The following is a 230,686-nucleotide window of genomic DNA, read 5'->3' on the forward strand; positions in this document are numbered from 1 at the left end:
GGTGGAATTTCTATCGCACGATATCATTAAATAAAATGTATCTACCGAAACCTCATTATCCCTTCCATTGGTTTAATTATTAATTCCTATTTTTAGCTAAATTACCTCGATAAAGCTAACATACGAATCGAGACCGTTAGGCAGCATAATTTTTTTGTGTTGGGAACTTCTATTTTTTACTTATCTTTGACGTTAGTAACGCAAAACAAAATTATTTGTGATAAAATCATTTGCAGACAAAGAAGCTGACAAAATTTGGAATGGAACCCAATCAAGAAAGCTTCCTGCTAATATTCAAAATGTAGCAAGAAGAAAACTGAGAATGATGAATAATGCTCAAAATATAAGTGACTTAAGAATTCCTCCAGCGAATCATTTAGAAAAGTTGAGCGGGAATTTAGAAGGTTTTCATAGCATAAGAATTAATAAGCAATGGAGAATAATATTTAAATGGGAAAATGACAATGCTTTCGAAGTTCAAATTGTTGATTACCATTAATTTCAAAAAGATAAAAAAATGAAAAAGTTAGAAAATATACATCCTGGAGAAATCTTGAAAGAAGAATTTTTAGATCCAATGGAAATTACTGCATATCGACTTTCTAAAGAAACTTTTATTCCGCAGACACGAATAAGTGAAATCATAAAAAAGAAAAGAAGAATAACTGCTGACACCGCTCTTCGACTTTCAAAATATTTTGGAACCACAGCAAAATTTTGGCTGGGATTACAAGATGATTATGATTTAGAAGAAGAAAAATCTTTAAAGGAGAAAGAATTCAATAACATAAAACCGTTAGAAAATAACGCAGCTTAACATCGGTTCATCGCAAATAACAGGTATCCTGGAAAAAGTATAATTTAGAAAACCAATAAAGTAAAACGGTAAGCCAACAAAACCGCGGCCTTATTCCCGCTACTTATCCAAAACCGTAACCGTTGAGCGTAAACCGTCAAAAAAATTATCACAAAATTTAAAAATGAAAATAGCCAAAATACTTACTTATTTTATAACACTTATTCTACTAAATAGCTGTTCTCTTAATAAAGCTATAAAGCATCTTAAAGAAGGAGAAACGGTACAGGAGAACTATAAAGTCACCTTCCCATTCGAAATTAAAAATGGATTTATAATTGTACCTGTAGAAATAGAAAATAAGAGTTATGACTTTCTTTTAGACACAGGTTCTCCAAACCTTGTATCAACAGAACTTGCTGAAAGTTTAATTTAAAGGCTATTGATTCTGCAAATGCAGGGGATGTTTATAATGAGAAAATAAAAAATAAGTATACAAAACTGGAGACAGTTAAAATTGGAAACGTAGATTTTTCTGGAACAACCGCTTTAATAAATGATTTCAACTCTGTATCAGTATGGTCTTCTTTAAATATTCACGGATTTATAGGCGCTAATTTAATGCAACACGCCATTTGGGATATTGATTTCAGAAAACAACAAATTACGATAACTGATAATGAATCAAAACTAGATATACCTGAAAATATAATTGAAAACAAGTTGTTTATCGGCGTGGCAGGAATACCCTCTATTGCTTGTAAACTGAATGAAAAGAAAGTCTGGAATTTCACCGTTGATTTAGGATATAACGGAGGTATAGTGGTACCATTTTCAGAATTTAAAAAGCAAACAGAAAATGGTGCAATTGTAGATTTTAAAAAATCAAATACAAAAGGTGTTACTGGAATTTACGGAGCAAAAAACACAACCAGGGAATCTTATATCGGAATTATTGAAGAAATAGAATTTGGAAATTCAACTTTAGAAAATGTAAAAGTTTATGCAGAGCAGTATTTAGAAAAGAGGTTTGGTTCAGATTTTTTAAAAAATTACCGTATTATTCTAAATTGGAATAGTAAAAAAATAAAGTTGATAAAAAATGAACAAACCAACGAATCCTTAGTAAACGGCCTACGCACAAAATCGGTTAAAGAAAATAGCTAGGTTTGACTTAAATTCTATATTTTAGAAATCTAAATTAAACCTGGTTACACCAGCAAGCTAGCTCTTCCCTACAGGCTACTTCCCTTAATTAAAACCATTGAGCAGATATGAAAATACTAACTATAATAACATTTTACTTAATTGTGGTTTCAAGTTCTGCACAAGCATTGGATGGAAAATGGATGATGACCAAAGAAGGTGATACTTATATTATTCCAGAAAATTTAATCTTAGAAATAAATTCCGATTCATTGAAATACTTTTCATTTGATCAATTTCAATCTTCAATTCCAATAAAAATTGAAAATAACAAGCTCATAGTAAATCAAACACAGACTGATATTGTTGAGTTTATAAATGAAGATAGAATTAAAATAAAAAGTCAGGAAAAGGATAAAAATTCATTGAACGAAACAGAATATGTAAGATTAAAAAAAACTAAGACAACATTATCACCAGAAGAAATTCAAAACTTATCTTTTAAGTTTAATTGGAATGATGAGAAGTTCAAAGTTATATTTAATAAGGAATTAGGAAGTCCGCAGGTCATGAGGATTATGGAAAAAGATGAATTGTCGAAAATTCGTCTTGAGAAAATTGATTCAACTTATTTCATTTCAATTTTACAATCTGGGAAAAGAAAAACAATTTTTCCAATAAAAGAGGTTTCTAATGATAAAATGATACTTTATGGAATGCCTAGAAAACCTTACGAAATAGTAGGTAAGAAAATCGAATAACATCTGCATCACAACAAGGGCTCATCGCCAATAGCCGGCAGCATTAGAAAGAAAATGATTAACCTGACCAATAGACTAATACGGTAACTACTAATCCGCGCCCACTACCCCACCAACTGGCGATAAATGGGATCGTTGCGAGCAATTTGCACAATGAAAATCTTAAAATGAATAGATCACTTTTTTTAACTTTTATAATATCAATTTTCGTTATTCATTTAAGTATAGCGCAAAGGAAAACACCTTTAGAATATATTCCAAATGGATATAAATTGTTTGAAAAATATAAAGGTGACTTAAATAATGATAACAGGGAAGATATTGTATTAATTATAAAAGACACCAAACAAGAAAATATTATAAAAAACAGGTTTGGAGATATTGTTGATCGAAATAGAAGAGGAATTATCGTAATTCTAGGTAAGGAGGATAACTATGAAAAAGTAGTTTTAAATAAAGACTGTTTTTTATCCGAAAATGAAGATGGTGGAGTCTATATGCCTCCAGAACTATGCATAAATATTGAAGATGAAAAATTGAAAATTCATTACGGCCACGGTAGATACGGATATTGGGAATATATTTTTAAATATTTGGAATCCGATTTCAAATTAATAGGATATGAATCAAGTGAAAATCACGGTCCAAAAGTGCTTTATCAGTCTAAAATAGATTTCATTAAAAAGGAAAAAACACTATCGGAAAACATAACTAAAGATCCTGAAGCTGAGGAAGAAATCTTTGAAATAATCTCTTACGATATAAAAATAGATGATTTAATAAAATTATCTGATATTAAAAGTTTTGAAGATCTTGATATGACAAAATTTTAAGAAGGCAAACAGTTCATTACAGCGGCTCATTGCGAATAGCCGCACCATTAGTAAGTATAATTAACCTGACCAACAAATCAATACTAATCCGACAAATCCGCGTTCGCTACTCCACCAAATGGGATGCTTATTGTGTTCTAAAACAAAAAATTATTTTAAGATTTCGGCTTATTTAGTTTTATTTGCGGACTAACCTAAAACCTAATCCAATTGAAAAAATTATTTTTATTATTACTGTTATTTATTAGTGGAATTTCGTGTCAAAAAGACGATGGTAATTCTCCATCGCCTGAACCTACACCTGAACCTACTCCTGTTGAGGAGAAAATATATGAAGGAGAAGTTTCTTTGGAAACTCAAATAGACGTAGAGAATTTTGGGGCAGAAGAATATACAGTGATAACAGGAGAACTTTATATCGGAAGTGACAATACAGATATATCAGATCTAAGTTCATTGGAAACTTTAAGGAAAGTGGAAGGAAGTATCTATATTCTTAAAACAACTGCAGAGAACTTAAAAGGTCTACATAATCTCGATACAATTAATATGGATTTACATATTAATAATAATCACCAACTAAGTAACCTAGAAGGTTTAGAAAGTCTAAAATATATCGATGCTAATTTCAACTTATCTTATAATGATAACCTGGAAAACTTAAAAGGTTTGAGCGAAGTAAGTTCTGTTCACACATTTTATATCCAAGGTAACAAATCCTTGACTTCTCTTTCCGGGATGGAAGCTATAAAGAAAGCTATTTATTATGGTTCGGTTTATAATAATGAATCTTTATCAGATTTATGTGGTATGAAGAATGCCTACCAAAATAGAGAAGAAGAGGATATGGAATGGACAATAGACAAAAATTTATACAACCCTACTCCTGAGGAAATTATTTCAGGAGTTTGTAAAAATTAAAATAAGCTTACCTATTGAAGAAATTGAAAAATCGTGTGATCTTCTATATTAACAGCATCTACAGAAGATTAGAGTTTCTCTGATAAGAAAAATTATTTACAATAATAACGGTTTATCGCTAATAAACGGCCACCATTAATAAGTAAATAATTAACTTGACCAACAAATCTGGTAAGCCAATAAGTGCGGTTCCTTACTTTCCTATCCTACAGCCAGAGCATTAAAGAATTTCAATTAAAAACAAATACGGAAATTATTTATGCAAAAACGGCTAGGTTTAAACTACATTAGCCGGATATGAAAAAGGAATTTATATTAGACCGCTTAAAAATCAGGAAACATGAGTGACCCAACAAATATCTGTTTGTCTTGTGGTCTCTGTTGTGATGGTACTTTAATTGGTTTTGTACAGCTGGAAAGTGAAGAACTCTCACCAGTAAGGAAGATGATGGAAATTGAACAAACGGGTGAAAATGGAATGTTTTTTCTACCCTGTAATGAACTTGGCTGCAATGGTTGTAATATTTATTCTCAAAGACCAAAGGCCTGTAGAAATTTTGAGTGTGGAGTTTTGAAATCTGTCGAAAAAAAGGAGTTGACTTTTGATAAGGCCACTGAAGTGATTGATATAGTAAAACAAAAAAAGATAGCTATTGAAAAACAAGTAGCAATATTACAAATTGAGCTACAATCCAAATCATTCCACTTTAAAATGCTCGAATTGAAAAAGTTATTCCGGAAAGATAAGTCAGAATTATTCTTATCAGAAAGCCATCAGGAATTAAAATTAAAGCTCAGCGAACTTGAAAAATTGTTATCAAAGAGTTTTGGTGTTGCATTTTAACAAATACTACAGGAAAAAAGCTTTTAAAATAGATATAGTGCACAACACTTTGAAATGTGTAAATGTTTCAACCCCTGGTTATTCCTTTTAACTAGTAAAAATAGTTTTTTTGATCGATACTAAAACTAAATTCCTGACTAACCAACCATTCCACGCAAAAACTCACATAAGTCCATACTTTCGTAACCAATCACTGTCGCAAATTAAACTTAATGAAAAGTTATTATTCTTAATTTTATTGATAGAGTTTACTGTAAAAATTAACTTTGATTAGGGTGAAAATTTTTATTACTTCAATTTAAGCCCTCGCTGCGTAGTTGACCGACTTCATTTAGCTAACCATTATAAATCTCTTTTAAAACTACGCTATATAACAGGAGAATAACACAAACCTGATTTAAGAATTTAAAGAAAGAATTATGAAGAAATTAATCTTAAATGATGGACAAAAATTACCAACAGTAGGCTTTGGAACTTATAAATCTGAAGGCCAGGAAGGAATTGAAGCAGTCTCTACCGCTATTTCCAATGGCTATTCGCTAATAGATACTGCTGCAGTTTATGGAAATGAAGAGACTGTTGGAAAGGGGATAAAAGCCAGCGGAGCTTCAAGAGAAGACATTTTTGTAACTACTAAATTATGGCGTGAAAATTTAGGTTATGAATCAACCAAAAAAGAATTTGAAAAATCTCTAACCAGGCTTGACCTGGAATACATTGATCTCTATTTAATTCACTGGCCTGCCAATGCTAAAAATTATGATAATTGGCAAAAAACCAATGCTGATACCTGGAGAGCAATGGAAGAATTACAAGCTGAAGGCAAAATAAAATCTATAGGAGTTAGCAATTTTTTTCAGGAGCATCTGGAGGCTTTATTTGAAACTGCCAAAGTTATTCCTGCTGTTAATCAAATAGAATTTCATCCTGGATATTGGCAACAGGAATTAGTTTCATACTGTAAAAAACAAAATATAACCCTGGAGGCATGGTCTCCTTTAGCCAGAGGAAAAGTATTTGAAAATGAAGTTTTGGAAGAAATCGCAAAAGCTCATAATAAATCGGTATCACAAGTTTGTTTACGATGGATAATACAACACGAGGTAATAGCCATCCCAAAATCTACAAACCCAGAAAGAATTCAGGAAAATATAGAACTATTCGATTTTGAACTAACATCGGCCGAAATGGAAAAAATAGATCATCTTCCAAAAATGGGTTTCAGTGGAGAACTACCTAACATTTGGCCAGATAAAGTTTAAAAAGTGCTTTAACTACAAACGAAGTCTTTTGAAATACGAGGAAATTTATAGCGCTTAAACAAGTGTCAAAAATTTAATTATTTAACATCTCTTTACGTAGCCTGCTTATTTCTTCGTATTTTGAAGGCTATGATCTTAAAGAAGTGTGCTTTTTTTATTGTATTTCTAATAATTTTGTTAGGTTGCTCCAAAGGAGATAGAGATTCTGCTGACGCAGTATTTGGAAGCAAACGTGAAGCTAAACCTTATAAGGTTTCTAAAGATCTTGAAGCCATAAAAGAAGATGGCGTTTTACACGCGATAACCATCTACAATTCTACAAGCTATTTTTTATATAAAGGAGTCCCTATGGGCTTCGAGTATGAGTTGCTATCGCGCCTCGCCAAAAACTTAGGTTTAAAGCTGAAAATCACCATTGCCGAAGATATTGATGATCTATTTGATATGCTGAACAATGGTAAGGGTGACTTAATTGCATATGGTTTAACCATAACCGAACCCAGAAAAAAGCTGGTGAGTTTTACAGAAAATCATTACGTAACCCACCAGGCTTTAGTACAACGAATGCCCGATAACTGGCGCTCCCTACCCGGCTATAAGATAGATAAACAACTAATTTCAAACACGCTAGAATTAAGCAACGATACCGTTTGGGTTAGGGAAAATTCATCTTATGCTGAAAGAATTAAAAACTTAGAAAATGAGATTGGTGCCGACATTCCGGTAGCGCATATTAACGGAAATGTCACTACAGATGAAATAATTAAAATGGTAGTGGATGGCGAAATCGAGAGAACAGTTGCTGATTACAATATTGCATCTATCAACAAAACCTACTACCCTATTCTAAATATTGATACCCGTGTTTCGTTTTCTCAACGTATAGCATGGGCAGTAAGACAGAATTCTCCAGAATTACTCAAGGCGATAAATAAGTGGATAAACAAAGAGAAAAAATCAGACGATTATTATGTGATTTATAATAAATATTTTAAAAATACCAGGTCTAACAGGAGTAGGATTAAAAGCGATTTTTACAGTAAAAACAGCAATAAGATTAGTAAATACGACGATATTATTAAAGAAAATGCTTCTAAATTAGGATGGGACTGGCGCTTCCTTTCTTCCCAGGTTTACCAGGAATCCAGATTTGATCCTACAGCAGAATCCTGGGCAGGTGCAACCGGCTTAATACAACTAATGCCGGCAACGGCAAAAGAAGTTGGTGTGAATAACAATTACAATCCAGAACAAAATATAAGAGGAGGCGTAAAGTATTTAGACAGGATGCGCGATAATTTTGAAGCTGTTGAAGATTCTATTCAAAAAGTAAAATTTACACTAGCCGCTTTCAACTGTGGTGCAGGTCATGTATACGATGCTATGCGTCTAGCTGAAAAACATGGTAAAAATCCCAATATATGGGACGAAAATGTAGAAGAATATATACTGAAATTAAAAGACAGGAAATACTACCTGGATGATGTGGTTAGACACGGTTTTGTTCGAGGAAGAGAACCATACAACTATGTAAGGGATATATTTTTACGCTACGAGCATTATAAAAAATTTATTGAAGAATAAGCTCTACTTTAAAAGGTTACGCCACTGTTTTTAGCATTTTTAATTGATAATATAATTAATCAATTTTAAACGCAACCTTTTACAAAATAATGCATCTACTTATAAACCATAATGATGAAAAAAATAATACTAGTCCTTATTTCTATTATTTTTATTGCCTGTTCAAAAGATGATGATAATGCGGATATCCCAGTAACTGAAAAAAATGTAGTTATTTCACAGGATGAAACTTACGAGTATGAATTTGAGTTTCCTGGTGATGAATCCGGATATAGTATTACCAGGCAGGCTGAAAGTTTTGAATTAAGTAATCTTCAACAAGATCCTGCAACTGGAGGTTTTATCTATAATTATAAAACGCAAGCTGATTTTACCGGAACTGATTTTGTTGAAATTTCATTAACTACCTATACGATAGGCTTAGATAAAACTTCAGTTACGAGAATTATTAGAATTAATTTCGAAATTCAAAACAAAAGCACAGGCCAATAATCCTAAAATCAGATAAAAACGCAAGGGTTTTATAATTCTTATTTAATATATTTTCAAAAACCTATTTCCTTGTCCTCTCAATAAAAACCTTTTGTAATTTCCTGGTAATGCTGTCTTTTCTGGCAGTATAGACTTTTTTATTCTTGTGGGTAATAGAGCTTATAGGAATTATTTGCGTGGTGGTGCCGGTGACAAAAATTTCATCTACTTCTACCAGTTCATCAATATGCACGGCCTTCTCAACCACCTTTATGTTTAAGTCGGCACAAATATTAATCACTTCTGCACGAGTAACGCCAGAGAGAATCTCGGGACCTTCGGGATGAGTATGCAGCACACCGTATTTTACAAAAAACAGGCTGGAGTGTGAACCTTCGGTAAAATATCCTTTGCGCACCAGCAGGTTTTCAGCAAAACCGGCAGCAATAGCTTCTTCGTTGGCCATCACATTCGCCAGAAGCGCTGTCGATTTAATATCACAACGATGCCAGCGCTTATCTTCAGTAGCCATAACTTCCCAGGTCTTATTTTCAAAACCTTCCAAAGCCACGGGAAAAGCATACAGTAAAATGCTGGTTTCAATCTTTTCGGGAATAAAATGACTTCTGGCTGCAGCTCCCCTACTTACTTGGATATAAACCGCAGCATCTGTTTCATTTAGATTAAGGCGGTCTAAGGCTTCATACATCAAATTTTCTAACGAAAACGCATCAAAAGTTACCTGTATTTGGTCCAGGGAATATTGAAGGCGTTTAAGGTGTTCTTTCAATTTAAATGCTTTGCCTTTATAAAATGGTGTAACTTCATAAACACCATCACCAAACATAAACGCCCGGTCAAAAACTGAAACATAAGCTTCATCCGGTTTTAGCCATTTTCCGTTTAAATAAACTTCCGAAGGATACTTCTTTTCAAGTTTCATAACATCTTTAAACTAATATTAATACTCTTCATTTTTCCATCGATGAAAAAACGAAGCAAAAAAATCTAGGCTTACGAAACTTTATCTAAATTTTGCGCTCGACACCTAAATTTTAGGAACTCGCCTCTATAATTCAACTGGAAAGAAAAAGACGTTCGGCTCAAACAGCCTAAAATTTTACGGTGCTTTCGCTTCAAATTTTACGATAAATTTTCGATAGGCCATTAAATGTTTGGGACGTTTTGTTTTGTAAACCTTTATTTTAACTAAAATACTGGTGCAGCTGCTGCAACCATTGTATTTCGTAATAACGCACAATACTTATCACAATTACACCGGCGGCCACATAAATCCAGGAGTAGGTATCTCTTTTTAGCATAATCCCGCCTATTACCGCAAAGACCACAAAAGGAATAGCCATAATAAGATTTGGCAAGGGCCAGGCATCACTAAATAACACCGCAATGATCTTCATGGCACCATAAAAAATACTGTAAAATAAAATGATCTTACTTATTAGCGCTTTTAAATTTCGTTGCTTCATTTACTCGTAATTTTCTGGAGATCTCCTGCGATTAGTAGTCTGTTCGAAAGCTAATGCCCATTGGTATAGTTTATCTTCTTGAGATGTTTTTGTAAAGAATGTCAGGCCTTTTGGGGCACCCTCTTGGTCATAACCCATGGGAACAGTAATAGCAGGATAATGAGCTACCGCTGCAAAACCGGCGTGATAATTATTGATGGATAAAATTCCATCTAAATTGTGCTCCTTCATGGGAGCATCAAAATACTTTTTACCCTTTGCGCTTAGATCACTTTTTATGGAATCCAAAGTAGCATTATCTGCAGAATCTTCTATGATTCCGGTGAATAAAGACTGGCCGTAAGGCATTCTTGCAATGGAATCTTCATTATTGAATTTCACAATATCTTCTACGGAAGAAAAACCGGTTTCACCACCATATTTTTCAAAATATTCAGGCAGATCTTTTTTCATATCCAGGCTTAATAAGCGAAGAAAATTATCCATCTCCACTTCTGCAGCTTCAAATTCTACAATTTCAGCTCCTAAATCTTTTAAATCCTGCACTGCACGATTATAAAGAGAATCTTCCATTAATTCTTTAAAAGCGCCAAAGCGTTTTCCTTCCAGGTTTTGATTTTCAAGATTAAAATCAGCGTTTTTCACTTCTACTGAAGCAGCATCTTTTTTATCTTCACCAATCATCGCTGAATACAAGATCGCATTGTCTATCACAGATTTTGTGATTGGCCCGGGCGTATCGAGGTAACTTGAAATAGGAACAATCCCACCCCGACTTAAATTACCGATAGTAGGTTTTAAACCTACCACAGAGTTTTGACTTGAAGGTGAAAGAATAGACCCGGAAGTTTCTGATCCTACCGCTACAGGAGCCAAATTAGCAGCCACAGCAACCGCGCTACCCGAACTTGATCCACCGGTATCAAAAATCTTTCTACCGTAAGGATTTAAAGTCTGCCCACCAACTGCAGAATATCCGCTTGGGCAATCATTGCAAAAGAAATATGCCCATTCGCTTAGATTGGCTTTCCCAAGGATTAGCGCACCATTATCTTTTAATTGCTGAACGATAAAAGCATCTTCGGTTTGGTTGTTTTCCAAAGCCATAGCCCCGGCGGTAGTCGCCATATTTTCTGTATTGATATTATCTTTAAGCAAAACCGGAATTCCAAAAATAGGATGATTTTCTGCAGCATTTTTGAGTTCCTCATCCTTTTTCTCTGCCTCTTCAAGTAAATTAGGGTTTAAAGAAATCACCGAATTTAAAGAAAGCTCATTTTCACGGTCAAATTGCTGAATTCTATAGAGATAAAAAAGGGAAAGTTCTTTATAAGTAAGTTCTCCATTCTTAATAGCCGTTTGGATTTCGGGGATATTTATATCAAAAATAAGCGGTTTCAGCTCATTATATTTTTCTTCAGAAAATTGAGCTAAGTCGCTTTTAAAAGGTGCCCATAAAGAATCCTGGGAAATATTCCTGGAATCTAAAACTTTAAATTCCATTTCCTTTTCAGTCTCTAGCGAATCTGTTTCACGATTATTTTCGAGATCTTCTTTAGATTTTTGATCGTTTCCGCAGGAAATTAAAGCCGGAAGTAAAAGAAGGAGTAAAAGTTTTTTCATCTAATTATAATTTCAAACGGAATAAAGTAATTCGCTACTTATAGCAAATCAAATTATTTGTTCCCAGCATCAAACTGGTTTATTGTTTAAAGAAAGAATCTACAAATTCATATTTATTAAAAACCTGCAAGTCTTCAATGCCTTCGCCTACTCCAATATATTTCACAGGAATTTGAAATTGGTCGCTAATGCCAATTACCACACCGCCTTTTGCCGTTCCATCCAGTTTTGTAACAGCCAGTGAAGTCACTTCTGTAGCCGCTGTAAATTGTTTTGCCTGCTCAAAAGCATTCTGTCCTGTAGAACCATCTAAAACCAATAAAACTTCGTGAGGCGCATTAGGAATCACCTTTTGCATTACACGTTTTACCTTGGAGAGCTCGTTCATTAAATTCACCTTATTATGCAACCTGCCGGCGGTATCGATTAGCACAACATCGGCATCTTGTTTTACGGCACTTTGCACCGTATCAAAAGCAACGGAAGCCGGATCGCTTCCCATTTTTTGACGTACTATTGGCACATCGGTTCTATCGGCCCAAATTTGCAACTGGTCTATGGCAGCTGCTCTAAAGGTATCGGCAGCTCCTAAAACTACTTTTTTACCGGCACTTTTAAATTGATGTGCAAGTTTCCCAATGGTCGTGGTTTTTCCTACGCCATTTACACCAACTACCATAATTACGTATGGTTTTACATCTGGCAACTGGATATTTGCGGCTTCCCCGGTTTCGGTTTCTGAAAGCAACCCGGCAATCTCTTCGCGAAGTATTTTGTTAAGCTCCTCGGTGCCCAGGTATTTATCGCGAGCCACGCGTTCTTCAATTCTATTAATCACTTTAATAGTGGTAGCCACGCCAAGATCACTACTAATTAGTACATCTTCTAGATCATCTAAAACCTCTTCATCTACTTTAGATTTTCCGGCTACAGCCTTACTCATCTTAGACATAAAGCTGGTCTTGGATTTCTCCAGCCCTTTATCCAGGTTTTCCTTTTTGTCTTTTGAAAATATCTTTTTAAATAAACTCATTTTTTGGAAGGTTTAAAATCAACAAATTCCGGAAACAAGCTTCCGAAATTTTTCGTTGTAAATATACGTAAATTACTTCGAGGCCAGCCCACAAAGCATTAAGAAGACTAATTTACAATTTCGAGATAAATCCAGGAATATTTAAATCTCGATTATCGATTAAAAACAAAAAGCCGTCCAGAGATTATCCAGACGGCTTAGTAAATGTTTTCAAGGAAGTTTGCTCGAATTACTTTTTCTTCAAAAAGTCGTTCACGTCTTCCGGAGCCATAATTTGTTCAACAAAAGTATAGGCACCAGACTTTGGAGATTTAACCATTTTTATTGCTTTGGTCAATCTCTTAGACCCTGTTTGTATCGATGCTACTGATTTCTTAGCCATAACTTATTATTTTATCTCTTTATGAACCGTCATTTTCTTAAGGATTGGATTAAATTTCTTTAATTCCATCCTGTCCGGCGTATTCTTTTTATTCTTGGTAGTAATGTATCTTGAAGTTCCCGGTTGTCCGGTAGCTTTATGCTCTGTACACTCTAGTATAACCTGTACCCTGTTTCCTTTCTTTGCCATTGTAATGTGTTTTTATGCTTCAGGATTATTTTTTCAAAAATCCTTTTTCTCTAGCCTCTTTAATTACGGCAGAGATGCCTTTTTTATTAATATCTTTAAGTGCAGATGTAGATACCTTTAAAGTGACCCATTTATCTTCCTCAGGAATAAAAAAACGTTTCTTTACCAAATTGGCATTAAATCTACGTTTGGTTTTGTTCATAGCGTGAGAAACATTGTTCCCAACCATTGCTCTTTTACCAGTAAGTTCACAAACTCTTGACATTGCTCTATTCTTTTCTCGTTATTTCAAAACAGGCTGCAAATTAACGATTTTTTCACCTAACAAACAATATTAATTTAAAAAAATATTCCAGGTTGTTGAAATTTTCCCGGCCATCCAATCTTTTAGCCAAAAACTCGCTGTTTACGTCCTGTTAGAAGGATCTCAATATAAAGGTTGGTTTAAATTTTAGCTACTAAGCTTATACGGAAATATTTAAACTTCTGAATTTCAAATCTTCCAGAAGGCAAATTTAAACTTTTAAGCCAAAAATTAAGCTCTTATGGATGCGTTTTAATCTGCTCAAACAGTTCTTCCCTAATCAATTCAATACTCTTATTTACCGCTTTCCCAATCACTTTATCACGATGATTCCCAAAGGTGAATTTTTTAGCATAAACTTTATCCGGCGTTGCAATTCCTATAAATACAGTACCAATATCGGCATCGCTATCGCCCTTGGTCGGGCCGGCATTTCCAGTGGTAGAGATCGCATAATCGGTTTTAAAGATCTCCCGAACATTTTTAGCCATAGCCATAGCTACTTCTTCGCTCACTACAGAATGTTCTTCGATCAACTTCTTATCTATTTTCAGCACATCTACTTTAGAACTCGTGGCATAACTCACCACACTGCCTTTGTAATAATTGGAAGCCCCCGGTGGGGTAGCAAATAAACTACCCAGTCTTCCTCCTGTGCAACTTTCGGCTGTAGAAATAGTTGCTTTATTCTTTAAGAGTAATCTTGAAATTTGAATTTCTACCGGTTCATCATCTTCGTAACCTACGATGATGTCGCCAATAATACTATGAAGATCACTAATAAGACTTTCTACACTGTTTTTTAGATGTTCTTCATTATCGCCTTTAGCGGTTAAGCGCAAACGAACGCGCCCCAAATTTGGCAAATATGCCAACCTGATGTAAGGCGGCAAGCCATCTTCCCAGGCTTCAATTTTTTCAGCAATGGCGCTCTCTCCCATCCCGTAGGTTAATACGGTTTTATGCAGAATTACCGGACGCTTAAAATTTTGCTGAAGCCTTGGTATTACCTCATCTTCAATTAAAGCTTTCATCTCAAAAGGAACGCCAGGCAGAGACACATAAGCTTTGCCTTCACTTTCAAACCACATTCCGGGTGCGGTCCCAAATTTATTCATCAGGGCCAGGGCTTTTGAAGGCAACAAGGCTTGTTTTTTATTGAGATCTGAAATTGGAGTATCTATATATTTCTCAAAGAGAAATTCGATATGTTTGAGCACCTCCTCGTTATTCACGAGTTTATCCTCAAAAAATTCACACAAACAATCTTTGGTAATATCGTCTTTGGTAGGGCCCAATCCACCGGTAATGATTATGATATCGGCTCGAACTTTAGCCTCATTTAAAGCTTCCAGGATATGACTTCTCTCATCCTCTACGGTAGAAATTTGCTTTACCGAGATCCCGATTTTATTAAGTTCTTTCGCGATAAAAGCTGAATTGGTATCTACGATCTGCCCAATAAGGATTTCATCTCCAATGGTAATTATTTCTGCTTTCATTCCAGCTCAAAATCTCTTTTAAGGGCAATAGTCGCCACATTTACCTTTTTGGTTATTTTAGTAGCAGCTTCAGGTACATCGTCTTTTTTCTTTCCGGCCTTTGCCCAGGATTCTATCACTTTTACCTCATCCATAAGCTCCAATCCAAAAAGTTGCAAATTTGGTTTCATTTTATGGGCGTATTGGTAAGCCAGTGTTGGGTTATCGTTAGAAATAGCTTCATTCATCGCCTCTACATCTGGCGGAATTTCCTCTAAAAAAGTTTGCACCACCACCTTCATGAAATCATCGTCACCACCGGCCATTTCTTTAACTTCACTTAAATTGTAGTTGCTCATATCGCTATTTTGTTTGAATTGAAAATATTTGTTTGTCTTCTATAAAGCCTGTTAATCTATCTTCTGCGGAAACCTTGCCAACTCCGGCCGGGGTTCCTGTAAATATAATATCGCCTATTTTTAAGGTGAAAAATTGGGAAACATAAGCAATTAGTTCATCAATCTTCCAAAGCATCAGCTCTGTGTTGCTTTTTTGAACGGTTTCCCCGTTCTTCTTTAAACTAAAGTTAAGCATATTTATATCGGCTACCGAATCTTTAGCTAACCATTTTTCGCCTATAACCGCGGCGCCATCAAATGCTTTGGCCTTTTCCCAGGGCAAACCTTTTTCTTTTAATTTTTGCTGAAGATCTCTCGCGGTAAAATCTATTCCGAGGCCAATCTCATCATAATATTTATGTGCAAATTTCTCCTGAATATGTTTTCCTACTTTTTTGATCTTTACCAAAACTTCTACTTCATAATGTACTTCTTTAGAAAAATCTGGTATAAAAAAAGGTTGTTTCTTTAATAAAATGGAAGTATCAGGTTTTAGAAAAATAACCGGATCTTCAGGTTTTTCGTTCTGTAATTCAGAAATATGATCGGTGTAATTTCTACCTATACAAATTATCTTCATGCTTCAATAATTAATCGGTTAGGGTTATTTTAAAAGCCGGCGCCGGAACTCCTCCTTTAAAAACCGAATGAGAATTATCTAAATTATTCATTTTTTTCCATCCATTAGTATCCTTAAAAAAGGAATTGAAATTTTCATCCTCTTCTTCCAGCACACCTTTAAACACCGGCAAATATTTAACTACCTTAAAATCTTCGTAAATAAGCGTATCGGTTTGCCTATAAACACGGTAATCTTTTTCTTCAATATACTTGTTTTCTTCAATAAACAAATGCTCTACTGCTACAAAAAAGCCTTCTTTTGGTATAGGAATTCGATACCTAAGCATTGGAATTTTAGTTTTAAAACGGTTATCGCCGCGTTCTATAATTAAATTCGAGGTTAATAGATCTCTACCTGGTTTTCCGTTTTCGCCAACTTCTAATATTCTTAACCTGAACTTTGATTTCCTATTCGTTTTTATATCGGCAGAAAAAAACCGGACCTCTACCTCCTCCAAAAAGCAGCCTGCCTTAAAATTTTCGGGTCTTGCGTAGTAGCGAGCTATCATACTTGGAAACTGCCCACCGCTAAAATTCCCCAAACCTATGCTTTCCCTTCCGCGAAAATCATTGATCTTTTCAGAATTATTTTCGGTGATATTATATAACTGAACTTCAGAAAGTGAGTTTACTGCTGGCTCCAATTTCACAACCCTGCTATTAAGATCGGTGAGGTTTATATTCCTGGTTTTAAAACCTACGTAACTAAATTTTAAGCTAGCGGAAGTATCTGCACCTTTTATCACAAAAGAAAATCTTCCCTGCGCATCTGTAGAAGTGCCTTTATGTTGCTCTTCTAAAACAATATTCACATAGGCTAAGGCTTGTGAAGTAACGGCATCTACCACCTGACCTACCACACGATTTTCCTGGGCTATAGAAAAATTGTAGCACAGCAAAAACAGTATGATAAAGCTTTGCTTCATTGCTTGTTAGGACAATTTATTATTAAGCTTTCTTAGCTTTATAGCGGTAAGCACTTTTTTAGTGTACAGCGGGAAATCGGCATTCTGGATCCATCCATAATAACCTGGTTCGTCTTCCAGCACCTTTTCTACATTTTTACCTTTAAATTTTCCGAAAGCAAAAACTTCTTCCCCTTTCTTATCGAACGCAATAAATCCGGCGAAATCAGCAAAACGTTTCCTGGAAGAATAATCGGCCAGGTATTTCATATCATTTTGCAAATCTTCATAACGGTCTAGTTGAGATTTTAAAACTTCGTAAGTAGCCGTGGTATCGGCTTCGGCACTGTGGGCGTCTATTAGATCTTTTCCGCAGTAAAACTGGTAAGCGGCTGCTAAAGTTCTTTGTTCTTTTTTATGAAAAATGGTTTGCACATCTACTGCCACCACGTTTTTCATTTCAAAATCTACGCCGGCACGTAAAAGTTCTTCTACCAATAAAGGAATATCAAAACGATTAGAATTATAGCCTCCAAGATCGCATCCTTTTATCATATCATGAACCTGCGAAGAAAGTTCTTTAAAAGTAGGCTCATTAGCTACTTTTTCATCTGAAATCCCGTGAATAGCAACAACTTCTTTGGGAATTGGCATTTCAGGATTTACCAGCCAGGTTTTGCTTTCCTTGTTTCCGTTAGGAAAAACTTTAAGGATGGCAATTTCTACAATACGGTCTTTCGCTACATTTGTTCCTGTAGTTTCCAGGTCAAAAAAACAAATGGGTTTGGTTAAGTTTAATTCCATAAAAGGAGCTTGATTTTGGGGATAAAGATACTATAATTTATGAGCTTTGCTTTTCCAGAAACTTGCAATTTGAGCTCTTGTGAACAAAAATAAATTACATTTTTTACCTTTGAATTTATTAAAATAACCAGGATGCTTAAATATATTGCGTACGTAAGCAGGCAAAGTCACATAATCACTGATAGGGCTTTAAAAGAATTGCTTGAAGAAGCGCGAAATAACAACACTGCGAGTGCAATAACCGGAATGCTAATCTATTTTCATGGAACTTTTATTCAATATATTGAAGGAGAAGAAGAAAATGTTGATTGGCTGTATAGTAAAATAGCCAAAGACAAACGCCACCAAAACATAACCGAACTGGATTCTGGCTTCAATAAAGAAAGAGCTTTTTCTGACTGGTCTATGGCCTTTAAAAGGCTACACAAAAATGAAGCTTTTGAAATTCTTGGTTACAAAGATTTGGAAACTGCGCAACTCTTTGATAATTATCAAAGCCCGGATGAGCATCCTGCTTTAAACCTATTAAATAATTACGTAAAGAATCTTTGACTACAATACCAAAAAGCTTTAAAAAGAAAAAACCGGCTAAAATAAGCCGGTTTTTTTTGAATATTATTTGTATTTATATTTCTCGATCTTTGTCAAATCCTTCAAGATATTGCGCTACACGTTGTACAAATTGGCCACCAAGCGCTCCATTTACGACCCTGTGATCGTAACTGTGCGAAAGGAACATCTTGTAACGAATTCCAATAAAATCGCCATCTGGAGTTTCTATTACCGCGGGTACTTTTCTAATGGCTCCAAGGGCAAGAATTGCAACTTGCGGCTGGTTAATTATAGGAGTTCCCATAATACTTCCAAAAGTTCCCACGTTGGTTACGGTGTAAGTTCCACCCTGAATATCGTCTGGCTTTAATTTATTCTGGCGGGCACGATTAGCAAGATCATTTACCTTTTTAGCAAGACCAACAAGGTTAAGCTGATCGGCATTTCTAATTACCGGTACTATTAAATTTCCATCTGGAAGAGCTGCCGCCATCCCAAGGTTTATATTTTTCTTCTTAATGATCTTATCGCCATCTACCGAAATATTGATCAATGGGAAATCACGAATTGCTTTTGCCACGGCTTCCATAAAAATTGGAGTAAACGTAAGTTTTTCTCCTTCTTTTTTCTGAAAATCGTTTTTGTGTTTGTTTCTCCAATTCCAGATGTTAGTAACATCTACCTCAATAAAAGATTGAACGTGAGCTGAAGTTTGAGCGCTATCTACCATGTGGTGTGCGATCATTTTACCCATTCGGCTCATTTCTATAATCTCATCTTCTCCTGAAGGGACTACTTTTTCAGAGTCGGCTTTGGCGCCGGCCATTTTGCCGGTATCTGCAGAAGGTGCTTGTTTTGCCTTTGGCTTTTGCTTAGTTGAAGTTCCTTTCTCACGGTTTTCAACGTAAGCTAAAATATCGTCTTTAGTCACGCGGTTATCTTTACCGGTACCTTCTACTTCTTCTAACTCGTCAAGGTCTATTCCTTCTTCTTTTGCTATATTCTTTACCAGTGGAGAATAAAACCTAGAAGCATCAGAAAAATCTTTACTTCCTGCAGTTTCTTTTGCAGCCTCTACACTTTCGGCTACTTCCTCAGCATATTCCTCTTCTTCACCTTCATCGTCAAGATCAAGGTCTAGTTCATCATCATCGCTACCGGCAGGAATTTCACCTTCGGTTTCAATAATAGCTATGGTTTGGCCAACCTGCACTACATCATCGGCTTCAAAAAGTTTTTCTACCAATTTTCCTTCTACTTCGCTGGGGACTTCACTATCTACTTTATCTGTAGCGATTTCCAATACCGGCTCGTCGGCTTCAATGGTATCTCCAACTTCTTTTAGCCAGTTGGTAATCGTTGCTTCGGCGACACTTTCGCCCATTTTTGGTAGCTTAAGTTCAAACTTTGCCATATCTATAATTGAAAGCTTATTTTAAGGTTTATGTTTGCGAATTTAATGAAAATCCAAGTTTAAAAGTATTAAAAAATCAATAAATTAAATTCTCATTATATATTTTCTCTCGTAGAAATGAAATCCGCTTTTGGGTAAAATTACAATTTCATAAGCTGAAACTAAATTTTTCAGTAGAAATATTATTGATTGAGTGGAAGTTTTCGAGGATCCTGTCGTGTATCAAAAACATGTAGAATTCTAATAAGAGTTTCATTTGGAACACTATAAAAAATAGAACTATGCTTTGTTACCACACATTTATAAAATCTCTTTTCTTTTGAGAGTGCAGGAAACTGATAAGGATTTATCTTAATTAGCTCTACCGAGTGGTCTAAGGTATTAAAGAAATTTTCACTAACTGTCTTGCTCCAATTATTTTCAAGATAATCAAGAATATTGTCTAACTCCCTTATGGCTGAAGGAGCCCAAATAACTTCCCTTTTAGAAGCCATATTTATCTTTTACTTTTCTTGCAACTTCTTTATGAGGAACTCCTGCTGCTCTACCTAAACTTTTTTCAGCATTTTCAATTCTTTTTTTTTGCCAATCAGGCATTAAATCCCACTCCTCAAGGTGATAATCGGTTTGCGGTTCCTCAATATTCTCTTGTTGATGAAAATTTTCAATTAACTCCTGAACTTCAATTAATTGAGCTTCATTAAGTCCCTCTAATTTTTCAATAATCGCTTTTTTAAATGCTGAAATTTCCATCTGTTTATTTTTTTTAGCGCGAAGCTCACTTAAAGATATCAATTTTTGGCAGAATTTTCAAAAGGAACCCTGTTGGTAATACTTCTTCCCAGAGTCACCTCATCGGCATATTCCAGTTCATCTCCTACCGAAATTCCTCTTGCTATTGTTGAAGTTTTAATACCGGTACCTTGCAATTGCCTGTAAATATAAAAATTGGTGGTATCGCCTTCCAACGTGCTGCTTAGGGCAAAAATAATCTCCTCTACTTTGCCTGCCTGCACCTTTTCTATTAAAGGTTTTATACTGAGTTGTGAAGGACCAATACCATCCATAGGACTTATTTTACCACCAAGAACGTGATAATGCCCCCGGTATTGATCGGTATTTTCAATGGCCATTACATCGCGAATATCCTCTACCACGCAAACAATTTCTGAATTTCTGGAAGGATTAGCGCAAATTGCGCACAAATCTGTATCGCTAATATTGTAGCAGTTTTTACAAAGTTTTATTTCGGTTCTTAGTTTAGTAAGTGCATCAGCCAGTTGTTTGGTCTGCGATTCGGGTTGTTTTAGCATATGCAATACCAGCCTTAAAGCGGTACGCTTACCAATGCCGGGAAGTTGAGACATTTCATCTACGGCCTGTTCCAATAATTTTGAAGAAAAATCCATACTGCTAATTTATGATTTTTACTCGATAATTGAGATTTAAATGAGTTGCCTGCCGGGATTGAAATGATAATTTTCAAATCCACATCTTATGAGCTTGCCTAAAGGTTCTCGATGGTTCATTTTAAGGAAGGGGTAAAAGTTTCAGCTTAATTTGTAAATTCGCCACTTCACAAAATCATCGCTATGCAGCCCTACCAGATTTTAATTTTAATCGCCGCCTATTTCGGACTTTTATTTTTGGTTTCTTTTTTTTCCAGCAGAGCGGGTAGTAATGCCGAATTTTTTCGTGCTAACCGGGAGTCACCCTGGTATATTGTGGCTTTTGGGATGATTGGCGCTTCGCTTAGCGGGGTTACTTTTATTTCGTTGCCTGGTACGGTAGCTACAGATAGTTTTAGTTATTTTCAGGTAGTATTGGGTTACACTGTGGGTTATGCAGTGATAGGGCTTATTCTGTTGCCACTCTATTACAGGTTAAACCTTACTTCTATTTATTCTTACCTGGAATCCCGCTTCGGTAAATATTCCTATAAAACCGGAGCTTCATTTTTCTTGCTTTCCAGGATTGTAGGTTCTAGTTTTAGGTTATTTTTAGTCGCAAATGTGCTGCAGCTTATTCTTTTTGATGACCTGGGAGTTCCATATTATGTTACCGTTTCGGCAACTATATTCCTTATTTGGTTATACACTTTTAGAAGCGGAATTAAAACCGTGGTCTGGACAGATACCCTGCAAACATTTTTTATGTTGTTGTCGCTTGGAGTAACTTTAATCGTAGTTTCAGATGAATTGGGTATTACAGCGGGTGGTATGATCAATCATCTTTCAGAAAGCGGACTTACAAAAATCTTCTTTTTTGAAGATTGGAAAAGCAGTGATCACTTTATAAAACAATTTTTGAGCGGTGCTTTTATTGCAATAGTAATGACGGGGCTCGACCAGGATATGATGCAGAAAAACCTAACCTGCCGAAACCTCAAAGAAGCTCAAAAGAATATGTTCTCTTTTACCATTGTACTTACCGTGGTAAATATGATGTTTCTTATTCTGGGCGTGCTACTTACTCAATACGCCGATCTAAGCGGAATAGATGCCATTAAAGATGAACTTTTCCCTGCTATAGCAACCGGTGGTGAACTGGGAATTGGTGTAGCTATTCTTTTTATTCTGGGACTTATCGCTGCAGCGTATTCCAGTGCCGATGGTACTTTAACCGCCCTTACTACTTCTTTTAGTATTGATATCCTAAATATCGAAAAACGCTATGAAGAAGCAAAACAAATGAAAATTAGAAAGCAAATTCACATTACGATTTCAATCTTATTTATTGCAGTAATGCTGATTTTCAAATATGCGATAGCCGATAAAAGTGTGATCAATAAACTATTTGAATTTGCCGGTTATACCTACGGGCCTTTGCTGGGGCTCTATACGCTTGGTTTGTTTACCAACATTAAGGTGAAAGATAAGCTTGTACCAGTAGTAGCAATTTTAGCACCAATCTTATCTTATATAATTAGCATAAACAGCCTGGTGTGGTTTGGCTTTGAATTCGGCTTCTTTATTTTAATTCTAAATGGTTTCCTAACCCTGTTGGGATTAATATTGATTCGTTCCAAGCATAATTAAAGTACAGGCTACTTCAATTTCAATATTATTTTTTCTAAGTATTTCGTAAAATTCCTGGTTTTCGGTTCCAGGATTAAAGATTACCCGCTGTGGATTTAAAGAAACAATATAATCGTAGTATTCTTCCTGCCGCGGCGGGCCAAGATAAAGTGTTACGGTATCTATGTCCTGAAACGGAATTTTCTCGGTTTCAATTTTAACTCCTTCCACTTCTCCTTTACGCAATCCAATAGCCACTGTAGGTTGATTGTACCTAACCAATCTCTTAATGGCAATATTTGAATATCTCGCCGAATTTAATGAGGCTCCAAGAACTAATGTTTTCTTCTCCATATTACAAAGCTAAGGCTTAGGCCCAAGTGTAACAAATATACTTTAGCAGAGTCTTTGGTATAGATATGCTTGCTGGAATATAGATGTGATGGTTAGTAAACCGGCAACTTATCTTTATGCCGTCTGGGAGTTGTGGTTCAGCTAAACTAGTATCAACTTCTAAGTTGTTTTAATTAATAGCAGCTTGGATCCTGACAGGAGGACCATTTTTTAAAACTCTCAGATGGCTTTTTTAAAATTCTTTTGAAAATACTGTAACATTTCATTTTTCTGCTCGTCTTTATAGTAGGAGAAAGATCAAAAATTGCAAAAACTGATGTTTTTCTATTATGTTATACAAAGTATTTGGTATAACAAATTAACGGGGCCATTCATCGATCAGAACCGGTAAATTCTATTCATCACAACTATGAATTTATCAAGAAATACATTTAAGTAATATGTATTACAAGGAATTATTTTAAACACACTAATCATCAAAATCAATCAAAAAATGAAACAGTTATTTTTAATTTTAGCATTATGTATAAGCAGTTATACTGCAATGGCCAATGAACCCGTGGGCAAAATTTCGGGTTCTGTATTGGATGGCGACCTGGAAGAACCTATTCCCTACGCCACCATTAGTATTACCGATATGGAAGGCAACCTGGTTTCAGGAAACACTTCAGCAGCCGATGGTTCTTTCAGTATAGATAAAATCCCTAATGGCACTTATATGTTTAAAGTCCAATTTATGGGCTATAAACCTTTTTCTAAAGAAATTGAAATCACCAAAGACAACAAAACATACAACTTTGGTAATATCGAGTTAGAACCAGATGTAGCAATGTTGGAGGGTGTTACGGTAGTTGCAGAACGTACTACCATAGAACAAAGAATTGACCGCAAAGTAATAAATGTTGGAAAAGATCTTACTACTACGGGCGCCAGTGCTTCAGAAATAATGAATAATGTGCCTTCGGTGAATGTAGACCAGAACGGTAATATTGCACTTCGCGGAAATTCTAACGTACGTATTCTTATAGACGGTAAGCCAACCAATATGGATCCGGCGCAACTCCTAAAACAAATCCCATCAACTTCTATAAAAACTATTGAATTGATCACCAATCCTTCAGCTAAATATAATCCTGAAGGAATGAGCGGGATCATTAATATTGTATTACATAAAAATGCCAAGGATGGTTTTAACGGGAATATTGACACGGGCGTAACCATTGGTGAAAACACTCGCTATAACGCTTCGCTGGATATGAATTATAGAAAAGGAAAATTGAATTTCTACGGAAATTTCGGCACCCAGTTTGGAGATCGCAATAATCTTGGGCGAATCAATTTTACCGAAGATAATTACCGCCAGGCTTTCGATATCACCAATAGCAGAGAATCTTATTTATACAAGCTTGGGGTAGATTTTTACCTGAACGACAAAAATACGTTTTCGTTTTACACAAACCAGAACCATTATGATGGCGGACCTCTGGGGGCACTTAGGATAATTTATCCCACAAATCCCGAATTGAATTTAACGCAAAACCTTGATGCCAATTTCGACAATATTAATAGCACTTATAATTTTGCATACGACCGAAAATTTGAAAAAGAAGGGCATAAAATTCTATTGGAACTAGATTATAATACTTTTGATGAAGATGAGAATTCAGTCTTTAACTTTGAAGGAGATACTAATGGTTTCACCGATTACCGTGATCATGTAAAAGAGACAAGAGAAAATATTATTGCAAACGTAGATTACGAAAATCCTCTTTCAGAAAATAGCAAACTGGAAGTTGGAGCCGAAGCGAGACTTTTAGACACCGATAACGATTACACCACTACCAGTACTTTTCTTGACGCAGCTACTTATCAATATAAAAGAGATATTTATTCCTTTTACACTACTTACGGGCAAAATTTCGAAAAATGGTCTTATCAGCTTGGTGCCAGGTTGGAGAATTTTAGCGTAGATGCAATCTACAATGGCGAAAATGTTTTTAGTGATGATTACTTCAATATTTATCCCAGCGGATTCTTGAATTATACTCCAAGTGAAACAAATTCTTATCAATTAAGCTATAGCCGAAGAGTAGATCGTCCAGGTTTTGGGCAGGTTAGTCCTATTCGAGAGATTAGTACGCCAAGATTAACCGTATCGGGAAATCCTGAATTAGATCCGCAATTCACCAATTCCCTGGAGTTTAATTACACCCGAAAATTTAACAAAAAAGGAAGTTTAACTGCCGGAGTATTCTTTAGAAATATTAATGATGAAATAAGCCAGGTTTTTGTAGAAGATCCCACCGAAGAAGGTTCGCTTCTTTTACAATTTGACAATTTTGAAGATAATAATGCTTATGGCCTGGAACTTGGAGCCAATTATAAATTCACCGACTGGTGGAGCACCAATACAAATTTAGACTTATACAGCCAGAAATTAAAGGGCGTGGTTGGCACCGAGTATTTAGAAACCGATAATACTGCCTGGACCTTTAGAACCAACCATAGTTTTAAAGCCACCGATAAATTGACTTTTCAATTATTCGGATTCTATAGAAGCGAAGCCAAAAATCTGCAAATGGATATGGATCCAATGTATTTTATGAATTTAGGAGGCCGATATTCTTTCCTGGAAGGTAAAGCTACGCTTAGTCTTAATTTTAATGATGTTTTTGACACCCAGGAATTCAGCTTTACCAATGGAAGACCTTTACCTCAGGAAGGAAGGTTTAAAGGAGAAACCCAAAATGTATATGTAGGCTTTTCATATAGATTTGGTGGCGGAAAAAACAGAGCTCTAAAGAGAAAACAAAGAGACGATAACGAAGCCGATGGCGGCGGAATGTTCTAAAAAAGAATTTAGATAGTTTGTAGTTTAGTTTAATTAGCTAAAAAAACCCGGTAGATGATACCGGGTTTTTTATCTTTATAATATAGGTTGTTCTAAGCCTCTACAGCATACATTTTATCACGTTGCTCTTTGATCTTTTTATCACTCATATATTCATCAAAAGTAGCATAACGATCTATAGCTCCACCTGGTGTAAGTTCTATTACACGGTTGGCAACTGTTTGAGCAAATTCGTGATCGTGCGTAGTAAACATTACCGTTCCCTTAAAATTCTTTAGCGAATTATTAAAAGCAGTAATAGATTCAAGGTCAAGGTGGTTTGTAGGTTCATCTAACATTACAACGTTAGCCCTCATCATCATCATTCGGCTTAACATACAACGCACTTTTTCACCTCCCGAAAGAACTTTACAAGTTTTTAGTGCTTCTTCCCCACTAAATAACATTTTACCTAAAAATCCGCGTATATAAACTTCTTCTCTTTCCTCATCGGTTTTAGCCCATTGTCTAAGCCAGTCTACCAAAGTAAGATCGTTTTCAAAAAACTCTGAGTTATCTAACGGAAGATAAGATTGGGAAGTGGTTACTCCCCAGGAATATTTACCGGATACAGGTTCCTGGTTTCCGTTTATAATTTCATAAAAAGCGGTGGTAGCCCTGGAATCTCTAGAGTAAATTACAACTTTATCGCCTTTAGCAAGGTTGATATTTACATTTTTAAAAAGCGTTTCGCCTTCTATAGATGCTTCCAGTTTCTCTACATTTAAGATCTGGTCTCCGGCTTCCCGTTCGCGTTCAAAAATAATTGCAGGATACCTCCTACTGGAAGGCTTTATATCTTCAATATTAAGTTTATCGATCATTTTTTTACGGGAAGTAGCCTGTTTAGATTTAGCTACGTTCGCACTAAAACGCTGTATAAACTCCTGCAATTCTTTCTTCTTTTCTTCAGATTTTTTATTCTGCTGAGCACGCTGTCTTGCGGCAAGTTGAGAAGACTCATACCAGAAGGTATAATTACCACTAAAATGATTTATTTTTCCGAAGTCAATATCTGAAATATGGGTACAAACAGCATCCAGGAAGTGACGGTCGTGCGAAACAACGATTACCGTGTTATCGTAATTAGCAAGGAAATGCTCTAACCAGGAGATGGTTTCGTAATCCAAATCGTTGGTAGGCTCATCCATAATTAGTACATCTGGATTTCCGAAAAGCGCCTGGGCCAATAGCACCCTTACTTTTTGAGTACCATCAAGGTCCTTCATTAAAGTTGCGTGATATTGTTCTTTTATTCCCAAATTAGACAATAAAGAAGCGGCATCACTCTCGGCATTCCAGCCGTTCATTTCTTCAAATTCTACCTGTAAAACCCCTACTCTTTCCCCATCGGCATCGCTGAAATCTTCTTTCATATAGATCTCATCCATTTCCTTTTTGATCTTCGCAAGAGGCTGGTTACCCATAATTACTGTTTCTAATACCGGGGTATCGTCATACAAGTTGTGATTTTGCTCCAGTACAGACATTCGTTTACCCGGCTCCAGACTTACGTGACCAGAAGTAGGCTCAGATTTCCCGGAGAGGATGTTTAAAAATGTGGATTTTCCGGCGCCATTGGCTCCAATAATTCCGTAGCAGTTGCCCTGGGTGAAAGTGGTGTTCACTTCATCGAACAAGACCCGCTTGCCAAATTGAACCGAAAGATTTGATACTGAAAGCATAAAAATAGAATTTGTAAATTTTTGCAAAAATAACCAAACTTCAAGACTTATCTAAAGATTAACGTTTTTATTATTCTTTTAACTCCCGGTTAACATCCCGGATATAGGGCTCTGGCTATATTTGCTCCTACTGCAATATTTAACAGCATTCCAGGCCCTTAGTTCTTAAGATTTACATGAAATATTATCTACTTTTTTTTCTTATCGGAGTTATACTTTTTACCGGTTGCAAAGACTCTAAAAAAGACCAGAAAGGAACTTTTATTGGAGGTCAAATCATGAACCCCTACAATCCCTATTTTGTACTTTCTAAAGACAATAAAACCATTGATACACTTTTTTTAGATCAAAACAACCAGTTTGGGAAAAAGCTGGAAGATATAGAACCCGGAATTTATAGTTTTAAACATCCACCTGAAAACCAGATCATGTATTTGGAACCTGGAGATAGTGTTTTAGTATGGTTAAATACCATGCAATTTGACGAGTCGCTTAATTTTAGTGGTACGGGAGCGGCAAAGAGTAGTTTTTTACTCGATATGTTTCTTAATAATGAAAGGAACAATAATATGATGCTTTCCTATTATAAAATTAATCCTACCGAATTTGCCGAGATTACCGATTCCATAAAAAAATCACGAAAAAATAAATTAAAGGCTTTAAACGAGAAAGAGAAGTTTTCTGAATCGTTCCTGGAACTTGCCAATAATAGTATAGACTACGATTTCTACCACCTTAGAGAACGCTATACTTTTTTAGTAAAAAAATACTACAACGAACTGGCCCAGCAAATTCCGGACGATTTTAATAGTTACAGAAAAGACCTGAACTTTAACGATACCCAATTAAAAGAATATTATGGATATCTAAATTTCATTGAAGACCATCTAAGAACCCTCTCTATTGAACGCTGCCTGGATGAGCTTGATACTAATTCTAATTGTTTTGAACTTCACTCTGTAGAAAATATCCAATACCGAATTAATCTTGCCGATTCTTTGATTGAGCAAAATGAGATCAAGAATATTTTTATAAACCGGCTGGCAATTCAAGGTCTTGTTTTCTCCAATAATGCTGAAAAGATCGATAGTATTTTAGGCATTCTTGACCGTATTAATTATAAGGGAGAGAACCTTCCTCATCTAAAACAAATGGCTACTATTCAAAAGAGGCTGCTACCCGGAAATAATATCGGTAATCTACCTCTAGTCTCCTTTGAAGACGAAATAGTTCGCTTAGAAGATATTTCAAACAAAAAAATTGTTACGTATCACTGGTCTTTACAAGCACCCGAACATTATAAATGGCAGCATTCAATTATTGCCAATCTAAGAGAGAAATACCCAGAACTGGAGTTTGTAGGAATAAACATTGATGAAGGTTCTAAACAGGCCTGGAGGAATACTGTGCAAGCCTATAATATGAATAAAAACAGGGAATATAAATTAAACTCCCCAGATATTAATATCAATTTACTCAAAAACTACCTCAATAAACTTATTTTCCTGGATACAAATGGTACCATAATTAACGGGAAAGCCCAGCTCAACACACCTAATTTTGAAAGGCAGATCCTGGAGTTTTTGAATGAATAAAAAGGCTATTTAAAGGGTTCTTTAAATTTCTTGTCATCCTCAACTTTTTTCAGGATCTAAGATGTTAGAAGCTGAAATAAACTCAGGTTGACGCGAAATAATCAGTACTCTTCAAATAGCCTTTCCGGAAAATCTTAAACAGAAAATCTTATTGATTTCCCTTCTTATAATCGGCAAGGAATTTCTCCAAACCAATATCTGTAAGTGGATGTTTTAGAAGACCTTCAATAGATGAAAGTGGCCCGGTCATTACATCTGCACCTAATTTCGCACATTCTAATACGTGCATGGTGTGACGTACAGAAGCTGCAAGGATTTCGGTTTCAAAACCGTAGTTATCGTAAATCAGTCTAATTTCAGCAATAAGGTTAAGACCGTCGGTAGAAATATCATCTAAACGACCAATAAAAGGCGAAACGTAAGTAGCTCCCGCTTTAGCAGCCAACAAAGCCTGCCCTGCAGAAAACACTAGTGTACAGTTGGTTTTAATCCCATTATCACTAAAATATTTTATCGCTTTAATTCCTTCTTTAATCATAGGAACTTTTACAATAATTTGCTCGTGCAATTCTGCCAGCTCCTCACCTTCTCTAACAATCCCATCAAAATCGGTTGCGATCACCTCAGCGCTAACATCTCCATCTACAATATCACAAATCGCTTTATAATGCTTGTAAATATTATCTTTCCCGGTAATTCCTTCTTTCGCCATAAGAGACGGGTTGGTAGTAACACCATCTAAAACCCCAAGCTCCTGAGCCTCTCTTATTTGATCAAGATTAGCGGTATCAATAAAAAATTTCATAATCTATAGTTGTTTGTTATTATGTTGTGTTCGCAAATTTATAATTTATAATGCTTAAGCAGCATTTTTTCATAGACTTTATCAGGCAGAATTCGCTTTAAACCCACTGAAAATTTTTGAAGCGCCTCTCCTACTTTATAATGCCCACGAGGATCTTTTTCCTGAATAATTTTATGTACCGCTTTAGCCATAACAAATGGATCTTTCCCTGCATCTACATCTTCATTCATCAATTTCAGGGTATTTCCATAAGGTTCTTTGTAAGGAGAATCTTCCAACACCGGTGCGTGATAACGTCCGGCTGCAATATTGGTAGCAAAATCACCCGGAGCCACGTTAGTCATTTTTATATTAAAATCTTTTAATTCCATTCTAAAAGCCTCGGTAGTGAGTTCCAAAGCTCCTTTTGAAGCCGAATAAATTCCGCGGTAAGGCAAGCCCATATAACCGGCGATAGAAGTAATATTTATGATAAGTCCGCTGTTTTGTTTTCTCATTTCAGGCAAGACCGCTTTTATCACTTTTATAGGTCCAAAATAATTGGTTTCAAAAGCTTTTGCGATTTCTTCATCTGGAGTTTCCTCAATAGGCCCGGTGATACCTACTCCCGCGTTATTAATAAGCACATCAAGCTTACCTTCTTCAGCAATTATTTGTTTAATTGCAGCAGCAATAGTTTCTTTTTTGGTTACATCTAAAGCAACCATAGCAAAAGGTGGATGAGATATTTTTGCAGGATTTCGGCTGGTACCGTAAACTTTAAAATTATGTTTAGATAGATATTCGCCTATAGATTTTCCAATTCCGGAAGAAGCTCCGGTTATAAGCACTACTTTTTGAGGAGATGCATTTGTTTTCATAGGCTGCAAAGATGCGATAAAATTTAGAACCTTTTAGAAACAAAAAATGGCAAGCACCCCACATCACACCGCTACGACCGCCTACCCTTGCTGCGTTCCCGCCCTGGGGGATTCAGCAGGAGCTGGTTGTGTGGGACTTGCCGCTGCAAATATACAATCTTTCCTACTTTGCGCAAGTATTTTTTGAAGTGAATTAAGTATTTTAGCAAGGTATTTAATGCAAAGAATCAATGAATAAATTTAAGTTCCTGTGCCTGTTATTATTAGGCCTAATTATTTTTTCCTGCGGAAGTAATTCTGATAAAAAAACTTCTTATTTTAGGTTGAAAACTGACGAAAATAAGACTGAATTTCAGCTTGGCGAGACGATTCAAGGCTCGATCGAAAACCTAAAAGACCGCCAAATAGATTCTATTCGCTTATTTTTTCAACAGAAATATTTAAAAACCCTAACCGCTAAAACTTCATTTTCAGTTTCTTTAGAAAACACAAAATTAGGACGTCAAAAATTGGAAGCCATCGTTTTTTCTGAAGGTGAAACCGATACTATTAGTGACGAACTAAAAATTTACAACAATAAAGCGCCCAAAGCTTATACCTATATAGTAGTTAAAGAGTATCCCCACGATAGCGAGGCGTATACTCAAGGTTTAGAATTTTACAAAGACACTTTATATGAAAGCACCGGGCAATACGGAAATTCTTCCTTGAGAAAGCTTAATTTAGAAACCGGCGAAGTTTTAAATAAGATCAACCTGGATGATACTTATTTTGGGGAAGGACTTACCATTCTTAACAACAAACTTTACCTGCTTACCTGGCGCGAAAAAGAAGGTTTGATCTATAACCTGGACACTTTTGAGCAAACCGGTACTTTTGGTTATAACCAAAGTAAAGAAGGTTGGGGCCTATGTAATGATGGCGAAAAGCTTTATAAAAGTGATGGCACCGAAAAAATCTGGATCTTAGATGCAAAAACGCTTGCTGAAAAAGATTTTATACAAGTCGCTACAAACACTAAAATTTATTCGAAATTCAATGAGTTGGAATGGGTTGATGGGAAGATCTACGCCAACACTTACCAATTTCCCAGCGTTACTATTATCAATCCAGAAAATGGAGCGATAGAAGGAGTAATAGATTTTAGAGGGCTACGTGAACAACTATCAAACCTTCAAAGCCTTGATCCTCAAAATCATGTTTTAAACGGCATCGCCTACAATCCAAACACCCAAAAACTCTACGTGACCGGAAAAAACTGGGATACGATTTTTGAAGTTGAAATAATAGAAAAATAATGGCTACCACTCCAGAAATATTTGAACAGAGTTTTTTAGTTGAGAAAAAACATTTAGACGAGCAAAACCACGTAAATAACGTTCAGTATGTGCAATGGGTTCAGGACGTGGCCAGAGCTCACTGGGAGGCCCGTGCTACTAAAGAGCAGAATGATAAATTTTTCTGGATCGTGGTAAAACATGAAATTAGCTATAAACAACAGGCTTTTTTAGGAGATAAAATATTACTGCAAACCTATGTGGGTGAAACTTCTCACGTAAAATCTGTTCGGCACGTCATTATAAAAAATGCAGATAGCGGGAAAGTATTGGTTGAAGCAAAAACCACCTGGGCGCTTATGGACCAGGAAAAGAAGAAACCTGCAAAGATTTCAGAAGAATTAAAAAAGGTTTTTCAGCAATAGTATTTACCCCCAATACATTTGAAAATTATATAAATGAGGATTTCCGTAATTTTAAATGAATTTTTATATCTAACTTCAATAGTTCAAAATTCAACCTTTTAAATAATAAAATTATAGTATGAAATTAATATTTACCTCCCTTTTTTTGATGATTACGTTATCTTCTTTTAGTCAACTTAAGGTCGTTGATATGCCCGAAGAGGAAAATATTGGAAAAGTAAAAAACATGTTTGGAACCTTCTTTGAAAGTTATAAACAAGGTGAATTTTTTACAATTATGTATAAGGATATGAATTATGACCAGATAGTTGAGTATAAAAGTTTCCAAATGAATGAAGAATCGTTTAATGAGCTATATGAATTAATAGTAAAAAAATGGGAAAACCCTCCATCTGACTCTATTATGATTGAATTAAAAGAGAGTTTTATTTGGTTAGATTTTAAGAGAGCTCTAGGCATAACAAACTTAATTATTAGGCACGCACCATCAAAGAATGCTAATGTTTATGGCAGGTCGGCAGCTCTTACTGAAAAGAAAGTAAAAAAACTCTTTGGAAAGTAACCTCTACAGTTAAAATATAAATATCATGTACTGGGAATTAACATTTTCAATTTTAGCTTTTATAATTTCTTGCTTTTCATTATTCATTTCAATAATTCATTTTAGAAGAAAAAGAAAAGATGATTTATTTAAATTAAGATTTGAATTTTATAAAAAAATTTCGAATGCTTGGACTTCTACGTATAACAAAAATAATTCAGAATTTGATATCGTTGATCTGACTCCAGTAGCAGAGGAAGCGGAATTTCTTTTTGGAAAAGATATTCAAAAACATATTTTATCCTTAGAAAATAAAAGAGCAAAACACGATTTATTCCCAGACGATAACTTCAGTGAACCTTTTCGGAAATATCTAAAATTAAGATAATTGGAAGTTTAGGAAAATTTTCAAAAAATTTTCCAATTGCAACCTTATCATTATTCCATAATGACGATTTAAATACTTCGAGACCTGCTTCGAAATCTAAAACTTCTATTTAATGACCCGTGTATTTGCTGAAAGGCAGTTTACTTACCAAAAGTTTAAGAAACAAACATAATATTTTGTTTAATGTTTTTAATTAAACAATAAACATTTATATCTTTAGTTAAAACTTAAACTATGGAAACTTTTAAAATTATACTTCAGCTAATTGTTGGCCTGGGAATACTTAATGTTTGGCTATTACGATTCAATAAGAAAACTACTTACCGGGGCGGAGAAGCGGCAAATATGAAAGATGAATTCAAAGCCTATGGATTATCAGAGAACCTGGTTTATCTAGTGGGTTTTATAAAAGTCAGCTTAGCTTTAATGCTGCTGGCAGGCATTTGGCTGGAAATGCTGGTAGATCCTGCTGCAATTGGAATGGCCGCAATGATGCTGGGTGCTATTGCAATGCATTTAAAAATTAAGGACAGTTTAAAACAAACTTTACCAGCTATAATTCTGCTTGTGATTTGCCTGATAATTTTATGGCTATAAAAAAAGCCATTCCTAAGAATGGCTTTACAAGTATAAGTTTTATGCTTTTTACACTTTAAAAAGTGGCTTTCCTTTCATCATAGCTTTTACTTCTTTTTTAACCGCTTCCAGTTCACTTTCATTATCTATGTTAGTGATTACACGCTCAATAAAGTCTACAATTTTAGGCATATCAGCTTCTATAAGTCCGCGGGTTGTTACTGCGGCAGTCCCAATTCTAATCCCTGAAGTGACAAATGGCGATTTATCGTCAAAAGGCACCATATTTTTATTTACGGTAATCTCAGCTTTACTTAGAGCTTCCTCTGCTTCTTTTCCGCTTACATCTTTATTTCTAAGATCTATAAGCATGCAATGATTATCGGTTCCACCGGAAATTACTTCATAACCTTTATCCATAAAAGCTTCGGCAAGTTTCGCAGCATTCTTTTTCACCTGTACGGTGTAATGCAGAAACTCATCGGTTAAAGCTTCTCCAAAAGCAACCGCCTTTGCAGCGATAATATGCTCTAAAGGCCCGCCCTGGTTTCCAGGGAAAATTCCGCTGTTAAGCAAAGTAGACATTTTTTTAAGATTCCCGTTTTTCAATTTTTGTCCAAATGGATTTTCGAAATCTTTCCCCATCATTATAATTCCACCACGAGGCCCACGAAGGGTTTTATGCGTAGTTGAAGTTACGATGTGGCAATGCGGCATTGGATCGCTAATTAAGCCTTTGGCGATTAGTCCGGCAGGATGGGCGATATCGGCAAGTAAAATTGCCCCCACACTATCGGCGATCTCTCTAAATCTTTTATAATCTATTTCTCTTGAATATGCCGATGCTCCGGCGATAATCATTTTAGGCTTTTCTTTTTCTGCTATTTCAGCAACCTGGTCGTAATCTATAAGTCCGGTTTCCTTATCTACTCCATAAAAAACAGGATTATAAAGTTTTCCGGAGAAATTTACAGGAGAACCGTGCGTTAAATGCCCACCGTGAGAAAGATCAAATCCTAGGAATTTATCTCCCGGATTTAGGCAGGTATGAAATACAGCCGTATTTGCCTGTGAACCCGAATGTGGTTGCACATTAGCATATTCCGCATTAAATAATTCTTTTAAACGATCTATGGCCAGTTGTTCAACCTTATCTACCACTTCACAACCGCCATAATAGCGTTTGCCCGGGTAGCCTTCAGCATATTTATTGGTAAGAACAGAACCTGCAGCTTCTAAAACCTGCTCACTTACAAAGTTTTCGCTGGCAATTAGCTCAAGTCCATTTAGTTGGCGTTCTTTTTCTTCCGCAATTAAATTAAAAATTTCGGTGTCTCGTTGCATCTCAAAAGTTTACGTTAAATATTCCTCAAAAGTAAGAAATACATTCGGTTAATAACAGGAAAATAATATATTTGGAAACATTAGATTTCTTAATAAAAACAAAAAATTATATGCCTATTACAGCTAACGACCCAAATAGAAAAACCTGGTTGGAAACTTCGGAAAATACCGATTTCCCTATTCAGAATATTCCTTTTGGGGTATTCCTAACCCGGGACGATGTAATTACCATAGGCTCCCGTATTGGAGACTTTGCCATAGACCTAGGTGCTTTGCATCAATTGGGCTATTTTGAAGGAATTCCATTAACCGATGATATATTTTTACAGGATACGCTTAACGATTTTATTTCTGACGGAAAAAAGACCTGGCGCCTGGTTCGTAACCGAATCGCCGATATTTTTGACGCAAATAATGAGAAATTAAGAGATAACGAAGAGCATAGAAGCCGTGTGCTTTTTACGCTAGATGAGATTGAAATGCAAATGCCAGTTCAGGTTGGTGATTACACCGATTTTTACTCTAGTAAAGAGCACGCCACTAACGTAGGAACAATGTTTCGTGATCCAGACAACGCTTTATTACCAAACTGGTTACACATTCCTGTAGGCTATCACGGAAGAAGTTCTTCTATAATCCCAAGTGGAATTCCTGTTCACAGGCCACAGGGACAAACCAAACCAAAAGATTCTGATACTCCTGTTTTTGGACCTTCAAAAAGAGTAGATTTTGAAGTTGAAATGGCGTTTATCACTACCGATGCTAATCCATTGGGAGAACCAATACCAATAGAGGAAGCCGAAGAATACATCTTTGGAATGGTATTGTTTAACGACTGGAGTGCAAGAGATATCCAGGTATGGGAATATGTACCTTTAGGACCATTCCTTGCCAAGAATTTCGCATCTTCAATTTCCCCATGGATTGTTACTTTAGATGCTTTAGAGCCTTTTAGAACCGAAGGACCTAAACCTGAAGTAGAATTATTTCCTTATCTACAAAGTACCGGTAAGAAAAGCTTTGATATTAACCTTGAAGTTTCCCTGAAACCTGAGAATTCTGAAGAAACACCGCTGGCAAAAACTAATTTCAAGCATATGTATTGGAATATGAGCCAACAACTGGCGCACCATACCGTAAATGGTTGCCCGGTGAATTCTGGAGATATGATGGCTTCGGGAACTATTTCAGGGAAAACACCAGATAGTTATGGTTCTATGTTAGAATTATCCTGGAAAGGTGAAAAGCCAATTAAACTTAAAGATGGAAGCGAACGTAAATTCATTGAAGATCACGATACGGTAATTATGCGCGGCTATTGCGAAAGTAAAGGCCGTAGAATTGGTTTTGGAGAAGTAAGCAGCCAATTGTTGCCGGTTTTCGAACCAAAGAAAAAGTAAACAGTATATTGAAATATTAAAAAACCTCATAGAACTGAATCTATGAGGTTTTTAATTTTTAAGGAAGTAGTACCGATTTTTTCTAACGGTCTTACTTATTTTCCTTTTTAGTCTTTTCTTTCTGGGCCTGATCCATAAACTCTCTTTCTTCACGAGCACTGGCTTTTTCAGAATTTTCAGATTTACTTTTAGGATTTTTGGCTTTTGATTCCTTCTCTTTATCAGCTTCCTTTTGTTTCAGATCACGAAATTCCTTCTGCTCTCTCTCCTTAGCCTCCTGGTTTAAGGACTCCCAGTTCTTCTCCATCTTTTTAATATCTTCCTTCTTCGTCATCGTAATTTTTTTATTGGTTTGCTGCATAAAAGATACAAAGGCAAATCCATCAAACTTCATCTAAAAATAACTTTAACAGGATTTTATCGACCTAACCAAGTTCATTTAATTTTGCTGCATCAATATCCTGGTGTGAAGCATGATGAACAACTTCCCCATTATTTAAAACGATAAACTGCGGACTTTCATGACGTACATTTAACTCATCAGCAACTGCGTTAGAAACTTCACGATGCTTTCTTAAATCCAGAAAGTAAAGTTTTGTATTTTCATTTTCCTCGAACTGACTCTCGAAATTCCTCAATACCATTTTACTAATTCCACAACTTGTAGAATGCTTAAAAATACCAACAAGTTTATCCTTAGATTCTTCTTTGGCTATAGTTATTTGGTCTTTATCGGTTAAATCTGTCCAGGGAAAAGACGACTTTTCTTTCGTCCCATCTCCGTCTCCTTTAAATATTTTATCTAGTAATCCCATAGTTAATTTTCTTTCGTATAAAATTAATTCTTAATAAATTTAATCTACTCCTCAATTCAAAATTATTTTCAGAAACTTTAACCTAAGTGTCAATTTGGCGTTAAATTTAGAATAAAACCGGTCATTTTGTCTTAATATTTTAATGGTATATCAATTGCTTTATTTTTCTCAAAAACAATAACTATGAACTTCAACAATTTTACTATAAAATCCCAGGAGGCCATCCAACAGGCCCAGCAGCTTGCTCAAGAAATGGGGCATCAGCAAATTGAGAACGAACACATTTTTAAAGCAATAAGTATTGTAGACGAAAATGTAGCTCCGTTTTTATTGAAAAAACTGAATATTAATGTTAACCTTTTCAACGATATTTTGGATAAAACCTTACAAAGTTTTCCAAAGGTTAGCGGCGGCGATATTGTTCTTTCACGAGAGGCAGGGAAAGCTGTCAACGAAGCTTCCACTATCGCTAAAAAAATGAAAGATGAGTATGTTTCTATAGAACATCTTATTCTGGCCATTTTTAAATCTTCAAGTAAAGTGGCTCAGATCTTAAAAGACCAGGGAGCAACTGAGAAATCGCTAAAAGCAGCGATAGAAGAATTACGAAAAGGCGATCGCGTAACTTCACAAAGTGCAGAAGACACCTATAATTCTTTAGATAAATACGCCAATAATTTAAACCGAATGGCCGAAGAGGGAAAGTTAGACCCTGTAATTGGCCGGGATGAAGAAATCCGTAGAATTCTACAAATCCTTTCCCGAAGAACCAAAAACAACCCAATGCTGGTTGGAGAACCGGGAACAGGTAAAACCGCCATTGCCGAAGGTTTGGCGCATAGAATTATTGCCGGTGATGTGCCAGATAACCTTAAAGATAAAATAATTTACAACCTGGATATGGGTGCGCTTATTGCCGGTGCAAAATATAAAGGTGAGTTTGAAGAACGCTTGAAAGCAGTAATAAAAGAAGTAACCTCCAGCGATGGAAATATCGTACTGTTTATAGATGAAATCCATACACTTGTAGGTGCCGGTGGTGGCCAGGGTGCTATGGATGCAGCGAATATTTTAAAACCTGCTTTGGCTCGTGGTGAATTACGTGCTATTGGTGCCACTACTTTAGATGAATATCAAAAGTATTTTGAAAAAGATAAAGCGCTGGAAAGAAGATTTCAAAAAGTAACGGTAGATGAACCTGATACTGAAAGTGCAATTTCAATTTTACGAGGAATTAAAGAGAAATATGAAACCCACCATAAAGTTAGAATTAAAGATGAAGCAATTATCGCAGCGGTAGAATTATCGCAGCGTTATATTACCAACCGCTTTCTACCAGACAAGGCCATAGATTTAATGGATGAAGCGGCTTCTAAATTGCGTATGGAGATCAACTCTAAGCCCGAAGAACTGGATGTTCTAGACAGGCGTATCATGCAACTGGAAATTGAAATTGAAGCGATAAAGCGTGAAAAAGATGAAGCTAAATTAAAAGTGCTTCGGGCCGAATTGGCCAATTTAAAAGAAGACAGAAACGAGCTGCACGCGCGCTGGCAGAATGAAAAAGGTGTGGTAGATAATATTCAGAACTTAAAATCTGATATTGAAAATTTCAAAGCTGAAGCAGAGCGTGCCGAGCGTGAAGGTGATTATGGGAAAGTAGCTGAAATTCGCTATGGAAAAATAAAAGAAGCCCAGGAAAAACTGGAAGAATTGCAGAAAACCGTAGCCGAAAATCAGAATGAAAAATCCCTGATCCAGGAAGAAGTAACCAACGAAGATATCGCTGAAGTTGTAGCTAAATGGACTGGAATTCCCGTAACCAAAATGCTACAAACCGACCGCGAAAAATTATTGAAACTTGAAGATGAGTTACATAAACGCGTGGTTGGCCAAAACGAGGCGATTATCGCTGTAAGTGATGCAGTAAGAAGAAGTCGCGCCGGTTTACAAGATCAAAAAAGACCAATTGGTTCGTTCTTATTTCTGGGTACAACCGGAGTTGGAAAAACCGAGCTAGCTAAAGCCCTTGCAGAATATTTATTCGATGATGAGTCTGCAATGACGCGTATTGATATGAGCGAATACCAGGAAAGACATTCGGTGAGTCGTTTGGTAGGAGCGCCTCCAGGATATGTTGGTTACGATGAAGGTGGCCAGCTTACCGAAGCTGTTCGTAGAAAACCATACTCTGTAGTACTTTTGGATGAAATTGAAAAAGCCCACCCAGATACTTTCAATATCTTATTGCAAGTTTTGGATGAAGGAAGATTAACCGATAATAAAGGACGCCTGGCAGATTTTAAAAATACCATTATCATTATGACTTCAAATATGGGAAGCCATATAATCCAGGAGAAATATGATAATATGAAAGACCTGGATACCGCAATGGAATCTGCAAAAACAGAAGTACTGGGCTTGCTAAAACAAAATGTGAGACCTGAATTTATAAACAGGATAGACGATATCATTATGTTTAGTCCTTTAACACAAAAAGATATCAGGAAAATTGTTTCACTTCAGCTTAAAGGCGTGAAGAAGATGCTTGAAAAACAGCATATTGTTCTTGATGCTACCGATGAAGCTATTAGTTTCCTTGCCAGTCGCGGTTTTGATCCACAATTTGGTGCAAGACCGGTAAAAAGAGTAGTTCAGCGGGAAGTTTTAAACAAACTATCTAAAGAAATTCTCGCCGGAAATATTAAAACCGACAGTATTATTCTTATAGATGAGTTTAACGAGGAGCTGGTATTTAGAAATGAAACCAACCCTGTAGAGACAGAGTAAATTTTAAATTTTTGAGCAAAAAAAAGGCTGGGAAAATTTCCCAGCCTTTTCTCTTTTTCATAGGTGCAAATTACATCTTATCAATTTCTTTTTTTAATTCTTCTTTAGATCTACCGGTTTTTTCCTGTAGACGACCTAGCATTTCATCAAACTTTCCTTCAGAATAAGTGGTATCATCATCAGTTACATTACCATATTTTTGCTTAAACTGGCCTCTAACTTGTTTCCACTTTCCTTCTAACTGATCTTCATTCATAATAATTGGTTTTAGGTGTTAATTACAAATCTAAGATACAAGATGACTCCCGCTTAAACTCTCAAGAAACTCCCATAATTCTCTTAAGGATTTGTTATTTTTGGGAATTAAAATGCTTCCATGAAAAAGTTACTTTTACTACTTGTTACACTTACCACATTAATTAGTTGCGCCACCACCAAAAAGATTGACGAAAGTAATTTAAAGCTACGATATTTAGACGATGTGGTGATTCCGCAAAACCTTGAAATTGGCGGAACCAAAGTAGGAGGACTTTCTGGTATAGATTACCACGAGGGAAATTACTATTTGGTGTGCGACCAGCCTTCTAATCCAAGAATTTATAAGGGCGAAATTCCACTAATTAATCGTTCTATAGATACTGTTCTACTCACTGAAGTAATTAAGCTGAATAAAGAGGAAGATTTTTACAAGAAACACACTCCAGATCTAGAAGGTATTCGGTTTGATGCTGAAAGTGGAACAATGGTGGTTTCTGCTGAAGGTTCTATTCAAAATAGCAAAGATCCTTCGGTCTTTCAAATTTCTACCGAAGGCGAATTTATTTCAGCTTATAAAATCCCGAAATATTTTGAAGCTTCAGGAGAGCAAAAACCTAGGAATAATGGTGTTTTTGAAGGAATAGCTGAAAGTTTTGATAAATCTGGATATTGGGTAGCGATGGAACTTCCGTTAGAAAAAGATGGTCCCAAACCAAAAATATACCCCACCAACTCGCCTATTAGAATTACCAAATTTAACAAAGAATCACAGTCGGCTGAAAGTCAATTCACTTATAAATTAGATGGAATATCAAAATTACCCATTAATTGGTTTGCGGTGAATGGCGTGACTGAAATTCTTGAATATGCAGAAGACAGGCTCCTGGTTTTAGAACGTGCTTATTCGGCAGGATACGGCTCTAACGGGAATACGGTAAAAATCTTTGATGTAGATGCTTCAAAAGCGACCAATACTTTAGAGATGGAAAACCTCAGCAAAAACAATTATCAAAAGGCTGAAAAAAGACTGGTTTTCGATTTTAAGTCGGTCAAAAAATTTCTAACCAAAAAGACTATCGATAATATTGAGGGAATGACTTTTGGCCCTGATTTACCTAACGGGAAAAAATCTTTAATCCTGGTTTCAGACGATAATTTTAGTAGCTTTAGTGAGCAAATTACCCAATTTATTCTTTTAGAACTGGAAATCAATTAAGTTATGAAACGCTATTTTTTAATATTAAGCCTTATTCTTTTAACCTCCTGCAATTTTGGCGATGAAGAACCTTCGGAAATTATGGATGATGCTAAAAAACCTTCAGAAGAAATAACTACGTATTATTTTATTCGTCATGCTGAAAAAGATACCACAGATACCTCGAATAAAGACCCCGAATTAACAGAAGCCGGCATAAAAAGGGCGCAAAACTGGACCAAAACCTTTAAAGACATTGATTTTGATCTCATCTATAGTTCAGATTATAAACGCACCGTAAATACTGCGAAACCAATTGCTAAAGATCAAAATAAAGAAATAAAATTTTATGATACTGAAAAACTCAACGACAAGGATTTTCAGGAAAAAACAAAAAACAAAACGGTTCTGGTGGTTGGCCACAGCAACCTTAACCCGGAATGGGTAAATTATATTCTGGGTAAGAAAAAATACCAGGATTTAGATGAGAGTGTATATGGAAGTCTTTTTATTGTAACTATTCATCCTAATGGAGACCGCACTTCGCAGGTTTTATATTTTGACTAAATAAACAAGGATAAAACATAATTATAGTTTGATTCGCGCCCTTAAATGGAAAATCCTATCCCAATACTATAAATTAATCCCTTATAGATCATATCAAGAAACGCACTATCGGTATCATTAAAATATTAGTAAATCATTAGCTTTTCAAAGCTACATATCACTATCTAGCGGAGCAATACCGCTTTTAGGTGTTTTTTCATATATTGTAATAGTTGAAAAATAGACTTTTATGAGTGCGGACTTTAATTCTATTGCCAATTATTGGAAAGAAACCTACAGCAAGAATAGTGAGGAGACCAAAAAGTATGAGCATTCAGCTCAATTTAAAAAAATGGCCGATCTTATGGCTCCTGGAAAATCTTATTATTATATCGCAAACTTCCAGAGCTTAGAAATAGAAATGATTTCTGATTCTGTATGTAATTTTATAGAAAAGAATAGAATAACAGATACAGAAGTTGATTTTCAGGAAATTTTGGCTTTGGCACTCCCCGAAGAGATTGAAAAAATTAAACGTAAAGAGCAGGTAATAAAAGACTTCTTTGTAGATTATTTACCAATTAATAAAGTGCAGGATTATAAAGTGTTATATACTTATGTAATTAAAGATAGCAAGGGTAAACGTCGGGTTATGCTGCATCAAGCCACAACACTTTCACAGGACAAAGAAGGACGTTTTGTACACGTGTTTAGTATTCATACAGATATAAGCCATTTAACCAATCAGAGTGTTGAGGAAGTTTCATTTTTAAATATTCGTGGTGGTAAATCTTATCTAAATGTGCCTACTAAAAACGGTAGCTTTGACCCCGAAAATCATAGTGACGAAGGAAACATAAAAAATCAGCTTTCAAAACGGGAATTGGAAATCACTAAATTAATAGCCGAAGGTTTAAACGCGGAGGAAATTGGGGAGCAGCTTTTTATTTCATCGCATACGGTAAGAACACATAGAAAGAACATTCTTAAAAAAACCGATTCAAAAAATACTATTCAGCTGGTTGCACGAACTATTGCAGCCGGATTAATTCAACCTGATTTATAAAAAAAGCCCGGGAAAAATTTTCCCGGGCTTTCTTACTTCTGTTATCGAAATTCTTAAGCTTAAAAATTTCGGCGTACTAATTATCCATTCAAGATATTTATCGCCTTGGTGTTTACAAATTCTTTTAGTCCGAAACCACCGTGTTCACGGCCGTAACCTGAATTTTTAACGCCACCAAAAGGCATATTTGGTTGTGCAAGCCCGAATGAGTTAATGAATACCATACCTGTATCAAAATGCTTACTGGCCAGTTCTACCGCCTTATCCACATCTTCAGAGAAAATTCCTCCTCCAAGTCCGAAACGGCTATCATTGGCAATTCTCATCGCGTCTTCATCATCTTTGGCTTTAATTAAAGAAGCAACGGGACCAAAAAGCTCATCATCGTAAGCGGCCTGTCCTGGCTTTACATTTGCCAGCACTGTGGCTGGATAATAGTAACCATCTCCATCTGGAATATTACCTCCACATAAGACAGCCGCGCCTTTCTTAACGCTATCCTCTACCTGCTCATGAAGTTCTTCTCGCAGGTCTTTTCTCGCCATCGGTCCTAAATCACTGTCTTCGCTCGTTGGATCTCCAGCATTTAAGTTCTTCATTTGTTCAACAAAAGCTTCTTTAAATTGCTCGTATACTTTATCGACAACAATAAAACGCTTGGCCGCAACACAGGTTTCACCATTATTATAAACCCTTCCCTGTACACACCATTTCACAGCTTTTTCTACATCTGCGTCTTCAAGTACCATATAACCATCATTAGAACCAAGTTCCAATACAGTCTTTTTCAAATTTGCTCCGGCTTTTTCACCAATAATTTTTCCTGCCTTTGGGCTTCCGGTTAAGGTAACCCCACGCACCAAATCATGTTCAATTATAGCATCTGACTGATCGTGATCTATCACGATAACTTTAAAAAGGTTTTTTGGCAAACCTGCTTCATTAAATATTTTCTCGATTAACAAACCAGAACCGGTAACACTTTCAGCGTGTTTTAACAAGACACCGTTACCAGCCATAAGATTGGCAATAGCATAACGAATAACCTGGTAAGCAGGGAAATTCCAGGGTTGAATTCCATAAATTACTCCAAGAGGTGAATAAGTTATTATTCCGCGACCGCCATCTGGTAATTCACGTTCTTCATTTTTTAAATTTTCGGGACCGTTTGCTGCCGTCCATTCACAAATACCCGCACAAAGGTCAACTTCCTGTTCACCTTGCTTCAGAAGTTTACCCATTTCAGAAGTCATCAACTTCACTAGTTCGTCTTTGTGCTCGGTTATTTTTTCTCCAATGGCTTTTATTACTTCAGCTCTTTGTTTAGGAGATTTTTGACGCCATTTTAAAAATGCCTCGTGACAATCTTCCACCGCATCTTTAGCCTCCTGATCTGAAAAATAATTGTATGTTTTTAATTCTTTTCCCGTAGCGGGATTAATGGTTTTTAGTGTTTTCTCTTTCATAACTATTTTTTTGGAATTTTAAAGTTATGAAGTGTACTAAAGAACAAGCGCTAAGTTGCTGTTAAAGCTTTTAAAACAACGCGTTAATTATGAAGAATTAACACAATAAAGTAAGAATTTTCGACACTTTTTTAATCTAAAAGCTTAACCTCTATATTCTTATTTTCAATTTTAGAGAGTAACTCTAGTTGCCTTGCTTCGTATAGATCGTCTAATTCACTTAACGGAGTACTCAAGTCGTCGGTTTTATAATTTTCGTAATCTACAAAGCGAATTCCCTCTATAGTTCTGGGATTGTAGGCTTTTCTAAAACGCAATCCGCCTTCATTTACTTCAAAACTATAAGCGAGATAATCTACATGATAATTTTGGGTATTGACCCAATACATATAAACATCTTCGTGATCTTCGCCACCACCCTCGACATCAAAAGTGATTTTTATTTCATAATATTCTTTATTATTAATCGTGTCTTTACCGATCAATTTTTTATTCACGGCATCATCATTTAAGCCAAAAGGCAGCTGTACAAAATAGTGAACTGAATTCACCGAGTTAGCATAGACTGTTTCCATAGAATCTGAAAGTTTTACTACCGTATCTTTAGAAAATCGGGTGAAGCCGTTATTATCTACCACATCGCGATATTGAGTTCCGGTAGAGTCGGTCATAATACGCTCTAGTTTAAAATCTCCACCTCTACGCTCACTCTTGTAAATTCCTTTTCTGAAGTCAAAACTAATTTCAGCATTTTTATAACGTTCCCCACCGGCCTTTGCAATGGCTTTATCAATAATTTGCTGTGCAGTTTCCTGTTTGGTATTACAAGCATAAGTTAATGCAATAATAAGAAGCCCTAAAACGTACTTTTTCATCCTTAAAGTTATAAGTATCTAAAAGCTGCAAAGGTAGTTAAAATGCGAAAAAGAGACCTAACATAGTTGATATATACAAGTAGGCCGGAGATTTACTTAATTTTAATCCCATTTCACTATTTTGCGGCTTCAAACCAAATACACCTATGAAAACCAAATTTTTACTTTTAGCCTTTTTAAGCCTTGGATTATTTACCGCCTGTGAGGTAAAAGATGATTCACCTAATGATACGCAACAGATCAATGAAGAATTACTGGGCATCTGGTATTTTGACGCAATGATCGTGCAAGACGAAGAAATACCTTACGATGATCACGAAGAATGCGGCAAGGATTATATTGAATTTAACGACGATGGTACTTACCAGCAAGTTGATATTTGGGGTTGTGAAGAAGATATTGATGCCGAAGGAACATATACAGCTACCGAAAACACCATTTCCCTTACCTTAACTGACAGCGAAACAGTTGTTTTGGATATTGCAACCTTAAATGCTGATGTACTTCTTATTGAAGGTATGGAAGATTTTGATGAAGACGGTGAAGATGAAAGTATACAACAGCGTTTTACCAGAAATTAGAGAAGCTAACCTGGAAAATTTCTGTTTAAAGTGTTACGAATTTTGTAAATACAGGGCTAGTTACTATAATGCTTCCTATTTTTGTTGATTATGAAGAAGAATACCAACACCATAAATATAAAGAACCGCAAGGCAAGATTTGAGTACGAAATCCTTGATAAATATGTGGCTGGAATTAAACTGGCGGGTACAGAGATTAAAGCAATAAGGCAGGGAAAAGCTTCTATTGCTGAAAGCTTTTGCGAGTTTCAGAATAACGAACTTTTCGTGATCAACATGCATGTTGAAGAATATTCTCACGCCACTCACTTTAATCATAATCCAAAGAGTGAGCGCAAGCTATTATTGCAACGCCGTGAATTGAGAAAATTAGAAAAGGAAGTTAAGAACTCCGGACTTACCATTATTCCACTGCGTGTTTTTATTAACGACCGCGGACTTGCGAAAATGCAAATTGCCCTTGCAAAAGGTAAAAAGCTCTACGATAAACGGGAAACTATAAAAGACAGGGAAAGCAAACGCAAATTAGACAGGATTAAAAAAGAGTACAACTAAATCCTGGATGAAGCCGGCAAAACAAATTTTACCCCTAATTGTTTTCTCTCAGTTTTGCTGCACCTCACTTTGGTTCGCCGGAAATGCGGTTATGCCAGAGCTATATCTTAACTTTAATTTGAATGAAGAAGCGCTGGGGCATTTAACCTCAGCGGTTCAGTTCGGTTTTATTTTAGGCACGCTAATTTTCGCTTTTCTAAGCCTGGCCGATAGGTTCTCCCCCTCGAAACTCTTTTTTATTTCTGCGATTTTCGGCGCGATATTTAACCTGGGAATCATTCTCGAAAACAACAATTTAAACACCTTACTCCTACTGCGCTTTCTCACCGGATTTTCTTTAGCAGGAATTTATCCCGTTGGCATGAAACTCGCCGCCGATTATTACGATAAAGGTCTGGGAAAATCACTTGGATACCTGGTAGGCGCTCTTGTTTTAGGAACTGCTTTCCCCCACTTTCTAAAGACTTTTACCGGCACCGAAAACCTCCCCTGGCGTTGGGTGATTGTTGCGACCTCTCTGTTCGCATTTTTGGGCGGACTTCTAATTTTACTCTTTGTCCCTAATGGCCCTTATAGAAAAGCAAAGCGAAAATTCAAATTCAGTGCAGTTTTCAGGGTTTTCTCTAATAAAAAACTCCGCAACGCAGCTTTTGGATATTTTGGCCATATGTGGGAACTCTATACTTTTTGGGCTTTTGTACCTATTATTTTGGCCGCTTATAAATTCTCTATTCCCAATAGCGATTTTGATGTTTCATTCTGGTCATTTCTTATTATTGGTATCGGTGGAGTTTCCTGCGTACTGGGAGGTTATATTTCAGAAATTTTAGGAGTAAAAAAAACCGCGACTATAGCTTTGTTGTTATCAGGAATATGCTGCCTTGCCTTTCCTTTTATCTTTCTGCAAGCTTCAACAGTTGTTCTTATTACTTTTTTATGTTTTTGGGGAATTGTGGTTGTAGCAGATTCACCCTTATTCTCTACCCTGGTGGCCAGCAATGCTCCTCCGGAAATAAAAGGAACAGCACTCACCATTGTAAATTCAATAGGTTTTGCTATCACTATTGTAAGCCTTCAGTTAATCACTTATTTGCATCAAATAGAACCTGTATATAGTTTAAGCTTGCTTGCCATAGGACCGGCACTTGGATTATGGGTATTATTTACAAAGAAAAGAGCATAAATTCAGAACACATTTAAATCAACGAACCACAACTATTTTCCTTATTTTTCCACTTTTAAAATTCATTCATCATCATGTATCAAAAAATTATCATCATTTTTCTTATTTTTTCATCATTTAATTCAATCGCGCAAATTACCGGCAAAGTTACCGACACCGAAAATAAGATTCTTCCTTACGTAAATATTTATACCGAAAACGGAAAATTTGGAACCACTTCTAATGAAAATGGTGTTTACGAATTAAAAATAAACCGGCCGGGAGATTACGATCTGGTATTTCAGTTTTTGGGTTATCAAACTCAGAAGAAGACTGTTTCTATTGAAGAATTCCCATATCAACTGGATATAAGTCTAAAACCGGAAACCACCAGTTTAGACGAAGTAAATATTTCTTCTGGAGAAAATCCTGCAAATGCCATTATTAGAAAAGCCATTGATTTTAGAAAGCGAAATGCCGAAAAACTAGAGGCCTACACCGCCGATTATTATTCCCGCGGATTATGGCGAATTAAAAATGCTCCTGAAAAAATACTGGGGCAGGAAATTGGCGATCTTGGTGGTGGTCTGGATTCTACCCGAAGCGGAATCGTTTACTTAAGCGAAACTATTTCTGAAATTTCCTATAAACGTCCAGACGATTTTAAAGAAAAGATTATTGCCTCTAAGGTGAGCGGAGACGATAATGGTTTTAGTTTAAATTCGGCCCAGGAATCTTATTTCTCATTTTACGAAAATACTATCGAGATTAATAGCGAAATGGTTTCACCAATTGCAGAGTACGCTTTTAATTACTACAATTATAGGTTAGCCGGAACTTTTTATGATGAAAACGGAAACCTAATCAACAAGATAAAAGTGAGTCCGAAACGAGAAAAAGACCGTGTTTTTTCAGGACACATTTATATTGTGGAAGACCTGTGGCAAATTTTTGGAGTGGAGTTACAAACTACCGGACAGGCAATTCAGGTGCCACCAATTGAAACTTTAGACTTTAAACAAAACTATCGGTTTTCAGAAGAAAATGGTTTTTACATTCAAATTTCACAAACCGTAGATTTTAAATTCGGGATGTTTGGAATTTCAGGAGATGGCAGGTTTACCGCGGTTTATAGCAATTACGATTTTGAACCTGAATTCAACAAAAACAGTTTTGGTAGTGAGATCATGTCTTTTGCAGAGGCAGCCAATAAAAAAGATTCAACTTACTGGCAGAAGTTGCGCCCAGTGCCGCTAACCGATGAGGAGATTAACGATTATGTAAGAAAGGACAGTGTTCAAACCCTAAGAAATTCCAGGCCTTACAAAGATTCTATTGATGCGGTGCGCAATGAATTCAATTTAACCGCCCCAGTTTTTGGTTATTCCTGGCAGGATTCTTTTAAAGACAGGTATTTGAATATAAGTTCTCCGCTAATGGGTACGCATTTTAATACCGTGCAGGGCTGGAATACTTCTACCACAATTTCTTATAGACAAAATGATGCTGAAGACGAGAACTCCGGGAAATTCTGGCGTTTGTATTCCACGCTTAATTATGGTTTTAGCGATGAACGTTTTAGAATTAAAGGAGGTTTTCAGAAGCAATTTAATAATTCCAGCAGACCGGTTTTAAAAATTTCGGGCGGGATAGAAACCGCACAAATTAACGATCGTGAGCCTATTTCTGAAAGACTAAACGATATTACTACCATATTCTTTGAACGCAATTACCTAAAACTTTACGAACGTTCTTTTGCCGAAATTGCGTACCAGCAGGAAGTTTCTAATGGCCTCTATTTCTTCGGAGATTTAAGTTATGAGGATAGAAATCCGCTATTTAACAATACCGACCAGGTAATTATTGATAATGAAGGTGTAGAATACACTTCCAACAACCCAATAGACCCTCAACATTATGGCACCATTTTATTCAGAGAACACGATATTTTCAAACTGAATCTTACTACCAGAATTAGATTCGGACAAAAATATATGAGCTACCCGAGCGGAAAATTCAATATTAATAATGAAAAATATCCTACGCTATATTTAAGTTACCAGAAAGGTTTTGGTGCCAGTATAGAAGAATATAACTTCGATCAATTTAAAGCTTCGGTAACGCAAAGCTTTAAACTGGGCAATAAAGGAGAATTTGGTTATAACTTAAACGGGGGAACTTTTTTAAATGCCGATGAAATGGCATTTCTAGACTATCGCCACTTTATTGGCAACCAAACCAGGGTTTATAACGGTTTTAGCAATCTATCCAGATTTAACCTTCTACCCTATTATGCGATGAGCACCAATAAAACTTATGCTGAAGCTCACGCCGAACACGATTTTAAAGGCTGGATCTTAGGGAAAATCCCCTTCTTAAATCAGTTGAATTACAATTTGGTAATTGGCGCCCACGCGTTGTATACCGAAGACCAGAAACCATATTCTGAATATTCTGTAGGAATTGATAATCTTGGTTTTGGAAAATACAGGTTACTAAGGTTAGATTATGTAGTTTCCAATATGGATGGCCAGCGAGAAGGCGCATTTATCTTTGGATTGAAGTTTTTAGGGGTTTTGGAATAAAAGACCCCTAACCTCCCGAAATAAATTCGGGACAGGCACCGAAGGGTGAACACAAAATCAACTATAATCTCAGAAAACGGAATTTTAAGGCATTAAAAAACCTCACAGATTTGAACCTGTGAGGTTCTTTAAGTGAAAATATAATTTTTTTATTCTTCCTCTCCTGAATTATCCTTATTTGCAGGCTTTTCTTCTTCTGTTGCGGCAAAATCTGTAATTCCGTTTTTAATTAGCAGGTTATACCATTGAAAGATCTTTTTCATATCGCTGGCATAAACACGATCTACATCATAATCTGGCAAAACTTCCGCGAAATATTTCAACAATTCAGCTTTGTTAGATTTATGACTTATCGCTTCTCCTCCATTTTCTTTTTCTTTCATCTTCTCAAAGATTTCCGCAAGCGGAACTTCTTCGGTGTATGTATAGATAGCGATTTCGCTTAACAAACTTACATTATGGCGAATGTTCACGGCCATTTTTTTTCCGTCAGGAATTGATTTTACAATAAATCCGCCGCGGCTTTGAGCGGTTAATTCGTATAAACCGGGTTTTCCCGAAATCGCTAATATTTTATCTAATCCCATAGTATGTTTTTATTTCCTCAGTGAGAGTTTTATTCCCCGAGTCTTAGCCCGGAATTATATTATAGTTTTCCAATTTGTGCCTCGTAGACCTTTGCGAGGTTTTTTAATTTTTAGGCTGGCAAATATCAGCTGCCAGAACTAATTATCAAAGTGATTAACGCCCTTTTTTCATTTCGGGAAAACGCATTTTATAATCGATCTTTATTTTCCCTTTTGATATTCCGGAAAGTTTACCTTTAAGCAAACGCTTCTTTAAGCTGGAAAGTTTATCGGTAAATAAAATTCCTTCAATATGATCGTATTCATGCTGAATAACCCTGGCGGCTAAACCGGTAAAAGTCTCCCGATGTTCTTTAAAATTCTCATCCTGGTATTCAATCACAATTTTTGGCTTTCTAAAAACATCTTCCCTAATTTCAGGAATACTCAAACAGCCTTCGTTAAAAGCCCATTCTTCCCCTTCTTCTTCAACAATAGTTGGGTTGATAAAAACTCTTTTTAGTTTTTTAAGCTCTTCGCGTTCCTGTAATTCTAACTCCTCGTCCTCTGCAAACGGACTCGAGTCTACAAGAAACAACCGAATTGGGCGGCCAATTTGCGGCGCGGCTAAACCAACGCCAAAAGCATTATACATGGTTTCCCACATATTTTCTATCAATTCATCCAGTTTTGGATAATCTTCCGGGATTTCTTTACATTTTTTTCGTAAAACCGGATCCCCGTAGGCTACAATTGGTAAAATCATTCTTTTTGATTTTATATTTTATAATGAATATTTTATAATCTTATTTTCCGGAATTTTGGTTTCTTACCGCAGTGATCCTCGATGCAATAAAGATCGATGTTAACTCTTTAGCTTCAACGATCAATTCTTTTGAATCTTTCTCATTTATCAAATTTTCATCCTTCGCAAATTCTATCCAGAAAATGCACTCATCAGCTTCTTCAATTACTATTCCTAATTTTGAAATAAAAGCTTTCTTCGATTGCCCTAAACATGCGGCTCTGTAATTCGCTGCAACAGAAGTACTACATCTAATCAACTGACCCTCAATATGGCTTCCTAATTTATTTTTTGGAAGATTTATTGCTAGTTTTACGCATTTATGTGCAAAAACATTGGAACAATTAATTAAGTCAGTTTTCATTCAATTAAACAACCTAAATTATAAATTATTCAATAGGCATTATACATTTTAAGGCTATTCGTATAAATAGGATTGCAGAATAATTGTTGCACTAATTTCATCTATAAGCGCTTTATCTCTGCGTTTCTTCTTTTTAAGTCCGCTGTCTATCATAGACTGAAAAGCCATCTTTGAGGTGAATCTTTCATCTATCCTTTTAACGGGCATTTCAGGAAACTTTTTAATGAAAATTTTTAAAAATTGCAGGATATAGACTTCAACAGCGGAAGCCGTATCGTCTTTTTGCTTAGGTTCCCCTACCAGTACCAATTCAACGTTTTCTTCTTTAAAATATTTTTCAAGAAAATCCAGAAGTTCTGGTGTGTTAACGGTAGTTAACCCTGAGGCAATCATTTTGAGCTCATCGCTAACGGCAATACCTGTGCGTTTTGTCCCAAAATCAAGTGCCATAATTCGTGCCATCTTCAAAATTTGCGCAAAGGTAAGGTTTATATTGCTTTACCACCAAAAATTAGGCTTAAGCTATTATATTTGCTAAAAATCAAGAAAAATGGATCATTTAGAAGCTAAGATTAATGAAGCCTGGGAAAACCGGGATTTACTAAAAGATACAGAAACCATAAAAGCGATTCGCGAGGTTATTTCGCTTTTAGATGCCGGAAAATTAAGAACCGCAGAGCCTACCGAGAATGGCTGGAAAGTAAACGAATGGGTAAAAAAAGGCGTGGTACTTTATTTCCCAATCCAGCAAATGGAAACTTTAGAAGCGGGAATCTTTGAATATCACGACAAAATTCCGTTGAAAAAAGGTTATAAAGAAAAAGGAATTCGTGTAGTTCCAAATGCCGTGGCAAGACACGGAGCTTACATCTCCAGCGGAGTAATTATGATGCCAAGCTATGTAAATATTGGCGCCTATGTAGATGAAGGCACTATGGTAGATACCTGGGCAACAGTAGGAAGCTGTGCACAAATTGGTAAAAATGTACACCTTAGCGGCGGCGTAGGAATTGGTGGGGTTTTAGAACCTTTACAAGCTTCTCCGGTAATTATAGAAGACAACGCATTTCTTGGATCAAGAAGTATTGTGGTTGAAGGCGTTAAAGTTGAAAAAGAAGCTGTGTTAGGTGCTAATGTAGTGCTTACCGCTTCCACCAAAATTATAGATGTTACCGGCGACGAACCTAAAGAAATGAAAGGAATTGTGCCGGCAAGATCGGTAGTAATTCCAGGAAGTTACACCAAGAAATTCCCTGCCGGAGAATATAATGTTCCCTGCGCATTAATTATTGGAAAACGTAAAGAGTCTACCAACAAAAAGACTTCTTTAAACGATGCTTTACGCGAATATAATGTAGCGGTGTAATTTTAGCTATAAGAAAGCTAACAGTAGAATCGCAGATGAAAATACTTATAATTCAGCAAAAAATGGTTGGGGATGTGCTTACATCCTCAATCTTATTTGAAGCCCTTCGGAAGAAATATCCGGAAGCTGAATTACATTATTTAATCTATCCACATACTAAACCGGTTGTAGAAAATAATCCGTTTATATATAAGATTATTGAATACTCTCCGAGGATTGGTAAAGATCCCGTAAAATTCCTGAAATTTTTGAATTTTATTCGCAGGGAATCTTATTCTGAAATAATTGATATCTACTCAAAAATAAGTTCGGGCATTATAGCCAGCTACTCTGGCGCGTCGATAAGACTCGGTTTTCAAAAAAATTATACCCGGCCATTTTATACACAAACTTTTACCTACAAAGAGAACCCGGAAACCAACGCAGGTCTGGCTATAGAAAATAGAATGCAGGTTTTAAAAGGGCTTGATCAGGATTTTCCTAAAGAGCTAAAACCTAAAATTTACATTTCTTCGGAAGAAAAAAAATTCTTTAGACATAAACTTCAAAAACAGGGCGTGGATTTAGATCAACCCGTCGTTATGTGCGGCGTATTAGGGAGCTCCAGCATGAAATCCTATCCGGGAAATTATATGTCCTGTCTTTTGGACGAGTTGATAAATAAGGTGCCAGGAGCTCAAATACTTTTTAATTATTTGCCCTGGCAAACCGCTGAGGCGAAGAATATTTATAACCAGTGTAATCCTGAGACCCGATCTCGAATTTTCCTGGATATTTACGAAAATTCTCTAAAAGGCTTTATCCTGAATGCTGCTAATTGTGACCTTTATTTTGGTAATGAAGGTGGAGCTGCAAATATTATGAAAGCATTGGAAATACCTACGTTTTCCATTCACTCCCCCATTGTAAAGAAGAATTATTGGGCGATCTACGAAGATGAAGCAAAACATATTTCAGTTCACCTTGAAGACTTTCATCCAGATCTTTTTAAAAGTTGCCCACCTAAGTTTAGTAAACAAAAGAATGCCGAACTCTACCAGAAACTAAATCCCAAACTCATTAAATTGAAATTAAATGAGTTTTTAAAAAACCTTGAAATATGAATTATCGGTTTCTAATTTACATCAGCTACACCTACGCATTTCCAATTGGAGAACCTTTGGAAAAGGAAATTAAAAAGCGAGGTTACGAAGTAAAATGGTTTGCTGATGAACCAGAAACCCAGGAAAAATTCAGTAGCGATAAAGCTGTTTTAAAAGATATTCAGGAGGCCATTGCTTATAATCCTCATATTATTTTAAGCATTACCAATAGTATAGCCGATTTCCTGCCCGGTTTAAAAGTGCAGGTTTTTCACGGTATTGCACCAAGTAAACGGAATTTCAAAAAGGGCCATTTTAGAATTCGGGGATTTTTTGACCTTTATTCAACTCAAGGTCCATTTACTACTCAACCTTTTAAAAAGCTTCAGAAAGAACACCAACATTTTGAAGTGGTTGAAACCGGTTGGCCTAAACTAGATCCTTTATTTCCCCTGGAAGAAATTCCGCGGGAAAAACCTACGATCCTAATTTCATCTACTTTTAGTAAAAAACTGAGTTTAGCTTATAATGATGAAGTAATAGATGAAATAAAGCGTATTTCTGAAATAGGAAATTGGGAATTTAAAGTAGTATTACACCCAAAAATTCCGCCGGAACGCGTTCAGAAATTTAAAGATATTCAAAGTGAAAATCTTACCTATTACGATACAACCGATCTAATTCCACTTTTTCGAGAAAGCGATGTACTGTTTGCTGATTCAACATCAGTAGTAACAGAATTTTTACTTCAGGAAAAACCGGTGGTAACTTTTAGAAATACCCAACCCGGTCCGCATTTAATAAATATTACTGAAGTTGCTGATATTGAAAAAGCATTGGAAGATGCGCTGGATCCCGATGTAAGTTTACTTGAAGAAATTCAGGAATTCAATGCAAATATGCATCCTTATAAAGACGGGAAATCAAGTGAGCGCCTAATAGATGCTTCAATAAAATTTCTTCACGCCGATAAAAGTCACTTAAAACCTAAACCTTTAAATCTCATTAGAAAACTAAAGGTTCGAAATAACCTTGCCTTTTATCCGTTAAAAACTTACCGAAAACCTCCGACACTAGATAGAGAAAACTAATTTGTAAATTATACTATTTAATCTTAGAAGTAGTTTTTATCTATTAAATTTGTCACCTCAATTTGGGTGAGGAGTATGAAGATGGTTTAAATGAAAATCTATGATCATTCCTTATTTCATATAGATGATTTAAATTCTCAGATTAAAAGTATATTGAATGACAAAACCTTTAGAAAATATTCAAGTAGATGCCGTTATAACCTGGGTAGATGGAAACGATAAAAATTGGCAGAAAAAAATAAATACTTATTCTGATTCAAAAATAAATTTCTCTTCTGAAAATCATCTTAAACGATACAATTCAATTGGAGAAATTGATATTGCGATTAAATCTATAATCAAATTCGCGCCCTTCATTAAGAATATTTTTTTAGTAACCGATAATCAATCGCCTGAATCTTTTGATTCACTAAAATCATTAGCTCAAAAGAAAGGTATGAACTTAGAATTGGTAGATCATAAAACTATTTTTAGGGGATTTGAAGAATATTTACCCACCTTCAACTCTTGCTCTATTATTTCTATGTTGTTTAAAATCCCTAACCTGTCCGAGCATTTTATTATTTTTAATGACGATACTTTTGTAATGAAAGAAGTATCTGTTAATGATTTCTTTATTAATGGAGAACCAATAGTAAGGGGCAAATGGCAAGCGTTCAATGAAGATAAAAAGTTGCGAAAATCTTATCACGAGATTTTGAGTTTTTTGGATGTCCCTATAAAAAAGGATAAAATTAGTTTCAAAAAATTACAACAAAATAGCGCCCAATTGGCTGGAATGGATAAATATGTTAGACGTTTTCACACGCCAGTTAGTGTAAGAAAGTCAACTCTAACAAACTTCTTTAAAGAAGATTCTTTACTTAGAGAGAATATACAACACAAGTTTAGAAATCAAAATCAATTTCTTCTCTCTTCATTGTCAGAGCATTTGGAGATTAAAAATAATACTTATCATTACCGCAATTATTCGCAATTAACATACTTCCGATCTTATAAAAACTTATCGTCGACTAAGTTAAAGTTGAAATGGTTTGAAAAAAAACAGAAGAAACTTTTCCTCACTTTTCAAACCTTGGATATGGCAGATGATGAGATATTAGATTATATATTGGATTGGATAGATAAAAGATTAAGTGAAAACTAAGATACTTTTCATCTTAGGTAGAAATATTTAGAAACATACCTAAAAGTAAAAATCCATAAATTTTAGCAATATTGAATTCAGATATTATGAGAGAAAGAAAATAACTGCCGTTCTAATTTCCCATTATCAAAATTTTAAGTGAAATTAAAATCTACTTCTGGTCTGTTTTTTCCAAATATTTATTCATTACAGCCAACCCAATTAAATGTTCACGTTCTTTATCAAAGAATTGAGAAACATATTTGTTCGCATTTCTAATAATTTGATTTGCCTCTTCCTGGTTTTCAATATAATAATTGAGCCGTTCTTCCAGGTCTGAGTAATCGTCTTTTATCTGGATATAATGATGATTTGCAATAAGCTTCCCCTCCATAAACCAGGTTTCGAACTTTGGTGTTGGCATCACCGCTATAGAATTAGAAGACATAATCCATTTCAAATTGCTAGCCACATCATTGCCTTCCAGCGCTAAAACAAATTTATATTGAAGATGGTGATATAGCGTGCATTTCTCCACAGTCCATTCTGGCGGCAATGTTTTTTTTTTGGTAATATTCCCCAAATCGCACATAGGATGATGAAAGTATTTTTCCATAAAAGCGATACGATGGGGTTTATTATCAACTTTTCCACGGAAAATAATTCTATCTAATTTCTCATTGAATTTCAACCGATCTCTGATAAAGATAAAATGCCTCACCTCGTCCAATTTCAATAAAACTGAATTGCTGTTATCTCCAGAAATTGGCCTGCTTTTTACTATAGATGGAATTTCTGGTATATACGTTACATCGCCTGGTACGTAATTCCATTTAAAACTTCCCTTAAACCAGGAAATAACACGATAGGCATCGAGGAAATAAACCGATTTTACTTTTTTACTTTTCTTTAATTCGCCAAACCTTTGGGAAGATTCCGGGAGTTCTTGAGCCGTATGAAGTTTATTATAATACTCAACTCTTGAAGTTATATAATTGGCATCAGGCCGGGATTTGATTGATTCTAATTTCTTTGATAAGCGACTTTGAAAAACATATTTAGGAAGGATTACCTTAGCATAATTCCTAATATAATAGGGCAATTTTGCATTTTTCCCGGAAGCGAATAGAAATTTTAGATTCATATCGGATCATTTTTTTCCTATAAGGCTTTTAAATTTCTGTTTCAGCTTTCTCTTCTTACCGCGATTAATAAAAAAGGCATTAACAAAATACCACATTTTTTTAAACACTTCAGCTTCACTCTTTTCAATAAGTTCTGCGTATTCCTCCGCCATAATTTCAACCTTTTCCCTATCTGGAGTTAACCGGGCAAAATTCTTCATCCGCTCGGGAAAATTAAGCGGTTTAAAATTCATCCTGTTTAAATCTACCAGGTAGAATTGATAATCGCCGTTATTAAGCTGAATCAAAGTATTACCGGGACTATGGTCTAAAAATTCTATATTATTTTCGTGCAGCTTGAAAGTAAACCGGGTAAAAGCGCGCAAAATATCCTCGTGTCCAGGTATCGATAAATCCAGATCTCTGAAGGTAAGATCATAATCTAAATGCTCGCTTATATAGAAACTTTTAGTAAGAGCACCTTTACTGGTCTCTTCAGCAAAAGCAATAGGTTTAGGTGTTCCTATCCCTTTCTTAATCAGTTTTTCTGCAAATTTAAACGAACGCTCAGCTTTAGATTCTCTAAAAAGCACATAGACATATCTGTTGATGTAATTAGGCTGTTTAAAAGATTTAATATTGAATTTCATCCCCTCTTTTTCAACCACCTTAATGTGATTCCTTCGGTGCTTTTTTCCGGCAAAAAAAGATTGGCCAATCGAATTGAAATTCAACAGAATTTCTTCAATATTCTTTTTAGATAACTTATGATATTTTGAAATGAATATCTTCATCAACTTATAAAATTAAAGCTTTTCCTGATAAATCCCAGAAATGGAATTAGACCAGCAAAATCTCCAAATATCGCAGTGCAAATTACTATTTTTGCGATCGCATTAGAGATTGCTTAATCAAAATCTCAGGTTTATAGTAATTGGCAAATATAACTATTGCATCAACGAATTAAGAGAAAGACCTAATGAAAATCCTTCATTTATCGGCAGTAAAAAATTGGGGAGGCGGCGAAAACCAAATCGAATTGCTGTGTGAAGAATTTAAAAGTGATTTTCCCGAAGTCGAAAATCTTATCCTTTGTGTCAAAAATGGCCTATTTCATAAAAAATTAAAACACACCGACTTAAATTTCCAAACATCAGCACTTAGCTTTAATTTTGATCTTCGGTATAGTTTGAAAGTCGTAAAAATTTGCAAAGAAAAACGTATAGATCTTATTCATATTCACGATCCAAAAGCGCTATCGCTAGTGGTTTTAGCAGATGAGTTTTATAATTTACCACTAATGGTTTTTAGCAAAAAAACCTCTTTTCCTATTAAAAATAGAGAGCAAACAATTTATAAGTACAACTATCCAAAACTTAAACGTATTCTTTGTGTTTCGAAGAAAACCCGTGAAATAGCTGCGGAAATAATTAAAGATCAGAATCGCTTAAAAACGATTTATCACGGAATTTCAATTAAGAAGCAAAGACAGCTTTCGGCTAAATTTAAACTGCGAAAAGAACTTACACTGCCCGATGATGTTATAATTGTGGGTAATATTGGAAATCATATTCCCGCTAAAGATCTCACTGTTTTTATTGAAACTGCTGAGAATATCCTTAGGCAGCAGAAAGGCTTAAAATTTCATTTTGTTCAAGTTGGGCAATTCACTCCAGAAACCTCAACCTTTCTTAAACTCTTAAAAACAAAAAATTTAGAATCACATATTAGTTTTTTGGGCTTCAAAGAAAATGCATCAGTAATAATTCCTCAATTAGATTTTTTGATGCTTACCTCAATTTCTGAAGGGGTTCCTAACGTGATCTATGAAGCTTTCTATCATAAAACTCCGGTTATCTCCACAAATGTGGGCGGAATTCCCGAAATTGTGACCCACATGGAAAATGGTCTTTTAGCCGATGCTAAAGACGCTGAAGAATTAGCCGAACTCTTGCTATTTTTACAGGAAAACAAAGTGCTGATTTCTCGATTTACTGAAAATGGCCATAAAAAACTGGTAGAAAATTTTACCACAAAACAAATGGCCCAACAAACACTACAAGAATACAAAAATGTCCTTAATGGAAGATATTAAAACCGAAATGCAAAACGCCCTGGCAACCTTAAAACGGGGCGGACTTATACTCTACCCTACCGATACGGTTTGGGGAATTGGCTGCGATGCCACCAATGCTGAAGCTGTAGAAAAGGTATATAAACTTAAAAAACGTCACGAAAGTCAGGCGCTTATTTGCCTGGTTTCAGACTATAAAATGCTGAATCAATTTGTTGAAGATGTACCGGAAGTAGCTTACGATATTCTCAAATTTGCGAAAAAGCCTACTACGATTATTTACGACGATCCAATTCGCGTAGCTGAAAATTTAATCGCCGATGATAATTCTTTGGCAATTAGAGTTTCTAAAGATAAATTCAGCAATGATTTGGCAAAACGGTTTCGGAAACCAATCGTTTCTACCTCGGCAAACATTAGTGGTGAAAAAACACCCGGATCCTTCGCTGAAATTAGCCCCGAAATTTTAGAAGGTGTCGACTATGTAGTAAATTTGCAAAAAAATAAAAAATCGGCTAAACCCTCCGCCATCATCAAATTAAGTAACGATGGTAAGGTAAAAGTGATTAGAAAATAATAACGAAAAGTTTATTGATAAGTTCGTTAAGACTTTTTTACGTCAAGCTGAACTTGTTTCAGCTTCTAATATCTTAGAATTATCAAATTAGATCCTGAAACAAGTTCAGGATGACGTTTAAGTTTCCAGTTTCTTAGAACGTGTTTAGCAATGAAGCCAGGTTCAAAAAGCTTGGGTTTCAAAAGAAATTACAGTAGTGAAGAATTATAAAGGCGCTTTATCCCACAATATATTCAGAGTCATCACCCAGGCCTCGGAAGAAATAAAACTTGAAAGCTATGTTATTGGAGGCTTTGTTCGCGATCACATTTTACAGCGAGGAGAACCTAAAGATATTGACATTGTAGCAATAGGCAGCGGCATTGAACTTGCAAAAAAAGTTGCCGAAATACTTCCGCATAAACCCAAAGTTCAGGTTTTCAAAAACTATGGCACGGCGATGCTGCGTGCTTACGATATGGAAATCGAGTTTGTTGGTGCGCGTAAAGAAAGCTATCAAAAAGACAGTCGCAAACCCATTGTGGAAGACGGAAGTCTGGAGGACGACCAAAATCGTCGGGATTTCACCATAAATGCGCTGGCGCTTGGTTTGAATGAAGATAACTTTGGAAATCTTTTAGATCCCTTTGATGGAATCGAAGATCTAAATTCGAAGATCATCAAAACCCCGCTAGATCCCGATATTACTTATTCTGATGATCCTTTGCGAATGCTTCGGGCTATTCGGTTTGCAACGCAGCTAAATTTTAAGATCGAGAAAGAATCTTTAGATGCAATTAGCAGGAACAAGAAACGTATCAAGATAATTTCAAAAGAAAGAATTACCGATGAACTGCATAAAATAATGCTAGCCGAAAAACCTTCGAAAGGCTTTTCGCTATTACATAAAACCGGGTTACTCCATATCATTATGCCCGAGTTGACCGCTCTGGAAGGCATCGACGAAATTGAAGGCCAGAAGCACAAAGATAATTTTTGGCATACGCTGGAAGTGGTAGATAATATCGCAGAAAACACCGATGATCTTTGGCTCCGCTGGGCAGCTTTATTGCACGATATTGGAAAAGCCCCTACTAAAAAATTTCATAAGAAAATTGGGTGGACTTTTCACGGGCACGAATTTGTAGGCGCAAAAATGGTCTTCAAACTATTTAAACGGCTACGTCTTCCGCTAAATGACAAGATGAAATATGTGCAGAAATTGGTTTTAATGAGTTCACGACCAATCGCTATTGTGGACAACGATGTAACCGATTCTGCCGTACGCCGCCTTATTTTTGACGCAGGTGAAGATATTGAAGATTTGATGACGCTTTGTGAGGCCGATATCACTACTAAAAATCCAAATCGATTTAAGAAATACCACAATAATTTCAAAGTGGTTCGCACCAAAATGAAAGAGGTGGAAGAGCGTGACCACGTTCGTAATTTTCAACCTCCGGTTACCGGTGAAGAAATTATGGAAACTTTCAATATTAGACCATCCCGTGAAATCGGTATTATAAAAGACACGATTAAAGAAGCAATTCTAGAAGGGGAAATTCCAAACGAACACGAAGCCGCGAGAAATTTAATGCTTAAAAAAGGAAGAGAATTGGGATTATCAGTGAGTAGTTAAGTTTAGGTTTTTAACTTTCAATTTAAAATATGTATAGAAAATCGGTTAAAATTTCCCTGATCCTGGTTTACCTGGTTATTGTTGCCGGTGCAGTGGTAAGAATGACGGGTTCTGGGATGGGTTGCCCTGACTGGCCAAAATGTTTTGGTTATTATATTCCTCCAACCGAAGTTTCAGAACTGGAGTTTCAGGCTAATCGCGAATATGAAAAAGGACAGGTAATAATTGTAGACGAGACTTTAAAAGTAGCAGTAAGCAACTTTACTTCCGCAGAAAACTATTATGAAGAAAATTGGGAAACCTACACAAAACACGACTATGCTATTTTTAATCCAACGCATACCTGGGTTGAATACATAAATAGGCTTGCCGGGGCTTTAGCGGGTTTTGCCGTACTTATTATGGCTGTACTTTCCTTTAAAAAATGGAAAAAAAGAAAACGAATCACTTTGCTTTCCTGGCTTAGCGTTTTTCTTATGGGCTTCCAGGCCTGGCTTGGCGCGACCGTAGTTTATTCGGTTTTATCGCCGGTTAGAATTACCATTCATATGGTGATGGCACTGGTAATTGTAGCTATCTTACTTTACTTGCTATTTATTTCAGAAGAAAAAAAACTAGCTCACGAGCCAAATAAAACTTTTAGAAATTTAATGGTTTTGGCCGTAGTGCTTACCCTAATACAGGTGATTTTTGGAACGCAAGTTAGACAGTTTGTAGATGAACAGGTTAAAATATTTGGTTATAACGCTAAAGATATGTGGCTGGAAAACCCCAATCTCACCTTCTATATTCATCGTAGTTTTTCTATCCTTGTTTTACTTGTAAACCTTGTACTCTGGTGGAAAAACCGAAAACTTCAACTAAAATTTGGTAAAATAAACTGGGTTTTATTGTTCATTTTCCTGGAGATTTTAACCGGCATTGCCATGTATAATTTCGAATTTCCGTTCACATCGCAACCGCTACATTTGGTGATTGCCGCGGTATTGTTCGGATTTCAATTTTATTTATTATTGGAAAGCTTTGCCGCCGGCAGAAAGTTGAAAACTTCGTAACTTTGCCCATTAAAATTTGATATTATGGTTTACCGATTTAGAGTAATTCTTGATGCAGAGGAAGATGTGTTTAGAGATATAGAAATACTGCAGGAAAACACGCTGGAAGATCTTCATAATACCATTTTACAGTCTTTTGGGTTTGATGGTACAGAGATGGCTTCGTTCTATTTAAGTGACGAAAAATGGGAACAGGGCGAAGAGTTTTCCCAATTTGATATGGGTGGTGAAGTTCGACTAATGAATGAAACCAGCCTGGAATCTATCTTGGATGAAGATAATAGAAATATTATCTATGTTTACGATTTCCTAAAGATGTGGACTTTTCTAATAGAATTGGCCCAGGTTGGCGAAATTGAAGATGGCAGAGATTACCCAAACCTTATGTTTGTTCACGGGCAAATTCCCGATGAAGCACCAGATAAAGATTTTGTAGGAGAAGATGATGGCGATGCAGGTTCCGGTGATATTTTTGACCAGGGCTTCAACACCAATGATTACGACGACCTTTCATTTGATGAAAACTGGAATTGATTACAAAGTAATCATCCCGAACTCGCTTCGGGAACCTGGTTTATCGTCATCCTGAATTTATTTCAGGATCTAAGTAGTTCATATCTCAATAAGAAACGTCATTACGAACGGAGTGAAGTAATCTTTAATTTAAATTACCAAAATCTGACAGATTGCTTCGTACCTCGTAATGACGATAACTTGAATAATAAAATTTTAGCTACAGTTTATCCCTTATATTCGGGACGGAAAATAACAATACTAAGATTTCCGCCTTCGCGGAAATGACAAAACTATATACTGAATGATCAACCTTTTTAATGCGCAAATTGAATCCCTTTCTATTCACAGAGTGGGCAATAAAAGCCGAAATGAGAACATTTTTCTCTCTGCGGCTCCTTATCAATTAAATGATGAAATCACTCCTTTAATCAAGGAATATTTTCTTAAATCATTTAGAGAAAAAGAAGAAAATTACTTTAATTTCTCTCACGATACCGATATTGAATTCAACGAATTATACAATTTAGCCAATGCTATTTTTGATAATCCTGAAAATATTCATGAAGCTTCAAAAAAGATCACCACTTTATTATTTGAGCAGTCTTCCCATCCACACATCAAGAGCGGAGAAGTATATGTAGTATATTTTGAAAACCTACAGATTGATAATGAAAAGGTTTCAGGAATTGGCATTTTTAAATCTGAATTAAAGCACGACTTCCTGCAATTTCAAGAAAACGGCAGTATTTTGGAGATGATTGTTCAGCAGGGAATAAATTTGAATAAACTGGATAAAGGCGCGTTAATTTTCAATAAAAACCGTGCTGAAGGATATAAGATCCTCTCGGTAGATTCTAATAAATACGATACTAAATACTGGCTGGAAAACTTTTTAGGGGTCGATGTAATGCGTGATGAAAATTACAACACTAAAAGTTACCTAAACTTCTGTAAGAATTTTGCTAAAGACGTGGTTTTGCCTGCGGAAGACAAAAAAGAAGAAGTGATGTTTATGAACCGAAGTATGGATTACTTCGCCAAGAATGACGACTTTGAAGAAAGTAATTTCCTGAATTCAGTAATAGACAATCCTGATTTGGTACCCGAATTTCAGCATTATAAAACTGAAAAAGCGCCTAAATATAAGATTGAAGACCTCACCAATTTCCCAATCGCCAACAAAGCGGTGACCGATGCTCGTAAGAAAATTAAAAGCGTTATCAATCTTGATACGAACATTCAGATTAAAATGGATTTTGTAAATGCTGAATCGGCCGATAAGTTTGTGGAAAAAGGCTGGGACGAAGAAAAACAGATGTATTATTACCTGGTTTACTTTAATAAAGAAGAAAAGAGTTAAGAAAATCTTCTAAAATTAATAGCCACGAATACACAAATATTATTAGTGAATTCGTGGCTATTTTTTTTCAACTGTTTTTACATTAAAAAAGTTGTATAAAAAGTATAGTTTCGTCAAGCTGAATTTATTGCAGCTTATAACCTGTTCTAATTATCGACATTTTTGATCCTGAAATATCCCGAAGTTTCGGGACAGGATGACGATTTTAAGGAAAGTTCTCACACAACCCATTTTTCTTCTAAGAACTTTCCAGCAAACGTTTCATATTTACATCTTCATAATTACGCCGCACAAAATCTAAAGCAGTTCTAAGAATTTGTCCCATGGTGCTTGCACGTTTAAACTTCATATCGTTGGTATAGCGATATAAATCTTTCCTTAAGGTTTTCACATTTGCCTGGGTAGATACGTGATCATTTATCATGCAACGCAATAATTCTTTGTAACGTGGGCGGGTATTAATAATCCTTTTGGCGAGCAGGGAGCGCTCCTCTTTTCTATATTGCTCAATAGAAGATTCCTGCAGTTTCTCCTGCACAAGCTGCACCATCTTAAGATTCTCTTTAAAGAACTGCGGTCTATAAACTTTTAAATTTCCTTCAAAACACTGCTGATCAAAATCTATCGCCCTTATTTGATATTCGACGTGATCAAAATCGTGAGTTGGAATTACCACGTAATTGTAGGAACGCATATCTCCCAATAATCGCACTGTACAGCGCTCATTAAATTTCACAAATTGCTTGGCTATTTGGGTTTGCGCCCTGTTATCACAACTTGGTAAATGTTCTTCTATAAAAACATCTCCGGGAATACCGGCAATATGTTCTTCAATTAAAGTATCCTTATATACCAAAAAATTAATTCGGTGTGGGGAAAGCAAATGCTCAAATTCAAGTCCGTAGATTCTGGAAGCATCAGCCTTTTTTACATAGAAATAAGTAAAACTATCATTTAAGATATTTCGCACTTTTATACGGAAAGGTTTTGAATTTCCGAAGGTGCAATAATCAATAGCATCAACATTTAAGAATTCCAGCGAGTCGTCACTTCCATCCGAATGCATAATGGTGTACACCTGTTTTAGGCTATTATCTATTTCCTCTCTTTCAAAATCGGGATAATAACAACGCACCCAAAAAGTATCTTCTTCGTGCTGATCGTATACTACAACCGAGCCTGAAAATCGCAACAAATCATCGTAAAAAACAGGGATTTTGGTGTTTCGGTTATGTTTGGCCAGATATCGATTTAACCTTTCATTTACAGCAAATGAAGGTTTCTTCTTAGACATCAGCTTTTCTTCCATATTATATCAGCTTTTCATCAAAAATAAGCTTTCTAAGGCGAAATCTGTAACAATTGTCTAACTTCGTCGTCATACTTTAAACTTTTCTTCAATTTTGGAAACAATTCTAAGTCTCAAAGACCTTACTAAAAAATATGGCGCGCTAACCGCGGTAGACAGCTTGTCTTTCACCATAGAAAAAGGCAACGTATATGGTATTTTAGGCCCTAACGGAAGTGGAAAATCTACTACCCTTGGGATGGTACTTAATGTAGTAAATAAAACCTCAGGGGAATTCGCCTGGTTTGGTGGTAATACTGAAACACACGAAGCTTTAAAAAAAGTAGGTGCCATAATTGAGCATCCTAACTTTTACCCTTATATGACAGCGGTGCAAAACCTGGCTTTGGTTTGTAAAATTAAAGACGTTTCTCGTGATAAAATTGAAGAAAAGCTGGAAATCGTAAACTTACTGGATAGAAAAGACAGTAAGTTTAAAACCTTTTCTCTGGGTATGAAACAGCGTCTTGCCATAGCTTCTGCCCTACTCAATGATCCGGAAATTTTAATTTTAGATGAACCCACAAATGGATTAGACCCACAGGGGATTCACCAAATTCGAGAGATAATCAGGAAGATCGCCGCCGGAGGAACTACCATTTTGCTCGCTTCGCATTTACTGGATGAAGTAGAGAAAGTTTGTTCTCACGTGGTGATTATAAGAAACGGCAAGAAGCTTTATAGCGGCCCTGTTGATGCTATAAATGCCAGCCATGGTTTCTTTGAACTACAGGCCAAAAATATGCAGTTATTGCAAGACTTACTTATTGCGCATCCGGGAATAGAAAATGTTACAGAAAAGGAAAATGTGGTTACGGCCATTCTTAAAGAGCCTATGGAGGCTGAAGCTATTAACGAATATTTATTTGAAAAGGGACTTTCACTTTCTTACCTGGTAAAGCGAAAAGAAAGCCTGGAAGAACAATTCCTTGAATTAACCAATGAAACTCCCGCTGCATAATGTTACGACTTTTAGAGATAGAATATCATAAATTACGCTATAGCCGTTCGGCAAAAATACTGGTTCTCACCTATTTTATTTTAATAACATTTATTGCTTTAATAGCATCTATCGAATTTAATTTAGGCGCCATTAACTTTCGCGTAGCCGATCAGGGAATTTTTAATTTTCCATATATCTGGCATTTTAATTCTTATATAGCCGCCTTGCTAAAATTATTCCTGGCTATCGTTATTGTTTCCATGATGTCTAACGAATATACCAACAGGACACTAAAACAGAATTTAATAGACGGCCTAAGCAAGAAAGAATTCATCGCTTCTAAGTTCTTAACCGTAACGGTATTTTCATTGATCTCTACCATCTTTCTGTTTGTGGTTTCGCTTATCTTAGGACTTTCATTTTCAGATTTTACCGAGGTTTCTATCATCTTTTCAGATATGGAATATATGATCGCCTATTTCGTAAAACTCACCGGTTTCTTCGCTTTCTGTATGTTTTTAGGAATTCTTGTAAAACGTTCGGCTTTTGCCCTGGGTTTTCTGTTTATCTGGTGGATCTTAGAAAGTATTGTTTACGGGGTTTTAAAATGGAAAATCTTTAGAGATTCTGAAGTCGCTGATAACATTGCAAGATTTTTTCCGCTGGAATCTATGAGCAATTTAATTAAAGAACCCTTCTCGAGACTATCGGCGGTACAAACCGCAGCGACTCAAATAGGTTCAGAAATTGAGAAAGACTATGGAATTCATTGGTATCAATTAATAATTGTGATAATCTGGACTGCTATTTTTGTATTTTTATCCTACAAGCTCTTAAAAAATAGGGATTTATAGGTAATAGTATGAAAGTAGCTGAATGAAATTTTCTCATCTTTTTTTTGTCTTTTTTTTGGTTGTGAGTTTACAGCTTTATTCCCAACAAGAAGCTTCTAACTGGTATTTTGGAGTTGGAGCCGGACTCTCTTTTCCCAGCTCTAATAGCGATCCTGTAAGCTTGAATAATGGGAGGTTACAAACCCTGGAAGGTTCTACAAGTATATCTGACCGAAACGGGAATTTACTTTTCTATACCGATGGTACGGTTGTGTACGATAAGACCCATAATATAATGCAGAATGGAAACAGCCTAAAAGGTGACATTTCCACTACACAATCTGCTATTATAGTACCACGGCCGGCTAACCCTGGTCGCTACTTTATTTTTACCGTAGATAAGCCAGATTATTATCTCACCCCAGGAAACCCTATTGAAGGCGTTAATTTTTCTGAAGTAGATATGAGTCTAAATAATGGTAATGGCGCTATAATTAACGGGCAAAAAAATATACATTTAGTAACCTACAACCCATCAAATAGCTTACAAAACGAGTTTAAAAGTTCAGAAAAAATAACCGCCGTAATTGCGGGAGATTGCTCTTCCTATTGGGTAGTCACTCAATTTATGGATAAATTTTATTCATTTAGAGTGAGCTCTTCCGGGGTGGATACCAACCCGGTTATATCTGATATTTCCAATAATTTCGCTCCAATTTTAGATGACCAGAAGATCAATATTACTTCCCGGGGATATTTAAAAATTTCTCCCGATGGCCGTAAAATGGCCGCTGCTTATTCGCAAACTTCCCTGGGCAGTCCCAGAACCGGTGGTGGAAAAAATAGCGGCGAAGTCTATTTGTACGATTTTGATGATGAAACAGGAAGGGTTACTAATGAAGAATTACTATTGCTGGATACTTATCCTTATGGTGTTGAATTTTCTCCAGAAAGCACTAAACTGTATGTCACCACCAATGAATATGAGGGTGGTGAGGTCTTACAGGAAAGTAAAATATACCAGTTCAACCTGGAAAGTTCTAATGTTAGAAATTCTGAAACAGTGATCAATTCTTCCAGCAATGTGGCGGGAGCACTTCAATTAGCAATAAACGGAAAAATTTATCGCGCAGGATACCCGAAAGATGGTGGCTCAGAATCCCATAGCTCTATTTCGGTTATAAGTAATCCTGGAATGGATCCAGAAAATGTGACTTACAGCCATAATTCAGTAGATATTTCTCCTAACTATGTCAAACTTGGGCTTCCTCCTTTTGTTCAATCCTTATTTCAGGATAGTTTTGATGTAGATAACCTTTGTTCAGGCGCATCTACAAAATTTACTATTACCGGTGAAAATGATTATGATTCTGTTTTATGGGATTTTGGCGATGGAAACACTTCCACTACCGAGAATCCGCAACATACTTTCGCTCAACCCGGTACTTATAGCGTAAGTTTGATCAAAACGATTTCAGGTATTCCGCAAGAGCCGGTTTGTAAAGAAGTTACTATTACCGAGCTGCCAAATATTTCCAATAATTTCACTCTTACTCAATGTGATGTGGGCGATAGCGACCCTAATGATGGTATAACCGATTTTAATCTGCAACTCGCTCGCGAGGAACTCACTTCTGAGGATCCAGGTCTTCAGCTTTATTTTTATGAAAATGAGAATGATGCGCAAAATGATACCGAAAACCAAAACGCCTTAGATAATATTTACAGAAACAACTCCCAGGATCAGGAATTAACGGTAAAAGTTATTGGTTTTAACTCCGATTGTTTTGAAATCGCCAGTATTAAACTACACACCACAAGCAGTGTAGTTCTTGAGCCCGAAGCCGCTACTGGGTGCGAATTAATGGATGGTGAGGCTGAATTTGATCTGCCTACCATTGAACAGAATATTATCGCTGAATTAGGACTGAATAGTAGCATAAGTTTAAGCTTTCACGAATCTGAAAATGATGCAGCAGTTGGCGAAAATCCTCTTTCAGGCACGTATATATCTGGAGCGAAAACAATTTATATAAGAGCAGAAAATGCCAATGTTTGTTACGGTTTTGGATCTATAGATCTGGAAATAGCAGCTTTTCCCAGGATTAATAATATTTTGGAATTACAAGCCTGCACCTCAGATTTTCCGCTAACGCTCGGTGATGATCTAAATATAACCAATCCCGAAAATTTTGACTTTTTATGGAGTACAGGAGAAAATTCGGAAAGCATTCAGGTAAATGAAGCAGGAGCCTATAGCCTTAGAATTACCGATACTAATTTAGGTTGTGGCCAGTCAATAGATTTTATCGTAGAAGAATTCCCAAATCCTGAAATTTTAGAACTGGAAATTGAAAATAACGGTCAAAATAGCAGTGTAACCGTGCTTACTAACAATATTGAAGGTTTAGAATTTTCTATAGACGACCCCAATGGCCCGTATCAAAACACTCCTACTTTTAGAAATGTTTCAGGCGGCCCACATACTTTTTATGCCAGAAGTGCAAATTCCTGCGAAGTTGCTCAATTTGCCGAAATAATCTTTGGTTTCCCGGCATTCTTTACGCCAAATAGCGATGGTTATAACGATTTTTGGCGTCCGTATGAAACCAATAACAAGGATTTCCAGGTGGAATACATCTATATTTTTGACAGGTATGGAAAACTATTAAAACAATTACCTGGAAATACTTCTGGATGGGATGGCAATTATAATGGTAGACCAATGCCATCTAATGATTATTGGTTTAAAGGCAAACTGGCAAATGGTCAGGAATTTAGCGGCCATTTTACCCTAAAACGTTAAGGAAAAGTTTATCAGTTTGAATAGGCAGGATTATTGATTAGTTTCGTGAGAATAAGACATGAAACTACCTTGCGGCAAGCCCAAAAGGCAATAAATAGAGAATTTTTTGAATTTCGAGCCAGGCCTCGAAGCATTTAAATCTCGATTATCGAGTAAGACGAATGAAGTTTAAGATAGAATCAGACTACAAACCCACCGGAGACCAGCCTAAGGCCATAGAGCAACTGGTAAATGGGATTAATAATAACGACCAGTACCAAACATTGCTGGGAGTAACAGGATCAGGTAAAACCTTTTCTGTTGCGAATGTAATTCAGGATGTGCAGAAACCTACCCTGGTGCTTGCTCACAACAAAACACTTGCAGCCCAGCTTTATTCAGAATTCAAGCAATTCTTTCCCAATAATGCTGTGGAGTATTTTGTGAGTTATTACGATTATTACCAGCCTGAAGCCTTTATTCCTACTTCGGGAACTTATATTGAAAAAGACCTTTCTATTAATGAAGAAATTGAAAAACTAAGGCTTAGTACCACTTCTTCCCTTTTAAGCGGAAGACGTGATGTGATTGTGGTTGCTTCAGTTTCCTGTTTGTATGGTATTGGTAACCCTGTGGAGTTTCGAAAAAATGTGGTTTCTATCGAACAGGATATGCAAATTTCCAGAACCAAATTTTTACATCAACTGGTACAAAGTTTATATTCCCGTACTGAAGCAGAATTCACCCATGGAAATTTCCGAATTAAAGGAGATACGGTAGATGTTTTTCCAAGCTATGCCGATAATGCTTTCAGAATTCACTTTTTTGGAGATGAAATTGAAGAAATTGAAGCTTTTGATCCGGGAACCAATGATATTATTGAGAAATATGAAAGGCTGAATATTTATCCTGCCAATATGTTCGTAACCTCGCCCGATGTGATGCAAAATGCAATTCATCATATACAGGACGATCTTGTAAAGCAAGTAGATTACTTTAGAGATATTGGCAAACATTTGGAAGCAAAACGATTGGACGAACGAACCAATTTTGACCTGGAAATGATTCGTGAGTTGGGCTATTGTTCAGGGATTGAAAACTATTCTCGTTACCTTGACGGAAGGCAACCCGGCACCAGACCTTTCTGCCTTTTAGATTATTTTCCAGATGATTTTCTAATGGTAGTTGATGAAAGTCACGTGACCATTCCACAAGTGCACGCGATGTATGGCGGGGATAGATCCAGGAAAGAAACCCTGGTAGAATATGGATTTAGGCTTCCGGCTGCAATGGATAACCGACCGCTGAAATTCGAAGAATTTGAGGCCTTACAAAACCAGGTGATTTATGTAAGTGCTACGCCGGCAGATTACGAATTACAGAAATCTGAAGGAGTATATGTAGAACAGGTAATTAGACCAACCGGACTTCTGGATCCGGTAATTGAAGTACGACCAAGCTTAAATCAAATAGACGACCTTATTGAAGAAATTCATACAAGAATCGAGAAAGACCAGAGAACGTTAGTCACCACGCTTACCAAAAGAATGGCCGAAGAATTAGCAAAATACCTAACGCGTATTGATATTAGATGTCGTTATATTCATTCTGATGTAGACACCCTGGAACGTGTAGAAATTATGCAGGATTTACGCCGCGGTTTGTTTGATGTACTTATTGGGGTAAACTTACTAAGAGAAGGACTTGACCTTCCTGAAGTTTCGCTTGTTGCCGTAATTGATGCTGATAAAGAAGGATTTTTAAGAAGTAACCGTTCCCTCACTCAGACTATTGGCCGGGCAGCCCGTCACGTAGAAGGAAAGGCGATTTTATATGCCGATAAGGTTACCGATAGTATGCAAAAAACCATTGATCAAACCGAATATCGAAGAACCAAGCAGATAAATTACAATAACGAGAATAACATTAATCCTACTCCACTCGTTAAAAAACTTGAAAACAGTACGTTAATTAAGGAAAAATTGGATGTTTATGATGCCGAAAAACCACTAACTACCAAAGCTGCTGAAGAAGAAGTTGCTTATATGAGTAAACCCGATCTGGAAAAAAGAATTCGGGAGAAAAGAAAAGCAATGGAGAAAGCGGCGAAAGATCTCGATTTTATGGCTGCAGCTAAACACCGTGATGAAATAAAAATGCTTCAGAATAAAGTTAAAGAAGCACAAGCCTAGGGAAATCCCTTATTATTGGAAGGTTTCAGCAAAAAAGATTTTCAAAAAGTATATTTAAAAATCCAAAACACGCCTAACTAAAAAACGCTTATTCCTTAACCGGTATTTTTTAGTAGGATGAAAAAGATTGTACTTTATTACTTTTTGCTTTTTGCAATCCCAGTAATTTCTCAAGTTGGTATAGGCACCACCGAACCTGGAGCTCAATTAGATATTGTGGCTACAGATAACAATAATCCATCCAAAATAGACGGGATTCTTATTCCCAGGATAAAGAAATTCCCTTCACAGGATCCCGGCATTGAACAACACGGAATGCTTATTTTTTTGAGTGAGGCTTTTAATAATTTCCCGGCAGGTTTTTATTATTGGCATCAACAAGAAGGAGAATGGAAGTCTATAGTTTCAGATGCTAAAGCAGCTAATTTCTATGAGCCAAATACCACAGAGAGTCCCGGAAATATAAATGATAATTTATTCAGAAAAGGAAATATTAGTATTGGTACTGAAAATATTGAGAGTAAACTTCAAATTGCGATAAATCCCGGTGATCCTGGCGATATTAAAAAAGGATTACAAATAGATAATAATAATCCTGAAAAAACCAGAAATACCTACGGTATAGAAATAACAAATCGCAGTAAAACTGATGCCATAAAATATGGCCTCAAATTAAATGTTTCTACAGATGGAGAGGCTGAGCGTTATGGTATTTATAATGTTACCAGTAAGGCAACGGGCAGTAGAGATATGTATGGAATATACAATAAAGTAGGACGAACAGAAGGTGCAAGCAGTGATAATTACGGTATATTTACCGAAATAGGATCATCTACGGGCAGAGGTAATATCTATGGAATTTACGCCCGGGCCGAAGGAAACTCCAGCTCAAGGGTTTTTGCCGGATATTTCGCTGGGTCTGTAGGAATAGGAAAAACACCGGCAGTAGAATATACTTTACCTGATTCCAGGGGAGAAGAAAACCAGATTTTAGTTTCAGATAATTCAGGAAAAGTTAATTGGAAACACAATCATACCCGAAATTATATAAGCACAGGAAGCCAAAGTGGGACTTACATTATTGGAGATGAAGTTTATTTCTTAAGGATTAACCCAACTATTTCATCAATTACAATTCCAGACGCATCTGCTAATAAAGGGCGGGAAATCGTTTTAATAAGTAAAGGAAGTAGTACCACGGCGCTTAATTTTGTAAACGGGGATACGCTAGACGATATCCAGGATAATAGTATTAACAGTATTAGCAATGGGGAAGTATTCACTATTCTAAGTATAGGAACCCGTTGGCTACTCCTTAGAAAATAAAAAAGCACCGCTTTCGCAGTGCTTTCCTAATCTATTAAGTTTATTAGTTTTTAGTGAACAATAATTGGATCAGCTGTTCCATCTGGATCTCCATTAACGGTGCCATCGGTAGAAGCAGGTCCTAATAGTAAAACTCCGGCTGCGTGAGGTGAAGCCATAGAAGTACCACTAATTGAATTGTAACCACCGTCTTTCCAGGTAGAATTTACAGCAACTCCTGGAGCAGCGTAATCTACCGGAGGATTTCCGTAGTTAGAAAAAGAAGCCCAGTTATCGTTAGAATCCATTGCAGAAATGGTAACGATATTTGCGCCATTAACACGAGCAGGAGAACTGGTATTAGCATCAGAACTTTCATTTCCTGCAGCAAGGGCAAATATAATTCCGTTTTCAGCAGCAGAAAGAATTGCATTATCTAAGGCATCAGAAGTTGGACCTCCAAGACTCATATTAGCAACATCTCCAGCGCTTCCATAAGCAGCAACATGGTCTACACCGGCAATTACACCAGAATAAGATCCGCTACCACGGCTATCTAGAACTTTTATTGGTATTACTGTAGCACCTGGAGCCACACCTATAACACCAATATTATTATTTAATGCAGCAATAGTTCCTGCCACGTGAGTTCCGTGTCCATTACCATCATCGGTAGACTTACCATCTCTTCCCGAAGTAAAAGCATTGAATCCTCTTGAAGCATCAACATTTAGATCTGGGTGGTCTGTATCAATTCCTGAATCAATTACCCAGGCTACATTAGAACCGGTATAAGAAGCAACACCGTTTACACGAGCAATTCCGTAAGGAGTTTCCTGGCCAGAATCTCCTCCGCTACCATCATCTCCATCGCCTGGATCACCATCACACGGCCCACCATTTGGAGTTCCACAAGGTGGAGCAAATTGCACTATTCTATCTTCTTCAATAAAAGCAATTTCTTTTTTCTTGCGTAGTGATTCTACCTGGTCAAGGTTTAATTTAAGCGCAACCCCGTTTATAGTTTTACTATAAACCGCAAGAAGTTCGGTATCAGGAATATTCGCTTCAGATAATACTTTTTTGGTAGTATTAGCTACAGCTTCCTGAGCCTTGGTATAACTTTCTGGATACTTTGAAGTAGCGTCTCCGGTTACTTTTTTATTGAAAACAACAATGTATTGGCCTTCAATAATATTTGACGAAGAGGGCGCAACCAATTCTTCATCAATTTGTTGATCTCTTTGTTCATCTTGCGAACATGAGAACAAGAAAGTGGCAACTAATGCAGTTACCGCGAGTGGTTTGAATTTGTTTAAAATCATAAATTTAAATGTTTGGTTAAAAAAAGGTTAATAGATCGACCAAATCTATCATTTTATCGACAAAAAACAAACTTTTGAATATAACAATTCATAATTTAACAAACATATGATTTCCATAATTTCTAAAATTGATACATAAAAAAAGCGCTATTTGGCATTCCAAATAGCGCTTTTTCAAATTTTAAAATCTATAAATTTTTAATCTTCAGCCTTTTCGCCTTCCCATTCCATAAATCCACCTGCAAGATTATAAGTATTCGCAAAACCCATTTGGTCTAAAATAGTACAGGCCTGTGCACTTCGTTTTCCTGAACGGCAATAGATATAATAATTTTTATCCTTATCCAGCTTTTCAACTTCATTTATAAACTCCTGACCTTTATAAAAATCAAGGTTCTTGGCACTTGGAATATAGCCATCTTCTACTTCATCCTGAGTTCTTACATCCAAAATTACGGCTTGATCATCTTTTTCCAACTTTGCTTTCCATTCTTCCTGACTAAGTTCTTTCATAAACTCCTATTTTTTCAATTCTCCCCGCTAGGGAATTCGTTATTATTTTCCATTTTATTTTACGTAAAGATATTGAAAGTTTTAAAAAATACCGACTTCAGGCCACTGGATTACACAGCGAAAATTTTAACATTTCATTTTAATTTAAATAATAAAACTGCTTTATATTTGTATGTACAAATGTTGTTGGAACAAATGAAACTTGAAGATCAATTAAAGACCAGTAATTTACCATTAGCACGAAAGTTAAGTCTTGGGATATTGGTAACCGCAAATTATATAGACGATAAGGTTGCCGAAGCACTAAAACCCTTCGATATTTCCATTCCTCAATTTAATGTGCTACGCATTTTACGCGGACAAAAAGGAAAACCGGCTAACCTAAGCACTATTCAAGAGCGGATGGTAAGTAAAATGAGTAACACTACCCGATTGGTAGATAAGTTGATCACAAAAGGTTTAGCCGAACGGGTTATTTGCGAAGCTAATCGCCGCAAGGTAGAAATTAGTATAACTAAAGAAGGGCTTCAACTTTTAAAAGAAATAGACCCCGTGGTAGATGCGGTTGAAGCAAATATGACCGAGAATTTAACTGAAGAAAACATAGAGTACATCACAAATTGCTTAAATGAAATAAGAAAATAACTATGGAAAATTATAATGAAAAACTAAACTGGAGATATGCCACCAAGAAGTTTAATCCAGAAAAATCCTTAAGTCAGGAAGATGTCAATTATTTACAAAAAAGCATCCAGCTTTCGGCTTCATCTTACGGCCTACAGCCTTACGAAGTTTTTGTTGTAACAGATAAAGAGACGAAAGAAAAACTAAAAGAAGCTGCCTGGGGCCAGTCGCAACTTACCGATGCCTCCCACGTATTTATTTTTGCAGGACTTAAAAAACTAAACGAAGATTACATAGATTCCTATTTAGAGAACATTAGTAAAATTAGAGAAGTTCAGGTTCAGGATTTAAGCGGATTAAAAGATATGCTTACTTCAAACATTTTAGGAAAACCTGAAGATCAACAAAAAATCTGGGCACAGAAGCAAACCTATATCGCATTAGGAAATTTACTTTCAGCAGCAGCCCATTTAAAGGTTGATACCTGCCCTATGGAAGGTTTTGATGCTGAAAAATTTGATGAGATACTGGGAATTTCAGGAACAAATTTAACTACCGCAGTTATTGCCACGGCTGGTTATAGAAGTGACGAAGACCAATTACAGCACGCCAAAAAAGTAAGAAAACAAGAAGAAGAATTATTCCATTTAATATAAATCAAAACTAAATTAATTAAAATCAAAAATTGTTATGAAAAAGAATCTATTTAAAGGTGCCCTTGCATCTACAGTTATCGTATCCCTTTTATCTTTTACCAATGTAAACGCACAGGAAAGTAAAGTTGAAGTAAAAGACAGCAACATAGAATGGGAAGGCGAAAAAGTAACCGGTTCTCATGAGGGAACTATAGACTTGAAAGACGGTTATTTCATTATGGAAAATGACGAGCTTAAAGGTGGTGAGTTTGTAATGGATATGACTTCTATTACGGTAACAGATCTTGAAGGTGAAGACAAAGGAAAGTTAGAAGGTCACTTAAAGTCTGATGACTTTTTTGGAGTGAATAATCACCCTACCGCTAAATTGGTAATTACCAGCGTAGCGAAGAAAAGTAACGGAACTTACGGTGTAGTTGCCGATCTTACCATTAAAGAAAAAACTAACTCCATTACTTTCGATTTAGATATGGACAATAATTCGGCTTCTACCGAATTAACCATAGACAGGTCTAAATACGATGTTCGTTATGGCTCAGGAAGTTTCTTTGATAACCTTGGAGACAAAACTATCTACGATAACTTTGAGCTGGACGTAGAATTAAAATTCTAAACTGTACCGGGAAGAAAATTGCTATTGAAAAAGAAAAATTGAATTATTATGGAAAAACAAGTAAATACCCAGGCCAGTAATATCGCCTGGAAAGGTAAAAAAGTTTTAGGATCACACTCAGGAACCATCGATTTAAAAGATGGGAAATTCAAGTTCGAAAACGATGAAATCGTAGGTGGCGAATTTGTAATGGATATGACCACTATTACGGTAACCGATCTTAAAGGTGACGATAAAGCAGGATTGGAAGGTCACTTAAATTCAGACGATTTCTTTGGCGTAGATAATCACCCAACATCAAAACTGGTAATAACCAGCGTAGCCAAAAAAGATGATGGTACTTATGGTGTGGTTGGCGATCTTACTATTAAAGAAAACACTCACCCGGTAACTTTCGATTTAGATTATAACAACAATACTGCTACTACCAAATTAACAATAGATCGTTCTAAATATAACGTGAAATACAATTCCGGTAGCTTTTTTAGCGGACTTGGAGATCAAACGATTTACGATAATTTCGATTTAAATATTGAGTTGAAATTCTAATAATTAGATTGCACAATTCCAGCCGGAAAAGTTAAATTTACTTTTCCGGCTCTTCTTTTTATAAAATCGACTTGTTTATTTAAAAGAGCTTTCTATCTTTGAAGCAATAAAAGCCAACAAATGGCATTTATTATATTTTATGAAAACAATTACAACAAATACCTGGTGGTGGAAAAATTTACGTCAAACGTCGTGAAGTAACATCGCTATAGTATATAATCTCATACAAAAGGCTTGTCTCACGACAAGCCTTTTTTTATATAAGAAATTTGAAAATTAACCTCCGCCTTCGCGGGAGCGACAGAAATAAATAATTTATGTATCAACTAAAGACCACCTATAAAAAACTCCTTGCCGATACCATTACGCCGGTGAGTGTTTATTTAAAAGTTCGGGACAAATATCCTAACAGTCTCTTGCTGGAAAGTAGTGACTACCACGCCAACGATAATAGTTTCTCGTATATATGCTGCAATCCTATCGCTTCTATTAAGATTCAAAACGAAGTGATTACCGAAGTTTTTCCTGACGGAAGTAAAAAAACAACAAAGATCACTCCTGAAGTGAACGTACCGCAGCAAATCCAGGAATTTTCAAAGCAATTTAAAACTGAAGACTCTGATTTTAAATTCATTAATAACGGACTCTTTGGCTATATCGCTTATGACGGAGTTCGGTATTTTGAAGATTTAGAGATTAAAAAGAGAAATGGTGATCTTAAACTTCCGGATATTTATTACGCGGTTTATCAAAATATCATTGCGATAAATCATTTTAATAACGAAGCCTATATTTTTGATCATAACTACGATACCGATTCAAAAATCGCTGAAATCGAGCAACTGATTAAAGTTAAGAATTTCGCAACCTATAATTTTGAACGTCAGCAGGAACCAATTTCTAACCTCACCGACGAAGAATTCAGGGAAAATGTACGCCTCGGAAAGAAACACTGCTATCGTGGGGACGTTTTTCAAATTGTACTGTCACGAAGGTTTTCTCAAAAATTCAAGGGAGATGAATTCAATGTCTACCGCGCTTTACGTAGCGTTAACCCTTCGCCCTATCTTTTCTATTTCGACTACGGAAACTTTAAAATCTTTGGAAGTTCCCCTGAAGCACAATTGGTAGTTCAGGACGGGCAGGCAGAAATCCATCCAATCGCCGGAACTTTTAAACGTACCGGAAATGATGAGGAAGATGCCGAAATAGCCAAAAGACTCGCCGCCGATGAAAAAGAAAATGCCGAACATGTGATGTTGGTAGATCTTGCTCGTAACGACTTAAGTAGACACGGGAATAATGTGAAGGTTGAAAAATATCGGGAAATTCAGTTTTTCTCCCACGTAATACACTTAGTAAGTAAAGTTACCGGCACCAAAGACTCAAAAACACCTACAATGCAGGTAGTGGCCGATACTTTTCCGGCGGGGACTTTAAGCGGGGCGCCGAAACACAGCGCGATGAAGCTGATAGAAAAATATGAAAATGTAAATCGTGATGCATACGGTGGCGCGATAGGGTTTATGGATTTCCACGGAAATTTTAACCATGCGATTATCATTAGATCTTTTGTAAGTAAAGACCACCAATTGCATTATCAAGCCGGCGCAGGTGTGGTTTCAGAATCTGTAGAAGAAAACGAATTACAGGAAGTTTATAATAAACTAGGGGCACTAACCAAGGCATTGGATATCGCTGAAGATATATAAGGAATAAAAACAATACGTCATCCTGAATTTATTTCAGAGCTTGCTCCGATATTTATTCGGAGATCTAACATATTAGAATCTGAAACGATCCCGAAGCTTCGGGACAGATTGACGCAACTTTTAGTATTAAAAACAGAATTTTACACCAGGTAGAATGAAAAAAATATTAGTTATAGATAATTACGATTCTTTTGTGTACAATCTTGTACATTATTTAGAAGAATTAGATTGTGAAGTCACGGTAATAAGAAACGACCAGTTAGAGCTGGAAGACGTGGAGAAATATGATAAGATTTTGCTTTCTCCCGGCCCCGGAATTCCCAGTGAAGCCGGATTATTAAAACCTATCATAGAAAAATATGCTTCTTCAAAAAGCATCCTGGGCGTGTGTCTCGGGCAACAAGCCATAGGTGAAGTTTTCGGCGGGACCTTGGGCAATCTGGAATCGGTTTATCACGGCATCGCCACAACGATGGATCTTTGTGTAGACGACGAACCACTTTTTAAAGATCTCCCAAAAACAATGAAGGTAGGCCGCTACCATTCCTGGGTAGTTTTAAAAGAACTCCCAGATTCTTTGGAAGCCACTTCTTACGATGAAAAAGGACAAATCATGTCTCTTCGTCACCGTGAGTTTGATGTGCGTGGAGTACAGTTTCATCCGGAATCGGTATTGACTCCAGATGGAAAAAAAATGATTCAGAATTGGGTAGAAAGCCCCTCCCCGACCCTCCCCAAAGGAGAGGGAGCTCATACCTAAAAGTAAATACCTGAGGCTATATCCAAAAGATGTTAAATGAAAGTATATTTCCCTTTCGAGGTATTTGTATGAGGGTTTAATACTTGATAATAATATTATTATAAATCACTAAATCATCTCCAAACTATTCTCCCCTTTCGGGGGATTTAGAGGGGGCTTAAATTATGAAAGAACTATTAAACAGGCTTATTAACCACGAAACCATCTCCAAAGATGAAGCGAAGCAGGCGCTTTTCAGCATTTCTAATGGAGAATATAACGAAAGTCAGATCGCTGCATTTCTCACGGTTTATATGATGCGAAGCATTACTATAGAAGAACTGGAGGGATTTCGGGATGCGCTTTTAGAACTTTGTGTAGCCATAGATTTAAGTGCTTACAATCCTATAGATCTTTGTGGAACCGGTGGTGATGGGAAAAATACATTTAATATTTCCACTACTTCCTCTTTTGTTACGGCTGGAGCGGGAGTAAATGTTGCAAAACATGGAAACTACGGAGTTTCTTCGGTAAGCGGAAGTTCAAATGTTATGGAAAGCCTGGGAATTAAATTTAGTAATGATCCCGGTTTTCTCGAAAAATGTATTGCAGAAGCAGGAATTTGTGTATTGCACGCTCCCCTATTCCACCCGGCAATGAAAAACGTGGCACCAATCAGGAAGTCGCTGGCGGTAAAGACTTTTTTCAATATGCTTGGGCCAATGGTAAATCCTGCTTTTCCGCAAAATCAGCTTGTAGGAGTTTTTAACCTGGAACTAGCGCGAATGTATGGTTACCTATATCAAAACACCGATAAGAATTTTACTATTTTGCACGCTTTAGATGGTTATGATGAAATTTCCCTTACCGGAAACACCAAAACCATTAGTAATAATTCTGAAGGAATGCTGAGCCCGGAAGATTTCGGAGTAGAATCATTAAATCAGGAAGAAATTGCCGGTGGCGGTTCTATAGAAAGTTCTGCAGAAATCTTTGTCAATATTTTAAAAGGAAAAGGTACTAAAGCACAAAATAACGTGGTTTGCGCTAACGCCGGAATGGCAATCGCCACTGCTAAACAAATTAGTGTCAAAGAAGGTTTTGAAACTGCCCGGGAATCCATAAATTCAGGGAAAGCTTTAAAAGCATTGGAGAAATTACAGGAATTGAGTAAATAATTTTTAACAACTTAGATCCTGAAACAAGTTCAGGATGACGATAGGAAAAACTAAAAACTCATAACTGAGAACTGACAACAGAAATATGAATATTCTAGATAAAATAATAGCCGATAAACATAAAGAACTGGTCTTAAAAAAACTGGTTGTTCCCGTTTCACAATTGGAACAATCGGCGCTATTTGAGCGTGAAACAGTTTCCCTGGCAGAAAAATTAAGAAGCAGTAAAACCGGAATTATTGCTGAACATAAAAGACGTTCTCCATCAAAATCGATAATTAACCAGGGGCTAAATGTTGAAGATGTAGCTAAAGGTTATGAAGATGCAGGAATTTCCGGAATGTCTGTACTTACCGATGGTAAATATTTTGGCGGATCTTTAGACGATTTACTTTATGCCCGTGCAGCGGTAAAAATGCCTTTATTGCGAAAGGAATTTATTATTGATGAATATCAACTTTTGGAAGCAAAAGCTCACGGGGCCGATGTGATCTTGCTTATCGCAGCAGTACTGGAACGGGAAGAAATTAAAAGACTGTCAGAATTTGCTAAAAGTATAGGTTTAGAAGTATTACTGGAAGTGCATAACGAAGAAGAACTGCAAAAATCTATTATGCCCAGCTTGGATATGTTGGGTGTAAATAACCGAAATTTAAAAACTTTTGAAGTCTCCACCGATATTAGTAAAGAACTTTCCGGCAAAATTCCTGAAGACTTTGTAAAAGTCTCTGAAAGCGGAATTAGCTCGGTTGAAGCAATAAAAGATTTACAGCAATTTGGCTACAAAGGCTTTTTGATCGGTGAGAATTTTATGAAAACAAATAATCCCGGGAAAGCTGCCGCTGAGTTTGTAAAAACACTGAATAAATTATAAATAAAAAAACGTCATTGCGATTCTGATGAAATCAGGAGAAGCAATCTATTGTTGGAAAGATGAAAAGCTTAAAACTCAAAATATGCGGGATGAAGCATCCCGAAAACATCAGCGAAGTTGCAAAACTTCAGCCTGATTATATGGGGTTTATTTTTTATGAAAAAACTCCCAGGTATTTCGAGGCTAAGATGCCGGAAATCTCTTCAGCAATTAAAAAAACAGGCGTTTTTGTTGATGAAGAGATCAATATTATCCTTGATAGAATTAAAGAGCACGATTTAAATGCTATTCAGTTACACGGTGAGGAAAGTGCCGCTTTTTGCGCTGAATTAAAAACCCTTTTAATCGAAACCGAGGTAGAAATCATAAAGGTATTTTCTATTAAAGACGATTTCGATTTTGAGCGCTTAAAGGAATATGAAACTGTGGTAGATTTTTTCCTTTTTGATACTAAAGGCAAAAATAAAGGCGGTAACGGAATTACTTTTAATTGGGAAGTTTTAAAGGATTATCGTTCAAAAAAACCTTTTTTCCTAAGTGGAGGAATTGGAGCGGAAGAAGTAGAAGCTATTCAAAAACTTCAAGCCTATTTTGAAGAAAATGGTGAGGAAAATTTGCTTTACGCCATAGATGTAAATAGTAAATTTGAAGAGGAAGCTGGTTGTAAGAATGTCGAAAAATTAAAAGAATTTAGAAAACAGTTTTGAGTTTTCGGGTATCTATTTTGAATTATCAGTTTGGAATTTAGAATTAAAACAACTTAGATTCTGAAATAAATTCAGAATGACGAAAGAAAAATACTAAAAATTGTCAAGTGCGATGCCCTCGCAAGAAAAATTAAGAATTGATAGTCAACCTGAACTTGTTTCAGGTTCAGGTTCAGGATATTGCAAGAATTATAATAAAATTAGTGCATTCGAAGCACTCAAATAAAACAAATAAAAATGAGCTATCAGGCTAACGAAAAAGGATATTACGGTGATTTTGGGGGAGCTTTTATTCCCGAAATGCTCTATCCCAATGTAGAGGAATTGCGTTCGCAATACCTGGAGATTATGAAAGAGGAATCTTTTCAGAAAGAATTTAAAGATCTGTTACGGGATTATGTAGGGCGTCCAACACCTCTTTATTATGCTAAGCGTTTTAGCGAAAAGTACAATACAAAAATATACCTGAAACGCGAAGATCTTTGCCATACAGGTGCTCATAAGGTAAATAACACCGTTGGTCAAATTTTAATGGCAAAACGCCTTGGTAAAGACCGTATAATCGCTGAAACCGGCGCAGGTCAGCACGGTGTAGCTACGGCTACTGTTTGCGCGCTTATGGGCATTGAATGTATTGTCTATATGGGCGAAATTGATATTGAACGGCAAGCGCCAAACGTTGCCAGAATGAAGATGCTTGGAGCCAAAGTAGTTCCGGCAAAATCGGGAAGCCGAACTTTAAAAGATGCCACGAACGAGGCGATTCGCGATTGGATCAACAACCCGCTGGATACTCATTACATCATTGGTTCTGTGGTTGGGCCGCATCCCTACCCCGATATGGTAGCTAGATTTCAGGCGGTGATTTCTGAAGAAATTAAAGTTCAGCTAAAAGAAAAAGAAAATCGGGAGAATCCTGATTATGTAGTGGCTTGTGTAGGTGGAGGAAGTAATGCAGCTGGAATTTACTATCATTATTTAGACAATCCAGAAGTTGGAATTATTGCGGTGGAAGCAGCCGGAAAAGGCATACAAAGCGGTGAAAGTGCTGCAACCTCAGCTTTAGGAAAAGAAGGTATTATTCACGGTAGTAAAACCCTGCTTATGCAAACCGACGACGGACAAATTACTGAGCCGTATTCCATTTCTGCCGGACTTGACTATCCTGGTGTGGGGCCAATGCACGCCAATTTATTTAGAAGTGGACGAGGAGAGTTTATTTCCATAACCGATAAAGCGGCTATGGATGCCGGCCAGGAACTTGCAAAATTAGAAGGGATTATTCCGGCTATCGAGACTTCTCACGCCCTGGCGATTTTTGAAGACCGAAAATTTAAAAAAGATGATGTAATAGTGATCAATCTTTCGGGCCGTGGCGATAAAGATTTGAGTACGTATATTGATTATTTCGGTTTGTAAAAAGCCCCCTAGCCCCCGAAGGGGGAATTATTATAAAAGTTAAAATTATGAGTTATCGTCAACCCGATTTTGATTGAGATCTAGTTATTTCAAAATCTAAACGAGTTAGATTCTGAAATGAATTCAGAATGTCGATTTATAACAATATTGAAAATGAACAGAATAAATAAAAAACTTCAGGAAGAGCAAAAGATGCTTTCTATCTATTTTACCGCCGGTTATCCTGAACCCGAAGATACAGTTCCCATTATTAAGGATTTAGAAAAAAACGGGGTGGATTTTATTGAAATCGGTCTGCCTTTTAGCGATCCCCTGGCTGATGGTCCAACAATTCAGGAGAGTTCTACCAAAGCATTAAAAAGTGGAATGACCACCAATAAACTCTTCGAACAGCTTAAAGGAATTAGGAACTCAGTGGAAATACCTCTGGTGATTATGGGATACTTTAATCCAATTCTTCAGTATGGTGTTGAGAAATTCTGTAAAAAATGCGCTGAAACCGGGATTGACGGACTTATAATCCCGGACCTTCCGGTAGATGTTTATAATGAAGAATATAAGACGATTTTCGAAGAAAATGGGCTTCAGAATATTTTCCTGATAACACCACAAACTTCTGAAGAGCGTATTCGCTTTATAGATTCGGTTTCCAACGGATTTATTTATATGGTTAGTACCGCTAGTGTTACCGGTTCTACTTCCGGATTTAGTGAGGAAACCAGGGATTATTTTAAAAGGATTTCAGCAATGAAACTTCAAAATCCGCAAATTGTAGGTTTTGGAATTAGCGACGAAGAAATCTTCAACCAGGCCACCGAATATGCCAAAGGCGCCATTATTGGGTCGGCGTTTATTAAACACCTCAACGCTAATGGAAAAAAGAATATAGGCGATTTCGTGAAAAGCATCAGGCCGGTTTAACCTAATTCTAACATGGACTTGGCAGGTTTTAAGATTCTGAATTCTTATCTTAGTAATTGAACCTAAAAAACAGCAATTATGGGCGGTCCAATTGAAGATAATAAAAGAAAGAGAGAGAAAGATCAAAAAAATCCAGTTAACCCAACCGGGAAAACTGATAAACAGACCAACGAGGTTGATATCGATGAAAAAACCATAAAAGACCAACAAAATAAAAAGTAATTTATGGGACGTGGAGATAGAAAAACGAAACGAGGAAAAATTGCGATCGGTACTCATGGAAAATTAAGACCTAAACGTAAAAAGTTTAAGGTAAAACCAACCACCATGGCCGAACAGGAAAAGAAAGAGTTACAGTAGTTGTAAGTTGACTACGTCTTGAAACCCTGAATTTGAAAGTTTTTTACTTTTAGATTCAGGGTTTTTGTTTTTAGTCATTGCGAGGAGACGCAGTCTACGTGGTGGATTCGGTTGTCAGTTGTGAGTTCTCGGTTTGTTGTTTGTTCTTTGGGTTTTATTGTTTCGGATGGCGGGTTTAAAATTCCCTGAATTCTGCCTCTATATTTTTTCTCTCTTTTATTACCTATTCACTTGTAACTCTTCACCAAAAAACAAAAAGCCACGAATACACGAATATTTTGGATCTTCATTGCGAGGAGACGCAGTCGACGTGGTAATCTGTTATTTGTGGATTCGGTTGTCAGTTGTGAGTTGTCGGTTTTTTGTTTGTTCTTTGGGTTTTATTGTTTCGGATTGCGGGTTTAAAATTCCCCGAATTCTGCCTCTTTATTCTCTTCTCTTGACTCTTCACTTTTCACTTTTAACTTCACAGCACTTCTCGATACATTCCGACATTCGTCGGGAAACTCGAAGTGACGGAGGAAACATAAACACAGATTGCAACACTCATTCCTCGATCTCAATACCGGAGACCTACTTCAAAACCACTCTCTGTACTGCATTACTCTAAAATCTACGGTATTGAAATCCTTATCCCTTTGTTTTAGTTGTTTATAAAGCTCCATACTGCCAATAGCTCGATTAGCCGAACCCGAAGGTGCGGTTAGGGATACCGTTTTTATAAGTCGGCCGTTTAAGACAAACTGGTGAATTCTGGGCACCTCGTTAGAAATCACTTTTAACCGAATATCACTTCCTACTTCTTTTAGATGTCTTCTAAAGAAATATTCAGGGCCATTCTTGGAATTTCCGCCGGTAAAAAGCAGGGTTTCTATTTTTGGATATTCTTCTAAAATCCCCAGCATATTTCTAAGTTCAACCTTCTGCATCCCAAGATCGGAAGCATCTACCTTTTCCCTCCTACTGCTTTCTACCATATCGCAGATACCAATGCCTCTTTCTATAAGGAAGTCTTTACGTTGCTGTATAGCTGCTTCCGTAGTTTCAAATTTGAGATCGAGTTTAAATATATTATCTAGAACGATCCATAAAAGTCCGTCACGGCTACCATAGCAAAAGTTCACGTCTCCTTCCTTAAATTCCCCTCTCGTAAATCTTGGAGGCGGTAATGTGCCTACAATTAGTTTTGTAGCATTTTCCGGAATAAAAGGTTTAAAAGGGTGTGTGTGGTGAAACATTGTGCTTCGCGGTATTTTTTTGGGGGTTTGTTGTTTATTGTTTGCTTTAAGTTTTAAACCGGCCTACCGAAAATTTATCATAAAATTTGAAGTGATGGCACCGTAAAATTTTAGGTTGTTTGAGCTAAAGATATTTCTTTATTCAGGTGAATTCTTATAGCGAGTTCCTAAAATTTAGGTGCCGAACGATAAATTTAGATAAAGTTTCGTAAGCCTAGATTTTTTTTGTTCTTTTTTCATCAATGGAAAAAAGAACAAGCAATAATTATTTATAAGAGAATTTAGTTACATTTTATTTAAGTTTAATTACCATATCATCAGCAAAAACCATGGTGCCTTCTTTGTGGATTATTTCATCTATTTCGCCTTCTTTATTCGCGGTGATAGTGGTTTCCATTTTCATGGCTTCGATTACGAATAGTGGTTCATTCTTTTTCACTTTTTGTCCTTTTTCGACTAAAATTGAAGAAATAGAACCCTGAATTGGAGCGCCTACTTCTTTATCGTTCGATTTATCGATCTTTTGGTGAACCACTTTTTCAACCTTAACCGACTTATCCTGAATTTTTACCGTTCTGGTCTGTCCGTTTACTTTAAAAAACGCATCTACGAGTCCATCTTCATCTGCAGTTCCCACCGATAAGAATTCGATAAGTAGCGTTTTTCCTTTATCCATTTCAACGGTAATCTCTTCTCCGGGTTGCATTCCGTAGAAGAAATTAGGAGTCGGAATATTCATTACCTCTCCAAATTTTCGGTAATGATTAAAATATTCGGTAAATACTTTTGGATATAATTTATACGAAAGGAAATCGGTCATTTCCAGTTTTCGGCCCATTCCTTCTTTAAAAATATCGCAGAATTCTTTAAATTCCTTTTCAAAATCTATAGGTTCCAAATGCGCATTTGGCCTGTCGGTATAAGGTTTTTGATCCTTTAAGATGATCTTTTGCACCTCAGCGGGAAAACCGCCGTGAGGTTGCCCTAAATCGCCTCTAAAGAAATTCACCACCGACTGCGGGAAGGAAAGGTTTTCGCCCTTTTCCATTACATCTTCTATACTCAAATTATTACTCACCAGGTATTGCGCCATATCGCCCACCACCTTACTACTTGGCGTTACCTTAATAATATCTCCAAAAAGTTTATTCACCTTAGAATACATTGCGGTGATCTCGTGAAACCTGGAAGCCAGGCCTAAAGATTCGGCTTGCGGTTTTAGGTTAGAATATTGCCCACCGGGAATTTCGTGTTTGTAAACATCGGCAGTACCGGCTTTGAGTCCGCTTTCAAACGGGAAATAATACTTTCTTACCGCTTCCCAATAATGCGAATACTCATTAAGCTTTTCCATATTGAAATCGGCTTTGCGCTCGCCAGATTTCGTCATTTCCACCAGGGAATTAAAATTAGGCTGCGAGGTAAGTCCCGAAAGTCCGCCCAGCGCAACATCTACCACATCTACCCCAGCCTCTATGGCCTTTAAATAAGTAGCCGCCTGTATAGACGAAGTATCGTGGGTATGCAAATGCACCGGAATATTGATCTCCGCTTTTAAGGCGGAAACCAGCTCGCCGGCAGCGTAAGGTTTTAGCAGCCCGGCCATATCTTTGATCGCTAAAATATGTGCCCCTGCATTTTCAATATCTTTTGCCAACTGAAGATAATAGTCCAAGTTATACTTACTGTTTTTGTCAAGTATATCGCCGGTATAGCAAATTGAAGCTTCCGCAAGGCCAGAAGTATTCTTACGTACATATTCAATACAGGGTGCGATAGATTTCATCCAATTCAGGGAATCAAAAATCCTAAAAATATCTACCCCGTTTTCCCAGGCTTCAGCTACGAATTTTTCGATTAAATTATCGGGATAAGCGGTATAGCCAACTCCGTTTGAGCCTCGCATTAGCATTTGCAGCAAGATATTTGGCATCGCTTTCCGCAGTAATTGCAAACGTTCCCAGGGGTTTTCTTTTAAAAATCTAAGGCAAACATCAAAAGTAGCGCCTCCCCAAACTTCCATACTAAATGTTTCGGGATGATTTTTGGCAAAACCTTCAGCCACTTTTAGCATATCTGTACTTCGCATCCTGGTGGCCAGTAAGCTTTGGTGCGCATCTCTAAAAGTAGTATCGGTAAAATGAATCTTTTTTTCATTCTTCAACCATTCGGCAAACTTCTCTGGGCCAAGTTCGGTAAGCAAATTTTTGGTTCCTTTTGGGTATGCCGCATTTCGATCAAAAGCAGGAACATCGGCTTTTATAAGTTTTGGCTTTTCTATTATTTCCTTTACATCGGGATTTCCGTTGACCACTACATCACCCAGAAATTCAACCATCCTGGTGGCGCGGTTTCGGGTTTCTTTCAGTTTAAATAAATCGGGATTATTGGCGATAAAATTCACCGTTACGCTACCCTCCCTAAATTTTTCATGCTGAAGAATATTATCTAAAAACGGAATATTAGTTTTTACGCCCCTAATTCTGAATTCAGCTAAAGCCCGACGCATTTTACGGCACGCACCGTCTAAAGTTCTACCGCTAGCAGAAACTTTTACCAGCATAGAATCAAAGAAAGGTGAAATGGTCACGCCCTGGTACAAACTACCGGCGTCGAGCCTAATTCCAAATCCGGAAGCACTTCTATAGGTAGTAATTGTACCATAATCAGGTTGAAAATCGTTGGCGGGATCTTCGGTAGTAATTCTACATTGCAGGGCAAATCCGTTTGTGCTAAGCGAAGCCTGATCTTTAATTTTTATCTGCTCGTCACTTAGTTTATATCCACCGGCAATAAACAACTGTGCTTTAACCAGGTCTATTCCCGTTACCACTTCGGTCACGGTATGTTCTACCTGGATTCGTGGATTTACCTCAATAAAGTATATACTACCATCGTGATCTACCAGAAATTCGACTGTACCAATATTATTATAATTCACCGCTTTACAAATATTCACGGCATACTCATAAAGTTTCTCCTTGGTGATTTGATCTAAATTATACGAAGGTGCAAATTCAATCACCTTTTGGTAGCGACGTTGCACCGAGCAATCCCGCTCAAAAAGGTGTACCATATTCCCGTGGTTATCTCCCACGATCTGGATCTCAATATGCTTCGGATTTTCAATAAATTTTTCAATAAAAACGGTATCATCTCCAAAGGCATTAAGTGCCTCGCGTTTAGATTCTGAAAAAGCCTTTCTTAATTCAGCTTCTTCTCTAAGCACTCGCATTCCACGGCCTCCACCACCGCTGGCGGCTTTCAGCATAATTGGATAGCCTATTCGGTTGGCTTCTTCTATGGCAATATCCAGACTTTCCAGGTCTTTCTCGTTACTCTGAATCACCGGAACATTGTTTTTTACCGCTACTGTTTTCGCGGTTACTTTATCACCCAGGCTTTTTAATACTGAAACTTCAGGCCCAATAAAAATAATGTTGTTGTCTTTACAGGCTTGTGCAAAATCGGCGTTTTCAGAAAGAAATCCGTACCCGGGATGAATAGCATCAGCACCCACCTCTTTGGCGGTGTTAATTATCGCATCTATATCCAGGTAAGGTTTTAAGGGCTCCTTATCGGGGCCTATTTGATAAGATTCATCGGCCTTGTAGCGGTGCAGGGAGTAGCGATCTTCAAAGGTAAAAATTCCTACCGTTCTAATTCCTATTTCGGTGCAGGCTCTAAAAATTCGAATCGCGATTTCCCCACGATTGGCCACCAATACTTTTTGAATCTTCATTTTTTTAATTGAGTTAGTTAGCAATAGTTAGTTGTTGCCGTAAACTATTAAAACATTCAGAAGAAAAGGTGGTTTGTTATGCTAAAATTTATATAAAAGTTTTTCGGTTTTGGGTTCTCGGTTGTCGGTTGTCGGATTTTCGTTTGTTGCTTGTGGTTTGGTGTTTCGCATTGCGCTTCATTGCGAGGACTACGGTAGCGGGACGTGGCAATCTGTTCTGGAACAGTTGTGAGTTGTCGGATTTAAAAATCCCCTGACTTCTGCATCTTTATTCTTTTCTCTCTTCTCCTACTTCTTCACTTTTAACTCTTCACTATTCACTTTTAACAAAAAAGCACTTATCGATACTAGCGCGTCAGTTCGAGTGGCGGTATTTGATCGAAAGCGAGAATAACGACGTATCGAGAAAGGTTTGAAATTCGAACCACAAAGCACTTCTCGATACTTCCGACTCACGTCGAAAACTCGAAGTGACAATGAAACTGGTTTCAGTAATGGCTTCGTTATCGATACTGGCCCGTCAGTTCGAGTGGCGGTATTTGAGCGAAAGCGAGAATAACGACGTATTGAGAACAGTTTGACGTTCCAACCACAAAGCACTTCTCGATACTTCCGACTCACATCGGAAACTCGAAGTGACAGTGAAACTGGTTTCAGTAATGGCTTCGTTATCGATACTAGCGTGTCAGTTCGAGTGGCGGTATTTGAGCGAAAGCGAGAATAACGGCGTATCGAGAAAGGTTTGAAATTCGAACCACAAAGCACTTCTCGATACTTCCGACTAGCGTCGGAAACTCGAAGTGACAGTAGAACTAAAACCACAGGTCGCCGCGCTCGTTACTCACTCGCAATGACGCTGGCAAATATTCACTGAAAACTGACAACCCACAACCGAGAGCTAAAAAAAACTACCTAATAAAAACCGGCTCGTTTTCCTTCTCAGTATGTTCTTCACTAAAACGATAATCCATATAATCAAAACCTTTGAGATCTTCCAGCGTATTTACGTCTTTGTCTATAATATAACGTACCATAGCACCACGTGCTTTTTTAGCGTAAAAACTGATGATCTTTAATTTTCCATTTTTGAAATCCTTAAACACCGGTGAGATCACCTCAGCTTTTAGTTTTTTGGTGTCTATAGCTTTAAAATATTCGTTGCTGGCCAGATTGATAAAAAGTTCGCCATCTTCCATTTCCTCATTAAGGAGTTCGGTAACTTTTGATTGCCAAACTTCATATAGATTATCCTTGCGTTCTATACCTACCGAAGTTCCCATCTCTAAACGATAAGGTTGCATTAGATCCAGCGGTTTTAGCACGCCGTAAAGTCCGGATAGGATGCGCAAGCTATCCTGCAGGCGATCCAGTTTTTCGGTGGGAATGGTGTAGGCATCCAGGCCTGTGTAAACATCGCCGGCAAAAGCATACATCGCGGGGCGGGAGTTCTTTTTGTTGTGTTCTTCCTCGAAGTCCTGGTAACGGGTATAATTAAGATCGGCAAGCTTATCGCTTATGCTCATCAATTCAGAAATCTCATTTTTGGTCATTCTCGCCATCTTGCGATTAAGCTTGGCAGTAGTTTCCAAAAAAGCGGGCTGGGTGCCGCGAGTGGTAGGTAATTTAGATTCGTAATCCAGGCTTTTGGCCGGAGAAACAACAATTTTCATAATTATGCGGTTTTTACTTCAAATATAAGTGAAAGCATAGAAAACAGGAAAGCCGCCTTTTATTAGTTTTTTATAGAAGAATAGTTATGAGTTATTGCGGTTGATAAAATTATATCGCTTTACGGAAAACCCTTTTTTGGTTTCTGAATTAAATGTTAAATTGATCTATCTTAAAAAAGAGCTTTTCTTTTTTAAATTTTTTAGGAAAATTAGAATTCAAAAAGAAACTAAAAATATGATTCAATTCCAAGAAGTTTTCACTTACAGCGATCAACCCACAACGTGTCCATAATGTGGAAATAGGACTGGATTAATTTTGGATCTATCTCATTCTTTAGAAAAAACTCAAATACATAAATGTTTATCTCATTATTGCCAAAATAAATTCGTCACCCAAGCTGATAATTAATGAAAAATGGTCAAAAACTTTGGACTAGAGACGAATTGATATTAGCTATAAATCTTTATTGTAAACTACCTTTCGGTCGCTTACATAGATCAAATCCTGAAGTCATTCATTTAGCGGAATTGATTGGTAGAACACCGAGTTCTATTGCCTATAAGTTAGTGAACTTCGCAAGTCTTGACCCAAGCCTACAAGCTAGAGGTATAAAAGGTGCTTCAAATTCAAGTAAATTAGACAAAATAATTTGGGATGAATTTTATAATAATTGGGAGGGTTTACCCTTTGAAAGTGAAAAATTATTATCTGAATTTGAAAATAGATCTATTGAAGAACTTAACGATATAAAAATAGATGAACTTCCTGAAGGAAATACAAGAGAACAACTTGTAAAAGTTAGAGTGAATCAATCTTTTTTTAGAAAGTCAATTTTAGCATCATATAATAATACTTGCTGTATTTCTGGACTAACCAATAGTGAATTGTTAATCGCTGGTCATATAAAGCCTTGGAGTTCTGACGAGAAAAATCGATTAAATCCTAGAAATGGAATTGCGATTAACGCCCTACACGATAAAGCATTCGAGAATGGCTTAATAACAATCACTCCAGAATACAAAATAAAAATCTCGAAGGTTCTATTAAATCAAAAGAAAACTGATGCTCTTGAAAAATATTTCTTTCAATATGAAAGTAAAGACATATTTCTACCTTCTAAATTTTTACCTGATGTAGAATTTTTAAAATATCATAATGAGCAAAGATTCCAGCGTTAGGGATTGCAGTGGAAATCCTTTTTGCGAGGGACAATAAACTTTCCAGGATCAAAACCACAAAACATTTATATAAAAACCTCGAATTTTAAGACAAGTTCTGAAATATTAAATTTCGATTATCGAGCAAAAAGATTGTAGCGGAAAGCCCGACCCGCCAGGGGAACGCCCAAATAATTGTTATCCCTTTTCTGCTATTCATTTTTCTAAAACCACCTCTTTTTTACAAAAACCTTCACCAATGTTCAACCTAACAAAAGCTCCTATTTTCTTAAATTTCGGCTAAAAAAAAATGAGCATCGCTGAAAAGTTTAAATTAGATGAGCGCCAGCAGGACCGCGTAATTGCTATGGCCTGGGAAGACCGCACGCCTTTTGAAGCTATTGAATACCAGTTTGGGCTGACCGAAAAAGATGTGATAAAATTTATGCAGGAGCAAATGCACCCGCGTAACTGGAGAAAATGGCGCGCCAGGGTGCAGGGAAGAAAAACCAAGCACGCAAAATTACGGGATAACGAGATCTCCAGATTTAAATCTACTGCGCAACGCCAAATAACCGGCAATAGAATTTCTAAGAAAAAATATTGAAATACGTTAATTTCAACTGGTTTTTCCTTTTAAAGTTTCTTTTTCCGTATCTTATTGCTTCCTAAACTTTAAGTATATGGCAGGTTCTTCTAAATATCCTAAACTGGTAAAAGCCTTTAGCGGAAGTTTTCTATGGAGAAATTCCGAAGGAGTTATTATAGATTATAACGGACAGTTGCTTAATTCGGCGCATTTTCAGTTTAAAAGTTCGGGTGGAAAATTCATTAAGATCAGGTTTAAACGCAAACTCTCTTCGGCTAAAAAATTACCAAAATTTATGTGCTCCTGGAAAATGATGACCCAGGTAAATTGTTCGCTGAATTGAGGAGTTTCCTATATATCGTAGCTCAATTTAAATTCTTAACAGCTTAGACCTTTGATATGAATTTAGGATTATGGATGCTACGTCATCCTGAATTTGTTTCAGGATCTAGGATGAGCGTAAATTCTTTTCATGTTAGATTCTGAAACGAGTTCAGCATGACGCGAAACTCAACTACAAGTCTTCGTAAAGATCCTTCAATTCTGGATTCATCGATTTTACCAGATTCCATTTCCATTCTTTATGCCAGTTTTTCAATTGTTTCTCCCTGGCGATGGCTTGATGAATTTTTGAAAATTCTTCGAAATAAATTAAAAATTTAAGGTGATATTTTCTGGCAAACAATGACCCCATATCGCTTCTATGTTCGGTGATTCGTTTTTTCAAATCTGAAGTCACACCTATATAAATCATTGTTCTGGTAGAATTAGAGAGTATGTAGATGTAGCTATTTTTCATTTATAAATATAAAAAAAGTTTAATTCCTGTTAGACCCCGAAACAAGTTAGGGGGTGACGGTAAGCTCGTGATCGTTCCCCCAGAGCAAACAGCTGACCCGTTAAAATCCTGTTATTTCAAATTTTCTTAACGCCTTAAGCTTTTAATTCCTCGCAACTTGCAATCCAACCAATAAAATAGAACTATGAATTTGAATGATAAAGTAGCCGTAGTTACCGGCGCAAGTAGCGGAATTGGAAAATCTATTGCCGAAGAACTTTCTAAAAAAGGTTGTAAAGTAGCCCTTGCCAGCCGAAGTGTAGATAAATTAAAAGAAATTGGAAAAGGACTTAGTCAGAGTTTTGAAGTAGAATTAGACGTAACCAGCGATAAAAGTGTTCACGAAGCTTTTGAGAAAATTTACGATCATTTTGGTCGCATAGATATTCTGGTGAATTCGGCCGGAGTAATGCCGCTCACCTATCTTAAAAATGAAAAGCTTGAAGACTGGCTGCAAACCATAGAGGTAAATGTTAAGGGAACGCTGCGCTGTATACACGCCGTGCTACCTGAAATGAAAAAACAAAACAGCGGCCATATTATTAATATCGCCTCGGTAGACGGAAAAGAGATCTTTGAAGGTGGTGCTGTTTACGGTGCTTCTAAAGCCGCAGTGATAGAACTTTCTAAAGCGATGCGCATGGAACTTTCTCCCGACTTTAATATTCGGGTAACCTCCATAGAACCTGGAACAGTAGAAACCAGCCTTAGAGAAGATATTACTGATGAAGAATTATTAGAGGATAAAGATTACGGTGGTGATGAACCAAAATTAGCGCCTAAAAATATTGCAGATGCCGTGCTTTACGCTACCACGCAACCCGATAGTGTAAATGTAAACGAATTGCTTATAAAACCTACGGGGAAGAGTTAGAAACTCTTAACCCCTCCGGCCTGCGGCCACCTCCCCTTGTAAATAAGGGGAGGAACTTTTGGGTTGTTTTTAAAACAATTTATTGAGGGAAATCTTCGTGTTTTAAAAGCGCGAAAACCAGAATTAGTTTATTTTCAGAATCTATCCGGAAAATGATTACATATCCTTTGAAAATCATTTCCCGGATATTTTCATTTTCAAAATAAATTGATGGACGAAAAGAGTATGGATAATCTGAAATTTTTCGAATTTCAGACAATAAGTCGGTTTTAAATTTTCTAGCCGCTCCGGGTTTATCTTTTGCAATATATCTTACCTGACGTTCAAGTTTAGTCCTGAATTATGAAGATAATTTAATCTTCATATTCATTTATAACCTTTTCCAGATAGCTGTCATATTCTTCGAAATCCATTAAATCGGAATTCCCTTTTTCAATTGCTTCCAGCTCCTTTTGAAGATTTGCTTTTTGCTTTTCAAAATCTGAATCAGGGATAATTTCGAGTTCATTTTTATCGAACTTTTCCAAAAACTCCATTAAGTCTTTATAGGCCTCTTTTGTACTAACTTTTAAGCGTATGTTTTCCATTTTAACAAGCTTTCTTATAAAGTTAACGAAAAAACCTTACAAAACCTCTTTCTGGTTTTTGGCATAATTACGCCATTTTTCGATACAAGCCTGGATATCCTCCGGAATTTCGGTATTAAAACTCATTGCCTCGCCGGTTTTTGGATGAATAAACCCAAGCGTTTTAGCATGTAGCGCCTGGCGTGGTAATATCTTAAAACAATTATCTACAAATTGTTTGTATTTAGTAAAAGTAGTTCCTTTAAGAATCTTCTCTCCTCCATAGCGTTCATCGTTAAACAACGTATGCCCAATATGTTTCATATGCACCCTAATCTGGTGGGTTCTTCCTGTTTCCAGTTTACAGGAAACAAGGGTTACATAACCAAAACGCTCTAACACTTTATAATGGGTAACTGCAGGCTTTCCTTTTTCGGCCTCGTCACCTTCATAAACCGTGTTTTGCAAACGGTTTTTAGGATGTCGGCCAATATTGCCCTCTACCCTGCCTTCGTCTTCTTCAATATTTCCCCAAACCAAAGCTACATATTCTCGCTCACTGGTTTTATCAAAAAACTGTTTGGAGAGATGCGCCATAGCCTCTTCGGTCTTGGCGATCACTAAAAGTCCACTAGTGTCTTTATCTATTCGGTGTACAAGCCCAGGGCGATCACTGGAGTTGTTTGGGAGATTTTCAAAATGATAAACCAGGGCATTTATTAACGTACCACTATAATTACCGTGGCCTGGATGCACTACCATTCCGGCTGGTTTATTCACTACCAATAAAGTATCGTCTTCGTAAACTATATCTAACGGAATATTCTCTGGCGTTAGTAAAAACTCATAAGGCGGATGCTCAAACATTACCTGCACCACATCGCCGGCTTTTACTTTGTAGTTTTGTTTTACCTGCTCTTCGTTAACGTAGATATTACCGGTTTTCGCGGCTTTCTGGATTTTATTTCGAGTTGCGTTTTCAATAAAATTCATTAAGAATTTATCTACTCGCAAAGGTTTTTGACCGGGACCGGCCTCAAATTTATGATGTTCGTATAAAGTCTCGTCCTGTTGCTCTATTTCGTTCTGTTCTTCTTCTTTCATTAAAGTTCAATTTCTTCCTCTTCAGGAGTTGTAGTATCCTGCCCTTCTTCTTCCATTTCATATCTTCCGGAACCGTCTCCCAAAACCAAATCTATGGTAGAAGTTTTCATTAGTTCGTCTCCCGGTTCCAGTTTTTTCCCTTTATGCCTTAACTCTAAAACAGCATCTTCAGCAATATCTGGCTTATAACTTACGTCTCCAATTTCAAAACCTAAAGACCGTAAAGTAGGTTCGGCCTGTCTTCTGGTTCTTCTAATAAGATCAGGGATCATTACTTTTCTATATCCTGACGGATTTAAAGTGAGGTAGATCTTTCGGTTCTCTTTTACGAATTGTCCCGGTTCTGGCACCTGTTCTATTACCGAATAACGAGGAAAATCGGGATTAAAATTTGCTGAATCCAGAATTTCATATCTTAAATCTAGCGCTGCCAGTTTATCATCTACTTTATCCAAAGATTGCTTAGACAGGTCTGGAACGGCGATACGCTGATCTTGATTTGTAGAGTAATCCAGCCATCTTAAAGCTAAGAAAGCAATTACTACCACTAAAATGGCAGCAATGACCAACTGAATTAAAAATGTTTTACTGAAAATAAATTTAAAGAATCCCATACATTTGTTTCTAAGCAGCAAAGATATAAAACCCCTGCTTTTGGTGGCAGATTGTTTGTAGATTTGTGATATCAGTTGTGAGTTTTGGGTTATGAGTTATTAGAAACTAACAAAAACAGCCCAAATACCGAGAACTGAGAACCGAGAACTGAAAACTGATAACGGAGAAATGAAGAAAAAAATTGCCATCGCCATGGGCGGATATTCCAGTGAATATAGAATCTCTATCAACAGTGGAAATATGGTTTACAAACATTTAAACCGCGATTTATACGAACCTTACCGAGTTCATATTTTACAAAAAGAGTGGTTTGTAGTGACTGATGATGATACGCCTTACCCGATTAATAAAAATGATTTTACCGTAAAAATAGACGGAAAAACAATTTCTTTCGATTGTGTTTTTAATACTATTCACGGTACACCGGGAGAAAACGGATTGTTACAGGCATACCTGGAATTGGTGGGAATTCCGCAGACTACCTGTGGCTATTACCAGGCAGCCTTAACTTTTAATAAGCGAGATCTTATAAGTGTTTTAAAGCCATACGGAATAAAAACCGCGGTGAATTATTTTCTAAATAAAGAGGATAAAGTAAACGCGGAAGAGATAATTGCTAAAGTTGGTTTGCCGTGTTTTGTAAAGGCTAACCGCGCTGGAAGCAGTTTTGGGATCACCAAAGTTAAGACGGAAGAAGAACTTATTCCTGCCACAAAAACGGCTTTTAAGGAAGATGACGAAGTGATTATTGAATCCTTTCTTGATGGCACCGAAGTTTCGGTTGGCGTAATTACCTATAGAGGGAAGGTAAAAGCGCTTCCGGTTACCGAGATTATTTCTGAAAATGAATTCTTTGATTACGAGGCCAAATATTTGGGAAAATCACAGGAGATCACACCGGCGAATCTTTCCGAAGAAAAAACCAAACAGGTGCAGGAAATCGCAAAACTGATCTATAAAAAACTAAAAATGCGAGGTTTTACCCGCTCTGAATTTATTTTTCATAACGGGCAACCCCATTTTATTGAAATGAATACCACCCCGGGATTAAGTCAGGCCAGTATTTTACCTCAACAGGCAGAAGCAGCCGGTATCACTTTAACCGAACTTTATGGCAGCGCGATCGAGACAGCTCTAAAAAACCGCTAGATACTTAATTTAAAATACCGGGATGGCTATTTATTAAATATCCCGTTTCGTGGTTCGAAAAACGCCACCAATACCTACATTAAAATAATGAATTTTACCGTCATAACCGGGATAATTAGACATTTGAGGCATTGTATAACCGTAGCGGCAACGAACAAACCAATAGGTTTTATTATTGGGGAATATAGCTCCCGTATTCCAGCCCAGTTTAAAATCCAGGTTAGCACCTACGGTATATGAAGTTACAAATCCAACTGTGCTCTCATCCAATTCGGGACGATCCTGAATATCTGCTTCTACCGGGCTAAAGCCCACTCCTCCAATTCCTGCAAAGGGACTTAATTTTATTTTTTCGGTATCTACCACACTATATCCTATAGAAGCTTCGGGTAAAAATTGAGTTACGCGCATATCTTTTTCCCAGCTTATTCCTTCTACTTCCTGCTCTCGAAGCGTTTTTGGAAAACCTATATAGTTTCGTAAGTAGAGAGTGAATTTCTTATACTCAATATCGAACCCGTGCCCTAATGCAAAACCATTATTAAATTGTGAGGAGAGCTCCCCAGTTTGGATGGCATATCCCGCGAAGAAATCGAAAGCAAAACCCCAATTGGAGGCTTTGAATTTATATCTGATATTATTTTTAACTAATTCTGTATATTTTCCGGCAGGGTGTTTTTCTATGAATAAGTCGGCCATTTCATTTATTTCATCCTGGGTAATTGTATTTAATGGTTCCCCAGCAATCATAAAGTTTAAATGAAGTAAAAGAAAATCTTTTTGATCTTCATTTAAATCGGAAGTTAATATTTCTCCCTCCAGTTGTTCCAGCTCGTTCCAGGACTTCTCCACCAATTTATAATAAAGCCGATCTTCTGGCGGAAAGATTTTATCCTGATAATTCTTATTCCCTTTAGTGTAATAATAGTTTACCGAATCTAATACATCATAAAATTCACCCGTCCAGTACGAAATTAACCACTGCTCGCCGGGCAGCAGTGCTATATAATTTTCTGAATCAACTTCTTTAAGCAAATAATTTCTAACTTCATCTACCTTTTTCAAATCACCTTCCATAAAGCTATCGGCCAGAAGCAATCTTCCTTTTGAGATTATTTGAGTTTGAGAATTGGTATAACTTAATATTTCATTTTCAATATTATCTTTATTTTGCGCTGAAACATAAGAGATAACCGAAAGAAATAACAGAATAAATAGTTTATTTTTCATGGATAATGTTAATACGCAAAAATATAATTTCCACGAAATTTTCGATATTTTTCTTGCTAAATTTTTAAGCGGTTTTTAAAATTTTCACTTGCATAGCTAAAGACTTATATTTACTGAAAAGTTTGATAGTTTTACTTCCAAAAACAATAGCGAGAAAGCTAAGACTGGGAGAATTATATTAATAGATTTTCAGCTTTTATAAATAAAGAGAATGAATTTATAGTTTCCCGTCAGAATTTATACTTAGGTATCGACATGGGGAAAGACAAAGATATTTATTATGAGAAAAGCAGTTTTTCCGGGATCTTTTGATCCTATTACTTTAGGCCATACCGATATTATTGAAAGAGCGCTTCCGCTTTTTGACGAAATTATCCTGGCTATTGGTACCAATTCTAATAAAAATTATATGTTTTCATTGGAGGAACGACTGCGATTTTTAAGGGAAACCTTTAAAAATGAACCCAAAATAACCGTAACCACTTACCAGGGACTTACCGTAGATTTTTGCAAAGAACAAAATGCCGGTTTCCTTCTACGCGGCTTGCGAAATGCGCAGGATCTGGAGTTTGAAAAAGCCATTGGGCAAACCAACTATAAAATGAGCGGGATAGACACCCTGTTTTTTATTACTTCTTCCGGGAAAAGTCATATTTCCTCAACGGTGGTGCGGGATGTTATTCGAAATAACGGGAATTACGAGTTTATGGTTCCAGATGTGGTGAGGAAAGCCCCCTAACCCCCGAAGGGGGAATTATTGCCCGGTAAAATAATGAAGTTATCACCGCGCTTGTTTCTCGCTCACAAGAAACAAATGAAATAAATAACTCACAGGTTTTGAAAACCTGTGAGGTCTACATTTTTTAGAAAATATAATTCAGCTGAAGCCCTCCAAAATAATTTCTGGGGTTTCCAGGATAATAATATCGTGGAGCAGAGCCTCCAAATCCAACGGCATTCGTGACTATACTTGCGGCATAATTTTCATCTAAGGCATTGTTTACTCCGCCGTATAAATTCAAGTTTAAATCTTGAAACACATTAAAAGTATAACCTGCTTTAAAATTCAACAGACTGTATCGATCGGTATAACCTGAATTAGCATCATCAAGAGGAATTTCTCCAACATTTCTATAGTTTCCGAAGAATTCAAAACCTGACTCGCTTTGGATATCTACGCCCAGGTTTAGCGTATATTTAGGAACTCCGGGAAGCTCATTTCCGGAGAAATCTTCATCATTATTTACAAACTCATCAAATTCGAAAAAGTTAAAGGCGCCGTTTACATAAGGCTTAATTGAAATACCAGGTCCTACCAAAAAACGGTAATTAGTTAGAAACTCAATTCCATTATGATTGGTTTTCCCTGCGTTAATTCCTACATATTGATCCTCTCCTACTCGCTGCGCAACTAACAGATTATCTATTTGAATGGAATACACAGAAATTTCGGTATACAATTTATTTTGAAGCCAGTTCCCTTTAAATCCTGCTTCATAATTAATTCCGGTTTCAGGCTCAAGATTCGTGTTTATTTGCCCTTCAGGAGTTAAGGTTTCAGCAACCGTGGGTGTTGAAAATCCATGGCTTATAGATGCATAGATGTTTTTGCCTTCGCCAATTTCATAACTCGTTCCAATTCTTGGAGAAAATACAGTGTCAAATCCGTATTCACCGGTTTGATCTACTTCATCCTGAGTATAAAGATCGGTTAAACTATAATTTGTGGTATTTATATTAAAGCCTGCCTCCAGGTTCCATTTTTCGGTAAATTCAAGATTAACCTGAGCAAAGAAATTAGCATAATTTCTATCCTGTTCATTATTGCTTAAGCGTTCACCCAGCACACTTCCTTCACCCGGAAAATCTTCATATAGATTCTGAAAAGTTCCGGTTTCATACCATTCGTTATAGTATTCGGCTCCAAAACTAATTTCAGAAGGCAATTCGAAGATCTGAGTGTTTAAATTGAACTTTGTACGAACTCCGGCAGAAACCCGTTCTTCCTTTAAAATATCAAAAGGTCTCGGCTCGTAAGCATCTCTAAAACTTAAAAAGATACTCGTGATGTTACTGAAATTCTCAAAAAGTGAATGCGTGTAAGAACCACCTAGCATACCTTTATCGTAAGATTCGTAACCCTGGGCTTGCCCCCAGGTAAATGCTGCTTTTTCAGGATTATTTCTAAGATCCTCTTCGTTTAAAGAACTTGGAATAAATGCTTTTAATCGGGTGAAATTGGCTAAATAAGATAAACTACCATTTTCGCTGGTTTTAAGACTCCCGTTTACCAAAGCCGATTTTCTATCGTAATTTCCGTTGTCACGGTAACCATCGCTTGTTAAATTTGTAAAGGTGGCAAAAAGTGAAGAATTCTTAGTGGTATTAGAAGCCTGGTAAACCTGCTTTTGGGTATTAAAACTTCCAAACTGAGTTTTTGCAGATAGCCTTGCTTCTTCCCTTTCGGGTTGTTTAGAATATAAATTGATAGATCCACCCAAACCAGCACCATAAATACTGGAAGTGGGACCTTTTATTACTTCAATTCTATCCAGGCTTTCCTGGTCAAAATCGTCTAAAGTCAATTCCCCTTCGGCGGTAGTTAATGGAATTCCATCAAAATAAGCCTGAATTCTATTTGTGCTGTATTGTGAACGTGCTCCTATACCTCGAATATTGATCTTATTGGTGTTTAAAGCGCCCTGGTTTACATACATTCCCGGAACAGTATTAAAAGTTTCCAGCACATTCGTAGCATCGGTTCGTTTAAAATCGGTTTCTGTAACCAGGTTTACCGAAGCCGGCACTTTTCTAAGTGTCTTGGGAATTACGGTACTGCGCACCACCACCTCTGAAAGATTTTCTGAACCTGGACTTAAATAAATCTCCTGGAGAGACTCAGAAGCGCTCAGATTAACTTTCAAAGTTTCGTAACCTAATGCCGAAATTTGAAAGCTACCAGGCAAGTCTTCAGCATCTAAACTAAAAATACCATCTTTATCTGAAACCTCAACTACACCTGAAGCACTCGAGATGCTCGCACCTGCAACTATTTCAGTAGAATTTGTTTTTAATATTTTAAATTGATTTTCCTGTGAGAACAGGTTTCCTGCAAAGAATAGGCACAAAAGTGCCAGTATTTTTTTTTCCAATATTTTAAATTTTATTCGGCTGACACTTTCCAAATTATATTCGCGTCGTCATCATTTACCAGTAGTGCTCCATCTGGGGTCACGCTAACTCCTACCGGTCTTCCATGGACTTTACTTTCGGCTTCATCGGCAATAAACCCGGTAAGAAAATCTTCAGGCTGTCCTGGTTTTCCGTTTTCATCAAAAGGCACAAAAAGAATTTTATATCCAGAAAAATTCGCTCTATTCCACGAACCGTGTTGCCCTACAAAAGCGCCATTTTTATACTTTCCCGGAAATTTATCTTTAGTGTAAAATGCCAGTCCTAAAGAAGCGGTATGCGGGCCAACCGGCACATCTGGTACAATAGCTTTCTCTACTAAATCAGTATGCGGATCTTCTGCCCAGCGAGGATCCTGAATTTGACCGTAATAAGAATAAGGCCAACCATACCAACCGCCTTCCTGCACGCTGGTAATATAATCTGGCACTAAATTATTTCCAATTTTATCACGTTCGTTTACGGCTGTCCATAACTCGCCGGTTATAGGATTCCAGTCCATTCCTACAGGATTTCTTAATCCGGCAGCGTATAATTTCTCTCCGCTTCCATCAGGATTAATTTCAAGGATTGCGGCACGCCTTTCTTCCTTCTCCATTCCATACTCTCCAACATTACTGGCAGAACCTACAGAAACATAGATTTTACTTCCATCTTTATTGGCGAGTAAATTACGGGTCCAGTGATTATTATATCCACCGGCAGGCAAACTAAGAATTTTCTCTCCTTCCAGTTCTATTTTCGTATCCCCTTCAGAATACGGATATCGATAAAGTCCGTCAGTGTTGGCTACATAAAAGTAATTATCTAAAACCAACATTCCGTAAGGCTGATTTAGATCTTCCATAAATACTTCCTGGTAATCTGGACTTCCATCGCCATCTTTATCCCGAATTAATGTAATTCTGTCAGCACTATTTTTGGTATTAGATTCTACCACAAAAATATCATCGTTAGGCGCAATATAAGTGCGTCGCGGGTGCTGTAAGTTTTCAGCGAACTTAGTTACCTTAAATCCGGCAGGAGCTTTTGGTTTTTTATCTCCCCAACCAATAACCTCACTTTCTTTGGTAACAGATTCAGATGAAAATGGTGGCACCAGTTTGAGTTTCCCAATTTCAGTCTCTACAATGTCTGCAGGGCGTTTAGAGAGTTCCTCCTTTTTTTCTTCGCTTAAATTTGTATTTACCTGAGCTTCCGCTTCAACAGCCAGTGTTAAACAGAAACCGAGACTCAGAATAGTGGTTAGTTTTTTCATAATCTATATTTTAGCCTAAAATTACTTTTAAATATTTCGGCTAAAAAGTTTTTAAAGCGGATTAGGTTTACTTTAACAAGCGCTATTTAGGACAGGTTGTTTGGTGGCTATGCGGGTTTTGGTTAAGTTTATACTTTCAATTGCTTAGGATACTATGAAAAAATATCTCGTACTGAGTTTGGGGCTACTTTCGCTGATTTCCTGCGATTTAGAGAAATATCAACTGGTCACCGAATATGATTTGGAGACCCGTTTTGAGAAAAGTGGTGGTAAAGAAACCGGCACTTATGAAGAAGTTATAGACTTTTATACCCAATTGGCCGAAAGTTCCGGCAAAGTAAGCCTGGAAGAATTTGTAAAAACCGATAGCGGCAAACCTCTTCACCTTGTCATTTACAGCCCTTCTGAAGAATTTGATTTTGAAGATCTAAGAAAGAAAAATAGTATTATTCTTATTAATAATGGCATTCATCCCGGGGAAAGCGATGGCATAGATGCCACCATGATGCTTTTTAGAGACCTGGCCGGCGATTCTATTGCTGCGCCAAAAAATACTGTTTTAGCGACCATTCCCATTTATAATGTTGGTGGTGCCTTAAACCGAAATTCTACCAGCCGTACAAATCAAAACGGTCCTGCTGAATATGGCTTTAGAGGAAATGCCAGGAATTATGACCTGAATCGGGATTTTATAAAAGCCGATACGCGAAACACCAGAAGCTTTTACGAAATTTTTCATCACGTTAAACCAGATATTTTTATAGACAATCACGTAAGTAACGGCGCCGATTATCAATATACGCTCACTCATCTCTTTACCCAGCACAATAAATTAGGTGGCGAGCTCGGCAACTATTTAAATGAACAAATTATGCCGGCGCTGGAAGATTCGCTCGCTAAAAAAGACTGGGACATCACACCTTATGTAAATGTCTTTAATGAAGTGCCAGAAGAGGGATTTTCTCAGTTTAACGACTTACCAAGGTACTCTACCGGGTACACCACGCTATGGAACACTATTGGAATGATGGTTGAAACTCATATGCTAAAACCTTACCCTAAACGTGTAAAAGGAACTTATGAGTTGATGCGAAGTATGATTGGTATTGCTGAAAAAGACAGGGAGCGAATGAAAGACCTTCGCAACAGGGCTTCAAGAAAATACCTAACCGATCGCTGGTATCCCATTAACTACAAACCGGATATGGAAAACCCAAGTAAGCGCAATTTTAAAGGTTACGAGGGTGAAATGATTGCCAGTGAGGTTACCGGTGGTGAACGTTTAAAATATGACACGCAAAAGCCATTTACCAAAGAAGTGGATTACTACAATAATTTTATAGCTGAAGATACTATTGAAATTCCACGTGCATATATTGTACCCCAGGGATGGTGGCAGGTCACAGACCTTTTGAAGCTGAACCAAATAAAACTAGAGCCCTTAGCCCGAGATACCACATTATATGTTGAAACTTATAGCATAGAAGATTTTAAAACCGGCGAGCAGGCTTACGAAGGTCATTACAAGCACAGCGAAACCAGGGTTTCCAAAACAATGGATTCAGTTGAGTTTAGAAAAGGAGATTTTGTGGTAAAAACTTTTCAGGAAGGTGCGCGCTATTTAATCGAGACTTTAGAACCTAAAGCACCAGATTCTTTCTTCAACTGGAATTTCTTTGATACTGTTCTTCAGCAAAAGGAAGGCTTTTCTCCTTATGTTTTTGAGGATATCGCCAAAAATATGCTCGACGAAAATCCAGAGCTAAAAGAGCGTTTTGAAGAAAAGAAAAATAGTGATACTGATTTTTCTAATAACTGGTATGCCCAATTAGACTGGCTGCATAAGCAATCGAAACATTACGAAGAGGCGCATTTACGCTACCCTATCTTTAGAATGCCCCGTTAAATATTTTTCTGGAAAAAGAAGTTTAATATTCGCGTAGGATTTTTGAAGCGCCTTTTGGCTTTTCTTTAAATCCTTCCATTTGGCTTTCTCAATACCTTCTTTGGTTTCGGGACGCAATTCCCCGTCGTAGGAAGTACGCATCTCATACCAATGGGTAACCTTAAGGCGGTAACGGCCCTTTCGTTTAAATATATGATAAGTTTTCTGCAAGAATTTAGTCACTTTTAAACCTTCTACCCCAGTTTCTTCTTCCACTTCTCTGATGGCAGAAGATTCAATAGTTTCATTCTTTTCGGTTTTACCTTTTGGAAGATCCCAGCGTTTTTTTCGGTAAATAAATAGAATTTCATCTTTATCATTTAAAACCATTCCGCCCGCTGCAGTTACTACCCGCAACTTCTTAAAAAGATGTTTCAGTAGCTTTTCTTCTTTCTCGTGATAAAGATTCACATAGAGCAGTTCACCTTTACTAATTTTTTTAATTATTCGCTTAATTCTAACTTTTTTGATAGGCAGCGATACATAATTTTCACCTAAATCTTTCTTAGTAGAGAGAATTAAGGGAACATCATTTACAAAAACTTTATACATTTGCAGTATGATTTTAAATAAAGAAACAGCCAGAACAACCGCTGAACTGCTATTGCAAATTAAAGCAATAAAATTAGATGCACAAGAACCTTTTACATGGGCCAGTGGTTGGAAATCGCCAATCTATTGCGATAACCGAATAGTTCTCTCTTATCCGCCAATTAGAAACCATATCAGGGAACAGTTCGCAAGACAAATTGAAGAATTATATGGAAAACCCGATGTTATTGCGGCGGTAGCCACCGGTGCCATTGGAATTGGAATGCTGGTAGCCGAAATTTTGAGCCTTCCGTTTATCTATGTGAGACCGGAAGCCAAGAGCCACGGCCGAAAAAATCAAATAGAAGGAAATTTATCTGAAGGGCAAACCGTAGTGGTAATTGAAGATTTAATTAGCACAGGAAACAGCAGTCTTAATGCCGTAAAAGCTTTAAACGAAGCCAAAGCAAATGTAAAAGGTATGCTAGCCATCTTTACCTATGGCTTTAAAACTGCCGATGAAAATTTTGCAAAAGCAGGAATAGAACTGCATACGCTTAGCGATTATGATTTCCTTTTGGAAACTGCCCAAAAAACTAATTATATAAATGCTACTGAGGCCGGAATACTTAGAGAATGGCGTCAGGATCCAGCAAACTGGAAAAAATAAAGCAGCCTAATGCTGTGCTAAAATTAATAACAGTCAGGCAAAAGATGATTAGCCTGGGAGAAATTCCCGTGTCAGGGATATATTTATAAAAAATGCATATAGAAAGCCAAAAAGTAACTGCAGATAAAAGTCAGCAGGAAATGTTCGAATTTTTAACGAATGCTGAAAATTACGAGCAATTAATGCCTGAGAGCAAAGAGAAATTTGAAGTTAGAGACGAGAAAACCTTTGTTTTTGGCCTTAAAGGAATGCCGGTTATAAAATTACAAATTCGAGAAACCATAGAACCAGAATTGGTTGTTTTAGGTTCTACTTCAGATAAACTTGACTTTAAGCTTAAAGCTCATATTTCAGCTTTAAACGAAAATCAAAGTGAAGTACAAATGGAGTTTAATGGAGAATTTAACGCGATGATGGCGATGATGGTTAAAAAACCACTAAGTAAATTTATAAACACACTAGCCGAAAATATTGGCAAGTTATAAGAAAGAATTTTTTAAAAGTTATTTCCTAAACCTGAACTTGTTTCAGGTTTTTTTATTGATTATTTGCGCCAGACTGCTAATTGGATAAACTGCCAGTTCTTAATACATTAATTTGATCTCTTTTAGATCGAAAGTTTTAAAGATTGAATCTTCAATCTCTATATTCAATCTTCCTGAGGTAGTAACTCCGCGTATAATGCCGGTAAGAAAGGTGGCATCTGGCAACTGAAAAGTAGAAACCTGATCTTTTCTAAACAAATTCTTTGCATATTCTTCTAAAATTGAAGTTTCAGCTTTTGCCGTAATTTCTGTTAGCTTTTCTTCAAATTCATCTGTGATTCTTTTAAGCAATTCATCCAGGTTAAAATCCCTACCGGTAGCCAGTTTAAGCGAAGACGCCTGGGGAAGTCTAGGAAAATCAGTTTGATTTACATTAAGCCCAACTCCGATTACCGAAGCAGCAATTTCATTGTTTTTCAGAATATTTTCGATAAGAATTCCGCTTATTTTATAGCGTGCTGACATTATGTCGTTAGGCCATTTTACTTTTAAACCGGGAACATTAAATTTCTTAAGCACTTTAATTATCGCCAAAGAAACGGTAGCACTCATTAAAAACTGATGATTCACATTCACTCTAATTTTTGGATATAGTACGCTAAAAGTTAGGTTTTCACCCGCATTTGATTGCCAACCCGAGCCTCTTTGACCACGACCTTTTGTTTGCTCATGAGCTACTACACATACCGGCTCAAATGAAGTATTTCCGCGGTAGAGTTCACGTGCAAACTCGTTAGTAGAATTGGTGGCATTAACTTTGATTATACGCATAATAGTAGTTAGAAATAAAACAGGCGTTAAATGTTATGTAAACAACGCCTATTAACAGCTAAAAAGTAATAACTTTGCGAAAATAATTAATTTTAATGGCAAAAAAAGCACCGAACAACGATCAACTTATTGCACATATAATTAAAGGAATTGAAGAAGTAAAAGGTAACGATATAGATATTCTTGACCTTAGGCAAATAGAAAACACCGTTTGTGATTATTTTATTATTTGCAACGGTACTTCCAACACACAGGTAAACGCCATAGTGAATTCCATCCAAAAAACTGTAAGTAAAGCTCTTAAAGACAAACCCTGGCACGTAGAAGGTGGAGAAAATGCCGAATGGGTGCTTTTAGATTATGTAAACGTGGTTGTGCACGTTTTTCAAAAACATATCAGAGAGTTTTACGATATTGAAAGTCTTTGGGGTGATGCAAAAATCACCTCCATAGAAACCAATTATTAATTATCTAATTTAGAATTACCAAGAATGGCGAAACAGCAACCCAAAAAAAACGCAGATCCCAAGAAGCCTAAGTTTAGTGCTTATTGGATCTATGCCGCTATAATTATCTTCTTTTTAGGACTTAACTTTTTTAGCGGAGGCGGTTTTAGCGAACCAGCTCAAACCAATCCGGCAGAATTCCTTAATTTTCTTAGGGATGGCGATGTGAAAAAAGTTGAAATTGTAAACCGCAAACAAGCGAAAGTTTACCTTACCGAAGAAGCTGCCCAAAAAGAAATTCATAAAAATGCCAACGATCCGGAATTATTCAACACCGGGGGCGAAACTCCTGCATATAGTTTTGAGTTTGGCGACTTGCAAAACCTTGAAGACGACATTAAGGAGATCAAGAATGAAAATAATCTTGACACCACTGTTGTTTACGATACACAAAGCAATGTTTGGGGTGAAGTTTTCTGGGCACTGTTGCCGTTTATCCTAATTATTGGAGTTTGGATTTTCATCATGCGAAAAATGAGCTCTGGCGCCGGTGGCGGTGCAGGAGGACAGATTTTCAATATTGGAAAATCTAAAGCCAAATTATTTGACCAAAATACCGATGTTAAGACTTCTTTTAAAGATGTAGCCGGATTGGAAGGTGCAAAAGAAGAAGTTCAGGAAATTGTAGATTTCTTAAAACAACCAGATAAATATACTTCTCTTGGTGGTAAGATCCCAAAAGGAGCGCTGCTTGTAGGACCTCCCGGAACCGGTAAAACCTTATTAGCAAAAGCTGTAGCAGGAGAAGCTAAAGTTCCCTTCTTTTCACTTTCAGGATCAGATTTCGTAGAGATGTTTGTGGGAGTTGGTGCTTCAAGGGTACGTGATCTATTTAAACAAGCCAAAGAGAAATCACCTTCAATAATTTTTATTGATGAGATAGATGCTATTGGTCGTGCACGTGGGAAAAGTAATTTCTCAGGCTCTAACGATGAGCGTGAAAATACCTTAAACCAGTTATTAACCGAAATGGATGGTTTTGGCACTAATACTAATGTAATTGTAGTAGCCGCTACTAACCGTGCCGATGTACTGGATAAAGCATTGATGCGTGCCGGAAGATTTGACCGACAGATCTATGTCGACCTGCCGGATCTAAACGAAAGAAAAGAAATTTTTGAAGTTCACCTGAAGCCACTTAAAAAGGTAGCAGATGAACTTGATACTGAATTTTTAGCAAAGCAAACTCCTGGATTCTCTGGAGCTGATATTGCCAATGTATGTAACGAAGCTGCTTTAATCGCTGCTCGTAAAGGCAATAAAGCTGTTGGGAAACAAGATTTCCTTGATGCGGTAGACCGAATTGTAGGTGGTCTTGAGAAAAAGAATAAGATCATCACCCCAGACGAAAAGAAAGCAATTGCTTATCACGAAGCCGGTCACGCGACTGTAAGCTGGATGTTAGAGCACGCTGCTCCTCTAGTAAAAGTAACTATTGTTCCTCGTGGGCAGTCACTAGGAGCAGCCTGGTATCTACCAGAAGAACGTCTTATTGTGAGACCCGAACAAATGCTTGACGAAATGTGTGCCGCCCTTGGTGGTCGAGCTGCAGAGAAGGTTGTATTTAATAAAATTTCAACCGGTGCCTTAAGCGATCTTGAAAAAGTAACTAAACAGGCTAAAGCCATGGTTACTATTTACGGACTGAATGATAAAATTGGAAATCTTACCTATTACGATTCTTCAGGCCAAAGCGAATATAATTTCACCAAACCTTATAGTGAAAGAACTTCAGAGCTTATTGATAAAGAGATTTCAAACTTAATTGAAAATCAATATCAAAGAGCTTTAGACTTACTTACCGAACATAAGGATAAATTAGGCCAGTTAGCTGATATTCTTCTAGACAAAGAGGTGATTTTCAAGGATGACCTGGAACGTATCTTCGGAAAAAGACCTTATGATAAAGAGAAGGACAAAACCGAAGTTCTTGGTAAAAAAGAAACTCCAAAAGTAGAAGAAAAAGTTTCTGAAACCGAAAAGCAGCATCCTGCACCGGGAGATGATAGTGATAAGAATACATTAACTGAAAATAATTCAGTTAATAAATAGTTCACAACCATAGTTTAAAAAATCTTAATTTGACTAAGTGTTAAATTAAGATTTTTTACCTTTGGTTAAAATGACGTTGAGAACCACACCCAATACTCTATGAGTCTATTTAGAAGATTTCTTAACCCTAAATCTAAATCAGACAAGAAGCAGGAATCTCCTGGAAAAGCTGAGCGGGGTAAATATATGCCTGAGGTAAAACTACCTACTGATGAGCGATTCATGCTCAATTTTAAAAATAACGGTGGTAAATTCCTTTATTGCGAAGACGATAAGGAACTGCAGGAAGCTTTTGATAATATCTTACTGGAAAACGACTGGTATGAGAAAGAGTGCTTCTGTTTAGACCCTAATCTTCAGGATAAATTTAAAGGTTTTAATCTCCATTTTACAAAGTCTGGCTCTGCTCCATTCTTTCTATCTACTTGCGAATATTTGGTAGCCAATGATGGTTCTATCCTAATATCATCTAACCAGATTAAAGAATGCAAACTCAATGACTTACCAGATAATTTCGTCATTATTTCTTCAACAAGCCAATTAATAGATACTATTGGCGAAGGCCTTCGCGGCATTAAATTCAGGAACAAACAGCGAATTCCTTCTAATATTACTACCATCAAAAATTTTGAAACTCAAAAAGAAGGAGATTTTATGAGCTATGGAAGTAGCACAAAAAACCTATATTTGCTCCTGCTGGAAGATTTATAAAATATGAGGGAAGCCATTATAAGAACTATTTCAGGATTGTTGTATGTATCCATATTGGTTGCTTCCATACTTTCTTCAGAGTTTATTTTTATAAGTTTATTTTACCTTCTGGGGCTTGTTTGTCTTATAGAAATGCAGAAGTTACTACACCTCAAAAGCTATGCGCTTTATGGAGTACAGGCATTACTATTTTATCTTTTCAGTTATCTAAAATTCAATCAGGACGCTACAATTCTCCTGCTTTTCATAACGATTTTTGTCAATTTATTCCTGGTAAAAGATTTACTGGTGGTTAGAAAAATACCTGTTTTTGAGAAGAAGAAATATATTATTATTATTTTTTACCTCATCTCCTCGGTTATTTTTCTTACGCTAATCCCAACAATAGAAGGGGTTTTTATTCCAAAACTGGTGGTAGGTATCTTTATCCTGATTTGGACTAACGATACATTTGCTTATATTGTAGGTAAGAATTTTGGAAGTAAAAAGCTCTTTGAAAGAATTTCGCCCAACAAAACCATAGAAGGTTTTCTTGGTGGAATAGTTTTTAGCGGTATTGCCAGTTTTTTTATTTTTTATTACACCCAATTCCTCACTTTTCCCATCTGGCTTGGGTTAGCTCTAATACTTAGTATTTTTGGAACCCTGGGTGATCTTATTCAGTCAAAATTCAAACGTCAGGCCGGTGTAAAGGACAGCGGTTCATTAATGCCGGGTCACGGTGGATTATTTGATAGATTGGATAGTATTATTTTTTCGAGTCCATTTGTCTATGCTTATCTATATATACTAGATTATGTTTCATAAAGAAGGTTATAAAATTATGGCGATAGCGGCTGCGCTGCTTATCGCAATAAATATTGTATCATATTCGTTTATAAATACCTACTGGATAAAATTTGCTATCCTGGTAGTGACTATCATTTTATTTTTGCTCATTATACAATTCTTTAGAAATCCTAAAAGGAAAACTGTTTTAAATGATGCTAATGTGGTAGCACCGGTAGACGGTAAGGTTGTGGCTATTGAAGAGGTTGAAGAAAAAGAGTATTTTAAAGATAAACGTATTCAAATCTCTATTTTCATGTCTCCCATAAACGTGCACGTAACAAGGCATCCCATTGGCGGAAAAGTAAAATACAGCAAATACCATCCCGGTAAATTTCTGGTAGCCTGGCATCCCAAATCCAGTGAGGAAAACGAAAGAACTACCGTTGTGGTAGAAAACAAGGTTGCCGGTGAAGTTTTATACCGCCAAATTGCGGGAGCAATGGCAAAGAGAATTGTAAACTATGCTGAAGTAGACGACGAAGTCATTCAGGGTAGTGATAGCGGATTTATAAAATTCGGATCCAGGGTAGATGTTTTTCTACCTTTAGATACGCCGATTTTGGTTAAGTTAGATCAAAAAGTAAAAGGTGGGCTAAGCGTTATAGCCAATATTGAAGAATAGTAAGTTATGCCTGATACCACAGAAGAAAAATTCTTAAAAGCCTATGACATGGCCAGCAAAACAGATCAAAAATTTGCGCCAGATGTTATGCTCCATTTCTACGCCTACTACAAAAAAGCTACTCAAGTAAATGGTTTTTACGCTCCTCCTACTAACGAGGGAGATATTAGAAATGCTTTTAAAATTAATGCATTACTACAGATAAAAAACCTTAGCAAGCATGAAGCTCGCGAAAAATATATAGAACTTGTAGAAGAACATATTGGCGAAGTAACCGAATAATCACCTCGCCAAAATCTCTCCTTTTTAATTATTTCAAACTTTTTAAGCTGGCTTTAATAGCTTCGATTTTTGCTTCTGCGTCAGCTTTTTTGGCTTTTTCTATTGCCACTACTTTTTCCGGAGCATTATTCACAAAACGCTCGTTAGAAAGTTTCTTCTCTACAGATTTAAGGAAACCTTCATTATACTTTAATTCCTCTTCCAGTTTTTCAATTTCAGCTTCCACATCTATTGAACCGGCTATTGGAATAAAATATTCGTTAGATTTTACGCGGAATGATAGCGCACCTTCCACCTGCTTATCTACATAGCTAAAAGCATCTATATTCCCCATTTTTAAGATAACGGGATCGAATAATTCTGAAGCTTTTTCATTATTCATCACCATAAGGTCTATGGTGTTTTTGAATGAAATATTCTTCTCTTTCCTTATTTTTCTAATTCCCGCAATAACTTCTGAAGCTAAAGCAAACTCATTGATTATTTCTTCATTGTAATCCTTAAGTTCAGGCCATTTTGCAATAATTAAAGCTTCAGATGCATTTCTTTCGGTAATTTCCTGCCAAATCTCTTCGGTTACAAAAGGCATAAAAGGGTGAAGAATCTTTAAATTATCTTCTAGAATTTCTATTACCGCTTTATATGTTTTTGCATCTATAGGCTGCCCATAAGCAGGCTTCACCATTTCAAGGAACCAGGAACAGTAATCGTCCCAAATCAATTTATAAGTGCTCATTAGAGCATCACTCATTCTGTATTTAGAGTAATGGTCTTCTATTTCGGTAAGCGTTTTTCTAAATCTGGCTGTGTACCAGTCTATCGCGATTTTTGAGGTTTCGTCCTGTTCTTTTTCTTCGGAAACTTCCCAGCCTTTTACAAGCCTGAAGGCATTCCAGATCTTATTTGAAAAAGCACTTCCCTGTTTACACAGGTCTTCTTCAAACATTAAGTCATTTCCGGCAGGAGAACTCAATAACATTCCTACTCTAACACCATCGGCACCATATTTGTCAATTAGTCCCAATGGGTCTGGAGAATTCCCCAGCGACTTGGACATTTTTCTACGCTGCTTGTCGCGCACAATCCCGGTGAGGTATACATTTTTAAAAGGTCGCTCACCTCTATATTCGTACCCAGCCATAATCATACGTGCTACCCAGAAAAATAAAATTTCAGGGGCGGTAACAAGATCATTGGTGGGATAGTAATATTTAATTTCTTCATTTTCTGGCTCCAGAATACCATTAAAAACGCTCATTGGCCATAACCACGAAGAAAACCAGGTATCCAATGCATCCTTATCCTGAATTAATTCCTCAGCCTTTAAATCAGCATTCCCTGATTTCTCTCTTGCTTTTTCCAGGGCTTCTTCAGCGTTTTCAGCGACTACAAAATCTTCTTTTCCACTTCCATAGAAATAAGCGGGAATTTGTTGTCCCCATAAAAGCTGACGTGAGATATTCCAGTCACGCACATTTTCCATCCAGTGTTTGTAGGTATTCAGGAATTTATCTGGCACCAGGTTAATTTCGTCACCAACCACGGCGTCAATAGCCGGTTTAGCCAGCTCTTTCATTTTTAAAAACCATTGATCGCTAAGTTTTGGTTCTATCACCGCACCGGTACGCTCACTGGTTCCTACTTTATTAATGTGCTCTTCTGTTTTGGTAAGCACACCCATTTCTTTTAATTCTTTTACAATTTCTTTTCTAGCCTGGAACCTGTCTTTACCTTCATAGTGCATTCCGTGGGAATTAAGACTGGCATCATCGTTAAGAATATCAATTACCTCAAGGTTATGCTTATCTCCAAGCATTTTATCGTTCTCATCGTGCGCGGGAGTAACTTTTAAACAACCGGTACCAAACTCCACATCTACATACTCATCTTCAATAATTGGAATCACACGATTACAAATGGGAACAATGGCTTTTTTACCTTTTAAGTGTGAAAAACGTTCATCGTTTGGATTGATACAAATTGCGGTATCTCCTAGAATAGTTTCAGGACGCGTGGTAGCAATAGTCAAAACATCGTCACTATCTTCTACTTTATAGTTTAGGTAATATAGGTTCCCCTGCTTTTCTATGTGAATTACTTCTTCGTCAGAAAGTGTTGTTTTAGCTACAGGATCCCAGTTTACCATTCGGTAACCACGGTAAATAAGGCCTTTTTCATAAAGGTCAACAAAAACCTTAATTACTGAAGCTGACATGTTTTCATCCATCGTAAACTTTGTGCGATCCCAATCGCAAGAGGCTCCAAGCTTTTTTAATTGTTCAAGGATAATACCACCGTGCTTATGTGTCCAATCCCAGGCGTGTTGTAGAAATTCCTCACGGCTAAGATCGTTTTTATCAATTCCTTCAGCCTTTAATTTCGCTACTACTTTTGCCTCAGTTGCAATAGAAGCGTGATCGGTTCCCGGCACCCAGCAAGCATTATAGCCTTTCAACCTTGATCTTCTTACCAGAACATCCTGGATAGTATTATTCAACATATGCCCCATATGTAATACGCCGGTAACATTAGGTGGCGGGATCACAATGGTGTAAGGCTCTCTCTCGTCTACTTCTGAATGAAAATACTTGTTTTCCATCCAGTAGTTGTACCATTTATCTTCTACTTTTTTTGAATCGTATTGGGAAGCAATCGCCATATTGGTCTGGTTTTTGAAAATAAAGGCAAAAGTAAATATAACTTAAGGATTATAAAAGAAGTTGATTTGAATATAATTTTGAGTACACATCATTTCAGCTTATCTTTACCTTTCGTTTTTTAAAAACTAATAATTATGAAAAAGTTTATTGCTATTGCCATTTTTGTTGTTGCCGGTATAGGCACTGCAATGGCACAGGAAACAGCCAAAATAGAGTTCAAATCTGAAACTATTGATTATGGCGAAATAAAAAAGGGAAGTGACGGCGTACGTGTTTTTGAATTCACTAATACCGGAAACGTACCATTAGTTATCGCCAATGTAACATCGAGCTGTGGTTGTACTATTCCTAAAAAGCCGGAAGATCCAATTCAACCGGGTGAAACTGGTGAAATTCAGGTAAAATACAACACTAAGCTTGTAGGACCAATTAGAAAGACGGTAACCGTTTATTCTAATGCCGATGAATCTACAAAATCACTAAAAATTAAAGGTAGAGTTATTGAAGAAGATAACAGTAGCCGTTAATTATTTAGAATTCAATTTTTAAAAATGCCGTTTGCTAAGTTAGAAATACTGCAAACGGTTTTTTTATGCCTGAAATTTAAAAATTAACTTGAAAACTTCATCTTTAATTTAGTTGAATAATAACACTAATTAGCCTTAAAATCTTGCAGGAATTTTGCATTTTTGCAATGTATTAAAATCAATCTCATGCCAAATATTTCGAATAAAGGGCGCAATATGCCCGAATCTCCAATAAGAAAATTAGTTCCTTTTGCTGAAGCAGCAGTAAAAAAAGGAAAAAAAATCTACCAATTAAATATTGGGCAACCAGATATTGAAACTCCAAAAGCGGCTTTAGACGCTGTTAAGAATAACAACATTGAAGTACTTTCTTACAGCCATTCTGCAGGTTTTGAATCTTATAGAACCAAATTAGCCAAATATTATCGTAAGAATGATATCCCGGTAGATGCCGAAGATATTATTATTACTACCGGAGGTTCTGAAGCTTTGATGTTTGCCATGGGAAGTATTACAGATCCCGGCGATGAAGTGATTATTCCGGAGCCTTTTTATGCAAACTACAATGGTTTTGCAACGGCTTCTGGCGTGGAAATCGTTCCAATTAAAGGATCTTTAGAAGATAATTTTTCGCTTCCGCCAATTTCAGAATTTGAAAAACTAATTACCGATAAAACCAGGGCTATTTTACTTTGTAATCCTGGAAACCCAACCGGTTATCTTTATACGCGTGAAGAAATTCAGCAGCTAGCCGACTTAGCGCTAAAACACGATCTATTTATCGTGGCTGATGAAGTTTATCGTGAATTTGCATACGATGGTGTAACACATCATTCTATTATGAGTATTCCCGGGCTGGAACAAAACGCCATTATGGTAGATTCTGTTTCTAAGCGTTATAGTATGTGTGGTGCGAGAATTGGCTGCCTGGTTTCAAAAAACCTGGAAGTAATGACTGCTGCAATGAAATTTGCTCAGGCAAGGTTGAGTCCGCCTACTTTTGCTCAAATAGCTGCAGAAGCTGCATTAGATACGCCAGACGAATACTTTGACGAAGTAAATAAAGAATATACCGAGAGAAGAAACCTATTAATTGAAGGTTTAGAAAAAATTCCTGGTGTTAAAGTAGCAAAACCTAAAGGTGCTTTTTACTGTATCGCAGAACTACCTGTAGAAAACGCCGATAAATTTGCACAGTGGTTATTGGAAAGTTTCGAATTCAATAAAGAAACTGTGATGGTAGCTCCGGCAGCCGGCTTCTATTCTACCCCTAATACCGGGATGAACCAGGTGCGAATTGCATATGTTTTGAAGAAAGAAAACCTGGAAAGAGCCATTGAAATTCTTAAGATAGCTCTGGAAGAATACAACAAATAGCTTATCTATGCAGGTTGCTGAAAATTTTTCTCTAAAAAATTACAATACTTTTGGAGTAGACGTAATGGCCCGTAAATTCATCTCTGTGCACAGCACCGATGAATTGCGTGATGTTTTACAGCAAGCCTATGCTTCAGAAATTTTTGTACTTGGAGGCGGCAGCAACATGCTGCTCACCAAAGATATAGACAAAACAGTTGTACATATCGGTTTAAAAGGAATTGAACTTATTTCTGAAAGCCGTGATGAAGTAGTTTTAAAAGTTGGTGCCGGCGAAAACTGGCACCAATTTGTTTTATATTGTATTGAAAAAGGCTACGGCGGACTTGAAAACCTTTCTTTAATTCCGGGCAATGTAGGAACGGCACCAGTTCAAAATATAGGTGCTTACGGCGTTGAACTAAAAGACAGTTTTGAATCTTGCGAAGCTATGCGCATTCAAACGCTGGAAATAGACAACTTTAGCGCTGAGCAATGCGAATTCGGCTACCGAAATTCTGTTTTTAAAAATAAATTGAAAGGAGAATATATTATTACCTCTGTAAATTTCAGACTCAGTAAAAAAGATCACCAGTTAAGCACTTCCTATGGTGCGATCCAGGCAGAACTGGATAAACATAATATTGAGAAGCCAACGATTAAGAATGTTTCTGATGCGGTTATAAGCATTCGTCAACAGAAATTACCAGATCCAAGGGAACTAGGAAACAGCGGTAGTTTTTTTAAAAACCCCGTAATTAAGGAAACGGAATTCAAAAAACTGCAAAAGCAATTTCCTGAAATGCCTTTTTACGCTTTGCACGCCAATCAAATTAAAATCCCGGCGGGCTGGCTTATAGATCAAGCCGGTTTAAAGGGTTACCGACAAGGCGACGCGGGAGTGCATAAGAACCAGGCATTGGTTCTCGTGAATTATGGAAATGCAACCGGGCAGGAGATCTTGGCACTTTCCAAAGAAATTCAGAATAAGATTTATAAGAAATACGGTATTCAACTCGAGCCGGAGGTAAATGTTATTTAATTCCAATAAGAAATTATTCAACTTTCAAACTTAAAAAAAATCATTATAATTAGCTTAATATCAGCAATTTAACCCATAAAATATTCTTATATTTATAGAATCAATATCGGGGTGCTTAGGCTGAGAAATACCCGCAAAAACCTGATCTGGATAATCCCAGCGTAGGAAATATTGAATCTTAAGGACTTCATTGTCTTTTTAAGAGAGAGCTTCATTTTCTTTAGAGAGAATGAAGCTTTTTTTGTTTCAATATCTTCATAAAAAAACCCGCCAGTTTCCTGACGGGTTTCTTATAATTTTTAATAATGCTGTTTTATGAAGCTTTCTTCATTACTACACCATCAATAAGGTGTACCATTCCATTAGAAGCTTCAATATCTGTAGCAATAATGGTCGCTGTATTACCATTTCCATCTTTAAGTACAATATTATCACCGTCTTTCATAGCGGTAAGTTCTGCACCTTCCATAGTAGCGAAAGTTACTTCTCCGTCTCCGTCTTCTATCATTTGACTTAGATCTGAAGCGGTAATTTCTTTATCTACTACGTGATATTTCAATACACCAGCTAATTGATCTTTATTTTCACTCTTCATCAATTCGTCTAATGTTGCTTTATCAACTTTTTCAAAAGCGCTATTTGTAGGTGCAAAAACAGTATATGGACCTTCATCTTCAGTAAAAGTGGTAGCTAGTTCTGCATTTTTTAGTGCACTAACCAAAGTGCTTAAAGAATCGGTTGCCATTGCCTTAGCAGCAATACTGTTAGATTCCATTTCCATACTCTCTTTCTCAGCTTCCATTTCAGCCTGACGCTCTGCTTCTTCCTGCTCCATTTGAGCTTTTTCTTCTTCCTTCTTCTTATTGTCTTCACAAGAAGTAAAACTGAATGCAAAAGCTGCCAGCAGTATTAATAAAAATTTAGATTTCATAAATTTAGTTTTTAGTGGTTTAAGCAAACTAATTTATTACGTAAACTTGACAAATACAGTGCTTTGCGATTAAATTTTAGTTAAAGTGTGTAAAGCTTATGCTAATATGCGTTTGGATTTTCCCAAACGTCAATTTATTGTTATTTTTGCAGTACTATTTCTGAAATGCGCTTCAGGAATATTTTTGAAACTTTAGAAAAAGTATAGCTATGCAATTATTTTTAATAACAATTCTACTTTTAGGACTGGCCTTTGCCGGAATCGCCATTAAAATATGGGGTAAGAAAGACGGTAAATTTGCAGGAACCTGCGCCAGCCAAAGTCCGTTTTTAAATAAAGAAGGTGAAGCCTGCAGTTTCTGCGGAAAAATGCCCGATGAAATGTCTGATTGCTCTGGAGAAAAGAAGGCTAATTAGATTCAATGGCAACAATTCTACTGGGATTTTTCTTACTCTTTTCAATAATTATCCTGGGCTTTTACCTGGCTTTCTTCGCGTTTGCAAAGGATAAAAGCATAAATCCCGGTGAAGCAAATTTGCCTGTTTCGGTTATTGTTTGCGCTAAAAATGAAGCCGAAAATCTTAAAAACTTCCTCCCTCCCATTCTGGATCAGGATTATCCCAATTTTGAAGTAATTATTATTAATGATGCTTCCTTAGATAATACTTTGGAAGTTATTGAAGAATTTCAAGCTCTTGATGGCAGGGTAAAATTAGTAGATGTTCAGAATAATGAAGCATTCTGGGCCAATAAAAAGTATGCTCTTACCCTCGGGATTAAAAAAGCTCAGCATCCTTATTTAATTTTCACCGATGCCGATTGTGCACCGCAAAGCCGAAACTGGATAAGGCATATGGCTACCGGTTTTCAGCAAGAAAAAAGTATAGTTTTAGGCTATGGCGGGTATTTTAAAAATAGCAAATCATTACTTAATAAGCTTATTCGCTTTGAAACCTTACTTACAGCGATTCAATATTTTTCCTATGCAAAATTAGGAAATCCTTATATGGGTGTAGGAAGAAATCTAGCTTACACCTCCAAACAATTCTACGATCAAAAGGGATTTGCAAATCATTTACACCTGCGTTCTGGGGACGACGACCTTTTTGTAAATGAAGCCGCTAACTTCGAAAACACCTTTATTTGTCATCATCCTGAAGCCAGTACGCGAAGTGTTCCGAAAGCAGATTTAAAATCCTGGTTGCATCAAAAAAGAAGGCACGCATCTGTGGCAGGCTTCTACAAAACAAAAGACAAAGTATTACTGGGCTTATTTTATGCCTCTCGCTTCTTTTTCTGGATCTTGCTGGCAATTTTATTAGTTCTTCAGTATCAATGGCAGCTGGTTTTAGGTTGCGCAGCCCTTGTTTTACTGGTACAAGCCATCGTTTATGCAAAGTCGGCACAAAAACTTCAGGAGACCGATGTCGTTTGGTTATTTCCGTTTTTAGAGGTATTTTTAATCTTTACCCAATTTGGCATATTTATAGCGAACAGCATTTCAAAACCCCGGCATTGGAAATAAATCAGGAATTGCTTCTTACTAAAATTAAAGCTGCCAAGAACGGGAGTCAATCGGCTTTTAATTATCTGCTCGATACTTTTTGGGACAGCGTTTATGGATTTCAGCTTAAAAAAACCGGCAACGCTTACGAATCTGAAGATATTACCATTCAAACTTTTTCTAAAGCATTTAAAAGAATTGAAACCTTTGATGAAGATTATTCTTTTAGCACCTGGCTTATCGCTATTTCCAAGAATATTCATGTAGATATGATTCGCAAGCAAAAGTCTTCTATCAGGTCTCACACCACTTCAGATCAAAATGAAAAAGTACATCGCATTGCCGATGAAACTCCTACTATTGAAGACAAATTGATTAGCGAGCAGCATTTAGCCCAATTGTTAACCGATATCAAACAGCTAAAGCCACATTACCAGGAAGTAATTAATCTCAGGTATTTTCAGGAGAAATCTTATAAGGAAATTGCAAAAAATCTGGATGAACCCATGAATAATGTAAAAGTGAAACTGCTGAGGGCCAAAAAATTACTCGCCCAAATTATTGAAGACCGGAAATCGGTGTAAGTTTTCACCGACTTAACAGTCTAATTTATGCAGTTAATTAGATTATTGTATCTTTGAAACCTAGAATTTTGCTATGAGTACAGACACTATAAGCCCCGTAAAAGAAAAGCCGAAAGCCAAACCAAAATGGTTAAGGGTAAAACTTCCAACCGGTAAAAAATACACCGAACTTCGCAGCCTGGTAGACAAATATGATTTGCATACCATTTGTACCTCGGGTAGTTGCCCAAATATGGGTGAATGTTGGAGTGAAGGTACCGCTACCTTTATGATTTTGGGGAATGTTTGTACCCGTTCTTGCGGTTTTTGCGGTGTAAAGACCGGCCGCCCGGAGACGGTAGATTGGGACGAGCCCGAAAAAGTAGCACGCTCTATTAAAATTATGGGCATTAAGCACGCCGTGGTAACAAGCGTAGATCGCGACGACCTTAAAGATATGGGTTCTATTATTTGGGCAGAAACCGTAAAAGCCATTCGCCGGATGAATCCTGAAACTACTTTAGAAACTCTTGTTCCCGATTTCCAGGGAAATGAGCGAAATATAGATCGTATTGTAGAAGTAATGCCAGAAGTTGTTTCTCATAATATGGAAACCGTAAGAAGGCTTACTCGCGAAGTTAGAATTCAGGCGAAATACGATCGAAGTCTTGAAGTGCTTCGCTACCTGAAACAACAAGGCGTAAATAGAACCAAATCTGGAATTATGCTAGGCCTTGGCGAGCAAGAAGATGAAGTGATTCAAACGCTACACGATCTTAGGAGTGTAGATGTAGATGTAGTTACTATTGGTCAATACTTACAGCCCAGTAAAAAACACCTGCCGGTAAAGCAATTTATTACACCAGATCAATTTAAGAAATATGAAGCTATTGGCCTGGATCTTGGATTTCGCCACGTAGAAAGTAGCGCATTGGTGCGTTCTTCATATAAAGCTCACAAACATATCGACTAAGTTTTTTCCTGAATTAAATGAGTAAAAGCATCAATATTGCCATAAACGGTTTTGGCCGTATTGGGCGTAGCCTTTTTAGGCTTTTAATCGAAAATAAAAGCATCAACGTAGTCGCAATTAACGACCTCGCCGATGCTAAAACACTTGCACATTTACTTAAATACGATAGTATTCACGGGGTTTCCCCGGCTGAAATTTCTTCAAAAGGAAATACTATTATAGTAAACGGAAAATCAATCCCATTACTAAACGCTTCGCATCCGAGCGAAATTGACTGGAAGAACTATGAAGTTGATACCGTAATAGAATCCACCGGAAAATTTAAAAATTCAAAAGATCTTCAACACCATATTGCCAATGGCGCAAAAAAGGTGATTTTATCTGTTCCGCCGGAAGATGATAAAATAAAAATGGTGGTTTTAGGGGTAAATGAGCATATTCTGGATGGCAGTGAAAAGATAATTTCAAACGCCAGCTGTACCACAAACAATGCAGCTCCGATGCTGAAGTTAATTCACGAGAATTTTAAGGTGGAACAAGCATATATCACCACGATACATTCATACACTTCAGACCAAAGTTTGCACGATAAACCTCATCGCGATCTAAGGAGAAGCCGGGCGGCTGCACAATCAATAATTCCCACTACCACCGGCGCAGCAAAAGCTTTAACCAGCATTTTCCCCGATATTAGTAATGTTATTGGTGGCTGTGGAATTAGAGTTCCCGTACCAAATGGTTCTCTAACCGATATGACGCTTAATGTAAGTAAAGAAACCAGCATTGAGGCTATAAACGCGCTTTTTAAGCAAGCCGCAAATACTTCTTTAAAGGGAATTCTAAGTTATACCGAAGATCCTATTGTTTCTATAGATATAAATAACAATCCCCATTCCTGCATTTTTGATGCGCAAATGACTTCGGTAATCAGCGGAAAATTAGTTAAAATTATTGGCTGGTATGATAATGAAATCGGTTATTCCAGTCGACTTATCGATTTAATTTCAATGGTTAATGATAAATAACTATATTTATCTCAATTAAGCGTTTGCTGAATTTCCCGAATGAAGAACTTTACCTTTATAATCATTGTCGCATTTTGGTGCAATCTTTCCTTTGCATTTCAGCAAGATGATGCCGAAGACCTTCAAATAGCCAATGAGAAAATTCAACAATTACTTAACGACGCTGAAGTTTCAGTAAATACACTAGATTTTGACAATGCCATTGAGCAATTAAACTCTTCTTTAGAACTTTCAAAATCTATTGATGATAAACGCTTCATCGCTTTATCAAGCAGTATCCTGGCAAAACTTTATTATATAAGACACGAGTTTAGTAAAGCTATTACTGAATTAAACAGGGCAATTTCAATCCAACGAGAAATAGGAGATGAAAAAGGACTTGCCTATAGCTATGTGAATTTTGCTAAAATTTTTATGGCCCAGGATAATAAAATAAGGGCCGATCGCTATCTCAATCTTGCTGAAGAATTATATTTAAAACTAGATGACCAGGAATATCTTGGTATAGTTTCTTTAAACCGCGCCATCGTGATTTCCAGAACCCAGGGAGACATGAATGAAGCGCTGAGTTTATTACAAAAGGCAAAAAACCAACTCGCCGACTCTAAAAATATGTACGAAATTTCAAGGCTTTATTATTATACTGCCAGAGTACATATTTCTCTTGAAAATTACGAGTTGGCTAAGGAAAACTGCAAAAAAGTACTGGAGATTGCTCAGGCTCAAAATTTTGGGGGAATGATTATGAGCACCTATAGACAACTAAGCAAAATTTACGAAGCTACAGGGGATTATGAGACCTCTTTAGAATATCTTCAAAAAAGTTATGCGCGTAATGATTCTATAATTGCCATGAACAAAGAAGTTCTTGCAGAGCAAGCGAATGCTAAATATGGAGTAGATGCGCTACAGAGCAGTTTAAACGAACTTAGTATTCAAAACGCCGAGCAGGAAAGCAAGCTAAAAGTTAATAAACTTACTACCATACTTAGTGTGGCACTCATTACTATTCTTTCGCTACTCACTCTTTCTTTATATAAGAACAATAACTTAAGAGCCAGGGCCAACGAATTGCTACAGAAGAAAAATACTGAGCTTACCAAAGCTAAAGAGAATGCCGAAAAGGCTTCACTGGCTAAAGCACAATTTCTATCCACAATTACTCACGAATTAAGAACACCATTATACGCGGTAACCGGTCTCACGCATTTATTATTAGAAGAAAGCCCTACCGAAAATCAAAAAGAGCATCTTAATTCACTTAAATTTTCGGGGGAATACCTGCTCTCTCTTATTAATAATATCCTGGACCTCAACAAGCTTGAAGCCAATAAGGTGGAAATTATGGAAGCTTCTTTTGATCTTAAAAAGCGCATTTCAGATGTATTGGTTGCTCTTAAAAATTCTGCCGACGAAAAGAACACCAAGATTCATTTTAATTATGATGATACTATTCCGGAAGAATTAAAAGGAGATCCGCTAAAAATATCCCAGATACTCATAAATCTAATAGGTAACTCCATAAAATTCACCGAAGACGGTGATATATGGATCAATGTCTCTAAAAACAGCCGGGAAGGAAATAACGTTTTACTGGATTTTGAGATCAAGGATAATGGAGAGGGAATTTCTAAGGAAAAGCAAAAAGCAATTTTCGAGAATTTCACTCAGGGCTCTACACAAATTAACCGGAAATTTGGGGGCACCGGGCTGGGACTTTCTATCGTGAAAAATCTACTCAGTTTATTGGGCAGTGAAATTAATTTAGAAAGTGACTTAGGAAAAGGATCAACCTTTACTTTTCAGCTTAAATTTGAAGCAAAAGAGGTTGATAACAGCATTAATAATACGCCTACCAAAGCAGCAGAACCTGTTGAAAATAAATTAGAAGGAAAAAATATACTTATTGTTGAAGACAACAAGATCAACCAAATGATTACTCGTAAAATCCTGGAAAAACACGGGGTTAAATGCGAAGTGGCCGATAATGGCACCATAGCCGTAGAAAAAACGCAGGAAAAAGAATACGACCTTATTCTAATGGATATTCACATGCCAGGAATAAGTGGTATAGAAGCTACGAAAGAGATTCGAAAATTCAATTCTGAAATTCCAATAATCGCCCTTACAGCCGTTACCTTAGATGATAATCTGGATGAATTTTATCTAAATGGTTTCAGCGATATTATTCCAAAACCTTATAAAACCGAAGAATTCTTTTTGAAAATTAACAGGCAATTAGCTTTTAAGAAAAGTACGGTTTAATCCTTTGGCACGCGCTTTGTAAATCTCAGGTTAATTGAATTATATATCAAAGAACACATATATAGTTTGAATTAGCCAAAAGAAAAATGAGGTGTAAATCACCTCATTTTTTATGCACAAATTTTAATATTTCCCGCTTAAATTCTTCCTCCCTACTTAAAAAGGCTGTCTTTACAGGTAAATAAAACAATTGCCCAGGTTTAAAACTTTTATGCAACCTAACGTAATCTTTTTCTGTAGTTAGAAGCAGTTCCTCTTTATTTAATTGTGCAATTTCTGCTTCAGTAAAATTGTGGTGATCTTTAAAAAGCCTGTGATCAAAATCAAATCCTTTTTTATTCAAATACTTTACAAGCGGTTTGGGGTTAGCAATTCCTGTAACTAGCGTAAATTTTTTATCCTTTAAACTATTTAATTTCACCTTTGTTTCTTCAGAAATTATTTCATCGTCATATTCGATAAAGCTAAAATAAAGCTCCTGATAATTCTGCAGTCTAAGTTTAGCTCTAACCGTTTCCATTTCCCGCTTCGTAAGTTTTGGGGGGCATTTGGTCACAACTGTTATTTTAGCCCGCTCTGCTCCCACCGTAGGTTCCCGCAAATTTCCGGTGGGCAACATAAAATCGTTTACGTATAGATCATTATAAGCCGTAAGCAAAATATTTAATCCTGCCTTAACCTTTCTATGCTGAAAGGCATCGTCAAGCAGAATAATCTCAGGATTTTCTTTCTGAAGTTTTGAAATTCCATTTTGCCTATCGGCATCTACAGCAACCATTGCAGTATTAAATTTTCTTTTAAACTGTAGCGGCTCATCCCCTACCTCAGCAGCGGATTCATTTCCGCTTAATAATTTATAGCCTTTCGTGCTTCGCTTATAACCCCTACTTAAAGTTGCAACCTTATAATCCGGTAGCAAGAATTTCAGCAAGTATTCTATCATTGGAGATTTCCCGGTGCCTCCTGCATTAAGGTTCCCCACGCAGATAACCGGAAGATCATAAGATTTAGATTTCAGAATTCTGGCGTTATAAAGTAAATTTCTACTCCAGGTGACAAAACCATACAATAACGCGAAAGGAATCAGCATTTTTCGTAAAATCTTCATACAGGGCGGGCTATAATAATTATATTTGAAGTTAGCTGAATTAACATTTACTACGAAATTAATAAAAAGCAACCTGCTACGTTTATAAAAACTCAAAACAAATGCTTGTAAAAGAAGTTATAGATATAATTGAAGAATTTGCTCCGCCCGCATACGCCGAAGATTTTGACAATGTGGGGCTTTTGGTAGGTGATAAAAGCACCACGGTAACCGGCGCACTTATCACTTTAGACACTTTAGAAGGCGTAGTAGACGAAGCAATAGAAAAAAATTGCAACCTTATTATTAGCTTTCATCCTATTATCTTTTCCGGACTTAAAAAACTCACCGGAAAAGATTACGTGCAAAAAACGGTGATAAAAGCGATTAAAAACGATATTGCTATTTATGCCATTCATACCGCGCTAGACAATCAATACAAAGGAGTAAATGATATGATAAGCGAAAAGATAGGTCTTAAAAACAGGCAGATCTTAATACCCCGTAAAGACAGCATAAAAAAACTTACCACTTTTGTTCCAAACGAACAGGCTGCAGAAGTTAGAAAAGCGCTTTTTAATGCAGGTGGTGGCAGTATTGGTAATTACGATAATTGCAGTTTTAATTTAAAAGGAGAAGGAAGTTTTAAACCCAATGAAGATGCCAATCCTGTAATTGGAAAACGAGGCGAAGTTCATTTGGAAGAGGAAACCCAAATCGGACTTATTTATCCTTCTCATTTAGAAAAAAAGTTGCTTCAGGCACTTTTCAATGCTCATCCATATGAAGAAGTAGCTTATGAAGTAAATGCTCTGGAAAACGAAAACCAGCATTTAGGGATGGGAATGATTGGCGAATTAGAAACTGCGGAAGATGAAAAAAGCTTTTTAGAGCGAATTAAAAATCAATTTAATTGTGGCTGTATAAGACATTCTGAACTCCGTGAGAAACCTATTAAAAAAGTTGCTGTGTTGGGAGGTAGCGGTAGTTTCGCCGTTAACCCAGCAAAGGCAGCTGGTGCAGATATCTACCTTACTGCAGATCTAAAATATCACGATTTTTATAAGGGCGATAAAAACTTCGTTTTGGCCGATATAGGGCATTATGAAAGTGAGCAATTCACAAAAGATTTATTACATTCTTATCTTACAAAAAAAATTAGTAATTTTGCACTTATTTTAGCAGAGACAAACACCAATCCAATCAAGTATATATAACTATGGCAAAAAAGAACGATGTTACTGTAGAAGACAAGTTAAGAGCGTTGTACGACCTTCAACTGGTTGATTCCAGAATTGACGAAATAAGGAACGTACGCGGTGAGCTTCCACTGGAAGTGGAAGATTTGGAGGATGAAGTAGCCGGATTGAGCAAGCGTTTGGAGAAAATGGATGCCGATATTGAGGTAATCGAGAACGACATAAAGAGTAAGAAGAATCTTATTGATGAGTCTAAATCGACCATGAAGAAATATGCTGAGCAGCAAAAAAACGTGCGTAATAACCGCGAATTTAATGCGCTTAGCAAAGAAGTTGAATTCCAGGAATTGGAAATAGAACTTGCCGAAAAACACATCAAGGAATACCGCGCTCAAATTGAGCAGAAAAAAGAGGTGATCGAGCAAACTAAAGAACGTCTTGAAGAAAGGAAAAAACACCTGGAGCACAAAAAAGGCGAACTGAACGAAATCCTTGCCGAAACCGAAAAAGAAGAGCAGGCACTTATCAAGAAATCTGCTGAATTCGAGAAGAATATCGAAGAGCGTTTAGTGAATGCATACAAGAGAATTAGAACCAACGTTAAAAACGGACTGGCTATTGTACCCGTAGAAAGAGGTGCATCTGGAGGTTCTTATTTCACTATCCCACCACAGGTAATTATGGAAATTGCCGGTAGAAAAAAGATCATTACCGATGAGCATAGTGGACGAATTCTTGTAGATGAAGAACTTGCTAAAGAAGAGCAGGAGAAAATGCAAAATCTTTTCGCCAAGGTTTAAAACCTGGATTAGATAATCATATAAAAACCGTCTGAAAATTACTTTTTAGACGGTTTTTTCTTTTTGTATTGTTTCAGAAACAAAAAAGAGACTGCCATTTGCAGCAGTCTCTTCCTCTATTTTATAAAATTATTGGTCTAATATTAATCGTGGCATTCTATAGCGCAGGCTTCAATGGCAGTAAACCATCCTTTTCCATTAGTTAATGCAACGGTAGGAACTCCATTTGTGTTAGAACAAGCTTCAGATGCAGCTCTACATTGTTGTACAGCAGCTTGCTGAGAAAGTTCTATCATAGCTCCAATTACCGGAGAAGGCTCTTCTAACATTGGGTCTCCGTGCCATTTATTTGAAGATGCATTAGCTTTCCCCGGCTTATACAACACTGAAGAAAGCGTCTGGCCTGTACTTAACTCTACATCAAATTCCACGAATCCATTTTTTAGTTCTTCAAAGCCTGAAAGCACCATAAATTCTTCTGTTTCAGGATTCGTGATGGTTAGACCTTCTATTGCATGTTTCTCGTTTTCCGGAAACTCGTATGCAAATTCATTTAGGAAGATAAAATTAAAATCCCTGTCGTTATGCAGAAATTTAGCGGTTTCACCAGTTGATTTAAAAATGTAAGTAGCCGATTCAATTTTAAGAACACCATTGTTTTCTAATGCCAGTTCTTGTTCAAGTTCTGAAGCAGCTATTGAAGTTTCTTCAGATTCTGAACTGCAGGATTGAAGGATGATGCTTAGTAGGAATATACTTGTAAGTAATTGTATTGATTTTTTCATTTCGATTTGGTTGATTTGTTATATAAAATTTCGATTTTTAAACAAGCAGGTTTGCTTTCGGTTACTATCTTATTTTATGTCGATTTTCACTTTCACATCTTCGACTTTGGAGAGTGAGTCCTTTTATCACCAATACTATTTATTAATATATAAATTTAAAAATTTCATTATATTAACTAATTGGACTTAAACTAATTAAATCTTATGTAAATCTAATAAAATTTGTTAATTCCCATTAAAATCATTTAATAAATTAAAACCTTATTTTATAACCTGCTTATTAAAAACTAAGAATTTCCTCTTCAACTAACATCTATTTTCATCCTGAGGATTATTAAAGACTTTTTTCACTTCATTTCAGCTCCAATTACAACAAGCAATATTGATTAACAAGCTTTTCACAGTTTTAATTTAATTTAGGCCTACCTTTATTCCTACAAATCAAGCCTTATAATTATGAAATTTTATGCAAGCCTATTATGCCTATTTTTAATTTTGGTTTCCTGCAAGAACGAAGAAAACAATCAGGATAAAGAGCTTAATTTAGAAACTGAAAAAAGCATAAACAATACTATTTCTGAAGTTGAACCAAAAAGATCTAAAGCCGAAGGGATTTCTAGCGCAAGTGATGAGAATGGCACTAAGTCAACCGATGGTAAGTCAGAAAATAATACTGAATTTTCAGAAGCAAATATTTCAGGCAATACTTATATAAAAATTGATGAAAGCGATGCTAATTGCAATTGCTACTGTTTAGAACTTGATATGAACAAAAACACCGAGCTCTGCCTTTCGGAAGACAAAATATACATTAACGCAAGATATGCTCAGGCTAAAGATGGTGTAAATATGTATTACGTGAGCCCATCAAACAAAAACACCGATGAAGATCTTCCGTGGAAAGAGTTTGACACCAATACACCTATCGCAGTTTTAAGCGCAGGCAAAAACGGGAATATGGTATTAGACTGGAAAGGTTTTTCAATAGACGGAGAGCTCGCAGTAGATTATGCCATTTATGGCAAAAAAACATTAGAAGGAACTTATAAAAAACAATAATTAAATGAAACGATTTTTCTTACCTACGTTTATATTCTTATTAATTTCCTGCGGAAATAATGCCCAGGAAAAAACTGTAACCAAACCAGAAATTGCCAATGCAGAGCCGGTTGAAGTTCCAGCCGAGAACGGCTACGAAAAAGCTTATTTCGCCAGTGGATGCTTTTGGTGTGTAGAAGCTGTTTATGAAAGCGTAGAAGGCGTAAAAGAAGCTGTTTCAGGCTACGCCGGTGGTCACACTAAAAACCCAACCTACGAGTCTAGCAACACCGGAAGAACCGGCCACGCTGAAGCCGTAGAAGTAATCTACGATCCAGAAGTAGTAAGTTTTAAAACTTTAGTAGAAGTTTACTTTGGTTCACAAGATCCAACACAAGTAAACGGCCAGGGGCCAGATATTGGTTCACAATATAGATCTCTTATATTCTTTCAAAATAAAGAGCAAAAAGAGATTATAAACGAAGTTAAAGCAGAAGTAGCTAAAGATTACAAAGAACCTATTGCTGCTGAAATCTTACCTTTTCAAAAATTTTGGGTAGCAGAAGATTACCATCAGAATTACGAAAAGAACAATCCGAACAACCCTTATATTCAAAAGGTTTCTATTCCAAGACTAAATCGCTTCAAGGAAAAGTTTCCTGAAATTCTTAAAGAAGATTCGCACTAAAAGTCTGCGAATTTTATTCTCAAAAATTTTTTATTATTAGCAATATTCGGCTTTATTTAATAAGGCCGAATATGTATTTTTACGGCTAAAATCAAGCTAAGATTCTTCCGGTAATCTAGCTTGAAGAATTTCGTTACAAGTAGTATAGAATTTTAAAAACTCGTTTAGCGAGTACAACAAAACCTACCATGAGCATCACTATAGAAAACATTCTTTTAATTGGCTCTCTTTTGTTGTTTATAAGCATTTTGGCGGGAAAAACTTCTTATCGTTTTGGGGTACCAACCTTGGTGCTTTTCCTGACGGTAGGAATATTATCTGGCTCAGAAGGTATTGGAGGAATTTACTTCAACGATCCACAACTCGCTCAATTTATTGGAATTGTAGCCCTTAATTTCATCTTATTCTCCGGTGGACTCGATACCAGTTGGAAAACAATTAAACCCGTAATGTGGCAGGGGATTTCTCTTTCTATTCTCGGAGTTCTATTTACGGCGGTAAGTGTAGGTACTTTTGTATGGTTTATTACCGATTTTACTATATACGAAGGTTTATTGCTAGGTGCCATCGTATCTTCTACAGATGCCGCCGCGGTATTTTCAATTTTAAGGTCGAAAAACCTTGCGCTAAAATCTAATCTAAGGCCTACCCTGGAGTTAGAAAGTGGTAGTAACGACCCTATGGCCTATTTCCTTACCATAGCATTTTTAGGCCTGGTAGTAAATCAGGATCAGAGTATCTACAGTATTATTCCCCTGTTTTTTCAGCAAATTCTTATTGGTGCTGCACTTGGTTTTATCTTCGGTAAATTAAGTCGAATTGTAATTAATAAAATAAAACTGGATTTTGAAGGTTTATATCCTGTACTGGCCATCGCCCTAATGTTTATTGTGTTTTCTGCAACCGATGTTCTTGGCGGCAATGGATTTTTAGCGGTTTACTTAAGCGGCGTATATTTGGGTAACCACAACATTATTCATAAAAAGACCATTATGCGAATGTTTGACGGTCTTGCCTGGCTCATGCAAATTGTACTTTTCCTTACTTTAGGATTATTGGTTTACCCGTCACATATTGTTCCGGTAATTGGTGTGGGAATTTTCATCTCGGTTTTCCTAATTTTTGTTGCAAGACCTCTAGGTGTATTTCTAAGCCTAATTTTCTTTAAAATGAAAATGCGCCGGCGTTGGTATATTTCATGGGTTGGATTGCGAGGAGCAGTTCCTATTGTATTTGCAACCTATCCCTTACTTGCAGGAATTGAAAAAGCCGATATGATTTTCAATATTGTATTTTTTGTATCGCTAACTTCAGTATTAATCCAGGGAACTACTTTATCTGTTGTGGCCAGATGGCTGCACGTAGCTTTACCCATGAAGGCAAAACAGAAATCGCCTGTAGATGCTTTTATGGCCGATGATGCTAAATCTTTTTTAAGAGAAATAAACATTCCCGAACACAACCACTCTGTAGGAAAAAGAATAGTAGATCTAAAATTCCCTAAAAAAGCAATTATCGCGATGATTTCAAGAGACGATCAATTTATTACTCCTAACGGAAATACGGTAATTGAAGCCAACGATATGCTAGTGGTGTTAACCGAAGACCAGGAAACAATGGTTGGTGTTTATGACTGCCTGAATATTCAGGCAGAAGTTCAGGAAAATTTAGACTGAAAAAGCCGGTTTATTATTCAATAGTTTCAGGATCGTGTTCTCAACTTCCGCAGAGTCCCATTTCTTTTCAATTTCAGGAATTTCCATTACGTGATCCATAATTTTTCGCTGATAATCCCCAATAGCTAAAGCTTCAGCATAAGGTTTATCAGAAAAAGTTACTCTCGAATACAGAGGCACCCAGGTATTAGGATGTTTGCTAGAGAACCAATTTTCAATTTTCTTCCGTAATAAAAAATCAGGGTCTGCAGTTTTGCTGCTCATCTCCACGAAATTTCGATAGCTTAATTCGGCAATAGCATCGGTATTGGGTTTTCGGGATTTTTGATATTCTTCAAAAATACGTTCCCAATCATCTCCGTGCTCCTTCATCTTCTGGCTTAAAACCAAAATATCTTCAAAACCGGCATTCATTCCCTGCCCGTAAAATGGAACAATAGCGTGCGCTGAATCTCCTACCAAAGTCACTTTTTCCCAATAAGACCAGGGAAAACATTTAATGGTCACCATACTACTGGTAGGGTTTTTAAAGAAATCGCGCTTCAAGTTTTCAATCTCGTGGCTAATATCCGGAAAGTGTTTTTCGAAAAATAAATCGGCATCTTTCTCGGTTTTTATACTTTCAAAAGAGTTTTTACCTTCAAAAGGCATAAATAAAGTACAGGTAAAACTACCATCTAAATTAGGCATGGCAATAAGCATGAATTCCCCGCGAGGCCAGATGTGAAAAGAGGCATTATCCATTTTATGGCTACCATCTTCATTGGGTGCGATGTTTAACTCCTTATAGCCTACGTTTATAAAATGCTGCGAGTAATTAAACCTGCTTTGTCTTTGCATTTTATGCCGAACCCTGGAAAAAGCTCCATCGGCTCCAAAAATTAAATCAAATTGATATTCCTTCCACTCCCCTTTTTCACTTTCTCCGGAATACAATTTAGCTTCAGCCATATCTATATCCCAAACTTTTTCTTCAAACCTAAACTTAGCGCCGGCTTCTTCGGCCAGGGTAATCATTTTTCGGTTTAAAACACCACGGGAAATTGAATAAATTGCTTCTTCTTCTTTTCCGTATTTCTGATAATAAAGCGGTTTATCGTTTACGTGCATCGCCCTTTTATCTAAAGGAAGTGCCAGCTTTTTTATTTCATCTTCAATACCTACAGCCCTTAATGATTTCCAGCCTCGATTAGACATAGCAAGGTTTATTGAACGACCGGAAAATTCAACTTTTCTAACGTCTTTTCTTCGATCAAAAACCTCTACTTCGTGCCCGGCTTTTCTAAGATATATAGCGAGTAAAGACCCAACCAATCCTGAGCCAACAATGGCGATTTTTTTTGGTGTTTGCATAAAGTGCCTACTGTGCATTTTCCTGAAATAAGTTTAATAGCTTCCAGAAAATACGATTTAGGCTACGAAAATACTTATTTCTACTGACTTTAGGCAGCCGGGAGAGTCTTAAGCAAATTCTATTTACCATTTAATTAACAGCACTTACGCCGAGCTTGTTTTAAATTTAATTTTAAAACAAAGAAATTATGGATCAAGATCAAGCTTTACTAAAATCGGTTAGCATTGGCGACCTGGAATTAAAAAATCGAGTAATTATGGCGCCTATGACGCGTAACCGCGCCGATAATAAAGAAAAGGAACCCACTGATCTACACACCGAATATTATACACAACGTGCGAGCGCCGGATTAATAATTACTGAAGGTTCACAAATTTCTAAAGCCGCCGAAGGATATATAAATACTCCGGGGATTTACACCGAAGCCCAGGTAAAAGGATGGACAAAAGTAACCCAGTCGGTTCACGAAAATGGTGGTAAAATATTCCTGCAGTTATGGCATTGCGGTAGAATTTCGCATCCTAAGTTTCACGATGGCGAAAAACCTTTAGCGCCAAGTGCGGTAAACCCAAATACCCAGGCCTACACGCAAGATGGTTTTGAAGACACCGTAGAACCCCAGGCTATGAGTATTGCCGATATTAAACAAACAGTTCTGGATTTTAAGCACGCCGCCGAAAATGCTAAAAATGCAAATTTTGACGGGGTTGAAATACATTCATCTAACGGATATCTTATACACCAGTTTTTTAATAAAAATTCGAATATTAGGACCGATGATTATGGTGGAAACATTCAAAACCGGGCACGTTTCTTTTTTGAAGTACTTGAAGCTGTAAGTGAAGTATGGCCAGAAAACAGGATTGGAGTAAGGATGAATCCTTCTTTAAATGATGCTTTTGGGATCACCGCTACCGAAGAAACAATCCCAACATTTGATTATATCATAGAAAAATTAAATGCCTACGATCTCGCCTATTTGCATTTATCTGAACCTTTTACCGACGTAAGCAACATAGATTATCTGGAACCAAATATTGCCAAACACTACCGCCCTATCTATAAAGGAAAACTAATGATTAATGCCGGGTTTGATCAGGAATCTGGAAACAAAGTTATTAGTGAGGGGAATGCCGATATGGTTTCTTTTGCAAAACTCTTTATTTCTAATCCAGATCTACCGGAGCGTTTTGCGAAAAATGCGCCATTGGCCGAGTGGGATGAAGATACGTTTTATACGCCTGGTCCGAAAGGTTATACAGATTATCCAAAATATAACGCTGAAAAATCTGAAGCCTAAAATTCATAATTTTAGATTAAAAGTCCTTAAAAGCAGGTTAATTGCAGAAAACGTCTAAGCAGAAAAAAGTAAATTTAAAATTCAACCTATAAAACAGAAGATTATGGATGAGTCGAAAATTGAACAGATGAGGTCTACTTTAAATAAACTGGAAGACATTAAAAACAGCCAGGAAAGTATCATTGATAAAATTAATCATGTAATCACCGATCTATTCCAACACCCCGACAAAGAATTAGAAAAAGCAATGAATGCTGCCCATCAAAAATCTTCAGATAATGTAGATGCAGTTCGTGAAGCGATGGATGAATATGAAATGAGAATTAATAAACTGGAAAACCAGGGCTAATCAATTTATAAAGAAAAGCTAATCATTAAAACCTTAAGGTGACTAAAACTTAAATTTGTTGGTAGAAAATAATTTTCACCAGGACATTTTTAAGTTTTAGTCACCTTTTTTATTTTAAGTATATGGAACACATTACTTCAGAAGAAATTACCGGAATGGAAAAACTATTTCGTTTAAACCTAATTAATAGCGTTACCGGTTATAAGTCTGCCAATTTAATTGCTACAAAATCTAAGGAAAACGGAGTAAATGTTGCCGTATTCAGTTCGGTTACCCACCTTGGAAGTGACCCGGCTTTGCTTGGTTTTATTACCCGCCCTACCAAAGAAGTACCCAGAAACACCTATAAAAATATTAAAGAAAATCAATATTTTACGGTAAATCATATTCAAAAAGATATGATTGAAAGTGCGCACCAAACCGCCGCAAAGTATGATGAAGAAATTTCTGAATTTCAAAAAACAGGGCTTGAAGAAGAATATCTGGACAATTTTTTTGCGCCTTATGTTAAGCAATCTAACGTAAAATTAGGTTGCAAATTTGTAAATGAATATTACATCAAAGAAAATGATACCGTGATGGTAATTGGTGCCATAGAACACATTTATTTTGATGAAAGTATACAAGCGCCAGATGGTTGGTTACGACTGGATGATGCCGAAACCGTAGCTATAAATGGGCTGGATGGTTATGCGCTCCCTAATCTTTTAGACCGTTTCCATTACGCCAGGCCAGGCCAGGAAATTAAATCATTTTTCAAGAAAGATGATTAATTGATGAAAACGGTAAAGAAATCTGATTTGCCGGAAAAAATATGTCCAGTTTGTCAAAAGCCCTTTAAGTGGCGTAAGAAATGGGAGAAAAATTGGGAAGAAGTAATTTATTGTAGTGAAAAATGCAGAAGAAATAAGTAATGAGTACAGGATTAATTTGGTTTCAAAATAATTTACGCATAGAAGACAACCTGGCTTTAGCCGAAGCCTGCAAAGAAAATGATAAGGTTATAGCCATTTACTTTTTTGATCCCAGGCAATTTGATTTCACCGAATTCGGATTAAAAAAAACAGGAAAGTTTCGGGCTAAATTCTTAATAGAAACAGTTACGGAACTAAAAGAAAATCTTGCCTCCTTAAATATTCCATTATTCATTTATCAGGAAAAGCCTGAAGATTACCTCCCAAAATTTCTTCAGGAATATAATATTTCCAACGTTTATCTTCAAAAAGAATGGACCAGCGAAGAGCAAAAAATAATTTCGAAAGTTAAAAGAGAAGTTTCTGAAGCTATTCAGTTTAAAGCATTTTACGATCAATTCTTATTTCACCCTGAAGATATTCCCTACTCGAATTTTAATAAAATTCCGAAGGTATTTACAGAATTCAGAAAAAAGTGTGAAGCAAAGGTTTCTGTCAGAAAATGCTCTCCAACACCTCAGCCGCTAAACACCGAAAATTTTGATCTAAAAAACAATACTAAAATTCCTAACCTAAAAGATTTAGGATTTGAAGAATTTGCTCAGGATTCAAGAACCGCTTTTCCCTTTAAAGGTGGAGAAAATCAGGCGAAGAAGAGAGTTCAACAATATTTTTGGGAAACAAGAAATCTCGCAAAATATAAACAAACCCGAAACGGTTTAATTGGTGAAGCTTACAGCTCTAAACTTTCGGCCTGGCTTGCTAATGGTAGTATTTCGGCAAAACAGGTGTATTGGGAAGTTAAAAAATTTGAAAAGGAGATCACCAAAAATCAGGATACCTATTGGTTGATTTTCGAACTTATATGGCGCGATTATTTTAAATTTATTTCCCTAAAACACGGCAATAAAATCTTTAAAATTAGCGGCATCCTAGAAAAAGAACTGGATTGGAATAAAGATGAAAAGGCCAGAGAGAATTGGATAAATGGAGAAACCAAAGAGCCTTTTGTAAATGCGAATATGAAAGAACTAGCCGCCACAGGATTTATGAGCAATCGTGGTAGGCAAAATGTTGCCAGCTACTGGGCAAAAGAATTAAAACAGGATTGGCGGGTTGGCGCAGCTTATTTTGAAAGTTTGCTTATAGATTATGATGTACACAGTAATTGGGGAAACTGGATGTACAATAGCGGTGTTGGTAATGACCCAAGGGATAGAAAATTTAATATAAAACGCCAGGCCGAACATTATGATCCCGATCAAAAATTTCAAAACTTATGGCTGAAAGAGTAAAAACGCTAAGGTTGATCCTGGGCGACCAGCTTAATCATCAACATAGTTGGTTTAAGGAAGAACAGGAAAACATATGCTATGTTTTTATGGAGATGCGCCAGGAAACCGATTATGTAATGCACCATATTCAAAAGGTAATTGGATTCTTTAGTGCAATGCGCGAGTTTGCTGAACACTTAAAAGAAAGACATCACGAGGTTATTTACCTTAAGATCAACGATAAAAAGAACAAACAAACATTACCCGAAAACCTGAAGCAGTTAATTTCAGAATATGAAATTGAAAAACTTGAATATCAACTGCCCGATGAATACCGACTTGATGTACAATTAAAAGATTTTTGTAGTGACTTAAACATTAACACCGAAGCATACGATACCGAGCATTTTCTTACCTCCAGGGAAGATCTTACCAATTTTTACAAAGGGAAAAAAGAAATGACCATGGAATATTTTTACCGCGATATGCGTAAAAAATATGATGTGTTAATGGTGAACTCTAAAGATCCTGAAGGTGGGAAATGGAATTTTGATAAATCTAACCGTAAAAAATGGAACGGCACGCCAGAAATTCCACACGAACGTGGATTTAGAAAAGATGTTTCCACGTTACTCCAGGAAGTAGAGAAAGCAGGCATTAAAACTTTTGGAAACCTTGATGCCGAAAAATTCAATTGGCCAACCAGCCGGGAAGATTCGCTTTCGGTTTTGAATTATTTTTCCAAAAACTTGTTGATTCATTTTGGAGATTTTCAAGATGCATTACATACTGAACAGGCCTACTTATTCCATTCCCGACTTTCGTTTGCTTTAAACACCAAAATGCTACATCCTAAAGAAGTAATAGATTCGGTAATTGGTTATTGGCGGGAAAATAAAGATGAAATAGACATTTCTCAGGTAGAAGGTTTTGTACGACAAATTTTGGGTTGGCGCGAATATATGCGCGGAATTTACTGGAAAGAAATGCCGGGTTATGGAAGAAGCAATAAGTTGGATAATCAGAATAAATTACCGGAATTTTACTGGAGCGCCAATACAAAAATGAATTGCCTAAAGCATAGTATTCAACAAAGTCTTGATAATGCCTATGCACATCACATTCAGCGTTTAATGATAACCGGCAATTACGCTTTACTCACCCAAAGCCATCCAGATGAAGTTGACGCATGGTATCTTGGTATTTATATAGATGCGATTGAATGGGTAGAAATAACCAATACGCGAGGCATGAGTCAATTTGCAGATGGCGGTATTGTAGCTACCAAACCTTATGTTTCCAGCGGTTCCTACATTAATAAAATGAGCAACTATTGCAAAGGATGCGAGTACGATGTAAAGAAAAAAACCGGCGAGCATTCCTGCCCCTTTAATAGTTTATACTGGAATTTTTTAGATGATAAACGCGAATTTTTTAAAGATAATCGCAGAATGGGAATGATGCTCAATATGCTGGATAAAAAGTCTGAGGATGAATTATTTAGAATAAAAGAACGAGCAAATGCCATAATTCAGAATCCTGAAAATTTTTAACATTCGAGTTAAACACTAGTTAAAAGCTATTATTCCAAATCAGTTATTCTCTAAATTCGTTTAGAACTAAGAAATAGATTTACTTAGTAAAGAGTAGAAAACTAAAAATCAAATTATTACGCTTTTCGCTCCTTTAAAAGTGAAAATTTATTTATTAACTTGTATAAACCATTAACCAAAGTAGCTTAGCTACACAAAACCAACCAATATGAGAGATTTAATTTGGCTTATCGTAGTATTACTAGTAATAGGATGGCTTGTTGGATATTTTGCATTTCCAGACCTGGGAAGCATTATTCACATTCTAATTGTAGTAGCCGTAATCCTAATTTTGTATAAATTATTAACCGGACGCCGTCTGTAATTAATAATTTAATCGAATCATTAAACCCTTTGAAATTCTCAAAGGGTTTTTTATTTGCAAAATCTTATCTTAGATCTTAAATAAAAAACATGTGGAATCTTAATAATAAATATGCGCTGGTAACCGGCGGAACCAAAGGAATTGGAAAAGCAGCTGTCCTAGAGCTTATCGAACTGGGAGCCCAGGTTTTGTTTACTTCCAGAACTCAAAAAGATGTAGACCTTTTACTAAAAGACTTGCAAAAAGAGGGCAAAAAAGTACACGGCTTGGTGGCCGATGTGACTAGCGCCGAAGACCGGCAAAAGGTCTTCGATTATATTGAAAAGCAATGGGGCAAACTGGATATTCTGGTAAATAATGCAGGGATCAATATTCGCAAAAAAGCGAATGATTATACGAATGAAGAATTTAGAAAAGTGATGGAAATAAACCTTAATGCTCCTTTTGAATTAAGTACAAAACTTCATTCCCTGCTTCAAAAAAGCGGCAATGCAAAGATCGTGAATGTGGCGTCTTCGGCAGCGATACAAGATGTTGGTACAGGCACACCTTATGCAATGTCTAAGGCGGGATTACTTCAACAAACCAGAAGTCTTGCGGTAGAATGGGCTAAAGATGGTATTCGAGTGAACGCGGTTTCTCCCTGGTTTACAGTTACGCCGCTTACCAAAGGACTTTTAAGTGAAAAGCAAAGAATGAATCCCATTATTAAAAGAACACCATTAAATCGTGTGGCCGAAGCCAGTGAAATGGCTTCCATAATCGCTTTCCTTGCTATGGATAAATCTTCTTATATCACCGGTCAAAATATTATAGCCGATGGTGGAATGAGCGTAAATGCTATTTAAAAGCAGTTTTTGTATCTTTATAGGAAATCAATCACTATGAAAAAACTAATACTTTTTACCTTTCTTTTTGCCGCACTGACGAGCTGTAAGAATGAAGAAACTAAAATTGGCAAGGAAACTGCCGCTGAACCCGAAAAAAGCATTCAACAGCAAATTGCCGTGGCCCACGGATTAAATAATTTTACCGATGTTGAAGAAATTCAATTTACCTTTAATGTTAAGGTTCAGGATTCTTTAAGAACCAGCCGTGCCTGGACCTGGAAACCACAAACCGATGAGATTAGGCTTACCGAAGGTGATATTAGTCAAACCTATACTAAAACCGATAGCATTTCTGAAGACGATAAACAAATAGACCAAAAATTTATTAATGATTCTTATTGGCTATTATTCCCTTTCCAAATGGTTTGGAGTGATGCAAATATTTCGGAAGAAAAAACAGGAATTGCTCCAATTAGCAAGGAAGAAATGAACTATTTAGAAGTTTCTTATAAAGGCGAAGGTGGCTATACTCCGGGTGATACCTATGTGGTTTATTATAAAGACGATCTTCTTTTGGAAGAATGGATTTATAAATCTGCTGATGGAAAAAGGGAAATGCCCACTACCTGGGAAGACTTTGAAGATTTTGAAGGATTAAAAATCGCTAAATCTCATAAATCTCCTGACGGAAGTTTTGAATTATTCTTTACTGACATTAAAGTAAAATAATTCCAATATTTTATTAAACCAGAAAGCCACGAATTCGTCAATAATTGATGAATTCGTGGCTTTTTGATTTATTAGTATGCGAGCGCAAAAGATCTACTCGAACTGATGTTTTTTTGTTCTTAAAATATTAGTTTTTAGAACCGGTGAAAATTTCCCTGGCTCCTTCGGCAGGTTTCCAATCAGAATTTGGTTCAAAGTAATTCCAAAGTAAGGCTGAAATTTTTCTTTGTAATTCCCAGGCTTCATTGCCTTCTTCCCAGGATTCATCTTTATTGTTCTTTGTAGCTATATAACCTACATAATCGCCAGAAGGTGCATTAACCATAAAAAGCTCAGATCTGGATTTATTTACCATGCCCTGTTTAGCAGCAGCCTGTACATAAGGCGGTATTTGTGACAAAGCATACTCCTGATAAAAAGAATTACCCAGCAACCTGTACATCTCATCGCTGGCTGCAGGACTAATTAATTCGCGATTTCGTATTTCTATTAAAATGGAAGCCATTTCACGCGGAGTGGTTTGACCCCAACCGTATTTTTCCCAATCCTTTTCCCGACCATCAGTTCTGGAATTTACGCGGGTGTGCTCCAGGCCAATTTCATCCATTAGTTCATTAATAGCTTCTCCGCCTCCGGCAAGCTCCTGGTTCCATAAAGAAGTAACATTATCGCTATAGCTAATCATTAAGGCTACCAGCGTTCTCAAATCGGTTTTGGTGCTGTCTTTGTAAAACTGCATTAATCCGGAACCGCCATAAATACGATCTGTAGAATAAACCATGGTATCATTGTAATTCAATTCTCCCTTTTCGATTTTATCAAAAATCTTCACGAGAATAGGCACTTTCACAATACTTGCCGTTGGAAAAATGGTATCGGCATTTATTGCTATTTCTTTATCGGTTTCCAGGTTTTTCACATAAATACCCACATCACCTTTAAAATCATTAACTAGCGCCTCCAATTTCTGTTGAAGTGCAAGATCCATTTCAGTATTTTGGGTAAAACCTGTTACTGAAACCATAAACAAGCAAAGAACAATTATCTTTTTCATTGATCTTAAATTAAATAAGGATTTATTTTTATTTTGACTTTTCTAAAATTCCCTTCTTAAGAATTTGCCCGAAATGGAACATATCTTCAAAAGAACAATAAAAAGGAGCCGGAGCCAGTCTAATTACATTGGGTTCACGCCAATCGGTTATCACTCCATTTTTCATTAAATAATTAAACAACTCCCTACCTTCACCGTGCAAAAACACTGAAAGTTGCGTACCGCGTTCTTCCTGGTTGGCTGGAGTAATAATTTCAAAAGTACTATCAACTTCCTTATCAATTTCGTGTAGAACGAATTCGAGATAAGCCACAATTTTATTTCGTTTTTCTATTAAAGCTGGCATCCCAACTTCCTCAAACATTTCCAGGGAAGCTAAATAAGGCGCGAGAGCCAGAACGGGAGCATTAGAAATTTGCCAGGCATCTGCACCGTTTTCGGGCTGGAATTCGGGTTCCATTAAAAATCTTCGCTCTTTGCTATGTCCCCACCAGCCTTCAAAGCGGGGAATATCTTTTTGGTTATGATATTTTTCATTTATAAAACATCCAGAGGCATTCCCGGGGCCGCTATTCATATATTTATAACTGCACCAGGCAGCAAAATCTACGTTCCATTCGCTTAAGTTTAATTCAATATTTCCCGCGGCGTGCGCAAGGTCCCAGCCTACAAAAGCGCCTATTTCGTGTCCTGCCCTTGTTATTGTTTCCATTGCAAGCACCTGGCCGGTATAATAATTCACGCCACCAATGAGCACCAAAGCGCACTGCTCGCCTACTTCTTTTATTTTCGCAAGAATATCTTCGGTTCTAAAGTTATTTTCTCCTTCACGTCTTTTAATTTCCACGATCGCTTCATTTGGATCATAACCGTGAAAACGGACCTGGCTGGAAATCATATACTGGTCGCTGGGAAAAGCTTTTTCCTCACAAATAATCTTGTAGCGTTTTCCTTTTGGTCTATAAAAAGAAACCATTAATAAGTGCAAATTTACCGTAAGTGTATTCATTACAGTAACCTCAGCAGGCTTTGCTCCTACTACTTTAGCCAGTTTTGCTGAAAAACGCTCGTGATAATCCCACCAGGGTTTTTCGGCATAGAAATGACCTTCTACAGCGAGATTCGCCCAATCGGTCATAATCTCGTCTACATATTTTTTAGCCGATTTAGGCTGAAGTCCAAGTGAATTTCCGGTGAAGTAAATTACATTTTCACCTTCGTGCTGCGGAAAAATAAATTGATCCCGGTAAGATGATAATTTATCTTCGGCATCGAGTTCTCTGGCATATTCTAGGGTATTTTTAAACTTCATGTGTGGTTATATTTTTAATACTGAAGATTTAAAATCTAAGTTATCGAGTAAAAATACAATTTATAAAATAGTTTCAACCTATTCTAAAAGTCTGGTTTTACAGGAAAAGAGGAATCATAATTCAAGTTTAAGAATTAATAATTTCTCTAAATTTGAACAAAAACAGAAGCCAATGCATTTTTTACCTGAAGCGATAGATGACTATATTTTAAAACATTCAGCTAAAGAACCAGAGTTTTTAGCGAAACTAAACCGCGAAACCAACCAGAAAGTATTACAGCCCAGAATGTTGAGTGGAAACTATCAGGGTAGGATTTTAAGTTTAATTTCAAAAATAATAGCTCCAAAAAGTATTCTGGAAATTGGCACTTACACGGGTTACTCGGCATTATGCCTGGCTGAGGGTTTAGCTAAAGATGGCATGTTGCACACCATAGACATCAATGAAGAATTATACGATTTTCAGCAGAAATATTTTCAGGCTTCAGAATTTAAGAATAATATCAAGCAATATATTGGGGACGCCAGGAAGATAATTCCGGAAATAAATTCAAAGTTTGACCTGGTTTTTATTGATGCCGATAAACCAAATTATCCTGCATATTTCGAATTGATTATTGATAAAATGAATCCCGGTGGTGTTATATTATCAGATAATGTATTGTGGAGTGGTAAAGTAGTGAAGCCGGTAAAACCTGATGATGAGTCTACCCAGGCACTTTTAAAATACAATAAGATGCTTGCTGAAGACGAACGTATTGAAACTGTAATTTTACCAATTCGCGACGGATTGACCTTAAGCAGGCTTAAATAAAACGTTTGCCTGAACGTTGGTAAAGCATAAAGAAAGTAGTTGCAAAAATAATTCCTACTGCTGCACCTACCAGTACATCTCCGGGATAATGAACTCCAACATAGATTCGGCTTAACATAAACAATAGTGGCCAGATAAGCACCACCCAAATCCAGGGATATTTATCTTTTAAAGAAAGAATTAAAAATAAAGCTGCGGCGGTAGAGACTGCGGAATGCCCGGAGAAAAAACTATAATTATCTGGTGTTTGCAGGATTCTAATTACATCGGCAATTTCAGGCTGATTGTTGGGCCTAAGCCGCAAAAAGAAGTTTTTAACTACATTGGTAAACGCGTAGGTAGAAAGGGCGGTTGCAAGAATAAATAAGCTGGTGAATAGCGCTTTTTTCCAGTGAAAGGCTACAAAATAAAGAATAAAAAAGGTAATATATAAAGGAATCCAGTTTTGAATGGTAGTAACGGTAATCCAAAAATTGTCGTAAGATTCAATTCCTAATCCATTAAGGTAAATAAACAGCTCACGATCCCATTCTTTTAGCTGCTCTAACATACAAAATGATTAAAATCTACGCTTTACCGAACCGGTGATCTCATCGATATCCTCTTTCACTTTATCGATCTCACCTTTTACATCTTTAGAAATATCGGTATTTATACCTTGTTTATCGGCACTTTTCTGAATTTCAGTTTTGATATCGTTAGATGCGTTTTTAAGCATTTTCATTCCTTTTCCCATTCCGCGGGCGATATCAGGAATTTTATCGGCACCAAAAACCATTACCAGAATAAAAAGGATAAAGGCAATCTCTGCACCACTAATAAAAAGGGGTATGATGTTCATAGCAAAACAAATATAGCCACAAATTTAAGTATAAAAAAAGCCGACTCGTTAAAGTCGGCTTAAAAATTTTTTAGTTTCCAAGATTCTCCTTGAATTCCTCAAACTTATTGGTAGTCTCCTCCTTAGGCCAGGTGTTATTGCTAACATCAACATCTGCCGTTTCAAGATTTGGATCTACCACAATTTTGGTGATCTCTTTATTGGTGGCAATAGCTTTTGTCGCCACCTCATCGTTCATTCTCCATAATTGCACCGGATACCTCTTCATTTCGGTAGAACCATCTGCATAAGTGAATTCAACAATTAAAGGCATTGGAATTCCTCCCGGTTTTTCAAAAGTTACCTGGTAGAAATATTTAGGATCTTTTAGCTTAGCTCTTTCCTCTTCAGAAAAATTATCCATCACATACTCCTTAATTGTAGGTGAATTTTCTAGAACAGATTTCCCTTTTAAACTTTCGTCAAAGTCTTCACTATCTTCATTCACTACATAAACAGCATCTATCTCTTCAGGATCTGCACCATAACGCTCTAAAAATTCTTTTCCTTCTTTGGTGGCATTATCGGTTATATAAAGTTTTTGTACTTCTTTAATTCCCATATCTACGTTATGCGTAGTATAGAACCATCCTCTCCAAAACCAGTCTAAATCTACTGCCGAAGCATCTTCCATTGTTCTAAAGAAATCTTCAGGAGTTGGGTGCTTAAACATCCAACGGTGAGCAAAAGTTTTATAGGCGTGATCAAAAAGCTCGTGCCCCATTACGGTCTCTCTCAAAATATTTAGAGCCGTTGCCGGTTTTCCGTAAGCATTATTCCCTAACTGATATACATTCTCTGGGTTAGACATGATTGGAGCAATATATTTTTGATTGCCTCTCATATAAGGAACAATTTTAGAAGGAATACCTCTTCGAGATGGATATTGCTCTAAAGACCCAATAGCTTCCGGATATTTTTCTCCAAATTCCTGCTCTGCAAGATACTGGCTAAAGGTATTTAAACCTTCGTCCATCCATCCCCATTGACGTTCGTCACTGTTAACGATCATTGGGAAAAAGTTATGTCCAATTTCGTGAATTATCACACTTATCATCCCAAACTTCGTTCTATCAGAATATGTTCCGTCTTCATCTGGACGGCCGTAGTTCCAGCAGATCATAGGATATTCCATTCCCTGGTTTCTTGCGTGAACCGAAACCGCTTTATGATATGGATATTGAAAAGTTTGTTTTGAGTAAGATTTTAAAGTACTGGCTACGGCTTTAGTAGACCATTCTTCCCAAAGTGGATTTCCTTCTTTAGGATAAAGAGAAACGGCCATTACATCTTTGCCATCTATATTGGTCGCCATCATATCAAGAATGAATTTTCTTGAAGTAGAAAACCCAAAATCTCTAACCATATCGGCTTTATATTTCCAGGTCTTAGTTTTGTTAGAAAAAGACTTTTCAGCTTCTTCAGCTTCTGCCTGGGTTCTAACAATTACGGGTTCGTCATAAGATTTTTTGGCCTGCTCGTAACGGCGCATCATTTCTTCAGTATAGACCTCTTTCCTATTTTGAAGTTTTCCTGTAGCTTCCATAATATGATCTGCAGGAACGGTAATATCTACTTCGTAGTTACCAAAAGGAAGAGCAAACTCACCGCTTCCCCAAAATTGCATATTTTGCCATCCTTCAACATCATTATACACAGCCATTCTAGGGAAGAATTGAGCAATTACGTAGGCATTATTTCCATCTTTAGGGAAATGCTCGTATCCGCTTCTTGCTCTATCGGTAATATGATTATTGATATTATACCACCATTTCATTTCAAACTCAAAAGATTCACCAGGCTCTAAAGGCTCTTCCAAATCTATTCTTAGCATCGTTTGATTGATGATGTAATTTAATTTATCTCCATTGTGAGTTAATCCAACAATATTGAAACCTCCATCAAATGGTTCTTCCATATGTTCGTCAACAAAACGCTGTGGTGTAGCAACCGGTCTCATTCCACTAGGATTACGATCGGCCGTTGGTGCATCTTTCTTACGCACGTTTTGGTCTAACTGCACCCATAAATATTCCAATTCATCGGGAGAATTATTATGGTAAGTCACCTCGGCTTCGCCATCTAAACGAGTATTTTTATCGTCTAAAACAATATCCATTTTATAGTCTGCCTGGTTTTGATAGTAGGCTTCTCCTGGCGCACCGGCACCGGTTCTATATTGGTTTGGAGTTGCAAAGGTTTTATAAAGTTGTTTAAACTTATTGTTATTCTCGTGACCTTCCTGTTTTGGTTTTTGTTCTTCGGCTTCAGATTCCTGGGCCTGTATACCGCTTACAAAAAGCATCACTAAAGCGAAACTTAATAATCTTAATCTGTTCATCAATTATGTTTTAATTTAAAGATTGCTAAAAATAAATATTTTTCCGGGCCTTTCCTTAAAATTTAAGGAAAAGTGAGTTTTTCTGTTTCCTGCTGCCGCATAAGAAGTAAACTTTTAGTCTTATCGTTTACTTTTACGTGTACTACATTTTTTTGATCGTCAAAAAGATCGGTAAGGATCTCGTTGGTGACTTCAATTTTATTAAAGGGAGCCAGGTTTTCAACTTCAATATATAGCACCAATTGATCGGCATCGTATTCTTTTCCTAAATAATTAAGTTGAAGTTCTTCCCCATTAACCTGAAGCCTTAATTTTTGCTTGAGATATTTTGAAATATTTTCGGAAACCGCACCTTCTTCTGCTTCCTCTGAAAGTTGAAGATCTGCGCCATAACGTTCGTTAAGCACATCTTCAAAATCGTCTATAAAAACTCGGGTAATAATTTGAAGACTCTGCTTTTCATTATTGTATTCAATCTCGGTAACGCTTAAATAAAATTCGTGAGCTCCCGATTTAAATCCAGAAAGCAAAAAAAAGCTGGCAAGAATTAGGCTTATTTTTCTCATTAATTTTTTCTAGTATTGAGCAAATATCAATCCAAAGTCTTTAAGGCCTTAAATTCTGCTGCTTTAGATTGAAAAAACTCATATAACTCTAAAGGATTATCCAGTAGAATTTCTAAATCGTAATTTTCAGCACAATAATACGCAAAATCCATTATCTCGTTTGCCGGGATATTAAAGTCTGTAATAAAGATTTGTTCAGAAATTAGGTAAACCGCTTTTTCCACCTGAAATTTTAAATCGGCATTTTCCTGCCTTTTTTCCACCTCATCTAAAGTCCCGTTTAGTTTATTCATAATTGGCGCCAGAGGAATTTTTCCTGTCAAAACCCCAATTAAACTCAATTTACTGCCGCCAGGGCCAGTGGTAGCGGTAAAGGCTTGTCTTTCAATTTGCGTTGGCGGCGGTTTTCTTGCCATTGGTGCATTTAAATCGAATTTATTAAAGGTTTTAATTCCTGAAATATCTTTGGCAAGGTTTCCCGAGAGCTTATGAAGTTTTACTTCTTCTAATTCAGTTAGATCTTCTACTAGTTTAATTCTATAATTTTCTAGCTGAAGAATTTCGCGATTTACTACGATCTTTCCCTTTTTATATTGAACGGAAGAAAAAACCAAAGTATCCCCTCCACTGACTTCGACTGAAAAACGCCCTGAAAGTTCACTAACGCCACCTTTTTCTCGACTAATATTTATAATGTGCACAGGGGAATTTAGCGGTTCTTCAGTAATAATTTGACCGGATAATATCTCTTTCTCCTGCGAAAAGCCTTCACTGAAAATTAGCAGAACCGCAAATAGAATTATTAAATCAATCCTGGATAAATTCATTATATTCAGTGATCATTCCTTTGGCGAATTCCATTAAAATTAAAGGATCATTTTTATTGACTAATTCTTTAAAGTTCGGCTTCCGGCTGCAGTAGTAGAGAAAATCCATGATCTTGTTTTCCTTTAATTCCAGGGTTTCCGTATAAAATTCGTCAGGCATCAAATCCCTGGCTTTATAAACAAGGGCGCTTAATTTACTATTTTCAATAGCCTTTTCATACATTTTCTTTTGTCCGGAAATGATTCCGTAAAGCACTCCCACGGGATCATTAGGGCTGGTAATAGCCGCTAATTTTCGCTCTTCGATACTTAGCGGTTCTTTATCTGAAAGCGCAAAACCAATAATCCTGGGATCAAAAGTTTTAATCCCCTCGATATCATTTCCGAGATTTCCGCTAAATTGATGCAGCCGCACTTCATCTAATTCTGTAAGTTCTTCTTGTAATTCAATCTCTAATGCTCCAGAAGATAAAATTTGCGGTGTAACCAATATTTCTTTTTTCTGAAATTGTACCGAAGAAAATAATAAAAGATCATTCTCCTTCACCTCCACGGTAAACTCACCATTCGCTTCGGTTACCGTCCCTTTTTCTGCTGTAATATTTATAATATGAATTGGCGCTTCAATAGAATCGGTAAGGATCTTTCCTTTAAGCATTACGCTTTCCTGGGAATAGCAATGAGTAGAAAAAATCAGTAAAATAAAAATGAAAAAACTATTTTTCATTTTAGTCTGCAATAGATTTCAGATAGGCCTTACTTTTTATTTCTAAATAAACCACCAGGTCCAAAGCGCGTTCTTCTTTTAATAATTTTTGCTGAAAACCATTTTCAAAAATATAGGTGAGAAAATTCATAATATGATTGGAATCGATCTTTAAATGATTTGTAAAGAAATAATCATCAAATTTATTACGCAAAGTATTAATCACCTCTCTTTCGTTTAATGCTTTAGATTCAGATTTACTAAGAGAACCAAAATTTGGTTTACCGGTAATCAAGCCTACCAAACCTAAAATATTACCGCCGGCTGGCGCCTGGGTTTGGCTGGCATTAAAAGCCTCGTTTGGTGTACCCCTTGGAATTACGCTACGTGGCACAGGCGGCACTTTAATAACCGGCATATCTATTACCTTAATATCTGCAATATCTTCCTTTAAATTCCCGCTAAGATTGTGAACTCTTACCTGCTCTAATTCTGTTAGTGCAGGTAACAATTTAATATTTAAAATTTTCTGATTAAGGATTTTAGAAGTTATTTGTACTTCTTTTCGCTGGAATTGTACTGAAGAAATTAGCAGTAAATCGTTCTCCTTTACTTCAAGTTTAAAATTTCCCGCTTTATCACTAACGGTTCCCTTTTCTTGCGTTACATTGATAATGTGAATGGGAGCTTCAATTGAATCGGCTTGAATTCTCCCGGTGATTTCCTGTTTTTCCTGGGCGATTGCTAGTTGAGCAAAAGCCAAAAGGAAGATGAATAAGTAAGGTTTTATTGATTGATGTTGATTAAATAGCATTATTCCCGAGCGTGAAAAGCTTTATAGTCTTTGCTTTTATTTATTAAAAATTCGATGAGATTTAGCTCGTTTCCGTCCTGCAGTAATTCCTGGTCCAGGCCGTGATCTGTGACGTAATATATAAAATCATTAATTCTGTCGCGCTCTATATTTAAATTAGCCTTAAAAAACTCGTCGTCGTAAAGATCCCTTAATTTTTCATCTAACTCACGTTTAGTGAACGGATTATTTTCAACTTCGGCTCCAACCAGTAATTTGAAGATATTTACAAAATTAAGACCGTTTACAAGCCGGGTATTCCCGGCTGCCAGTGCTGCATTTCTTCCCGGACCCATTAGGGAATCAGGTTGTCTTCTAACATTCATAGCTTCTAGCTCAGCTGCAGAATACCTTGGCACTTCAGGGTCTTCCACCTCGATCCTGGCTACATCTACTCTAATGTCTCCCGAGAGCTCATTATCAGACAAAAGCACCTCTGGCAATTCAGTGACGGTTTCCGTTAGAAATACGTTCATTTCTCCAGAATTTATAACTCCTTCTGCCACTACTACTTTAAAATTTTCAAACTGAATAGCAGAAAAAACAATAGTATCATTTAGTGCCACTCGCAACTTAAATTCTCCGTTAGGGTTTGCTATGGTGCCCCGGGAGGTATTTTGATTAAAAATGGTCATTCCTTCGGGAGAATCATTTTCAGGAACAATTATTTTACCGTTAACCAGCATTCTTTCCTGCCCCTGCGCTAATAAAATATTGCAGAATAATATTAGCGTAATATATAATGTATTCTTTATCATAATCTTAATTTTCCTATTAATAAAGAAACAATTCTTACTCCTTATTTTAAGTAAAGCAGCTTGTAAACTTTTGTTAAAACCCCTATTTAAACTAAATTTAAGACTAGAAATCCTATACTCGCAAGAGAAAACACTATATACTATGAGTAAAGCATTATTGGCAAGTACATCTACTTTACATGGAGAAGAATACCTGGAATATCTTATTCCTGAATTAAAAACATTTTTCAGCGAAGCCGAAGAAGTAATTTTTATTCCTTTTGCCCGTCCCGGTGGGATTTCACACGATGAATATACCCAAAAGGCTGCTGAAGCCTTCAATAGAGCCGGAATTAAACTGCGAGGAATTCACGAATTCAATAATATGACAGAAACCATAACTGAGGCCAAAGGAATTTTTACCGGCGGCGGAAATACTTTTCTCTTAGTTTCTGAACTTTACCGGCATAAATTAATGCAGCCTTTAAAAGAGAGTGTTTTAAACGGCGCAGCCTATATGGGAACCAGCGCAGGAACAAATATTGCCGGGCTAACTATGCAAACTACTAACGATATGCCTATAGTCTATCCCCCGAGTTTTAAAACCCTGGGAATCGTACCTTTTAATATTAATCCGCATTATTTAGATCCCGACACAAACTCTACACATAAAGGAGAAACCAGAGAAACAAGAATTAAAGAATTTCATACTATAAATACACAACCTGTAGTTGGATTACGTGAAGGTAGCTGGTTGCTGGTTTCAGATAATAAAATTGAGTTAAAAGGTAAGTTAAGCGCGCGTATTTTTAAAACAGAAAAATTACCTTTCGAAATAGAAACAAATAGCGATCTAAGCGAACTAAATTAATTATGGATTACCAAAAAATTTTAAATACCATCAATGACGAATTAAGTTACCGGGACGTTACAGGCAAAGTTGCCTCCTACATTCCCGAACTTGCAAAGGTAGACCCAAGAAAATTTGGAATGCATGTTTATTGCGGAGATCGTCAGCATTTTAGTTTTGGAGATAGCGAAGAACTTTTTTCGATTCAAAGTATATCCAAAGTTTTTAGTCTTTCAATGGCTATGAGGCTTATGGGAGAAGATCTTTGGGACCGGGTAGATGTAGAACCTTCCGGAGACCCATTTAATTCTTTAAGCCAGTTGGAATATGAAAGCGGTGTGCCGCGAAATCCCTTTATTAATGCAGGAGCTTTAGTAATTTCAGATATTTTGGTAGACCAACTAGAAAACCCTAAACAGGAATTACTGGATTTTGTTAGAAAAATAACTCAAGATAATAGTATCAATTTCGATCCTAAGATTGCCACTTCAGAGAGATCTACCGGTTATAGAAATGTAGCCCTTGTAAATTACATGAAAGCCCTTGGAAACATTAAATGTGAAGTAGAACCTATTGTAGATTTCTATTTTCATCTTTGTTCCCTGGCAATGTCCTGTAAACAACTTGCTCAGGCTTTTATGATTTTCGCTAATAAAGGTAGAATACTTGGGACTAACGAAGAAATTTTAACTCCTACCACGGTAAAAAGGATCAATTCATTAATGCAAACCTGTGGTTTCTATGATGAAGCCGGAGAATTTAGTTTTGAGGTAGGCCTTCCGGGGAAAAGTGGAGTTGGTGGCGGTATCGTAGCCATCCATCCAGATCAATATTCCGTAGCGGTTTGGAGCCCTATATTAAATGAAAAAGGAAATTCTGAATTAGGCATGAAAGCTTTAGAACGCCTTACTACCTTAACAGGACTTTCGGTATTCTAGAAGAAAAAATATAGAAATAAAAAAAATGCTTTCCATAAATACAGAAAGCATTTCTTTTATAATTGAACACTGTAATAATTCTTAAAGCGCGGCTACGTGCTTTGTAAGTTGCGATTTTAAGTTCGCAGCTTTGTTATCGTGTATAATGTTTTTCTTTGCTAATTTATCTACCATAGAGATAACAGAAGGCAATAAAGCTTCAGCTTCTTTCTTCTCAGACTCCTTCAACTTCTTAATCGCGTTTCTGGTAGTTTTATGCTGGTAGCGGTTTCTAAGACGTTTGGTCTCATTGCTACGAATCCTCTTCAATGCTGACTTGTGATTTGCCATTACAAAATTGCTTTAATTATTTTTTAAAGTAGTCCGTAGGGGAATCGAACCCCTGTTACCAGGATGAAAACCTGGCGTCCTAACCCCTAGACGAACGGACCATTAATTTATTTCAAATTGCCTTTTCAAGACTTTTAAAAACACAAAACTTAAACTTGTGTTCTTTTGTAGTCCGTAGGGGAATCGAACCCCTGTTACCAGGATGAAAACCTGGCGTCCTAACCCCTAGACGAACGGACCATTTTTTGTTTCAATGCGGATGCAAAAATACAACTATTTTTCAATGCCACAAGAGTTGAACAAAAAAAATTTAAAATTTAATATGCCTTGGCAAAAAGTACTCTTTGTTCTGAAGGTTTACCAGTAAGCACACAGCTTCCCGACTCCTTTTCGGAACCAAATGGTATACAGCGAATTGTGGCTTTGGTAAGGCCTTTTATTTTGTTTTCTGTCTCTGTAGTTCCATCCCAATGCGCAGAAATAAATCCGCCTTTAGATTTTAAAACTTTTTTAAATTCATCAAAAGAATTTACTTTGGTGATGTGATCATTTCTAAAATTATTCGCTTTCTCAAATAATGTTTCCTGGATTTCCACCATCAAATGCTTCACCTTCTCCACTACTTCAGTTTGATTTACAAACTCTTTAGTAAGCGTATCTCTTCTTGCCAGCTCTACACTCCCCTTTTCAAGGTCTTTTGGTCCAATTGCCAATCTAACCGGCACACCCTGTAATTCATACTGTGCAAATTTCCAACCTGGCTTTTGCGTATCTCTATCGTCATATTTCACCGAAATACCGGCTTCTTTAAGATCATCGGCAAGTTTATTCGCCACCTTAGAGATTTCCTGCAATTGCTCTTCTCCTTTATATATAGGTACAATTACCACCTGTGTAGGCGCTAAATTGGGAGGAAGTACTAATCCGTTATCATCACTATGCGTCATTATAAGCGCACCCATTAAGCGGGTAGAGACACCCCAGGATGTTGCCCAAACATTTTCTAACTTCCCTTCTTTAGAGGTGAATTTAACATCAAAAGCTTTTGCAAAGTTTTGACCTAAAAAGTGTGAAGTTCCTGCCTGCAAGGCTTTCCCGTCTTGCATCATTGCCTCAATACAGTAAGTTTCTACCGCACCGGCAAAGCGTTCAGCTTCAGTTTTAGTTCCTTTAATCACCGGCATTGCCATAAATTTTTCGGCAAATTCAGCGTAAATATTATTCATCAACTCTGTTTCTTCCAGTGCTTCCTGTTTGGTTGCGTGAGCGGTATGCCCTTCCTGCCAAAGAAACTCTGAAGTTCTTAGAAATAGACGCGTACGCATTTCCCAACGAACCACATTGGCCCATTGATTGATTTTTATAGGTAGATCTCTATAAGACTGGATCCAATTCTTATATGTATTCCAGATAATAGCTTCAGAAGTTGGTCTAACTACCAATTCTTCTTCCAGTTTAGCTTCCGGGTCTACTATTAATTTAGATTTATCGTTAGGATCGGTTTTCAAGCGGTAATGAGTAACCACAGCACATTCTTTCGCAAAGCCTTCAGCATTTTTTTCTTCAGCTTCAAAAAGATGCTTGGGCACAAAAAGTGGAAAATAGGCATTTTCATGGCCTGTTTCCTTAAACATTTTATCAAGCTGGGCCTGCATTTTTTCCCATATCGCGAAACCGTAGGGTTTTATAACCATACAACCTCTCACTGCGGAATTTTCAGCTAAATCAGCTTTTACCACCAATTCGTTGTACCATTTCGAATAATCTTCGCTTCTCTTGCTTAACTTTTTACTCATTCTATGTATTTGGCATAAATCTTGTGATTTTGTTAAACACAATCTAAATGCAAGTTTAGTTAGCGCAAAACTAACTATTTTTGTAATGTTCAACAATAAAATACTACGCTAATGATACGCAATTACGACTTACAAAAAAAAGCAATTCTTTTTGTTGCTCCTATGTTCTTGCTATTGTTAGCATCTTGCGGTTCTTACCAGTATTCTGGTTATGAAGACGGAATCTACGGTGATTCTGAACAGCAGCGAACAACTTCTGAAGAGCCATCCCAATATGCTAATAATAATCAGGATCAGGGCAACACTTACTACAAGAATCTTTTTTCAGAAAAATCTAAATTTTATGGCCAAATGGCCGATAATATCGTTTTTACCGATGTAGAATCTTATTCTTCTGCAGAAGGAGCTGAAGGAGAAGAAATCTATTACGAAGATCAGCAAACCTACAATACAGGCCGTGCTCCCTGGGGCGAAGATCCAGATCAATACACTATAAATATTTATAACACCGGTTGGAATGGAGGCTTTTTTAATCCCTGGGCTTGGAACAGTTTTGGATTTGGAAACTTTTATTATAACGACCTATGGTGGGATCCATTCTACGGTCCATGGGGTGGAGGTTTTGGCCCCTGGGGATTTGCAGGATATAGCCCCTGGCGCGGAGGTTTCTTAGGCCCATGGGGCGGTGGAGGTTTCGGCCCAAGATGGGGCTGGGGCAATCGCTTCGGATTTGGCTTTGGCTTTGGTGGATTTTACAATGGCTTTTGGAGAGGAGGTTTTGTAAACAACCCATATTATTGGTCTCGAAATAACTATAGGGATATAGCCTATAACAGCGGAAGAAGATCTAGCTACTCAGACTATACTTCTAATAGAAGAGAAAACGTTTCTGGCTTAAGAGACAATGAATCTTCTTACTCCAGAAGTATAAGAGCCATAAGAAGTAATCAAAATTCTGAGAGAAGTTACACAAGAAGCAATAACACTTCTAATGTTTATTCACGCTCTAGTAGAAGAAATGAACCAGCTCGAGTTAATACTTCTTCTACCAGAAGAAATTCTACTATAAATAGATCCAGTAGAAGTTCAAGATCAAACTCCACCTACAATAGATCTTCAAATAGATCTTCCAGAAGTAGTGGTACCGTGCGCAGTAGCTCAGGCAGCTCTAGAAGCTCAGGAACAAGAAGCTCTGGCGGAGGCCGTTCTTCATCTTCCAGAGGTGGTGGTAGAGGATAATAATCTTCTAATTAATAAAGCAATACAATAAATTAAAGAACCAACCTTACAGTATAAAGCTGTAAGGTTTTTTCTGAAATCATATATGAAGAGCTCGAGTCAGAACTCGAGAGTATAACACCCTCTAACAGGAATTAAATGAAAATTATGAAAAAGATTTTTTTAGTACTGGGTCTTTTATTTTTAGCAGGAAACACCCAGGCACAAAACATCACGGATGCATATAGATATAGCTCTGAAGAATTAAACGGAACCGCAAGATTTCGAGCTATGAGCGGTGCTTTTGGCGCCCTTGGCGGCGATCTATCGGCTATTAGCGTAAATCCAGCAAGTTCGGCTGTATTTTTAAATTCTTTTGGAACAATCACATTGGCGCATAGGTCTACTAGCAAAGAGGTAGATTATTTTGGAACAGGCACATCTAATGACAATTCAGATTTTAACTTTAATCAGGCGGGTGGTGTACTTATTTTTGATACTCGAAACGATAGCCCCTGGAGGAAATTCAGTTTAGGTCTTAATTACGAGCAAACCAATAATTTTGATGATGCTTATGTAGCAACCGGAGTAAGCCAGACTTCTATAGATCAATATTTTTTAAATTATGCAAACGGGGTTCCATTAAACTTACTACAAACCCAGGAAGGCGAGACAATTTCAGAGCTTTATTCCTTCTTAGGAGAAAATGAAGGTTTTGGCGCGCAGCAGGCATTTTTAGGTTACCAGGGTTTTGTTATAGATCAGGTAGATAATTCACCAGATAATACTTCTTACAATTCTTTTATAGGTTCGGGTAATTTTAATCAGGAATATCGAACTGTATCTACAGGCTTAAATGGAAAATTCTCCTTTAATTTTGGTACTCAGTATAAAGATTTCCTTTACCTGGGCGCAAACTTAAACACACATTTCCTAAATTTTGATCGTTCTACGAGGTTTAGAGAAACTAATAATAACGCGGGAAGCGCTACAAACGAAGTTAGATTTAACAATAACCTGAGCACTGTTGGCGACGGTTTTTCTTTCCAGTTAGGTGCCATCGCAAAAGTAAGCGAAAGGTTTAGAGTTGGAGCATCCTACCACTCTCCTACCTGGTTCAACATTACCGAAGAAGCTACCCAATATCTGGAAACTAATAATAACGCGAATGAACGTGTGATTGTAGACCCTAATGTTATTAATGTTTATCCAGACTATACTTTAAAAACACCCGGGAAGTTAACAGGAAGTCTTGCTGTACTCTTTGGCACAAAAGGTTTAATTAGTTTTGATTACTCTTACAAAGATTATTCAGCAACCGAATTTAGACCTACCGATGATCCTGAATTCCAGTTTCAGAACGAACTTATTTCAGCAGAACTGCAGCCGGTATCTACTTTTAGATTAGGTGGTGAATATAGAATTAGCAATTGGAGTTTAAGAGGTGGTTACCGCTATGAGCAAAGCCCTTATGCTAACGAAACTACCGTGGGCGATCTAACCGGTTATTCGGGAGGTATTGGTTATGATTTTGGAACTATGAAAATAAATTTAGCCTATACCAACGCACAATACGAGGAAAACCCAAGACTTTTTGAAAACGGCCTAACAAACTCCGCAAATATAAACAGGGATCTTTCTAATATTATTTTATCCCTAAGTTTCGGATTATAAAATTAAAGATTTATTCGTTTTGATCTATAAACGCCCTCAAAGGGGCGTTTTTTTATAATTATAATAATAGAAAACCAGCAACAAACAGGGGTATTAAACTATTTTTCAGTAACTTAGAGAACCTATTTATTTTAGCCTCATCTATCATAGCTGCATTACTAACACTTAATAAAACAGCTTATGAAATCAATTTTTTACTGGATGATGCTAATCCCTTTTTTAGTATTCTCCCAAGACCAACAAACTAACAATGAGGAATACCTTATTGTAGGAAGCGCTATCTATTCAGCTAAGAGCGACAAAATGAAAGAGTTTTCTGAAGGAATGAAAAACCACAACGAGCAATATCACGCTGAAGGTGCTATGGGTGTGCGAATTTTCACTATTATGAACGGTGAAAACGCCTATGATTATATGGCGGTTATGGGACCGATGCCCTGGAGCGCGTTAGACACTCCCAATCCAAATCAGGAAGCCCACGACCAGGACTGGGAAAATAATGTAGTACCTTATTTAGCCAGTGAAGAAGAAGTAACTTTCTGGAGATTTCACAATAATTTTTCTCATTTCCCTACAGACTTTGAAATGAGTAAACTAAGAGTTACCGTTTGGGATATTGCGCGAGGAAATTATGATGAGATGATTTCTAAATTAGAAAAAGTAACAAAAGTCTTAAAAGAAAAATCATCTGAAACGCCTTTTGGCATTTACACCAATGAATTCTCCTCTACCAAATCAGGTCAGGATTTATCTGTAGTCTATTTCTTTGATGACTTTGCCTGGTTAGGGAAAGATCAAAAACTTAAAGAGAAATTCGATGAAGTTCATGGCTCAGGTTCTTTTGATACTTTCGCACAGGAATGGATGGAAATTACCAACGGTGCCACACAAGAATTATGGATATACAACCAAAGCCTTAGCGGTATTGGGCCACAGGTGACTACCTCTACAGAAGATTAGAACATTTTTAGACCAATTATTCACAAAGCCTGCCTTGATAAATTCACGGCAGGCTTAATTATGAAATTCTTTTTAAAGATTTTCAATACTCAGCTAATACTACATCCATATGTTTTACCTAATCTTAAGCTTGAAAATTAGATTTTAATTACTGAAAAATTAAGAATTTCTTATCTTGTAAAAAATTAACGACCTATCATGTTTGAGTTTGACCAGGAAACCTGGATTTACTTCGCGCTCATAGCTGTTTTTCTCATTTATTTTATTTGGAATTCACGCAGGGCCAAAAAGAACCGAAAAGCCCGTAAAAACAGAAATTTCAGAAGGCGTTATATGGAACGCCGGAATGATGAAAAATCAAAAACCTAAATCTGAATACATATTGGCTTAAATCTTCGTTTTGTACCTTTGAAAGATAAATTCCCGTAGGCGAATTAAGCAAAAACAAAACATTATATGAAGATTTATACTAAAACCGGTGATAAAGGTACTACAGCACTATTTGGAGGTACGAGAGTTCCAAAGCATCATATTCGCATAGAGAGCTACGGCACGGTAGACGAGCTAAACTCTCACATTGGACTTATCCGCGATCAGGATACCGGAGAACATACTAAGAAAATATTGAGTAGAATTCAGGATAGACTCTTTACTATTGGCTCAACCCTGGCTACAGATCCAGAAAAGCAAAAATTGAAGAGCGGTAAAGACCGTTTAAGCATTCCGAAGATTTCAGCTGAAGATATTGAATTGCTGGAAAAAGAGATGGATAAAATGAATGAAGAACTTCCCGAAATGACTCATTTTATTCTTCCCGGCGGCCACCAGAGCGTGTCATTCTGTCACATAGCTCGTTGTGTTTGCCGTCGCGCAGAGCGGCTTGCTACGGCTTTATACGAAATCGAAGCTTTTGATGAGGCTGTATTACAATACCTGAATAGACTTTCTGACTATCTATTTGTGCTGGCACGGATGTTGTCTAAAAGATTACAGGCCGAAGAGGTGAAATGGATTCCTGAAAAATCATAAGATCTCAAGGCGCGAGCAAGGATTATTTACAAAACTACATCTGAGCTGCTCAAAGGAAATAACATCATATTTTCGTGACAATTCCTAGAGCGTTTAAATCTCGATAATGGAGTAAAATTTATAATTTTAGCGTAAGTTCTTAACAGTATTGATTAAATAATAGATTTTTTTCTTGGCTATTACCACAAAAAATTTATTTTTGCAAAAATAATAAACCTGATCAACCCATGTATTGGACTTTAGAATTAGCATCTTATTTAAGTGATGCACCCTGGCCAGCAACTAAAGACGAGTTAATTGACTATGCGATTAGAACCGGTGCTCCGTTAGAAGTAGTTGAGAACCTGCAGGCAATTGAAGATGAAGGAGACTCGTATGATTCTATTGAGGAAATTTGGCCCGATTATCCAACTGATGATGATTATCTTTGGAATGAAGATGAATATTAAATAACAGCACGCAAAAAATAGAAAAAAGTCTCCAAAGTGAGGCTTTTTTTTTGCGTACATTTGAACCCCGTATTAAACAAAAACTATTATGAGTTTTTTAAATTCTGTATTGAAAGTATTTGTTGGCGACAAATCAAAAAAAGACGTCAAAGAAATACAACCTATAGTCGATAAGATAAAGGCGCTGGAAGGTGAGTTTGAAGCCCTTTCTTTAGATGAACTTAGAGCTAAAACCACAAGTTTTAAAGCAAAGATCGCTGAAGCTTTAAAAGATATAAACAAGAAAATTGAAGACCTGGAAGCTGAGGCAGATGCCAATGACGATATTACGCGAAAGGAAGATATCTATGCTGAGATTGATGCATTAAAAGCAAAGTCTTATGAAGTATCAGAAGGCGTTTTAAATGATATCCTTCCCGAAGCTTTTGCTACCGTAAAAGAAACCGCCAAACGCTTCTTCCATAACGAACAACTTAAAGTTAAAGCATCAGAATATGATCGTGAACTTTCTGCCGAAAAAGACTATATAAACCTTGAGGGAGATCACGCTATTTGGAATAACTCCTGGGATGCTGCCGGAAAACCGGTAACCTGGGATATGATCCATTATGATGTGCAGCTAATTGGGGGTGTAGCAATGCACCAGGGAAAAATTGCAGAGATGCAAACCGGTGAAGGTAAAACTCTTGTAGCTACCTTACCAATGTACCTTAATGCCTTAACCGGGAATGGAGTGCACCTTGTAACGGTAAACGACTACCTGGCCAAAAGGGATAGCGCCTGGATGGCTCCTATTTTTCAATTTCACGGCCTAAGTGTAGATTGTATAGATTACCACAGGCCAAACTCTGCTGCCAGAAGAAAAGCCTATAATGCCGATATCACCTACGGAACCAATAATGAATTCGGTTTCGATTATTTGCGTGATAATATGTCTCACGCGCCAGACGATTTGGTGCAGCGTCCACATAATTTTGCTATCGTAGATGAGGTAGATTCAGTGTTAGTAGATGATGCCCGTACTCCACTTATTATTTCGGGACCTATTCCAAAAGGAGATGTGCACGAATTTAATGAGTTAAAACCGGCAATTTCCAATATTGTAGAGTTACAACGTAAGCATCTTACCAAGGTTTTTGCTGAAGCTAAAAAGCTTATCAAAGAAGGAAATACCAAAGACGGTGCTTTTCTATTATTAAGAGTTTACCGCGGACTTCCTAAAAATAAGGCACTAATTAAATTCCTAAGTGAAGAAGGTATAAAGCAACTACTGCAAAAGACCGAAAATCACTATATGCAGGATAATAACCGCGAAATGCCTAAAGTAGACGCGGATCTTTATTTCACTATTGAAGAGAAAAACAATCAAATAGACCTTACAGACAAAGGTATTGATTACCTTTCTGCCGATGGAGATGCCGATTTTTTTGTATTGCCAGAAATGGGAATGGAAATCGCCAAAATCGAAAAAGAAGGACTTTCTAAAGAAGAAGAGGCTCAGAAAAAAGAAGAGCTTTTTAGAGATTACAGTGTAAAAAGTGAGCGTATTCACACCCTACGCCAATTGCTTAAAGCTTACACCCTATTCGAAAAAGACGACGAATATGTGGTGATAGATAACAAGGTGAAAATCGTTGACGAGCAAACCGGCCGTATTATGGACGGGCGTCGTTATAGCGATGGTTTACACCAGGCAATTGAAGCCAAGGAAAATGTAAAGATTGAAGACGCTACTCAAACTTTTGCTACGGTAACCCTTCAGAATTACTTTAGAATGTACAGCAAGTTATCGGGTATGACCGGTACAGCTGTAACTGAAGCTGGAGAATTCTGGGAAATCTATGAATTGGATGTAGTAGAAATTCCTACCAACCGCCCAATTGCAAGAAACGATAAAGACGATTTGGTTTACAAAACCAAACGAGAAAAATACAATGCGGTTATAGATCACGTAACCGATCTTTCTAATGCCGGAAGACCGGTGCTTATTGGTACAACCTCGGTAGAAATTTCAGAATTACTTTCAAGGATGCTGAAATTAAGAAATGTACCCCATAACGTGCTTAACGCGAAATTACACAAAAGAGAGGCCGATATTGTTGCTGAAGCCGGTAAATCTGGAATTGTAACAATCGCCACAAACATGGCAGGTCGTGGTACCGATATTAAACTAAGTAAAGAAGTAAAAGAAGCCGGTGGTTTGGCTATTGTAGGTACAGAGCGTCACGATTCACGACGTGTAGACCGCCAGTTAAGGGGTCGTGCAGGCCGTCAGGGAGATCCGGGAAGTTCACAGTTTTATGTTTCTTTGGAAGATAACTTAATGCGTCTATTTGGTTCTGAAAGGATCGCCAAATTAATGGATAAAATGGGTCTGGAAGAAGGTGAAGTAATTCAGCATTCTATGATCTCTAAATCTATTGAACGTGCACAGAAAAAGGTAGAAGAAAATAACTTCGGAATAAGAAAGCGTTTGCTCGAATATGATGATGTGATGAATGCGCAGCGTGAAGTAATTTACAAACGTCGTTACCACGCGTTATTTGGAGACAGGCTTAAGGTTGATATCGCTAATATGATCTTTGATACTTCTGAAGCGATTACCGAGAACAATAAAGTTGCCCAGGATTATAAGAATTTTGAATTTGAACTAATTAGGTACTTCTCTATGAGTGCCCCGGTTTCAGAACAAGAATTCGAGAAAATGGGCGTTCAAAAAATTGCCGGAATTGTTTATAAAGAAGCCTATAAACATTACCAGCAAAAAATGGAGCACAGCGCTTCCAGAGCATTCCCGGTAATTAAGAATGTTTACGAAGATGAAAGCAACAACTTTGAAAGAATTTCGGTTCCATTTTCAGATGGTCAAAAAACACTTCAGGTAGTTACTAATCTTGAAAAAGCTTACGAAACCGAAGGTGTTCAACTTGTTAAAGATTTCGAAAAAAATATAAGTCTTGCTATTATAGATGATTCTTGGAAAACTCATCTTCGTAAAATGGATGAGTTAAAACAAAGCGTTCAGCTGGCTGTTCACGAGCAAAAAGATCCTTTATTGATCTATAAATTTGAAGCTTTTGAATTGTTTAAAGCTATGCTAGACCAGGTAAACCGTGATGTGATTTCTTTCCTTTTCAAAGGTGAAATTCCTGAAGGAAATGTTTCTAACATTCACGAAGCAAGACAACGCAAAAAAGAAAAGGTAGAAACCCAGAAGGAAGAAATTCCTAATATAGATGAAAGAGCCGCTCAAAGTCGTGCTGCAGGGAACACCCAACAGCAACGCAAACCACAGGTAACCGAAACCATTACAAGAGACCAACCTAAAATTGGTCGTAATGATAAAGTGACTATTAAAAATGTGATGAGTGGAGAAAATAAAACGCTAAAATACAAACAAGCGATTCCGCTTATTGAAAAAGGAGATTGGGTTGTAGTAAACCAATAATCTAATTTCAATTCCTTTTAATAGGGCTGTCTAAAATTCCGAAAAATGGAAGCTTTTAGACAGCCCTTTCTTTTTTCGCCTATTTTTTTGAGTAAATTAGCTTTTCAACTAATCAATCAAAAAAATGAAAAAATACGAAATAGAAATAAAATGGGGAGTGATCTTTTTCGCGGCTTCCCTACTTTGGATGTATTTTGAAAAACTAATGGGGTGGCACGATGTGTTAATTGCCAAACATCCTATCTACTCAAACTTTTTCGGCCTAATTGCAATCGCGATTTACTTATTTGCCATTCACGATAAAAGAAAGAATTTTTTCCGCGGAAAAATGAGTTGGAAACAAGGCTTCGTTTCGGGAGTTATTTTAAGCATTGTAATTGCGCTCCTCTCCCCTATTGGCACATTAATTACTCATTATTTAATTACGCCCGAATTTTTTGACAATGCTATAGAAAGCAGTGTAGCGAGAAATGCAATGAGCCAGAAGGATGCCGAGGCTTACTTTAACCTCAACTCATACATAGTGCAATCTATAGCAGGAGCATTAATGATGGGCGTGGTAACAGCAGCAATTGTGGCTCTTATTTTAAAAAAGAAATAATCAGGAATTTCTAAGTTTTAGTAGATAATTGGGATCTGGACAATTTTGCAAATAAAAGTCCAGGTCTCTTCTTGAAGTTACTCCCGGAAAATCACCTATTTTTTCCTTCATTTCCTCTATGATCTGGAAATGTAAATGTGGGGCATAATCCCCGTTTTCTTCGGCGGTGCCCAACTGGCCTATTTTCTCTCCTTTTTTAATAGAAGTTCCAAGAATCAAATTTTCTAAAGAAGCCCGACTTAAATGACCATAAAGAGAATAGAATTTCTTCTCTTCAAATGTATGTTCAAGAATAATTGTTGGTCCGTAATCGCCAAAATTGGTATTATCATTAAAGCTATGAATTTTACCATCCAGAACCGCTAAAACATCAGTATAAGCATCAGCCCAAAAATCCAGACCCAAATGAATATTTCTATTTGAGTCTTCATCTTCTGAGGCTGTAAAAAGTTCACTTCTTTTATATAATTTTCGAACTTCAGAATAACCTCCAAAAGCGACTTTTTTTCCGAAGGCATTTAAATATTCAGCTATATAATTAGAAAAAGCCCGGGAAGAAGAAACATCTACTTTCCCGAGCTCTACATTATCTTCAGATAAATCTATTACTATATAATCTTCTTCCTTTAAATTCACGTCTAAAACCTGGGTAAACCCAGAAGTTAGCTGCGAAAGAAATTCAGAAAAATTGGTAGTTTCCATAAGCGATCTTATAAACGCTTTGTTGTTTATAAGATCGCAAAATACAGTATGAAATCTAATTTAACAAGACTTCGCTAAAATTAGCTTTAATACTAATATTCCCACCTGCATCTTTTGATTTATGATACCCACTAAGTTTTTTATTATCGTAAGACTCACTGCTTGTTAGCTTCAAAGCATTAGGATGCTTAATATCACTTTGCGTGCCGCTATACATAAAGTTAAACGCCGAAGAAGGCAAACCTAATTCTAAATCGCTATTCTCTAAATTTATATCCAGGTTTTTAAAATTAGGGCCAAGGCTTACAATATTGAGTTCACCAAAATTCCCCGACAAGATTCCGGTATCTTGCAGCTCATTGATATTCACATTGCTTGAATTTGAAGTGAGTTTAATGCTTTTAACTTTATTAATTTTAAAGTTCTTTACATACTTGGCATCCATAATTCCGTAAGACCAATAGTTGATATTCACGGGCGTATAGGCTGCTTCAACATTGGTGTTTTTCCCATTTATCCTATCGGCGTTAAGTTTACTATGAGAAAGATCTGCTCGCAAATTATTAGTGCTTCCAGAAAGTTTAACCTCTCCGTGACGAACATCAAGCTTTAGTTTAGCGTTTTTGGGCATTTTCACCTTAATGGTTTTTTTAGCCTTAGAATTATTTAAAACTATCACTTTACTTTTCCCTTTTTCATCTTCTCCAAAACGAGCTTCCATTTGTGCGCCAAAAGATTCGCCCCAGGCTTCCATATCTTTCCCAAAGCTTTCTGCCCATTTCTCCATAGACTTTTCCAGCTCCTCCTCGTTTATTTCCATTTTCATTTCAAAATTCTTCTCCCACTTCTCTGCATTTTTTTCAAATTGGCTTGCCCATTTTTCCATAGATTTTTCAAAGTCATCTCCAAAATTGGCTTCTACCTCTTTTTCAAACTTTGCCAGATATTCATCGCCGTCTTTTTGATAGGCTTCATAGTCAAATTTTATTTTTCCCATTTTCTCACTAAATTCTGGCGGAAGCGGCGCCCCCATACCTTCACCCATGCTTTCTCCCATACTTTGTAATAAAGGTGTTACCAGATTATTCATTAGCGGTTCCAGCATCTGCGGAAGGCTGGCCAGCGGTTTTTCCAATCCGCTTAGATCTATATCTCCATTCCACTGCATTCCCCCACCGGAAGAAATATTAACTGTAGAAGCATTTCCTGAAGTATTCAATTTCCAGGCAGCCAGAAGTTCTTCTGTCTTTTCTTTTGCAAGCTCACCGGTTTCTAAAGTAGCTTCTATTTGAACTTCATTTTTATCCCAGTAATCTACCACGATATTAGTATGACTGGCATCTATTTTCACTTCTACATTATCTGAAGTTTTATAAGTTTTATTTAACTTCTTTGTTTGGGCACTAAGCACTACCGGAAGGCAAAGGGCTAGTGCGAACATTAAATTATACCTCGTAGTTTTCATATTCTTTGTCTTGTGATTGTTTAATTTCTTTTAATTTATTCTTCAGCTTATACAGCAAATCCAATCTTAATTGAAGGTTCGCGATCATTGCCTCTAAAGTTTCTTCGTTTGGCCCCGTTTCTTTTATCTCTGTGTTTAGTCTTTGATATTCTTTATCTAACTCAGCCATTTGCTTCATAAAAGAATCTATAAGCGCTTTATTCTCTGGGGTAATATTGATTTTGGAAAGCTCAATATTGAGACTCGCCATATAATAATCTTCAATTTTTTTGAATTCAGGAGAAACCTCACTTAGTTGAAAGTTATGCTCAGCAGGTTCTAATTTATCTTCTTTTTCTTCGGAAGGTTTTTCAGTTGGAGTATCAACCACCGAAGGGCTGTTGGTAAAATTATCACCACCAGAATTCAGAAAAAAGAATCCTACTCCCAGCGCTACAACCAGTACGGCTGCGATCTTTAGAAAAAAGAAAGAATTTTGTTCTTTTTTCTTCGGAAACTCCTTCTCAAGACGATCTTCAAATCGTTTTTGATGCCCTTTGGGTAATGTATTGGGTTTGGGCTCCTTTTCATTTTTAAACATTTCCCTAATATCCTGTGCCATTTTTTATAGTCTTTAATTCTTGCTGCAATTTTTTCTTACCTCTGTGTACTAACGTCCGCGAGGCTACCGGACTGATATTTAAAATCTCTGATATTTCTTCGTGATCATAACCTTCCATTAAGAACAACATCAACGGATATTTATATTTCTCCGGCAGGTTTTCCATACTTTGCTTTATTTCTTCCATCCCAATACCATCATCTACCTGCCAATTATCGTCTTCTTCTGCGCTGCTTAGTACCTGCTCGTTTATGGCCACTAACTCCATTTTTTTCGCCTTTAACTTGTCTATGCATTTGTTAATTACAATGCGCTTAAGCCAGGCGCCAAAAGTGACTTCTCCCGTAAATTGTTGCAGCTTAGCAAAGGCTTTTATAAAAGCTTCCTGCATCGCGTCTTCCGCTTCAAACGGATCTTTCAAAAAACGTAAGGCCACATAATGCATTCCCTGGCAGTATTGATTATAGAGCTTAAGCTGCGCCCTGCGATCATTATTTTTACAGGCTTCTATTAATTTATGCTGTATCATTTTTGATGGTTGATTTCATCCACTACATGGGATTTAATATTCTGGATACAAGCAACGAAACATTTTGGTTGGTTTTCAAAACAGTCGGCTTTTACCAGCTTGGTTTCATTATAAAGACGAAGCTATTTTTCTAATGTTGCAAGCTTCTATTTATTTTTAGTTGAAAATACGTTTTTTCGCTTTCATTCCTGGAAAATGAAGTTTGCACGCTTTTTGAATTAGATATTGTAAATTGGAGTAATAATGAAAAAACCGGTAAAGACTTTCTTGAAAATGGGTGGCATTATTCTAGTGCTTACTACAGTAATTTTACTGATTTTGCGCTATAACACAAAAGCTCATAGCCCGGAAGACACAGTATCTTATACTGAGAAAGATTTAAAAATGGAGGTTTTCTACAACCGACCTTATAAAAAAGACCGGGATATTTTCGGCAACCTGGTACCCTATAATGAAGTTTGGCGAACGGGAGCGAATGAAGCTACTACTTTTGAAACCAATAAAGATATTATGGTAGACGGCTCTCTTTTAAAGGCCGGAAAATATACCTTATGGACGATCCCCATGGAAAATTCATGGAAAGTGATTTTTAATGAAAAAATGTACCCGTGGGGAATCAACCTGGAAGAAGAAGCTTATCGTGATCCCAAATCTGATGCATTGGTATTAGAAGTTCCTACCCAGGAGCTAAGAAAAACCCAGGAGCAATTCACAATTAGGTTCGATAAACAAAATGAATTTGTTTTACTGAAACTAGGCTGGGATCATACTTTAATCAGCGTTCCTATAAAACCCGAAAAAGCATAAAAAAGGCTGTTTGTAGTTTTAATTAAGATCTCGTCATTCTGAATTTATTTCAGAATCTAATATTTGATTTTAACGTATTAGAACCTGAAACCAGTTCAGGTTGACGAAGAAATAAAACTTCAAACAGCCTTTAAATTTTAAATGAAAATATTCCTAATCTTCGTCTACCAAAAGATTAAGAGTAACATCTATATTATCTCTGGTCGCTCTGGAATAAGGACAAACTTCGTGTGCTTCATTTACAATCTTCTCACCGGTTTCAACGTCTACACCAGGCAAAAAACAATCTAAAGTCACAGAGAGTTGTAGATTTTCTTCTTCGGTCAAGCCTAATTTAACCACTGCACTTACACTAAGATCTTCACCTAATTCGATATCGTGTTTTTTAGCTACTTGTTGTAGAGCTCCTCCAAAACAGGCAGAATAACCTGCACCAAACAATTGTTCTGGATTAGTGAAATCGCCACCATCTCCACCCATAGACTTAGGCATACTTAATTTTACATCCAGTTTTCCATCGTCACTTTTGGCGTGGCCTTTTCTTGCTCCTTTGGTGGTTACTGTTGTTTTATACAAATTTTTCATCGTTATTTAAGTTATATTAATTAGGCTTGAATATACCAAGCAAAAACAAGGCTCACAAAGATCGAATTCATAAATTTGTCATAAATAACCTAGGTTTTGAGCAAGCAGAAACATCAATCAGCACTACATGAATCGGACAGTAAGCCGGCATCAGTAAATGTAAACCCCAATTCGGCTCAAAAGATAAGGGCTTCCCGAAAAAGTAAATTTTCAGAAGAAAATCTTCTTCAGCAATTATTAGATGGAAATAAAAGTGCTTTAGGGCGTGCCATTACTTTGGTAGAAAGCAATCAATTTTCTCACAGAGAAAAAGCGCAGCAACTTTTGGAAGGTGCCCTGCCTTATTCTCAAAAATCTATCAGGATTGGAATTACCGGTGTACCAGGTGTAGGCAAAAGCACTTTTATAGAAAGCTTTGGCTCCTATTTAATTAAGCAGGGTAAAAAAGTAGCGGTATTAGCCGTAGATCCCAGCAGCAGTGTTTCTCACGGCAGCATTTTAGGTGATAAAACCAGGATGGAGAACCTGGTCACAGAAGAAAATGCCTTTATAAGGCCATCGGCTTCCGGAACTTCTTTAGGTGGCGTAGCTAAAAAAACCCGGGAAAGTATTGTTCTATGTGAAGCTGCAGGATTTGATGTAATCTTAATTGAAACGGTGGGTGTGGGCCAAAGTGAAACCACGGTTCACAGTATGACCGATTTCTTTTTATTGCTAAAATTAGCCGGTGCGGGAGATGAATTACAAGGCATAAAACGGGGAATTATAGAAATGGCCGATGCGATTGTTATCAACAAAGCTGATGGAGATAATATAAAAGCGGCCCGCGAAGCCAAACTCGAGTTTAATAGAGCCCTTCAACTTTATGCTTCAAAAGAAAGTGGCTGGAAACCAAAAGTAGCACTTAGCAGTGCGCTAGAGCAAACCGGAATAGACAGTGTTTGGGAACTCATTAAAGAATTTGAAAAGCTGGGAAAAGAAAATGGTTTTTTCCTGAAAAATAGAAAAGAGCAGAATAAATTCTGGCTTTTACAAACTATGAACGAACATCTAAAGAATCGTTTTTATCAAAATCCTGTAATGAAAAACGAACTTGAAATTCAACTAAAAGCTATTGAAAACAATAAAGTCACAGCCTTTGCCGCTGCAGATCTTTTAATTGAAAAGTTTGAAAATCTAGCTTAAGAGTTTTTAAATATTTGAAGCTGTACCCAGTCGTGCATTTTATAGAATACAAAACCTAAAAGTGCTCCAATAAGCATTCCTACAATAATATCTCCCGGATAATGTACACCAAGGTAAACCCGGCTGTATGCCACCAGTAGCGCCCAGCCTACTAACCAAAGTATCATCTTTGGAATAACTTTTCGAAACAGTAAGCCAAGAAATACCGCTACTCCCATAGAATTTGCCGCGTGAGCAGAAAAGAAACCGTAAGAGCCACAGCGAACCGCTACAAAGCGAGCATATTCCATCACGCCTTCCTGTCTGCAAGGTCTTAGGCGCTCAAAACCATCTTTAAATACATTTCCTAATTGATCTGTAGCCGTAATTAATAACGTGATAAAAACCACCGTTATCAAACTGGGTTTCCATCCAAACTTTTTAAAAATAAGGAACAGAAGTAAAGCATATAATGGAATTGCTGTCCATTTATCGGTAATAAGCAACCACAGCCAATCCCATGATTCGTTGCCCAGATTGTTGAGCCACAGAAATAACTGGTGATCTAATTCAATTAATCTATCCATTAATCTTCTTCGTATCGGGCAATTTCCCTATCGTAAAATTCTGAAGCTTCTTTGATAAGATTTTCGGTTTCGTTTTCCAATTCCTTTTCATCGTGCTGGTCAAACTCCTCTAACCATTCTACCTCATCGTTTTCAAGGTTGATAATGAAACGAGGAAATTCAGTATGTACTACGAAAATAGCAGTAGGATAATCGGTATTATCACCGAGTAAAAATTTAGGAAAATCCATAATTATATTTTTGATTGCGCAAGATTCGACTCTTGCAAAATAAGTTTTTTTGATAAATAGTGAAATCGAATGTACAACATTAATGCCGAAGCAGAGAGCCCGGCCAGCAGTCCTAACCAAATTCCCATGCTTCCAAGGTTTTCTGCTTTTCCAAAATACCAGGACACGGGAAAACCAATAATCCAATAAGAGATAAAACAAATAATTGTTGGGATTCTTACATCCTGGAGTCCTCTTAAAGCTCCTAAAATAACCACCTGTAATCCATCACTTAGTTGAAATAAAGCCGCTATCACTAATAATTGTGCGGCCAGTAAAATAACCTCAACATTATCAAGATAAAAAGTAGGAAGCCAATCTTTCAGTAAAATAAAACCAAGGGCAAAGACCGCTTCAATTAAAAAGACCAGTAAAAAGGTAGACATAGCAATTCTACGCAAATCTTTAAAATTGGCAAGTCCCTTTTGATTCCCCACTCTAATGGTTGCCGTTACACCAAGTCCCACGGCTATCATAAATGTCATGGAAACCAGGTTTAACGCAATTTGGTTTGCCGCCTGCGGATTAGTTCCCAGCAACCCTGCAAGGAACACGGTAGCGGTAAAAATCCCGACTTCAAAAAGCATTTGTAATGCCGTTGGAAAACCAAGGTTTAATAAGCGTTTAAACACATCAGAATTTAAAGATTCCTTCTTTCCCCATTTAAAATATTCAGCAAATTTCTTTTTACGTCTCAAAATTTCCCAAACAAACCAGAGCATAAAGAAACGAGAAATCAAAGTCCCAATTGCTGCACCTTCCAGCTCCAGTCTTGGAAAGATCCAAATTCCGTAGATAAGAAGATAATTAAATACCACGTTTACCACATTTGCAATTAGAGTAGCATACATCGCATATTTAGTTTGCGAAAGTCCATCTGCAAATTGCTTAAATGCCTGAAATATCATTAAAGGAATCATTGAAAAGGCAACAATATTGAGATAAGGAATAGCAAGTTCTACCACCTCTGGCGGCTGATCTAAATAGTACAATACAGGTTTCGCAATTAATAGCGCAATAAATAATAAGATGCCATTAATAGTACATAAAATAGCCCCGTGATGAAAGTAACTGCGCCCTTTTTGAATATCTCCGGCTCCATCAGCTTCAGCAATTAAGGGAGTAATCGCAAAAGAAAAACCAATTCCCAGCGAAAGCGCAATAAATACCATAGAATTTCCCAGGGAAACCGCCGCAAGCGGAGCAGGCCCAAGTTGCCCTATCATTAAATTATCTACCAATCCTACCAACACATGGCCTAGCTGACCGAGCATTACGGGAAAAGCAATGTGTAAATTTTTGTTGAATTCTTTAGTGTAGGCGCTTAGTTGCAAAACATAAATTTTGCCGGCAAAGATAGGATGATTTTACTCGATAATCGCGGTTAAATGCTCAGAGACTTTCCTGGAAATCAAATTATATTTTACAATAATAATGCTTCGTTGACTGGCTCCCAGGTTGTGTAAAAAGAATAATTAAATTTAAACCTAAAGTTTCCGGTCTTTTTCAAGATCAATATGCTTCATCCCGTATTTATCAACCAAATAGATTAGTGAAGTCATCGTGGCAGCGCCCAGCTCTAACTCACGCTTGTTTACGTGTTCAAAAGTATCTGTAGCAGCGTGGTGATGATCAAAATATCTTTGGGAATCTGGTCTTAAGCCTGCAAGCACAACGTCTCCTTTTTTCAAAGGACCAATATCTGCACCGCTTCCACCCTGTTCAAAATAATGAATTAAATAAGGCTTAAAAAGTGGTTTCCAACTCTCAATTTGAGCAAACTGTGCATCATCGGCATCAAATGAAAATCCTCGTGGTGTAAATCCACCGGCATCACTTTCTAAAGCAAAAATGTGATTTTCGTTTTTACTATGTGCAACATCGGCATATTTATTTCCGCCACGTAAGCCGTTTTCTTCATTCATAAAAAGAACAACTCTTATAGTTCTTTTAGGTTGGTAGCCGGTTTCTTTGAATAAGCGTAAAACTTCCATAGATTGTACTACGCCGGCTCCATCATCATGAGAACCATCTCCAAGATCCCAGGAATCAAGGTGACCGCCAACTACCATAATTTCTTCAGGAAATTCGCTTCCGGTGATTTCACCAATCACATTATAAGATTGTACCTCACCGTGATTTTCTGAACTTAATTTGTAATAAAACTCAAGGTCTTTTTTTAGTTTTAAAATTCCAGAAAGATACTCGGCGTCTTTGGTGCTTATTGCTGCAGCCGGAATCCTTTTGTTCTCTGGCAAATCTCCATAACTCATAGAACCCGTATGCGGGTACTTATCAATTTTATGACTTAAAGAACGAACAATCACTCCGGCAGCACCATACTTTGCAGCAGCTTCAGCCCCAGAATAACGCTGATCTACACAGCCCCCATAAGCTTCAAAAGTTTGAATCAGCTCAGGCTTCATAGGGCGATTATAAAAAACTATTTTACCATTTATTTCATCTTTATAATTTTCAAGATCTTCAATTCCCTGCACTTCTATTACCTGGGCTTTTAATCCGGCAGGATCAGTAGCTACAGAACCTCCCAGAGCAGTGATATTGACTTCGGTAGTCATACCCGGGCCGGTTTGAATATAAGCGTGTTCTCTTGCACCACGTGTCCATTTAGGTACCATAACCGGTTGTAGCCAAACTTTATCCAGGCCAAGCTCTTCTAACTCAGCTTTTGTATACTCTACCGCTCTTTGCGCATTTAAAGAACCAGATAATCTTCCGCCTATATTGTTAGAAAGATGATCGAGCCAGTTATAAGCCTGTCCCTTAACCAAAGCAGCATCATAAATTTCACGAATCTTAAGGGAATCTTCCTTTACTTCAGGAGCCTGGGCAAATAAGCTTAGACTGAATAATACTGAAAAGGCGGTAAAAATATATTTTTTCATTTCAAGGGTATAATTTACTTATAACTAATATTTACGAAAATAATTATTCCTTTGGAAGCTATTCGCAATAGTTCGATTTTTATTTGAAACTTCGAAGAATCAATTTACAGAAACTAAACAAAGAATATGCCTGAAAACTAAGAAACCAGATTCAATTTATAGCCCATTTTAATAAGCTTTAAAAAAGATAAATTTTATATCTTCGCCGCTAAATTCTAGCAGTTTGAATAAAGTAGAGAAAGAGGAGATCATCGCCAAAGTTACCAGCCTTTTAAAGGAAATTCCATCTTCTATGGATATCGTTAAAAAAGGGGGAAACCGTCACAAACGTTTTAAATATCTTGCTACTCATATGGTTGAAAAAGCCATTGAAAAAGATGCTCTTATCGTTTCTGAAAACCGAATGGGAATCGCTATTTTATTTAAAACCAGCAAGAAAGATGATAATTTCCTAAAAGATATCCGTTCTCAAATTGGCCTGGTTTTAAATGTTACCGGGATAAAAAATGCATATCGCATTGTTAAAAACCAGAACTATATTAAAAAGCAGCGCCCACAGCATGGGGAATATCTTTATTGCTGGTTCTGGGGAATTTTAGCCGAATCTCGTGGAGCCGACACCCAGGTAGGCAAAGAGATGAAAGACGAATTTTACAGGCAGGCAAAAGAATATCAGGTGCCACTTTATGCTGAAACAAGAATGCGAAAAAACGCACTGGTATACCAGCGCTTTGGGTTTGAATTGTTTCACGAATGGCAACACCCAAGTGGGGATATTATGTACTTTTTAAGGTACAATCCGCCTGCAAAAGATTAAATATACTTCTTAAAACTTGCTCCCAAAGAGGTTTACATCTTCTTCGGTGATCTTATCACCTCCAAGTATAATTAGCCGTTCTACTACATTGCGTAACTCACGTATGTTCCCGCGCCAATCGTAGCTTTTAAGGGTGTTTAAAGCTTCTTCTGTAAACTCTTTTTTACTCGTACCGTGTTCGGCAGAGATCTTCTCGCTAAAATAATCTATAAGTAAAGGTATATCTTCGCGGCGTTCGTTTAACGATGGTACTTCAATTAGAATAACCGCCAGCCTATGATAAAGGTCTTCTCTGAATTTCTTTTCTTCAATTTCCTTTTTCAGGTCTTTATTAGTTGCTGCTACCACGCGCACATCTACCTTAATATCTTTACCGCTACCTACCCGTGAAATCTTGTTTTCCTGAAGTGCACGCAATACTTTAGCCTGGGCTGAAAGACTCATATCTCCAATCTCGTCCAGAAAGATTGTCCCGCCGTTGGCAACTTCAAATTTACCTGCACGATCTTTATTAGCCGAAGTAAAAGCACCTTTTACGTGTCCAAAAAGTTCGCTCTCTATTAATTCGGAAGGGATAGCGGCGCAGTTCACCTCTACCATCGGGCCTTTAGACCTGTCGCTTTTTTGATGTAACCAATGCGCTACCAGCTCTTTTCCGGTACCGTTTTGCCCGGTAATTAGTACACGAGCATCTGTGGGAGCAACTTTCTCTATAACATCTTTAATACGCTGAATTTCTTCAGAATCACCGATCATTTGAAAATTCTTTCCTACTTTTTTCTTTAAACGGGTATTCTCTACTACCAGTTCTTTACGGTCTAGAGCATTTCTTACCGTATTTAGTAAACGATTAAGGTCTGGTGGTTTAGAAATATAATCAAAGGCACCAAGTTTCATGGTATTCACTGCGGTTTCAAGATCGCCGTGACCAGAGATCATTACTACAGGAATTTCGGGCTTAATTTTCATTATTGCCTCCAGTACTTCTACGCCATCCATTTTGGGCATTTTGATATCACAAAGTACCAGATCAAAATCATGATCCTTTATTTTTTCAATTCCTTCAAGTCCATCTGCAGCTTCTTCAACCTCGTAGTGTTCACTTTCTTCAGTAAGGATTTTTACTAAAACCCTTCTAATTGCTGCTTCGTCCTCAATTAATAAAATACGTGCCATATTATAAAATACTAAATTTTAAGCCGCTACGGGCATAGAATGTATTGGTATCGTCTATTGTGTAAATATCTTCCCGATCCTTGTCTCTTAACCTAATATCGTTCATCACCGTGTAACCGGCGTATGCATAAAATGAAATATTGTCGGTGAAATTATATTGATATCCCAATCCGCTCAAAACAATGGTCATTGACATACTTTCGGCAAGTCGGTTTGCATCGGGCCTTGTTTGTGGGTATGGATTAAAATTTTGCTGAATATTCGCAAAAAAACCATCTAAAGTCACAAAACCCTGCACCTGGTGTTTGTCATTAAAATAATACTTTAAATTGGTTTTTGGTATTCCCAAACCATAAGACCATTTTTCATCAAAACGCTTATAATAATTTATAACCGGTAACGGAAAAGGGAATCCAGTGGTGGTAGAATAACTTAAACCTAGAATTAAACGCCAGGGTTCTACATAGCGTTCATCTTCTTTTATCTTAATAAAATATACCGAACCGGTGTAAATAAAATCGTCGCGTACTAACTCATTAGTGGTAAAGTTAGAGGCAACTTTTACTCCTGTTTCAGCGCCAAAACGCCATACTTCGTTCATTTTAAAAGTATAGCCTATTTTCCCGGTAAAAGACTGGAAGCGATCCAGGTTATTGGTAGAAAAAGCTTCATCGTTCTTATACTTAAAATGTACATTTCTATATTCTATTCCCGGAATTAAATAAGCATCATTGTCGCTAAGCTTTATAGGAAAATTCACAAAAGTTCTAAATCTTCTAAATGAATTATCGGAATCTGATTGCGGAAAATATGTGTATTCTATTCGGGCTAAATCTGTAGACTGAGCCATAGCCGGAAAAGTTACAACTCCTAGCAAAAGGAAAGCTATAAATTTTAAGGTCTTATTCATTTTTAGGTAAATTTTGGGTATAATTTTTTGTAGGATAAAAATGCACATCTCGCTGTGGAAAAGGAATCGTAATGCTATTCCTTCTAAATTCTTCGTCTATTTTAAACCTAAGTTGACTCTTAATTTTTGGATCAACAAAACTATCGCTAACATAAAAATGCAGCGAGAAATTTAGCGATGAGTCTCCGAATGCCTCAAAAAGTACAAAGGGCTTTGGGCTTTCCATCACATCTTTATTTTCTATAGCACAATTCAATAAAATTTCTTCAACTTTTTTTGTATCACTTCCGTAAGCAACGCCAACGCTAACAAATTCTCTTGTGGTTTCGTGATTTTGAGTGTAGTTAAAAATCACATCACTCATAAACTTATGATTAGGAATTATCATTACCTTATCATCCCGTGTTAGGGCTCTGGTGGTTCTAAGCTTTATTTGAAACACTCGGCCCACTCTTCCTTCCATCTCTATCACGTCTCCCACTAAAAGAGATTTATCTAAAATGATAAAAACTCCTCCAATAATATCCTGGAAAAACTCCTGTAAAGCTAAACCTATACCTACAAAAAGTGCAGCTGATGCTGTTAAAAGTATGGTAATATTTATACCGGCAGAACTCAAAGTAATGAGTATCACTACTAAGTAGACAAAGTATTTAATGAATTTAAAAATACTTATAAACTTAAGTTTGTCTCCTTCTTGCAGTTTATTGGTAATAAAAGACCTTATTAACCTAAGTACAATGCTGGTAAGAACAAAAGCAAAAATAACAAGCAGAATATTACCTATTGTAATATGCACGGTATTCCCTTCTGTTTCTATAGGAAACAAAACAAAATTCCAAAAATCTACAATACTTCCCCAAATATCCTCTTCTACTACATCTTTTAATGCTTCTGTAGTTTCTGAACCTTCCTCCTTCTGCATTCCTTAATATTTAAGCCATTTAAATAATTCTTTATAACTCGCTTTCTTCCCATACATAAGGATTCCTACTCTGTAAATTTTGGCTGCCAACCAGATTACCCCAAAATTGGTGATAATTAAAATCCCAACCGAAATAACTAATTCCCACCACGGCACCCCAAAAGGTATACGCATTAACATCACAATAGGTGAAGTAAGCGGTATCATAGAAAAAATAGTAGAAACGCTCCCGTGCGGATTTTCAATTACCGAAAAGAAGCCTACATAAATTCCTAACATTAACGGCAAAATAACCGGAAACATAAACTGCTGGGTATCGGTTTCGCTATCTACGGCAGCACCAATTGCAGCGTAAATCGCACTGTATAAAAAGTATCCTCCAATAAAATAGATGAGGAAAAATATAACCAGGCTCAAAATTGGTAAATTAATAACATCCATAACCAATTGAGCTATCTCTGGCTGTGCAATTTGCTCAACCGTTTCTAATTGCGATTTCTGAACCGTAAAAATATCTATCCCTAAAACGTAAAATGAAGTTATTGCCAAAACGCCGGCCAGAAGAACCCAAATGGTAAATTGTGTAATTCCCGCCAAAGAAGTTCCGAGAACTTTCCCCATCATAAGCTGAATAGGTTTTACTGAAGAAACTATAATCTCAATAATCCTATTGGTTTTTTCTTCAATTACACTGCGCATTACCATATTACCGTAAATGATAATAAACATCATTAATAAATATCCAGCCGCACCGCCAAAGAACATTTTTATATAGTTAGACATTTTCGAGGTACGCTCTCCAGAGAAATTCTGTATTTCAATTCTAACCTCTGTCTTAGCTTCATTTAACTGGTTAACATCAATCCCCCGTTCAATAAGTTCTTCGCGGGTAAGTCTATCAGCAATGGTTTTTTCTATGGCCTGTATGGTTCCCAAGCCGGGTGATTCTTTTCCAAAAAACTGGACACCTTCAACATCTCTATTAACATTTTCAGGAATATAAATGAGCCCATAATATTCCTGCTCATTTACCATTTTTTTTGCCTCTTCAAAGGTTTTTCCCGAAAGATCTAAATATTGAACCTGTTCCTGGTCTTTAAATTCTGAAGCAAACATTTTGGTTTCATCATACAACCCTATAATGCGCTGCTCGCTGCTATTTAGCATACTTAAATAAGCGATTAGAGCAAACATTCCTACCAAAATAAGCGGACTCAAAAAAGTCATGATAATGAAGGTCTTATTCCTTACCCGTGCCAAATATTCCCGCTGAATTATAAGTTTTAGATTACGCATTTTGAGTGACAGTTTTAATGAAAATATCGTTTACTGAAGGAATAACTTCCACAAAATGGTTTATCCTGGCTTTCCCAATTAAATAATCTAAGAGTTGGTTGGGTGTTTCCCCGTTATTTAATTGAATGGTCAATTTAAGATCGTCGTTTATACTTTTAAAGTTAGTATTGCCTATAACGAACTTCTCTTTTAATTCATTTAAAAGTAAAGTATTGTTTTCTGATTCCAGGCCAACCTCATAAGTATTAGATTTATAGGCTCTTTTAATTTCTGAAACCTTACCGTCCAGCAGTTTGTTAGACTGGTGAATTAAGGCCATATAATCACATAATTCTTCTACACTTTCCATTCGGTGAGTAGAAAAAAGTATCGTGGCTCCTTCTTCTTTAAGCTGAAGAATCTCGTTCTTTATTAAGCCGGCATTTACAGGATCAAACCCACTGAATGGCTCATCAAAAATCAGTAATTTAGGACGGTGCAGTACCGTAATGATAAATTGTACTTTTTGCGCCATTCCTTTAGAAAGCTCCTGGATCTTTTTGTCCCACCAACCTTCAATTTGCAGTCTTTTAAACCAGTATTCCAGGCGTTCTTTGGCTTCAGCTTTAGAAAGTCCTTTTAACCGGGCAAGATAAAGTGCCTGCTCCCCCACTCGCATAGATTTATATAATCCGCGTTCTTCCGGCAGGTAACCAATATGCGCAATATCTTTAGGATGTAAAGGTTTGCCATCTAAATAAACCTGCCCTTTATCTGGCATAGTTATTTGGTTAATTATTCTAAGAAGTGTGGTTTTTCCGGCTCCGTTTGGCCCTAAAAGACCAAATATACTACCTCGTGGAATAGCTATTGAGACGTTATTTAGTGCAGTAAAATTGCCAAAATGCTTATAAATATTTTCTGCTACTAAGAGGTTTTCCATATAAAAAGTTGGTATAAATAAACTCCCTGCAGCTAAGTATGCAAGGTATTAATATTGCAAAAATTGAGTCTCACTCCAAGATTGGAGCATAGTAAATATTAACTTGGTGTGTAAACTACCACAGAAAATTCACGAAGCATTATTATTGAAAATATAATTTGATTTCGTGGGAAATCTCTGAACATTTACTCTTGATTATCGAGTAAATATATTGAAATAGCACGAGAGATGTTTTGCATTAAGAAAAAAAATTGATTTCAGAAATGCTCTAAAAAACAAAACCCACCCTTAATAAATTAAGGATGGGAAAAAAATTGCTATGAAAAAGAAAAATTGTCACTAAAAGACTTAGTGATAATCAAATATATAAATTTTTTCTTAAAAGCGAGGTTCTAAGAAAACATATCTTTAACTTTTTCAAAAAATGATTTATCGCTTTTCTCTGGATTAGGCTGGAAGTTCTCGTCTTCAGCCATTTTTTCAAAGAAATCGCGCTGTTCTTTATTAAGATTTTTAGGTGTCCAAACATTTACGTGAACCAGCAAATCTCCTTTTCCGTAACCATTTAGATTACCAATTCCTTTTCCTCTAAGTCGGAGGATTTTTCCAGATTGCACACCTTCTTCAACTTTTATTCTCACTTTTCCGGTCACGGTATCTATCTCTCTGGAAGATCCAAGAACAGCCTCAGACAAACTAATGTACAAATCGTAATGCAGGTTATCACCTTCTCTCTGCAGGCTTGGATGTTCTTTTTCCTCTATTGCTACCAATAAATCTCCGGGAACTCCATTTCCAGGGGCATCATTACCTTTTCCTGAAACTTTTAACTGCATTCCATCTTCAACTCCCGAAGGAATTTTAATAGAAACGGTTTCTTCTTTTTGTACCAGGCCGTGAGCATCTGCTTCAGGTGGTCGCTTATCTATTATCTGGCCAGAACCACTACATGCTGTACAAGGCGAAGCGGTTTGCATTCTACCTAGAATGGTATTGGTTACTCTGGTTACCTGGCCTGTACCTTTACAGGTAGTACAGGTTTTATAAGTAGTACCGGGTGCCTGAACTTTTCGTTTTACTTTAATCTTTTTCTCGGCACCATTGGCAATTTCCTCTAAAGTAAGACTCACCCTAATTCTAAGGTTGCTTCCTTTAGCGCGTCTTTGACCACCGCCAAAGCCACCACCAAAACCAGAGAAGCCTCCGCCGCCGCTGAAGCCACCACCAAAGATATCTCCAAACTGGCTGAATATATCATCCATATCCATTCCGCCGAAGCCTCCGCCACCGCCGGCGCCACCTTCAAATGCCTGGTGACCAAACCTGTCGTAACGGGCTCGTTTATCTTCGTTGCTCAGTACTTCGTATGCTTCAGCCGATTTTTTAAATTTTTCTTCAGCCTCGCTATCGCCCGGATTTTTATCTGGGTGATATTTAATGGCCATTTTTCGGTATGCCTTTTTAATCTCGGCAGTTGAAGCTCCTTTACTTATGCCTAATATGTCGTAATAATCTTCTTTCATGGTCTCGTTTTGCGGATTCTAAAAAGCTTTTTATTTGCCGGTTACTACCTTAGGAAATCTAATAATACGTTCCCCAAGCTTATAACCTCGCTCTACTACATCAACTATCTTGCCTTTAAGCTTATCTTTAGGCGCAGGTATCTGGGTTATGGCCTCATGAATTTCAGAATCAAAAGCGTCTCCTTCTTCCACATTCATTGGCTCAAGACCTTTGCTGGTAAGCGTTTCCTTAAATTTATTATGAATAAGTTCCACCCCGTGAACTAAATTTTCATCACCCGATTTACGCAACTCATTTAAAGCCCTGTCAAAATCGTCTAATACTGGCAACATGGCGGTCATCACCTCCTGGTTGGCAGTTTTAAACAATTCTAATCGTTCTTTTGAAGTTCTTCTTTTGTAATTTTCAAATTCAGCAAAAAGGCGAAGAAATTTATCTTTTTCTTTCTGAAGATCTTCCTTTAGCTTTTCTTCTTCAGTAAGTTCGGGGGTCTCCTCTTCATTGGCTTTACCATTTTCATCATTTTCAACTTCATCGATAGCTTCATCTATCACATCTTCAATCTGATCTTTAACAGGCTGATCCTGTTGCTCTTCTTTTATATCTTTTTTATTCTTGCTCATCTTTATTGCATTTTAATATACGCTCAACGGGTCAAAATCATTGCCAATAATGATTCGGTGTCAAAATGTCACTACAATTATTTAGTAAACATTTAGCATTCACGTATTTTAAGTTTCAGTAATTTCGCAAACTAAAATAAAACTAAATTTTAACAAAATGAGAAAATCAATTTTAAGCACTTTTGTGATTGCAGCTTTCTTAACTGTAGTTGTAGGATGTAAAAACGATAAAAATAAGGCCGAAACTTCTGAAGCTAAAGATGCAGCAACTGCGCAAGCCGAAGCTATGGAGTTTAAAGTAGATACTGCCGCTTCTGTTATTGAATGGAAAGGAAGTAAACCAACCGGAAAACATACCGGAACTATTAAGCTTGCTGAAGGTACTTTTAGCGCTAATGATAGCATTATTGAAAGCGGAAGTTTTGTAATTGATATGCAATCTATTAACGTTACCGATCTTGAAGGTAAAGACAAAAAAGACCTTGAAGCTCACTTGATGGGAACTGTAGAAGGTAAAGAAGGTGACTTCTTTAACGCTACAAAATATCCTGAGGCTACTTTTGAAGTAACCGAAATTACTGAAAAAGACGGTCAAAAAATGTTATCTGGTAACCTTACAATTAAAGAAGAAACTAAAAACATAACTTTCCCGGTTAGCATTAACCAATCTGACGATAGTATGGAAATTACCAGTGAAGAGTTTAGTATAGACAGAACAAACTGGAACGTAAACTTTGGTTCTAAATCTGTTTTTGACGGATTAGGAGATAACTTTGTAAGTGATGATATTACTTTAAAGATCAACCTTAAAGCTACTAAAGCTTAAGAAGAATCATAATTTGAATACAAAAAGGGCTGTCAAAATTTTTGACAGCCTTTTTTTATGCTTATACATTTCTAATTTACTGGATAATCGAAATTAAGGTCCAAGGCTTAATTTGAAATTATATTTTCCAATAACAATCTTAATGAACTTGCTCCCAAGTAATTCATTTAAATAAGATCTTCCAGGGCTTTGGCAAGATTTACATATTCAAAGGTGTAACCCTCCTCCTCTATTTTGTCACTACTCACCAACTGACTTGACAGCACAATATGAGACATTTCGCCAAGCACTAATTTGAGGGCTACTTTAGGAACATTGGGCAACCAAACCGGTTTTCCCATTTGGGAAGCCACCTCGTTCACTAATTCTTTATTGGTAACAGGGTTTGAAGCTACGGCATTGTAAATACCTGTTAGGTGATTTTCTAAGGCAAAGAGGAAAATCCCGCTTATATCATCTATATGAATCCAGGATTGCCATTGTTTTCCACTACCCAGCGGTGAACCTACATTAAAATTTACCGGTTCTTTTAATTTTTGAAGCACTCCTCCATTTTCGGCTAGTACAAGTCCAATTCTAATCTTAGCGACCTCAATTCCCAGGTCTTTAAAATTATCTACAGCTTCTTCCCATTTTACAACAACTTCGCCTACAAAAGAATCATCTACGCCTTTATCTTCTTCGGTATATAGCTTTTCTAGAGAACTGGGGTAAATTCCAATGGCACTGGCAGATACAAGGTTTTTTACCTGGTGTTCGTTTTCCTGCAAGCATTTGTAAAGTAAGTGAGCCGTTTCAGTTCGGCTTTTAAGAATGGCCTTTTTCTGTTCTGCAGTCCATCTTTCGGCAATGCTGGCTCCAACCAGGTTTATAATAGCATCGACACCTTTTATAGCTTCACTATCAATTTCATTGTTATTGGGATTCCAGTAAAAACCTTTATAATCTTCCTTGTTTTCTAACTTATCTTTACTGGTAGAGAGATAATGAACTTGCATTCCTTTATCTCTACATAATTGGCTAATTTTTGATCCAATTAAGCCTGTGGCACCTGTAATTAATACTCGCATTTTTCTTTACAAGATAGCAACAAGTATAAATCTCAACTAAAAATTTTTACTCATTTAACAGCAAAACCTGCTACTTTTTTAATGCTCTTAACATTTCGCGTTTTCCTGGCGGACCTGGTAGCCGTTCGACGATAAAACCTGCCGTTTGCATAGAACGTCTCACACTTCCTTTTGCTGAATATGTCACTAAAACCCCATTGTTTTTCATCGCGGCATACATTTTATCGAAAATTTCTTCCGTCCACAGTTCCGGTTGAACCCTGGCACCGAAAGCATCAAAAAACACTAAATCGTATTTGTTGACATCTTCAATTTCTTCAAAACGCTTTTGTTGTTTTTCCAGTTGAAAATTTTCGGCGATAGCTTCTTGCGTATTCCACGGAATTTGATGCATTTTTTGAAAAGCATCTAGCTGATTTTCTGCGGAAAGCATTTCTGCATAATTAAGCTCACCTATTTCATTTTCAGAAACAGGATAGGCTTCTACACCAATATAATTTATATTCAGCTGAAGCTTTTTAGCCTCAAGAAAAGTGATAAATGCATTTAGACCGGTACCAAAACCAATTTCCAGAATAGAAATTTGCTTCTCTTTATTTAGGCCAACCCAATATTCTAAACCCATTTTTATAAACACATGCTGCGCTTCCTGTATCGCGCCGTGTTTGGAATGATACTGTTCGTCCCACTCACTTAAATGTATAGTTACCGAACCATCGCCGGTTCTTATGATTTTTCTTTCCAAGTTATTCTTTTAAAAGTACACCTTCTGCTATAAAAGTCCTGGTAATTTCAGGAGCAGTAATCGCCGCTATTTCAGCTTCAGATTTCCCTTCATCTTCAGCATAGTGTTTTTGATCTTCAACAGACATTTCATTTAAAAAAGCCTTTCCTTCTACAACAACCTCTGTGTTTTCGCTGTCTTTAGGCACAAAAAAACCATAATCTTTAAAGGTAACCCTCACCTCTTCCTCTTCCGGAAGTTCCAGGATTATCCAGCAGCCTTTCATTTTACAAACGCTATTAATTTTTGAAGAAAATTTAAGGTCTAAGGTATCGCCCGGTTTTAGCGAATTAAATTTCTCCAAAGCCTCGGCCTTGGTTAAAGTATTTTCAGCTGAAATTTCGGCGCCAAAAGAATTATAAGTTTCAGGCTTTGCTTCAGCTAAAACTTCATCTTCCTTATTAGATTTTTCGTTTTTACAAGCTGTAAAAATTAGGGATAAACCAAGTATAAATACAATTTTTCTCATTTTCTTATTTTTAGTTAAAACCTTGCAGGCAAACAAATTTACCAAAACTTTAGATTTTGATTCTGTTTTAATTTAGGTAAATTTGTTAACTAAACTAATGATAATGAAATACGATACTAACCAGCTTGAAATTAATAAAGTCCAAAAATCTAAAATTGAAGAAGTAAACTTTGATAACCTGGTTTTTGGCGAGATTTTCACAGATCATATGTTTGAATGTGATTATGCTAATGGGGAATGGCAAAATCCAAAAATAAAGCCTTACGGCCCAATACAATTAGCCCCTTCAGCAAAAGTATTTCATTACGGCCAGGCTGTTTTTGAAGGAATGAAGGCCTATAAAGATGAAGATGACCAAATTTGGCTCTTTAGACCAGACGAAAATTTTAAACGAATCAATAAATCCAGTGCAAGGTTAGCAATTCCTGAATTTCCGGAAGAATTTTTCTTTAACGGATTGGAAGAATTATTAAAACTTGAAAAAGACTGGATCAAAAAAGGTTTTGGAAATTCGCTATACATTCGTCCTTTTGTAATTGCTACCGAGGAATGCGTTTCAGCAAATCCTGCTACTAAGTATAAATTTATGATTATTTGTTCTCCTGCCCAGGCCTATTATAGCGGTGAAGTGAGGGTTCAATTTTCAGAAAAATACAGCCGAGCTGCCGATGGTGGTGTTGGGGCTGCAAAAGCTGCCGGAAACTATGCGGCACAATTTTATCCAACAAACCTTGCAAAAGAAGCCGGTTTTCAGCAAATAATCTGGACCGATGCCAATACACACGAATTCCTTGAGGAAGCCGGAACAATGAATATTTTCTTTAGAGTGGGCGACAAACTAATTACTGCGCCAACCAGTGATAGAATTCTAGATGGTGTTACCCGAAAAAGTGTAATAGATCTTGCTAAAGACCTTAATATTGAAGTAGAAATAAGGAGAGTAAAAGTTTCTGAAATTGTTGAAGCTGCTAGAAAAGGCGAACTAAAAGAAATCTTTGGCTCTGGTACCGCAACGGTAATTAATCCTATTTCTGGTTTTGGCTATAAAGGGGAAAAATTTGAGCTTCCAAAACTTGAAGATTCCTACGGAAAATCTTTTAAAGACCGACTAATGAAAATTCAATACAACCAGGCAGAAGATAAGCATGGTTGGAGACACCTGGTAAAATAATATTACCGATATTTAAAAAAAAAATAAACCTCACAGACTCTCGAAATCTGTGAGGTTTTTTTATAAAGTATTCTACGTAAAATCTTTAAATTTCTTTGAGTATAGAACCTGAAGTAAATTCAGGTTGGACGTAAACTATTTTGGCGGAAACAATACTGGTAAGGTATATTTTCCATCCAGTTCAGGCTTGCCAGAAGCATTAGATTTCTCAAAGATTAAATAACCTCTTTCATCATCTGGAGCGTTTTCGAAGTTTATTTTGCCAGAAAATGACACAAAATCGTTTGTCATCCATTTTCCTTCGGTTTTTACGGAGGTTTTGGCCAAAACTTTATAATCTTTATCTACCAGTTTCACTGGAGCTTCGGCTTCAAAAAACCAGCTTCCACGAGCTTTCCCTTTAATTTCTAAAGGAGAAGTAATTTCGATATTAGGCAGAGGCTTTTCCACATTAATAAGATCGGAAAAATCTTTACGTTCCTCAGCATCTTCTCTCATAAAGTAAAGTGACTCCAAAACCATATTCAACTTGTTCTTGCTTTCCTCTTCTACTTTTCCCGAAAAACTAACCTTATCTTCTCCCATAGGATCGCATTGCTCCATAGGTTTGCTTTCACCCATTGCAGAAACACAGGAAGCCTTAAAGTTGGATAATGCATAATGCACAAAAATTCCTCCGGTTTCGTTCCATTTTTCCGGCGGTTGGTTAAACCTTAGAAAATAGGCCCAAGGCTCGCCGTTTTCCAGAAGATAAACCTGGGATTCAATTTCATTGATATTAAAAGATAAATTTAGATTAGCATCCCAATCTTTTATAGATTTTTTGCTACCCGAAGGAGCATCTACACCAAAACCTTTTGGTAAGAAAGCGATGTAGGGAATTTCTGGTTTTTCATGAATTGCCAGCGGTTTTGAAATATTCAAGTTTTCTGGATAGACATTTATTACCACGCTATTGCCGGGTAATTTCCCTTCAGAAACCATTAGATCTTCTGGGTATTCAAAAGCGAAATTCCAGGTATCGTCCTTATACTTTTGAATTTCTGCTGGTGCTTCAATTAGGGTATCTTGTTCTACTTCACCACTGGAATCTTTTTCAGTTTTCTTAGGGTTTTTACAGCCTAAACCCATAAGAATTATTATAAGAGAAATAACCGAAAGTTTCATTTTTTAAGTTTTGCTTTAAAATAAAAAACTGCTTTCGTTTTAAAAAATCAACAAAATTAGTCTCTAAGCGCTTTTGCAATATTCGGCTTAACATAGGCTGGCCCTTTAATTACTTTGCCCATTTTATTATATATTGGATTTCCGTTTTCATCCAGCTTACTCATATTACTCTGCTGGATTTCATCAAAAATTGCTTCAATTTTATGTTCCAGTCCGTGTTCAATAATGGTTCCGCATAAAACATATAACATATCGCCCAGGGCATCAGCTACTTCGGTAAGATCTCCATTATTTGCTGCCTCCAGGTATTCCTCGTTCTCCTCTTTCATTAATTCGTAACGCAACCGGTTTTTTTGGTCTCCCAGGGAAGCTATTGGATCGTCAGAAATTCCTAATTTAAAGCTGGTATGAAATTGCTTTACTGCGGCGAGTCTTTTCTTCATTTTTATATAATTTAAATCAATTACAGGTTAAGCCTAAAACCTTAACTTTGCATAAAAGTAAATAAAATGTTTAGCACAGGCCAACTCGTTTTCGCAGGCTTATTTGTAGTCGTTTTTGTAATAATTATTGTGATTAGTTATAAAAAAGATACTTTATTACATAAAAAACAATATAAAGGTAGTATTTGGGTACTTCTGGCATTTCTTGCCTTTATAGGCTTACTGTTTATACTTAAAACCTTTTTAAATCCCTAAATATCTTGTTTACCAAATATTGTTAAAATAAGTATCTTCGTTTCTAAACCAACCTATATGAAAATTTTAAAATACCTTTTCTTTCTACTTTTAATAGTGATAATTGCGGGTTCTATCTATATCGCCACAAAAGATGGAGATTACCAGGTAGAAGAAACCAAAGTAATTACCGCACCGGTAGAAATGGTTTTCCAGGAAGTTAATGAACTTAAAAACTGGGAAAATTGGGAGCCCTGGTCTGCTGAAGCCGATGATATGATCATAGAATACGGAGCGAAAACAAGTGGAGACAGCGCTACTTATTCCTGGAAAAGCGAGAGTGCCGGTGATGGAGAAATAAAGACTATTGCGGCTAAACCTTATTCTGAAATTGAACAGGAAATCACTTTTAAAACTTCTTTTGGAGAATCTACAAGCGATGTCTACTGGGAGTTCAAGGAGATTGAAAACGGGACGGAAGTTACCTGGGGAATTACAGGTCATCAAAGTTTTATGGAAAAGTTAGCTTTCACCTTTCAGGAACAAAGTATTTCAGAAATGATGCGTCCAAAGTTTCAAAAAGGTCTTAATAATATGGAAAGCGTCATTTTAAATAAAATGGATAAATACACCATTAATGTAGATGGTGTTATTCAGCACGGTGGCGGTTATTATATGTACACTACTACTGCCAGCAAAATTAGCCAGGTAGATGAAAAGATGGCTCCGATGTTTACCGAAGTCTCTACCTATATGGATGAAAACGGGATTGAGAAAAACGGAAATCCTTTTGTTCTTTACAATGATTGGAACGAAACATCGGGAACAGCTATTTTTTCAGCAGGAATATTTACCTCCAGCGAAGTAATTACGCCCGCTGAAAGTGAGATCTTAAATGGATTCATACCCAACCAAAAGGTCTTAAAAACCACTTTAAAAGGTGATTATAAAAACCTTAAAGAAGCCTGGGACACCGCCTATAATTATATTGCAGAGAACGATCTTGAAGTTATAGAGGATGCTCAAAATTTTGAAGTTCATTTAACTTCCCCAGAACAAGTGGCTAATCCTGCTAAATGGATCACACACCTTTACATTCCTGTTAAATAAACACTTATGTTTAAACAACTATTATTGATTTTTCTGGGTGGCGGCCTTGGCAGTGTTTTGCGCTACCTAATCAGTAAAAGTTTAAATTCTGAAACCTTTTTTCTACCCTACGGAACTTTTACCGTAAATATCCTTGGAAGTCTATTGCTTGGCCTAATTTTAGGCCTCGCTGCCCGGCACGAATTCTTTAGTTCTAATCTCGTATTATTCCTGGCCGTAGGTTTTTGCGGCGGTTTCACTACTTTTTCAAGTTTTGCTCTTGAAAATCAAGCACTTTTACGTTCGGGCGACTACCTAAATTTCTTCTTTTATGCTTTTGGAAGCATAATTCTTGGAATTTTAGCTGTCTTTTTAGGTCTTTTTCTCTCCAAACTAACCTAGCCGGCACCCCAAAATTTACAAACAAAGTAAAACTTAGCCTTTTATAAAAACAACCCCTAAAAAATTAGGGGTTGTTTTTGTTTTATTCGCATTAATTAAGCATGACACCCTATTTTTTTATGGGTGTTATGATAATTTTATACTTTTATAACCATTAAAAATCAAGTTTTTATGAAAAAAATAGAAGCAATCATTAGAAAGTCCAGGTTTGACGAAGTCAAGAAAGCACTTCACGAAACCGAAGTCAATTTTTTTAGCTATTGGGATGTTACCGGAGTAGGTAATGAGAAACAAGGCCACGTTTATCGCGGAGTATCTTATAGTACCAGCGATATTCAACGGCGCAAGATCTCCTTAGTGGTATCAGATCACAATGTAGAAAGCACAGTAGAAACAATCTTAAAAGCCGCCCATACAGGTTCTGTGGGAGATGGAAAAATATTCGTAACACCGGTGGATGAAGCCTACCGCATAAGAACTAAAGAAAAAGGAACAGACTCTCTTTCTTAAAATATCAACTCATTATAAAAAATCACTTTTATGGAATTACTTACTACAAATAATGTTTGGATGATGGTGTGCACCGCCCTGGTCTTTTTTATGCACCTGGGCTTCTCACTTCTTGAAGTTGGACTTACAAGACAAAAGAATGCCATTAATATCTTATTTAAAAACGTATTTATAATTTGTGCCGGCTTACTTACCTATGCTATTCTTGGATTTAATTTAATGTATCCGGGCTCATTTTTAGCCGGAGTAATTCCGGATTACTTCTTTGACCTTTTCGGGTTAAGTGCGCCTGTTGCAGATGGTTCTTTAGACTTAGCCTATAATGAAGGCTACACTTACTGGACAGATTTTCTATTCCAGGGCATGTTTGCGGCAACTGCGGCAACTATTGTTTCCGGGGCGGTAGCAGAACGAATAAAGCTGGGAAGTTTTATGCTTTTCTCGGTAATTTATATTACGATAGTTTACCCGATTGTAGGTTCCTGGAAATGGGGCGGTGGATTCTTAGACGGTCTTGGCTTTTATGATTTTGCCGGTTCTACCCTGGTACATTCAGTAGGTGGATGGGGAGCTTTAATAGCTATCTATTTACTGGGAGCTCGTTTAGGTAAATTTGGAAAAGATGGGCAGTCTCATGCAATTCCGGGTCACAATATTCCTTTGGCAACAGCAGGAGTTTTTATCCTTTGGTTAGGTTGGTTCGGGTTTAACGGAGGCTCAGTTCTTTCAGCCGATCCTTCTTTGACCTCTATTACTCTGGTAACAACCTGTCTTGCTGCAGCAGCCGGTGGTATTTCAGCTTTTTTAGTTTCAACAATTGCTTATAAAAATTATGATCTAACCATGTTTCTAAACGGAATTCTAGGTGGGCTGGTAGGTATTACTGCAGGTGCAGACCTTATGTCTCCTTTTGATGCGGTGCTTATTGGTCTAGTAGCAGGAGGAGTTATTGTTTTTGGGGTGTCGCTTATTGATAAACTAAAACTGGATGACCCTGTTGGTGCAGTAGCTGTTCACCTGGCTTGCGGAATTTGGGGCACCCTCGCCGTAGGAATTTTTGGAAGTATGGCCGGTTTTGATCAATTCCTTACCCAATTGGCGGGCGTGGGAATAATTGGTGCTTTCTGCTGTATTTCTGCATTCGTAATTCTTTCTATTATTAAAGCAACTATGGGCTTAAGAATGGAAGAAAAAGAAGAAACCGAAGGCCTGGACGCTCATGAACACGGTATGGATGCCTATGCCGAATTTGGAACGGTCCACGAAAGATAAATAAAGATTAAAGCTTATAAAAGAAAAAGGAGCGCTTGGCGGAGCGCTCCTATAAAGTAAACCTCTCATAAAGCTTTGCTCAACACATTTCAACTTATTAAACAAGACTTTTATTATGAAAAAATTTACCATTACAAATATCCGAAAAATATTCCTTTTAGGAATCTGTTTTGCTGCCGGAAATAACTTGCAGGCGCAGGAAACCGAAGAAACTAAAGTTGAAAGCTTTATGTCTAATTTTAGTATTAGTGGCTCTGTAGATACTTACTTCAGAACAAATTTTAATGGACTAAATAAGTATGAGTACAATGAAGCCGGTGATATTATTGCAGGCCCACAAGCTCCAGCTTCTTCTTTTGCAAACGATCCCGGTTTCGCTATTGGAATGGCGAATGTAATTTTAGGTTACGAAGGAGAAAAAGTAGGTTTTGTGGCCGACCTGGTTTTTGGACCTCGTGGAGAAGATGCTGTATTCGCATCAGGCGCTCCCAGCAATATCGTAAATCAATTATATGCTTACTGGAATGTGTCAGATGCAGTTACTTTAACACTGGGGAATTTCAATACCTTCCTGGGATACGAAGTGATTTCCCCGGCTGCCAATTTCAATTATTCCACTTCCTATATGTTTTCCTATGGCCCTTTTTCGCATACCGGAATTAAAGCAGACTTCACGATAGATGATAATTGGAGCGCAATGTTGGCCATTATGAATCCCACAGACTGGACTGAATTTAATCCCTACGGAAAATATTCTTTTGGCGGACAGTTAGGCTATTCTAACACAAATGGAAGCGCATACCTAAACCTATTATACGGTGAGCAAATGCCAATTTCAGACGAGGCAACGTTTCAGATAGATTTGACTACAGGTTGGGATTTTACCGATGCTTTCTATTTAGGCCTTAACACCACTTATAACACTACAGATGGCGCGGGATTTTACGGAGCAGCACTGTATCCGCAGTTTCAAACTTCCGATAGTTTTGCTATTGGTTTAAGAGCTGAATATTTTAAAGAACTGGAAGATGGCGGCCCTGTTTACGGCACTGATGCTGAAGCAATAGATTTTACGCTTACCGGTAATTACACTGTGGGAAACCTAACTATTAAACCGGAACTACGCCTGGATAAAGTTTCTAATACTCCATCGCCGGTCTTTATTGATTCAGATTTAGATGGTACCGATAATCTTTCCTCTTTTGTACTGGCTGCGGTTTATGCGTTCTAAATCAATTAAAGTTCTTAACGCCTGCTGTAACTGCAATTTCCAAATTATTTTCAGCAGGAACTATAGGACATGAAAAATCACCATTATAAGCACAATAAGGATTATATGCTTTATTAAAATTTAAAAAAATGGAATCACCCTCCGGTATCCTTAAGTCCAAATACCGTCCGCCGGAGTAGGTGGTTTCACCATTGGTAAGATCTGTAAAAGGTAAAAACAGGTAATTATAATATTCAGGATCTGAGATTAGCTCCTGATTTTGAAAGACATCCAGTTTAAAATCTTTCCCTTTAATACTAAAATACAATTCTCCGTATTTCACATAAACAGGTTTTCTATTAGTGGTAGTTTCCATTTTAAAAGGAGCTTCAGCCGGAGTTCTTAAAAAATGAGCTTTCACTAGAAAAGCTGAATCAATCTCGAAAAAATCCAGCTTCTTAAATTGAGCTAAATCATCTTTTGAAAGCGGAGTACGGTCGGGATCACTAAATTTTTCATTCATATCCCGCTGAAATTCCTCCAAATTTTCTTCCTGAGCAGTAGCTGAAACAGAAAGCATTAAGGAAACCAGAAAAAATAATTTCAGACTAACTATCAGCGTTATAATATTTGGCTTCCCCAAGATATTCCCTGATTTTCTCATTATAAGCTTTACTTAATTTTAAATCTAAAATTCCTTCAATATCGTATAATGCGTCCATATTATCAAAGCCGGTTTTAAGCAAATCTTCAAGATACAGGAGCGCTGTCTCGTGATCGCCATCGTGGCCAGCAATTTTAATGATGTTAAGATATGCTTCAGGATCATCCTTATCGAAAATGGTACGGAGAATACTCACAAATACTTTTGATCTGGCATTAGCCTTGGAATTCACATAAGTATCGTAGTAACTCTTACTAAGAGCATCTAAAAAGCCAAGAAGCCGGATTGCTTTATTTTGCTTTGGTCCACTAAATTTTTCTTCATTTTCCTTTAATTCCTGCACCTGGGCGGCCCACCAACCAACATTTTCAAAATTAGAAGTCATAACATCGCCATCCATATAATAAATATAATCCTCTCGTTTGGCATTTTCCGAAGCGATAGCATTGCGATAATCTCGTCTTTGCTGCCTGAATGCTTTATTTCGTCTAATATTCTTTATCTGGTCTCTCAAATCTATTTCCAGTCCAAAATCATCATACTTATCTTCAATCTGTTTCAGTTTTTCAAATGCCTGGTAATAATTACGCGTGCGTCTCAAAACCTGGGCATATTCCACTTCAGCATTATAAAGTTGCTTTATTAAATCTAGATTTTTAGGCCTTTTCCCCTCCTTTATCGCATTCAAGGTAAAACCTGCAACTGCATTTTGAATTACATCGGCAGCAGGCCATTCCACTCCATCTTCACAAGTATAGAAATTCATCTCTGTAGGGTAATCCTCTTTATCGAAATAATTTTCTATTTCCTTTAGAATCCCCATTGTACTCCTGCTTTCGCAGGCTATTGCACTAAACATAAACTTATTGCCAGAGTTCAAATAATCAGTATTTAACCAGGCATTTTCCACAGCTAACACTCCAGATATATTATTGTATATAAATGGCAGTGCTGTAGCCAGTCGACCACCTTCAGAAAGACCAGCTAAATAAACCTGTTCCCTATCAATAGCCAACATTCCATCTACCTGGTTAATAAAAGGTCCTATTTTAGTAAGGTTATTTTTTAAAGAATCTTTCTCTAAGTTTAAATTGGAGGCGGCGATAACATAAGATTGCTCTTCTGCCACCGTTCTGAATAGTTGAGTAGCCGCCCTTCCTCTACCTTGAGGGTCAAATACAAAAATTACCGGCCATTCTTTTTTTTCATCAAAATCTTGCGGGAGATATAAAGCAAAACTACTTGCAATAGAATCTTTAGTTGGAATTGAATCTACAATTCTACCTAAAGGAATTTCAATTTCCTGGGTATTTCCTAATTGAGGTATAAAACTTAAGAGTAAAATTAAAAAAGGTATCTTTTTCATCATAACATCACGTTATTACTATAAATATAAGCATAGATATCAAAGATCGTGCATAAAAAAAGCCTTCATCAAAGAGGAAGGCTTCATAAACATATAGGCGGTAGATTTTATTTTTTAACGCGTTGTAGTCTAAGATTGTCATCTCTAAAGAAAAGACGGGCAACTAACGAGACTACAAGTAAATCTGCAAAGATTAAAAACAACACCCTCACTACTTCAATACCGGCAAAATTTAATCCGGAAAATCCTATCGCACCGGTTAAAGCCGCAACGATTAGGAATAATGTACTATACTTTCTCATAATGCAATTTCTTTTTTGTAAAAATAGGTACAGTATAGTCGTCATGCTATTAATAAAATTACAATTTGCTATTATTTAACTAAACCAAATATAGCTTTAAGAAATTAGTTAAAATAGCCTCAAAAAAGAAGGTATTTTAACTGAATTTAAAAAAAACAGCACAAAAATCATCTATTTAGAAATCGCCGGAAATAGCTATACATAAGAATTTAAGATAATTTTGTGGCATTTTTATTTATTGGTGCAAATTCTACCACCTGAGACAGTACAATATGGGTTTTGGTTTCGCCATAAGTGATAAGTTTGTCTATAAATTCTTCTAGATGAGCTTGGTCTCTTAAAACGACTTCCATAATAATATTTTCATTTCCCGTAATACGATAGCAATTACTAACCTCTTTAAATTCCTTTACCTTTTCAAGAAAGGGTTTTAATCTTCCCATAAAAGCCCGAAGAGTTATTATAGCTTTTAATTGATGGCCGGTTTGATGATAAGAGATTTGAGTTTTATAGCCTTTTATAATTCCGGCATCTTCCATTTTCTTCACCCTTTCTGCCACAGCCGGTGAGCTTAATCCTATCTCCCTGCCAATTTCCGCAAAAGAGTACCTGGCGTTTTCTTGCAAGCGAGTTAAAATAGCCCAGTTAAGTTCATCAATTTGCATATTAAAGTTTTATATGAATAATACCTTTTAATCAAAGGTAAAATATATTTTCAAGCTTAAAACCCGAAGTTAAGCTATTTATTTTCTCTTTAATTTTATGCTGAAATTTATTACTAATGTCACAGGCTTTTTCTTATAAATCTTATCATACACCGGTTTACCGGAAAGCTTTGGAAATTTTTAAACTTTCCAGGGCTATGGCTGTACATTTTACACAAGATAAACACGTGCTGGAAATGGGCTTTTCAGCCTGTCCAAAAGACAGATATGCGGGAGACCTTGTAAATGAATCTCTTCAACTTGCCCCGGGTGTTGCTTCTGTAGTCTCTGCAAAAAACTACGGCTCGCGATTAGAACGAATTCGAAAAATTAGAAAGGCAAGTAAAAGTTTAAAAACGCTTTGTAGAAATCTGGAGTTCTCTGGAGTAAGAGAGAGTGAGTTTTTAGAGCTGCTAAAGAAAGAAATTCATCTTTTTGATAAAATGATCGCAGATTGGATTCAGCAACTTAGAAAAGCTTAATTTAAGCTTAGCTATCTATTCAAAGAAAGCGAGCTTCACACCTTCAATAAGCATATTGGTTCCAATAATTGCGATAATTAATCCCATTATCTTCTCTATTACAATAATCTTATTCTGACCTATAAATCGCACTAAATATTCACTCGAAATAAAAGCGAGATGATTTAAAAACATTATTAAAGCAAACATCGCAACTATAATTCCCATATCCATATAGCTGGCCGTGGTAGTATAGTTTACTGCTGTCACGATGGTTCCCGGACCGGCTAAAATTGGAATTGCCAGCGGAGAAATGGAAATGCCTTCATTAAAATCCACTTCTGTCTGGTTATCAATACTGGATTGTTGTGCTCTTATCATTTCAAAGCCCACAAAAAACACCAAAATCCCACCCGTTATTTTAAAGGCAGGAATAGTTAATCCAAAAAGTTGGAAGATATATTTACCCAATAACACAAATCCTGTAACAATCACAAAAGCCGTGAAAGTCGCTTTTTTAGAAATAAAACGCTTTCTTTTTCCATCGGCCTGCTTGGTTAAGCTAAGGAAGATCGGAATATTCCCCACCGGATTATTAATCGCGAAAAATGCGGTAAACGCACCTATGGCATATAACCAGATATTTTCCATAGATTTATAATTTTGGTACTTACGAAGTTACAGGTTAAATTTTAGAAGCTGCAAAACTAATCTGAAATTTTAGCCCCACCCAATAAAAAGGATAAAAGTTTTAGGCAGCTTAAAATCTGATAATTAAAATATCACTTTTTCAGAGTTGAAGGAATGACCAGGACCGTTCATCCAATAATATTATTGAAACCCGGAGATAAAAAAATTCATAAATAAAAAACCCCAATGAGGCTTTCGCCTATTGGGATAATTTATCAGTAACTCTATAATATTAGAGCGGTGATTCGCAAGGCTCATCGCTTCATTTTTTTTCAATAAACTGCTTTAACGACATTTCCTTTTAAAGATCCCGATTTCGCTCCGCTTATCGGATAAGCGATTCGCACGCCTTCTCAAAGCGAAACAAATTCAACAACACTTTACTAGTAGAGATCCCGATTTCGCTCCGCTTATCGGGGATAAGCGATTCGCACGCATTCTCAAAGCAAAAAGCTTTGAGAATGCGGCTCTCTGCTTACATATTTCTTCTATACTGTCCGCCAACCTCAAACATAGCCTGGGTTATTTGTCCAAGGGAACAAACTTTGGTGGCTTCCATTAATTCTTTAAAAATATTCTCATTTTTAATTGAGGCCTCTTTAATTTTCTCTAAAGCTGCTTCAGCTGAATCTTCTTTGGCTTTGTGAAGCGTACTCAAAGTTTTAAGCTGGTGCTGCTTCTCTTCTTCTGTAGCTCTAATCACTTCGCCCGGAGTTACCGTTGGCGAACCGGTAGAACTTAAGAACGTATTTACCCCAATAATTGGATAATCCCCATTATGCTTTAGAGTTTCATAATGCAGACTTTCCTCCTGGATTTTTCCACGTTGATACATTGTTTCCATTGCACCAAGAACTCCACCTCTTTCTGTAATTCTATCGAATTCGGTTAAAACGGCTTCCTCTACAAGATCGGTTAGTTCTTCGATAATGAAAGATCCCTGAATTGGATTCTCGTTTTTCGCAAGTCCCAGTTCTTTATTGATAATTAACTGAATAGCCATCGCTCTTCTTACCGAAGCTTCGGTTGGCGTGGTGATCGCTTCATCATACGCATTGGTATGTAATGAATTACAGTTGTCATAAATCGCGTAAAGTGCCTGAAGCGTAGTTCTAATATCGTTAAAGTCGATTTCCTGGGCGTGTAGCGACCTACCTGAAGTTTGAATATGGTATTTCAGCATTTGCGCCCTTGGATTTGCGCCATATTTATGTTTCAGTGCTTTAGACCAAATTTTTCGTGCCACTCTTCCTATTACTGCATATTCCGGATCAATTCCGTTAGAAAAGAAGAACGAAAGGTTTGGACCAAATTTATTAATATCCATTCCCCGGCTTAAATAATATTCCACGTAAGTGAAACCATTAGCCAAAGTAAATGCTAACTGTGTAATTGGGTTTGCTCCTGCTTCAGCAATATGATAGCCGGAAATTGAAACCGAATAAAAATTCCGTACTTTTTCTTTTATAAAATGTTCCTGAACATCTCCCATTAAACGCAAAGCGAATTCGGTAGAAAAAATACAGGTGTTTTGCGCCTGGTCTTCTTTTAAAATATCAGCCTGAACGGTTCCGCGAACCACGCTAATAGTTTTTTCTTTGATGTCTTCGTAAACCTCTGCCGGAAGAACCTGGTCTCCGGTAAGTCCTAAAAGCATCAAACCAAGTCCGTTGTTTCCTTCGGGTAGTTCACCGCGATAAACGGGACGGTCTAGATCTCGGTCATCATAAAGTTCTTTATATTTTGCTTCAACTTTATCTTCAAGTCCGTTATCTTTAATGTATTTCTCACATTGCTGATCTATAGCGGCATTCATAAAGAAACCAAGCAACATAGGCGCCGGGCCATTTATCGTCATACTTACCGAGGTCATAGCGTCTGCCAGATCAAAACCGGAATAGAGCTTTTTAGCATCATCTAAACAGCAAATAGAAACCCCGGAATTTCCGATTTTTCCATAAATGTCGGGACGTTCATCTGGATCATTTCCGTAAAGCGTTACCGAATCGAAAGCGGTAGAAAGTCTTTTTGCGGGTAAGCCCATACTCACATAATGAAATCGGCGGTTGGTACGCTCTGGCCCACCTTCACCGGCAAACATTCTTGTTGGATCTTCGCCCTGTCTTTTAAACGGATAAAGACCTGCGGTATATGGAAATTCTCCCGGAACATTTTCCTGAAGGCACCATTTTAATATATCGCCCCAGGCTTTATATTTTGGAAGCGAAACTTTTGGAATTTGTGTATGTGAAAGCGACTCGGTATGTGTATCTATTTTTATCTCTTTATCACGAACCTTAAAGGAATAAACAGGTTCTACATATTTATTCACCTTCTCCTGCCAGCTCTGTATCACTTCCCAGTTATAAGGATCTAAATCCATTTTTACACGATCAAACTCTGCGAAAAGTAGTTTTAGAAAATCTTTTTGGGAATCTTCAGCATACTCATTTATCTCCTCTTGATTAATTCCGTGTTTTTCTAAATATTTAGATTGATTGTTTGTCATTTCCAAACCAGAAACCGACTCGATGGTTTTAAAAACGCCGTAAAGCTTTTGAGCTACCTCAGCCTGGTTTAAAGCTTTCTCATCGTAGCTTCTGTTATTTTCAGCAATTTCTGAAAGATAACGAGTACGTTTTGGTGGAATCACGAAAATCTTTTCACTCATTTCTGCTGAAATCTCAAAGGTAGAATTAAGATCGGCTTTGGTTTTTTCAGCAATCTTATCCATAATTTGACGATACAGGGTGTTCATTCCCGGATCGTTAAACTGAGATGCGATGGTACCAAAAACAGGTAATTTTTCAGCATCTTTATGCCATAACTGGTGATTTCGCTGATACTGCTTTTTTACATCACGCAAAGCATCCTGTGCCCCACGTTTATCGAATTTATTGATCGCTACTAAATCGGCAAAATCAAGCATATCGATTTTCTCTAACTGGGTGGCCGCACCAAATTCCGGCGTCATCACGTATAGCGCAACATCAGAGTGATCCATAATTTCGGTGTCGCTCTGTCCAATTCCGGAAGTTTCCAGAATAATTAAGTCGAATTCAGCAGCTTTTAAAACTTCAACAGCCTCAGCCACGTGTTTAGAAAGTGCCAGGTTGGATTGGCGAGTAGCCAGGGAACGCATATAAACGTGTTTGTTGTTTATGGCATTCATCCTAATTCTATCGCCCAACAAAGCGCCGCCGGTCTTTCTTTTAGAGGGATCTACCGAAATAATCCCGATGTTTTTCTCAGGAAAATCGCCTAAAAACCGGCGTACTAATTCGTCTACCAAACTGGATTTTCCTGAACCACCGGTTCCCGTAATTCCAAGAACTGGAATTTCACTTTTGTCTGTGTCTTCTCTTAAAGGTTCAAAATGCTTCAGAAAAGAATCGTGTTTATTTTCTGCAAGGGAAATTAGCCTTGAAATGGTATTTACATTCTTATTTTTTAAATCTTCAGCAACAGATTTTTCTTCAACCAAATCGCGAGTTTCAGTATCTACCCGCTTCACCATATCATTGATCATTCCCTGGAGCCCCATTTCACGACCATCGTCTGGCGAGTAAATTCTGGTTATTCCGTAGTCCATCAATTCTTTGATTTCTTCAGGAAGAATTACTCCACCACCACCGCCAAAAATAGCGATATGACCGGCGTTTTTCTCCTGAAGCAGATCGTGCATATATTTAAAATACTCGGTGTGACCTCCCTGATAGGAAGTCATCGCGATAGCCTGCGCATCTTCCTGTATAGCGCAATTCACCACCTCGTCTACACTGCGGTCGTGACCAAGATGAATTACCTCAACTCCTGTAGACTGAATAATGCGGCGCATTATATTAATTGCTGCATCGTGCCCATCAAAAAGCGAAGCTGCGGTAACAATTCTTATTTTATTTTTAGGCGAATATGGCTTTTGTTGTTCCATTGCTAATTATTTCTGAAATTTGAACCTGCAATTTACGAAAATTGTAATTCTAAAGCTCCTACTGTGCTATTATTATAATTCTGAATTCTGCTATTTTGTATCTTCCCGAAATGCTTAATTTTAGACTCCTAAAGCTGTATTATGTCAAAAATTACACTCCTTATTCATTGTCCCGATACTTCAGGAATTATTGCCCACGTTACTTCATTCTTTTACAAAAGGCAGGGTAATATTATTTATATAGACCAATACGTAGATGTAGAGAATACCGTTTTTTTTATGCGGTTGGAATGTGAGTTCAATTCGCAAACCAGTATAAAAATTACTAAAGATGAATTTAGGGAAACGGTGGCTAAACAATACAAAATGTCCTGGCAAATGTATTCAGCCAGTGCAAAACCACGTATGGCCGTTTTTGTTTCTAAATATGATCATTGCCTTTATGATATTTTAAGCAGGTACAAATCTAACGAGCTAGAGGTAGATATTCCTTTAATTATTAGTAACCATATAGATCTTGAACACGTAGCTCAAAGTTTTGGAATTCCTTTTTATCATATTCCGGTAACAGCCAGGAACAGAGAAAAAGCTGCTGAGAGCCAGCTTGCTTTACTGCAAAAAGAAAAAGTAGATTTTATTGTCCTGGCCAGGTATATGCAAATAATTCCAAAATCTTTAATAGCTGCCTTCCCCAATCGAATTATAAATATTCATCACTCATTTTTACCTGCCTTTGCAGGAGCGAAACCATATCATCTAGCCTATAAACGAGGTGTAAAAATAATTGGAGCGACCAGTCACTATGTTACTGAAGAACTTGACGCCGGCCCTATAATTGAACAGGATATTACTCGTATTTCTCACAGTCATTCAATTAAAGACCTTATTTTAAAAGGTAGGGATTTAGAAAAAATTGTTTTAGCGAAGGGAATCAAATATCACATCGAGAGAAAAACTTTGGTTTTTAACAACAAAACTATAGTCTTCATCTAACAAGTATTTTCGCGGTCAAATCAGCTTAAAACAAAAATGATACATTTGTAAAAAAGCTACGTTATGAAAAAATTATGTCTTGTCCTTAGTATTTTCTTATTTACATCCTGTGCTGAACTTCAGGAAATCGCCAGTCAATATCCGCAAGTTGGCGTTAGCAATACCGAAATAGCTTCAGGTTTACGCCAGGCGTTAGATATGGGGATTGAAAAGCAGGTAACTAAACTTACCGAAGAGAATGGGTTCTACAGCAATGAGTTGGTTAGGATAACCTTGCCTCCAGAATTACAAAAAGTAGATAAAACCCTACGAGATGTTGGTTTAGATGCTTTAGCCGATGAAGGCTTAAAAGTATTGAACAGAGCTGCGGAAGAAGCAGTTAAAGAAGCTACGCCAATTTTTGTAAATGCCGTACAAGAGATCACCTTTAATGATGCCAGAAATATTTTATTAGGCCAGGATAATGCCGCCACTTTATATCTTACCGCTAAAACCGAAGAACCACTTTACAGCAAATTTAATCCTGTAGTGACCAATTCACTCGAAAAAGTTCGTGCCACGCAAGTTTGGAGCAATATTATTAATCGATACAATAGCCTGCCTCTTACCAGCAATGTAAATCCAGACCTTGCAGATTATGTTACCAACCAGGCACTTGAAGGAGTTTACACCATGATCGCGGTTGAAGAAAAAGAGATAAGGGAAAAAGTTTCAGCAAGAACTACTAATCTTTTACAACGAGTTTTCGCCTTACAGGACAGTCAATATTAGGATGAATGATGTATGCTAAAAAATTAGTGAAATCTTCTTGAGAATTCATTTGTCTAATTTTTTTAACATATTATCGAATCAGCTAAATTATTTTACACTAAGATTAACTCAGACTTAGCAATCCTTTGCGGTTGTGCGCCTTATATTTGTACAAAGAAGAAAACAGTTTTATGTTCAAAATCTTTGAGACAAAATCTACAGAAGAATGCCTTTGTGATAAGTACACCCATCTTATGCACAAATCTTATAAATTGGCTCTTACCGATAAAGAGGAAAGTGACCGATTGAATGAGAGAGCACAAAAAATTCTTGATGAGCTTAGAAGAATGAAGTACGATAAAATAGATTATTAATCGCGAAGCGTTTTAAAATAGTCTATTGCTTCTACCAATCGCGATCCATACCAACTAAAATACTCACCATCTACCAGTTTAATTTCAACATTTAAAGTTGAAAAATATTCTTTATGCTTTTCCTTAAAAGGAAATGGTTCAGACGAAAGCAAGATTAAATCAGGATTTTTATCCTTTAATACTTCAAGAGTGGTTTCTGGATATCTTGCTTCCCTGAAGATATTTTCAAACTTATTCAGTTTTAAAAGTTCATCTATAAAAGTGTCTTTCCCAGCAACCATTAAAGGTTTTTTCCAAATAAAATACGCTACTTTTCTAATCGGTTTATTCTGAATTTGTTTCTGAAGAACACCAATCTTATCTCTAATAGAATTCACCATTGTCCCCACCAAAGCTTTTTTTTGAAAGATTTCACCGTATTGATGCATCAAATCAAAAGCATCTTCAATTTTCACAATATCTGAAACGTGTACGGGAGCAATTTCTTCAAGCTCCGCTACCATCTCTTGAGTGTTCTCCTCTTTATTACAGAGAATAATATCAGGATCCAGTGCTTTTATTTTTTCCAGCTTTACTTGTTTTGTGCCACCAACAATGGTTTTGTTCTTCCTAAGATGTTTAGGATGAACGCAGAATTTAGTAATACCCAAAATATTTTCTTCAAGTCCCAGATCAACAAGAAGTTCGGTTTGACTGGGCACTAAAGAGATAATTCGCCTGGGAATGTTTGGAAGAGAAATCTTTCTTTGTAATTGATCTATCACTTCCATGTTAGAATTTTAAAGTTTACTCAACTCTTCTGCCATTTGTTGCTGAAGTACTTCAGCTTTGGCTCCGGCAATTTCAGCAAAATTTGAAGATTCTGAAGCGTAAATAATCTTTCGAGAAGAATTCACCAGTAATCCCACATTTTTTGTCATTCCGTATTTACATACGTCTTCCAGTTTTCCGCCCTGCGCGCCAACACCTGGAACCAAAATAAAGTTTTCAGGAATTATTTCTCGTATTTCTTTTAAGTATTCAGCTTTAGTAGCGCCCACCACATACATTAACCTCTCGGAATTCTTCCATGTTTTAGAAGTTTTCAACACCTTTTTGTAAAGCTCTTCTCCGTCAATTTGCTGCGTTTGAAAATCGAAAGCGCCCTCATTAGAAGTCAAGGCCAATAAAATTGCCTGCCTATTTTCAAACTCCAGAAATGGCTCTACTGAATCTTTCCCCATATAAGGCGCTACAGTTACCGAATCAAATCCAAGATCCTGAAGAAAAGTTTTGGCGTACATCCTGGAAGTATTTCCTATATCACCGCGTTTAGCATCAGCGATAGTATAGATTTCAGGATATTCGTGGTGAAGATAATTTATCGTCTTTTCTAAAGCCTGCCAGCCTTCTACACCGTTAGCTTCATAAAAAGCGATATTCGGCTTATAAGCAACGCAAAATTTATGGGTAGCGTCTATAATCGCTTTATTGAATTCAAAAATAGGATCGTCTTCAGATAATAAATAGGTAGGGATCCTGTCTATATCTACATCTAGTCCCACACATAAAAACGATTTCTTTTTAAAGATCTGTTCAGTTAATTCTTGCGGGGACATAGGTTAGTTTTTTTGTAATTAATATGGTTTAAAATATAAAAAGAAAATTCCGCTTTCGCGGAAAGTAATTCTTAAAATAAAGTATTTGTCATACTTAAAAAAAGAGACCTCCGCCTTAGCGGAGGTGACAGTTTAAAATATATCTGAATTTTCTTTAAGCTTCTCTGTATTTTCTACAAATCGCAATTCGTCCAGTATTTTCTGGATATCCCCATTTATGATATTTGAAAGATCATAAAGGGTAAGATTTATACGGTGATCTGTAACTCTTCCTTGGGAATAATTATAGGTTCTAATTTTCGCACTACGGTCACCACTGGAAACCATAGAGTTTCTTTTGGCGGCATCGGCTTCCTGTTTTTTAGCAAGTTCCATCTCGTATAAACGGGAACGTAATACTCTAAAAGCCTTCTCCTTGTTCTTATGCTGTGATTTTTGATCCTGGCACTGTGCCACCAAACCTGTTGGTTCGTGAGTTAAACGCACGGCAGAATAGGTTGTGTTTACTGATTGCCCACCGGGACCGGAAGAACAGAAATAATCTATTCTTACTTCTTTTGGATCTATCTCTACATCAAATTCTTCAGCTTCAGGTAACACCATTACGGTAGCGGCCGAAGTATGCACACGACCCTGGGTTTCAGTTTGCGGAACACGTTGCACGCGGTGTACACCGGCTTCAAACTTCATTGTTCCATAAACATCTTCACCGGTAACTTCAAAGATCATTTCTTTAAATCCGCCACTTGTACCTTCACTATAATCTACAATATTATGCTTCCAACCTTTGCTTTCAACATATTTAGTATACATTCTATAAAGATCTCCGGCAAAAATACTGGCCTCATCACCACCGGTACCGGCTCTAATTTCAATTACTACGTTTTTGGCATCGTCTGGATCTTTAGGAACCAGCATCATTCTTATCTTCTCTTCCAGCTGCGGCACTTCCTTTTCGGCCTCTTCCAACTGCATTTTGGCCATTTCGGTCATCTCCGCATCACTGCCATCGGCAATAATTTCCTTAGCTTCTTCAATATTGTTGGTAAGCTCCAAATATTTCTCGCGCTCATCCATTAAAGCCCTAAGGTCTTTATATTCTTTATTTAGTTCTATATATCGCTTTTGATCTGCTATCACATCGGGCTGAATAATTAAATCATTCACCTCATCAAAACGCTGCTTTACTATATTAAGCTTCTCGATCATATAATCACTCTGATTTTTAGGAACACAAATTTACGATAAATTGATTGATTTATAAGATTGAAAAAAGAATTGTAAATTGAAATCCTCCAAGAGGACTAAATGATAAGCAAAACCAGAGCGATCTTATATTTTTACCGGCAATTTATTTTGGGGTCTATTTTATTGAATTTCTTTTTCCTGCTTTTCGGAAATCCTGTAGTATTTATCGTGCTATTCAAACTCTTTCTTGGTGCCCTGATATTCTATTTATATAAAACTTCTTATAAACATCAGCTTTACTTTTACCAAAACCTTTCGCTAAGCACAGTAAAGCTTTTTTCCTTCGCCTTTCTCCTGGATTTTATTTTCATCATACTTTCTGCTGAAATTTATTCTCTAATATTATGATCTTCGAAATTGATAACGTTGAGCTTTATTTTGCCGAAAAACAAATCCTGAACGGGGTTTACCTAAAAGCTGAAACAGGAAAGCTAACCGGCATACTGGGAGCTAATGGTTGTGGAAAAAGTAGTTTGCTCAATATTTTCTTCGGAAGTTTACAACCTCGGCACAAACTAATTAGGATTGATAAAAAACCTTATCTAAAGCCACTTTTTAAATACGGAATCGTAATATACTTACCACAGGAAAATTTTATTCCGCCAAAAATGAAACTTGAAACCTGCTTTCAACTTTTTAAGGTAGATATTACAGAATTTTTACAGGTTTTCCCTGAATTTAAAACCTACAAAAGAGCTAAAATGCGTGAACTTTCGGGAGGACAACGGCGTGTTATAGAAATTTACATCTGCTTAAATAGTAGAGCTAAACTTATTCTTTTAGATGAGCCTTTTTCACATCTTTCTCCACTTTATATTGAAAAAATTAAAAACTTAATTCAGGAATTAAAAAAAGAAAAAGCAATAATTCTTACCGATCATATGTACCGGCATATTTTAGATACCAGCGACGAGCTTTACCTGCTAAAAAATGGCAGTACCAAATTGATTAGCCAAACTAGCGAGTTAGAAGATTACAATTATCTTAAAGCAGGAACACTGTATTGAATTCAATTCATCTAAGACAACTACTCAAGTAAAACTTGAGCTTAAACCTCTCTTTGCTCCAAATTATTGTTGTTAGAATCTTCTATAGGTTTTATCCAAAAGAGAAGTAGCAAGCCTAAAGCGAGAATATGGAAAAACCTATCTGGGTAGTAAAATACCGGTACATCCAGGTAGATTGCAATAAAAAAATTAAAATCAGAAAAGGCCAGAAAAAGTGCAGCCAGTAAAAAATAAAAACTTCTTTTATTGCTCACTATATTATTATATGTAAATGCAACACCAACTAATAATATGGTCAATAGCGTGAGCGCTAAATATACGGGATAGAAATAATCGTAAATAAAAGCTTCAGGAACCATAGCTAGCAATTTAAATAATAAATAAATATTAATAGCCACCACGGCAATTCCCAGCATCAATTCAAAAAACTTAAATTTTACAGAACGAATCTTAGGAAAGACAATAAAAATTAATAAAGAGAAAATGAGCGACCTGGCGAGAAATGTTATAAAATTAAAAACCTGAATTTCATAATACACTAACGAGATGTCGCAAAGTAAATAGGACACTAAAACATAGTCCATTTTAGACTTGAAAATTCCGGAGGAAAAACTCCATATTACAAAATAAAGGGAACTTGCTACTCTAAACCATCTACTAATTTCTTCACCTAAAAAATAGATACTGAGTAGATTAATAACAACCCAGAATACTGTAGATATAATTATAAATTGAGAGCTATAGAGATTCCGTGTTTTCGCCAAAAGGATATATTTTTAAAGTTTAAGAAGCACAAATATTTTTTTAAAATATTTGAAAATCAACTAAATAATCCGGTTTTAAGCCCCAACGCCCGAAATAAGTTTAATTCAAAGAAAGACGGATTATAATTTCCGTGTCACAAAAAGTAAGCCATAAGTCTGTTTGAAATTTAAGCTCGAATAGTGAGAATTACAAACAGAAGTTAATATTGAAACTCCCCGAACTCACTTTTTATTGTGAGTTTCTTTTCTACTGAAGCTTCCACCCTACCCACAATTTGCGCGTCTACGTTAAAAGATTTGGAAATCGCAATAACCTCATCAGCAATCTCAGGATTTACATAAAGCTCCATTCGATGTCCCATATTAAAAACCTGGTACATTTCTTTCCAATCGGTTTTACTTTCCTGCTGAATAAGTTTGAAAAGCGGCGGCACATCAAACATATTGTCTTTTACAATATGCAAATTATCTATAAAATGAAGAATTTTGGTTTGTGCACCCCCACTGCAATGCACCATCCCATTAATTTCTTTATTTCCTAATTTAGAAAGTATCTTCTTAATAATTGGCGCGTAAGTTCGGGTTGGCGAAAGCACTAATTTCCCCGCATCTAATGGTGAATTTTCAACCTTATCGGTTAAAGATTTATTACCGGAATAGATCAAGTCTTCAGGAATATCGTTGTCAAAACTTTCGGGATACTTTTCGGCTAAGATCTTAGAAAAAACATCGTGCCGCGCAGAGGTAAGTCCGTTACTACCCATTCCGCCGTTATATTCCTTTTCGTAAGAAGCCTGCCCTGCAGAAGATAAACCAACAATTACATTCCCGGGTTTAATATTTGCATTATCAATTACCTCAGCTTTATTCATCCTGGCGGTTACGGTAGAATCTACAATAATAGTTCTCACCAAGTCACCAACATCGGCAGTTTCACCACCGGTAGAATGAATTTCAACACCAAATTCTTTTAATTCAGCAATCAACTCTTCAGTACCATTTATTATAGCTGAAATCACCTCCCCGGGGATTTTATTTTTGTTGCGACCAATGGTTGAAGAAAGCATAATATTATCTATAGCGCCCACACAAAGCAGGTCGTCTATATTCATAATCAAAGCATCCTGGGCAATTCCTTTCCAAACCGAAAAATCTCCGGTTTCTTTCCAATACATATAAGCAAGGGAAGATTTAGTTCCGGCGCCATCGGCGTGCATAATTAAGCAATGCTCGTTGCTCCCGGTAAGATAATCGGGCACGATTTTACAAAATGCTTTAGGAAATAACCCTTTATCTACATTTTTAATGGCATTGTGCACATCTTCTTTTCCGGCTGAAACTCCACGCTGGGCGTATCTTTTGCTTACTTCCTGACTCATAATTCCTGAATTAAAACCCCAAAGATAAACAGATTAGATTAGTCACTGAAGTATTATAAAATAAAAAAGCGATAGCAAATAATCCGCTACCGCTTTTCAGCCTAAATTATAAAAACATTTTTTTTACTCCCAATCGGGCATAAATGCATTTTCGTACAATAAGGTTCGGTTCTCGTCCACACTACCAGGATTTATTTCTACCGTGTATATATTATTCTGAGAAATACCATCATTAGAAGTATTTACAAAAATAACTTCGGCTTCGTTTGGAGAAAACCTGGGGTCTAAATCGTTTGTTCCATCGGGTTTATTATCACTAATATTTAAAGCTTCCTGGGTGTTTATATTGTAAACAAATAATTGCGAGTTAAGCTGGCGATAATCTTCGCTTTCAAAACCGGAAACATCTCTTGCATATAATACCATATTATTATTAACCGAGAGGTTTAGGCCACCAAGTGCCCCATCTACATTTGAAACAACTGTACTTGTTTTCTGCCCTTCATTGTTTATTAAATAAATAGAAGCATTGTATCCATTAGCATCGTTTACCAATAGTGCCATCCTTGAATTATCATTACTCACATCTACTTCTGTAATAAATTTGCCATTAGGCTCACTATAAATTTGCGTAGTACCATCACCGGTTGCATTTACTCTATAAAGTTTACTAAAATTCGGATAAACAAGGCTTGCACCATCATTGGCCCAGGAAAAATCAACTTTATCTAAATTGAAACCGTTCACAGGTATATTGCTGGTAATTTGTTTTTGGCCCGAGCCATCTAAATTCATCGTAAAAAGATGAGTTTGACTACCAATAGTTCTTAAAAATGCAATTTTATCGGTGCGATGATTTTTTCTAGGCCTAAAACTATTATGATCTGCCGAGGTCAATTGATATTCATTTTCATTAAGATCACGAGAAAAAATTACGTTGTTACCGTTAATTTTCTTTACGTAAGCGATCCTACTTTTAGGAAATTCTAGCGTACTAAAAGTATTCACTTCACTTAACACATCTTCGTTTACACTATCACTAACTCTTACCTGCCAAAAATATTTATAACCATAATTTAGATCATCTACCGTATAAGTAGTGTCGGTTATATTAGAATATGTTTGTACATTATTATTACGGTCGTTTCTAATTTCTAATTGATAATTTAGATCGTCATCGTCCACATTTTCTGAAGTCCAGGTGAATGTGATATTTCGAGAAAGCCCTTCGCTATTATTTTCGGGAGAGACCAGCATTGGAGCTTTAGGAGCAAGGTTATTGGCCGTTTCGGGTTTCATTTCAAAAACTATATTCACCTCACCATCGGGAATTACCTCCACGCCCTGAAATTGAGTAAGTAAGCTATCTTTACGGGCCTGGACAGAGTACTCTGCAGCCGGTACATTTCTTAATTCAAATTCTCCATTTTCATCTGTAAACACTGTGGAGCTAGCAGGATTGGTTGAGATCCTAACATTCTCTATGGGTTCAAAATTTCCTTCGGTTACTACTGTACCGGTAATAGTGCCAATTTGAACATTATCTATAGTTTCTTCACTACAACCCAAAACTACTATCGCTAAAAAAAGCGTGAAAATATATTTTATGCTTTTCATAATTCTTAATTATTATTTTTAGAACCTCCTAAATAGAAATTTACGCCAATACCAAAATTGAAATAATGGTCGTCTCTAGTTCCATTTATTGTATAATCTAATTCGTCACTAAGGGTAATATTATGTGTCCCAAAAGCTTTTATACCCAAATTATCTTTAATTAGATATTCCATTCCGAGACCATATTGAAACTTGAAAAAGTTATTTTTCGCATCAGGTACATCGGTTTCTGAAAGCCTGGTCAAAAATCCAGCACCGGCCTGAGCATATGGAGTCAATCTATCATTGGGTAATAAAGTATAGTTTAAGCCTGCATCAAGCCCTGCAAAGGTTTCGGCAAAAGCTTCTCCGCTATTTAACTCAAATACACTTCCACTTAACTGAAGGGCTAACGAGCGATAAATATCGTTTTTATAATCTATAGTTAATTGAGGTGCTAAATTATTATCAGAAAAATCAGCACTTAATAAAGAGCCTCCTAAACTAACCCCTATGGCGCTACTGTATTTTCTTTCAAAATACTTTCTATTATAAAGTCCTGTTAACTCTTCTTCATCCTTATCACTTCTATACTCGGCAATTAGTTTTTGCGATGCCGCCTCCCCTTCTTTTGGAAGCCATATCTTGTCTTCTATACCTTCTACAATTAACCCCTCAACAGCCTTCTCTATAGCTTCTTTTACAGCTATTTGTACAGGTTCATTTCTAGTGAAACCGGTTTCAGCTTCTAACAAGCGCTGAAAGCTCACATATTTAAATAAACTTGCATCAAGAGCTTGAGAAAGGATAGTTTTAGAAATATATACGTTTTTTAAAATTTTACCGCTAGAAGTAGAAATAGCTCTTAAATAAATAGTCACTCTATCCTGTCTATATTGAGTAGAGGCGCCTACACCAAGGTAACGGGCACCTAAACCACCGGTCATAATATTGGTATCATAAGATACAATTCCACCTTCCAATAATATTCCTGCATATAATAGCGGTGGCAGTTGTGGTTCGTTACTATTTCCTCCCTGGTATTCCTGCCGGGTAGACCTAATAATATTTCTTTCGTTTAATAGATTTCCGATATTTTCTCTTTCAATAGCGGTAAACCAGCCTGAATCTTCCAGAGCTTTTACCAAAATGGAAGTGGCTCCCTGGGTTACTGCGGTACTAAAAGTACTACCCACATCAGAAGGCTTATATTGTCCCGTAAGATCTCTAAAATTATAAACCCCTACCACCACTTTTTCTTCAGGGGCAGGCAATTTTCTTAGCCTTTTGGTCGTCTCCGATATTTCTCCTGCACGAGGAGCTTCAAAATCTACAGGCTGACTCAAATATGAGCCACAGGAAGTGGAAAGACATACCAATACAGCCATGAACGATAATTTGTATAAATTCATAGTTGCTTAATTTGGAATGATTACCTGGGTTTGTTCTCCTGTTTCTGTATCTAGAATATTTATTACCAAACCTTCATTAGATGGGTAAATATCTACCGCCAAACTTCCAAAAGAATAGGTGCCTTCTTCAAGTGCTCCCTGCCCAAATTGATCGGTAAATAATCTTCTGGTAACCTGTCCTAATAATTGCGAATTTAAACTGGAAGTGAACCTTTCTAATTCTGATTGTTGCTCTCTTCCTGAAGTGGCATTGGGATCTTTAAAACTATTTTGTGCCTCGGCCGAACTTAAAAGCCATTGATAGTTGTAAGGATTTCCTCCAAAAGCGGGGTTAGTAGGTCGATAAACTAAATCCTGGGCATTTGATGTAAAAAAACACCCCAGAATAAAGATTAATGATAAAATTGGTTTCATTTATAATAGTTTGGATTAGTATTGCATAATTTGCTGTTTCTGTCTTCTCAAATTCTGAAAATAACGGTTAACTCTTTGCAGGGCTACTCCAGCCATTTCTTCTAGATAATCCAGTTTTGGCCGGGAATAAAATTGAAATACTATTTGATTTTCAATCTTTACCATAATCTTTGTAGTTCGTCCAAAACTTATCATTTCGTCTATTTCAATTATTTTATTCTCTGGATTCTGACTTAACTGGTATTTTTGATAGAAGAAATCATAAAAATCTTTTCCGGGTTTGGTTTTTGTATTTTCAGTAACCAAACCATAAAGTTGAATACCTTCGTTGTCTTTTTTATAAGACAACTTTTCATTTTTAGCAGCCTGGCTCATAGGCTCGTATACCTTTCTGGCTGTACCAAGTAATTTATCTTCCTCATCATAGATAAGCAATAAGATAATGGTTTGCATTTGTGGATTTATGGAAACAGAAGTAGTGGAAAGAGAACTGGTTTCATAAGGCTCTAAAGTAAAGAAGCCTGACTGTGCATTTTTTGATGAATTATTGGAAACTTTAGGATTGGAGGTAATCACAGATAATTCGTACCGTAGCCCATAACTCACATTAGTTTTATTTTGTGCTATTCCCGTAACCTCCAGAATATCGTTTTTATTATCGTTGGTATTAATGATTGCTTCTACCTCAGAATTAAAGTTTTGACCACACAAAAATGCAGGCATACATAAGCATATTATGCAAACAAAAACTTTCATAAACTAAAAGCTTAATTAAAATTTCTCACCACTATAGTCCGGGATTCCCCCGTCATATTAAATTGTAAGTTATCTCCTATATCGTTAGACCCAAATCGCTCAAAATGTAGGTTATTACCGGTTTGAGTAAGCTCAATTGAAGCAGCGGCATTGGTATTATATATTTGATCAAAAAAGTTATTGTTATTACCCTTTTGGCTTATAGTGCTTGTATAATCTTCAACATTTACTTTTATTCCAATATAATTAAAGTCCCCATTTTGATTATAGGAAACATTACTACTTTGAGATCTAATAGTAGCATCTATATTATTCCCCTCTCCTACCTGCTGAATAAAAACTCTATTTTCATTTAAAGTTTTTGCTGAAGTAGTTTTTACCGGATCAAAGTTTTCCGAAAACATTTGCATTTCCAATAATGAAGACCTGGGAATATTTTCAATTTGAGAAAAAACCCCTAGCGTACAGAATAAAAATATAATATTTAGTATAGTTGTTTTCATTTTCTTTATAAAAATATTAAAAAAAAGCGGCATGTTTAACATACCGCTCTTTTTAATTTAAAATTTTAATTTGCAATCATTCCACTACCATTACTTTGAAATACTGTAGAAGCATTTCGTCCTCCGGTTTGGAATACATCGCTATCGTGGTTGCTTCCAAATTGAGTAACCACAGAATCATGACCCCAACCGTTTTGCTCTACCATACTTAAGTTATCCATTCCAGACTGCATTACTAAAGATTCTTCGCCAGCTCCTTTTTGAAGATCATGAGCCTCGTTTCCAATCCCAAATTGCATTTGTACAGAAACATGATTATTACCTTGCTGCTCTATCTTTGCATAGTTATCCTCACCCATTTGAACCTGTGCAGCTGTAGAATTATTAGTGCCATTTCCATACTGAGATGCCTGATAGATATATGCTCCGTTATCTTCTCCAACCTGAACCTGGTAGCCTTCATTAGAACCTCCGGCTCCAAAATGGTTTTGGTTTAGCTGACCAAAGTTACCGGCACCTGACTGCATTTGTACGGCAAGGTTATCCCCCTGGTTTTGTACTACCACTCCCTGGTTACGATCTCCCATTTGCATTTGGGATGATGTATTTTCCCAACCTCTTTGGAAAGTATTAGCTCGGTTATTATCCCCGTTTTGTTCCTGGGAAGCATCATGATCTGTACCTGCCTGATCAATACGTGCATCATTCATCGCCCCATCTTGAGTTGCAACCGCAGCATTTGATGTGCCGGCCTGAAGGATCACCGCTATATTAGCATCACCTTCCTGATTTATATCTGATGCATTATTTGTACCATCCTGGTCTGTAGTTGCATTGTTACTCATTCCTACCTGATTAACGATGGCTGAATTTAAATCACCATTTTGATCTACATCACTTTCGTTAGATTGCGCGAACATCGCAGCACTAATAGTTAAAGCACTTAAGCTTAAGATTAATTTTTTCATAATTGTCATTATTATTTTTTTTAAAACTAATGTTCGAACTTAGATTCCAGTTAGCGATCTCGCTTCTGGAACATCTAAACTTTCTACATATCTTGAAATACAGATGCACTGTTATTATTACCTACCTGATTGATGTCGCTATTATGCATATCTCCAACCTGGTCAGTGCTTGCTCCGTTAGATAATCCATTTTGTCTGTGCATTGCCCAGTTATTATCACCAAACTGAGTTAGCACAGAAGTATTAAATCCTGCTCCAGCTCCTGTTTGAACGGTATTCGCATAGTTATCGTCACCCGTTTGTTCTTGTAAAGAAATATTACTACTAAAATATTGTTGGGTATTAGCATAGTTACCATTTCCAGTTTGTACCTGGCGTGAGAAATTATTGTCATTCCCCTGGTAAGCATTCATTTCATTATCGTCACCTTCTTGATACTGAATTGCGAATTGAGAATTTCCTCTTTGTGTAACTTTAGCGTAATTAGCTTCTCCGTATTGCTCCTGTTGTGCAAAACTATTTTGTGCACTTTGCCAACCAGTTAGAGCCTCACCTTGTTCAATTATTGCAGTATTATCTGTACCTAAATCTACAAGCGGATTCCCTTGAAATTGGAAAGCGGAATTATCATCTCCCCACTGTTTAATATCTCCTGAATTACCGGATCCAATTTGTTGAACTTGAGCCCCATTTGAATTACCCTCCTGAAGAATTACCGAGGAATTTAATTCTCCATCCTGAAGCACACTGGCACCATTAAAGAAACCAATTTGATCAATATCAACTACGTTATTTGGCTCGGTTGAACCGGCATCACCCATTTGGGTTGCAGTTGCTGAATTTAAAACCCCAGTTTGATCTACGTTGGCCAAATGTGAAGACCCATCCTGGGTTACATCAGATGTATTAAGGTCTCCTGTTTGATTAATGTATGCAATATTATCATCGTCTATTTGATTAAGAAAAGACTCGTTACTCACTCCAGACTGGTTAACCGTTGCTTCGTGATTTGCATTTTCACCACTGTCCCCACCTTCTTGAGTGATTTCTGAAAGGTTAGTTGCTCCAACCTGTGTAACAGCAGCAGAGTTGGCATTTCCGTTTTGATTTACATCGCTATCATTGTTTTGAGCGAATGTTACAGCACCACATAATAAAGCTGCTGTTCCTAAAATTACTTTTTTCATTTTTGAAGAATTAAAAGATTAATAAATAATGGTTTTTTAACACATTTATTAATATGTGTCAAATAATACTTGAATGTAATTTGTGGGGCAGCGCTTGGGAAGAAGTAGGGTTATTCCTTATTGCATAACTAAATTAAACTATTTTAAAGAAGCATCGCAAAGTTTTCGACAGACGACCTAAAAAATCGTTATTCCGATATTTTTAACAAAAAAATCCTGAAAAATTAAAACAAGGATCAAGTTTAAATCTGGTAAAAAAGCTATCCATCTATTTTCATCGATTTAAAACAATAAAAAAAGGATAGCTATTAAAACTATCCCTTTTTTATTAATTTTTATCCTAGTTGCTTTGAGTAACTACAGAACTATTATTATTTCCAATCTGGTTTACAGTACTCATATGATTTGCGCCAGTTTGAGTAGAAGAACTCATATTCATATCACCAATTTGTTCAGAAAATGCGGTATTACCCATTCCATCCTGGAAAATAGTTGCAGAGTTACCATCACCTTCGATGATAACACCATCATTTTTATACCAAGCAGTACCAACCATATTACCATTACCCAATTGATCAACATCAATAGTGTTATTTGATCCAGCGATTCTACCTGTAGCTGTATTTTGATTACCGTCTACTTTTACATTTAGAATATTTCCATTAGCAGAAGGCTCCCAACCATCAGAATTATCAGCGATTGACCAATCACCTTTATTTTGATCTCCGTCTGTATCGATGTCCACATCATTATTATCACCGTTTACACCAACACGATTTAAATTACCATTACCAAAGTGATTCGCATCAATATCATTATTATCCCCTCCTTTTACTCTGGCTTCCATTCTATTACCATTACCTTCCTGATATATCGTAATATCATTATCATCTGAGAAATAAGAATTTCCCGATTTTGTAGCGTTGGCAACAGCCGTATTTAAATCTCCAATCTGGTCAACATCTACCATATTACGATCCCCTTCAATTGTCTGATAAGAATTATTCATACCACCAACCTGGTCTGTATAATTTTCATTAAGATCACCTGTTACAGTGACAATAGAAGAATTCATACCTCCTAAACCTCTAACCGGACCGTATCTCTGATTTGTTTTAGCCACGTTATTATCTCCAGTTTGGTAAATAATAGATGAGTTATCATCACTAAAAGTTACCGTTGATCTGGCAGTGTTACCATCACCTAATTGATCAATCATACTTCCGTTACGGCTACCAATTTGCTTTACATAAGCATCATTATCGTTTCCTACTGAAGTTGTAGTTATTATATTGTCTTCTCCGTCTTGAGATCTTGCGAAAGAAACATTGTCGTTCCCGGTTTGAACAATTGTTGCCAGGTTACGCTTCACTTTGAAAGGTTGAGAACCAGCTTGCTCTATTACCGATTCATTAATTACACCAGATTGAGTAGCGTTAGCTTCGTTTTCAGTACCGTTTTGAAGAACATCAGAATCGTTGCTGGTACCAGTTTGTGTAACTGCCGCGGAATTTGAATTTCCAATTTGATGAACATCGCTGTCATTACTTTGTGCGAATACTACAGCACCACATAATAAAGCCGCTGTTCCTAAAATTACTTTTTTCATTTTTAAAGAATTTGATAAAATTAATAAATAAAGATTGTTACGCATTATTTTAATGCGTTGAGTAAAACTTGCAAGTAATTTTGGGGCAGTGAGTGGGAAGAAGTAGGGTTTTCCCTTACACACTGCTAATCTATATTATTTTTTAGCTGTATTGTAAAGTTTTCGACAGGGCACGAAAAAAATCGTTATTCCGATATTTTTTAACTTAAAACATATAAAAAACAAAAAAAGTCCAGGTTAAGACCTGGACTTTTGTAAGAAAAAACTTATAATTGTTGGGTTAGAATTGAAAATTCAGGGAATCTCGGGCTACCACTTTATCACTATTAAAAATATAGAGTTTGATTATGGTGTTATTGCCAGGGTTATGGGAAATAGAAGTATTAGATAATATTTTGATAGCTGAAGCGGGAAGTGTAAAATTACCCAATTGTTTATTTTGGGAAGAATTGCTGTTGTTTTTATTTCCGGTAATTACCGAAAGTTCATAACGCAACTTGTATGCTTGCGAAGTATTATTTATTGCCTGGCCTGAAATATTTAATAACCTATTTTTGGCTTCCAGGTTTATTTTTGCTTCAATATTATTCTTTTTGCCATCCTGACCAAAAGCAGCACTAAAACAAAAAAGTAATAAAAATAAGGCCGGGATGTTTAAACAATTTCTCATTGAAAATTTCTTATAATTATAGATCTGGTCTCCCCGGTTTGTATAATTTTTAAATTGTTACTTATAGAATTAGCGCCGTATCTTTCAAAATGAAGGTTATCGCCTTGCTGTAATAAATCAGCTGAAACATCCTGATCTGGATTAACTGTAAAATCGAAAGATTTATTATTATTACCATCCTGGATAATCGTGCCGTCTATATTTTGCGCATCGGTTATAAAGGAAATATAATTCCCATCACCATATTGTAATAATTTTAAATCGCTATTCTGAGAAGATGTCCTTGCATTAACATTGTTTTGCGAACCTATTTGCTCTATAAATATTTGATTACCAGAAGGTGATGCATTTCCGACTTCAGGTTTTTCAGAATTTAAGGTTAAAGAACTTAATCCAACAAAGTTTCCAAATTCCCTCTTTTCCGCTAAAACTTTTTCTTCAGTTAGGGTAGCTGGATTTTGGGAAAATGAAAAATTTCCGCAAAACAGTAATAGGATTAAGATATAACTGGCATATTTCATAATAAATATTAATATTAAAATAAGTAGGCCTTGAAAGAAATCAACACCTACTTATCTCCTTTAAAAATTAACCTAATTTTTTTAAGGATTAGTTAGATTGAGTTATTGTACCAGAATTTTGACTACCATGTTGAGTTAGTGTACTAACATTGCCCGCTCCAGTATTATCGGTTTGTATTACCCTCGCGGTGTTATCGGCATTTCCATAAAATCCAATAGCTGCATCATCCTGAGTGATAAAAGATCTGTTGTTATCACCAGTTTGCGTAACATTGGCATAGTTACTATAACCTGTCCAAACATTATTGAGATTACCTGACTGTGTTACTCTAGAAAGGTTATCTTCACCAATTTGTGATAATTTAGAATAATTATGATTATCATCTTGATCTACATATTCACGGTTACTCAAAGGACCTGCTCCCTGATCTCTAGTTTCTTGATAACTAATTGCGGTGTTATCATTACCATCTTGATTTATCTGGGAATAGTTGCCTCGTGAATGGTTAGGTCTTGCAGCCTGTTCCAAATTCACATAGTTACCATCTCCTAATTGGTCAATATCCGCGACATTATTGTCCCATCTTTGTAATACACGAGATCTATTATCGTTGCCATCTTGCTTAATATTAGCCTTGTTATCCTCTGCCTTGGCATTGTTACCCTGTTGTAACCAGGAGTTGTTTCTATTTCCATCCTGTTCCACATTTGCATTGTTACGGTCTCCTCCCTGTTCTACATAGGAAACCTGATCATGCCCGGCTTGATCTACTATAGCGCGATTAGAATCACCACTTGTAGGACTATTGTCCCCATGTTGATCCACAGTAGATTTATTCTTCCCTACCTGGTCAATAATAGCCGTGTTATCTGTAAACTCCTGATCTACTTTACTGTTATTGTTCCCTGTTTGAGTAATAGTTGCAGTGTTACCGGAGCCTGTTTGTGTGCCGGTACTGGTGTTCTGTGCAAATCCAATTGCTCCAAACATTAGCGCTGCTGCGCAAAAAATCGCTTTTTTCATAATAAATAAATTTAGATTAGTATTAAACATTAATAAATTACGTACTCAGCGGGGGGAATTAATATTTCGCGGGAATAGAGCAAGACTTAAAAGCCTAACTATATTAATTAGCTAAAGGGTGTAAGGATAAAATGTTTAGGGAATGTACCTAGAACTTAAAATCACAAGGGAATGATTTCCTTCTTAGCACATTGCTAAAGTATATAATTTTTTAAATCAAAAATTCATTTTTTATATATTTTCGATGAAATACAAGTAGGAAAATTCACATATTCGCAAAAAAATCAATAAATTTAATATCCAGAGAGGGATTCTATAAACATGGATATTTTTGGACTAGGGAAATCCCCTAAAGAGTATTCTTACATTATATAAAACAATAAAACCACGCGATTTAAAACGTGGTTTTGTTGTTATTTAATTGAAAAATGCGTTTGACTTTATAAAATAGTAAAGCAGACATAAAAAGTATTCATGTCTGCTTTGATTAAATAGTAGTTTTTTTTATTTGCTTAATTCTGGGTTACGTTCGCATTATTCCCGTTTCCAATTTGATCTACAGTACTCATATTTCCATTACCCGATTGATAAACCGTATGTATGTTATAATCACCATCTTGTAATAATGTTGAGGAATGTTGGCCACCGGTTTGGTAAACATCACTATTATTCCAATCTCCTAATTGCTCAACTTTAGAATAGTGTCCAAATCCATTTTGAAGGCTTGCACTTATGTTATGGTCTCCTTCCTGGATCACGTGTGATTTCTGGCTAGCACCTTTTTGAAAATCATCTGCCCAGTTACTGTCTCCAACCTGGTCCTGGAGTGCAAAATGGCCACTGCCCTCTTGCCTAACAGAAGCTTCGTTATAATCTCCAATTTGAGTCTGGGAAGCTTCGTTATAGTAACTACCTAAGTTGAGGCTACCTTGCGGGTATTGCCCCGCTTGTACAATACTGGCTTCGTTCTCATCCCCAGCCTGAAAAATATTGGCATAATTTTCTGTACCACCGGCTGGATTAATATTCGCCTGTTCTATACGTGCATCGTTTTCATGACCACGTTGCTCAACAAATGAAACATTTAGAGTATTATCCTGAATAACTAAAGAGTTATTCTCTCTTCCCCTTTGTTTAACATATGCCTCATTATTTGGCTCAATACTACCTGCATCACCAGATTGTATTACAGAGGACATATTTCCATTTCCCCTTTGGGAAACATCAGCAAGGTTGGAAGAACCTATTTGATAAACATCACTATCATTATTTTTTCCCCTTTGTGATACCACCGCAATATTATCGTCATCCAGTTGCTCGACCATCGAGTTATGGTTTTCACCTCTTTGGGTTACTGTAGCTCTGTTGTTCTCGTTTTCTCCGTCTCTACCATCAAATTGTTTTACTGTAGACGTACTGGAACCTTTTTGATCAATAATTGCATTGTTAGAGTAAGCTAGATTGCTAGCTACTCCTTGTAGTACAGTCGAAGTATTGGAACCTACCTGATTAATAGAAGCAGAGTTGTCATTCCCTTCCTGATCTACATCACTGGTATTCTGGGCAAAAGCAACTGCCCCAAACATTAGCGCTGTTGCGCAAAAAATCGCTTTTTTCATAATAATAAATATTAAATGGTTAAAAAATTGATTAATTAAATTCTCTTTCAACTTAAGTTTGGGGCAGGATTTGTTGTGCCAAAAGACACATTAAACACACACTATTCTAAATGAATGTCTAATTAAAAGGGGCTAAAAAATAGGGATATAAAATGTAGGTTATAGAGAATTATCGAGGCCGTGGGGGTGACAATTCTAACGCTAAAATAGAGGGTTTTCACCCAAGAAATTATTTTTTTCGATAAATAGCTGCATTTTTTGATGAACAGCGAAATACGCAATATTTAAGGGAAAACCCTCTAAAACTATTAGTATTTTCATTTACTTTGAAAGAATTATCTTACTTTTTGAACAATATATAAATCATCCCTGTATGTGGATAATTAAGCACTAGTTCCCACAAATACAGGTCTAACTTTAATTCTGAAAAGAAAATTTAAGAAATCTAACTTTTAAAAAGACAGCAAGAGCAATCTTTAAAAAGTTCAATTAATCGATATTGTGAGAACCACAAAATTGAATATTAATAAATTGTACAATTCAAGTAAAAACAGATAATTCCACTACAAATAGCTCAAAATCAATTTGTTAAAAACTCATTAGTGAAATTAAAAAACGAGATAAAATTCCTGTGCTTTTATTCAACTAAACAAAAAATCCCAAAAAAGAATAGATAAGAAATACCTTACAAAATCCAAAGTTCAAACCTTTATACCTTAGTCTAACTTGCCATCACTTTGAGCGCTATAAACCAATTAATAACTTGAGAATTAAAAATTTGATACAGCGCTTCAGTTTTAATAAAACAAAAAACCACGTGTATTATACACGTGGTTTTTTATACTTATTTAATTCAACGAATTATCTGGTAAAAAGTAACTCCCTGTATTTAGTTAATGGCCAAAGCTCATCATCTACTACAAGCTCTAACTTATCACAGTGATATCTTATTTCGTCAAAGTATGGTTTTACATCATCACAATAAGCGAAGGCACGTTTTTCAGCATCTTCAATCTTATTGGCAACTTTTCTAGCCTCGATCATTGCTTTAACACCACTATTGATTTTCGCAATATGTGCAGATATCTCTTCAATTATTTCTAATTGCTCGTTAGAGTGTTTTTTGAAGTCTTCATTATAAATATGCTTCAAACCTTCTACATTCTCAATAAGAATGTTTTGATATCTAACCGCAGTTGGGATCACGTGATTTCTGGCAATATCCCCAAGAATTCTACCTTCAATCTGGATACGCATCGCATAATCTTCAAGCTGAATTTCATGACGGGCTTCCAATTCGATCTTATTCATCACTTTTAAATCTTTAAAAAGTGACCTCGTCTTTTCAGAAACAAGTGCTTTAAGTGCTTGAGGCGTTGTTCTGTTATTACTTAACCCACGCTTTTTAGCTTCTTTCTCCCAGGCTTCGCCATAACCATCTCCTTCAAAACGAATATTCTTTGATTTCTTGATATATTCTCTAAGAACGTTAAAGATGGCGTCATCTTTCTTCATCTTTTCGCCCTTTATCAATGCGTCAACTTCAGTTTTAAACTCAATAAGTTGCTTGGCTAGAATAGAATTTAGAATTGTCATTGGGTTACCACAGTTAGCGGTAGAACCTACTGCTCTAAATTCAAATTTATTACCGGTAAAAGCAAAAGAAGAGGTACGGTTACGGTCGGTATTATCCAGTAATATTTCTGGAATTTTACCAACTACGTTAAGTTTTAATTCTGTTTTTTCCTTTGGAGACAATTTCCCATCGGTTACTTTTTCTAATTCATCCAACACTTCGGTTAACTGAGAACCAATAAAGGCTGAAATAATTGCTGGTGGTGCTTCGTTAGCTCCTAACCTATGATCATTAGATGCACTTGCGATCCCGGCTCTTAGAAGTTCTTCGTTATCGTGAACTGCTTTAAGAATATTGATAAAGAAGGTAAGAAACTGAAGATTCTTCATTGGCGTAGTACCTGGAGCTAATAAATTAGTACCAGTATCTGTAGACAGTGACCAGTTATTATGTTTCCCACTACCGTTAATTCCAGCAAATGGTTTTTCGTGTAAAATCACCTTAAAATGGTGTTTTTCAGCAATTTTGCTCATAATATCCATAATTAATGAATTATGGTCTACGGCAAGGTTTCCTTCTTCAAAAATTGGAGCCAGCTCAAACTGATTTGGCGCTACCTCGTTATGACGTGTTTTTACCGGAATACCAAGTTTCATACACTCAATTTCCAGGTCACGCATATAAGCCAATACCCTTGATGGTATTGAACCAAAATAATGATCGTCTAATTGTTGTCCTTTTGCAGGAGAGTGACCAAGCAAAGTACGTCCGGCCAAAGTAAGGTCCGGGCGGGTTGCTGCTAAAGCCGAATCAATAAGAAAGTACTCCTGCTCCCATCCTAAGGTAGCCGTTACTTTAGAAACATTTTTATCAAAATATTTAGCTACAGAAGTTGCAGCCTGATCAACAGATTGAAGCGCTCTTAAAAGTGGCGTTTTAAAATCTAGAGCTTCACCGGTATAAGAAACAAAAATAGTTGGAATACAAAGGGTTGTTCCCCAAAGAAAGGCAGGAGAAGTAGGATCCCAGGCGGTATATCCTCTAGCTTCAAAAGTATTTCTTATCCCTCCACTAGGAAAACTTGAGGCATCTGGCTCTTGTTGCACTAAAGCACCTCCACCAAATTTCTCTATTGCAGTACCGTCACCCTGAGTTTCAAAAAAGGCATCGTGTTTTTCTGCGGTTGCCCCTGTTAGTGGCTGAAACCAGTGCGTATAATGTGTTGCACCTTTAGCAATAGCCCATTCTTTCATCCCGGTAGAAATATGGTCTGACACTCTACGGTCAATTTTCTTACCGGTTTTAATAGCTTCCATCACATTTTCATAAGCTTCCTTGGTAAGGTATTGCTTCATGGAGGCTTCGTTGAACACATTTGTTCCAAAAAGCTCAGACCTTCTGGCCGGCTCTTCAATTTTAACCGGCTTACGGTTAAAAATTTCTTTTAAAGCTTCAAATCGTAAAGTTGACATATTGATGTTGTTTGATAATTTTGAATTTCAGCTAACAAATGTATGTATTTTTAAATACACCCCACCAAACAACTAGGCTCTGATTCTAATTTTTATGTTTTTCTTAATACACCCCCTTAAAATTAACCCAAAAATGCAAGACCCGTAAAAATTACATAGCTCACAAATAAAATCGCACCTTTATATCTGCTGAAAAGGAACTTTTTTGGCAGAAAAGCCAGTGGAGCAATTGCAAAAGCAACTCCAATCATCCAAAGAATGTCGTTGGTAAGTATTTGATCTGATTGAATATAGATAGGTTGAATCATAGCCGTAATTCCTAAAACCGAAGCAATATTAAAAATATTTGAGCCAATAAGGTTTCCTAATGAAAGCGCTTTTTCTTTTTTCAATGCAGCAATAACCGAAGCAGCAAGTTCGGGAACACTGGTTCCAATAGCAATCATTGTAACCGAAATTACTCTCTCACTCACGCCAAGCATTGTGGCAAGGTCTACCGCACCATCTACCAGCAATTCTGAACCTCCCCAAAGCGAAACACCTCCAATAAGCAACCAAATAATCATTTTAAAGTTAGATGTGTCTTTTAAAGAATCATCTATACCTTCTACTGCTATCTCAGTCTTTCTGCGAGATCTTCTTATTAACAAAAACAAAAAGAGGATTAGTCCAACAAATAATATAACACCTTCTAAACGAGAAATATTTCCACCGGTACTTAAAAAATAATAGAGTGCAATGGAAAATATCATCATTGCCGGCCAGTTAAATCGGTAGAATTCTCTATCTACCGCTATAGACGAAATTATTGCGGTAATACCCAGTACCAAACCTAAATTAGCGATGTTAGAGCCTATTACGTTTCCCAGCGAAATATCAGAAAAACCACTTAAGGCAGCCTGTAGACTCACTAAAAGTTCAGGGGCCGAAGTAGCAAAAGAAACTACCGTTAACCCAATGACCATTCGGGAAACGTTTAATTTGAAAGATAAAGCGACGGAAGCTCTAACCAAAAATTCTCCTCCTACTACCAATAAAACAAGCCCAATAAGAATAAAAGCAATACTCATCTAAAAATTTTTTTGCGAAGATAAAATAATCCTGCCACCTAAACTTAAAAGCATCATAAATCAAAAATAAACTACTAAATTAGTAGTTAAACTATTTATTTCGTTATATTTGTAATAAACATAGAAAGATGAAACGATTAACCAATAAAGAAGAAGAGGTAATGCGTATTCTCTGGCAATTAGAGAAAGCCTTTGTAAAAGAGATCTTACCTAAAATTAAAGACCAGAAATTGCATTACAATACCGTATCTACCATTGTACGACATTTAGAAGATAAAGGTTTTGTATCTCACAAGGCTTATGGCAATACTCACCAGTATTTTCCCGTGATCTCTAAAGAAGAATATAGAAAACATATTATGAGTTTAACCTCTAAACGTTTTTTTGATAATTCTTATAAAAGCATGGTTTCATTTTTTGCAAAAGAAGAAAAAATTAGCGCCGAAGAACTCCGGGAAATACTTGATATTATAGAAAAGGAAAAGAATACATAGGATATGGAAGCATTACTAATCTATATCCTTAAAAGCGCCGGGCTGTTAAGCATTTTTTACCTGGCTTACCTTATTTTACTTAAAAGAGACACAAGTTTCCAGGCCAATCGTAAGTTTTTACTGGGCGGTATTTTGGCTTCTGCAGTTTTACCAGCTATTTATTTTACCCGAAAGGTAGTTGTGGAAGCCAACAATTTTTCAGTAAATCAATTCCCGGTAACTACCCAGGAAATTTCGGCAGATTTATCTTCAAGTTTTGGAGTATGGGAAGGGCTCGGACTAATTTATGCTTTGATCGCTACTTTCCTGGTAGGCCGAATTGCAGTACAGCTATACAGCGTTTTTAAACTTATTTCTAAGAGTAGGGTTTATAAAAGCGAGAAGTATAAGTTTATAAAAACCAACAAGACCCTAAGTCCGTTTTCATTTTTCAAGTTTATCGTTTACAATCCCGTAGAGCATTCAGCAAAAGATCTTGAGATGATCTTACAGCACGAAAAAATTCACGCTTCTCAACAACATTCTATAGATATAATAATTGCCAACCTTACTACTGCCCTACTATGGTTTAATCCATTGAGCTGGTTGTATAAGAAAAGCGTAGAACAAAATTTAGAATATATAGCCGACAGGGAGACCGTGGTACTTTCAGGTGCAAAAAAGTCGTATCAGCAAGCGCTGGTAAAAGTTTCTATTGCAAATTTAAAACCTGCGCTCACCAATAATTTTTATCAATCATTTATCAAAAAACGAATTCTAATGCTGAATAAAAAATCTACTCAAAATCCGGGTCTTTGGAAGATAAGCCTGGTTTTTCCCGCAATTTTGGCCTTTATGCTAACTTTTAATGTAAAGACCGAAGCACAAACCAAAACCAACTATCCTGTGAGTAATGTTGATTATCAGGATGGTTTAAAAATTTCAGCGGTTATCACAAAATTTTCAGAAAAGGAAAGTTTTAAAAGGTTTTCTAAACTTTTTAAGAAGTACAATGTACAGCTGGAGTTTTCAGAAATTGAATATTCCAAAGACTTACTTACCGGTATAAAAGTCTCTTTTTTAAATACCG

General features: G+C 36.7%; 233 protein-coding genes, 2 tRNA genes, 1 other RNA gene, 1 pseudogene and 1 riboswitch (1 of these 238 cut by a window edge). Of the genes and pseudogenes, 123 read left to right on the forward strand and 114 right to left on the reverse strand.

The window, feature by feature from the left end; translation table 11 throughout:
• Positions 1-217: 217 nt before the first annotated feature.
• From APB85_RS00005 to APB85_RS00050, 11 genes are all read left to right on the forward strand, one after another.
• Positions 218-499 carry a type II toxin-antitoxin system RelE/ParE family toxin gene (locus tag APB85_RS00005; protein WP_057480111.1) on the forward strand — a complete coding sequence of 94 codons (282 nt, stop codon included), beginning with the start codon at positions 218-220 and terminating at the stop codon, positions 497-499.
• Positions 500-517: 18 nt separating this feature from the next.
• Complete coding sequence (locus tag APB85_RS00010; RefSeq protein ID WP_011709863.1) at positions 518-817, forward strand: HigA family addiction module antitoxin; 300 nt, start codon at positions 518-520, stop codon at positions 815-817.
• Between the two features lie 163 nt (positions 818-980).
• Positions 981-1,232 carry a pepsin/retropepsin-like aspartic protease family protein gene (locus APB85_RS17445; RefSeq protein WP_063870554.1) on the forward strand — a complete coding sequence of 84 codons (252 nt, stop codon included), beginning with the start codon at positions 981-983 and terminating at the stop codon, positions 1,230-1,232.
• A gap of 185 nt (positions 1,233-1,417) precedes the next feature.
• The gene (locus APB85_RS17450) at positions 1,418-1,963 is read left to right on the forward strand and encodes a hypothetical protein (RefSeq protein ID WP_063870555.1); all 546 of its coding nucleotides are present in this window, start codon (positions 1,418-1,420) and stop codon (positions 1,961-1,963) included.
• Between the two features lie 107 nt (positions 1,964-2,070).
• The gene (locus APB85_RS00020) at positions 2,071-2,703 is read left to right on the forward strand and encodes a hypothetical protein (protein ID WP_057480112.1); all 633 of its coding nucleotides are present in this window, start codon (positions 2,071-2,073) and stop codon (positions 2,701-2,703) included.
• 167 nt (positions 2,704-2,870) lie between these two features.
• Positions 2,871-3,536 (forward strand): hypothetical protein, encoded by a 666-nt coding sequence (locus tag APB85_RS00025; RefSeq protein ID WP_057480114.1) that lies wholly within the window; start codon positions 2,871-2,873, stop codon positions 3,534-3,536.
• A gap of 210 nt (positions 3,537-3,746) precedes the next feature.
• Entirely contained in the window at positions 3,747-4,457 is a 711-nt protein-coding gene (locus tag APB85_RS00030) for a receptor L domain-containing protein (protein WP_057480115.1), read from the forward strand.
• 340 nt (positions 4,458-4,797) lie between these two features.
• The gene (locus APB85_RS00035; RefSeq protein ID WP_057480116.1) at positions 4,798-5,301 is read left to right on the forward strand and encodes a YkgJ family cysteine cluster protein; all 504 of its coding nucleotides are present in this window, start codon (positions 4,798-4,800) and stop codon (positions 5,299-5,301) included.
• A 419-nt stretch (positions 5,302-5,720) separates the two neighbouring features.
• Complete coding sequence (locus APB85_RS00040; protein WP_057480118.1) at positions 5,721-6,563, forward strand: aldo/keto reductase; 843 nt, start codon at positions 5,721-5,723, stop codon at positions 6,561-6,563.
• A gap of 174 nt (positions 6,564-6,737) precedes the next feature.
• A complete protein-coding gene (locus APB85_RS00045) occupies positions 6,738-8,147 on the forward strand; it encodes an MltF family protein (protein ID WP_233432778.1) in 1,410 nt (469 codons plus the stop codon).
• A gap of 111 nt (positions 8,148-8,258) precedes the next feature.
• Complete coding sequence (locus APB85_RS00050; protein WP_057480120.1) at positions 8,259-8,639, forward strand: hypothetical protein; 381 nt, start codon at positions 8,259-8,261, stop codon at positions 8,637-8,639.
• Positions 8,640-8,700: 61 nt separating this feature from the next.
• On the opposite strand, the gene APB85_RS00055 is transcribed toward APB85_RS00050, so the two are convergent.
• The 12 genes from APB85_RS00055 to APB85_RS00110 all read right to left on the reverse strand — a co-directional run bounded on the left by APB85_RS00055 (position 8,701) and on the right by APB85_RS00110 (position 17,845).
• The gene (locus tag APB85_RS00055; protein WP_057480121.1) at positions 8,701-9,561 is read right to left on the reverse strand and encodes an aminotransferase class IV; all 861 of its coding nucleotides are present in this window, start codon (positions 9,559-9,561) and stop codon (positions 8,701-8,703) included.
• 262 nt (positions 9,562-9,823) lie between these two features.
• The gene (locus APB85_RS00060) at positions 9,824-10,105 is read right to left on the reverse strand and encodes a hypothetical protein (protein ID WP_057480122.1); all 282 of its coding nucleotides are present in this window, start codon (positions 10,103-10,105) and stop codon (positions 9,824-9,826) included.
• Positions 10,106-11,728: an amidase family protein gene (locus APB85_RS00065; RefSeq protein WP_057480123.1), complete on the reverse strand. Its 1,623-nt coding sequence runs from the start codon at positions 11,726-11,728 to the stop codon at positions 10,106-10,108.
• A gap of 79 nt (positions 11,729-11,807) precedes the next feature.
• Positions 11,808-12,761, reverse strand: a complete 954-nt coding sequence (gene ftsY, locus APB85_RS00070) for a signal recognition particle-docking protein FtsY (protein WP_057480124.1) — start codon at positions 12,759-12,761, stop codon at positions 11,808-11,810.
• A gap of 229 nt (positions 12,762-12,990) precedes the next feature.
• Positions 12,991-13,143 carry a DUF4295 domain-containing protein gene (locus APB85_RS00075; protein ID WP_070054108.1) on the reverse strand — a complete coding sequence of 51 codons (153 nt, stop codon included), beginning with the start codon at positions 13,141-13,143 and terminating at the stop codon, positions 12,991-12,993.
• Positions 13,144-13,149: 6 nt separating this feature from the next.
• A complete protein-coding gene (rpmG, locus tag APB85_RS00080; protein ID WP_057480125.1) occupies positions 13,150-13,332 on the reverse strand; it encodes a 50S ribosomal protein L33 in 183 nt (60 codons plus the stop codon).
• A gap of 25 nt (positions 13,333-13,357) precedes the next feature.
• Entirely contained in the window at positions 13,358-13,597 is a 240-nt protein-coding gene (gene rpmB / locus APB85_RS00085; protein WP_057480126.1) for a 50S ribosomal protein L28, read from the reverse strand.
• Positions 13,598-13,875: 278 nt separating this feature from the next.
• The gene (locus APB85_RS00090; protein ID WP_057480127.1) at positions 13,876-15,138 is read right to left on the reverse strand and encodes a competence/damage-inducible protein A; all 1,263 of its coding nucleotides are present in this window, start codon (positions 15,136-15,138) and stop codon (positions 13,876-13,878) included.
• Positions 15,135-15,476, reverse strand: a complete 342-nt coding sequence (locus APB85_RS00095; RefSeq protein ID WP_057480128.1) for an Hpt domain-containing protein — start codon at positions 15,474-15,476, stop codon at positions 15,135-15,137. The genes APB85_RS00090 and APB85_RS00095 overlap by 4 nt, the downstream gene beginning before the upstream one ends.
• A gap of 4 nt (positions 15,477-15,480) precedes the next feature.
• Positions 15,481-16,095 (reverse strand): fumarylacetoacetate hydrolase family protein, encoded by a 615-nt coding sequence (locus tag APB85_RS00100; protein ID WP_057480129.1) that lies wholly within the window; start codon positions 16,093-16,095, stop codon positions 15,481-15,483.
• Positions 16,096-16,105: 10 nt separating this feature from the next.
• Positions 16,106-17,062 (reverse strand): carboxypeptidase-like regulatory domain-containing protein, encoded by a 957-nt coding sequence (locus tag APB85_RS00105; RefSeq protein ID WP_057480130.1) that lies wholly within the window; start codon positions 17,060-17,062, stop codon positions 16,106-16,108.
• 6 nt (positions 17,063-17,068) lie between these two features.
• Entirely contained in the window at positions 17,069-17,845 is a 777-nt protein-coding gene (locus tag APB85_RS00110; RefSeq protein WP_057480131.1) for a 3'-5' exonuclease, read from the reverse strand.
• Between the two features lie 132 nt (positions 17,846-17,977).
• Here APB85_RS00110 and APB85_RS00115 point away from each other — a divergent pair, with 132 nt between their 5' ends.
• Positions 17,978-18,397 carry a BLUF domain-containing protein gene (locus tag APB85_RS00115; RefSeq protein ID WP_057480132.1) on the forward strand — a complete coding sequence of 140 codons (420 nt, stop codon included), beginning with the start codon at positions 17,978-17,980 and terminating at the stop codon, positions 18,395-18,397.
• A 73-nt stretch (positions 18,398-18,470) separates the two neighbouring features.
• Here the strand turns inward: APB85_RS00115 and APB85_RS00120 are convergent, their stop codons facing one another.
• The 4 genes from APB85_RS00120 to recR form a co-directional block, all read right to left on the reverse strand.
• Positions 18,471-19,811, reverse strand: a complete 1,341-nt coding sequence (locus APB85_RS00120; RefSeq protein WP_057480133.1) for a dihydrolipoamide acetyltransferase family protein — start codon at positions 19,809-19,811, stop codon at positions 18,471-18,473.
• A gap of 182 nt (positions 19,812-19,993) precedes the next feature.
• A complete protein-coding gene (locus APB85_RS00125; RefSeq protein ID WP_057480134.1) occupies positions 19,994-20,305 on the reverse strand; it encodes a type II toxin-antitoxin system RelE/ParE family toxin in 312 nt (103 codons plus the stop codon).
• Positions 20,295-20,564, reverse strand: coding sequence for a hypothetical protein (locus tag APB85_RS00130; protein WP_146035364.1), 270 nt, complete (start codon positions 20,562-20,564; stop codon positions 20,295-20,297). Before APB85_RS00130 ends, APB85_RS00125 begins: the two co-directional genes overlap by 11 nt.
• Before the next feature lie 38 nt (positions 20,565-20,602).
• A complete protein-coding gene (gene recR / locus APB85_RS00135) occupies positions 20,603-21,220 on the reverse strand; it encodes a recombination mediator RecR (RefSeq protein ID WP_057480136.1) in 618 nt (205 codons plus the stop codon).
• Between the two features lie 183 nt (positions 21,221-21,403).
• Here recR and APB85_RS00140 point away from each other — a divergent pair, with 183 nt between their 5' ends.
• Positions 21,404-22,849, forward strand: a complete 1,446-nt coding sequence (locus APB85_RS00140; RefSeq protein ID WP_057480137.1) for a sodium:solute symporter — start codon at positions 21,404-21,406, stop codon at positions 22,847-22,849.
• On the opposite strand, the gene APB85_RS00145 is transcribed toward APB85_RS00140, so the two are convergent.
• A complete protein-coding gene (locus APB85_RS00145; protein WP_057480138.1) occupies positions 22,820-23,182 on the reverse strand; it encodes a CoA-binding protein in 363 nt (120 codons plus the stop codon). The genes APB85_RS00140 and APB85_RS00145 overlap by 30 nt on opposite strands.
• 493 nt (positions 23,183-23,675) lie before the next feature.
• Between APB85_RS00145 and APB85_RS00150 the strand changes: the two genes are divergently transcribed.
• Complete coding sequence (locus APB85_RS00150) at positions 23,676-26,033, forward strand: TonB-dependent receptor domain-containing protein (protein WP_057480139.1); 2,358 nt, start codon at positions 23,676-23,678, stop codon at positions 26,031-26,033.
• Between the two features lie 92 nt (positions 26,034-26,125).
• Here the strand turns inward: APB85_RS00150 and APB85_RS00155 are convergent, their stop codons facing one another.
• Positions 26,126-27,757 (reverse strand): ABC-F family ATP-binding cassette domain-containing protein, encoded by a 1,632-nt coding sequence (locus tag APB85_RS00155; protein WP_057480140.1) that lies wholly within the window; start codon positions 27,755-27,757, stop codon positions 26,126-26,128.
• A 176-nt stretch (positions 27,758-27,933) separates the two neighbouring features.
• Between APB85_RS00155 and APB85_RS00160 the strand changes: the two genes are divergently transcribed.
• Positions 27,934-29,352 (forward strand): TlpA family protein disulfide reductase, encoded by a 1,419-nt coding sequence (locus tag APB85_RS00160; protein WP_057480141.1) that lies wholly within the window; start codon positions 27,934-27,936, stop codon positions 29,350-29,352.
• Between the two features lie 148 nt (positions 29,353-29,500).
• Here the strand turns inward: APB85_RS00160 and fsa are convergent, their stop codons facing one another.
• From fsa to ffs, 3 genes are all read right to left on the reverse strand, one after another.
• Complete coding sequence (fsa, locus tag APB85_RS00165) at positions 29,501-30,157, reverse strand: fructose-6-phosphate aldolase (protein ID WP_057480142.1); 657 nt, start codon at positions 30,155-30,157, stop codon at positions 29,501-29,503.
• 38 nt (positions 30,158-30,195) lie between these two features.
• Positions 30,196-31,017, reverse strand: a complete 822-nt coding sequence (locus APB85_RS00170; RefSeq protein WP_057480143.1) for an SDR family oxidoreductase — start codon at positions 31,015-31,017, stop codon at positions 30,196-30,198.
• 44 nt (positions 31,018-31,061) lie between these two features.
• An RNA gene (gene ffs / locus APB85_RS00175) (signal recognition particle sRNA small type) lies at positions 31,062-31,160 on the reverse strand.
• Positions 31,161-31,340: 180 nt separating this feature from the next.
• Between ffs and APB85_RS00180 the strand changes: the two genes are divergently transcribed.
• The 5 genes from APB85_RS00180 to APB85_RS00200 all read left to right on the forward strand — a co-directional run bounded on the left by APB85_RS00180 (position 31,341) and on the right by APB85_RS00200 (position 34,245).
• Entirely contained in the window at positions 31,341-32,315 is a 975-nt protein-coding gene (locus APB85_RS00180) for a glutaminyl-peptide cyclotransferase (RefSeq protein ID WP_317042959.1), read from the forward strand.
• Positions 32,315-32,719 carry an acyl-CoA thioesterase gene (locus APB85_RS00185; RefSeq protein ID WP_057480145.1) on the forward strand — a complete coding sequence of 135 codons (405 nt, stop codon included), beginning with the start codon at positions 32,315-32,317 and terminating at the stop codon, positions 32,717-32,719. Before APB85_RS00180 ends, APB85_RS00185 begins: the two co-directional genes overlap by 1 nt.
• A 118-nt stretch (positions 32,720-32,837) precedes the next feature.
• Complete coding sequence (locus APB85_RS00190; RefSeq protein ID WP_103294397.1) at positions 32,838-33,281, forward strand: hypothetical protein; 444 nt, start codon at positions 32,838-32,840, stop codon at positions 33,279-33,281.
• Between the two features lie 25 nt (positions 33,282-33,306).
• Positions 33,307-33,648: a hypothetical protein gene (locus APB85_RS00195; protein ID WP_057480147.1), complete on the forward strand. Its 342-nt coding sequence runs from the start codon at positions 33,307-33,309 to the stop codon at positions 33,646-33,648.
• Between the two features lie 234 nt (positions 33,649-33,882).
• Positions 33,883-34,245: a DoxX family protein gene (locus tag APB85_RS00200; RefSeq protein ID WP_057480148.1), complete on the forward strand. Its 363-nt coding sequence runs from the start codon at positions 33,883-33,885 to the stop codon at positions 34,243-34,245.
• Between the two features lie 48 nt (positions 34,246-34,293).
• Here the strand turns inward: APB85_RS00200 and APB85_RS00205 are convergent, their stop codons facing one another.
• Positions 34,294-35,568, reverse strand: coding sequence for a serine hydroxymethyltransferase (locus APB85_RS00205; protein WP_057480149.1), 1,275 nt, complete (start codon positions 35,566-35,568; stop codon positions 34,294-34,296).
• 110 nt (positions 35,569-35,678) lie between these two features.
• Here APB85_RS00205 and fahA point away from each other — a divergent pair, with 110 nt between their 5' ends.
• The gene (fahA, locus tag APB85_RS00210) at positions 35,679-36,968 is read left to right on the forward strand and encodes a fumarylacetoacetase (RefSeq protein WP_057480640.1); all 1,290 of its coding nucleotides are present in this window, start codon (positions 35,679-35,681) and stop codon (positions 36,966-36,968) included.
• A 91-nt stretch (positions 36,969-37,059) separates the two neighbouring features.
• On the opposite strand, the gene APB85_RS00215 is transcribed toward fahA, so the two are convergent.
• Positions 37,060-37,362, reverse strand: coding sequence for a hypothetical protein (locus APB85_RS00215; RefSeq protein ID WP_057480150.1), 303 nt, complete (start codon positions 37,360-37,362; stop codon positions 37,060-37,062).
• 31 nt (positions 37,363-37,393) lie between these two features.
• Positions 37,394-37,783 carry a bacillithiol system redox-active protein YtxJ gene (gene ytxJ, locus APB85_RS00220; protein WP_057480151.1) on the reverse strand — a complete coding sequence of 130 codons (390 nt, stop codon included), beginning with the start codon at positions 37,781-37,783 and terminating at the stop codon, positions 37,394-37,396.
• 183 nt (positions 37,784-37,966) lie between these two features.
• On the opposite strand from ytxJ, the gene clpB reads away from it, so the two are divergent.
• Positions 37,967-40,573 carry an ATP-dependent chaperone ClpB gene (gene clpB, locus APB85_RS00225; RefSeq protein WP_057480152.1) on the forward strand — a complete coding sequence of 869 codons (2,607 nt, stop codon included), beginning with the start codon at positions 37,967-37,969 and terminating at the stop codon, positions 40,571-40,573.
• Between the two features lie 70 nt (positions 40,574-40,643).
• On the opposite strand, the gene APB85_RS00230 is transcribed toward clpB, so the two are convergent.
• Positions 40,644-40,829 carry a CsbD family protein gene (locus tag APB85_RS00230; protein WP_057480153.1) on the reverse strand — a complete coding sequence of 62 codons (186 nt, stop codon included), beginning with the start codon at positions 40,827-40,829 and terminating at the stop codon, positions 40,644-40,646.
• 120 nt (positions 40,830-40,949) lie between these two features.
• On the opposite strand from APB85_RS00230, the gene APB85_RS00235 reads away from it, so the two are divergent.
• The 3 genes from APB85_RS00235 to APB85_RS00245 all read left to right on the forward strand — a co-directional run bounded on the left by APB85_RS00235 (position 40,950) and on the right by APB85_RS00245 (position 43,638).
• The gene (locus APB85_RS00235; protein ID WP_057480154.1) at positions 40,950-42,047 is read left to right on the forward strand and encodes an esterase-like activity of phytase family protein; all 1,098 of its coding nucleotides are present in this window, start codon (positions 40,950-40,952) and stop codon (positions 42,045-42,047) included.
• Positions 42,048-42,050: 3 nt separating this feature from the next.
• Positions 42,051-42,593: a phosphoglycerate mutase family protein gene (locus APB85_RS00240; RefSeq protein ID WP_057480155.1), complete on the forward strand. Its 543-nt coding sequence runs from the start codon at positions 42,051-42,053 to the stop codon at positions 42,591-42,593.
• A gap of 229 nt (positions 42,594-42,822) precedes the next feature.
• Complete coding sequence (locus APB85_RS00245; protein WP_057480156.1) at positions 42,823-43,638, forward strand: response regulator transcription factor; 816 nt, start codon at positions 42,823-42,825, stop codon at positions 43,636-43,638.
• A gap of 80 nt (positions 43,639-43,718) precedes the next feature.
• On the opposite strand, the gene APB85_RS00250 is transcribed toward APB85_RS00245, so the two are convergent.
• A complete protein-coding gene (locus APB85_RS00250) occupies positions 43,719-45,104 on the reverse strand; it encodes an NAD-dependent succinate-semialdehyde dehydrogenase (RefSeq protein WP_057480157.1) in 1,386 nt (461 codons plus the stop codon).
• Between the two features lie 131 nt (positions 45,105-45,235).
• Positions 45,236-45,979 carry a DUF6503 family protein gene (locus APB85_RS00255; RefSeq protein ID WP_057480158.1) on the reverse strand — a complete coding sequence of 248 codons (744 nt, stop codon included), beginning with the start codon at positions 45,977-45,979 and terminating at the stop codon, positions 45,236-45,238.
• A gap of 146 nt (positions 45,980-46,125) precedes the next feature.
• Between APB85_RS00255 and APB85_RS00260 the strand changes: the two genes are divergently transcribed.
• From APB85_RS00260 to APB85_RS00275, 4 genes are all read left to right on the forward strand, one after another.
• Positions 46,126-46,560, forward strand: a complete 435-nt coding sequence (locus tag APB85_RS00260) for a lipocalin-like domain-containing protein (RefSeq protein ID WP_057480159.1) — start codon at positions 46,126-46,128, stop codon at positions 46,558-46,560.
• 90 nt (positions 46,561-46,650) lie between these two features.
• Positions 46,651-47,115: an SsrA-binding protein SmpB gene (gene smpB, locus APB85_RS00265; RefSeq protein WP_057480160.1), complete on the forward strand. Its 465-nt coding sequence runs from the start codon at positions 46,651-46,653 to the stop codon at positions 47,113-47,115.
• A 7-nt stretch (positions 47,116-47,122) separates the two neighbouring features.
• Complete coding sequence (locus tag APB85_RS00270; protein WP_057480161.1) at positions 47,123-48,298, forward strand: MFS transporter; 1,176 nt, start codon at positions 47,123-47,125, stop codon at positions 48,296-48,298.
• Positions 48,299-48,372: 74 nt separating this feature from the next.
• Entirely contained in the window at positions 48,373-50,862 is a 2,490-nt protein-coding gene (locus APB85_RS00275; RefSeq protein WP_057480162.1) for a DUF5686 and carboxypeptidase regulatory-like domain-containing protein, read from the forward strand.
• A 149-nt stretch (positions 50,863-51,011) separates the two neighbouring features.
• Here the strand turns inward: APB85_RS00275 and APB85_RS00280 are convergent, their stop codons facing one another.
• The 4 genes from APB85_RS00280 to ruvX all read right to left on the reverse strand — a co-directional run bounded on the left by APB85_RS00280 (position 51,012) and on the right by ruvX (position 53,059).
• Positions 51,012-51,449: a DUF5606 family protein gene (locus APB85_RS00280; protein WP_057480163.1), complete on the reverse strand. Its 438-nt coding sequence runs from the start codon at positions 51,447-51,449 to the stop codon at positions 51,012-51,014.
• 154 nt (positions 51,450-51,603) lie between these two features.
• Complete coding sequence (def, locus tag APB85_RS00285) at positions 51,604-52,194, reverse strand: peptide deformylase (RefSeq protein WP_057480164.1); 591 nt, start codon at positions 52,192-52,194, stop codon at positions 51,604-51,606.
• A gap of 40 nt (positions 52,195-52,234) precedes the next feature.
• Positions 52,235-52,597, reverse strand: a complete 363-nt coding sequence (locus tag APB85_RS00290) for a four helix bundle protein (RefSeq protein ID WP_057480165.1) — start codon at positions 52,595-52,597, stop codon at positions 52,235-52,237.
• A 54-nt stretch (positions 52,598-52,651) separates the two neighbouring features.
• Positions 52,652-53,059 carry a Holliday junction resolvase RuvX gene (gene ruvX, locus APB85_RS00295; RefSeq protein WP_057480166.1) on the reverse strand — a complete coding sequence of 136 codons (408 nt, stop codon included), beginning with the start codon at positions 53,057-53,059 and terminating at the stop codon, positions 52,652-52,654.
• A gap of 88 nt (positions 53,060-53,147) precedes the next feature.
• On the opposite strand from ruvX, the gene APB85_RS00300 reads away from it, so the two are divergent.
• The 4 genes from APB85_RS00300 (at position 53,148) to APB85_RS00315 (ending at position 57,283) form a co-directional block, all read left to right on the forward strand.
• Positions 53,148-53,963: a 2,3,4,5-tetrahydropyridine-2,6-dicarboxylate N-succinyltransferase gene (locus tag APB85_RS00300; RefSeq protein WP_057480167.1), complete on the forward strand. Its 816-nt coding sequence runs from the start codon at positions 53,148-53,150 to the stop codon at positions 53,961-53,963.
• Positions 53,964-53,998: 35 nt separating this feature from the next.
• Positions 53,999-55,066, forward strand: coding sequence for a glycosyltransferase family 9 protein (locus tag APB85_RS00305; protein ID WP_057480168.1), 1,068 nt, complete (start codon positions 53,999-54,001; stop codon positions 55,064-55,066).
• Positions 55,063-56,136: a CDP-glycerol glycerophosphotransferase family protein gene (locus APB85_RS00310; protein ID WP_057480169.1), complete on the forward strand. Its 1,074-nt coding sequence runs from the start codon at positions 55,063-55,065 to the stop codon at positions 56,134-56,136. Before APB85_RS00305 ends, APB85_RS00310 begins: the two co-directional genes overlap by 4 nt.
• Before the next feature lie 157 nt (positions 56,137-56,293).
• Entirely contained in the window at positions 56,294-57,283 is a 990-nt protein-coding gene (locus APB85_RS00315; protein WP_057480170.1) for a Stealth CR1 domain-containing protein, read from the forward strand.
• 151 nt (positions 57,284-57,434) lie between these two features.
• Here the strand turns inward: APB85_RS00315 and APB85_RS00320 are convergent, their stop codons facing one another.
• Together APB85_RS00320 and APB85_RS00325 are read right to left on the reverse strand one after the other, a co-directional pair.
• On the reverse strand, positions 57,435-58,406 hold the full coding sequence (locus APB85_RS00320) for a glycosyl transferase family 90 (RefSeq protein WP_057480171.1): 972 nt from the start codon (positions 58,404-58,406) through the stop codon (positions 57,435-57,437).
• A gap of 6 nt (positions 58,407-58,412) precedes the next feature.
• Positions 58,413-59,180, reverse strand: a complete 768-nt coding sequence (locus APB85_RS00325) for a lipopolysaccharide kinase InaA family protein (RefSeq protein WP_057480172.1) — start codon at positions 59,178-59,180, stop codon at positions 58,413-58,415.
• 185 nt (positions 59,181-59,365) lie between these two features.
• On the opposite strand from APB85_RS00325, the gene APB85_RS00330 reads away from it, so the two are divergent.
• The 6 genes from APB85_RS00330 to APB85_RS00355 all read left to right on the forward strand — a co-directional run bounded on the left by APB85_RS00330 (position 59,366) and on the right by APB85_RS00355 (position 65,586).
• Positions 59,366-60,481: a glycosyltransferase family 4 protein gene (locus APB85_RS00330; protein WP_057480173.1), complete on the forward strand. Its 1,116-nt coding sequence runs from the start codon at positions 59,366-59,368 to the stop codon at positions 60,479-60,481.
• Positions 60,468-61,037, forward strand: a complete 570-nt coding sequence (locus APB85_RS00335) for an L-threonylcarbamoyladenylate synthase (protein WP_057480174.1) — start codon at positions 60,468-60,470, stop codon at positions 61,035-61,037. The genes APB85_RS00330 and APB85_RS00335 overlap by 14 nt, the downstream gene beginning before the upstream one ends.
• A gap of 196 nt (positions 61,038-61,233) precedes the next feature.
• Positions 61,234-62,655 (forward strand): CCA tRNA nucleotidyltransferase, encoded by a 1,422-nt coding sequence (locus APB85_RS00340; RefSeq protein WP_057480175.1) that lies wholly within the window; start codon positions 61,234-61,236, stop codon positions 62,653-62,655.
• A 29-nt stretch (positions 62,656-62,684) separates the two neighbouring features.
• The gene (locus APB85_RS00345; protein WP_057480176.1) at positions 62,685-63,710 is read left to right on the forward strand and encodes a COX15/CtaA family protein; all 1,026 of its coding nucleotides are present in this window, start codon (positions 62,685-62,687) and stop codon (positions 63,708-63,710) included.
• A 24-nt stretch (positions 63,711-63,734) separates the two neighbouring features.
• Positions 63,735-64,244, forward strand: a complete 510-nt coding sequence (locus APB85_RS00350) for an IS1096 element passenger TnpR family protein (RefSeq protein WP_057480177.1) — start codon at positions 63,735-63,737, stop codon at positions 64,242-64,244.
• A gap of 283 nt (positions 64,245-64,527) precedes the next feature.
• Complete coding sequence (locus tag APB85_RS00355; protein ID WP_057480178.1) at positions 64,528-65,586, forward strand: nucleoid-associated protein; 1,059 nt, start codon at positions 64,528-64,530, stop codon at positions 65,584-65,586.
• 238 nt (positions 65,587-65,824) lie between these two features.
• Here APB85_RS00355 and APB85_RS00360 read toward each other — a convergent pair whose 3' ends face one another.
• A complete protein-coding gene (locus APB85_RS00360) occupies positions 65,825-66,895 on the reverse strand; it encodes a hypothetical protein (protein ID WP_057480179.1) in 1,071 nt (356 codons plus the stop codon).
• 94 nt (positions 66,896-66,989) lie between these two features.
• Here APB85_RS00360 and APB85_RS00365 point away from each other — a divergent pair, with 94 nt between their 5' ends.
• The 5 genes from APB85_RS00365 (at position 66,990) to APB85_RS00385 (ending at position 75,013) form a co-directional block, all read left to right on the forward strand.
• The gene (locus APB85_RS00365) at positions 66,990-67,895 is read left to right on the forward strand and encodes an ABC transporter ATP-binding protein (RefSeq protein ID WP_057480180.1); all 906 of its coding nucleotides are present in this window, start codon (positions 66,990-66,992) and stop codon (positions 67,893-67,895) included.
• Positions 67,895-68,731 carry an ABC transporter permease gene (locus tag APB85_RS00370; RefSeq protein ID WP_057480181.1) on the forward strand — a complete coding sequence of 279 codons (837 nt, stop codon included), beginning with the start codon at positions 67,895-67,897 and terminating at the stop codon, positions 68,729-68,731. The genes APB85_RS00365 and APB85_RS00370 overlap by 1 nt, the downstream gene beginning before the upstream one ends.
• Before the next feature lie 22 nt (positions 68,732-68,753).
• On the forward strand, positions 68,754-71,516 hold the full coding sequence (locus tag APB85_RS00375; RefSeq protein ID WP_057480182.1) for a T9SS type B sorting domain-containing protein: 2,763 nt from the start codon (positions 68,754-68,756) through the stop codon (positions 71,514-71,516).
• Between the two features lie 161 nt (positions 71,517-71,677).
• Positions 71,678-73,687, forward strand: coding sequence for an excinuclease ABC subunit UvrB (gene uvrB, locus APB85_RS00380; RefSeq protein ID WP_057480183.1), 2,010 nt, complete (start codon positions 71,678-71,680; stop codon positions 73,685-73,687).
• 117 nt (positions 73,688-73,804) lie between these two features.
• Entirely contained in the window at positions 73,805-75,013 is a 1,209-nt protein-coding gene (locus APB85_RS00385; protein ID WP_057480184.1) for a hypothetical protein, read from the forward strand.
• A 50-nt stretch (positions 75,014-75,063) separates the two neighbouring features.
• On the opposite strand, the gene APB85_RS00390 is transcribed toward APB85_RS00385, so the two are convergent.
• Positions 75,064-76,317, reverse strand: coding sequence for a S8 family peptidase (locus tag APB85_RS00390; RefSeq protein WP_057480185.1), 1,254 nt, complete (start codon positions 76,315-76,317; stop codon positions 75,064-75,066).
• A 198-nt stretch (positions 76,318-76,515) separates the two neighbouring features.
• On the reverse strand, positions 76,516-76,830 hold the full coding sequence (locus APB85_RS00395; RefSeq protein ID WP_057480186.1) for a rhodanese-like domain-containing protein: 315 nt from the start codon (positions 76,828-76,830) through the stop codon (positions 76,516-76,518).
• Positions 76,831-77,025: 195 nt separating this feature from the next.
• On the opposite strand from APB85_RS00395, the gene APB85_RS00400 reads away from it, so the two are divergent.
• The 13 genes from APB85_RS00400 (at position 77,026) to APB85_RS00455 (ending at position 87,182) form a co-directional block, all read left to right on the forward strand.
• Positions 77,026-77,475, forward strand: a complete 450-nt coding sequence (locus APB85_RS00400) for a MarR family winged helix-turn-helix transcriptional regulator (protein WP_057480641.1) — start codon at positions 77,026-77,028, stop codon at positions 77,473-77,475.
• A 2-nt stretch (positions 77,476-77,477) separates the two neighbouring features.
• Complete coding sequence (locus APB85_RS00405; RefSeq protein WP_057480187.1) at positions 77,478-78,110, forward strand: NAD(P)H-dependent oxidoreductase; 633 nt, start codon at positions 77,478-77,480, stop codon at positions 78,108-78,110.
• Between the two features lie 34 nt (positions 78,111-78,144).
• On the forward strand, positions 78,145-78,723 hold the full coding sequence (locus tag APB85_RS00410) for a YceI family protein (RefSeq protein ID WP_057480188.1): 579 nt from the start codon (positions 78,145-78,147) through the stop codon (positions 78,721-78,723).
• A 48-nt stretch (positions 78,724-78,771) separates the two neighbouring features.
• A complete protein-coding gene (locus tag APB85_RS00415) occupies positions 78,772-79,272 on the forward strand; it encodes a YceI family protein (protein WP_057480189.1) in 501 nt (166 codons plus the stop codon).
• Positions 79,273-79,589: 317 nt separating this feature from the next.
• Positions 79,590-80,984, forward strand: a complete 1,395-nt coding sequence (locus APB85_RS00420) for an anthranilate synthase component I family protein (protein WP_057480190.1) — start codon at positions 79,590-79,592, stop codon at positions 80,982-80,984.
• A gap of 154 nt (positions 80,985-81,138) precedes the next feature.
• The gene (locus tag APB85_RS00425; RefSeq protein WP_057480191.1) at positions 81,139-81,744 is read left to right on the forward strand and encodes an anthranilate synthase component II; all 606 of its coding nucleotides are present in this window, start codon (positions 81,139-81,141) and stop codon (positions 81,742-81,744) included.
• A 164-nt stretch (positions 81,745-81,908) separates the two neighbouring features.
• Positions 81,909-82,901, forward strand: coding sequence for an anthranilate phosphoribosyltransferase (trpD, locus tag APB85_RS00430; protein WP_057480192.1), 993 nt, complete (start codon positions 81,909-81,911; stop codon positions 82,899-82,901).
• A gap of 85 nt (positions 82,902-82,986) precedes the next feature.
• Positions 82,987-83,775 (forward strand): indole-3-glycerol phosphate synthase TrpC, encoded by a 789-nt coding sequence (trpC, locus tag APB85_RS00435; RefSeq protein ID WP_057480193.1) that lies wholly within the window; start codon positions 82,987-82,989, stop codon positions 83,773-83,775.
• Between the two features lie 89 nt (positions 83,776-83,864).
• Positions 83,865-84,482 carry a phosphoribosylanthranilate isomerase gene (locus tag APB85_RS00440; protein ID WP_057480194.1) on the forward strand — a complete coding sequence of 206 codons (618 nt, stop codon included), beginning with the start codon at positions 83,865-83,867 and terminating at the stop codon, positions 84,480-84,482.
• A 237-nt stretch (positions 84,483-84,719) separates the two neighbouring features.
• On the forward strand, positions 84,720-85,901 hold the full coding sequence (trpB, locus tag APB85_RS00445; RefSeq protein ID WP_057480195.1) for a tryptophan synthase subunit beta: 1,182 nt from the start codon (positions 84,720-84,722) through the stop codon (positions 85,899-85,901).
• Positions 85,902-86,054: 153 nt separating this feature from the next.
• Positions 86,055-86,822, forward strand: a complete 768-nt coding sequence (gene trpA / locus APB85_RS00450) for a tryptophan synthase subunit alpha (RefSeq protein WP_057480196.1) — start codon at positions 86,055-86,057, stop codon at positions 86,820-86,822.
• 78 nt (positions 86,823-86,900) lie between these two features.
• Positions 86,901-87,044: a hypothetical protein gene (locus tag APB85_RS17230; protein WP_169929143.1), complete on the forward strand. Its 144-nt coding sequence runs from the start codon at positions 86,901-86,903 to the stop codon at positions 87,042-87,044.
• A gap of 3 nt (positions 87,045-87,047) precedes the next feature.
• The gene (locus APB85_RS00455; RefSeq protein WP_063870557.1) at positions 87,048-87,182 is read left to right on the forward strand and encodes a 30S ribosomal protein THX; all 135 of its coding nucleotides are present in this window, start codon (positions 87,048-87,050) and stop codon (positions 87,180-87,182) included.
• A 578-nt stretch (positions 87,183-87,760) separates the two neighbouring features.
• Here APB85_RS00455 and APB85_RS00460 read toward each other — a convergent pair.
• From APB85_RS00460 to yaaA, 3 genes are all read right to left on the reverse strand, one after another.
• Positions 87,761-88,420 (reverse strand): uracil-DNA glycosylase family protein, encoded by a 660-nt coding sequence (locus APB85_RS00460; RefSeq protein ID WP_057480197.1) that lies wholly within the window; start codon positions 88,418-88,420, stop codon positions 87,761-87,763.
• Between the two features lie 292 nt (positions 88,421-88,712).
• Positions 88,713-92,162 carry a pyruvate carboxylase gene (locus tag APB85_RS00465; RefSeq protein ID WP_057480198.1) on the reverse strand — a complete coding sequence of 1,150 codons (3,450 nt, stop codon included), beginning with the start codon at positions 92,160-92,162 and terminating at the stop codon, positions 88,713-88,715.
• A gap of 908 nt (positions 92,163-93,070) precedes the next feature.
• Positions 93,071-93,832 (reverse strand): peroxide stress protein YaaA, encoded by a 762-nt coding sequence (gene yaaA, locus APB85_RS00470; protein ID WP_057480199.1) that lies wholly within the window; start codon positions 93,830-93,832, stop codon positions 93,071-93,073.
• Between the two features lie 408 nt (positions 93,833-94,240).
• On the opposite strand from yaaA, the gene APB85_RS00475 reads away from it, so the two are divergent.
• The 3 genes from APB85_RS00475 to APB85_RS00485 all read left to right on the forward strand — a co-directional run bounded on the left by APB85_RS00475 (position 94,241) and on the right by APB85_RS00485 (position 95,922).
• Positions 94,241-95,011 carry an HNH endonuclease gene (locus APB85_RS00475; RefSeq protein ID WP_057480201.1) on the forward strand — a complete coding sequence of 257 codons (771 nt, stop codon included), beginning with the start codon at positions 94,241-94,243 and terminating at the stop codon, positions 95,009-95,011.
• 289 nt (positions 95,012-95,300) lie between these two features.
• The gene (locus APB85_RS00480; RefSeq protein WP_057480202.1) at positions 95,301-95,597 is read left to right on the forward strand and encodes a TIGR03643 family protein; all 297 of its coding nucleotides are present in this window, start codon (positions 95,301-95,303) and stop codon (positions 95,595-95,597) included.
• 76 nt (positions 95,598-95,673) lie between these two features.
• Positions 95,674-95,922: a hypothetical protein gene (locus tag APB85_RS00485; protein ID WP_057480203.1), complete on the forward strand. Its 249-nt coding sequence runs from the start codon at positions 95,674-95,676 to the stop codon at positions 95,920-95,922.
• Positions 95,923-96,093: 171 nt separating this feature from the next.
• On the opposite strand, the gene APB85_RS00490 is transcribed toward APB85_RS00485, so the two are convergent.
• On the reverse strand, positions 96,094-96,378 hold the full coding sequence (locus APB85_RS00490; protein WP_057480204.1) for a GIY-YIG nuclease family protein: 285 nt from the start codon (positions 96,376-96,378) through the stop codon (positions 96,094-96,096).
• Between the two features lie 184 nt (positions 96,379-96,562).
• Here APB85_RS00490 and APB85_RS00495 point away from each other — a divergent pair, with 184 nt between their 5' ends.
• Positions 96,563-97,291 carry an SDR family oxidoreductase gene (locus APB85_RS00495; protein WP_057480205.1) on the forward strand — a complete coding sequence of 243 codons (729 nt, stop codon included), beginning with the start codon at positions 96,563-96,565 and terminating at the stop codon, positions 97,289-97,291.
• Positions 97,292-97,370: 79 nt separating this feature from the next.
• On the opposite strand, the pseudogene APB85_RS00500 reads toward APB85_RS00495, so the two are convergent.
• From APB85_RS00500 to APB85_RS00515, 4 genes and pseudogenes are all read right to left on the reverse strand, one after another.
• Positions 97,371-97,616 (reverse strand): annotated as a pseudogene (locus APB85_RS00500) (type II toxin-antitoxin system RelE/ParE family toxin); the annotation flags it as partial.
• A 28-nt stretch (positions 97,617-97,644) separates the two neighbouring features.
• Complete coding sequence (locus tag APB85_RS00505; RefSeq protein ID WP_057480207.1) at positions 97,645-97,878, reverse strand: hypothetical protein; 234 nt, start codon at positions 97,876-97,878, stop codon at positions 97,645-97,647.
• Positions 97,879-97,914: 36 nt separating this feature from the next.
• A complete protein-coding gene (locus APB85_RS00510; RefSeq protein ID WP_057480208.1) occupies positions 97,915-98,961 on the reverse strand; it encodes an RluA family pseudouridine synthase in 1,047 nt (348 codons plus the stop codon).
• Positions 98,961-99,575 (reverse strand): PASTA domain-containing protein, encoded by a 615-nt coding sequence (locus tag APB85_RS00515; RefSeq protein WP_057480209.1) that lies wholly within the window; start codon positions 99,573-99,575, stop codon positions 98,961-98,963. Before APB85_RS00515 ends, APB85_RS00510 begins: the two co-directional genes overlap by 1 nt.
• Before the next feature lie 169 nt (positions 99,576-99,744).
• Between APB85_RS00515 and APB85_RS00520 the strand changes: the two genes are divergently transcribed.
• Complete coding sequence (locus tag APB85_RS00520; protein WP_057480210.1) at positions 99,745-100,725, forward strand: D-alanine--D-alanine ligase; 981 nt, start codon at positions 99,745-99,747, stop codon at positions 100,723-100,725.
• A gap of 33 nt (positions 100,726-100,758) precedes the next feature.
• On the opposite strand, the gene APB85_RS00525 is transcribed toward APB85_RS00520, so the two are convergent.
• Positions 100,759-101,955, reverse strand: coding sequence for a hypothetical protein (locus APB85_RS00525; RefSeq protein WP_057480211.1), 1,197 nt, complete (start codon positions 101,953-101,955; stop codon positions 100,759-100,761).
• Positions 101,956-102,235: 280 nt separating this feature from the next.
• Between APB85_RS00525 and coaD the strand changes: the two genes are divergently transcribed.
• Entirely contained in the window at positions 102,236-102,694 is a 459-nt protein-coding gene (gene coaD, locus APB85_RS00530; protein ID WP_057480212.1) for a pantetheine-phosphate adenylyltransferase, read from the forward strand.
• Positions 102,695-102,818: 124 nt separating this feature from the next.
• Here coaD and APB85_RS00535 read toward each other — a convergent pair whose 3' ends face one another.
• Both APB85_RS00535 and APB85_RS00540 read right to left on the reverse strand, forming a co-directional pair.
• A complete protein-coding gene (locus APB85_RS00535; protein WP_057480213.1) occupies positions 102,819-105,107 on the reverse strand; it encodes a TonB-dependent receptor family protein in 2,289 nt (762 codons plus the stop codon).
• Between the two features lie 11 nt (positions 105,108-105,118).
• Positions 105,119-106,405, reverse strand: coding sequence for a PQQ-dependent sugar dehydrogenase (locus tag APB85_RS00540; protein WP_057480214.1), 1,287 nt, complete (start codon positions 106,403-106,405; stop codon positions 105,119-105,121).
• Between the two features lie 154 nt (positions 106,406-106,559).
• On the opposite strand from APB85_RS00540, the gene APB85_RS00545 reads away from it, so the two are divergent.
• Positions 106,560-108,311 (forward strand): M14 family metallopeptidase, encoded by a 1,752-nt coding sequence (locus APB85_RS00545; RefSeq protein ID WP_057480215.1) that lies wholly within the window; start codon positions 106,560-106,562, stop codon positions 108,309-108,311.
• Here APB85_RS00545 and APB85_RS00550 read toward each other — a convergent pair.
• Positions 108,279-108,902 (reverse strand): NUDIX hydrolase, encoded by a 624-nt coding sequence (locus APB85_RS00550; protein WP_057480216.1) that lies wholly within the window; start codon positions 108,900-108,902, stop codon positions 108,279-108,281. The genes APB85_RS00545 and APB85_RS00550 overlap by 33 nt on opposite strands.
• Positions 108,903-108,909: 7 nt before the next feature.
• On the opposite strand from APB85_RS00550, the gene pyrE reads away from it, so the two are divergent.
• Together pyrE and APB85_RS00560 are read left to right on the forward strand one after the other, a co-directional pair.
• On the forward strand, positions 108,910-109,551 hold the full coding sequence (gene pyrE / locus APB85_RS00555; protein ID WP_057480217.1) for an orotate phosphoribosyltransferase: 642 nt from the start codon (positions 108,910-108,912) through the stop codon (positions 109,549-109,551).
• Between the two features lie 92 nt (positions 109,552-109,643).
• Positions 109,644-110,036 (forward strand): SRPBCC family protein, encoded by a 393-nt coding sequence (locus tag APB85_RS00560; protein ID WP_057480218.1) that lies wholly within the window; start codon positions 109,644-109,646, stop codon positions 110,034-110,036.
• 99 nt (positions 110,037-110,135) lie between these two features.
• Here APB85_RS00560 and APB85_RS00565 read toward each other — a convergent pair whose 3' ends face one another.
• Positions 110,136-110,867 (reverse strand): biotin--[acetyl-CoA-carboxylase] ligase, encoded by a 732-nt coding sequence (locus APB85_RS00565; protein ID WP_057480219.1) that lies wholly within the window; start codon positions 110,865-110,867, stop codon positions 110,136-110,138.
• Positions 110,868-110,962: 95 nt separating this feature from the next.
• Here APB85_RS00565 and rsfS point away from each other — a divergent pair, with 95 nt between their 5' ends.
• The 6 genes from rsfS (at position 110,963) to APB85_RS00595 (ending at position 115,871) form a co-directional block, all read left to right on the forward strand.
• Positions 110,963-111,334, forward strand: a complete 372-nt coding sequence (rsfS, locus tag APB85_RS00570; RefSeq protein ID WP_057480220.1) for a ribosome silencing factor — start codon at positions 110,963-110,965, stop codon at positions 111,332-111,334.
• A gap of 24 nt (positions 111,335-111,358) precedes the next feature.
• Entirely contained in the window at positions 111,359-113,425 is a 2,067-nt protein-coding gene (ftsH, locus tag APB85_RS00575; protein WP_057480221.1) for an ATP-dependent zinc metalloprotease FtsH, read from the forward strand.
• Positions 113,426-113,524: 99 nt separating this feature from the next.
• The gene (locus APB85_RS00580; RefSeq protein ID WP_057480222.1) at positions 113,525-114,136 is read left to right on the forward strand and encodes an LUD domain-containing protein; all 612 of its coding nucleotides are present in this window, start codon (positions 113,525-113,527) and stop codon (positions 114,134-114,136) included.
• 3 nt (positions 114,137-114,139) lie between these two features.
• Positions 114,140-114,943, forward strand: coding sequence for a phosphatidate cytidylyltransferase (locus APB85_RS00585; RefSeq protein WP_057480223.1), 804 nt, complete (start codon positions 114,140-114,142; stop codon positions 114,941-114,943).
• Complete coding sequence (locus APB85_RS00590; protein WP_057480224.1) at positions 114,933-115,589, forward strand: phosphatidylserine decarboxylase family protein; 657 nt, start codon at positions 114,933-114,935, stop codon at positions 115,587-115,589. Before APB85_RS00585 ends, APB85_RS00590 begins: the two co-directional genes overlap by 11 nt.
• A gap of 6 nt (positions 115,590-115,595) precedes the next feature.
• Positions 115,596-115,871 carry an acyl-CoA-binding protein gene (locus APB85_RS00595; protein WP_057480225.1) on the forward strand — a complete coding sequence of 92 codons (276 nt, stop codon included), beginning with the start codon at positions 115,596-115,598 and terminating at the stop codon, positions 115,869-115,871.
• A 28-nt stretch (positions 115,872-115,899) separates the two neighbouring features.
• On the opposite strand, the gene APB85_RS00600 is transcribed toward APB85_RS00595, so the two are convergent.
• Positions 115,900-118,530, reverse strand: coding sequence for a valine--tRNA ligase (locus APB85_RS00600; protein WP_057480226.1), 2,631 nt, complete (start codon positions 118,528-118,530; stop codon positions 115,900-115,902).
• Positions 118,531-118,665: 135 nt separating this feature from the next.
• Here APB85_RS00600 and APB85_RS00605 point away from each other — a divergent pair, with 135 nt between their 5' ends.
• The 3 genes from APB85_RS00605 (at position 118,666) to murB (ending at position 121,456) form a co-directional block, all read left to right on the forward strand.
• Complete coding sequence (locus APB85_RS00605; protein WP_057480227.1) at positions 118,666-119,058, forward strand: DUF1573 domain-containing protein; 393 nt, start codon at positions 118,666-118,668, stop codon at positions 119,056-119,058.
• A 186-nt stretch (positions 119,059-119,244) separates the two neighbouring features.
• On the forward strand, positions 119,245-120,435 hold the full coding sequence (locus tag APB85_RS00610) for a pyridoxal phosphate-dependent aminotransferase (protein ID WP_057480228.1): 1,191 nt from the start codon (positions 119,245-119,247) through the stop codon (positions 120,433-120,435).
• 7 nt (positions 120,436-120,442) lie between these two features.
• Positions 120,443-121,456 (forward strand): UDP-N-acetylmuramate dehydrogenase, encoded by a 1,014-nt coding sequence (murB, locus tag APB85_RS00615; protein WP_057480229.1) that lies wholly within the window; start codon positions 120,443-120,445, stop codon positions 121,454-121,456.
• A gap of 97 nt (positions 121,457-121,553) precedes the next feature.
• Positions 121,554-121,641: riboswitch (TPP riboswitch) on the forward strand.
• A gap of 128 nt (positions 121,642-121,769) precedes the next feature.
• On the opposite strand, the gene APB85_RS00620 is transcribed toward murB, so the two are convergent.
• Positions 121,770-122,387 carry a fasciclin domain-containing protein gene (locus tag APB85_RS00620; RefSeq protein WP_057480642.1) on the reverse strand — a complete coding sequence of 206 codons (618 nt, stop codon included), beginning with the start codon at positions 122,385-122,387 and terminating at the stop codon, positions 121,770-121,772.
• Positions 122,388-122,596: 209 nt separating this feature from the next.
• Here APB85_RS00620 and APB85_RS00625 point away from each other — a divergent pair, with 209 nt between their 5' ends.
• The 6 genes from APB85_RS00625 to APB85_RS00650 all read left to right on the forward strand — a co-directional run bounded on the left by APB85_RS00625 (position 122,597) and on the right by APB85_RS00650 (position 128,717).
• Positions 122,597-122,803, forward strand: coding sequence for a hypothetical protein (locus APB85_RS00625; protein WP_057480230.1), 207 nt, complete (start codon positions 122,597-122,599; stop codon positions 122,801-122,803).
• Positions 122,804-122,808: 5 nt separating this feature from the next.
• Positions 122,809-123,912 carry a glycosyltransferase gene (locus APB85_RS00630; protein ID WP_057480231.1) on the forward strand — a complete coding sequence of 368 codons (1,104 nt, stop codon included), beginning with the start codon at positions 122,809-122,811 and terminating at the stop codon, positions 123,910-123,912.
• Complete coding sequence (locus tag APB85_RS00635) at positions 123,903-124,475, forward strand: RNA polymerase sigma factor (protein ID WP_057480232.1); 573 nt, start codon at positions 123,903-123,905, stop codon at positions 124,473-124,475. Before APB85_RS00630 ends, APB85_RS00635 begins: the two co-directional genes overlap by 10 nt.
• A gap of 73 nt (positions 124,476-124,548) precedes the next feature.
• The gene (gene lipA / locus APB85_RS00640; protein ID WP_037315251.1) at positions 124,549-125,427 is read left to right on the forward strand and encodes a lipoyl synthase; all 879 of its coding nucleotides are present in this window, start codon (positions 124,549-124,551) and stop codon (positions 125,425-125,427) included.
• 17 nt (positions 125,428-125,444) lie between these two features.
• Positions 125,445-126,452, forward strand: coding sequence for a type I glyceraldehyde-3-phosphate dehydrogenase (gene gap, locus APB85_RS00645; protein ID WP_057480233.1), 1,008 nt, complete (start codon positions 125,445-125,447; stop codon positions 126,450-126,452).
• Positions 126,453-126,491: 39 nt separating this feature from the next.
• Entirely contained in the window at positions 126,492-128,717 is a 2,226-nt protein-coding gene (locus APB85_RS00650) for a tetratricopeptide repeat-containing hybrid sensor histidine kinase/response regulator (RefSeq protein WP_057480234.1), read from the forward strand.
• A 103-nt stretch (positions 128,718-128,820) separates the two neighbouring features.
• Here APB85_RS00650 and lpxK read toward each other — a convergent pair whose 3' ends face one another.
• A complete protein-coding gene (gene lpxK, locus APB85_RS00655) occupies positions 128,821-129,825 on the reverse strand; it encodes a tetraacyldisaccharide 4'-kinase (protein ID WP_057480643.1) in 1,005 nt (334 codons plus the stop codon).
• Between the two features lie 101 nt (positions 129,826-129,926).
• Here lpxK and APB85_RS00660 point away from each other — a divergent pair, with 101 nt between their 5' ends.
• On the forward strand, positions 129,927-131,021 hold the full coding sequence (locus tag APB85_RS00660; RefSeq protein WP_057480235.1) for a Nif3-like dinuclear metal center hexameric protein: 1,095 nt from the start codon (positions 129,927-129,929) through the stop codon (positions 131,019-131,021).
• 2 nt (positions 131,022-131,023) lie between these two features.
• The gene (locus tag APB85_RS00665; RefSeq protein ID WP_057480236.1) at positions 131,024-131,803 is read left to right on the forward strand and encodes a zinc ribbon domain-containing protein; all 780 of its coding nucleotides are present in this window, start codon (positions 131,024-131,026) and stop codon (positions 131,801-131,803) included.
• A 143-nt stretch (positions 131,804-131,946) separates the two neighbouring features.
• Here the strand turns inward: APB85_RS00665 and APB85_RS00670 are convergent, their stop codons facing one another.
• The gene (locus APB85_RS00670) at positions 131,947-132,588 is read right to left on the reverse strand and encodes a hypothetical protein (protein ID WP_057480237.1); all 642 of its coding nucleotides are present in this window, start codon (positions 132,586-132,588) and stop codon (positions 131,947-131,949) included.
• A gap of 456 nt (positions 132,589-133,044) precedes the next feature.
• Here APB85_RS00670 and APB85_RS00675 point away from each other — a divergent pair, with 456 nt between their 5' ends.
• The 3 genes from APB85_RS00675 to APB85_RS00685 all read left to right on the forward strand — a co-directional run bounded on the left by APB85_RS00675 (position 133,045) and on the right by APB85_RS00685 (position 135,990).
• Positions 133,045-133,647 carry a hypothetical protein gene (locus tag APB85_RS00675; RefSeq protein WP_057480238.1) on the forward strand — a complete coding sequence of 201 codons (603 nt, stop codon included), beginning with the start codon at positions 133,045-133,047 and terminating at the stop codon, positions 133,645-133,647.
• A gap of 4 nt (positions 133,648-133,651) precedes the next feature.
• Positions 133,652-134,314, forward strand: a complete 663-nt coding sequence (gene msrA, locus APB85_RS00680; RefSeq protein WP_057480239.1) for a peptide-methionine (S)-S-oxide reductase MsrA — start codon at positions 133,652-133,654, stop codon at positions 134,312-134,314.
• A 188-nt stretch (positions 134,315-134,502) separates the two neighbouring features.
• Entirely contained in the window at positions 134,503-135,990 is a 1,488-nt protein-coding gene (locus APB85_RS00685) for a potassium/proton antiporter (RefSeq protein ID WP_057480240.1), read from the forward strand.
• Here the strand turns inward: APB85_RS00685 and APB85_RS00690 are convergent.
• Positions 135,982-137,343, reverse strand: a complete 1,362-nt coding sequence (locus APB85_RS00690) for an FAD-dependent oxidoreductase (protein WP_057480644.1) — start codon at positions 137,341-137,343, stop codon at positions 135,982-135,984. The two genes, APB85_RS00685 and APB85_RS00690, sit on opposite strands and share 9 nt — an antisense overlap.
• Before the next feature lie 188 nt (positions 137,344-137,531).
• Here APB85_RS00690 and APB85_RS00695 point away from each other — a divergent pair, with 188 nt between their 5' ends.
• The 9 genes from APB85_RS00695 (at position 137,532) to APB85_RS00735 (ending at position 144,657) form a co-directional block, all read left to right on the forward strand.
• Positions 137,532-138,644 carry an alkene reductase gene (locus APB85_RS00695; protein WP_057480241.1) on the forward strand — a complete coding sequence of 371 codons (1,113 nt, stop codon included), beginning with the start codon at positions 137,532-137,534 and terminating at the stop codon, positions 138,642-138,644.
• 103 nt (positions 138,645-138,747) lie between these two features.
• Positions 138,748-138,993 (forward strand): hypothetical protein, encoded by a 246-nt coding sequence (locus tag APB85_RS00700; protein ID WP_057480242.1) that lies wholly within the window; start codon positions 138,748-138,750, stop codon positions 138,991-138,993.
• Between the two features lie 122 nt (positions 138,994-139,115).
• Entirely contained in the window at positions 139,116-139,766 is a 651-nt protein-coding gene (locus APB85_RS00705) for a flavin reductase family protein (protein WP_057480243.1), read from the forward strand.
• A 3-nt stretch (positions 139,767-139,769) separates the two neighbouring features.
• The gene (locus APB85_RS00710) at positions 139,770-139,907 is read left to right on the forward strand and encodes a DUF2256 domain-containing protein (protein WP_083482153.1); all 138 of its coding nucleotides are present in this window, start codon (positions 139,770-139,772) and stop codon (positions 139,905-139,907) included.
• On the forward strand, positions 139,907-141,202 hold the full coding sequence (locus tag APB85_RS00715) for a DASH family cryptochrome (RefSeq protein ID WP_057480244.1): 1,296 nt from the start codon (positions 139,907-139,909) through the stop codon (positions 141,200-141,202). Before APB85_RS00710 ends, APB85_RS00715 begins: the two co-directional genes overlap by 1 nt.
• A complete protein-coding gene (locus APB85_RS00720) occupies positions 141,187-142,734 on the forward strand; it encodes a cryptochrome/photolyase family protein (protein WP_057480245.1) in 1,548 nt (515 codons plus the stop codon). Before APB85_RS00715 ends, APB85_RS00720 begins: the two co-directional genes overlap by 16 nt.
• 208 nt (positions 142,735-142,942) lie before the next feature.
• Positions 142,943-143,098 carry a lmo0937 family membrane protein gene (locus APB85_RS00725; protein WP_103294398.1) on the forward strand — a complete coding sequence of 52 codons (156 nt, stop codon included), beginning with the start codon at positions 142,943-142,945 and terminating at the stop codon, positions 143,096-143,098.
• A gap of 89 nt (positions 143,099-143,187) precedes the next feature.
• Positions 143,188-143,946: an SDR family oxidoreductase gene (locus tag APB85_RS00730; protein WP_057480246.1), complete on the forward strand. Its 759-nt coding sequence runs from the start codon at positions 143,188-143,190 to the stop codon at positions 143,944-143,946.
• 36 nt (positions 143,947-143,982) lie between these two features.
• The gene (locus APB85_RS00735; protein WP_057480247.1) at positions 143,983-144,657 is read left to right on the forward strand and encodes a hypothetical protein; all 675 of its coding nucleotides are present in this window, start codon (positions 143,983-143,985) and stop codon (positions 144,655-144,657) included.
• Between the two features lie 127 nt (positions 144,658-144,784).
• Here APB85_RS00735 and APB85_RS00740 read toward each other — a convergent pair whose 3' ends face one another.
• A complete protein-coding gene (locus APB85_RS00740) occupies positions 144,785-145,711 on the reverse strand; it encodes a serine hydrolase (RefSeq protein WP_057480248.1) in 927 nt (308 codons plus the stop codon).
• A 28-nt stretch (positions 145,712-145,739) separates the two neighbouring features.
• Complete coding sequence (gene kynU, locus APB85_RS00745) at positions 145,740-147,023, reverse strand: kynureninase (protein ID WP_057480249.1); 1,284 nt, start codon at positions 147,021-147,023, stop codon at positions 145,740-145,742.
• Positions 147,024-147,195: 172 nt separating this feature from the next.
• Here kynU and APB85_RS00750 point away from each other — a divergent pair, with 172 nt between their 5' ends.
• Positions 147,196-147,837: an O-methyltransferase gene (locus APB85_RS00750; protein WP_057480645.1), complete on the forward strand. Its 642-nt coding sequence runs from the start codon at positions 147,196-147,198 to the stop codon at positions 147,835-147,837.
• Here the strand turns inward: APB85_RS00750 and APB85_RS00755 are convergent.
• The 8 genes from APB85_RS00755 to APB85_RS00790 form a co-directional block, all read right to left on the reverse strand.
• Entirely contained in the window at positions 147,830-148,387 is a 558-nt protein-coding gene (locus APB85_RS00755) for a phosphatase PAP2 family protein (RefSeq protein ID WP_057480250.1), read from the reverse strand. The two genes, APB85_RS00750 and APB85_RS00755, sit on opposite strands and share 8 nt — an antisense overlap.
• Before the next feature lie 9 nt (positions 148,388-148,396).
• Positions 148,397-148,678 carry a Sec-independent protein translocase subunit TatA/TatB gene (locus tag APB85_RS00760; RefSeq protein WP_057480251.1) on the reverse strand — a complete coding sequence of 94 codons (282 nt, stop codon included), beginning with the start codon at positions 148,676-148,678 and terminating at the stop codon, positions 148,397-148,399.
• 70 nt (positions 148,679-148,748) lie between these two features.
• On the reverse strand, positions 148,749-151,058 hold the full coding sequence (locus APB85_RS00765) for a M1 family metallopeptidase (protein ID WP_057480252.1): 2,310 nt from the start codon (positions 151,056-151,058) through the stop codon (positions 148,749-148,751).
• 62 nt (positions 151,059-151,120) lie between these two features.
• Positions 151,121-151,624: a DUF6702 family protein gene (locus APB85_RS00770; protein WP_057480253.1), complete on the reverse strand. Its 504-nt coding sequence runs from the start codon at positions 151,622-151,624 to the stop codon at positions 151,121-151,123.
• 26 nt (positions 151,625-151,650) lie between these two features.
• Positions 151,651-152,325, reverse strand: coding sequence for a peptidase associated/transthyretin-like domain-containing protein (locus APB85_RS00775; protein ID WP_146035365.1), 675 nt, complete (start codon positions 152,323-152,325; stop codon positions 151,651-151,653).
• A gap of 106 nt (positions 152,326-152,431) precedes the next feature.
• On the reverse strand, positions 152,432-153,178 hold the full coding sequence (locus tag APB85_RS00780; RefSeq protein WP_103294399.1) for a carboxypeptidase-like regulatory domain-containing protein: 747 nt from the start codon (positions 153,176-153,178) through the stop codon (positions 152,432-152,434).
• A gap of 1 nt (position 153,179) precedes the next feature.
• Entirely contained in the window at positions 153,180-153,971 is a 792-nt protein-coding gene (locus APB85_RS00785; protein ID WP_057480256.1) for a carboxypeptidase-like regulatory domain-containing protein, read from the reverse strand.
• Positions 153,971-154,768, reverse strand: coding sequence for a peptidase associated/transthyretin-like domain-containing protein (locus APB85_RS00790; protein ID WP_057480257.1), 798 nt, complete (start codon positions 154,766-154,768; stop codon positions 153,971-153,973). Before APB85_RS00790 ends, APB85_RS00785 begins: the two co-directional genes overlap by 1 nt.
• Before the next feature lie 142 nt (positions 154,769-154,910).
• Between APB85_RS00790 and pepE the strand changes: the two genes are divergently transcribed.
• Together pepE and APB85_RS00800 are read left to right on the forward strand one after the other, a co-directional pair.
• Positions 154,911-155,618 carry a dipeptidase PepE gene (gene pepE / locus APB85_RS00795; protein WP_057480258.1) on the forward strand — a complete coding sequence of 236 codons (708 nt, stop codon included), beginning with the start codon at positions 154,911-154,913 and terminating at the stop codon, positions 155,616-155,618.
• Between the two features lie 2 nt (positions 155,619-155,620).
• On the forward strand, positions 155,621-156,535 hold the full coding sequence (locus APB85_RS00800; RefSeq protein ID WP_057480259.1) for a glutaminase: 915 nt from the start codon (positions 155,621-155,623) through the stop codon (positions 156,533-156,535).
• A gap of 81 nt (positions 156,536-156,616) precedes the next feature.
• Here APB85_RS00800 and rpsT read toward each other — a convergent pair whose 3' ends face one another.
• From rpsT to proS, 4 genes are all read right to left on the reverse strand, one after another.
• On the reverse strand, positions 156,617-156,865 hold the full coding sequence (gene rpsT / locus APB85_RS00805) for a 30S ribosomal protein S20 (protein WP_057480260.1): 249 nt from the start codon (positions 156,863-156,865) through the stop codon (positions 156,617-156,619).
• A 29-nt stretch (positions 156,866-156,894) separates the two neighbouring features.
• A tRNA-Glu gene (locus tag APB85_RS00810) sits at positions 156,895-156,966 on the reverse strand.
• Between the two features lie 67 nt (positions 156,967-157,033).
• Positions 157,034-157,105 (reverse strand) — tRNA-Glu (locus APB85_RS00815).
• Between the two features lie 77 nt (positions 157,106-157,182).
• Positions 157,183-158,661: a proline--tRNA ligase gene (gene proS, locus APB85_RS00820; RefSeq protein WP_057480261.1), complete on the reverse strand. Its 1,479-nt coding sequence runs from the start codon at positions 158,659-158,661 to the stop codon at positions 157,183-157,185.
• Positions 158,662-158,772: 111 nt separating this feature from the next.
• Here proS and APB85_RS00825 point away from each other — a divergent pair, with 111 nt between their 5' ends.
• The 7 genes from APB85_RS00825 to APB85_RS00855 all read left to right on the forward strand — a co-directional run bounded on the left by APB85_RS00825 (position 158,773) and on the right by APB85_RS00855 (position 168,040).
• On the forward strand, positions 158,773-159,900 hold the full coding sequence (locus APB85_RS00825; protein ID WP_057480262.1) for a hypothetical protein: 1,128 nt from the start codon (positions 158,773-158,775) through the stop codon (positions 159,898-159,900).
• 147 nt (positions 159,901-160,047) lie between these two features.
• A complete protein-coding gene (locus APB85_RS00830; protein ID WP_057480263.1) occupies positions 160,048-161,553 on the forward strand; it encodes an OmpP1/FadL family transporter in 1,506 nt (501 codons plus the stop codon).
• 180 nt (positions 161,554-161,733) lie between these two features.
• Positions 161,734-162,513 (forward strand): hypothetical protein, encoded by a 780-nt coding sequence (locus APB85_RS00835; protein ID WP_111327962.1) that lies wholly within the window; start codon positions 161,734-161,736, stop codon positions 162,511-162,513.
• Between the two features lie 456 nt (positions 162,514-162,969).
• Complete coding sequence (locus APB85_RS00840; protein WP_057480265.1) at positions 162,970-163,542, forward strand: cob(I)yrinic acid a,c-diamide adenosyltransferase; 573 nt, start codon at positions 162,970-162,972, stop codon at positions 163,540-163,542.
• Positions 163,543-163,769: 227 nt separating this feature from the next.
• Entirely contained in the window at positions 163,770-163,991 is a 222-nt protein-coding gene (locus tag APB85_RS00845) for a DUF2795 domain-containing protein (protein WP_013070580.1), read from the forward strand.
• Between the two features lie 88 nt (positions 163,992-164,079).
• A complete protein-coding gene (gene secA, locus APB85_RS00850; protein ID WP_057480266.1) occupies positions 164,080-167,439 on the forward strand; it encodes a preprotein translocase subunit SecA in 3,360 nt (1,119 codons plus the stop codon).
• A 124-nt stretch (positions 167,440-167,563) separates the two neighbouring features.
• Positions 167,564-168,040 (forward strand): DUF4199 domain-containing protein, encoded by a 477-nt coding sequence (locus APB85_RS00855; protein ID WP_057480267.1) that lies wholly within the window; start codon positions 167,564-167,566, stop codon positions 168,038-168,040.
• On the opposite strand, the gene APB85_RS00860 is transcribed toward APB85_RS00855, so the two are convergent.
• From APB85_RS00860 to APB85_RS00875, 4 genes are read right to left on the reverse strand one after another with little or no spacing between them, the layout of a single operon-like run.
• Positions 168,041-168,742, reverse strand: coding sequence for a peptidoglycan DD-metalloendopeptidase family protein (locus tag APB85_RS00860; RefSeq protein ID WP_057480268.1), 702 nt, complete (start codon positions 168,740-168,742; stop codon positions 168,041-168,043).
• Positions 168,743-168,797: 55 nt separating this feature from the next.
• Entirely contained in the window at positions 168,798-170,207 is a 1,410-nt protein-coding gene (locus APB85_RS00865) for a DUF4097 family beta strand repeat-containing protein (protein ID WP_057480269.1), read from the reverse strand.
• Positions 170,188-170,808, reverse strand: a complete 621-nt coding sequence (locus APB85_RS00870; RefSeq protein ID WP_057480270.1) for a hypothetical protein — start codon at positions 170,806-170,808, stop codon at positions 170,188-170,190. The genes APB85_RS00865 and APB85_RS00870 overlap by 20 nt, the downstream gene beginning before the upstream one ends.
• Complete coding sequence (locus APB85_RS00875) at positions 170,792-171,337, reverse strand: RNA polymerase sigma factor (protein ID WP_057480271.1); 546 nt, start codon at positions 171,335-171,337, stop codon at positions 170,792-170,794. Before APB85_RS00875 ends, APB85_RS00870 begins: the two co-directional genes overlap by 17 nt.
• Before the next feature lie 243 nt (positions 171,338-171,580).
• Between APB85_RS00875 and APB85_RS00880 the strand changes: the two genes are divergently transcribed.
• Positions 171,581-172,144, forward strand: coding sequence for a DUF2911 domain-containing protein (locus tag APB85_RS00880; protein WP_057480272.1), 564 nt, complete (start codon positions 171,581-171,583; stop codon positions 172,142-172,144).
• A gap of 153 nt (positions 172,145-172,297) precedes the next feature.
• Here APB85_RS00880 and APB85_RS00885 read toward each other — a convergent pair whose 3' ends face one another.
• A complete protein-coding gene (locus APB85_RS00885; RefSeq protein ID WP_057480273.1) occupies positions 172,298-172,729 on the reverse strand; it encodes an organic hydroperoxide resistance protein in 432 nt (143 codons plus the stop codon).
• A gap of 96 nt (positions 172,730-172,825) precedes the next feature.
• On the opposite strand from APB85_RS00885, the gene meaB reads away from it, so the two are divergent.
• A complete protein-coding gene (gene meaB, locus APB85_RS00890; RefSeq protein ID WP_057480274.1) occupies positions 172,826-173,914 on the forward strand; it encodes a methylmalonyl Co-A mutase-associated GTPase MeaB in 1,089 nt (362 codons plus the stop codon).
• Here the strand turns inward: meaB and APB85_RS00895 are convergent.
• The 4 genes from APB85_RS00895 to APB85_RS00910 form a co-directional block, all read right to left on the reverse strand.
• Entirely contained in the window at positions 173,911-174,480 is a 570-nt protein-coding gene (locus tag APB85_RS00895) for a phosphatase PAP2 family protein (RefSeq protein WP_057480275.1), read from the reverse strand. The genes meaB and APB85_RS00895 overlap by 4 nt on opposite strands.
• On the reverse strand, positions 174,480-174,710 hold the full coding sequence (locus APB85_RS00900; protein WP_057480276.1) for a hypothetical protein: 231 nt from the start codon (positions 174,708-174,710) through the stop codon (positions 174,480-174,482). Before APB85_RS00900 ends, APB85_RS00895 begins: the two co-directional genes overlap by 1 nt.
• A 2-nt stretch (positions 174,711-174,712) precedes the next feature.
• Positions 174,713-176,083 (reverse strand): MATE family efflux transporter, encoded by a 1,371-nt coding sequence (locus tag APB85_RS00905; protein ID WP_057480277.1) that lies wholly within the window; start codon positions 176,081-176,083, stop codon positions 174,713-174,715.
• Between the two features lie 153 nt (positions 176,084-176,236).
• Complete coding sequence (locus APB85_RS00910) at positions 176,237-177,655, reverse strand: M20/M25/M40 family metallo-hydrolase (RefSeq protein WP_057480278.1); 1,419 nt, start codon at positions 177,653-177,655, stop codon at positions 176,237-176,239.
• 292 nt (positions 177,656-177,947) lie between these two features.
• Between APB85_RS00910 and APB85_RS00915 the strand changes: the two genes are divergently transcribed.
• Positions 177,948-178,472: a hypothetical protein gene (locus APB85_RS00915; protein ID WP_373295150.1), complete on the forward strand. Its 525-nt coding sequence runs from the start codon at positions 177,948-177,950 to the stop codon at positions 178,470-178,472.
• A 9-nt stretch (positions 178,473-178,481) separates the two neighbouring features.
• Here the strand turns inward: APB85_RS00915 and APB85_RS00920 are convergent, their stop codons facing one another.
• From APB85_RS00920 to APB85_RS00950, 7 genes are all read right to left on the reverse strand, one after another.
• The gene (locus APB85_RS00920; protein ID WP_057480280.1) at positions 178,482-179,648 is read right to left on the reverse strand and encodes a sigma-54-dependent transcriptional regulator; all 1,167 of its coding nucleotides are present in this window, start codon (positions 179,646-179,648) and stop codon (positions 178,482-178,484) included.
• A 1-nt stretch (position 179,649) separates the two neighbouring features.
• Positions 179,650-180,558 (reverse strand): DUF6268 family outer membrane beta-barrel protein, encoded by a 909-nt coding sequence (locus APB85_RS00925; RefSeq protein ID WP_057480281.1) that lies wholly within the window; start codon positions 180,556-180,558, stop codon positions 179,650-179,652.
• Entirely contained in the window at positions 180,551-181,483 is a 933-nt protein-coding gene (locus APB85_RS00930; RefSeq protein ID WP_057480282.1) for a mechanosensitive ion channel family protein, read from the reverse strand. Before APB85_RS00930 ends, APB85_RS00925 begins: the two co-directional genes overlap by 8 nt.
• A gap of 3 nt (positions 181,484-181,486) precedes the next feature.
• Entirely contained in the window at positions 181,487-182,779 is a 1,293-nt protein-coding gene (locus tag APB85_RS00935; RefSeq protein ID WP_057480283.1) for an ABC transporter permease, read from the reverse strand.
• Positions 182,772-183,701 (reverse strand): ABC transporter ATP-binding protein, encoded by a 930-nt coding sequence (locus tag APB85_RS00940; RefSeq protein WP_057480284.1) that lies wholly within the window; start codon positions 183,699-183,701, stop codon positions 182,772-182,774. Before APB85_RS00940 ends, APB85_RS00935 begins: the two co-directional genes overlap by 8 nt.
• Before the next feature lie 392 nt (positions 183,702-184,093).
• Positions 184,094-185,224: a molecular chaperone DnaJ gene (gene dnaJ / locus APB85_RS00945; RefSeq protein ID WP_057480285.1), complete on the reverse strand. Its 1,131-nt coding sequence runs from the start codon at positions 185,222-185,224 to the stop codon at positions 184,094-184,096.
• A 30-nt stretch (positions 185,225-185,254) separates the two neighbouring features.
• Positions 185,255-185,848 carry a nucleotide exchange factor GrpE gene (locus tag APB85_RS00950; protein ID WP_057480286.1) on the reverse strand — a complete coding sequence of 198 codons (594 nt, stop codon included), beginning with the start codon at positions 185,846-185,848 and terminating at the stop codon, positions 185,255-185,257.
• 157 nt (positions 185,849-186,005) lie between these two features.
• Here APB85_RS00950 and APB85_RS00955 point away from each other — a divergent pair, with 157 nt between their 5' ends.
• On the forward strand, positions 186,006-186,674 hold the full coding sequence (locus APB85_RS00955; protein ID WP_057480287.1) for a YceI family protein: 669 nt from the start codon (positions 186,006-186,008) through the stop codon (positions 186,672-186,674).
• Between the two features lie 167 nt (positions 186,675-186,841).
• On the opposite strand, the gene APB85_RS00960 is transcribed toward APB85_RS00955, so the two are convergent.
• The 3 genes from APB85_RS00960 to APB85_RS00970 form a co-directional block, all read right to left on the reverse strand.
• Entirely contained in the window at positions 186,842-187,744 is a 903-nt protein-coding gene (locus APB85_RS00960) for a TIGR01777 family oxidoreductase (RefSeq protein ID WP_057480288.1), read from the reverse strand.
• A 70-nt stretch (positions 187,745-187,814) separates the two neighbouring features.
• Positions 187,815-188,489, reverse strand: coding sequence for a tRNA (5-methylaminomethyl-2-thiouridine)(34)-methyltransferase MnmD (mnmD, locus tag APB85_RS00965; protein WP_057480289.1), 675 nt, complete (start codon positions 188,487-188,489; stop codon positions 187,815-187,817).
• A gap of 1 nt (position 188,490) precedes the next feature.
• Positions 188,491-188,997, reverse strand: coding sequence for a DUF4920 domain-containing protein (locus APB85_RS00970; RefSeq protein ID WP_057480646.1), 507 nt, complete (start codon positions 188,995-188,997; stop codon positions 188,491-188,493).
• A gap of 103 nt (positions 188,998-189,100) precedes the next feature.
• On the opposite strand from APB85_RS00970, the gene APB85_RS00975 reads away from it, so the two are divergent.
• On the forward strand, positions 189,101-190,168 hold the full coding sequence (locus APB85_RS00975) for a branched-chain amino acid aminotransferase (protein WP_057480290.1): 1,068 nt from the start codon (positions 189,101-189,103) through the stop codon (positions 190,166-190,168).
• 135 nt (positions 190,169-190,303) lie between these two features.
• Here the strand turns inward: APB85_RS00975 and APB85_RS00980 are convergent, their stop codons facing one another.
• On the reverse strand, positions 190,304-191,335 hold the full coding sequence (locus APB85_RS00980; protein WP_057480291.1) for a Gmad2 immunoglobulin-like domain-containing protein: 1,032 nt from the start codon (positions 191,333-191,335) through the stop codon (positions 190,304-190,306).
• Between the two features lie 56 nt (positions 191,336-191,391).
• The gene (locus APB85_RS00985; RefSeq protein ID WP_057480292.1) at positions 191,392-191,778 is read right to left on the reverse strand and encodes a pyrophosphohydrolase domain-containing protein; all 387 of its coding nucleotides are present in this window, start codon (positions 191,776-191,778) and stop codon (positions 191,392-191,394) included.
• A gap of 66 nt (positions 191,779-191,844) precedes the next feature.
• Between APB85_RS00985 and APB85_RS00990 the strand changes: the two genes are divergently transcribed.
• From APB85_RS00990 to APB85_RS01015, 6 genes are all read left to right on the forward strand, one after another.
• Positions 191,845-192,033 carry a hypothetical protein gene (locus tag APB85_RS00990; protein WP_057480293.1) on the forward strand — a complete coding sequence of 63 codons (189 nt, stop codon included), beginning with the start codon at positions 191,845-191,847 and terminating at the stop codon, positions 192,031-192,033.
• Positions 192,034-192,090: 57 nt separating this feature from the next.
• Positions 192,091-193,122, forward strand: coding sequence for an SRPBCC family protein (locus APB85_RS00995; RefSeq protein WP_057480294.1), 1,032 nt, complete (start codon positions 192,091-192,093; stop codon positions 193,120-193,122).
• A gap of 6 nt (positions 193,123-193,128) precedes the next feature.
• Positions 193,129-193,503 carry a fluoride efflux transporter CrcB gene (gene crcB / locus APB85_RS01000; RefSeq protein ID WP_057480295.1) on the forward strand — a complete coding sequence of 125 codons (375 nt, stop codon included), beginning with the start codon at positions 193,129-193,131 and terminating at the stop codon, positions 193,501-193,503.
• A 171-nt stretch (positions 193,504-193,674) separates the two neighbouring features.
• Entirely contained in the window at positions 193,675-194,013 is a 339-nt protein-coding gene (locus tag APB85_RS01005; protein ID WP_057480296.1) for a P-II family nitrogen regulator, read from the forward strand.
• Positions 194,014-194,043: 30 nt separating this feature from the next.
• Positions 194,044-195,285 (forward strand): ammonium transporter, encoded by a 1,242-nt coding sequence (locus APB85_RS01010; RefSeq protein ID WP_057480297.1) that lies wholly within the window; start codon positions 194,044-194,046, stop codon positions 195,283-195,285.
• 115 nt (positions 195,286-195,400) lie between these two features.
• Positions 195,401-196,516 carry a porin gene (locus tag APB85_RS01015; RefSeq protein WP_057480298.1) on the forward strand — a complete coding sequence of 372 codons (1,116 nt, stop codon included), beginning with the start codon at positions 195,401-195,403 and terminating at the stop codon, positions 196,514-196,516.
• A 1-nt stretch (position 196,517) separates the two neighbouring features.
• Here the strand turns inward: APB85_RS01015 and APB85_RS01020 are convergent, their stop codons facing one another.
• The 4 genes from APB85_RS01020 to APB85_RS01035 all read right to left on the reverse strand — a co-directional run bounded on the left by APB85_RS01020 (position 196,518) and on the right by APB85_RS01035 (position 199,492).
• Entirely contained in the window at positions 196,518-197,075 is a 558-nt protein-coding gene (locus tag APB85_RS01020) for a DUF1684 domain-containing protein (protein ID WP_057480299.1), read from the reverse strand.
• A 28-nt stretch (positions 197,076-197,103) separates the two neighbouring features.
• Positions 197,104-198,528 carry a hypothetical protein gene (locus APB85_RS01025; RefSeq protein WP_057480300.1) on the reverse strand — a complete coding sequence of 475 codons (1,425 nt, stop codon included), beginning with the start codon at positions 198,526-198,528 and terminating at the stop codon, positions 197,104-197,106.
• Positions 198,529-198,632: 104 nt separating this feature from the next.
• On the reverse strand, positions 198,633-198,827 hold the full coding sequence (locus APB85_RS01030; protein WP_057480301.1) for a DUF1328 domain-containing protein: 195 nt from the start codon (positions 198,825-198,827) through the stop codon (positions 198,633-198,635).
• Positions 198,828-199,036: 209 nt separating this feature from the next.
• Positions 199,037-199,492, reverse strand: a complete 456-nt coding sequence (locus tag APB85_RS01035; protein WP_057480302.1) for an Lrp/AsnC family transcriptional regulator — start codon at positions 199,490-199,492, stop codon at positions 199,037-199,039.
• Positions 199,493-199,608: 116 nt separating this feature from the next.
• Between APB85_RS01035 and APB85_RS01040 the strand changes: the two genes are divergently transcribed.
• Positions 199,609-200,013, forward strand: coding sequence for a hypothetical protein (locus APB85_RS01040; protein ID WP_057480303.1), 405 nt, complete (start codon positions 199,609-199,611; stop codon positions 200,011-200,013).
• A 15-nt stretch (positions 200,014-200,028) separates the two neighbouring features.
• Here the strand turns inward: APB85_RS01040 and APB85_RS01045 are convergent, their stop codons facing one another.
• The gene (locus tag APB85_RS01045) at positions 200,029-200,643 is read right to left on the reverse strand and encodes a MarC family protein (RefSeq protein WP_057480304.1); all 615 of its coding nucleotides are present in this window, start codon (positions 200,641-200,643) and stop codon (positions 200,029-200,031) included.
• Between the two features lie 514 nt (positions 200,644-201,157).
• On the reverse strand, positions 201,158-204,613 hold the full coding sequence (locus APB85_RS01050) for a methylmalonyl-CoA mutase family protein (RefSeq protein WP_057480305.1): 3,456 nt from the start codon (positions 204,611-204,613) through the stop codon (positions 201,158-201,160).
• A gap of 141 nt (positions 204,614-204,754) precedes the next feature.
• On the opposite strand from APB85_RS01050, the gene purU reads away from it, so the two are divergent.
• The 3 genes from purU to APB85_RS01065 all read left to right on the forward strand — a co-directional run bounded on the left by purU (position 204,755) and on the right by APB85_RS01065 (position 206,730).
• Positions 204,755-205,606, forward strand: coding sequence for a formyltetrahydrofolate deformylase (gene purU, locus APB85_RS01055; RefSeq protein WP_057480306.1), 852 nt, complete (start codon positions 204,755-204,757; stop codon positions 205,604-205,606).
• 63 nt (positions 205,607-205,669) lie between these two features.
• A complete protein-coding gene (locus APB85_RS01060) occupies positions 205,670-206,377 on the forward strand; it encodes a DUF4197 domain-containing protein (RefSeq protein ID WP_057480307.1) in 708 nt (235 codons plus the stop codon).
• Positions 206,378-206,547: 170 nt separating this feature from the next.
• The gene (locus APB85_RS01065) at positions 206,548-206,730 is read left to right on the forward strand and encodes a Lacal_2735 family protein (RefSeq protein ID WP_057480647.1); all 183 of its coding nucleotides are present in this window, start codon (positions 206,548-206,550) and stop codon (positions 206,728-206,730) included.
• Here APB85_RS01065 and APB85_RS01070 read toward each other — a convergent pair.
• From APB85_RS01070 to prfA, 3 genes are all read right to left on the reverse strand, one after another.
• Positions 206,727-207,500: an ABC transporter substrate-binding protein gene (locus APB85_RS01070; protein ID WP_057480308.1), complete on the reverse strand. Its 774-nt coding sequence runs from the start codon at positions 207,498-207,500 to the stop codon at positions 206,727-206,729. The two genes, APB85_RS01065 and APB85_RS01070, sit on opposite strands and share 4 nt — an antisense overlap.
• A gap of 9 nt (positions 207,501-207,509) precedes the next feature.
• Positions 207,510-208,328, reverse strand: a complete 819-nt coding sequence (pyrF, locus tag APB85_RS01075) for an orotidine-5'-phosphate decarboxylase (protein ID WP_057480309.1) — start codon at positions 208,326-208,328, stop codon at positions 207,510-207,512.
• A gap of 132 nt (positions 208,329-208,460) precedes the next feature.
• Positions 208,461-209,537, reverse strand: a complete 1,077-nt coding sequence (gene prfA / locus APB85_RS01080) for a peptide chain release factor 1 (protein ID WP_057480310.1) — start codon at positions 209,535-209,537, stop codon at positions 208,461-208,463.
• 383 nt (positions 209,538-209,920) lie between these two features.
• Here prfA and APB85_RS01090 point away from each other — a divergent pair, with 383 nt between their 5' ends.
• Entirely contained in the window at positions 209,921-210,583 is a 663-nt protein-coding gene (locus tag APB85_RS01090) for an ATP-binding cassette domain-containing protein (RefSeq protein WP_057480312.1), read from the forward strand.
• 41 nt (positions 210,584-210,624) lie between these two features.
• On the opposite strand, the gene APB85_RS01095 is transcribed toward APB85_RS01090, so the two are convergent.
• The 16 genes from APB85_RS01095 to APB85_RS01170 form a co-directional block, all read right to left on the reverse strand.
• Positions 210,625-211,152, reverse strand: a complete 528-nt coding sequence (locus APB85_RS01095; RefSeq protein WP_169929144.1) for a hypothetical protein — start codon at positions 211,150-211,152, stop codon at positions 210,625-210,627.
• Between the two features lie 395 nt (positions 211,153-211,547).
• Complete coding sequence (locus tag APB85_RS01100) at positions 211,548-212,726, reverse strand: AIR synthase related protein (RefSeq protein WP_057480314.1); 1,179 nt, start codon at positions 212,724-212,726, stop codon at positions 211,548-211,550.
• A gap of 123 nt (positions 212,727-212,849) precedes the next feature.
• The gene (locus APB85_RS01105) at positions 212,850-214,343 is read right to left on the reverse strand and encodes a carboxypeptidase regulatory-like domain-containing protein (RefSeq protein ID WP_057480315.1); all 1,494 of its coding nucleotides are present in this window, start codon (positions 214,341-214,343) and stop codon (positions 212,850-212,852) included.
• 5 nt (positions 214,344-214,348) lie between these two features.
• Positions 214,349-215,734, reverse strand: a complete 1,386-nt coding sequence (locus APB85_RS01110) for a CsgG/HfaB family protein (protein WP_057480316.1) — start codon at positions 215,732-215,734, stop codon at positions 214,349-214,351.
• Positions 215,735-215,740: 6 nt separating this feature from the next.
• Positions 215,741-216,148: a curli production assembly/transport component CsgF gene (locus tag APB85_RS01115; RefSeq protein WP_057480317.1), complete on the reverse strand. Its 408-nt coding sequence runs from the start codon at positions 216,146-216,148 to the stop codon at positions 215,741-215,743.
• A 15-nt stretch (positions 216,149-216,163) separates the two neighbouring features.
• Positions 216,164-216,871 (reverse strand): CsgE family curli-type amyloid fiber assembly protein, encoded by a 708-nt coding sequence (locus APB85_RS01120; protein WP_057480318.1) that lies wholly within the window; start codon positions 216,869-216,871, stop codon positions 216,164-216,166.
• A gap of 44 nt (positions 216,872-216,915) precedes the next feature.
• On the reverse strand, positions 216,916-217,407 hold the full coding sequence (locus APB85_RS01125; protein WP_146035367.1) for a hypothetical protein: 492 nt from the start codon (positions 217,405-217,407) through the stop codon (positions 216,916-216,918).
• 65 nt (positions 217,408-217,472) lie between these two features.
• Positions 217,473-218,375 carry a hypothetical protein gene (locus tag APB85_RS01130; RefSeq protein WP_057480320.1) on the reverse strand — a complete coding sequence of 301 codons (903 nt, stop codon included), beginning with the start codon at positions 218,373-218,375 and terminating at the stop codon, positions 217,473-217,475.
• 83 nt (positions 218,376-218,458) lie between these two features.
• Positions 218,459-219,562, reverse strand: coding sequence for a hypothetical protein (locus APB85_RS01135; protein WP_057480321.1), 1,104 nt, complete (start codon positions 219,560-219,562; stop codon positions 218,459-218,461).
• 340 nt (positions 219,563-219,902) lie between these two features.
• Positions 219,903-221,171 carry a hypothetical protein gene (locus tag APB85_RS01140; protein ID WP_160319222.1) on the reverse strand — a complete coding sequence of 423 codons (1,269 nt, stop codon included), beginning with the start codon at positions 221,169-221,171 and terminating at the stop codon, positions 219,903-219,905.
• Positions 221,172-221,451: 280 nt separating this feature from the next.
• A complete protein-coding gene (locus APB85_RS01145; protein WP_057480323.1) occupies positions 221,452-221,841 on the reverse strand; it encodes a hypothetical protein in 390 nt (129 codons plus the stop codon).
• Positions 221,838-222,362, reverse strand: a complete 525-nt coding sequence (locus tag APB85_RS01150; RefSeq protein WP_057480324.1) for a hypothetical protein — start codon at positions 222,360-222,362, stop codon at positions 221,838-221,840. The genes APB85_RS01145 and APB85_RS01150 overlap by 4 nt, the downstream gene beginning before the upstream one ends.
• Before the next feature lie 88 nt (positions 222,363-222,450).
• Positions 222,451-223,386: a hypothetical protein gene (locus tag APB85_RS01155; RefSeq protein ID WP_103294403.1), complete on the reverse strand. Its 936-nt coding sequence runs from the start codon at positions 223,384-223,386 to the stop codon at positions 222,451-222,453.
• Positions 223,387-223,898: 512 nt separating this feature from the next.
• On the reverse strand, positions 223,899-225,005 hold the full coding sequence (locus APB85_RS01160) for a hypothetical protein (protein ID WP_146035368.1): 1,107 nt from the start codon (positions 225,003-225,005) through the stop codon (positions 223,899-223,901).
• Positions 225,006-225,866: 861 nt separating this feature from the next.
• A complete protein-coding gene (locus tag APB85_RS01165; RefSeq protein ID WP_057480327.1) occupies positions 225,867-228,053 on the reverse strand; it encodes a glutamine synthetase III family protein in 2,187 nt (728 codons plus the stop codon).
• A 122-nt stretch (positions 228,054-228,175) separates the two neighbouring features.
• Entirely contained in the window at positions 228,176-229,123 is a 948-nt protein-coding gene (locus tag APB85_RS01170) for a calcium/sodium antiporter (protein ID WP_057480328.1), read from the reverse strand.
• Positions 229,124-229,251: 128 nt separating this feature from the next.
• Here APB85_RS01170 and APB85_RS01175 point away from each other — a divergent pair, with 128 nt between their 5' ends.
• Both APB85_RS01175 and APB85_RS01180 read left to right on the forward strand, forming a co-directional pair.
• The gene (locus tag APB85_RS01175; RefSeq protein ID WP_057480329.1) at positions 229,252-229,617 is read left to right on the forward strand and encodes a BlaI/MecI/CopY family transcriptional regulator; all 366 of its coding nucleotides are present in this window, start codon (positions 229,252-229,254) and stop codon (positions 229,615-229,617) included.
• A gap of 3 nt (positions 229,618-229,620) precedes the next feature.
• Positions 229,621-230,686: the beginning of a M56 family metallopeptidase gene (locus tag APB85_RS01180; protein WP_057480330.1), read on the forward strand. It continues 1,073 nt past the right edge of the window; only the first 1,066 of its 2,139 coding nucleotides appear in the window; it begins with the start codon at positions 229,621-229,623; the stop codon falls past the right edge of the window.

The sequence above is a fragment of the Salegentibacter mishustinae genome, from assembly GCF_002900095.1.
Taxonomy (GTDB): Bacteria; Bacteroidota; Bacteroidia; order Flavobacteriales; family Flavobacteriaceae; genus Salegentibacter; species Salegentibacter mishustinae.

Bases quoted from the DNA above. Each gene is read 5' to 3' on its own strand.
- APB85_RS00010 (WP_011709863.1), top strand. From the start codon at position 518: ATGAAAAAGTTAGAAAATATACATCCTGGAGAAATCTTGAAAGAAGAA.
- APB85_RS17445 (WP_063870554.1), top strand. From the start codon at position 981: ATGAAAATAGCCAAAATACTTACTTATTTTATAACACTTATTCTACTA.
- APB85_RS17450 (WP_063870555.1), top strand. From the start codon at position 1,418: ATGCAACACGCCATTTGGGATATTGATTTCAGAAAACAACAAATTACG.
- APB85_RS00020 (WP_057480112.1), top strand. From the start codon at position 2,071: ATGAAAATACTAACTATAATAACATTTTACTTAATTGTGGTTTCAAGT.
- APB85_RS00025 (WP_057480114.1), top strand. From the start codon at position 2,871: ATGAATAGATCACTTTTTTTAACTTTTATAATATCAATTTTCGTTATT.
- APB85_RS00035 (WP_057480116.1), top strand. From the start codon at position 4,798: ATGAGTGACCCAACAAATATCTGTTTGTCTTGTGGTCTCTGTTGTGAT.
- APB85_RS00040 (WP_057480118.1), top strand. From the start codon at position 5,721: ATGAAGAAATTAATCTTAAATGATGGACAAAAATTACCAACAGTAGGC.
- APB85_RS00050 (WP_057480120.1), top strand. From the start codon at position 8,259: ATGATGAAAAAAATAATACTAGTCCTTATTTCTATTATTTTTATTGCC.
- APB85_RS00055 (WP_057480121.1), bottom strand. From the start codon at position 9,561: ATGAAACTTGAAAAGAAGTATCCTTCGGAAGTTTATTTAAACGGAAAA.
- APB85_RS00060 (WP_057480122.1), bottom strand. From the start codon at position 10,105: ATGAAGCAACGAAATTTAAAAGCGCTAATAAGTAAGATCATTTTATTT.
- APB85_RS00065 (WP_057480123.1), bottom strand. From the start codon at position 11,728: ATGAAAAAACTTTTACTCCTTCTTTTACTTCCGGCTTTAATTTCCTGC.
- ftsY (WP_057480124.1), bottom strand. From the start codon at position 12,761: ATGAGTTTATTTAAAAAGATATTTTCAAAAGACAAAAAGGAAAACCTG.
- APB85_RS00075 (WP_070054108.1), bottom strand. From the start codon at position 13,143: ATGGCTAAGAAATCAGTAGCATCGATACAAACAGGGTCTAAGAGATTG.
- rpmG (WP_057480125.1), bottom strand. From the start codon at position 13,332: ATGGCAAAGAAAGGAAACAGGGTACAGGTTATACTAGAGTGTACAGAG.
- rpmB (WP_057480126.1), bottom strand. From the start codon at position 13,597: ATGTCAAGAGTTTGTGAACTTACTGGTAAAAGAGCAATGGTTGGGAAC.
- APB85_RS00090 (WP_057480127.1), bottom strand. From the start codon at position 15,138: ATGAAAGCAGAAATAATTACCATTGGAGATGAAATCCTTATTGGGCAG.
- APB85_RS00095 (WP_057480128.1), bottom strand. From the start codon at position 15,476: ATGAGCAACTACAATTTAAGTGAAGTTAAAGAAATGGCCGGTGGTGAC.
- APB85_RS00100 (WP_057480129.1), bottom strand. From the start codon at position 16,095: ATGAAGATAATTTGTATAGGTAGAAATTACACCGATCATATTTCTGAA.
- APB85_RS00105 (WP_057480130.1), bottom strand. From the start codon at position 17,062: ATGAAGCAAAGCTTTATCATACTGTTTTTGCTGTGCTACAATTTTTCT.
- APB85_RS00110 (WP_057480131.1), bottom strand. From the start codon at position 17,845: ATGGAATTAAACTTAACCAAACCCATTTGTTTTTTTGACCTGGAAACT.
- APB85_RS00115 (WP_057480132.1), top strand. From the start codon at position 17,978: ATGCTTAAATATATTGCGTACGTAAGCAGGCAAAGTCACATAATCACT.
- APB85_RS00120 (WP_057480133.1), bottom strand. From the start codon at position 19,811: ATGGCAAAGTTTGAACTTAAGCTACCAAAAATGGGCGAAAGTGTCGCC.
- APB85_RS00125 (WP_057480134.1), bottom strand. From the start codon at position 20,305: ATGGCTTCTAAAAGGGAAGTTATTTGGGCTCCTTCAGCCATAAGGGAG.
- APB85_RS00130 (WP_146035364.1), bottom strand. From the start codon at position 20,564: ATGGAAATTTCAGCATTTAAAAAAGCGATTATTGAAAAATTAGAGGGA.
- recR (WP_057480136.1), bottom strand. From the start codon at position 21,220: ATGGATTTTTCTTCAAAATTATTGGAACAGGCCGTAGATGAAATGTCT.
- APB85_RS00140 (WP_057480137.1), top strand. From the start codon at position 21,404: ATGCAGCCCTACCAGATTTTAATTTTAATCGCCGCCTATTTCGGACTT.
- APB85_RS00145 (WP_057480138.1), bottom strand. From the start codon at position 23,182: ATGGAGAAGAAAACATTAGTTCTTGGAGCCTCATTAAATTCGGCGAGA.
- APB85_RS00150 (WP_057480139.1), top strand. From the start codon at position 23,676: ATGAAACAGTTATTTTTAATTTTAGCATTATGTATAAGCAGTTATACT.
- APB85_RS00155 (WP_057480140.1), bottom strand. From the start codon at position 27,757: ATGCTTTCAGTATCAAATCTTTCGGTTCAATTTGGCAAGCGGGTCTTG.
- APB85_RS00160 (WP_057480141.1), top strand. From the start codon at position 27,934: ATGAAATATTATCTACTTTTTTTTCTTATCGGAGTTATACTTTTTACC.
- fsa (WP_057480142.1), bottom strand. From the start codon at position 30,157: ATGAAATTTTTTATTGATACCGCTAATCTTGATCAAATAAGAGAGGCT.
- APB85_RS00170 (WP_057480143.1), bottom strand. From the start codon at position 31,017: ATGAAAACAAATGCATCTCCTCAAAAAGTAGTGCTTATAACCGGAGCT.
- APB85_RS00185 (WP_057480145.1), top strand. From the start codon at position 32,315: ATGGCTACCACTCCAGAAATATTTGAACAGAGTTTTTTAGTTGAGAAA.
- APB85_RS00190 (WP_103294397.1), top strand. From the start codon at position 32,838: ATGAAATTAATATTTACCTCCCTTTTTTTGATGATTACGTTATCTTCT.
- APB85_RS00195 (WP_057480147.1), top strand. From the start codon at position 33,307: ATGTACTGGGAATTAACATTTTCAATTTTAGCTTTTATAATTTCTTGC.
- APB85_RS00200 (WP_057480148.1), top strand. From the start codon at position 33,883: ATGGAAACTTTTAAAATTATACTTCAGCTAATTGTTGGCCTGGGAATA.
- APB85_RS00205 (WP_057480149.1), bottom strand. From the start codon at position 35,568: ATGCAACGAGACACCGAAATTTTTAATTTAATTGCGGAAGAAAAAGAA.
- fahA (WP_057480640.1), top strand. From the start codon at position 35,679: ATGCCTATTACAGCTAACGACCCAAATAGAAAAACCTGGTTGGAAACT.
- APB85_RS00215 (WP_057480150.1), bottom strand. From the start codon at position 37,362: ATGAAGTTTGATGGATTTGCCTTTGTATCTTTTATGCAGCAAACCAAT.
- ytxJ (WP_057480151.1), bottom strand. From the start codon at position 37,783: ATGGGATTACTAGATAAAATATTTAAAGGAGACGGAGATGGGACGAAA.
- clpB (WP_057480152.1), top strand. From the start codon at position 37,967: ATGAACTTCAACAATTTTACTATAAAATCCCAGGAGGCCATCCAACAG.
- APB85_RS00230 (WP_057480153.1), bottom strand. From the start codon at position 40,829: ATGAATGAAGATCAGTTAGAAGGAAAGTGGAAACAAGTTAGAGGCCAG.
- APB85_RS00235 (WP_057480154.1), top strand. From the start codon at position 40,950: ATGAAAAAGTTACTTTTACTACTTGTTACACTTACCACATTAATTAGT.
- APB85_RS00240 (WP_057480155.1), top strand. From the start codon at position 42,051: ATGAAACGCTATTTTTTAATATTAAGCCTTATTCTTTTAACCTCCTGC.
- APB85_RS00245 (WP_057480156.1), top strand. From the start codon at position 42,823: ATGAGTGCGGACTTTAATTCTATTGCCAATTATTGGAAAGAAACCTAC.
- APB85_RS00250 (WP_057480157.1), bottom strand. From the start codon at position 45,104: ATGAAAGAGAAAACACTAAAAACCATTAATCCCGCTACGGGAAAAGAA.
- APB85_RS00255 (WP_057480158.1), bottom strand. From the start codon at position 45,979: ATGAAAAAGTACGTTTTAGGGCTTCTTATTATTGCATTAACTTATGCT.
- APB85_RS00260 (WP_057480159.1), top strand. From the start codon at position 46,126: ATGAAAACCAAATTTTTACTTTTAGCCTTTTTAAGCCTTGGATTATTT.
- smpB (WP_057480160.1), top strand. From the start codon at position 46,651: ATGAAGAAGAATACCAACACCATAAATATAAAGAACCGCAAGGCAAGA.
- APB85_RS00270 (WP_057480161.1), top strand. From the start codon at position 47,123: ATGAAGCCGGCAAAACAAATTTTACCCCTAATTGTTTTCTCTCAGTTT.
- APB85_RS00275 (WP_057480162.1), top strand. From the start codon at position 48,373: ATGTATCAAAAAATTATCATCATTTTTCTTATTTTTTCATCATTTAAT.
- APB85_RS00280 (WP_057480163.1), bottom strand. From the start codon at position 51,449: ATGGGATTAGATAAAATATTAGCGATTTCGGGAAAACCCGGTTTATAC.
- def (WP_057480164.1), bottom strand. From the start codon at position 52,194: ATGATTTTACCAATTGTAGCCTACGGGGATCCGGTTTTACGAAAAAAA.
- APB85_RS00290 (WP_057480165.1), bottom strand. From the start codon at position 52,597: ATGAAAACTGACTTAATTAATTGTTCCAATGTTTTTGCACATAAATGC.
- ruvX (WP_057480166.1), bottom strand. From the start codon at position 53,059: ATGGCACGAATTATGGCACTTGATTTTGGGACAAAACGCACAGGTATT.
- APB85_RS00300 (WP_057480167.1), top strand. From the start codon at position 53,148: ATGGATCATTTAGAAGCTAAGATTAATGAAGCCTGGGAAAACCGGGAT.
- APB85_RS00305 (WP_057480168.1), top strand. From the start codon at position 53,999: ATGAAAATACTTATAATTCAGCAAAAAATGGTTGGGGATGTGCTTACA.
- APB85_RS00310 (WP_057480169.1), top strand. From the start codon at position 55,063: ATGAATTATCGGTTTCTAATTTACATCAGCTACACCTACGCATTTCCA.
- APB85_RS00315 (WP_057480170.1), top strand. From the start codon at position 56,294: ATGACAAAACCTTTAGAAAATATTCAAGTAGATGCCGTTATAACCTGG.
- APB85_RS00320 (WP_057480171.1), bottom strand. From the start codon at position 58,406: ATGAATCTAAAATTTCTATTCGCTTCCGGGAAAAATGCAAAATTGCCC.
- APB85_RS00325 (WP_057480172.1), bottom strand. From the start codon at position 59,180: ATGAAGATATTCATTTCAAAATATCATAAGTTATCTAAAAAGAATATT.
- APB85_RS00330 (WP_057480173.1), top strand. From the start codon at position 59,366: ATGAAAATCCTTCATTTATCGGCAGTAAAAAATTGGGGAGGCGGCGAA.
- APB85_RS00335 (WP_057480174.1), top strand. From the start codon at position 60,468: ATGGAAGATATTAAAACCGAAATGCAAAACGCCCTGGCAACCTTAAAA.
- APB85_RS00345 (WP_057480176.1), top strand. From the start codon at position 62,685: ATGTATAGAAAATCGGTTAAAATTTCCCTGATCCTGGTTTACCTGGTT.
- APB85_RS00350 (WP_057480177.1), top strand. From the start codon at position 63,735: ATGGTTTACCGATTTAGAGTAATTCTTGATGCAGAGGAAGATGTGTTT.
- APB85_RS00355 (WP_057480178.1), top strand. From the start codon at position 64,528: ATGATCAACCTTTTTAATGCGCAAATTGAATCCCTTTCTATTCACAGA.
- APB85_RS00360 (WP_057480179.1), bottom strand. From the start codon at position 66,895: ATGGAAGAAAAGCTGATGTCTAAGAAGAAACCTTCATTTGCTGTAAAT.
- APB85_RS00370 (WP_057480181.1), top strand. From the start codon at position 67,895: ATGTTACGACTTTTAGAGATAGAATATCATAAATTACGCTATAGCCGT.
- APB85_RS00375 (WP_057480182.1), top strand. From the start codon at position 68,754: ATGAAATTTTCTCATCTTTTTTTTGTCTTTTTTTTGGTTGTGAGTTTA.
- uvrB (WP_057480183.1), top strand. From the start codon at position 71,678: ATGAAGTTTAAGATAGAATCAGACTACAAACCCACCGGAGACCAGCCT.
- APB85_RS00385 (WP_057480184.1), top strand. From the start codon at position 73,805: ATGAAAAAGATTGTACTTTATTACTTTTTGCTTTTTGCAATCCCAGTA.
- APB85_RS00390 (WP_057480185.1), bottom strand. From the start codon at position 76,317: ATGATTTTAAACAAATTCAAACCACTCGCGGTAACTGCATTAGTTGCC.
- APB85_RS00395 (WP_057480186.1), bottom strand. From the start codon at position 76,830: ATGAAAGAACTTAGTCAGGAAGAATGGAAAGCAAAGTTGGAAAAAGAT.
- APB85_RS00400 (WP_057480641.1), top strand. From the start codon at position 77,026: ATGAAACTTGAAGATCAATTAAAGACCAGTAATTTACCATTAGCACGA.
- APB85_RS00405 (WP_057480187.1), top strand. From the start codon at position 77,478: ATGGAAAATTATAATGAAAAACTAAACTGGAGATATGCCACCAAGAAG.
- APB85_RS00410 (WP_057480188.1), top strand. From the start codon at position 78,145: ATGAAAAAGAATCTATTTAAAGGTGCCCTTGCATCTACAGTTATCGTA.
- APB85_RS00415 (WP_057480189.1), top strand. From the start codon at position 78,772: ATGGAAAAACAAGTAAATACCCAGGCCAGTAATATCGCCTGGAAAGGT.
- APB85_RS00420 (WP_057480190.1), top strand. From the start codon at position 79,590: ATGTATCAACTAAAGACCACCTATAAAAAACTCCTTGCCGATACCATT.
- APB85_RS00425 (WP_057480191.1), top strand. From the start codon at position 81,139: ATGAAAAAAATATTAGTTATAGATAATTACGATTCTTTTGTGTACAAT.
- trpD (WP_057480192.1), top strand. From the start codon at position 81,909: ATGAAAGAACTATTAAACAGGCTTATTAACCACGAAACCATCTCCAAA.
- trpC (WP_057480193.1), top strand. From the start codon at position 82,987: ATGAATATTCTAGATAAAATAATAGCCGATAAACATAAAGAACTGGTC.
- APB85_RS00440 (WP_057480194.1), top strand. From the start codon at position 83,865: ATGAAGCATCCCGAAAACATCAGCGAAGTTGCAAAACTTCAGCCTGAT.
- trpB (WP_057480195.1), top strand. From the start codon at position 84,720: ATGAGCTATCAGGCTAACGAAAAAGGATATTACGGTGATTTTGGGGGA.
- trpA (WP_057480196.1), top strand. From the start codon at position 86,055: ATGAACAGAATAAATAAAAAACTTCAGGAAGAGCAAAAGATGCTTTCT.
- APB85_RS17230 (WP_169929143.1), top strand. From the start codon at position 86,901: ATGGGCGGTCCAATTGAAGATAATAAAAGAAAGAGAGAGAAAGATCAA.
- APB85_RS00455 (WP_063870557.1), top strand. From the start codon at position 87,048: ATGGGACGTGGAGATAGAAAAACGAAACGAGGAAAAATTGCGATCGGT.
- APB85_RS00460 (WP_057480197.1), bottom strand. From the start codon at position 88,420: ATGTTTCACCACACACACCCTTTTAAACCTTTTATTCCGGAAAATGCT.
- APB85_RS00465 (WP_057480198.1), bottom strand. From the start codon at position 92,162: ATGAAGATTCAAAAAGTATTGGTGGCCAATCGTGGGGAAATCGCGATT.
- yaaA (WP_057480199.1), bottom strand. From the start codon at position 93,832: ATGAAAATTGTTGTTTCTCCGGCCAAAAGCCTGGATTACGAATCTAAA.
- APB85_RS00475 (WP_057480201.1), top strand. From the start codon at position 94,241: ATGAAAAATGGTCAAAAACTTTGGACTAGAGACGAATTGATATTAGCT.
- APB85_RS00480 (WP_057480202.1), top strand. From the start codon at position 95,301: ATGAGCATCGCTGAAAAGTTTAAATTAGATGAGCGCCAGCAGGACCGC.
- APB85_RS00485 (WP_057480203.1), top strand. From the start codon at position 95,674: ATGGCAGGTTCTTCTAAATATCCTAAACTGGTAAAAGCCTTTAGCGGA.
- APB85_RS00490 (WP_057480204.1), bottom strand. From the start codon at position 96,378: ATGAAAAATAGCTACATCTACATACTCTCTAATTCTACCAGAACAATG.
- APB85_RS00495 (WP_057480205.1), top strand. From the start codon at position 96,563: ATGAATTTGAATGATAAAGTAGCCGTAGTTACCGGCGCAAGTAGCGGA.
- APB85_RS00505 (WP_057480207.1), bottom strand. From the start codon at position 97,878: ATGGAAAACATACGCTTAAAAGTTAGTACAAAAGAGGCCTATAAAGAC.
- APB85_RS00510 (WP_057480208.1), bottom strand. From the start codon at position 98,961: ATGAAAGAAGAAGAACAGAACGAAATAGAGCAACAGGACGAGACTTTA.
- APB85_RS00515 (WP_057480209.1), bottom strand. From the start codon at position 99,575: ATGGGATTCTTTAAATTTATTTTCAGTAAAACATTTTTAATTCAGTTG.
- APB85_RS00520 (WP_057480210.1), top strand. From the start codon at position 99,745: ATGAAGAAAAAAATTGCCATCGCCATGGGCGGATATTCCAGTGAATAT.
- APB85_RS00525 (WP_057480211.1), bottom strand. From the start codon at position 101,955: ATGAAAAATAAACTATTTATTCTGTTATTTCTTTCGGTTATCTCTTAT.
- coaD (WP_057480212.1), top strand. From the start codon at position 102,236: ATGAGAAAAGCAGTTTTTCCGGGATCTTTTGATCCTATTACTTTAGGC.
- APB85_RS00540 (WP_057480214.1), bottom strand. From the start codon at position 106,405: ATGAAAAAACTAACCACTATTCTGAGTCTCGGTTTCTGTTTAACACTG.
- APB85_RS00545 (WP_057480215.1), top strand. From the start codon at position 106,560: ATGAAAAAATATCTCGTACTGAGTTTGGGGCTACTTTCGCTGATTTCC.
- APB85_RS00550 (WP_057480216.1), bottom strand. From the start codon at position 108,902: ATGTATAAAGTTTTTGTAAATGATGTTCCCTTAATTCTCTCTACTAAG.
- pyrE (WP_057480217.1), top strand. From the start codon at position 108,910: ATGATTTTAAATAAAGAAACAGCCAGAACAACCGCTGAACTGCTATTG.
- APB85_RS00560 (WP_057480218.1), top strand. From the start codon at position 109,644: ATGCATATAGAAAGCCAAAAAGTAACTGCAGATAAAAGTCAGCAGGAA.
- APB85_RS00565 (WP_057480219.1), bottom strand. From the start codon at position 110,867: ATGCGTATAATCAAAGTTAATGCCACCAATTCTACTAACGAGTTTGCA.
- rsfS (WP_057480220.1), top strand. From the start codon at position 110,963: ATGGCAAAAAAAGCACCGAACAACGATCAACTTATTGCACATATAATT.
- ftsH (WP_057480221.1), top strand. From the start codon at position 111,359: ATGGCGAAACAGCAACCCAAAAAAAACGCAGATCCCAAGAAGCCTAAG.
- APB85_RS00580 (WP_057480222.1), top strand. From the start codon at position 113,525: ATGAGTCTATTTAGAAGATTTCTTAACCCTAAATCTAAATCAGACAAG.
- APB85_RS00585 (WP_057480223.1), top strand. From the start codon at position 114,140: ATGAGGGAAGCCATTATAAGAACTATTTCAGGATTGTTGTATGTATCC.
- APB85_RS00590 (WP_057480224.1), top strand. From the start codon at position 114,933: ATGTTTCATAAAGAAGGTTATAAAATTATGGCGATAGCGGCTGCGCTG.
- APB85_RS00595 (WP_057480225.1), top strand. From the start codon at position 115,596: ATGCCTGATACCACAGAAGAAAAATTCTTAAAAGCCTATGACATGGCC.
- APB85_RS00600 (WP_057480226.1), bottom strand. From the start codon at position 118,530: ATGGCGATTGCTTCCCAATACGATTCAAAAAAAGTAGAAGATAAATGG.
- APB85_RS00605 (WP_057480227.1), top strand. From the start codon at position 118,666: ATGAAAAAGTTTATTGCTATTGCCATTTTTGTTGTTGCCGGTATAGGC.
- APB85_RS00610 (WP_057480228.1), top strand. From the start codon at position 119,245: ATGCCAAATATTTCGAATAAAGGGCGCAATATGCCCGAATCTCCAATA.
- murB (WP_057480229.1), top strand. From the start codon at position 120,443: ATGCAGGTTGCTGAAAATTTTTCTCTAAAAAATTACAATACTTTTGGA.
- APB85_RS00620 (WP_057480642.1), bottom strand. From the start codon at position 122,387: ATGAAATCTAAATTTTTATTAATACTGCTGGCAGCTTTTGCATTCAGT.
- APB85_RS00625 (WP_057480230.1), top strand. From the start codon at position 122,597: ATGCAATTATTTTTAATAACAATTCTACTTTTAGGACTGGCCTTTGCC.
- APB85_RS00630 (WP_057480231.1), top strand. From the start codon at position 122,809: ATGGCAACAATTCTACTGGGATTTTTCTTACTCTTTTCAATAATTATC.
- lipA (WP_037315251.1), top strand. From the start codon at position 124,549: ATGAGTACAGACACTATAAGCCCCGTAAAAGAAAAGCCGAAAGCCAAA.
- gap (WP_057480233.1), top strand. From the start codon at position 125,445: ATGAGTAAAAGCATCAATATTGCCATAAACGGTTTTGGCCGTATTGGG.
- APB85_RS00650 (WP_057480234.1), top strand. From the start codon at position 126,492: ATGAAGAACTTTACCTTTATAATCATTGTCGCATTTTGGTGCAATCTT.
- lpxK (WP_057480643.1), bottom strand. From the start codon at position 129,825: ATGAAGATTTTACGAAAAATGCTGATTCCTTTCGCGTTATTGTATGGT.
- APB85_RS00660 (WP_057480235.1), top strand. From the start codon at position 129,927: ATGCTTGTAAAAGAAGTTATAGATATAATTGAAGAATTTGCTCCGCCC.
- APB85_RS00665 (WP_057480236.1), top strand. From the start codon at position 131,024: ATGGCAAAAAAGAACGATGTTACTGTAGAAGACAAGTTAAGAGCGTTG.
- APB85_RS00670 (WP_057480237.1), bottom strand. From the start codon at position 132,588: ATGAAAAAATCAATACAATTACTTACAAGTATATTCCTACTAAGCATC.
- APB85_RS00675 (WP_057480238.1), top strand. From the start codon at position 133,045: ATGAAATTTTATGCAAGCCTATTATGCCTATTTTTAATTTTGGTTTCC.
- msrA (WP_057480239.1), top strand. From the start codon at position 133,652: ATGAAACGATTTTTCTTACCTACGTTTATATTCTTATTAATTTCCTGC.
- APB85_RS00685 (WP_057480240.1), top strand. From the start codon at position 134,503: ATGAGCATCACTATAGAAAACATTCTTTTAATTGGCTCTCTTTTGTTG.
- APB85_RS00690 (WP_057480644.1), bottom strand. From the start codon at position 137,343: ATGCAAACACCAAAAAAAATCGCCATTGTTGGCTCAGGATTGGTTGGG.
- APB85_RS00695 (WP_057480241.1), top strand. From the start codon at position 137,532: ATGGATCAAGATCAAGCTTTACTAAAATCGGTTAGCATTGGCGACCTG.
- APB85_RS00700 (WP_057480242.1), top strand. From the start codon at position 138,748: ATGGATGAGTCGAAAATTGAACAGATGAGGTCTACTTTAAATAAACTG.
- APB85_RS00705 (WP_057480243.1), top strand. From the start codon at position 139,116: ATGGAACACATTACTTCAGAAGAAATTACCGGAATGGAAAAACTATTT.
- APB85_RS00710 (WP_083482153.1), top strand. From the start codon at position 139,770: ATGAAAACGGTAAAGAAATCTGATTTGCCGGAAAAAATATGTCCAGTT.
- APB85_RS00715 (WP_057480244.1), top strand. From the start codon at position 139,907: ATGAGTACAGGATTAATTTGGTTTCAAAATAATTTACGCATAGAAGAC.
- APB85_RS00720 (WP_057480245.1), top strand. From the start codon at position 141,187: ATGGCTGAAAGAGTAAAAACGCTAAGGTTGATCCTGGGCGACCAGCTT.
- APB85_RS00725 (WP_103294398.1), top strand. From the start codon at position 142,943: ATGAGAGATTTAATTTGGCTTATCGTAGTATTACTAGTAATAGGATGG.
- APB85_RS00730 (WP_057480246.1), top strand. From the start codon at position 143,188: ATGTGGAATCTTAATAATAAATATGCGCTGGTAACCGGCGGAACCAAA.
- APB85_RS00735 (WP_057480247.1), top strand. From the start codon at position 143,983: ATGAAAAAACTAATACTTTTTACCTTTCTTTTTGCCGCACTGACGAGC.
- APB85_RS00740 (WP_057480248.1), bottom strand. From the start codon at position 145,711: ATGAAAAAGATAATTGTTCTTTGCTTGTTTATGGTTTCAGTAACAGGT.
- kynU (WP_057480249.1), bottom strand. From the start codon at position 147,023: ATGAAGTTTAAAAATACCCTAGAATATGCCAGAGAACTCGATGCCGAA.
- APB85_RS00750 (WP_057480645.1), top strand. From the start codon at position 147,196: ATGCATTTTTTACCTGAAGCGATAGATGACTATATTTTAAAACATTCA.
- APB85_RS00755 (WP_057480250.1), bottom strand. From the start codon at position 148,387: ATGTTAGAGCAGCTAAAAGAATGGGATCGTGAGCTGTTTATTTACCTT.
- APB85_RS00760 (WP_057480251.1), bottom strand. From the start codon at position 148,678: ATGAACATCATACCCCTTTTTATTAGTGGTGCAGAGATTGCCTTTATC.
- APB85_RS00765 (WP_057480252.1), bottom strand. From the start codon at position 151,058: ATGAACAGATTAAGATTATTAAGTTTCGCTTTAGTGATGCTTTTTGTA.
- APB85_RS00770 (WP_057480253.1), bottom strand. From the start codon at position 151,624: ATGAGAAAAATAAGCCTAATTCTTGCCAGCTTTTTTTTGCTTTCTGGA.
- APB85_RS00780 (WP_103294399.1), bottom strand. From the start codon at position 153,178: ATGAAAAATAGTTTTTTCATTTTTATTTTACTGATTTTTTCTACTCAT.
- APB85_RS00785 (WP_057480256.1), bottom strand. From the start codon at position 153,971: ATGCTATTTAATCAACATCAATCAATAAAACCTTACTTATTCATCTTC.
- APB85_RS00790 (WP_057480257.1), bottom strand. From the start codon at position 154,768: ATGATAAAGAATACATTATATATTACGCTAATATTATTCTGCAATATT.
- pepE (WP_057480258.1), top strand. From the start codon at position 154,911: ATGAGTAAAGCATTATTGGCAAGTACATCTACTTTACATGGAGAAGAA.
- APB85_RS00800 (WP_057480259.1), top strand. From the start codon at position 155,621: ATGGATTACCAAAAAATTTTAAATACCATCAATGACGAATTAAGTTAC.
- rpsT (WP_057480260.1), bottom strand. From the start codon at position 156,865: ATGGCAAATCACAAGTCAGCATTGAAGAGGATTCGTAGCAATGAGACC.
- proS (WP_057480261.1), bottom strand. From the start codon at position 158,661: ATGAGTAAAAAGTTAAGCAAGAGAAGCGAAGATTATTCGAAATGGTAC.
- APB85_RS00825 (WP_057480262.1), top strand. From the start codon at position 158,773: ATGATACGCAATTACGACTTACAAAAAAAAGCAATTCTTTTTGTTGCT.
- APB85_RS00830 (WP_057480263.1), top strand. From the start codon at position 160,048: ATGAAAAAGATTTTTTTAGTACTGGGTCTTTTATTTTTAGCAGGAAAC.
- APB85_RS00835 (WP_111327962.1), top strand. From the start codon at position 161,734: ATGAAATCAATTTTTTACTGGATGATGCTAATCCCTTTTTTAGTATTC.
- APB85_RS00840 (WP_057480265.1), top strand. From the start codon at position 162,970: ATGAAGATTTATACTAAAACCGGTGATAAAGGTACTACAGCACTATTT.
- APB85_RS00845 (WP_013070580.1), top strand. From the start codon at position 163,770: ATGTATTGGACTTTAGAATTAGCATCTTATTTAAGTGATGCACCCTGG.
- secA (WP_057480266.1), top strand. From the start codon at position 164,080: ATGAGTTTTTTAAATTCTGTATTGAAAGTATTTGTTGGCGACAAATCA.
- APB85_RS00855 (WP_057480267.1), top strand. From the start codon at position 167,564: ATGAAAAAATACGAAATAGAAATAAAATGGGGAGTGATCTTTTTCGCG.
- APB85_RS00860 (WP_057480268.1), bottom strand. From the start codon at position 168,742: ATGGAAACTACCAATTTTTCTGAATTTCTTTCGCAGCTAACTTCTGGG.
- APB85_RS00865 (WP_057480269.1), bottom strand. From the start codon at position 170,207: ATGAAAACTACGAGGTATAATTTAATGTTCGCACTAGCCCTTTGCCTT.
- APB85_RS00870 (WP_057480270.1), bottom strand. From the start codon at position 170,808: ATGGCACAGGATATTAGGGAAATGTTTAAAAATGAAAAGGAGCCCAAA.
- APB85_RS00875 (WP_057480271.1), bottom strand. From the start codon at position 171,337: ATGATACAGCATAAATTAATAGAAGCCTGTAAAAATAATGATCGCAGG.
- APB85_RS00880 (WP_057480272.1), top strand. From the start codon at position 171,581: ATGAAAAAACCGGTAAAGACTTTCTTGAAAATGGGTGGCATTATTCTA.
- APB85_RS00885 (WP_057480273.1), bottom strand. From the start codon at position 172,729: ATGAAAAATTTGTATAAAACAACAGTAACCACCAAAGGAGCAAGAAAA.
- APB85_RS00895 (WP_057480275.1), bottom strand. From the start codon at position 174,480: ATGGATAGATTAATTGAATTAGATCACCAGTTATTTCTGTGGCTCAAC.
- APB85_RS00900 (WP_057480276.1), bottom strand. From the start codon at position 174,710: ATGGATTTTCCTAAATTTTTACTCGGTGATAATACCGATTATCCTACT.
- APB85_RS00910 (WP_057480278.1), bottom strand. From the start codon at position 177,655: ATGAAAAAATATATTTTTACCGCCTTTTCAGTATTATTCAGTCTAAGC.
- APB85_RS00915 (WP_373295150.1), top strand. From the start codon at position 177,948: ATGGATATCGTTAAAAAAGGGGGAAACCGTCACAAACGTTTTAAATAT.
- APB85_RS00920 (WP_057480280.1), bottom strand. From the start codon at position 179,648: ATGGCACGTATTTTATTAATTGAGGACGAAGCAGCAATTAGAAGGGTT.
- APB85_RS00925 (WP_057480281.1), bottom strand. From the start codon at position 180,558: ATGAATAAGACCTTAAAATTTATAGCTTTCCTTTTGCTAGGAGTTGTA.
- APB85_RS00930 (WP_057480282.1), bottom strand. From the start codon at position 181,483: ATGCAGAAGGAGGAAGGTTCAGAAACTACAGAAGCATTAAAAGATGTA.
- APB85_RS00935 (WP_057480283.1), bottom strand. From the start codon at position 182,779: ATGCGTAATCTAAAACTTATAATTCAGCGGGAATATTTGGCACGGGTA.
- APB85_RS00940 (WP_057480284.1), bottom strand. From the start codon at position 183,701: ATGGAAAACCTCTTAGTAGCAGAAAATATTTATAAGCATTTTGGCAAT.
- dnaJ (WP_057480285.1), bottom strand. From the start codon at position 185,224: ATGAAAGAAGATTATTACGACATATTAGGCATAAGTAAAGGAGCTTCA.
- APB85_RS00950 (WP_057480286.1), bottom strand. From the start codon at position 185,848: ATGAGCAAGAATAAAAAAGATATAAAAGAAGAGCAACAGGATCAGCCT.
- APB85_RS00955 (WP_057480287.1), top strand. From the start codon at position 186,006: ATGAGAAAATCAATTTTAAGCACTTTTGTGATTGCAGCTTTCTTAACT.
- APB85_RS00960 (WP_057480288.1), bottom strand. From the start codon at position 187,744: ATGCGAGTATTAATTACAGGTGCCACAGGCTTAATTGGATCAAAAATT.
- APB85_RS00970 (WP_057480646.1), bottom strand. From the start codon at position 188,997: ATGAGAAAAATTGTATTTATACTTGGTTTATCCCTAATTTTTACAGCT.
- APB85_RS00975 (WP_057480290.1), top strand. From the start codon at position 189,101: ATGAAATACGATACTAACCAGCTTGAAATTAATAAAGTCCAAAAATCT.
- APB85_RS00980 (WP_057480291.1), bottom strand. From the start codon at position 191,335: ATGAAACTTTCGGTTATTTCTCTTATAATAATTCTTATGGGTTTAGGC.
- APB85_RS00985 (WP_057480292.1), bottom strand. From the start codon at position 191,778: ATGAAGAAAAGACTCGCCGCAGTAAAGCAATTTCATACCAGCTTTAAA.
- APB85_RS00990 (WP_057480293.1), top strand. From the start codon at position 191,845: ATGTTTAGCACAGGCCAACTCGTTTTCGCAGGCTTATTTGTAGTCGTT.
- APB85_RS00995 (WP_057480294.1), top strand. From the start codon at position 192,091: ATGAAAATTTTAAAATACCTTTTCTTTCTACTTTTAATAGTGATAATT.
- crcB (WP_057480295.1), top strand. From the start codon at position 193,129: ATGTTTAAACAACTATTATTGATTTTTCTGGGTGGCGGCCTTGGCAGT.
- APB85_RS01005 (WP_057480296.1), top strand. From the start codon at position 193,675: ATGAAAAAAATAGAAGCAATCATTAGAAAGTCCAGGTTTGACGAAGTC.
- APB85_RS01010 (WP_057480297.1), top strand. From the start codon at position 194,044: ATGGAATTACTTACTACAAATAATGTTTGGATGATGGTGTGCACCGCC.
- APB85_RS01015 (WP_057480298.1), top strand. From the start codon at position 195,401: ATGAAAAAATTTACCATTACAAATATCCGAAAAATATTCCTTTTAGGA.
- APB85_RS01020 (WP_057480299.1), bottom strand. From the start codon at position 197,075: ATGCTTTCTGTTTCAGCTACTGCTCAGGAAGAAAATTTGGAGGAATTT.
- APB85_RS01025 (WP_057480300.1), bottom strand. From the start codon at position 198,528: ATGATGAAAAAGATACCTTTTTTAATTTTACTCTTAAGTTTTATACCT.
- APB85_RS01030 (WP_057480301.1), bottom strand. From the start codon at position 198,827: ATGAGAAAGTATAGTACATTATTCCTAATCGTTGCGGCTTTAACCGGT.
- APB85_RS01035 (WP_057480302.1), bottom strand. From the start codon at position 199,492: ATGCAAATTGATGAACTTAACTGGGCTATTTTAACTCGCTTGCAAGAA.
- APB85_RS01040 (WP_057480303.1), top strand. From the start codon at position 199,609: ATGTCACAGGCTTTTTCTTATAAATCTTATCATACACCGGTTTACCGG.
- APB85_RS01045 (WP_057480304.1), bottom strand. From the start codon at position 200,643: ATGGAAAATATCTGGTTATATGCCATAGGTGCGTTTACCGCATTTTTC.
- APB85_RS01050 (WP_057480305.1), bottom strand. From the start codon at position 204,613: ATGGAACAACAAAAGCCATATTCGCCTAAAAATAAAATAAGAATTGTT.
- purU (WP_057480306.1), top strand. From the start codon at position 204,755: ATGTCAAAAATTACACTCCTTATTCATTGTCCCGATACTTCAGGAATT.
- APB85_RS01060 (WP_057480307.1), top strand. From the start codon at position 205,670: ATGAAAAAATTATGTCTTGTCCTTAGTATTTTCTTATTTACATCCTGT.
- APB85_RS01065 (WP_057480647.1), top strand. From the start codon at position 206,548: ATGTTCAAAATCTTTGAGACAAAATCTACAGAAGAATGCCTTTGTGAT.
- APB85_RS01070 (WP_057480308.1), bottom strand. From the start codon at position 207,500: ATGGAAGTGATAGATCAATTACAAAGAAAGATTTCTCTTCCAAACATT.
- pyrF (WP_057480309.1), bottom strand. From the start codon at position 208,328: ATGTCCCCGCAAGAATTAACTGAACAGATCTTTAAAAAGAAATCGTTT.
- prfA (WP_057480310.1), bottom strand. From the start codon at position 209,537: ATGATCGAGAAGCTTAATATAGTAAAGCAGCGTTTTGATGAGGTGAAT.
- APB85_RS01090 (WP_057480312.1), top strand. From the start codon at position 209,921: ATGATCTTCGAAATTGATAACGTTGAGCTTTATTTTGCCGAAAAACAA.
- APB85_RS01100 (WP_057480314.1), bottom strand. From the start codon at position 212,726: ATGAGTCAGGAAGTAAGCAAAAGATACGCCCAGCGTGGAGTTTCAGCC.
- APB85_RS01105 (WP_057480315.1), bottom strand. From the start codon at position 214,343: ATGAAAAGCATAAAATATATTTTCACGCTTTTTTTAGCGATAGTAGTT.
- APB85_RS01110 (WP_057480316.1), bottom strand. From the start codon at position 215,734: ATGAATTTATACAAATTATCGTTCATGGCTGTATTGGTATGTCTTTCC.
- APB85_RS01115 (WP_057480317.1), bottom strand. From the start codon at position 216,148: ATGAAACCAATTTTATCATTAATCTTTATTCTGGGGTGTTTTTTTACA.
- APB85_RS01120 (WP_057480318.1), bottom strand. From the start codon at position 216,871: ATGCCTGCATTTTTGTGTGGTCAAAACTTTAATTCTGAGGTAGAAGCA.
- APB85_RS01125 (WP_146035367.1), bottom strand. From the start codon at position 217,407: ATGAAAACAACTATACTAAATATTATATTTTTATTCTGTACGCTAGGG.
- APB85_RS01130 (WP_057480320.1), bottom strand. From the start codon at position 218,375: ATGAAAAAATTAATCTTAAGCTTAAGTGCTTTAACTATTAGTGCTGCG.
- APB85_RS01135 (WP_057480321.1), bottom strand. From the start codon at position 219,562: ATGAAAAAAGTAATTTTAGGAACAGCAGCTTTATTATGTGGTGCTGTA.
- APB85_RS01140 (WP_160319222.1), bottom strand. From the start codon at position 221,171: ATGAAAAAAGTAATTTTAGGAACAGCGGCTTTATTATGTGGTGCTGTA.
- APB85_RS01145 (WP_057480323.1), bottom strand. From the start codon at position 221,841: ATGAGAAATTGTTTAAACATCCCGGCCTTATTTTTATTACTTTTTTGT.
- APB85_RS01150 (WP_057480324.1), bottom strand. From the start codon at position 222,362: ATGAAATATGCCAGTTATATCTTAATCCTATTACTGTTTTGCGGAAAT.
- APB85_RS01155 (WP_103294403.1), bottom strand. From the start codon at position 223,386: ATGAAAAAAGCGATTTTTTGCGCAGCAGCGCTAATGTTTGGAGCAATT.
- APB85_RS01160 (WP_146035368.1), bottom strand. From the start codon at position 225,005: ATGAAAAAAGCGATTTTTTGCGCAACAGCGCTAATGTTTGGGGCAGTT.
- APB85_RS01165 (WP_057480327.1), bottom strand. From the start codon at position 228,053: ATGTCAACTTTACGATTTGAAGCTTTAAAAGAAATTTTTAACCGTAAG.
- APB85_RS01170 (WP_057480328.1), bottom strand. From the start codon at position 229,123: ATGAGTATTGCTTTTATTCTTATTGGGCTTGTTTTATTGGTAGTAGGA.
- APB85_RS01175 (WP_057480329.1), top strand. From the start codon at position 229,252: ATGAAACGATTAACCAATAAAGAAGAAGAGGTAATGCGTATTCTCTGG.